Raw genomic sequence first — 230,686 nt, 5'->3', positions numbered from 1 at the left:
GACAGCCTCCCAATCCTTGCAGAGCTGGCATTGGTCGTGCAAGAGCTTGTACTGTTCCTGGTGTCCGGTAGCTCGGGCACAGAGTTCAAGAAGTGGTGACCGCATTGTCTGCAAACATCTCCTCTGGTCATCCAGCTGGCCGTATACACGTATGGCAGACACTCGCCAGCGCGGATCGAGTCCATCAAAAATTATCGATACACCGAGAATTGGTCTTTGCTTTTCAGTAAGAATGGTTTTCTATACGAAAAGGTTGAGGTGTTTTTTTTACTTATAACTGGAACGGTACGGGAGGTACAGATGGAAAACAACAAAACCGATGAAGAAATGCTTTCTGACAATGATGTTCTCGATGCTGAACGGCGTGAGGCCTTGAAAAAACTCGCCGCCCTGGGCATTGCCGCGGCTACCGCGCCAGTCATGATCACCCTGCTGGAAGCCAGACAGGCCTCGGCGCAGTCCGGACGGACCTGATTGCAGATGGCATCCCTGGCTGCCGATCCGGGGATGCCGGTTGATGATTACCTCCCTCCTTGTCCATCTACCATGACCAGAGAAGTCAAGGACATCCACACCTTTCCCCTCGGAAAAGGTCTTGCTGTTTTGCGTCCTGGTGACGGCCGATTGAATATCCTCAACCCGCTGGCACGGTGGATCTGGGAACATTCTGCCCTCGGCATGCACCGCAGCGAACTGGAATCTCTGCTTACCTTGCAGGCTGGTCATGATCCGCAAGCAGTTGAGGACCTTTTTTCGCAATGGGCGGCCGCCGGTCTCGACCCGGAAGCCACCGTCGTTGCGTCACAGGATCAGCCTGATTATGCCACCTTCTGGCTTGGCGGTAGGCGGATCCGGGTTGCCGCTGACAGCCGGGAGCTTCTGCAGGCAGTGCAGCCGTGCCTTGGTCATCTTGTCGATACCGGCCCTCCCGGCCCTGTTGCCGGTACCATCGCCCTCTGCCATGAGGGTGATGGCTATGCTATCATTAAGAATGGAACAACAATTCGCCATCCAGCCTCGCTTAATGATCTGACCGTCGAGGCGCTGTGGGAGATCGTCGAAATCGGCTGCGCAGTACCTGGGCGACTGATGACGGTTCACGGCGCGGCGGTGGCCGGAGGTGGGGCTTGCTGCCTTCTTGCCGGAAGGGGCGGCAGCGGTAAAACCACCCTTGCCGCAGGACTTGCCGCCATCGGCTTCACTCTCATTGCCGATGACGTGATCCCCGTCAACTCCGGCAGCGGACTGCTCAGTCCGATGCCCATGGCCATGTGTATCAAGGCGGGCAGCTGGCCGGCCCTTGATGCATTCTACCCCGCGGCGCACAATCTGCTGTCCTACCAGCGGTTCGGCAAGGAGGTTCGCTTCTATCCTCCGCCGCCCACGGCCATCGCCGAGCCGTTCAGCATGATTCGGGCGAATGCCGTTGTCTTTCCTCATTATGTCAGAAACAGCCAGCCACAGCTCACCGAGGTACCTTCCCATGAGGTCCTGGCGGAACTAGTGCGCAGCAACAGCATCATCGACACCTGGAGCCCGAAAAAGCTAGCCGAGGTTGCCGCTTGGGTCGACAGCCTGCAGGGGTACAAGATCGTCTATCCTGATATGCAAACAGGACTCGACCTGGTCCGGCGAATTTTTCGCGACCATCTCAAATTTTCACTACCTCTCTAGTCTCTGCCGTGCGACTCGCCTTGCTCTTGACCGTTCTCGGCATCATCCTGGGCTGCAGTATGACGGCAGAGGCTGCAACACCGGAGAACAAACCGGCAATCTACTCATACAGTATCGTCAACGCCTACCCCCACGACCCGCAGGCCTTCACGCAGGGGCTTTTCTGGCACGAGGGCAAAGTTTATGAAGGAACCGGCAAACTCGGCAGGTCCTCGATCCGTCGCGTCCACCTGGCAACCGGCCAGGTAGAGCAGCGCTACGATTGTCCACGAGACATCTTCGGTGAAGGGATTACCATCTTTGCCGGAACACTGTATCAACTCACCTGGAAAAACAGAAAAACGATGCTGTACCGCAAGGACGATTTCAGCATCATCAAGACCCTAGAATATCCTCACCAGGGATGGGGCCTCACCCACGATACCGATCATCTGATTGCCAGCGACGGCAGTTCGGTCCTCTATTTTCTCGAGCCTGAAACCCTGGCGGAACAACGAAGGATAACCGTTCGCGAGGCCAACTGGGAGGTACATGCCCTCAATGAATTGGAGTATATCGATGGGCGGATCTATGCCAATGTCTATGGAACAGACCGCATTGCCATAATCAATCCGCAGGATGGCCTGGTTGAAGGATGGATCGATCTTACCGGCCTGCGCCAAGGGCTGGGAATCGACCATAGGGAGGCTGTCCTCAACGGCATCATGCATGACCCGCAGCAGGACAAGCTCTTTGTCACTGGAAAATACTGGCCGACCCTTTTCGAAATCCGCCTCGTGAGAAGAGAGTAGCCGGACGCCAGCAAAAACAACGGTATTCTAATCCCCTTCATGCGGCTGGATGAGGCGCCGCCTGCTTTTCCTCTTTTTCGCTGAAGGCGGGTGGGGTTTTGATAGGGTGTTGGTACTGAGGTGCGAACACCTGCGCAGTTAATTTTGTAAAAACCGGAAGGTCATTTTCCCGGCATTAATCACATCATCATTTTTCAGAGCTGTTCCTTTGTCGATGGTGACGCCGTTCAGCCGCAATTTACTGGCATTATCTCCTGGAATCAGGGAGTACCCCATTGCATCACGGGTGATGTAAGCCAGGTTCTTGGGGGCAAACAGGCCCTGGAGCCTGACCTCGCAGTTGTCTGCCTTGCCGATTCCGGTCAGCCGCGCCGTCAGTCGATATTCCTTCTGAGTGGTGTCACCTTCCTCCACCTTGAGTCGGGCTGGTGAATCGGGGAAAGACGGCTCGACATCTTTTGTCAATTCCCTCTGTTTGCCGGTATCGAGCATCATGGTTTGCGCCATCTCGGTGTCGCTGAGCCCTCTGATTGCACTCTCTCCACCTTCCAGCAGAAAGGTCAGGACATGCTTGCCGATGCTTGCCGTGTCCCCATCCTGCAGTTCACATCTGGAGATCTTTTCTTCATTGATAAAGGTGCCGTTGGTGCTGTTGAGGTCTTCAATGAAATACTTTTCCTGCAGACGTTCAATTCTCGCGTGAAAGTTGGATACCGCCAGGTTATCGATTTGAATATCATTTTTCATGTTCCGGCCGATGGTGATCTCGGCCTTGTCGCTTTGAAACACCTTGAGGACGTTGGTGTTGAATTTAAGCAATATTTGCAGCATGGTTACCTCCAAATTCTGTTAATGGCTGATTTGAGAACAGCTTGCCATTTATTGTCGTAGCAGTCAATCACGACTGCGGTAATGTTGTCTTGTCCTCCAACTGCGTTCGCCTTTTCTACCAGGTGCCTGGAGATTGCAGCAGGAGTCCCATTGCCCATAAGAATAGCCTGCAGATCCTTATGGTCAACAAGATTGCTGAGACCGTCACTGCACAGCAGGAAACGATCGTTGGTCTGTACATCGACTGGAACAATGTCCGGCTCTACTCCCGTCTCGGTGCCGAGGGACTTGACCAGAACATGGCGCATCCGGGCTTGTTCGGCCTCTTGCTGAGAAAGCATGCCGGCGCGAACCTGCATGTCAACCCAGGTGTGATCTCTGGTCAACTGAAGCAGTTCATGGCCGCGCAACCGGTAGGCGCGGCTGTCCCCCACATGACCGAAATACAACTGACAACGGTCCCAGCGCATAAAGGTCAAGGTTGTACCCATTCCTCTGCGCTGCGGATTCACCTGGGCATCCTGATAAATTGTGCTGTTGGCCAGTTCTATGGCAGTCTGCAGCGTTTCCGCATTGCACGGACCGGGGGCGGCGCTCCCCTTGTCGCACAGCAGTGCCTTGAATACCGTCTTGACCGCCAGGGCACTGGCGAATTCTCCGCTGGCATGTCCACCCATGCCATCGGCTACGACGAACAGGCCCCGCCGGCTGTCAATCCGGAAGGTATCTTCGTTATGTTCACGCACCCTTCCACAATCACTGCAACCACCGGCAACGAAATAGATCACTTTCTCACCTTCTCCCTGCAGGTACGTGCTGCAGCAACAACGATGGCGGCATTATCAGGGCGGTGTGAAACGGCCCTGACGAGCAGCATATCAACCAGGTCGTGAACACAAACCGGCAGGCCTTTGCGCTTTTCACTGAGAGGTTTGTATCTGACATTGGCAATGTTGTACATTAATGAGGCAATGCTGTCGCCAACGAAGGCCTTCTCGCCGCATAACAACTCATAAAGTACTGAACCGAGAGAGAAAAGGTCTGAACGGCCGTCGACCTTTTTGGCGGCGACCTGTTCGGGGGACATATAACTCGGCGTACCCAGAACGAGGCCGGTCTGAGTCTGGGAGTCGGATACCACCCGGGCGATACCGAAATCGGTGACCTTTACCGAGCCATCGGGCAGACGCATGATGTTCGCCGGTTTAATATCGCGATGAACGACATTATTGCTGTGGGCATAGGCCAGGGCCTCGGCGATATCGGATATAATATCAAGAACCTCGGCCAGCGGCAGCAGGGCGTTGGGTTTGCAGTGGATCGACAGATCTTCGCCATCGAGGAACTCCATCGCCAGGTATGCAAGATCGTGTTCTTCCCCGGCGTCAAAGATGGTGACGATGCCGGGGTGATTAAGTCTGCCGGCCGCCTCAGCCTCGCGGAAGAAACGCTCTTTAATGGCCGGCAGTTGGGCTTCGTCGACATCGGAATAGGCCAGCGTCTTGATAGCCACCTCGCGGTTTATCTTGGGGTCGCGGCCAAGATACACGGTGCCCATGGCACCTTGACCCAACTCACGGATAACCTCATAGCGGCCGAGGGTGGGGTGGACTGCCCCCTTTTCAAGGATCATAGTGGCGTCCCTATTTTGCCGCCCGAGCGATACACCGCCATTCTGCCGTAGCCGTGTCAGGCGCGTCGAGATGTCCTTGTAGCGGCTGCTTTGCGCCAGATATTCGTAGGCGCGAAGAGCTTGATTGAATTGGCGTTTTCGCTCGAAATCGAGGCCCAGATTGTAGATCAGGTCGCGGGCAGATGGGTCACCCGGCGAACATGCCTGATAGGATTCCAATGCCTTGTCGAGCAAACCTTTTTCCTGCAGCATCTTACCCAAGCTGCAATTGAGTTCGTTCAGAATCTCCGATCGTTCACGCATCCATCTGGCGAAGTGCAGCAATAGCAGGCCGCAGCCCGTCAACAGCAGTGGCGGGGTGAGCTGCAGCCACCACCCGAAATTGCTCAACAGCACCGTGGCGATGGCCAGCCATATCAAGACAAACGACCCCATGAGGATCATGGCGGTGCGGCCTGGCAGGCGAGGCACCGCCAGCCAGAGGAAAAAGGCAAAATAAAACAGCACCAGCACCTCAACCATCGGCAACCAGTCCGGCCGGGAAAGCTGAAAGTCGCCAAGCATCTGGTTGATCATTTGGGCTTCTGCATATTCCTGAGCCCGGGCGTGGTCAAAGAGACCAACAATAGCCACCTTCCCCTCGACAAGAGCCGGTTTATTAGTCCCGGAGAGAATGTCGGCGGCGGAAACCTTGGCCATATTCGGCAGCAGCGCCTGGGGAACCGGCAATAAACACAGGCGGTTATCGATCGGGTAGCGACGCTCGCCAACCGACAGCACCACTGTCCCCGGCTCCGGCGATTGCAGATGGAGAGACTCGGAGGAGGCCTTGCGGCTGACCATTGTGGTGGCAAGGGCTGCCGAAAGGAGATACCTTTCACCAACGGGCAGAAGCAGCGACCCGGCAAGAACCCCCTCGCCCCCTGATGCGATAAACCCGACCGCAGCGGCCTGACTCCGCAGTTCTTCCAAGGGGACCCGGGCCGAGGTGATATGGATAACCGGTTTCAGTGAGGAGAATGGGTTGGAAAAGTGCTTGAGATGCTGACCCCAGGTCCAGTCCGGCAGGGTAAATTTGACAGACAGCCTCTGCAGTTCAGCCGAGGTGCCGTCCACCTCGCCAAAGGTATGGATCGGTGCCACCAGCACCACATTGCCGGCCTCACGCAGGGCTTTGCCGAGTCGGGCGTCGGCGTCGAGTTCGATCTCTAAGGCCGATAATTCCTTGTTGATGCGCGACCACAACTTGCTATGCCCGGCCTCCGGCGATCGCCCCCATTCATCGAGCATGGTGCTTAATTTCTGGGCGAGTTCTTTCGAGGAAGGGGAGGAGAGTGGTAGGTACAGGAGAATGGTTCCGGCTTTTTGTCTGGAAAGCTGGGTGACCAGTTTGGCAAGACCCTCCCGGGTGAGTTCAGCCCCGGACACCTGGACAGTGACAACCGGTGATTCCTTTGCCATTGGAACGACAGCGGCACGCAGGGTCAGGAGGTGTCTCTCCAATGTTACCAGTGGGGATATTTGGTACAGCGTTGCCGCTGCAAGCAGCAAGGCAAAAAGCAGAATCAGGTGGGTGACGGAAAAGGGCCGGAGTTTCATCAATATCCTGGTATCTCAGCTCACAGGTGCAAATCCGGGCGCCATCATTATCAATCTCCGTGATTTTTTAAAATAACCGAACGGCCGCTGTCAGAGTATCCTTTCAGAGGCTATTTTGCAATTTTTTTGTCGTGCATATTCAATGCAATATGCTCTCTGTCTGCGGCCTATCGGACGCTTGAAGAAATTGTATCAGCGCATCCACGGCATCATCAGGTTGGCAAATTTTTGCAGATAGCCGATCGCAACTTGATAGCCAAGTGTCGAGAGCACTGCAGCCCCCAGTATCACCAGTCCTTTGACTGCCAGGAGAGTCTTCCGGGGGAGGGTCCCATACGAGAACCATGACCGCAGGTTTCGAACGATAAACCAGATACCTCCAGCGTAGAACAACAACTTAAAACCGACAGAGGTGAAATCAGAGGTAAAGACCGAGCCCAGCAGGATGAGAATTATTGCGACAATAACCAGTAGTGCAAGAATGCGGCTGACCAGTAAGGTCTTGAGAGACCCGGGAAGGCTTACCTGCACGAGTTCCATCAAAATTATGCCGGCAATTTTCAGTTTTCCGGCGATGCCCTTGAACGTTTCAACACCTTCGAGCATTTCTCCTGCTATGCGAGTTGTTCGAGTCAGCCAGTCCGCCAGTTGCTGCCGGTCTGGTCCTCTCGGTATGTCGTAATATTCTTTGATAAACGCCTGCCAGTTCGCTGGATTGTTCGTTACCTTGGAAAGTATCTGGGTCAATGGCCCATTCTTTATGAGTTCAAGACGGGTGGCGATTTCATCTTTACTAAGCCCCGGGCCACAATGATTATGAATTTGGCCGGCGACCCATCTGTAAATTCGACCGTTGGCGGGATTGAATTCCTCCTGCAAAATTTCCTCCCTGGCCCGCCGGATATACTCGTTGCGAAGATCTTTGTCCACCGGATCAGGCAGGAGCGAAACAATTAAACGCTCGGCGCCGTCAAGGCGACCCCACAGGATATCATTTTCCCTCCATCCCTCGGATAAAAAGGCGCCAAAGGCGCCGAGCTTTGCGCCCGCCAATTTTTGTTCATTGGTCAATGCACTCCTGATGGTCAGATCGGTGTCGGCGGGGCCGATGCGGAAAACATCGACGGTTCCCGATTCCCCAACCCGGCCGTTAGGCAGGAGTCGGGCCATGACGGCGCTCGTACTTTCATATACTTTCCAAAGATGTAGCAGCCAGACTGCCGCCAGCCATTGAATTGATCCGTCTTTAAGATCCGCCTGTCGGACAAGTGTATCCTTCTCTTCGTATACACTTTTCAGGTTGGCATGGATTACATCCGCCAGGGCGGTGAAGTAATTGTCAATGAGGGAAGCAGCTCCCAAATAGAGGTCTTCTGCCCAGTGCTGTTGGACGTCAGTGTCGACAAGGTTAAGTAATTCCAGGAGATTTTTGGTTGAAAAATGGTTGCGAAGGGCATCGGTCCTTTCCTGGAGAACGTTTGTCCCATGCTCGCCGGCAGGTCTACGGTTGCGCGCCTCTATGAGCTTATTGGTCCGGGACAGACCTGTCAGAAGCTTGGTATGACGCTCTCTCACCGGCGCCAGCGCCGCGAGGAAGGCATTCCGGGGGAATTCCGACTTGGAAACCGCGGGCTCTGTCCCGCCCTCCAAAAGTTGATCCCGAAAGGCATCGAATTCAATATCGTTAAACGCTGCAACCCGGTCCATCATATAAATAAGGTAACGGAGTCTGCTCAGACGGAAGCCGAAGTCATAGCGATAAATGAAATTGGTTTGTGACTTTCTGTTGGTTGTTATTCCTTCTTGTTTGGTTCCGGCAAAGGTGGCGTTTCTCCAGGCTTTGACAATGAGCCGGACAACGCGGTAATAATCTCCGGTCTCGTTGAGCCCAAGCTGGCGGGTCACTACTAAGGCCAGCCAGTTGGAGACATGTGCTATCTTCATCTGCTGATCGTTGACAAACGACCCGCCCTTGATGTTTAACAGCTCATCCAGATATAAGTCACCGTACAATTGTCCATCTTTGAGTTTCATGTGGTCGGGTTCCTGCCGGGTACCGGTGGGATCGATCCTGAACATGGCTTTTTCGATCTCGCTCGCCCGGAGTGCCTTCCTGTTCATTTCGTTTATCCGGGCGATATCCTGGCGGATTGTTTCATAGCGAGGCAGGGTGGTGGCCGCCAGTATGGAGTTTTCAATGAAATTGAATTCGGTTTTGGCCTGGCACTGTTCAAGGTGTTCCGGGAATGGATCGACAAAAATCAACTTGCGAAATGCAGTGCAGTTGGATGTTCGCTCGCCGATTCGATCGATTACATGGCCAAATGGGCGGTTATCCAGATAGCCGCCGTCGGCAAAGACACGTTCTTTAAAAGAGGTCCTTTCGGGTCGAGCTTGGGTCTTGTCTCCGGATGCACTCGTTTCCGCAGGCTCGTGGTAATTCTCGAAAAATCGTTGGAATTCTTTGCAATCTTCAGCGGTTGGCTGAGGAAAAATATCTCCAAAGCGCATCGGTTCGAAGGCCCCGGGAAACGACGAAGTACACCGGGCGGCGAAGGCGAGCATTGCATCGTATTTCGAGTCAAAGTCGTTCGTTTCTTCGAGCGGGTCATATTCAAAGTGGAAAACGCTGTGGTGTTTCCGTTCCAAAACGGCTGTATCGGTTAATTCGAGGGGTATTATCAAGCCATTCAAGTCGGTCGCCGTGACGTAGAGATCAATGCGGTCGGCAGATTCTCCGGCGGTGGTGTCAATTTTATCTTTCTCCTCCATCTGGGCAAAGGCATCCCGCAACAAGCCATACATGCGGCGGCTGTTGAGCAGGCTTTTTTTCGGCATCGCAGTCTGGAAGCGACCGCCATCTTCGCCTTTCTTGTCATTAAGCAAGGTGTCCAAATCAGCCTTTTCCATCCAGAGATCACGGAGATCGTTGAGATTTTTCGATTTCAAGGCAAGGGCTTTCGCTAAAAAGATCGCATTGATCCCCCCGGCCGAGGTGCCGGCCAGTACATCGATGACAAAACGGGTACGAGGAGTGGTGCAGCTAGTGGTTTCGCCGGGCCTGCGCCCGAGGTGAAGCAGACAGGAAAGCTCCCGGTAAATTTTCTCGGTCCCCTGCAATGCGCTTTCGTCGGCAACCGATGTTGCCCGCACCAGCCGCAGCATTTCCTGGGCTATGCCGTTCATATAGATAGCGAGAGAGATTCCTCCGTACATAACGACGGCATAGCGAATTTCCTGCGAATCAAATTGGTGATTTTGGCAATTCATGTGTCCTCTCCTTTGCAACGAATCCATGGGCAGGCCCGCTTATTATGGCTATGCTGAATAAGGGTATTGTCTGTTGGCGGACCTCGTATCGTAGGTGAGCCAGCGCCTGATGCCGTGCTCGTAATTCTGGTTATAGGTTGGATATTGTGCAGCCAGTGAAGATGGCTCGACTATTGGAGATATGAAAGCTGATGTCTAACATTCAATACGGGCTTTGTAAATAGATTTAACTTCCTGTTGTTTCGTGGTTAGCCGGTGCCGAAAATTGCTCCATTGCTGAAACCATGAACCATGGGTTTTATGACAAAATGCTAACCCTGTTTTATTGATGATTCTCGGCAGTTTTCAATATGAAATTCCCTGTTAGCCAACAGTAAGGAAAAAACAACTGTCGTTTTTTCTGGTCATGCAACGGAAGCGGCACGAATTTGTTCTGAGGTGGAAACAAACTTTTTAGACACCTCACGCCAAGCATGATATCATTTTCTAGAAAATGCATGGCATCCCTTGGTTGGGTCTATTGGGCCCGGAGATAACGGGCAAAATGATACGTCCGAGCTGCGGGAGAACCCGAGCCCCATAACCATTCGAATTGACCCAGTGGAGCAATAGGGGCAATGGAAAATGCTGGCAGCACCCGGAGGCAGATGATGATTTTTCGATTGCATCACCACTATCGATTTTTAACCTGGTTGAGAGTATTCGCCCTCGTAGTTGTTTATACAGTGCAAAGTACCATTGCAGGCCTGAGTGAAGCCAGGGCACTGGAAGATACAGGCCCGGAGAGTGCACCGAAATCGGCAGACAGGCTCCACGATCGAAAAATACTTTGGGTGAGCTCCTACCATGAAGGATATGAGGCAAATGATGATATCGAACGGGGTATCCGTGCCATCCTGAAGGACAAGGCTGTGCAATTACAGGTATTGCACATGGATACGAAACGCAACGATGCGGAGGATTTCGGTGTACAGGCGGGGCTACGGGCCTTGGCCATGGTCAAGGAATTCGCCCCCGACGTGATCATCGCCTCCGATGACAATGCACAAAAATACCTGGTGGTCCCTTATCTGCTGAACACAGGGATTCCGATTGTGTTCTGCGGAGTGAATTGGGACGCCTCGATCTACGGCTATCCAACCAAAAACGTCACAGGCATGGTGGAGGTGGATCTCATTGAATTATTTGAGCATCTGGGGCGTCATGCGCGGGGAAAACGCTTAGGCTACCTGGGTGGTAATGTCGAGACGGAACGAAAGGTTGTCGATATCTATAATGATCGGTTCTTCAAGGGCAGCATGAAGAGTTACCTGGTGACCAGCATGGACGAATTCAAAACCGCTTTCCTGAAGGCCCAGGAGGAGGTCGACATGCTGTATATCTCCAACTACACCGGCATCAAAGACTGGGATCGTATTGAGGCGGAGCTCTTTCTCAGCCGCCATGCGCGCATACCAACCGGATCGCATCATGGTTTCATGGCGCCGTACGTTGTCTTCGTGGTCTCGAAATCAATGGAAGAGCACGGGGTTTATGCGGCATCAACGGCCCTAAAAATTCTCGAAGGGGTCAGCCCCGCGGAAATCCCCGTCAGTGAAAACAGCCGGGCCGAGCTCATCCTCAACCTGCGGATGGCCGCTGCCGTATCTATCGTCCCGCCGCTTGCCCTGCTGAAAACCGCCACCATCATCGGCCAGGAAGAATTGCAACTCGCCGGTGCGGGAGCAAAACGCCCAGCAGGTGGTTACACCGGCAGGAAAATTCTCTGGGTAGACTCGTATCATCAGGGATACGAGTGGAGCGACGAGATGGAGAAGGGAATTCGCGATGTGCTTTATGATACTGGAGTCAATCTACAAATTGTTCGGATGGACAGCAAGCGCAACGATTCGGCAACGTATGGAAGGGATGCGGGTCTTAGAGCCAGAGCTGCCGTTCAGGAATTCAAACCGGATGTCGTCATCGCCTCCGACGATAACGCCCAGAAATACCTGGTCGTACCCTTTCTCAAAGACAGCGAACTGCCGGTAATTTTCTGCGGGGTAAACTGGGATGCGGCAATTTATGGATACCCGACGGCGAATATAACCGGAATGGTTGAGGAAGATCTGGTCCCGGAAATGCTGAAAAGGTTTCAAGCCCATGCCCGAGGAAAGCGGATCGGCTACCTTGCCGGTAATGTCGAAACGGAAAGAAAGATAGTGGATATTTATAACAAACGGTTTTTTAACGGGGAGATGAAAACCTATCTGGTCAACAGCATGGATGCCTTTAAAGATGCCTTCCTCCGTGCCCAGAAGGAGGTCGACATGCTCTATATCTCAAACTATAGTGGAATAGCTGATTGGCATCCAGCCGCGGTAGAAAAATTTCTTCTCACTAACAGTAAAATTCCCACCGGGTCACACAATAGCTTCATGGCACCTTACGTATTGTTTACCGTCGCCAAATTACCGCTGGAACAAGGAGACTTTGCCGCCAAGACAGCCCTTCGTATCCTAGACGGCCTTTCACCCGCCCAGATCCCGGTGGCGGTTAACGAACTCAACCACATAACCATCAATGTGAAAATGGCCCAGGCGGCGAATTTCGTTCTGCCCGCTTCCCTTTTAAAAGGGGCGAAGCTTATCGGGCAGGGAACGCTGCAAAATTAACAACGCAACAGCTGCTTTTCGGCAGGAAAACGCAAGCAAGGCTACATGAAGATCAAATATGAAATCAACATGGTATCCCTGGGAATCCTGATAGCGGTGTCCTTGGCCATTGCCTTTGCCGGTGTGACCGCCCTCAGCAAGGTTACCAGCGAACTCAATCAAAAGCTCATGACCAATGAGGTGAGAAACCTGGTGGCAAAGATTTATGCGGCACACCAGGTGCTGCGAGATAATCGGGTCGACAAGGTTGCCAGTTATATCGAAAGGACGAAAGCAGAACAGTTGCAGGAGCTCAACACCTATACCTTTGGCAAAACCGGCAAGCTCAGGATCATTGAGCTCCCCGATCGCATGGTTATGCCCAGAGGTTCTTTGCTGGAGGAGGCCTTCCCGGCAACCTGTCTGGCGGCGATCGCTCAACAAAAAAACGGTTTGTTCCCCTGTTTCATCGCCGGTAAAGACCATCTTTTACGCTTTGAAACCTACGATGATTGGAATTGGACGGTCGTACTCTCCTTGGAAAATGCTGAAATCCTCCAAGCTCGCGACAAATTTCTCGGCGATGTGGTGGTGATCCTTCTGGCGAGCCTGATCGCCGGGGCAATTCTACTGCTCTGGTTAACCGGGAAAATCGTCAAACCCATCAGGCAACTGGCTGCGGCAGCAGTCAGCGTTAGAAATGGCCGGTGGGATGTGCCGCTGCCAAGCCCGAAAGGAGATGGAGAGATAGCCCAGCTTTCTCGAGCCTTCCAAAGCATGGCGCGTAACCTAGCCGACACCTACGGTAAACTGCAGGAGAATATTCAACAGATCGCTGACTCGCGAGAAGAGCTGAATAAGCGAAAAATTTTTCTCGAATTACTATTGTACCATGCACCGGATGCAATTATCGCCCTGGATGCCGACTACCGTGTCCTCGACTGGAATCCCGGTGCTGAAAAAATGTTCGGCTATACTCCGGGTGAAGCATTCGGCAAACAACTGGATGATCTTGTGGATCACCACGAGCACCAAGGTGAATCTGGTGCCACAACCAAAGCGGTGCTATCAGGCAAACGTGTGGAGGCCTTTGAAACGAAACGCTACCATAAGGACGGCTCGCCGCGACATGTGATCGCCGCCGGGACCCCCATCATGATAAACAATGTATTGACAGGGGCGGTAATCGTTTACACGGACATCACAGTCCGGGTGAATGCCGAAGAGGCCCTGCACCGTGCCCAGAAAATGGAGGCGATCGGTACATTAGCTGGTGGTATTGCCCATGATTTCAATAATCTTCTGGCAGGTATCCAGGGACATGCCTCTCTTATGACGGCCGATCAATCGGTGCCTTCCGGCCAACAGGAACATATCGCGGCCATTGAGGCCTATGTCAAAAGTGCCACGGATCTGACCGCTCAGTTGCTCGGTCTTGCCCGGGGCGGGAAATACGAGATCAAACCCATCGACATCAATGTCCTGCTCAACGCCAGTGCAACGATGTTCGGGCGTACCCACAAAGAAATCCGCATCCACGATCAGAGACAGCCTACACCTTTGGTCGTCGAAGCTGACAGACGGCAGCTGGAACAGGTGTTGCTTAACATCTTCATTAACGCCATGCATGCCATGCCCGGTGGCGGTGAAATATACCTTAAGACTTCGAGTGAATACCTGGATGAGGTCTTTTGTAAAATTCATGGAATAATAGTGGGCAACTACGTCAAGGTATCCATCACCGATACCGGCATTGGTATCGATAAGAATACGCAACAGCGGATCTTCGACCCGTTTTTCACTACCAAGGACAAGGGGCGGGGTACAGGGCTGGGACTGGCATCGGCCTTTGGCATTATAAAAAATCACGGCGGAACAATGACCGTCTACAGCGAATTGGGGCATGGAGCATCCTTTAGTTTGTATCTGCCCTTGTCGGAAAAGGCCCCGATCCGGGAACCGAAGGCCGACAAACACATTCAGCAAGGATCGGAAACCATTCTCCTGGTAGATGACGAAGAAATGATCAGAGAGGTGGCCTGCGCGATGCTCCAGACCCTCGGCTACCAGGTGGTTGTTGCGGCAAGCGGCGCCGAAGCGGTGGAGACGATAAGTCGGCGCGGCCGCAGCATCGATCTGGTTATTCTCGATATGATCATGCCGGATATGGACGGCGGCAGGACATTCAACCGTCTTCAAGCCATCAAACCAGGGATAGCGGTGCTTCTTTCCAGCGGCTATTCATTAGATGGTCAAGCCAACGACATAATGCAGAATGGCTGCAAAGGTTTTATTCAGAAACCCTTCACACTCTCAGAATTGTCGCAAAAAATCCGCCGAGTTTTCGAGGATATTGAGGTCTGACAACCGGATAGCATGCATCCGTTCGTGGTTTGGACATGGAAGACTATCTTGCTGGTATGTCTTGCATAAAACCTATTTCAGCGCATGGTGTTAGGGCCTTTTCTTCTCAGAAACTCGCAGAACGAGCTCAATAAGTTTGGAAATGGATTGTTGCAGATAATTTGAACTCTTGTGACTTGTGTTTTTTAATAAATTAAATCAACAGGTTGATATCTATGAATTATTCATTAGCTTTTTATAAATCGATTATTGATTCTGTGACCGATAGCATTGTTGTTATTGATCGAAACGGGACAATACACTTTGTCAATAGAAGCTGGACAATTTTCGGGCAGAAAAATGGATATCCTGTATCTATAAGTTGGCTAGGAATGAATTATTTGGCAACTTGTGGCCAATCAGCTTCGAGCGGTGATCAATACGGGAAGATTGCCGCAGAGGGTATTGAGACAGTAATATCACATGAAGCTGAAAATTTTTATTTAGAATATCCATGCCACAGCACAACTGAAAAACGATGGTTTATGATGAGGGTTTCTCCACTCGATCTTGCCGAGGAAAAACTGTTCGTCATTTCCCATCAGAATATAACTGAACGAAAACTTGCCGAAGAGGAAGTGCTGAATCTTTCACGGATTGATGGGTTAACAGAAATAGCCAATCGCCGATTTTTCGATATTTTTATTGATGAAGAATGGCGGAGGTGTGAACGCCTGGGTTTGCCGATCAGTCTGTTGCTGTTGGATATAGATCACTTCAAACTATATAACGACACGTACGGTCACATAGCTGGTGATGAATGCTTAAAAAAGGTAGGGAAAATTTTAAGGATGTTTGGCAAGAGACCCGGAGACCTTTCTGCGCGATATGGAGGTGAGGAATTTGTCATCGTGCTTGGCAACACCAGATTGGCCGATGCTGTTCACCTTGCTCAAGATTTGCTGAAAGCTTTTATGGAACAAAGTATTCCCTTTCAATGTTCCCCTGTTGCAGACAAGGTCACAGTGAGTATCGGAGTGGCAGCCATAATTCCGCAAAAGGGTATTCAATCAACACAACTAATTGATACTGCAGACACCATGCTCTACGCAGCCAAGAAAAATGGAAGGAACAGAATTGAATATCATGATGGAAATGCATAATCATCCTTCGCTGTATAGGCCGTTTAAAAGATGAACATCGATCCTATCCAAATAAATACCTGTGTATTGTCCCTATTACACTGTGCTGACTGAGTCATCATACCATTGGTTTTCATTTGTGTGGGACCAATGAGGGATAAATCTCGTGAAAAGAAAAAAGCACTTAAAGCGATAACGCTCTAAGTGCTTTTTTGTTATTTGGTACACCCGGAGGGATTCGAACCCCCGACACCCGGATTCGAAGTCCGGTGCTCTATCCAGCTGAGCTACGGGTGCATGTCGGCGGAGCTGATGGATACCATGTTCAAGTTTTCAGGTCAATGGTTATGTCGCTGGGGACTGGACAATTGAGAGAAGGGGGCGGTCTGCCTATGGAAGATGGGTCTTTTCCGGGACCTTGCAGCCGATCTTCCTTGCTTGCCGAAGGAAGAAGTCGTCGGTCATGCCGGCAATGAAGTCGCGAACCTTCTCCGCAGAACTGTAGCACACATGGGAGGCCCGCGGCTCGATATTGCTCATCAGGTCAATGTCATCGGGGATTGTTCCGGGGGATTTTTCTAAACAGCTCAGGTAATAGTCGAAGAGATTTCGGTAACATTCCCTGATGGTGGGACTTTTCTCTTTCGTCTTGGGGGCTAAATAAATCTTCTTGTAGTTGAAAGACTTTAGCTCAGCCAGGGCATCGGCTATCGCCTCGCTGAAACCGATATATGATGCCTCCGGCGTTGAAATACGGCTGTTGGTGATGAGGTCGGTCACCAGGTTGTAGACAATAGTGCCATTGGTGTCGCCGAGCATCTTTCGACAGTTTGCGGGTATGTCTTCCCGCCTGATCAATCCGAGGATAATTGCATCCTCAATGTCTCTGCCTATATAGGCCACGGTATCGGCGAGCCGGACGACGCATCCTTCAAGGGTTGCCGGCATGAGGGCCAGCGCTCTATCAGCAATTTTTCCCTCTAGCTTCCGGTCGAATTCCTCAAAACTCCCGATCGGGACGGGGCGGATATCCCGGGAATGTTGTTCGCCATCGTGACAGAGGATGCCATCCAGCACCTGCAGGGTCAGGTTCCAGCCCTGTCCCTTGCGTTCGAGCTGGTCGAGGAATCGTACCGATTGGATATTGTGTTGAAACGGCGGCAGATCATGCTCTATACAAAGATCAGAAAGGAATTTTTCACCATCATGGCCAAAAGGCGGATGGCCGATATCGTGGCCGAGGGCGATAGCCTCGATAAGGTCTTCATTCAAATGAAGAAAGCGGCCGATAGTTCTGGCAACTCTTGCGACCAATTGGACGTGCAGGACTCGATGGGTTATATGATCATTGGTGATGAGTGAGAAGACCTGGGTTTTATCGATATACCGTGCATAGGCCCGGGAGTGAAGAATCCGGTCGGCGTCGAGGGAAAATTGCTGGCGATACCCGGTCTTCTCCTCCGGCGATCTCCTGATTCCGGCGCTGGACAATGTGGCGGGCGGCGATAGCTGCCGGGACTCTTGAAGGTTCAGCTCCTGCATCTGGCAGAGAAGGGTATCTACTTGCTTGCTGGCGGTCATTTTTTTCTGAAGGTCTATTGATATGGCACAAAAAGTAGCTAGTTTTGTCAACAATACGTTACACTGCCCCCGTTTGTTCGCTGCGGGGGCCGCGGCCTTGACCGGCAAGGTCCGGTACTGGGCAGGTCATTTTACAGGATTATGATCATTTACAACGGGTAATAAAGGGAGAATACATGAAAATATCGATCGAGTACTGCACAAAGTGAAATTATCAGCCACGCGCCTCCAGTCTGGGGGACGAATTGCGGAGAACCATGGGAGCGGAGGTGGATTTGCTGGCTTCTTCCGGCGGGGTCTTTGAGGTGGTTGTCGATGGGAAACTGGTTTTTTCAAAAAAAGATCTCAAGCGGTTTCCAGAAGAAGGGGAAATCGTCCACCTGCTCGGGGGACAACATCGTTAGCGGTCACGGAGTCAGATGTGGCTGCTTTCCAGCACGCACGACGGTGTTATTTGCCGGATTTGCCTGGGGATTTTTGCGAAGGAGAGCCTGCTGTGCTCAGGGACCCCGGTACTTCACGGCAGTGCGAGACGCAGGTGGTGCAGTTGGCACTTTGTTTTCCCCGGGTGCAATAATCAGCAAAACCCTTGATCATCTCATCGCCGCCCCTTGGGCATACCTGCATGAATTCGGTGAAACTGATCATTCTGGCAATGATTTCCGGGGGGGCCGCATGTTCTATTCTGCAGGCACCTTCCTCGGCAACTGAGTCGTTAATGGATAGAACCTTAATAAAGAATTGTTTCAGGGCCTGATGGCGAAAGATGACATCTTCCGCGACCGTCTTCCCTTCTTCAGTCAAGGTAATTGCTTCATACGGAGAATAATTGATCAAGCCTTTTTTCGAAAGGGCGCGCAAGGCCTCGGTTACCGAGGCGCGACTGACGCTGAGGCGGGCGGCAATCTCCTTGCTTCTGGCCACCAGTTTGGCACCTATGATATGGTAAATCGCCTCAATGTAGTCTTCAAGGCTGGCACTGAGGTCTGGTTTCCCTTTCATATTGAAGTGTCTAAAAAAAATGGGTATGGAAAGCTGGATCGGGTGATTGCAGGCGATGAACAGCCCCGCCGGTTGTTCCGGCGTCTTGGTAACCTACAGTCCTTTTAGTGGAGAGTCAAGGAAGGACTTCTTGTTATGAAAAGGTGAGAAAAAGAACCCATGTTGTGCGAACTGCGAGTAAAAAATTTGGCTCTGATCGAATCTTTGGAGCTGAGCTTTGATCAGGGAAAATCCTCCGGACTGGTGGTGATGACCGGGGAAACCGGTGCCGGCAAGTCGATAATGCTGCGGGCCATCCAGCTGCTCACCGGCGGAAGGGCATCCGTCGACTGGATACGCAGCGGCGAGGAGTCCTGCGAGGTGGAGGCACTGTTCGAGTTGAGTCCGCAGCACGGCCGCCTGTTGCAAAGACTTGAGGAAGGAGGTTTTGGCAGTGATACCTCGGTTGTTGTCAGGCGCATGCTCCACAATTCCGGGCGCAGCAGGTTTTATATCAACGGGTCCATGGCTACCGCCAAAAATGTTGCCGACCTGACCGCCGATATGCTCAACGTCGCCAGCCAGCATGATCACCAGCAGCTGCTCCAGCCCACCCTGCATCTTGATATTCTCGATACCCTCGGCGAGCTGTGGCCGGAAAGGCAGGAACTGGCAAGGTCCTTCGAGCTCTGGCAGACAAAAAGAGAGGCCCTGGCAGCGCTCAGGCAGCAGGAACAGGAGAAGGAACAAAAGCAGGACTTTCTCCGTTTCCAGGTGGCTGAAATCCGTCAGGCAGGCCTTCAGCCCGGAGAGGAGGAAGAACTCAGCGCCGAGAAGAAGCGGCTGAAGAATGCCCAGGCATTGATTAAAGTCAGCCAGGAAAGCTACCACCTTCTCGGCGGAAGCCTCCTTGATGGCCTTATCCAGCTGCGGCAGAACATGGGACAAATGGCCGTCCTTGATCCGGCGGCGGTCAAGCTTGCCGAAGATATCAGCGGCTATACCTTTCTTGCCGAGGATTATGTCAGCCAGCTCAGGGAGTACCGCGATCTTCTGCATGATGATCCATATCGCCTCGACCAGGTCAACGAGCGCCTTGATCTGGTTTTACAAATGAAGAGAAAGTACGGCGACTCGATCGAGGCGATTCTTGATTTTGCAGAAAAATGCGAGGCAGAACTCGTTCTTTTCGAGAATATGGATAAAACCATCGCAGCCCTTGAAAAGGAAGTGCAGGGCCTGGAGAGGGACATGGTGGGCAAGGCCCGGCAGCTTTCCAGGAAGCGCCGGCAAACCGGCCAGGATATGGAGAAGGCCATGGGACAGGAACTGGCCTCGCTGGCCTTTGACCGGGCCGGCTTTGTCGTCCACTGGCGCGAGGTGGAGGAGATACCCGAAAAAATGCGGGTAAGTGGCTGGGACCGCGGCGAATTCTATTTTTCCCCCAACCCTGGTGAACCTGCCAGACCTCTTGCGAAAATCGCCTCCGGCGGTGAATTGTCGCGGCTGATGCTGGCGATGAAATGTCTTCTCGCCAAAAAGGATATGGTCGATACGGTCATCTTTGATGAGGTCGACGCCGGAATCGGCGGCCAGGCGGCGGAGGCGGTGGCGCGGAAGATTCAAGAACTGGCGGGGCATCACCAGGTCTTTTGTATTACCCACCTGCCGCAGATTGCCGCCCGTGGCACCCAACATTTCCAGGTATCAAAGGCCGTGGAGGGTGGACGCACCCAGTCGGCGGTAGTGCGACTTAGCCCAGAGGACCGGGTGCGGGAGCTTGCCAGAATGCTCGCCGGCGATTCGGCAACGGCCCAGACCCACGCCTTTGCTAAAGAGTTACTGGGAAAGGGGGGTGTCTCGGTATGAAGAATATTAAGGCCCTCGCCCTTTTCTCCGGTGGCCTCGATTCGATTCTCGCGGCGAGAGTGGTCATGGAGCAAGGGGTGGAGGTGGAGGCGATCCAATTTGTCACCCCCTTTTTCAACTATGACCTTCTTGATGATGTGGCCGGACACCAGGCAAGGATGCTTCGTTTGTACGGTATTCGGGTCGTGGTTGAGGACATCAGCCCGGGCTATCTCCAGTTGCTGCACAATCCGCTGCACGGTTTTGGCAAGAACTTCAATCCCTGCATTGACTGCAAGATTCTCATGTTTTCCCGGGCCAAAGAAATGCTTGCCGAGCGGGGTGCGTCGTTTTTGATCTCCGGTGAGGTTTTAGGGCAAAGGCCGATGTCCCAGCGCCGCGATACCCTGAACGTCATCGAGCGTGATTCCGGCACCCGGTCTCTGCTGCTGCGGCCGCTGTGCGCCCAACTCCTCAAAGAGACACTGCCGGAGCTGGAGGGCTGGGTGGATAGAAGCAAGTTGCTGCGCATGAGTGGCCGTGGCCGTTCGGCGCAACTTGCCCTGGCGGCGCGGTACGGGGTCACGGAATTCCCGGCCCCGGCGGGTGGTTGTACCCTGGCCGATCCGATTCTTGGGCGGCGGATCGAGCAACTCTACGGCAGCGAATCGCTGCTGCGGGGGGCGGAGATTACCGTTGCCGACATTCGCTTGCTGCTCCTTGGCCGGCAATTCCTCCTGCCGGGGGGCATCTGGCTGATCCTTGGCCGTGACGAAAGGGAAAACGACACCGTGGCAGGTCTTGCAGGTGGTGATGATGCCCTGTTGCTCATGGAGGACTGGCCCGGCCCGACAGCGGTGCTGAAAAATGTCGGCAGTCATGCTTTGTCTCCTGCGCAATTACAAGAAGTATTCTCTCTTGCCGCCGCCTTGGTTGTGCGGTTCGGCAAAAGGCTCCCGGAAGGAGAAACTGAAAATACCGTCACCTGCACCTTTGAAGGCAAGCGAATGCCTCTCGTCGTTGCGCCGCTGGCCGACGAAGTGTTCAAGAGTTGGAGGCTTCTCTAGCGAGCCAGCTATCGCTCGAATCAGTCAGCTTTTTTCTACGCCGCGAACACCTGCTCAATTGCCTGCCAATACGTCTCTAAGCTGTTGCTTTTTAATATCTTCTTCCCAAGTTTTTCTTGGCCTGGAAAGGAAATGATGAGATAGGACCAAAGCTGTTTGAGCCGGCTTAGGACATGCGATTGTCCCGAGAGCCGCTGCTGATAGCGGTCGACCAGGTCTTGATGAAAGGCATACAGACGTTTTCTTCTCTGGTCGGCGCTACCTGCCGGTAATCCTTTGATTTCCTCCGGCAAAAACGGATTGCTGAGGGCACCCCGGCCGATCATCCAGCGGTCGACGGTCGGGAAGCGGGTGGCCAGAGTGGTAAACGCAGCCAGGTCATTGATATCGCCATTGTACACCAATGGATGGCGGCTGAGTTTTTGACATTCGGCAAAGCCGTCTGGGTCGGTGGCTCCCTTGTAAAGCTGGACGCCCAGGCGGGTATGGATGATAATTTCTTTCAATGGAAATTGGTCGAGTTGTGGCAGCAGTGCAGCCAGTTCCGACCGGTTATGGAAACCGAGCCGGGTCTTGATCGACAGCTCAACGCCCAATTGCGGCATAACCTGCTGAAGGATATCGAGGATCACCTCAGGATAGGGCAAGAGGCCGGAACCTTTTTTCTTGCGGGCCACCATCGGCGCCGGGCAACCGAGATTCCAGTTGACGTGGCGATAGCCCAAATCGGCAAGACGCCGGGCGAGAACGATAAAGGATTCAGGGTCGGTATGGAGAATCTGCGGGACAAGCGACAGCCCTTGGTTGTTGTCGGGCAGCACGTCGCGCAGCATGATATCGTCAAAGAGCGTCTTTTTCTGCGGCGTGATAAAGGGGGCAACGGCCGCGTCAAAGCCGCCGAAATGTCGGCTCAGGGTGTCACGAAACAGGGCATCGGTGAGGCCGCGAAGCGGCGCCAGATATAGATAGGGCTGGGTGTCGGGCATGAGTTTGTCGGGGCAATGGCGCGAAACTGTCTTTCTTTGCCTGAATATGGTATCTTGTCCTCCTCTTCCGGGAGGTGCAAGGGCAGTTGTATGTTGGTCCGAAGGATGGTCTTTTAAAGAAGTGCTGAAAAATCCATATCTCAGGACCGGTGGTGATAACGGTGCAGGGTCGAAGACCCAGATTCCTCAGAAGGATCGGCCGGTCGAGTCGCCAGGAAATATAGTCTTGTGCAAGAGGAAAGAAAAGGGTGCAGTGTGTAGTCCCGGATAATTTGCCTAAACTGTGGCAAGAAACCTCCCCGGAGGTGGCGGATGCACTGTTGCGCTTGGTGGAAAAAAGTGCCGCCCCTTTATATCTCGTCGGTGGTACGGTGCGCGACTGGCTGCTCGGGAAGCGATCAGGTGACATTGATGTCGCCACTCCGTGTTCCGCACTCGCCCTGGCAAAGATGTTTCGCGATGAGCTAGGCGGCGGTGCCATAGTCGATCTCTCCGGTCCGGATGACGAGGCAGTTCGTGTCGTGTGGCGGGGCGAGCAGGTGGATTTTGCCACCTTTCGCGAAAAAACGGCCACTATCGAGGAGGACCTGCGGCGCCGCGACTTCACTATTAATGCCATGGCGGTGCCGCTTTCGGCCCTTGCGGGCGGTGGGCAGCCACCGCAAGTTCTTGACCCGACCGGGGGGCTGTCGGATCTCCGGGACGGCCTGATACAATCCTGCCCCGGCGCTTTTTTTGCCGACCCGGTACGGATGCTGCGCGGCTATCGTTTGCGTGCGGTTTTGGGGTTTTCCCTGGCCCCGGCAACGAGGACTGAGGTGCGCCAACAGGCGTTTCGTATAACCGGTGTCGCCGCCGAGAGAAGCAGCTATGAACTGCGACTGATTTTTTCTTCGCCAAGGACCAGCGAGGTTGTGCGGGGCATGGCCGAGGATGGCTTACTGGCCGTGTTGTTGCCGGAGTTGTACCTGGGGGCAGGTGTCGTTCAGCCGGAATTTCATCATCTTGATGTCCTGGGGCACAGCTTTCTCACATTGGCGATGATGGAGGAGATCCTTGCCGACCCGCGGCGCTTTTACCCCGGTCGGCTTGCAGAAATAACCGAGTATCTCCAAGAGGATGACTGTCGGCCTTGTCTCAAGTGGGCGGCCCTGCTGCATGATGTCGGCAAACCGGTGACTGGGATCCGGCAGCCGGGCGATGGAGGCCGGTTGACTTTTTACCGGCACGACGAAGAGGGGAACCGGATTTTTCGTGACTTTGCCATGCGCAACCGGTGGAGCAATGCCGACGCAGAGCGCACCGGAAGGCTCATCGCCATGCACATGCACCCGTTTCATCTCTGCAATGTCGCGCGGGAGGTTCCGTTGACGAGGCGGGCGGCTTTGAAGCTCTGCCAGCGGGCCGGAGCGGAGTTGCCCGGCCTTTTCCTTTTGGCGATGGCCGACAGTCTGGCAAGCAAAGGGGAGAAGAAGCCGGAGCGGATGGAGGCGGAGCTGGCTGAACTCTATGATACCGTACACAAAGTGTATAAAGATTATATCCAGCCGGTCCTTTTGGCGCCGCGCTTATTGACCGGCAAGGATCTCATTGAGGAATTTGCCTTGGTGCCGGGGCCGCTGTTTGCAACCCTTCTCGACGAACTGGACGTGGCCAGGGTAGAAGGGACGGTGTTCGACCGGCCTGCGGCTTTGGCCTTTGTCGCCGCCTATCTGCAAGGCCGTGGTCAGGCTCGGTCTTCCTCATGACGAAGGAGTTGGCGGCAGCCTGATTTCGTCTTGTCAAAGAATCATAAATGGACTAAAACGTGCGTAAAATAAACGATTATTATTCGAAAAAAGCGAAAAAAGAAAACTATCCGGCCCGTTCGGTCTATAAACTCGAAGAGGTTCAGCAGAAATATAAGTTCCTCGCCCGGGGCGACAGCGTTCTCGATCTGGGCTGTTATCCGGGCAGCTGGTCGCTTTTTGCAGCCGAGGTGGTTGGCCCGAAGGGTATTGTTGTCGGAGTCGATCTCCAGCAGGCGGATCAGGCGGCAAGACCTGGCGGGGCGTCGATTCACTGGTTATGCCAGGATATCATGACGCCGGAGATGATAGTTGCGGTACGGCAGTTTCGTCCGGCCTTTCGGGTTTTGATATCCGATCTGGCGCCGAAAACCACCGGCAACCGGTGGGCGGATGCCCAGCAGTCCCTGGCCCTGGTGCGACAGACCCTGGCTTTGGCCGAGGAGCTGTTGCTCAATAAGGGACATTATCTTTGCAAGGTCTTTCAAGGCGAGGACACCCCGGAATTGGTCGCTGACATGAAACAGCGTTTCGCGATGGTAAAGGTTTTGAAACCAAAGAGCTCCCGTGTTGAGAGCCGGGAAATTTTTATTTTGGGAATGGACTACCAAAAACCAGCTCCCGAAGAAATGTTGCAGCAAGAAGAGATATTATAATTAAAAATTAATAGGTACACTATGTCCGGACATTCTAAGTGGTCAACAATCAAGAGAAAAAAAGGGGCAATTGATGCCAAACGGGGGAAGATATTCACCCGGTTGATTAAGGAGATTACCGTCGCTGCCAGGGCGGGAGGGGGGGACCCGGAGGGAAACCCACGGCTGCGGACGGCGGTTGCCGCCGCTAAGACCGAGAATATGCCGAAAGACAACATCGCCAGGGCGATTAAAAAAGGTACCGGTGAGATCGCCGGTGAGGTGTATGACGAGATCATGTATGAAGGCTATGGCCCAGGTGGTGTGGCCATCCTCGTCGAATGTATGACCGACAACCGCAACCGGACAGTTGCCGATGTCCGGCACTTTTTTGCCAAAAGCAACGGCAATCTCGGCGAATCCGGCTGTGTATCCTGGATGTTTGAGAAAAAAGGCCTGATAACCATTGATAAGAAGATCACCACCGAAGAGAAATTGATGGATCTGGCCCTGGAGTCCGGGGCCGAGGATGTGGTTGAGGAGGAGGCCGAATTTCAGGTGTTCACATCTCCGGAGGAGTTTGAAAACGTTCGCGCCGCCCTGGAAGGTGCCGGACTGACCTTTCTCGATGCCTCGATATCGATGATTCCGAAAAATACCGTTGAGGTGACCGACGAAAAGGTCGCCAAGTCCCTCATGAAGCTCATGGAAAATCTCGAGGACCACGAAGATGTTCAAAATATTTCCTCAAATTTTGACATCGATGACGCCCTGATGGAGCAGATATCCTGAGCGGCCCTGAAAAATGGCGAAAATCCTTGGGATTGATCCGGGAAGCAGGATTACCGGCTACGGGGTCATAGACGCCTGCTGCGGGCGTCTTGCTTTTGTCGTTTGCGGGATCATCAAGACCAGCAGGGATCAGCCTTTCGCCTATAGGCTTAACGAGATCTTTGAGGGGTTGAGTGAGGTCGTGCAGGTGCACCAGCCGGATGTTGCGGCGATTGAAGAGGTCTTTCTGGCCACCAATCCACGCTCGGCCATTAAGCTTGGCCATGCCCGCGGCGCCGCGGTAGTTGCCGCCATGCAGAATGGCCTGCTGGTCCATGACTACAGCCCCCGGGCGATTAAACGGGCGGTCGCTGGCTACGGTCAGGCCGACAAGGAACAGGTGCAGCACATGGTGCAGGTGCTGCTGGGGCTTTCCGGCAAGCCAAGTCCGGATGCTGCCGACGCTCTGGCCGTCGCCATCTGCCACGCCAACCAGCTGCAGGTTTTACATCTATGATTGCTACCTTAACAGGCAGGGTCCTCGCAAAAAGTGTTGACCGGGCCGTCGTCGATGTCGGCGGGGTCGGTTATGAGGTGATACTTGCGACCGACGGTGTTGCCCGGTTGCCGGAAAAGGGCAAGGAGGTCTTCCTGCACATCCACACCAACGTTCGGGAGGATGCCATCACCCTCTTTGGTTTTATCGAGGAGGAAGAAAAGGAACTGTTTCTCATCCTCCGCACTGTCACCGGCATCGGGCCGAAACTGGCCCTGGCGATGTTGTCGGGGATGCGGGTTGCCGATATCTGTCAGGCAATTATCGGCGGCGATATCAAGCGTCTTACCACCATGCCCGGTGTCGGCAAAAAGACCGCGGAACGGATCTGTGTTGAACTGAAGGAAAAGGTGAGCCATCTCAGCAGCGGCGTGATGCACCTTTCTTCCGGTGCCGAGGAGCCGCTGACCGTCGCCGGACCGGTGGTTGCTGACGCCCTGTCGGCTTTGACCAATCTCGGCTATCCCGATGCGATAGCGAGAAAGGCCCTGGAAACGGTCAAAAAAAGACAGGGAGAGGATGCCTTCGCCCAGCTGCGCATTGAAGTTCTTATTCGGGAGGCCCTGCGGGTACTGGCATGAACATTGAAGAAGAAATCACCGGGAACAGCCGCCTGGTCAACCCCCAGCCGCAGGTATTGGAGCCGGCCAGCGACAATGCCCTCAGGCCGCGCCGACTGGCTGAATATATCGGCCAGGAACAGGTGCGCAAGAGTCTGGCGATTTTCATCCAGGCGGCGCGCGGCCGTCATGAACCCCTGGACCATGTGCTCTTTCATGGATTTCCGGGGCTTGGCAAGACCACTCTCAGTTATATTATCGCCAATGAAATGGGGGCGGGGATAAAGGTCACCTCCGGCCCGGTCATTGAAAAGCAGGGGGATCTGGCGGCAATCCTCACCAGCCTGCAGGAAGGCGATGTGCTGTTCATCGACGAAATCCATCGCCTCAACCATGTGGTGGAGGAGATCCTCTATCCGGCGATGGAGGATTTTCAGCTCGACCTCATTATCGGCCAGGGACCCGGCGCCAGGTCGGTGAAGATGGACCTACCAAAATTCACCCTAGTTGGGGCGACCACCCGCACCGGCCTTCTGACACCGCCTCTGCGGGACCGCTTTGGTGTTGTCCTGCGTCTCGATTTCTACACCCCGGAAGAACTGGTGACCATCGTCCAACGGTCGGCAAGGATTCTTGGCATGGAGATCGACGCAACCGGGGCCCTGGAGTTGGGCAGGCGTTCCCGGGGCACCCCGCGAATTGCCAATCGGCTGCTACGGCGGGTCCGGGATTTCGCCGAGGTCGGAGGGCACCGGGTCGTCGACGGCACGGTCGCCAACGAGGCACTCAATCTCCTCGGTGTCGATCAGCTGGGTCTCGACGATATGGACAGAAGGGTCATGCTGACCATTATCGATAAATTCGAGGGTGGACCAATCGGTCTTGAGACCTTGGCGACGGTGGTCTGTGAAGAAAAGAACACCCTTGAAGACGTGTATGAGCCATTTCTCATTCAGTCGGGGTTCCTGCAAAGAACGCCCCGGGGTCGTGTGGCAACGGCCAGGGCCTATGAGCATTTTAAACGGAAGATGCCCCGGCAGGCAGCAATGCAGCAGTCTCTTTTCGAGGAATGGAAGAGAGATTCAAATGATGTCCCCTGACCAAGAGGATACTCCCTATGCGTAGAACAGTTACAGATTTCAAGTTGATGAAACAGGAAAGCAGGAAGATTTCCATGCTCACTGCTTACGATGCCTCGATGGCGCGTTTGCTGGACAGTTGCGGTGTCGTGGATATGCTCCTGGTTGGCGACTCTTTAGGCATGGTCATGCTTGGCTACGACTCGACGGTGCCGGTGACCATGGAGGATATGCTGCATCACTGCAAGGCGGTTCGGCGCGGGGCACCCGGCGCCTTTATCGTCGGCGATATGCCCTTTGGCGCCTATCAAACCGGTGAGCGAGACGCGATTGTCAATGGTATGCGCTTTATGAAGGAAGCAGGCTGTGATGCCGTCAAACTTGAAGGAGGTTTGACGATGTGCGGGGTTGTCCGGGCCTTGGTCGATGCCGGCATTCCCGTCATGGCCCATATCGGATTGACGCCGCAGACCGCAGGGCAACTGGGTGGCTATAAGGTGCAGGGCAAAGGCCTCGACGCCGCGAGAAGACTCTTGGCCGAGGCCAGGGGACTGGAGAAGGCCGGGGCCTTTGCGATGGTTATGGAGTGTATTCCAGCCGGCCTTGCCCGGGTCATCAGCCAGGCTGTCGTCATGCCCACCATCGGCATAGGGGCCGGCGCGCAGTGTGACGGGCAGGTCCTGGTCACCCACGACCTGCTTGGTATGTTTGATAAGTTTATCCCTAAATTTGTCAAAAAATTCAGCGACCTCTCGCCCCTTATCAAGGAAAGCATCGTACAATACGATACGGAGGTCAAAGCGGGCTCTTTCCCCGGGCCGGAACATGGATTCGCCGATCAGGGGGATTATTCTCAGCTCTTAAACGAATAGGTACGAGCAGTCGTACAGGCTGTTATCTCTAAAGGGGGGAATGTGTGGGTTGCATTCCTCCCTTTTTGCTTTTCCCATCCTTTTCCTCCCCACCTTTCCCCACCGTAACAAAAAAGCACTCATACTAAGTGGATTCATTAAGTATTTTGAATTTCCGGTAATTATTTTCTGCCTTCCCTGGGCGAAGGTTTCGTGTGTTGGGGCCTTTATTCTGAAAAATGTAGGTAAAGCACATTATATGGTGTTTGTGTTGCGTTGTGACCACCATATATTGTCATTTAGCAGCCCAAGCTGTGGCGGCCTATTGCTGGAAATTACTGCAAATATTTCTCTTGACACCTTCTGTTGCCATGATATAAAGGGGATAAGTGGTGGTGAAAAGTGGGTGATTGGGGATGGTAGGTGGTCGGTAGGGGGTTGGGGGTACTACGGGTGATCAACAACAGATTTCGGAGCAAGACGGAACACACCTTGGATGCGAAGGGGCGGTTGAATTTCCCCAGTCGTTTTCGTGAGGTGTTGCGTCAAACCGGCTCGGAAAGCCTGGTGTTAGTGCCATGGGGCAATCATCTTCGAGTGTATCCCGCAGCCGAGTGGGAAGCTTTGGAGACAAAGCTGCTGACGCAGGGCGGAGAAAACCGGATTACCAAATTTCTCCGCTATGTTGTCGGTGGTGCGGTCGAATGCAATATCGACAAGCAGGGCCGCATCCTCATCCCTCCCGACTTCCGTGTCGATTTGCCCCTGGGTAAGGATGTCACTGTGACCGGAATGCTCGACTGGGTTGAGATCTGGGATAAAGAGGCCTGGATTGCTGAAACCAAGGCCACCCGCGAAAATTTCCCTGAGCATGAAACGAGTCTGGCTCGGATGGGAATCATCTCGTGACAGACGAAAGGCCTGTTGAGCAGATTCATCGTTCGGTCCTCCTCGAGGAGTGCATGGACTTTCTTCAGCCGGCTTCCGGCGGGATCTATGTCGACGGCACTTTGGGCTTGGGGGGGCACAGTGCGGAAATCCTCCGGCGGTCAGCCCCGGATGGTAGGGTCGTGGCCTTTGAATGGGATGAAAGTGCCCTCGGCCGCAGTGCCGGACGATTGCAGGAATATGCCCCAAGATTGACCATCATTAGACGAAATTTCGCAGAATTGGCGGTTGGGCTTGGTGAGGCTGGGGTTAGCGAGATAGACGGTCTGTTGATTGATATCGGTCTCTCTTCCCTGCAGCTTGACATGGGGCAGCGTGGCTTCAGTTTTCAGCGTGATGAAGTTCTGGATATGCGTATGGATAATCGAAATCCGAACACAGCCCAATCGATTCTCGCAACCTGTTCGGAAGAGGAGCTGGCCGATATTTTTTTCTATTTCGGCGAAGAGCGGCAGGCTAGGCCGATTGCTGCGGCGATCGTCAACTATCGGGAAAAAGAGAGAATATCCACTACCAAGCAGTTGGTTTCGATCATCGTGAAAGCGGTTCCACGGCGGTTTCATCCCCCGAAAATCCATGTTGCCACGAAGGTCTTTCAGGCTCTGCGGATAGCGGTGAACACTGAATTGGAGAATCTGGCAAGGATAATAGATGACGCCACGCAGTTTCTCAAACCGGGCGCGAGATTGTGTGTTATTTCCTTTCACTCTCTGGAAGACCGGATTGTGAAGAGAAAGTTTAAGAACAATGGAATGTTGGAGGTACTGACCGGGAAACCGGTGATCCCCTCCTCAGCCGAGATAGCTGCCAATGCCAGATCGCGAAGCGCCAGGCTGAGGGTCGCACAGAAAAAAGGGTAACACCCCGCAAGGGAAACAGGTGCCAGTCGCAGGATATTTTTTCTTTAACGAAAATATTCTGTAAGGCACTCAAGCAATCTGGGAGGGACCATGAACTTTCACAATACTACGCAATTATCGTATCTGAGACCAGTAACCAATATTGGGCTTCGCCAGCATCTGCAGCCCCGCGGTGTAGTTGATCTTCTCGGGGGAGTGGTGTTGTGGAAGGCGGTTGGCAAGGTGCTGTTGGTGTTGCTGCCCCTGATGTTGGCGGCCAATATGTTTCTTGCCGGGATCATCAATAATGTCGGGCAGTCAATTTCGTCTGTCGATGACCAGCGGCATGAGTTGATGGATAAAAACATCGGTTTACTGGCACAAAAAGCACGACTTTATGCGCCGGAGCGGGTTGGACAACTGGCAGAACAGAAACTGTCACTTTACGCTGCTTCGCCAGGTCAGATCGAACGCATCAACTAAAGAGGGAAGGGCTTTCCGCCTTCCTTGTCCATCATGACGAAACAGCCCCGCCTCAGAACGCAAGGCAGAAGGAGTTACGGGCGGGGCTTTTTGTATCTTGCAATTCTCGCAGTAATCGGGGTAGCGGTTTGGCAGTCTGATCGACTGATTGGTCTGATGTCCTCTGTAAAAGAGGTGGTTGGCTCGATAACTGGTAGTGGACCTAAGGCAAGAGTCCCTCGTGGGACTTTTTATGACCGCAATCTCAAACAACTAGCCGTAACCTTGGATCGGGTTTCGGTTTTTGCACGGATTCAGGAGCTGAAATCCGTCCCTGATACGGTGAAGGTGCTGGCAGAGATTCTGTCACTGGATGAAAAGGAACTCCAGCAAAAACTGGAAACGACTGCGTTGCGGGTCTGGCTTGCCGAGGATATCAGCATGGAGCAGGAGATTGCTATCAAAAGCAAGAGGTTGGCCGGTGTATACCTGCAGAAGGAAGAGAAACGATTCTATCCTAACGGCTCCCAGGCCGCTCACTTGATAGGCTACGCGGAAGATGGAATAGGCCTGGCCGGGGTCGAACACTATTTTGACCGTCTTCTGGCCAACCGGAAATACCTGAAAAAGGAGCAACCTAGCCTCAATTCATCCGAGGATCTCGTCCTCACTCTCGACCTGAAGATTCAAGACATTCTCGACAAGATGCTCGAGGACATAGCCAAGCAGGAAAAAGTCCGCTGGGCATTGGCCTACCTCATGGATGGCCAGACCGGCGAAATCGTTGGCGGGGCACAAATCCCAGGTTTTGATCTCAATAATTTTGCAAAGTACTCGAAAGAAGTGCTTGCCAACCGTTTTGTCTCGCCAATTCTTCTGCCGGATAATTTTCGCCGCCTCTTGCGAGATCTCTCTCTCCTGCACGTTTCGAATATTCAAGAGTCTCCGGCAAAAATCCCCTGGAGCTTGCGATCTGCTGACAGTAATCTCGGAAGTCAACTGCAATTGTGGGAATGGCTTGGCTTGAATGAAAAGCCTGTGGCTGATTTTCATCTGTCGAAGCAACCTGGAGAACAAGGAGAGAACAATCAGCAACCTCTGCTTCCCCGGATGCCGCATCTGGAAATGGTGCCGGATTACGCTTCCCCTTTTGCAATTCTCACAACTCTTGCCGCCCTCCATAATGACGGCAAAGCCGTTCGACCGTTTGTAGTTCAAAAGGACGGAGGTGGTGCTGAGGACGGTACAAAGGAAGCCTCCTCTCCTCCCAAACCAGAGGGAAGTGAATCTCCAGGTGAAAAAGATGCTTTTGCCCTTTACGACGGAGCGGAGTTGTTTCGGAGCCAAGGGAGGCCAGGCATTTCCAATTCGTATTTTTTTAGAGACGAGATACTGGTAAAAAATCGTAATGACACGCGCCGGCAAATGTCCATGAACGAGTTGTTGCTGGTTGCCATTCCATCCGGCGGCAACGATCTGCATTTGCTTGTGGTTGTCGAGCGGGAGCAGGAAGGGCCGAATCCAAAAAACGGGAAAAAGACGATGAATCTTGAACAAATTGTTGAAGAAAAAATTGAGAGAATATCGATACTGCAACAGGTGGCTAAAACTGTTGCCGATGTTGTGGAGCCGGAATCGTCGGACGAAGATAATTATCAGAGAGAAAAAGATCTCTCCCAAGGGGCCAAAAAGGTTGCGGCGGCTAAGGCACAAAACCATCCAAAGCTGGAAATCATGCCTGACTTTATAGGACAAAGCCTGCGGAAAAGCCTAATTACTCTGCAGGGTGTCTATCTGAAGATCAATATTCGTGGAACAGGCAAGGTGGTTGCGCAAAAACCTGCACCTGGAACGAGTTTGAAGGGGGTCTCGGAGTGTACCCTCATTCTCAATAAAGGTGAAGACATGGTCCCTGAGAAATTTTCCAAGACAGTGCAGTGAATGGCGCCCGGATCAATGCCGGGTTGTGAACAACATTTCTAATGGGAAAATCGCCAATGGCGCCAAGACAACCGCAACCAACACTTGCTTCCCTGCTTCTGGGCATTAGTTGCAAGGTGCTCCATGTTCCGGCAACGACACTCCTCGATACCCTGCCAATTTCATCAATTTCATCGGATTCACGGATTTTTTCGGATAATGGATTGTTTGTCGCCCTTCCGGGGGTTGCCAGTGACGGGCATAATTATCTGGAGAAGGCCATTGCTAATGGATGTGTTGCTGTCATCTGTCAAACCGGGCGGGTAGGTGCCAGCCGGTTGGCAGATCTGCAGAATGCGGTGATCATAGAAGTGGCCGATACGAGCCTCGCCTATGCAGCTGTTGCCGCCAATTATTACCACCGGCCGGCAGAAGATATGTGCTTTGTCGGGGTCACAGGGACCAACGGGAAGACGACCATAACCTATCTTCTTGAGGAAGTGCTATTGCAAAATGGCTTGAGTGTAGGGGTCGTAGGAACGGTCAATAACCGATATACCCTGGCGGGAGGGACAAAAAAGGTACTCGACACCCGGTTTACCACCCCCGAGGCCTTTACCCTGCAAGGGGTATTGCGGGAGATGGCCGACGCAGGGGTAAGTCATGTCGTCATGGAGGTGTCCTCCCATGCTCTCCAACAAGCAAGAATTGGCGGTATCACCTTTGCCGCCGCCGCATTTACCAACCTGACCAGAGACCATCTCGATTATCATCAGGATATGGCATCCTATTTTCAAGCGAAGATGAAACTCTTCGGTGAGTATCTTCAGGATGGTGGAACAGCGGTGTTGCCATGTGCCAAAGAGGGGAGTGCGTCTTGGGAGTGGTTGCTTCCATTGCATGATCTGTGCGCGAATAAGGGGAAGCGAGTAATCGGCTGGGGCGAAAACACTCGCGCAGACATACGCCTTATGGATTTTCAATCGGACCTCGACCATACCGATGTGACGGTCCTCACCGAGGGGGGCCTGCAGCGCATAACGACTCCCCTGGTCGGCCGTTTCAATGTCGAAAACATCCTCACTGTCTTTGGACTCGGCGTGGCTATGGGCATCGACAATCGCCTGATCTGTAAGGCCCTTGCTACTGCCGCCGGAGCACCGGGCAGATTGGAAAAGGTTACAACCGGGTCTGCCTGGAATTCCTGTGGGCCGGTGGTTTTGGTCGATTATGCCCACACTCCTGACGCTTTGGAAAAGGTGCTTACGACGGTTAAGGATCTGCCGCACCGTGAACTTATCTGTGTCTTTGGCTGTGGCGGTGACCGGGATAAGGGCAAACGGCCGGTGATGGGCGACATAGCTGCGAGACTTTGCGACCTGGTCGTGGTAACCGACGATAATCCCCGCACTGAAGATCCTGAGGAGATCGTTACTCAGATCACGGCGGCGATCGCCCCCCTACTCGGACCAGCCAACATGGCAGAATGGTTAGATAAACGAAAATCCGGAGAAGGCGGCTTTGCCGTGATCAGGGATCGGCGGGAGGCGATACGCCTGGCAATCAAGGCCGCTGGCCCGGAAGATGTGGTTGTCATTGCCGGAAAAGGCCATGAGACCTATCAGCTGACATTGCAGGGCAAGCGATTTTTCGATGACCGGATCGAGGCAAAGAACGCCCTTCTCTCCTGGACTGATGAATTGATTGCCACAGCGACAAACGGAGTCCTGCACTCCGGAACGAAGGGCCGGGGTTTGTTGGGACAAGTCTTCACCGATAGCCGCGTGGCCTGCGAGAATGGTATCTTTGTTGCCCTACGCGGTGAAAACCATGATGCCCATGCCTATCTTGAACAGGCGGTAAGTAATGGGGCGGCCTGCCTGGTGGTCGATCATATCCCTGCCGCGTTCCCCACTACGGAAGTAAGCCTCATTGTTGTGGCTGATACCCAACGGGCGCTAGGCGAAATGGCGAGATTTCGCCGCAGACAGCTTGGTATTATCACTGATCAAAAGATTATCGGGATAACCGGCAGCTGCGGCAAAACCACGGTCAAAGAGATGATTACCGCGATCCTCGCCCGGAAGTGGCCGGCAGGACCGGATTATCCGACAGAAAGTGTCCTCAAGACCAAAGGTAATTTTAATAATCTGATCGGTTTACCCTTGTCGCTGCTGCCTCTGGCGGTACATCACCGGGCGGCAGTGCTGGAGATGGGGATGAATCGACCTGGAGAGTTGGCGCGACTTGGCGAAATAGCCGAACCTGATGTCAGCTGCATAACCAATATTCATGCCGCCCACCTTGAAGGATTGGGGACAATCGAAGGTGTTGCCAAGGCAAAAGAGGAGCTTTTTGCCGCAACCAAGTCCTCCGGCACACTCATTGTCAATATTGACGATCCCCTGATCAGCAAACTGAGTTCCGGGTATGAGCAAGGCAAACTCACCTTTGCGGCATCAGGCGAACACATGCAGGAAAAGCCGGATTTCTGGCCATCGGGTATTTTTTTCGAGACGGGCGGGGTAATTACCTTCACCCTCCATCACCACCAGCAATCGGCGGCAATCCATCTCTTTACCGCCGGAGAACATAATGTCGCCAATGCCCTCGCTGCGGCGGCCATTGCCTTTGCTAGCGGTGCGACCCTCGCCGAGATCGCAGCGGGTCTTGGTGATTATCGGGCCCCCGCCAAGCGTATGGAGATCCTGCGCAGCAAATTCGGTTTCACCATTCTCAACGATACCTATAATGCCAATCCGGCATCCATGGCGGCAGGTTTGAAAACTCTTAAACAGCTGGCCACGGGGAGTAGCTTGGCAATAATCGGGGATATGCGTGAACTTGGGGAAAGCTCTGTCCGAGCCCACTTTGACATTGGTGGATTGATCGCCCAATTAGATATCGAACATGTTGGAATAGTAGGAGAATTTAAGAATGATGTGGCGGATGGGGCTCGTGCAGCAGGATTCCCTGATGAGAGGCTGCGAATATTCGCCGATAAGGATGGTGCAGTAACATGGATAAAAGAGCTGGTTGCCGCAAAAAAGCTTGGAAAAGATGATCTGATCTTGGTAAAGGCATCCCGTAGCCTGCGCTTTGAAACCATTGTCACAGAGCTCATTGAACCCGCCGGCTGATCAGGGCGATTGCCGGCCGTCAAGCTTATTAAAAGTCTACCGCGAGCTGTAAAGCATATGCTGTATCATCTCTTGTATCCACTGCATACTGATCTGAATTTTCTAAATGTATTTAGATATATAACCTTTAGATCGATTGGCGCCGCAGTTACGGCGTTTTTAATAATGGTAGTTTTTGGTCCGCTCTTTATCCGGACCATGCGCCGTCTTCAGATTGGCCAGGTGGTTCGCGATGATGGGCCGGCCACCCATCTCGCCAAACAGGGCGTGCCGACCATGGGTGGTGTGCTCATAATTACGGCGATAACCCTTGGAACGTTGCTCTGGGCTCGTCTTGATGGCCTGTTGGTTTGGCTCGGGGTATTCATCACCCTGTTTTACGGTGCAATCGGCTGCGTCGATGATATGCGTAAAATCAAGAAGAAGAATTCCAAAGGATTGAGTGCCAAAGGAAAGTTGATTCTGCAGCTGATCGGCGCCACAGTGGTCGGGATATGTATCTACCTGCATCCGGGGTTTGATGGTCACCTGAGTTTTCCATTCTTTAAAAATTTGCGGCCAGACCTTGGCTGGTTTTATGTTGTTTTCGCCATTTTGGTCATTGTCGGCTCATCGAACGCGGTCAACCTCACCGATGGTCTTGATGGTTTGGCGGCGGGGCCTACCGTGGTGACCGCGGCAGTGTACCTGGTCTTTTCTTACCTGGCGGGACATGTGGTGCTGGCCGATTACCTGCAATTGCCTTACGTGGCCGGCAGCGGTGAGCTGGCGATTTTCTGCGGAACGATTGTCGGGGCGTGTCTTGGCTTTTTGTGGTTTAATGCCTATCCAGCGCAGATGTTCATGGGGGATGTCGGGGCACTCGCCCTTGGCGGGGCGCTCGGTTCCATCGCCATCATCATCAAGCAAGAATTTCTCCTGGCGATTGTTGGTGGAATCTTTGTCATGGAGGCACTCTCGGTTATCATGCAGGTAGGATATTTCAAACTCACCAACGGCAAGCGAATCTTTCTCATGGCCCCTTTTCATCATCACTTCGAGAAGAAGGGCTGGCATGAGCCGAAGGTCGTGGTGCGATTCTGGATTGTCTCAATAGTTCTCGGCCTTTTTGCCATTGCCACCCTGAAACTGCGATGATAAACAACAATATGATATCTCAAGGGACAAAGGTAGCGGTTCTCGGTCTTGGTATTTCTGGCAGGGCCGCAGTAAAATTCGCGCTGCAATGTGGTGCCGTTGTACGGGTGTCGGACGCCAGGCCGGTGCCGAACTTTGTCGCCGATGAAGAGCAGTTCTTGAAGGACACCGGGGTTGCCTGGGAGGCGGGTGGCCACAGCTTTGATTTCTTGCGTTGGGCCGATCTTGTCTTGCTCAGCCCCGGTGTCGATCTGGCCTTGCCGCTGATCACCTCCTTGCGCGATGCCGGGGTGGGGATGGCTGGAGAGCTTGCGGTGGCCTCCGGCGCCATTACCGTGCCGGTTGTGGCGATTACCGGCACCAATGGCAAAACTACCGTAACGACCCTCATTGGCGAATTGTTGACCGCATCCGGGAAAAAGGTCTTTGTCGGAGGCAATATCGGCACCCCGCTGTATGAATTTCTTTGTAACCCCGATGATTACGACATGGTAGTTGTCGAGGTGTCCAGCTTTCAGCTGGAAAGTGCCGGCGACTTTGCGCCAAACGTCGGGTTGCTGCTCAATGTTACCCCCGATCATCTTGACCGGCATGGCAGTCTGCGGGGATATGCCCAGGCGAAAATGCGACTTTTTGCCCATCAACAGGATGGCGATCTGGCCATCGTCAACGGTGATGATGATCTTTGCCGGACGCTGCCTCCTGGACTCCTCTGCGACGTTCAGAGCTTTGGGAGTGGAGAAGGTGATACCGCTGTTATAAAGGATGGATTGATTCGGGTGAATCTTGATGGCTACATCGAAGAATACCCGCTGGCTGGAACCGCGCTTGCCAATAGTGTCGGTCTTCGAAACAGCGCAGCGGCAATTCTTGCCGCACGACGGCTCGGCTGTACACCGGCCCAGGTATTGCAGGGTCTCAGGGATTTTCGTCTGCTGCCGCATCGTATCGAGTTTGTCGGCGAAGTTCATGGCGCCTCGTATTATAACGATTCGAAGGCGACCAACACCGGGGCGGTAATCGGGGCCTTGGAGCAGTTTCCCGGTAATGTCATTCTGATTGCCGGTGGACGGGACAAAGGTGACGACTACCGCTTACTGAGAGAACTGGTGGCAGCCCGGGTCCGGCAATTGATTGTCATCGGCGAGGCGGCGGTCCTCATTGCCAAGGCCCTGGCGGATGTGGTGGACATCAAATGGGCAAAATCGATGCATGAGGCGGTAACCCTTGCCGCCGTAGTTGCCAGGCCGGGTGATGTTGTGCTCCTTTCGCCGGCCTGTGCCAGTTTCGATATGTTTAAAAGCTATGGCCACCGGGGGAACGAATTCAAAAAAGAGGTGTTGGCTTTGCAGGGAGCAAAAACATCTGCTACCCGGGAGTGATGAGCTTGACTGGCAAACCCGCAAAAATAAGGCTCCTTCTTACCGGCGGCGGAACCGGGGGACACCTTTTCCCGGCGGTTGCCGCCGCACAGGAATTTCAGCGGCAGTTTCCGGAAACCGAGGTGCTGTTCGTCGGTACTGAACGGAAGGTCGATACCAGAAGTCTGGCTCAATACGGCTTTACCAGTGAAAAGATACGGAGTTACGGGCTGAAAGGTAAAAGCCCCCTGGAACTGCTGAAGGCCATTGCGGTCCTGCCGGTTTCATGCTGGCAAGCGGCAATGATCATTCGCCGCTTCCGTCCCAGCATCATCCTTGGGGTTGGCGGCTACGTTACCGGACCAGTGGTCCTTGCCGGGAAGATTCTTGGGGTGCCGGCCCTGATCCATGAGCAGAACTCGGTCCCAGGTCTGGCCAACAAAAAACTTGGTCGTTTGGTCGATAAGGTCTGCTTGTCTCTACCGGGCAGCGGCGGCGAGTTTCCTCCTGAAAAAATGGTCTATACCGGCAATCCGGTGCGCAGAACCATCCTTGATCTGGCAAAGAATCCACCAATCCGGACCAACCCGTCGAGCAAAAAGACCTTACTGATTCTGGGCGGAAGTCAGGGCGCCCAGGCTATCAACAGGCTAGTACCGGAGAGTCTCCTGGCGTTGCCGGGCGGCTTTCTGGCTACCATTCGAGTTATTCATCAAACTGGAGAGCAGGATTTTCAGGCGGTGAAAGACCAGTATGCAGCGAGCGGAATTGAGGCGCAGGTCCAACCGTTTTTTACCAATATGGCCGAAATTTACAGCCAGACCGATCTACTGGTGTCACGGGCCGGGGCGACGACTCTTGCCGAAATCGCTGTGCTGGGAAAGCCTGCCATCCTTATTCCCTACCCATCGGCTGCCGACAACCATCAGGAAAAGAATGGGGAGTATTACGTGGCTGGAGGGGGGGCTGTCATGCTCAGGCAAAAAGAGCTTAGCGGCGAGGTCCTCGCCGGCAATATCCAGGAATTGATGGGTGATGTGGGGAAGCTCACGACCATGGGCATGGCGATGAAAAAGCTGGCATATCCCGACGCGGCGGAGAAGATTGTCGCGTGTTGTTTACAGATTCTGGAGAGAAAGGCCTCTCATGTATAAAAAGACCAAACATATCCATTTTGTCGGCATCGGCGGCATCGGCATGAGCGGCATCGCCGAGCTGCTCCTCAATCTCGGCTACAAGGTTTCCGGCTCCGACCTCAACGACACCGGTATCACTCGGAAGCTTTCCAGTCTGGGTGGGGCCGTCTACCAGGGCCATCATAGCGACTGGATCACCGGAGCCGACGTGGTGGTGACCTCTTCGGCGATTTCGGCGGACAATCCGGAGGTGGTGAAGGCCAGAGAAACCAATGTACCGGTGATCATGCGGGCGGAGATGCTCGCCGAGCTGATGCGCCTGAAAAAATACGGCATTGCCATCGCCGGCAGTCACGGCAAGACCTCGACGACCTCCATGGTCAGCTGGATGCTCTGCTATGCCGGACTTGATCCGACCATCGTCATCGGCGGCAAGGTCGATGCCCTTGGCGGCAATGCCAAGCTCGGCGAAGGCGAGTTTCTGGTCGCCGAGGCCGATGAAAGTGACGGGTCGTTTTTGAAACTGTCGCCGGTGGTCGAGGTAATCACCAATATTGACCTAGAACATCTCGATTATTACCGGGATCTTGACCATATCAAGGAGACATTTCTGCAGTTCATCGACAAGATCCCCTTCTACGGGGCGGCAATTATCTGTCTTGACGATCCGAACATCGCCGACATTCTGCCGGCCATAAAGAAGCGGACGATCACCTACGGACTGACGCCGCAGGCCGATTACTACGCTGATAAAATTTCCTGGCAGGATGGCCGCGTACACTTCACCGTAAAAAATGCCGGGGGTGAATTGGGCCGGGTGAGTATCGTCCCTCCGGGGATGCACAATGTCTATAACGCCCTGGCGGTGGTCTGTGTCGGCATGGAGCTGGAACTGCCCTTCGAGAAGATCCAAGGGGCTCTGCAGAGCTTTGCCGGGGTGCAGAGGCGTATGCAGAAAAAAGGCGAGATTAACGGCATAACCGTCGTAGACGATTACGGCCATCATCCCACGGAAATTCGCGCAACCCTTGCGGCAATAAAGCAGGCTTGGCCGGAAAAGCGACTTGTCGTCTTGTTTCAACCGCATCGTTACTCGCGGACCAAAGGACTCTTTAAGGAGTTCCAGACCTGTTTCCATCAAGCTGACTATCTTGTTATGACTGATATCTATGCGGCGAGCGAGCAACCTATTGAGGGCGTCACCAGTGAGAGCCTGCTGGCGGCAACGATGCACCACGGTCAGCGCAACACCCGGTATGTCGCCAGGGTCGACAGAATGGCCGCTGAGCTTTTACCGATAATCAAGGCAGGGGATCTGGTGTTGACCCTCGGTGCCGGAAACATCGTCAGGGTAGGTGAGGAGCTGCTCAACCTGCTCAGACAACAGCCGGGGACAATCAGGTGAATCCGGCTCAACGGCAAGCCCTTTCGGCACTGTTGTCGCAACCGGTGCAGTGGCAGTGCCATTTGTCCGGATACACCTCTTTTGCCATCGGCGGGCCGGCCGAGGCCCTGATTAAGGTGAATCTGCGCTCCGAGCTGCAGCCCCTTTTGGCCTTTTTGGCGGAGGAGGATATTTCTTGGCGGGTTCTTGGCAAGGGAACCAACCTCCTGGTGGGCGATGAAGGTTTTGCCGGGGTGATAATCCGCCTTGGCGGCGAATTTACCCAGTGTGCCGAGGAAGCTGGGGAAGATGGATTGCTGCAGTTGCAGATAGGTGGTGGAGCCAGCCTGTCGCGCCTAGCCGTTCGCTATTCCGAGCGGGGGTTGACCGGCTTGGAGTTCGCCTGCGGCATACCGGGAACTCTCGGCGGGGCGGTGATCATGAATGCCGGGGCATGGGGCAGCGATATTGCCTCGGTACTGCAGGGCGTGACACTGACCACTGCTGAAGGCGACATCCCTTTGACTGCTGAAGAGATGGATTTTACCTATCGGAGCTGGCGGGGATTTTCCCGGTACCAGGGCAGGGCGGTGGTTGCGGCGGTAGGATTACGACTCCGGCACGGTGATCCGGTTGAGGTAACGGCCCGTTGCAGGACCTTGCAGGAGCGAAGGAAGGTGTCTCAGCCAAGTGATTATGCCAATGCCGGGTCATTTTTTAAGAATCCGCCAAATGACAGCGCCGGCAGACTCATCGAGGCGAGCGGGTTGAAAGGACTGAGGGTTGGCGGGGCCATGGTTTCAGAGCGGCATGCTAATTTTCTCGTCAACACCGGTTCGGCAACCGCTGCCGATGTTCTACGGCTGATGACCAAAATTCAGAAAAAAGTGCAGGAAGACTGGGGCGTTTGCCTCGAACCCGAAGTCCATTTTATATAAAAAAAGCCATGCCTTTGCCAAAATTCAAAAAACTCTTTGAGCGGATTCTTCGCAAGAAGAAGCCGGGCTATGCGACTTTTTCGAGTGACCTGCATGTCCGAGGTGCCGCTGCCGAGACCGGCAGTCACAAATCCCGCCGTTTTCATTTTGCCAAGATTCGCCAGCGGATACACACGAAAAAGAGGGCGTATCAGGAAGAGTACAGCAGGCCGGTGAGCAGGAAGAGGCTATACGCAAGGCTTGGCGGTGTGTTGCTGTTGATTCTGGTGCTGCCTTTTGTGTGGGTGAATGGCGGTGGGGAGAAGGTGCGCCAGGGCTTGCAGTCCTTCTCCGCGTTCAAAATTGACAAAATAGAAGTCGTCGGCTGTACGACGGTTTCCAAGGAAAAGATCATTGAGGCCTCGGGGATAGTTCTGCATCAGACAAGTCTTCTTGCCCTCGATACCTCGGCAATTGAGGCGAAGCTGGCCTCGGTGCCGTGGGTGGCAAAGGCAGAGGTGAAAAGGAGCTGGCCAACGGAGGTGCAGATATCCATCGAGGAAAATGCTCCGATTGCCCTCCTTCACAACGCCGGTGCCGAGGGTAGTCAATTGCAGTACCTCGACAACAACGGCGTGGCTTTTTCTGCGGTGAGCCCAGGTGCCCATATGGACTTTCCCGTTGTTACCGGCCTCGCAGAGATTCAGGATCCACAGGTGAAAGAAAAAGCCCTGTCCGAGGTACTGGTCTTTCTTCGGAAAGTACGCGGTAACGATCCGCATCTGCCAATTCAATCAGTGTCGGAAGTGCACGTAGCCAAGAGTGGCGATTTGGTAGTCTATCTTGTCGAATACCCATTCCCAATTTTTTTTGGAAGTGGTAACACTAAACAGAAATATTCAAGGTTAATCCAAGTACTCAGGGCCTTGTACAAAAAACCAAACAGTAGGGAATTGCTGTTGCAAATTGGCTATATACAGATGGATTATATGAATGACAGAGTTCTCATGGTAGAGCGTGGTTCGGGACAAAAAACCAATGGTTGAAAAGAATATAAATACGGAGACTGACGATAAGGAAGATGCCATCCCGGAGAAGAGGGCCTCGCAACACCACGAGCAGGGTGAACTGGTGGTGGGGCTTGATATCGGGACGACCAAGATATGCTGTGTCGTCGGTGAGATGTTTGAGGATCGGGTTGAGGTGATTGGTGTAGGCACGGTGCCCTCCAAAGGTTTGAAAAAGGGCGTCGTGGTCAATATCGAAAGTACGGTCAACTCGATTCGTGAGGCGGTATCGCTTGCCGAGGAATCGGCCGGTTGTGATCTTCGCTCGGTGTATGTGTATGTCGGCATTGCCGGTAATCACATCAAAGGCTTTAATAGCCCCGGCATACTGGCAATCAACAACCGGGAGATTAAACAGGCCGATATCGACGAAGTTGTCGCCGCCGCCAGGACCGTGAAGATCTCCGAGAATCAGCGGATCATTCATGTCATGCCGCAGGAATACATGGTCGATGACCATACCGGCATCCAGAACCCCATAGGTATGACTGGGGTGCGTCTGGTGACCAATGTACATATTGTCACCGCCGACATCGGTGCCGTACACAATTTGGTAACCTGCTGCAACAAGGCCGGCTTGGAAGTGGCGGAGCTGGTGCTTGAATCGATTGCCGCCGCCAGTGCGGTGCTCAGTAAGGATGAGATGGATCTGGGAGTCGCTCTTGTTGATATCGGTGGCGGGACGACCGACCTGGCGGTCTTCTGTGACGGGACCATCCGCCACACCTGTGAGATTGGTCTTGGCGGCCACAACCTCACCAATGATCTATCGGTCGGCTTGCGCACACCCTTGCAGGACGCCGAGCGGCTAAAAGAAGACTACGGCGGGGCGATCTCCTCGGTCATCAAACCGAATCTGGTGGTCGATGTGCCAACCGTCGGCGACCGGGAGCCGCGCAAGGTAACGCAGAAGGTGCTGGTGGACATCCTTGAAGCACGGGTCATCGAGATTTTGGAAATTCTCGACCGGGAACTGATTGCCTCGGGACAGAAGAATAAAATTAATGGTGGGGTGGTCCTGACTGGCGGCACGGCACTTCTATCAAATATCGCCGAGTTGGCGGAACAGATCTTCGATCTCCCGGTTCGGATCGGCTATCCCAACGGTTTGACCGGCAAGACTGAAGAGTTGTATAACCCGCGTTGCACGACGGCGGCCGGGCTCGTTGTTTTCGGTCGAAAGAAGCAGCACGAGATGGGAAGACAGGACACCGGTGTTTTCAGCAGGATGCGTGAGTGGATTAAAAAAATCATGTGAGCGGTACCTTTTTTGTTTGAGCGGCGCCAAGGTGGTGCTATATACTATACTGATAATATTCTAGTTTTGTCACCATTTTGGTGGTGCAGGTTCCAGGAATTGACCAGGGGGTAAACATGCCGTTCAGGATGGCGGAATCAGAAGGCGTTGCAGTTGTGAAGGTTATCGGCGTCGGAGGTGGTGGCGGCAACGCCATCAATACCATGGTCGCCCATAAGCTTCAGGGTGTCGAATTCATAGCAGCCAACACGGACAGGCAGGCCCTGAATCTGTCGAAGGCTGATATCTGTATACAACTCGGGCCCGGCATCACCAAGGGCCTCGGTGCCGGTGCCGATCCGGAAACAGGCAACATGGCTGCCATGGAATCCCTCGAAGAGATTCGAGATGCCCTGAAAGGCAGCGATATGGTGTTTGTCACAGCCGGACTGGGCGGTGGAACCGGTACGGGAGCCGCGCCGATTGTGGCCAAGGCCAGCCGGGAACTCGGTGCGTTGACGGTGGCAGTTGTCACCAAACCCTTTAGTTTTGAAGGGAAATTTCGTACGAGAAATGCCGAAGAGGGTTGGCAGGAGTTGCAGAAATATGCTGATACCATCATTACCGTGCCAAACGACAGATTGCTGTCGATCATGCAAAAAAACAGCAAATTGTCCGATATGCTGGCAATGGCCGACAATGTCCTGCTGCAGGCGGTGAAGGGTATTACCGATCTTATCAATGTCCCAGGGCTCATTAATGCCGACTTCGCCGATTTGCGCACCGTCATGCGGGAAGTTGGGCCGGCGATTATGGGATCAGGCTCGGCGGTTGGCGAGAATCGCGCCGTCGAGGCGGCAAGGAAGGCCATAGACAACCAGCTGCTTGAGGACTTCGGCATAGACGGTGCTCGTGGCCTGTTGATCAATATCTCCGCGTCCCGTGAGACCTTCACCATGGCCGAATTCATGGAGGCTTCGGCGATGATCCAGGAGAAGGCCGATGACGATGCCAAGGTGGTTATCGGTGCCCTGTATGATGATGCACTCGGCGATGAAATGCATGTTACTGTTATTGCCACTGGCGTTGGGGCAATGATCGATAACAAAGAGACCATCTCTCCGCTAGATGCCCGAAAGAAAAAGCCTGCCCCGATCAAGGAGGTCGAGCCGACGCTCAAGGGCTCACCGGCAGCTCCGAACCGGCATCCGCGAGTTTCTCCTCTTCCCGGTTCCAACTTTGAGTCTTTTGATAGTCTAGGATCATCAAATCCGCCAGAAGGGAAACCGGCAGGTGGTGCCCTCAATTGGAACGATGATTATCTCGAAACTCCCACCTATTTGCGCAAAAACGCCAACTGACGGGTGTTGCCCGAGAAGAACCTTGATGACCTTGATTTGTTACCGGTATTGTAAATGGTATGATACCGGTAACATCCGCGGAGGGTTGTTTGATTCTTATACCACAAGGGCATAAGTTTCGTTTGAGCAAACAAGTTGCTCAACTCAGCTTTAGTTGTAGAAAACGCCCCACAAGAGGGTACCGCCTTCACGAAATTCGTTCAACAAAGCAAAAATTTGAATTTCTAAGCACCTAAAAGGCATGTGGCATGGCTAAAGGGGAAAAGGCGGCTCCGGGCCTTGATGTTATGCAAAAACAAAAGGTTCTTGCCGGCCTCGAACCCTTCAAGCTGGTTGAGTACTTCTCTTTCTCCAGTCTCGCCGTTATTCTGGTATTCACCCTTCTCCTGTCGTGGTTGATTTCTGAAAATGCCCGGAAGGTCATGCTGGAGCAGAATGAGGAATACTCGCTGCTGCTTGCTGAAAATATCAATCAACAGGTGTTTCGCCGTTTTGTTCTTCCCGCAGTCATCCGCTATGGCGGCATCGCTTTACGCAATCCCGAGCAATTTGAACTTCTTGACAATATCATTAAAGGCGTCATCCAGGGTCTGAAGATCGACTCGGTGACCATTTATGATTCGAGCAAGAACATCATTTCCTATTCAACTCTCCCCGAACTGGTCGGCAAGGTCGATGTCGGGGCGAGTGAATACTTTAAGGCACTGAAGGGCATCCCCAACTCGCGATTCACCTACAGCGGCTCAGTACTCAGCGTCACCGGTATTACCACCGAGGTGAGCTGTGAACTGAAGACCTTCATTCCCTTTCGCCAGGTGCGCAAGGAGAGTGACGGCGGCGGAGAACTCATCATGGGGGTTATCGAGATTGAGAAGGATTTGACGGGCAACTATGCCAACATTATCCGCCTGCAGGGAAGGATAATACTCGTTTCCAGCTGCATCATGACCATTCTTTTTCTTGTCCTGCGCTTCATCGTGTCGCGGGCTGAGGGGATTATTGAGAAAAGAGCGCTCGAACGACTGAGGCTTGAAGAAAAGCTCAATCAGGCGGAAAGACTCGTTCACCTGGGAACCATGGTTGCAACCGTCAGTCATGAGATTAAAAGTCCTCTTGGTATAGTTCGCAGTACTGCCGAGATCCTTGAAAAACGCATTAGCAAATTGGCGCCGGGAAGTGAACATCTGGCACGTATCGTTGTCGACGAGACGATTCGTCTCAATAACATCGTGGTTGAGTTTCTCGATTTTGCCAGACCTCCCAAGGCAACCTTCCTTAGAGGAAACGTCAATGGTGTTCTTGCCAAGGTGTTGGAATTTTTGACGCCTGAGTTAAAGCGGCTAGAGATAGATTTGGTTGCCGATTTAGCTCCAGGTCTTGCTGAGAATGATCTGGATAAGGAGCTGTTTTACCGGGCGATCTTGAATATTCTCATGAACGCCCTTCAGGCGATGAATGCGGGTGGGATGCTGCGCGTGGCCACCAAGGCCTTGGCTGACGGGGCGACCGAGATTTCCATTCAGGACAACGGTATTGGCATAGCCCCTGAAAAAATTGATCAGATCTTTCTTCCCTTTTTCAGCGATAAAAGTAAGGGCACCGGCCTCGGTCTGGCAATTGCCAAAAACATCCTCGATAATCATGGCGCGGCGATTACCGTGCAAAGCGAGGAAGGACTTGGGACAACCTTTGTTATCACCCTGCCTCCGGCAAAATCCCAGGAGGCATCTTTGGGAGAATAACCACCTGAAGGCTCCTCCATCGCAGAGTACCACATTTGCCATTTGCTGCGGGCTGCAGACCGGTTTTTTCCGGAGTTGCCAGGAACGGGGGTTTGCTTTTTTTGTAAAATAATGTTCATATGCTAATAATTAAATCAGACCTCATCCGGTGAGACCGGAAGAAAGGCAAAAAAAATTCGCCTTTCGATAAGAGGGCTAACAGAGGTTTTTTCACCGTCTCAACATTGCTCAAAGACGGGCGACAATGGTGGGAAATTCAAGCACATCATGCAACTACATGTTGCTCTAACTCAATTAATTTAAATTGGTGCGGAAATGGGTAAGCGAATTGTGATAATCGGGGGGGTAGCAGCCGGGCCAAAGGCCGCCAGTCGAGTAATGCGCCTTATGCCGGATGCCGAGGTGACGATGATAGACCAGGATAGTCTCATTTCGTATGGTGGCTGCGGCATTCCCTATTTCGTTTCCGGAGATGTAGCCGACGAAAAGGCCCTGCGCTCAACAAGCTTTCATATGCTTCGGGACGAGTATTTTTTTACCAAGACCAAAGGCGTGACAACCCTCACCTCGACCCGTGCTCTTTCTATCGACAGAAATAATAAAACGGTTGAGATTGCCGATTTGAAAACGGGGGAGAAAAGCAGTGTTGGCTATGATACTCTCCTTCTGGCCACTGGCAGTCAGCCGGTATTGCTACCGATACCAGGCAATGATGCCGATGGGGTCTATACCATCAGCGATATGCATAAGGCCATCGCCATAAAGGAACGGATTGCCAAGGGACAAGTCAGCAAGGCCGTGGTCATCGGTGGTGGGGCAATCGGCATTGAGATGGCCGAGGCCTTCACCGATCTTTGGGGGATTGAAACCGCCATCGTCGAATTTAAAGAGCAGCTTTTGCCGCGCATTATTGACTGGCCCCTGGCGGTCATTCTCGAGAAGCACCTGCGCGATCATAATGTCGAGGTATATCTTGGCGAGGCGGCTTTAGAGGTCGTGGTCGATCAAGGCAAGGCGGTTGCTGTCCGGACCAGCAAGAGGACTCTGGAGGCCGATCTGGTGGTAATGGCCGCTGGGGTCAGGCCGCGATCAGACCTGGCCAGGGATGCAGGTTTGCATGTGTCACGGAACGGCGGCATTGTCGTCAATACCAGGATGCAGACCTCCGACCCGAATATCTACGCTGCGGGAGATTGCGTTGAGATTGCCCATTTGATATCCGGCAAGCGCTTTGTCGCGCCGTTTGGCAGTATGGCCAACAAGGAAGGGCGGGTCGCCGCCGACAACATGGCCGGCATTCCATCGGTTTTCAAAGGAGGAGTTGGGAGTTTTGTCCTAAAGGCCTTTGACATAGCCGTTGGAGCGACTGGAATCGGACTTGAGAATGCTCGTGAGGAAGGCTTTGACGTTGAGTTTTCCCTCTCTTCTCCGTCGGACCGGGCGCACTTTTATCCCGGTCAAGATATTCTCTGCCTGGAGCTGCTCTTTGACCGTAGGACCCGGAAAGTATTGGGGTTCCAGGGAACCGGACCTGCCAATGACGGTCCTTTGGCAAGGATTAATGCCGCAGCGGTGGCCATCAGCGCCGGAGCAACCATTGATGACCTGGCCAATGTTGAGATGGCTTATTCGCCGCCTTTTTCAACAGCGATCGACCCACTCAACGCCGCTGCTTACGTTGCCGACAACCTTTGTGATGGAAGAATGCGCCAGATTACCATGGAAGAGTTTTTTGCCTGGATGGAAAATCCTGCGAGCCGACCCGATTGGCAGGTTCTCGATGTCCGCCATGAGAAACAAGCCGCACCTTGGGTCGAAAAGTTCGGCCCAGGAATCTGGTTGTCTTTGCCGTACGATCAGGTGCGTGACCGGTATGCGGAGCTGCCTCACGACAAGACCCTGGTTATCTTCTGCAATGCCGGGTCGAGGTCGTATGAAATCCAGGTGTTTCTCGACTTTGTTGGTCTGAAAAACAATACCGTTGTGCCGGGCGGGTTTAATGTCATACGGCGTATGGGGCCGGAGTGGCTTGCTGTTCGCTGATCTTTCTCCCGTCTTATTTGTTGTTAAGAGGTGTGGAAAAATATCAGCATTTTTTCAGCGTGATTTTTTCATACACATCTTGGCCCTCTGACTGAGATGAACCGTATGTGCAACGGAATTACAGGGTTTGCCCTTGTCTAGGATTATCGCTGCCGGGGGCACCAAGCCGTTGACAAACCTCATAGGCGAGGGCAAAAACAATATCAAGGGGTAGCGCCTTGATATTGGCCTTGTCGTAGAGAATTTTGGCTTCGGCCGGAAAGTCATCATCACCGGTCCAGTACAGCACCGCTATGGTGATATCGCCGGTGATTGCAAAGGAGAAAGCTGCATCCGCCAAGGGCAGAGGTGTGCCGCCAAGGCTTTGACAATATTCTCTGAACCCATCGATATCATTTCCGAAACGGCTACTGATACGATCGGTTGGCAGGAGGTGAGGGCCCCGGAAAAAAGTCGCACCGCCCGGGAAATCCTTTTCCGAGATCCATTCGCCAACTTGCCGTATATCCTGAGGCAAGAGCAGATAATAGATGATAAAAAGATAAAAGAATTCATGGGGAGGGGGCGAGCTTGAGGAGTTGCGTGAAATTTTTGCATTTGCACAGTCAATCGTGTAAATCTCACCCCAAATGGAGATGGTATAGCACATGCTGGACGGGTTATAACTGCACCGGTTGTTTCGGCAGATCTCGGCCGCCGAGGCCTTTTTGAGTTCCGCGAAATAGTTGCGATCGACGTAGGATGTCATTGCGTTTCTCCTATGGGCACCGTCTTTGCAGGCGGTGGAATCAGTTTTTGGTGATAAATGCTTGCTGCGCGTTTGCCGCGTTGCAGCCCTCAGTACCCTCCTTGTGGGGCATGAAAGAGATAACGCTACCCGGCCGAGCCTTACCTGGGTACAGTACCGCAGCTGCCGGAGAAAATCCTTAAATGTTTGCACTGACCGGCCAGTGTTTTGGTCTGACGATCTATCAGTATCGGTGCGTTCGAAATGGCCTGGCGCTTTAACTGCCGAGCCCGCAGTCATTTTTTCTTTACGGAGTGAAAAATTATGAGTCAGTTGTTTGATCTGTATAAGCAAGCCGGGAATGCTGGTTTTAGCACAAAGATTTGTGAAATTGTACCGTATTTCGCAACAATCGAACCGCAGTTCGTCGAATTGCGGCCGGGCTATTGCGAAGTCACCATGCCGAATACGCCAAAGGTTCACAATCATCTGGGTACGGTTCATGCGATTGCCATGTGTAATCTCGCGGAGATTGCCGCCGGCCTGATGACCGATGTTTCCATTCCTGAAACCTGCAGGTGGATTCCGATCGGCATGAGTGTCCGGTATCTTGCCAAGGCCAAAACCGATTTGCGGGGCGTTGCCGATGGCCGGGAGATAGATTGGCAGGTCCCCGGCGACAAAGATGTCCCCGTCAGCATTACCGACCGTGATGGGCTGGAGGTTTGTTCGGCAACCATCACCATGAAGGTGAGTCCGAAAAAATAATGGTCCGGCGTAGCTGGTTTCATTTCACTCTTGGCAAAATTCTGTGATATCCTTTTGCTGATGGAGTGAGGGTACTGATTCCCCTTGTGTGTGGGCAGTGTACCTGCAGATGAACTAGCTTCTTTTTCCCTTCTACTATGTGTGTAGAAAAGCCAAAACCGGCAGCGGATACCACCCGCAGCTCCCCAGCGATTGTCGATCTGCTGCCAGCCGCCCCTTCATCTCGGCCGTTTGCCATCCGTGTCCAGGCCCTGGCGCTTAGTCCGGTTTTAGAAGAAAAGATCCTCCTTGAAGAGCGCCGGCTGAACGGCGGAAATTCCCGGCACCGGAAAACTGCTGTACTTACTGCAGATGACGAAAGAGAACTGGCCACCGAGGTTCTCCGCTATCGGCACCTTTTCACCGAACGTCTGCTCCCCTCGCCACGGTTCAGACAGGCAGCCTTGACGGTCATTCAAAATATCTACCTGTTTAATAACCGGCGAGTGTTCTTCGGTGCTACCGGAGAATCAGTGGAAAGAGAGCGTCAGGAAGCCCTGTTGCTGTTCAGTTCCCTTCCCCGTCGCACCTCGATACCTTTATCAAAAACCTTCCAACATCCGATCATCGCCAGGGTCTGGAACCGCATTATAAGCCAATCGACGGCTGTGGAATGTGCAGGGCAATATTTTTTGTCATTACTGGCGGCGGTGGAGCAGCTTAATACCCTCAGAAATATCTATGTCCTTCTCACTACGGGCCTGGTACGGAAACTGGCTGTCCAGACACATCCATTGTACAAACAGTCTGTTACCTACGAAGATGCCGTGCAGATCGGTTCAATAGGAATAGCCAGGGCAGCATACCGTTACCACCCCTCAAGCGGTGTCCGGTTTTCAACCTTTGCTGCACATTGGGTGTTTCGGGAGATTCAACGGCAGGCCCTGGATGGCCGGTTGATACGGATCTCTTCCAACACCATCGAAGGGTATGCCAAGGCAAATAAAGATGAGAATTTCGAGAACCTCAGGAAATTCTCGTCGATCATTGAGGCAGCCACTTCGGTGAATGAAAACCTCTGTGGCGATTACGCCACATTGACTCTTTCCGAGCTGTCGTCCCAGGCAGTTTCGCCAGTTGGAGCTGTTGAAGCGGCCCAGCTCCGCCAGATTCTTCTGCAAGCCATAGACCGGGTGCTCTCAAAGAAAACCGCGGACATTATCAAACGCCGTTTTGGTCTTCCGCCATACCAAGGAGGGGAACAATCGATTCTCTCCATCAGTGAGTTTTACAAGGTAACGCGCAGCAGTATCTACCAGCTTGAACAGAGTGCTTTAAAAAGACTGCAGGTGCACCTTCAAGGGAAATTTTCCTGAGTCTGCAAGGACATTACATGGACGGCTGGCAGCTAATTAGAGAGATGTTGTCGCCTCAGAGATCCGTTCTGAAGCCACTTCTACTTTAAAGTGCTGAGGTGTGGCGTCGCCTGGGCTGCTTTTGCAGGGGATTTTACCCAATTCCAGCAGACCCTTGTGGGGTGGTGAAAATGGTATTATATCTTTCCTGAAGAGTAGTGCTGGACAGTTGGATTTATTTCCGTTCGAGCATCGGCCGTGCCGGGGAGGGGCTGCTTATGAAAAAGCTGTCTGCTAGTGTACTTGTTCTTTCGTTTTTACTGTTTTCACCGGCGACATTCGCCCTTGCAGGACCTCGGTACTATGGACATGAGTACGGCAACTATTATCGGGGTCACCACCAGTCATACCGCTATCATCATTATCCACGTTCGTATCATGGGGATGTTTTTCTGACCCATCTGGGGTTTGGCCTCTTGGCCGGGGCGGTGGTAGGTTCTATTTTGTTTGAACCTCCTCGGCAGCGGACTGTTGTCTATGCAGCCCCTCCGCCACCAATGGTTCGCTATGAGACGGCGGTTGTCAGGCCGATACCGGAGATCGGATATAGGCCGGGACCTGTCCTGCGACAGGTGAAGGTTACCGAGAACTTGGTGAATATTCGTGCATTGCCGGGGCTCGATTCGTCTGTCATAGGTCAGGCGGTAGAGGGCCAAACCGTCGATGTTGTAGGTGCCGCGCCTGAATGGTTGTACGTTAGGACTGCCTCGGGTCAGCGTGGTTGGATCATGTCGCAATACACAGTGGAATCGGCTGGGCCGGCTGGTTGATCGGCTGGGCTGTGCAGAAATGGGGGGAATAGCCGGAGCTGTTACTTAAAGGTCGTCAAGCTTGCCGAATACGCTGGTAACCTTTTCTTCCATGCTTTGGGGGCGGTCAATTCTGGTGCCCATCTTGATTGTCGTGGTGATTCTCGGAGCGCCCATGGCGTGAATTGTTTCGTGGCATTTCTTCACCGCAGCCATAACCGCGTCCCAATCACCTTCAATGTTGGTTCCATAGGCGTGGAGCTGGTGCTTCAGTTCCGCCTTCCGCAGAACCTTCTGGCATGCCGCGACGTACTTGGAGACAGAAACCCCAACGCCCAGAGGTACTACGCAGAGGTCGAGTATTAGGTGCATTTGTTTCTCCTGGCAAAGCAAGCAAAATCGGAAAACGCTGGACTAGGCTGCTACAGCAGATGATGGTCTTTTTTCAAACCTTCATAAACCAGTGTAGAGATATCACGAATCACTCGGCTGCGTGATGCCATCCACTGCCCGTAATCAGATGCCTTGGTGCGGCGTTCGATTATCCCGACGATAGCATAGGGGTAGGTATCGCCTTTACGGGTTTTCGTAACCAGAATCCCCATGTCCCCGCAAAGCCGGGCGGTTGACCCGGTTTTATTGAACACCATTGTGCCGCGGGGAATGTTCGTGCCGTAGTACAGCCTGTCTCGGCCGGGCAGGGCCATTACCCGGCGGATTTCCTTGCCGTAAGGTATATCGAGATTCCAGAGGGCACGCAGGAACCTGACATAATCGGCGGGGGAGGAGCTGTTGAGGTAGGTACGGCCATCGGCAGGTATATACTCTTTAATCTCGGTTTTCTTGAAGATATGGCTGTAATACTTCTTCAAGATGGCATTGCATTGTTCCGGCCCCCCAGCCCTTCGCATTATAAAATTGGTTGCAGAATTGCTGCTTCTCTGAATCATTGCCTCCATTTGTCTCTTGCTTTGTTCGTCGTATTGCAGTCTCCCTTCCCGTACCTTATGAAAAAAAGCCAGGGCTACAAAGGGTTTGATCATGCTCGCCGCCTGAAACTCTATGTTGGCATTGATGCCGGCAAGGCTGCGGTCATTTTCCAGGTCATAGACCATCCAGCCAGTTGATTCATCTTTTGCAAGAATTCCTTTGTTTCTCAGGTTATCGAGGTGTTCGGTAATGGTCCGCTCTATCTTGGTGCCCTCTGAAGAAGCGCCGGCCATGCGTTCAAGTTGTGAACCTCTGGCGGTATCCGCTTCACCCTCCGTCTTGGTAGCAGCAAGCGCATCAACTTTATCGGGAACCGTCGGGACAGCCTTTGGCATGGTGGGAGAAACAGGTTGAGTTGCCTTCGGCGCAGTCAAGCTGCTGTCTTTTTGCGAGAATCTATAGTCCTCGGTGGATTCTGGGCGCTGGCAGATTGCCGATTTAATTGAATCCCCGTCATTTATCAGGCTTGATTCGCCGTAGACAACCGTATTGCTGTTCTCCTTGGTGAGTGAGGTGGATATTTTTTTGGTTTTGAGGATCGCCTGATGTTTCTTAGCGATAGCAGATGCCGAGGCCTCATCTCCGAGGAGACGATACACCAGCAGATAGTTGCCGTAATCAGTCTTTTCGATAAACAAATCCCTTTTCACCTCCTCGCCCAGGCAGGAATAGAGAAGCTGATAGGTTTCCTTGAGAGAATCAAGATTACGCCCCATGCCGTAGCTGACATTAAACAAGCTGTAAAAATCTTGCTGCTTGGTTGCGTAAGGTTCGTCGAAACCGGTTTTGCTGAGCATGTCGGCATGCTTGATCAACGTATGGGTGACTGTTCTTGCGGAAAGATTGCCGTCGTAGAGCAGAATATATTCACCGCTTCCCCAGCCAACAATTTTTAGTTTTTTTACTATCTGCGCATCGAATACCGTTTCCAGTTCTTCTTTGTAATCAAGGACTTTTTCAAAATCTTTGGTGCGGAGATAGATTATATCAAAAGTTTCCTTCTTTGCCGCCCATGCTGCATCGGTGGCAGATGCGATAAAAAGGATAAGTGGCAGGAAAACTGCAATCAAGGGTTTGGTTAGGAGGCAGTGTGGGTGTTTCATAACGAGAATAGATGAATAATCACGACAAAGGGGATATCCCCTACGCGAAAGGATTGGCAGAATTAAGTAATTACCGCAAGATCTGTTCGGTCCGAGGTCGATTGTGGTCTGTTTTTTAACCAGATTACCCGGAAAATGCAAGGCCGACTTCGCGCTACGGAGGCAGGTTTGCCCGTGGACTGAGAAGAGCTCTTGATATAATGGGGTAATTCGCCCCGCAGATTGTTCTGGCAGACAAGTATTCACACCATTGTCCTTGCAACACTGCCGAGAGAAATCTATAGTTGCTGGTCGTCAGGTGTCGAGCAGCAAAATGCCATTACCGGACATCTGTTTATAAACATCACCTTTTCTTTCGCTGGTCTGCCATGACATTCTTTACAAATTTTACTTCGACCGCACTTATTGCCGCCCATCGCGGCAACAGGGCGAGACGTCCAGAAAACACCTTCTCAGCCTTTGCCGCCAGTGTAGGTTGCTGCCATTTCATCGAACTGGATATCCAAATGAGCAGGGATGGCGTGCCGGTGGTTATTCACGATTCCAGCCTCGAACGGACCAGTAATGCCAAAAGCCTGTATCGGGAAATCGGTGTGCAATCTCTTGAGGTCAGCGACTGGACCCTTGCACAGCTGAAAACCCTTGATGTCGGCTCATGGTTTCTAGCCGCAGACCCTTTCGCCACTATCGCTGGAAAAATAGTATCCCCGGAAGAAATCCGCCGCGGCCTTCCCGAGAAGATCATGACTCTGCAAGAAGTCCTTCTTCACCCCGCCCTGCGCGATCTCCCGATAAATGTCGAAATTAAAGATCACAAAGGGAAAGAGCAGCACAAGCAGGTGACCGAGACTGTCATGCAGGTGATACAACAAACCGGCTCTGTCGAGCGGGTGCTGATCTCCTCCTTTAATCACGACTATCTGGTGCTTGCCAAGTCGTTTGCCAAAGAGATCGCCACTGGGGTCCTGCAAAGTCACGCCCACCCTCCTAACCTCCTTGAGTATCTCCGGAGCCTTGGCGCTGCGGCCTACCATCCTTCGGATAGCCTGGTTGATGCCGCCGTCATCGGGGAATTACGGTCGGCGGGATTTGCGGTCAATGTCTATACGGTGAATTTAAAGCAGCGGCAAAAAGACCTGTTTGCCATGGGTGCCACCGCGGTATTTACGGATTTTCCTGACCTTTTCTAAGGTGCTTTAGGTGGTCGGCAATTTTTCCGGGATAACAGGGTTAGTGAACCACTGTTCTTTTGCATCGCGCACACTTTCTGCTGTTCAACAACGATTGTTTTTATTATAGTTGGTGCCTCATCAAGCGCGGGTGCCGCTAAGAAATTGCCCGATTATGGTTATCTAATTTGAGGACGGCTTTGGCAGTATTGCTGAAGGTGCATGTGTCCTCTCCCCAGGTGCTTCAAAAGAGCGCAGTAGGGTGATTTGCCCCTCAGAAATTCAATTGTTGTTTTGGTAATGCTTGTTCAAAAAGCATTTCGATTGTATCGGCATTGGCCAGGGAGTTCCAGGCCTTGCCTAATTATATGCGTAATGGAGAGAAAAAATGGAAAGTGTTAAAGACTTCGATCCGGAAATTTATACCCTGGTGCAACAGGAAGAAAGGCGCCAGTCTGATAAGATTCGCATGATCGCTTCCGAGAATTATGTGTCGTTGGCGGTTCTTCAGACCACCGGATCGGTTCTTACCAATAAATACTCTGAGGGATATCCCGGGAAGAGGTACTACGAGGGGCAACAGTTCATCGATCAGGTTGAGCAATTGGCGATTGACCGGGCCAAGGCCCTGTTCGGGGCAGAGCATGTCAATGTCCAGCCGTACTCGGGATCTCCTGCCAACCTGGCGACATATTTGGCATTTCTCAACCCTGGTGATACTATCCTCGGCATGGCGCTGCCTCATGGCGGACATCTAACCCACGGGGCGCAGGTGTCTATTTCCGGAAAATATTTCAATGCCCAGTCTTATGAACTGGACCCGGTGAGCGGATTGCTCAATTACGATGCCGTTCGTGAGAAGGCCCTGGCGGTCCGCCCGAAGATCCTCATTGCCGGGCACTCGGCCTACCCGAGGATTCTCGATTTCGCTAAATTTAGAGCCATCGCCGATGAAGTCGGCGCCCTCCTGATGGTCGATATGGCCCATTTTGCCGGACTTGTAGCTGGTGGTGCCCATCCTTCCCCGGTTCCCTACGCTGATGTGGTCACCACCACCACCCATAAGTCCCTCCGGGGGCCGCGCGGGGCGATGATACTCTGCAAGGCAAAGTACGCCCAAGCCATCGATAAAGCAGTCTTTCCCGGTATTCAGGGTGGGCCGCACGACAATACCACGGCGGCAATAGCCGTGGCCCTCAAGGAGGCGGCAACCGACGGCTTCAAGGCCTATGCCAGGCAGGTTGTCAAGAATGCCAAAGTCCTCGCTGAGGCCCTGATGGCCAAGGGTTTCACCCTCATCACCAATGGTACCGACAACCATCTCATGCTGGTTGACCTCACCAACAAAAATATCTCCGGCAAGACGGCGGCCAAGGCCCTTGATAAGGCCGGCATTGTCCTCAACTGCAACGCCATTCCCTTTGACAAGCGCAAACCGTATGATCCGAGCGGCATTCGCATGGGCACGCCGGCTCTTACTTCACGGGGCTTTAAGGAAAAAGAGATGCTTCTGGTGAGCGACTTTATCAACAGGGTTATTGCCGATCCGGAAAATCAACTCCTTCTCGCCGGCATTGCTGGTGAGGTTAAAGATCTGTGCAGCAAATTCCCCGCACCTGGCCTCGAACATCTCGCATAGACCAGCAGTCAGGTAGTTCTTGAGTCCGGTCGATTACTGGGAGATGGTCGCATAACCGCCATCTCCCATCTTCAGTTGGAAATCCTTTTCAGTCAAGATTGTGGCGCAGCCACATCTCTAGAACGGCCAGGGTCCAAAGCCGGTGCGAGTTGTTGCGCCGCTTGCTGAGATGGTCGTTGATGAGTTCGGCGATGTATGCCGGTCGGAAAAGGCCTCGCCGGCTAATCGTATCGCCCGAGACGAAATCGAGAACCATCTCCTTGACCTGCCGGTCGTCTCTGATCCAGTTCTTTAGCGGAATACTGTGGCCGAGTTTGTCCTTGCGGTAGATGATGGTATCAGGCAGAACGCCCTCCATGGTCTTCTTGAAGATATATTTGGTGTCGAACCAGCCTTTGATCTTCATGGCTGAGGGCATCTGGGCGCAAAATTCCACCAGCTTATGATCAAGGAGGGGATAGCGGACCTTGACGCCGAACCGCCGGATCAAATCGTTACGGCGCAGGTAGAAGTCGACAACCGTCTGATAATCGCTGTACAGACTGCGGGATAAGGCATCTCCATCGGTCATTTCGCCGTTGATGGTGAGAATATCTCTTAAGAGTTCTTGCCATCTCAGGCCGTTTGCAAAGGAAGCGCTGGAGAGTTTGCCGAGATCTTCGGCGTCGTAATAGATCCGCCAGCGGTGGGAAAGCAAGTCCTTGGGATAGGCAAGGCTTTCCGAGAAGCGCTTCAGCTTGACGGGAAGGCTCTTCTTCTGGTCGGAATCGGGCAGCAGTCTAAAGACGGATAGCAGCGGCGCAAGGAGAGGGCGCGGCAGCGCGTCGAAATAGCCGGCGATTTTATCCGCCTCATATACCGGATGCCCGGCGAAGAGCTCGTCGCCGCCATCGCCGGTGAGCACCAGAGAACAGCCGTTTTTCGAGGCATTCAGGCCGAGGAGGTAGGTGGCGATATTAATGCCGACATCGCAAAACGGCTCATTCATCGCCTTTACCACATCGGGCATGAGCAGCACCTCGCTGCTGCCGTATTCGCATTCGTGGTGTTCGCTGCGAACAAAATCGGACATGGCCCTGGCATAGTGCGACTCGTCAAATGAGGCGGCCCGGCAGCGATAGGAAAAGGTCTTAAGGGCAACACCCCTTTCGCCGCTCAGGGCAAGCACCGTGCTCGAATCCATGCCGCCGCTGAGAAAGACCCCGGCCCGGTCGTTTGCTCCGAGGCAGGAGGATACCGCTCGGCGTAGGTGGTCGAGTAGCTGGTGCCGTACCTCCTCTTCAGAAAGGGAGCATGGAGAAAAGGTCAACTTCCAATAGCGATGCAGGTCGAGGGGCTGATCGATGGCTATCTTCAGGCGGTGGGCAGCGGGCAGACGTTTTACACCTTGCAGCAGGGTGTCGGTGCCAGGGTTGTAGTTAAAAAGGAGGACCTTGGCAACCGCATCGCGCTGAAGGGCTGGACCCTCTCCGGACATTCGTAATACCCCCTTGATCGTCGAAGAAAAGGCGATATAGCCCTTGCCGACACTGTAATACAGCGGCTCGATGCCAAACCGGTCCCGGTACAGCAGCAAAGTGCTCTGCCGGGCATCATACAGGGCGATGGCGAAGGGCCCGCTCAGCGCGTCGACAAAGGACTCGCCGTGCTGCAGATACAGGTTGAGTACCAGCTCGGCGTCGCCCTGACCGTCTGTATCGCCTTGCAGCCCCAGCTCTGACCGCAGGGATTGCCGGTTGTAGATGCTGCCTCTGCAGCAAACCACCAGACGACCGTCAGGAGAAACGCACGGCGGCGCAGGATGATCGCCGGCGATTTCCCTATCGATTATCTCTGACAACAGGTAGCTGTCATTTTCAAAGGCAATCTTGTTAGAACTGACCGATGCGGCGGCAGCGAGGAGCTCGGCCGTTGCGGCAGTTTTGGCGGCGGTCAGAAATAATCCGGATATCATGGCTCAACTCCTCAATGCAGCTTGTTTTTTCTTTGCTGTTGGCTCTGGGGTTCAAGGGCCAGGGGCTGCAGGGCAGCGGTACATTTTTTCAGTTCTTTGGCAGCTTTGTCCGCTTCAAAGCCCAGGGAGGCGGATGCGGCTGCCAGGGCGGCCGGGTCGCCGTCTTCCCAGAGGGTCGTGCGGCGAAGGACGAGGTCATCAAGATGGACGATAGAGTTGTCCTCGCGCCTGGCCCAATCGATCTGTTGGGAGAGGCTGGTGCCGACTGCGAAGGCATTGTCACCGAGGATCGGCATGGCTGAGGGTGTTGCCAGGAGACCGGGTTTTTTCTTGCCGATCATTCCCCAGATTTTCTCGGCGACCAGGCGGGCGGTGGTGAATTTGATCCCGCCGACGCTGTACAAGCCCTCCGGCCCACCTTTGGCACCGTGATCGATGATGACTTCCCTTTTGGTCAGGACATTGCTGCCTTCGGCTGCGGCCGGCAAAAGACCGGCAAAGACGCGATGTACTTCACCCATGGTCAGGTTGACTCCGGGGATGGCCTGATTGATTTCCTCAATGAAATTAGCCAGCTGAGCCTGGGTTGGCATCGGCTTGTCGGGCCCGCGCAGCCACGGCTCATGGCCGCAGCCGGCAAATATCCGGCCTTTCCATGGGGTGACGAAGAGCAGGCGGCTGCCGGGGGCCTTGCCCTGCACCGCCAAGGCGTATGTCGACAAGGCTGGCCGGTTGAAGGAGACGTTCCAGGCAAGAGAAGGGATAAACAGCGACCCGTTATCATCGGCCAGTCCGGACACCATCTTCCGGGACCAGGGGCCGCAGCTGTTGATGACGATTGGTGCCTTGAATTCGTGGTTTTCCGCGGTCTCCCGGTCTACCGCCATGACCCCCTTGATGGTGCCGTGGGAGGTAGTCAAAAGGGATTGGGCGCGACAGTAGTTGATGGCCGTTGTGCCGGTGTGGCAGGCATAACGGAGAAGTTCCATGACCAGCAGCTGGGAATCGGGCATGCAGGCGTCGTACCAAAGGGCACTGCCCTGCAGGCCTTGCATATTGGCGAGGGGAAAAATCTTCTTGGTCTCGGCGGCATCGACGATGGACCCGGCGGGCAGTTGGTGGCTGGGGTCGAGGTCCTTGTTGCGGTCAAGGGACAGCAGGTGATTGGCGAGAAGGGCCATGCGGAAGACCGCCGGTCTCTTCATGCCCCGGCCGTAAAGAGGCATCAGGCAGGGCAGGGGATGGACCTGTTTCGGGGTATGTTTCAGAAACCAGGTCCTCTCGGCCACCGATTCCTTGAAGCGGTGCAGGTCGAGGGATTGCAGATACCTCAGGCCGCCATGGATAATCTTTAGGCTGTTGAAACTGGTGTATTCGCCGAAGTCGCCCTTTTCGAGCAGGAGGGACTTGAGGCCCCGCCTTCCCGCTTCAAGGGCGAGGGTGATACCATAGATACCGCCACCGATGATGATGACGTCATATTCCTTTGCGGCGGCGGCGCGCGAGTTACGTGCTGTCTGGAGTGTTGGTGCCAAAGTGCTGTTTCCTTCGTTTTGCGTTTACTAAAGCTGCAGACCGGGCATTTCGGTCCGGTCGGCAGCACCAAGTATAATACTGGCCAACCTATCGATCTTGCCGATTGCCAAGAAAGCCGTTGTCACGATACCAAAGGGCGGTCTTGCTGAGCCCGGTGGTCAGGTCATAGCGGGGCTGGTAGCCGAGCAGCCTTTTCGCCTTTTCTATGGAAAAGGCTCGATCTTTCGAGAAAAACTCCACTCGTCGGGGATAAAGTGGCGGGCTGACGCCGATCATTTTACAGAGCTTGTCGCAGACCACCGAGGCCCAGTATACCGGGGCAAAGGGGATGCTGAGCTTCGGATGCGGCTTGCCGAGGATGTCGGCAATGGTGTTGACCAGCTCCTTCAAGGTTGTATAGCCGTCCCCGCCGATAGTGAAGACCTCGCCTAGGGCGGCCGGGTGGTTGCCGCAGAGGATGATGCCGTCGATGAGGTCGTCGATGTAGGTCATGTGGTACAACACTTTGCCCGAGCCGATCATGAGAAAGACCCCTTTGTCCACCGACTTGAACAGCTTGAGGAAGCGGGTGTCGCCCGGACCATAGATGCCCACCGGGCGGAACACGGTGCCGGGCAGGCCATCTTTAAAAGCTTGGCGGGCCAGCAGTTCGCCGTCAAGCTTTGATTCCTGGTAGTGGTCACCCGGCTGGAAACGGTAGTCTTCCGCCGCCGGCGGGTCGTTTATCTCGCCTTGGACGCCGACCGTCGAGCAGTGGATAAAACGTTCAACCCCTTTTGCCTTGGCTACTTCCAACAGGATCCGCGTCGCCTCGACATTGACCTGGCGAAACTCATCGGTTGTGCTGCCCTCGGCCCGGTAGGCGGCGGCAATGTGATAGACCTTGCTGATATTGTCGAATCCGGCAAAGACCTCCTGCCGGTTACATATGTCGACAACCTTGCACTTGACGCCGAGATCCTGCAGTTCTTTGGTCCTGCTGGTTGGCCTGACGAAGGCGACGACGTTGTGGTCGTCCCTGATCAGCCGCCGGCACAGCGCCGAGCCGGTGAAGCCGGTTGCCCCGGTTACCAGTATATCTCCCATATCTTATTGTCCTTTAAGCCATTTTCTCCTCCAGGCCTGAAACATGATCAGGGCCCAAAGCTGGTGGCTATGATTTTCTTTTCCGGATAGATGCTCGTTTTTCAACTGGTGGATCCGCTGCCAGTTGAAGAGTCCCTGTTCTTTAATATCTTTTTCCGCCAGAAGGTCGTCCATGACCGGCCGGAGGGTGTCTTTCAGCCAATGCTTGATGGGGATGCTGAATCCCTCCTTGGGGCGGTACACGCATTCCGCCGGGATATGCCGTGCCGCCACCTTTTTCAACAGGACCTTGGTGGTATTGCCGGAAACCTTGAGGTGTGGGGGGATGGCAAAGGCCAACGCCACCAGTTCCGGGTCAAGATAAGGCACCCGGGTCTCAAGGCTTACCGCCATTGACATGCGGTCGACCTTGGTGAGGATGTTGTCGGAGAGATAGCTCTTGGTATCGACATACAGACACTTGTTGAGGGGGTCGCGATTGCCCGCCTTGGTAAGGAGGCGGACGATATGATCGTCGACCGGCGTCGTAAGCGATTGTGCCGCTTCGTCGGTAAAGAGCAGAGCCTGCTGCGCCTGGCTGGTAAACAGCCGCCAGCGGCAATGACTGAGACCCTCCGGCAGGGCGGCACCTTCAAAGAAGCGCTTGGCCTTGTTGATCAGGCCCTTCTTCGCCGGGCGCGGGGGCAGGGCGCGAAACAGCGGTTCCACCAGGTTGCGGCGGATGGCGGCAGGCAGGCAGGCGTACTGGGCGGCGCGCTGCTCGGCAATATAGCTTTCATAGCCGCCGAACAGTTCGTCGCCGCCGTCGCCGCTCAGGGCGACTGTGACATTCTTTCTCGCCACCGCCGAAACCAGATAGGTTGGGAATATGGAGAAATCGGCGATGGGATCGTCCATGAAATGCACCAGGCGGCCGAAGAGCTCGCCGATATCGGGGGCGAGGATCTCGTCGTGGTGATCGACGCCAAGATGGGCGGCGACGGTACGGGCCCAGGTCAGCTCGTTATAGGACGGGTCGTCAAAGCCGATGCTGAAGGTCTTGGCCGGGCCCATGGCCGCCACCACCAGCGACGAATCGACACCCCCTGACAGAAAGGCGCCGAGGGGGACGTCACTGACCAGCTGGCGGCTGACGCAGGTTTTAAGGAGGGCATCCACCCGGTCCTGCCATTCGTTATCGGTCAGGATGTTGACAGGAGCCTCCGGGATGTCCCAATACTCGCGCGGCTGTACCGCAATGGCCCGCAGGTCGATGGCCATGAAATGGGCAGGTGGCAGTTTCTTGATAGATTGCAGCAGGGTCTGACTGCCGGGGACGTATTCCCAAGCGAGGAACTGGCCGAGTCCATCGACGTCGAGCTTTCTGTCCACCAAGCCCGAGGCGAGGAGCACCTTGATCTCCGAGCCGAAAACCAGGTACCTGCCGTCAAAGGCGTAGTACAAGGGTTTGATACCGATATGATCGCGGGCTAGCAGCACCCTGCGGCGCCTTGTATCGTGCAGGGCGATGGCGAACATGCCGTTCAGTTTGGTCGGGAAATTGTCGCCATACTCCTCGTAGCCGTGGACAATGACCTCGGTGTCGCTATGGGTCCGGAAGATGTGGCCCCGGCCTTCCAAATCGTTGCGCAGTTCCATGTAGTTATAGATTTCGCCGTTAAAGACACAGTGAATTGACCGGTCTTCGTTGTAGATCGGCTGGCTGCCGCCGGTAAGATCGATGATCGACAGTCGCCGCATGCCAAGGGCAACGCCATCCTTGATGATGCTGCCCTCCTCGTCCGGCCCGCGATGGAGCATGGCGCCGCACATGGCCTGTATCTGCTCGGGGCTGGGGGCGGGGTTGTTGTTACAGGCAAGTATTCCGGCTATTCCACACATTTTGTCAAAGTCTTTAATTGGTGTTGCTGAAGGTCCCGTTTACCACCTTCAGACCCGTGGATGGTTTTCAATGTGGGCAAACAGCCTGGCCATCTTGTCGAGATAGATGGTTTTAGCGTATTTTTCGTTGTACAGGCGCTGGGCCTGGACTGCCTTGTCCTTGCCGGTTTGTCCAGTTGCCAGGGCGAGACCCTCGGCCATCGCTTCCGGGGTCGGTTCAACCAGGAAGGCCACACTGTCATCGAGCACCTGGGTGTGGGAATAGATGCGGGTGGCCACCAGAGGAATGCCGCTGGCAATCTGCTCGTAGATCTTCAGCGGGGTGTTGGTGCCATGCTTTCTCGGGGAGACGAGGATCGTTGCCTGGGAGCTGTAATATTTCGCTGAGGCCTGACTGACCTGGCCGGTAAACAGGCAGTTGTCGCTTATGCCGTTCTCGTCCGCCAGGTCAGTATATTTCTTGACCTGCTGCGGGTTGCCGCCAACGACTACCAGCTTGTAGCCTGGAAATTTTTCGGCAAAGAGCCGAAAAGCGGGCACCAGGATATCAATGCCCTGATAGGGTTCAAGGGTCCCGGCATAGACGATGTATTTGCCATCTGCCGGCAGCTGTACACCGTCTTTTATTGTCTTCTGATCAGGTTCAGCGGTTGTATCGGCCAGCTGGATCGGTTCGAAGATGGAATTTTCGATGAGAAAGTGTTTACTCGGATTGTTGAGGAGTTTATTGACGTAGTCAGCCAGATCAGGACAGATGGTGATGACCCCGTCGGCCTTTTTCAGGCAGGAATCCTCCAGCCATTTAAAGATGCCGACCAGCAGTTTCGATTTGGTAAACTCAAAGTTGCTCAACTGCTGGGGCAGACTGGAGTGCATATCGTACACCAGCTTGTAGCCGAATATCGGCTTGAGAAACCGGCAGAAGAACACCGCCTCTTCATGGGCGTGGACCACATCATACTTTTCGGTCAGCAGCATTCCTATGGTGTAGCAGACGATGAAACAATCAAGAAAGAGCTTGAAGATCGACGGGCCTACCTTGATACCGCCGAATTTTGCAAATCCAGGGATACGAACCAGTTTTAGGCCGGGGATTGCCACATCCTTGCCTTGTCCATAGGTCAGCAGGTCGATGGAGTGACCCAGCTGGGCGGTGACAAGTGATCGGTAGTAAACGCTGAATGGCGTTCCTCTTGGGGTAAAAAAGGGTTGGGGGGCAATGACCAGAACCTTCATCTTGCTGTTCTCATAGAAATGTGCATGTTAACTGCCTGAAAAACCTCTGGGAAGACTCGCTCAAACCTGCTTCCTGAAATATCGCAGATCCAAAGCGGCAGACCTCTGCAGAGACCTTGCTTGATATCGCGAGGGCTCGTAACAGCGGCCAACGGCTGCAGGCGATATTGTTGCCCGGAGGGCAGGGGGAGAGATCGATAATATAAAATACTTGCATCTGAGAAATGTTGGGCGTATCTATTGCAACTCATATCGTATGACCTATTTGGCCAAGATACATCCGAGACCCGATAAGCGCAAGGGAGTTGCTTTCATGAAGTACAAAAATTTTTACTAATCTCGACTAATAGGCGAGATTAGTGTCATGGAGATTGTTATTGCCAAAGCAAGAAATAATTTCCCTAAAAAAGAGGTGGTAGATGATATTTTTTGATGCACATGTGCATATTCAGGCGAGGTTTGATCTCGACCGGTTTTTTTTCGCGGCATTGACCAATTTCGATAAGCAGCGGCTGGATTCGGCACAGCAGACGGCCGGTACCTACTTTCTGCTGCTCACCGAGGCGAAGTTTCTTGACTTCTTCACCGTACTCCGTGAGGAGGCCGGGCAGCGGACGGCGCTTCTGCCTTCTGCCTGGACAGTAGAGGCAACCGCCGAGCCGGAGTCGCTGCTGCTGCGCCATGCAGCATGGCCTGGGGTTCGTTTGTTTGTGGTTGCTGGGAGGCAACTGGTGGCCAAAGAACGGCTGGAGGTTCTGGCTCTCGCCACCACTGCCAAGATAGGCGACGGCAAAGCTCTGGTTGATACCGTAAACGAGGTGCGGGATGCTGGCGGCTTGGCGGTGTTGCCCTGGGGGGCCGGAAAATGGCTGGGAAAACGGGGGGGGATCGTCAGCGATTTTCTCCAGAATGCCTCAGCCGCTTCGCTTTTTGTCGGCGACAACGGCGGGAGGCCGAAAATTTGGCCGCGGCCGGCCCCCTTTGATTTGGCGGCCAGCCGGGGCATTCGATTGTTGCCGGGGAGTGATCCCTTGCCGCTGCCGGGAGAAGAGAAGCGGGTTGGCAGCTATGGTGCTATGGTGGCCGGCGGCTGCTCCGATGACAAGCCGGTGGCCGACCTGAAAAATCTCTTGAGTGAGAGCACTCAGCCTATCACTCCCTTTGGTCACAGGCAGGGGGCCTGGCAGTTTTTGCGTACCCAGGTTGGCCTGCGCCTGGCTAAGTAAGGGATTTGCCAGGGCAAATCCCTTAGACAACGAATCGTAATCAAAGACCCGAACTGTGTTCAGGTCTTTGATGTATTTCCTCTAATTATAAATAGCCATGAGCTGGCCGGCTTTAATGGTCAGAATAAGGGTTGATACCTCAGCCAGCTTCAGGCTGGGATAGGTGAACGTCGCCCCGTTCTCATTGTTGACCAGAATATCCCAGTTTTCAGCCTTTTCCTTGCGCGATACGTGGACATTCATCTTTTCTTTATTGGGGATGGTGTCAACCGTCAGTATCTCGTCGCCCCACTCGTTCTGCGAGGCGGGACTGACATACAGGTCAATAATCTCGAAACCGGTTTTATTGATCAAGGTGAATTTGTAGTCGCTCGCTGCCGCAAAACCGGCCAGATGAAAAAAGACGAGAAGTGTATAAAGTACTGTTTTCATAAATAATGTATCTCCTTGTGCATGAATTGTGGTAAAGGTACTTCTCCCCTTTTGGGCCGGGGAGTAATATTTCCGGCCAGTATTACCCTATTTCGTATGGTTTGTCGAACAGGTCTCGTTTTCTCGGATTGTCCCGACAATGGAAATAGTCCTGAGTGGCTTTGCAAATACCTTGGCCTTTAAGTACAATAAGAGCATCAATCGCTCGTCTCGAACCCGCTAAGGCAGATACATGAAAAATACCCGGATATCACAATATTTTAATAAGATATCAACTGTTTTGAGTGTTTTTGCTGTTGTTCTTGTCGTGTCCTGGCTGCAGGGCATGCCTGCCCAGGCCACACCTCCGCCGCAGATAAAAATCCTGAAATCGGCCAGTGAGCTCGATTATCCTCCTTTTGCCATAGTTCAGGCGGATGGAACCGCCTCGGGGTTTTCGGTGGAACTCCTTAGGGCTGTGGTTGAGGCGAGCGGTTGTTCGGTTACCTTTAAAGTTGGTCCCTGGCATGAACTGAAGCAGGACCTGGTCCTGCGAAAAATTGATGTTCTGCCGCTCATGTCCTATTCAGTGGAACGTGACAAGATCTACGATTTTACTGCCCCGTATCTGCGAATGAGCGGAGCGATATTTGTCAGGAAGGAAGACTCCCGCATCAATAGCCTTGCCGACTTGATGGACAAGGAAGTCCTGGTCATGCAGGGGGACACAGCACATGAGTATGTTGTCCGGGAAAAGCTGTCCAATACGATTGTACCGACCGGATCCTATGAAGAGGCGTTCAAACTGCTGTCTTCCGGAAAACACGATGCAGTACTTGTTCAACACATTGTTGGCCTGCAGCTGCTGAAAAAATTGCGGATCACCAACGTGCGAACGGTCAATGAAAACACCATTGGATCGCTCAAACCGGCGGCCCTGCAGCTTCGTGGCTTTGAGCAAAAGTTCTGTTTCGCGGTGCCGGAGGGCGAACAGCAGCTGCTGTCACTTCTTAATGAAGGACTTTCCGTTATTTATTTGAACGGTACCTACAATGCCCTCTATGAAAAGTGGTTTGCGCCGATTTTGCCAAGACCGAAAATTCCTTTTCGTGAAACCATTAAACAGGCGCTCTTTATCGCCATCCCGCTGTTACTCGTCCTTTCTCTTCTCGGGGTGTGGTATCTCAGACGTCTGGTTGCCAGGAAGACACGCAAGCTCTATGGGGAAATCAGGCATCGCAAGGAGATTGAAAATCAGCTATCACAAGCCAATGAAAAATATGCCAAGGCCCAGGAAATAGGCAAGGTCGGTAGTTGGGAATACGACCTGCAAACGGAGCAGATCACTGCCTCAACGGAGGCCAAAAGAATTTTTGGCTTCGCTGCCGATACGGCCTCCCTTTCTTTGGCGGAGATTGCCGGTTGTGTTCCAGAGAAGGTTCGAAATCATGTGGTTTGGCGGGAGCTTGTGGAAAGGGGCATACCCTATGAGATCGAATTTGATATCATCGCCAGGAATACCGGCGAACGGCGTACGGTTATCTCCAAGGCCGAATTGGCGAGGGATGATGATGGCAAGCCCCGGAGGGTGATAGGAGTGCTTCAAAATATCACCGAACGGCGGCAGGCCGATGAGAAGCTGAAGATCGCCCAAGAGGAGCTGGAACGCTTATTTGATCTCGTTCCCGACCTGGTATGTATCGCTTCAACGAGTGGCTATCTCATGAAAATCAACAAGGCCTGGAAGGTCACTCTTGGTTTCACCGAGGAGGAGTTGCTCAGCGAACCCTTTGAGAATTTCATCCACCCCGATGATGTTGAACCAACCCGGCTGGAGGTTGCCAGGCAAATAGGCGGGAATACTACTATCAATTTTATTAACCGCTATCGCACCACAGAGGGTTTGTATAAGTGGCTCGAATGGAATGCCACGCCGATGGCTGGGCGATCGCTGTTGTATGCGGTGGCGCGGGACATCACCGAACGGAAACAGGCGGAAGACGAGCGAAGGAATCTGCAGATTCAGCTCCAGCAGGCACAAAAAATGGAGGCCATCGGCACCCTGGCCGGTGGTATTGCCCACGATTTCAACAATATCCTTGGGGCTATCATCGGTTATGCGGAGATGGCCCAGGAAGACTGCCCGCCGGGATCGATGGCCGGCGACGATATCAAACAGGTACTCACCGCCAGCAACCGGGCAAAGGGCCTGGTCCAGCAGATCCTGGCCTTCAGCCGTCAAGCTGAGTTCAAAAAAATCCTGTTGCGGCCGGCCTTGATCATCGGTGAATCGATCAAGATGCTCCGTTCCTCATTGCCGGCGTCCATCGAAATTCACCAGGATATTGACACGGAGGCCGGACCGATTGTTGCTGATCCCACTCAAATCCATCAGATAGTGATGAATCTCTGTACCAACGCCTTTCACGCCATGGAAGGCACCGGCGGTGTCCTCCATGTTTCGCTTGCGACGGAAACAGTGAGCGGTGAACAAACGGCGAGCGAAAGCCATGCCCAGCCGGGGCAGTATGTCAGGCTTTCCGTCCGCGACACCGGTCCGGGAATATCACCGGAAATCAAGGACAAGATCTTTGATCCCTATTTCACCACAAAGGAGGTGGGGAAGGGCACTGGTTTGGGGCTCGCCATGGTGCACGGTATCGCGAAAAATTATGGCGGGTGGGTGTCGTGTGACAGTCAGATGGGTAATGGGGCGATATTTAATGTGTATCTTCCAGTTGATACAGGTGTCGTCCTGGCGGACGACAGTGCTGTCGATGAAATCGTTCGAGGCAGCGAGAGGATTCTTCTTATTGACGATGAGGAGATGTTGGCCGATATGGGCAAGGTGATGCTTTCCCGGCTTGGCTATCAGGTCACTGTTATGACCGATAGTCTCAAGGCACTGGCCATCTTCCGGGACCAGCCGGCAGCCTTTGACGTGGTGATTACCGACCAGACCATGCCCGGCTTGCAGGGCAGCGATCTTGCCCGCAGTATGCTGGAGATCCGTCCCGATCTGCCGATAATTTTGTGCACTGGCTACAGCACGCAGATCACCGAAGAGAGGGCCAGGGCCATCGGTATCAGGGGCTTTGCCCACAAACCCATGACCAGACAAAACATTGCCGCGCTTCTTCGAAAAGTCCTTAGCTCTTAATCCGTCCTCTCGCACATGCTTGTTTTGCGAGGTCTTGCCCAACAGCAAAGACCGTCAACTGGCAGAAACTTCTGCTTTTTCAGATGTGGCGAACAGATGGACGCAGAGGAGTAACCCGCCGGTAAATTCTATTGTTGCCTCCTGATGATGCAGCACATTGCTGACCCCCCACGTCGTCCCGAAGGAAAGACTTGCTGCCTGCAGCGGATAGTCAAAGCCTTGGAGAGTCAGGCCGGTGATGCCGCCCTGCAGGGGTAGTAGTGAAACCCTCTCGCCGGGAAGGCCGCGCAGGGTGAATGGCTTGCCGGGGTGAAGAAGATGCATGGTGCAGTCCGTTTCCGCCACGGAGATGTGCATGGAGTGGTATTTTTCTGCCGCACAAAGCAGGATATTGGCAAGGCTCATGTCCCATCTGCCGCCAAGCCCGCCAATCAGCACCACCTGCCGCGCTCCCTGGAGAAGGGCGAAGTCGAGGGCCAGTTCCAGGTCGGTGGCGTCCTTGCGAGGCGGGTGGCGATGGATGGCTACCTGCTTTTGCAGGTATTTTTCGACGATGGCCGTTGCTGTGGAGTCGAGATCGCCAATGAGCACATTGGGGAGGATGCCCAGGCGTTCACAGGTATTTGACCCGCCATCGGCGGCAATAATAAGTGTGGCTGTGGCAAGAAGACCTGCCAGATTGGGCGGATCGGCCGGTGCGCCGTTGGCGAAGATGATAGTCAGCATGGTCGAGGTTACTCCTTTTTCTCGCGCAGATAACCGACGAGAAAGGCATCCATAATGAGGTGGACGATATGGTGAATGACACAGACCACCAAGGCAATCGCGTAATCGGGGAAAAGCGAGAGCTGCAGCACCACTGATAAGGCTAGAGTTTTCTGGCCGCCCATGAAGACGACGCTTTCCCTTCGGCCTTTATTCATGCCGGCGATGTTTGTGACAAGCAGGGCGATCACTATAGTGATAAGGTGAAAGAAAAACACCACGCCGATGACGGTGCCGAGAGTGTCCAGTTCGGCGACGATGGCGGCCCGGCAGGAGCACATGGCCATCCAGACGATGACCAGGATAGCTATCTGGTTTACGGTTCCAATATGCGGCAAGAGAGGACGGCAGAGCCAGCTTAAATGGTTACGGAGGACAATTCCGCCAAGGAGCGGCAGAAGGACAAAACCGGCGATTTTCAGCATGATCGCCAGCTGGTCAAAGGCCGCGACCCGGATATCATCCCGGGCTCCTGCCAGGAGGTCGAGGCTTACCGGTATTGTCACCACCGCCAAGGCGTTGGCTATAATGGTGATCAGCAGGGCATGGGCCATGTTGCCTCCGGCGCTGCCGGTCATCACCACTCCACTGGAGAGCGTTGAAGGCATGACCGCCACCAGGTAGAGACCGAGGACGATTCCCGTTGCCAGGGGAAGCAGGGCAAAGGCCATGGCCAGGACTGGGGCGATGCCGAATATCAATGCCAGGGCGAGGAGAGTGCCGGGATAATCGGTAAGCCCTTTGCGGATTTGCCTGGCGTCGAGGGCGATACCCGAGAGGAAAAAAATCAGGACAATGGTTGCGTCCGCACCCCGATGTGCCCCCAGCCAGATCCCCGGGGCAACGGACAGGCCGCTGCTGTCGGCGACGGCCAGTACAGCGACGCCGGCAAGACCCAGCATAAACCAATTTTTTCGCGCAAAACCAATCATAACCGGTGACGATACGTTGTAGACGAGTCCAGTTGCCAGACCTGCCGGTCTGGCTGATGCCACTCTGTAAAGCATTGCTGCGACTATACTGGGCGCCTGATAGATATTCAAGGGAGCTTTCCGCCAAGCTTTATGCAAGGTTCCTGTTGTTTGGTAAACGATGGGGTATATTTGGCTTATTGCGGCCAATATCTAAAAGCAATTGATCTTCTTGGCTTTTCTGGGATTTTGTGAAGAAAATTGAGAGAATCATCAATGATGTACGGGAGGAGATTCCCCAGAGCCGGGCTGATTTCATCATGGCAAACGTAGCAAAGGGATTTTTTTTGCAAAATTAGACAACAACCGAATAGCCTGATATGATTTCTCTCGGAGAGGGGAGATGATGTAATAATTGCAAACCGTATATACGCCAAGCGTGAGGGGAACAGGTATGGCTGATGTCAATCCACAAGACATGATTGAAGAGATTCAGGCAAATATTCAAACCGGCGATTCGATGAAAGCCCAGCTCGTTCTGGCACATCTGCGTGATGTTGATCAGAAAACCCGCAATCGTCTGATGTACTTCTTGACCCGCGCAGATGCCGATTTCTCAGTGCCGCTGTTTATATATCTTCTCAAGAATCATCCGGATGTGGCTGACCAGATGCCTATCATTCGTGAAACTCTACTTTCTATTCTTCTCGCCTACCCTGATAAACTCATTGAGTATTTGGCATCTCCGAAAATTACCGACAAAACAGAACTCATAAAGGTAGTGGGTGAACTGCGTCTTGAAGAGGCCACTCCGGTCTTACTTGAGCTGATTGTCGCATCGGAGGACGACGCGGAGATCTTGATGATCATTGAAAGTCTCGGTCTTATCGGTGATCCTGATGCGATAAATACCCTGACGGACTATCTGTATGCCGCCAACCGGCAGCTCATCATCGCCGCGGTTCAGGCTCTCGGACAGGTTGGGACGCCTACGGCTATGCACCGTCTGGCCGAACGGATGGGAACTGACAATGAGATAGATTATCTCATTCTCTCGATCTTTTCCGAGGTTCAGGACCAGATTTCCCTGGAAAAATTAAACGACACCATCCGTTCCCACTATGCCCATATGCGCACCTACGCAAAGTCTGAGCTGGTGCGGATCGGGCCAAAGGCGGTGCCTATTCTCATTGAAAACCTTCTCCACGATGACCCGGATTTTCGCATCCACACCTTAAATGTCTTAGGCGATATTGGCGATGAGTCGGCGGTTATCCCCATCCGTAAACTGCTCAGCAATGAACCGAAGAGCGCCAATGTCCGCTTTGCCGCCTATGAAGCCCTTGCCCTGCTCCCCTTGAAAAAGGGTGCCTATACCCTGACGGCCGGTTTGACCGATCCGGAGGACCATGTCTGTATTGCCGCGGCACGGGCAATTGACCGGAATTTTTCGGCAATTCTTGGCGCCGGCATCAAGAACCTGCTCCGGGGGCCGGAGAAGGACGCCAGGCACATCGCCAAGATTATTGTTAATGGCCAGGTGGATAACGTCTTTATGAACCTTGCCGAAGACGAGGTGTTTGAAAAACTGGCTCTTGAATATCTGCCCCATACCCACAAAGATATCCGGGATCATTATCATAAACTGCTGGTTGACGCGGGCAATACCGAGTTCGCTCAGAAGCTTACCGGTGATGTGGAAGTCAGCGTGCGGCCGAAGATAGTCGCGGTAGATGATTCCAGGATGATTCTCAATATTTACAAGGCTACTCTTCATGAACTGGGTTATGACCCCGTTCTTTTTGAGTTTCCGGCGTCTGCCCTGGAGTGGCTTAAGGCGGAGAAACCTCTCATGGTTCTCACTGATCTCAATATGCCTGACATCACCGGGATTCAACTGACGGAGAAGGTTCGGGAGAAATATCCCGCCAAACTCCTGCCGATTATCATGGTGACAACACAGAATGAAAGTCAGGACAACGAGGCGGCAATGGCCGCCGGGGTCAATACCATCCTGCACAAGCCGTTTAATGTCAAGAGTCTTGGCGAGGCTATGAGTAAGGTGCTCAGGGGAGAAAAGTAGCGGCCTCGGCAAAATAGCGACCAACATCCTCCGGCTTGTGCGCGTCCGAGCCAAGTACCAAAGGAGTCCCCTGGTGCCTGATCATTGCAAGAATGCGGCGGCTGGGGAAGGGTTCGCCGCGCATTGTTATCCCGGATGTGTTTACCTCGATTGCCATGCCCTTGTCGCCTGCGGCAAGGAGCAGCTCTTCTATGGCCGCGTACTGGCTGCTGGTGAGCGGCATAGCAGGGAGATGGCGTAAGGCGCCATCGAGGTGGCAGAGCAGTGTTCCGGGCAGTTGGCGCACGGCTTCAGAGAGGGTTTTGAGATAAAGATCCATGAGAGTTTCCCAGCCAATCTGCTGGGCAAGATGGATGTTGTCTGCTTTTCTGCTGAACAGATTGATGTGGCGGTCAAACTCTGGCACTTTGAGGTAGTGGCATGAGATGCCGATCTGATCCCAGGATCTCCTGGCAAGTCTCGCGCGCAATCCATCTATGGCGTCGGGATTGAAGCCACATTCCACTCCCATACCGATATTGATACGATCACCGTATTTCCCCCGTAATCTTTCCCCTTCCGAGAAAAACACATCAAAATCGGTCTCTGACAGCCAGGTCGTGACAGGACTGATGATCCCTTCCTCCATATGTTCTAAAAAGGTGATTTTGCCGAGGCCTTTAGCGAGTGCGGCCAGGACGTATTCCTCCATGTCACCTATGGCATGTCCACAGAACTTGGTATGGACATGGGTGTCAACATATTGGTCGGGAAGATTCGAGGGATCGATGTGCCGGGATACCATTGCATATTGTAACGGAAAAAAGGCGCAACAACAACTAACGCAACAAAGTTGGCTCGTGAGCTACTTTGCTACGGTCTGAAGCTACAGGTTGAACAAGGTTGTCTGGTGGAACCGGTGTGGATAGATCAGGCGTTTCCCCGAGGGAAAAAATGAAGTACTCCATCAATGTCGGAGGTGTCACAAACGTGCCCGAGTTCGAGCTCAAGGTCAAGATAATCCTCGATGCCTTCAATTCTCAGAAAGAGAGCAGGACCGTTGGGCATGTGATAAACAACGGTGTTTACTCCGGATAAATCTATTGGACGACTGAACAATTTCATGCTGTTAAAGACCTCTCGTGCCGGTTACCCAGCATTAAAAAATAAACAGACTGCAATCAGGCATCAGGACATATACGCAGAAATCAGCAAAACTGCAAGATATTACCGAATAGCCGGGAATGATTCTTGCCAAGGTTTTGCACGGCCTTTACGTAAAGTTCAATGGAATCATTTTCTTGCCCTGCCCGGGTTTTTGTTTATCGGCGGGACGGCAGTGAAATAGGTTTACACAACCAGCGGTGATGTTTATTATGCTGAACTGCTCACAGCAGGCCGTTACCATACAATGGCCTGATCATGGAGATGCCGAGAGATACCGTCTTGTTGGCCCGTTCTCCGGCGATATACGGTTCTCAATAAAAAAAGTAATATATCGCCAGACATGCTTTGCGACTTTAAAACTTTCCCATTCAGTGGGTTCTTCCATAATTTTTAATCAGGTGATGTTAATGAGTAATGAAGGAAATACCTCCAAGGAAAAAACCATCTTTGGAAAAGAAAAAAACCCCTCTTCCATCGTCCCGAGAAAACTTACTCTGGATAGTCCCTTGAAGTTTCGCTGTCATCCTGGAGTGAAGTGCTTTACCGCCTGTTGTGGGGGAATAAAAATTGTTCTGACCCCCTATGACATTCTTCAATTGACCAAGCGGCTGAATCTTCCCGCCCATGAATTTCTTCATCAGTATACCCGTCCGTCCTACCTGGAAAACACCGATATGCCTGGGGTGATGATCAAACTGCGGGAGGATGATAATAAATGTCCGTTCGTAACCCCTGAAGGTTGTACCGTGTACACCGACCGGCCAACCGCTTGCCGCTACTATCCGGTAGGAATGGCCGATTTTCATGAAGGTGGTACCAGGGACGCAGCAGGTAATGAAAGTGTCTCCGAAGAAGAGAAGTTTTTCTTTTTGGTGCGTGAAGACCATTGCAAGGGCTTTGAGGAAGACAAGCAGTGGACCATTCGGGAATGGCGGGCCGACCAGGGCGTTGATGTCCGTGACGAAATGAACAAGGAGTGGTTACGGCTGGTTATGCGCCGCAAGTCGTTCGGTCAGCAGGCGACCTTGTCGGAGCAGGCGAAGCGGATGTTCTTCATGGCCTCGACCGATCTCGCTACCTTTCGAAAATTCGTCTTTGAGAGTTCCTTTCTTGAGGTCTACGAAATTGACGAAGAAACCGTCAAAAAAATTAAGGAAGACGATGTTGAGTTGATGCTTTTTTCCTTCAAATATCTGGCGGCCACCCTTTTTGGCGCACAGGTTCTGAAGATTCGCGAGGAAAAGATTAAGGCGAAGGTTGCCCAGATCAAGGAACGGCAGGACGATAGCGTCAGGCAGTCCATTAAGGAATATGAAGAGTTGAAGGCCGAGGATGAACGGCGAAAGGCCGAAGAAGCAGCACGGAAGAAAAAATAGACGGTCAGCAGGGTAGCAAGAAAAAGGCCTCGTGGGTAATTGCCCACGAGGCCTTTTTTGTTGCCAGCCGTTCAACCCCGAAAAAAGCAGGGTTGAACGGGATTGTCCTTTGCTGTTACTTTTCTTCTTTAGCTGCTGGTTTCTCCGGTTCAAGGGCCGTGGCCAGGCTCTTGAGGAATTTCCAGCCCTTCAAAACGTCTTTTTGCGACTCGGCCATGAGTTCATCAGCCTTACCGGGATTTACCCGCTTGAGAGTGCGATAGCGGTTCTCGCCGAGGGCGTACTCATCGAAGCTGATGGTTGGCTCCTTGGAGTCGATGATCAAGGGGTTCTTGCCTTGCGCTTCCAGGTCAGGATTGAAGCGGTAGAGCGGCCAATGCCCACAGGCCACGGCCTTCTTTTGCTGCTCAAGGCCGAGAGCCATGTTGATGCCATGGTTGATGCAGTGTGAGTAGGCAATGACCAGAGATGGGCCGTCATATGCTTCGGCCTCGGCAAGGGCCTTGATGGCCTGAGATGGATTGGCACCGATACTGATTTGCGCCACATAGACGTTGCCGTAGGTGGCAAAGATCATCCCCATGTTCTTCTTGGGCATCTTCTTGCCGCCGGCGGCAAACTGGGCGGTTGCTGCGCGGGGAGTGGACTTGGACATCTGTCCACCGGTGTTGGAATACACCTCGGTATCCATGACGAGGATATTGACATTTTCTCCGGAAGCGAGGACGTGGTCAACACCGCCATACCCGATATCGTAGGCCCAGCCGTCACCACCGAAGGCCCAGACTGTCTTCTTGACCAGGAAGTCGGTGAGATGGAGCAGTCTCCTGGCAACCGGGTTGCTGTTTTTGAGGAGGACGGCATTGAGTTCGTCGATCCGTGCCCGCTGCGCCTCAATGGCGATTTGATTGGATTGGTCGGCCGCAAGAATTGCCTCTGCCAGTTCCTTCTTAACCAGTCCGGCCGTTACAGCCTCGGTGAGGAGTTCGCTGGCCTGGAGGCCCAGCTTGTTGACGCTCGTCCGCATGCCGGCGGCAAATTCGGCGTTGTCCTCGAACAGGGAGTTGGCCCAGGTCGGTCCACGGCCATCGGCCCGTTTGCAATAGGGGGTCGTCGGCAGGTTGCCGCCATAGATCGAGGAGCAGCCTGTGGCATTACCGACATACAGCCTGTCGCCGAACATCTGGGTTATCAGCTTGACATAAGGAGTTTCGCCGCAGCCGGCACAGGCTCCGGAGAACTCGAAGAGCGGTCGCATAAGCTGGCTGCCTTTGATGGTGGCCACATTGATCTTCGCCGGATCGATTTCCGGCAGGCCGAGGAAGTATTCGACATTTTTCGATTGTACCGCACGAACGTCTTCGTTGTTCGGGATCATCTCCAGGGCCTTGACCTTTGCCGGACAGACACTGACGCAGAGGGTACAGCCGCAGCAGTCCTCGGTGAAGATCTGTACGGTGAATTGCTGACCCTTGAACTCCTTGCCGACCGCGTCTTTACTGAGAAATGCCTCGGGAGCGTCTGGCTGTGCCGGAAAAATCTTAATACGGTTGGCGGCATGGGGGCATACCAGGGAGCACTGACCGCATTGGATACAATTTTCCGGAATCCAGCGGGGTACGGCGACGGCGATATTGCGTTTTTCGTATTGGGTTGTCCCCGTCGGCCAGGTGCCGTCGGCTGGAATCTGCGAAACCTTCAGGTTGTAGCCGTTGCCTTCAATGATCCTCGCGGTAACTTCCTTGACGAATTTCGGCGCATGCTCAGGCACGGTGGCCGGCATGGCCTTGCCGTCAACCTTGTCGCCAAGAGTGACCTGGGTGATGTTCTGAACCGCCGCATCGACTGCGCCGTAGTTCATCTGCACAACCTTGTCGCCCTTTTTGCCGTAGGTCTTCTGGATGGCCTTCTTGATCGCGGCGATGGCCTGTTCCTCGGTAAGGATGCCGGAGATCAGGAAGAAAGCGGTCTGCATGATCATGTTGATGCGAGCGCCAAGGCCCAGGGCAAGACCCAGGGAAACGGCGTCGATGATATAGAATTTGGCCTTCTTGGCCACTAGGTCCTTCTGCACCTTGCCGGGAAGCTCGTTCCAGACGGTGTCCTTGGTGAAGCTGGTGGTCAACAGGAAGGTCCCGCCTTCTTCCAGGTTGGCGAGCATGTCGACCTGTTTCAGGAAGGTGAAATTATGGCAGGCGATGAAGTTTGCCTTGTTGATCAGGTACGGGGCAACAACCGGGGTCTTGCCGAAGCGCAGGTGGCTGGTGGTGATCGATCCTGATTTTTTCGAATCGTAAACGAAATAGCCTTGGGCCGAGTTGTCGGTCTCGGTGCCGATGATCTTAATGGTGTTTTTATTGGCGCCGACGGTTCCGTCCGAGCCAAGGCCGTAGAACATCGCCCGGTATACGTCTTGTCCCTCAATATTGAAAGCCGGATCGAAATCGAGGCTCGAATAAGTCACATCGTCTTTTGGTCCGACACAGAATTTGGTCTTGGGAGACATTGACTTCATGTTGTCGAACACCGCCTTGACCATGGCCGGTGTAAATTCCGCCGAACCGAGGCCGTATCGTCCCGAGAGGATAATCGGCGGATAGATCGTGGTGTTGGTCTCGGAGGCCTCGCCGATTGCGGCGCGAACATCGAGATACAGCGGGTCGCCGGCGGCACCCGGCTCCTTGGTGCGATCAAGGACGGTGATTCGCTCGACAGTAGCGGGCAGGGAGTTGACCATGGCTTTGCAGTCAAAGGGACGGTATAAACGAACCATGACCATGCCCACCTTTTCACCCTGGGCAATGAGGTGATCGATTGTCGCGGCAACCGTCTCGCAGCCGGAACCCATCATCACCACGACATTTTCCGCATCCGGGGAACCGTGGTAATCAAAGAGATGATACTGGCGGCCGGCTATTCCGGCAAACTTGTCCATGGTTTCCTGAACAAGGGCAGGGGTGGCATTGTAATATTTGTTGACGGTCTCACGGCCGGTGAAATATACATCCGGATTCTGGGCAGTTCCGCGGATGGTTGGGTGATCAGGGGATAAAGCCCGATGGCGATGTTCGAAGATCAGCTCCTCGTCTACCATCTCGCGCATTTGGTCGTGACTGACCTCTTCGATCTTCTGGATCTCGTGGGAGGTCCGGAAGCCGTCAAAAAAGTGGACAAAAGGAATGCGGGTGGCAAGTGTCGATTGGACTGCTATGAGAGCCATGTCCATGGCTTCCTGGACATTTTGCGAACAGAGCATGGCCCAGCCGGTTTGCCGGGCGGCATATATATCGCCGTGGTCACCGAAGATCGACAGCCCCTGGCAGGCAATGGCCCTGGCCGTTACGTGGAAAACGGTGGGAGTGAGCTCACCGGCAATTTTGTACATATTAGGGATCATCAGCAGCAGACCCTGCGAGGCGGTGAAGGTCGTGCACAGGGCGCCGGTGGTGAGAGATCCATGCATTGAGCCGGCTACTCCGGCCTCGGATTGCATTTGATTGACGACGGGCACGGTGCCCCAGATATTCTTTTGCAGGGCCGCGGACTTGGAGTCAGCTTCCGCTGCCAGTGGGGTCGAAGGGGTAATAGGGTATAAGGTGATGACTTCACTCGTGGCGTAAGCGACATGCGTACAGGCCTGATTGCCGTCAATCGTAACCATCTTTCGAGACATGATTGGATCTCCTTTGTTTACTTGAAGTTGTGCGAGCAACGTGGCGAAAATCGAAAAATTGTTTTAAATATTCTGTGGGTGCTCATGGTACTACGCTGGGAAGCACCGGTGATTGTAGTCTAAGGCGCACCGAATTACAACAAGTTCGGTCTATTTTCGCCGACTTTGCGCCGGGTTGTTTTGCAGATGGTGATGCCTGGCGACCTCTACCGGTCGCCAGCGTACAGCCGATAATGAAAAAACACTCAGGTTGGAGATACGGCTGCTGGTGGGGAAACCGGCCTTCACCGTGAACTTTTTGAACTGAAAGGATAGATATGTGGCGTTTGCAGGAACCGGATCTGGAAAAACTACTGGGTTTTCTATCCCGTCAGGAGGAGTTTGTGTTTCTCGACACTTCTCGCCCTGATCCTGAAAACTGTCAATCATTTCTTTTTATTAACCCTGTTTCCCGACTGCTCTGCAGGAGCGATGAGAATCTTGAAAAATTTCTCGATGACCTTCAGCTGCGGCTTAATGAAGGGTATTATCTGGCAGGATGGGTCGGGTATGAATTTGGCGCAATGCTTGAGGGCGGAATTTCTCCCCGCGTCTCCATGCCTTGCGGAGGGCAAACCGTGCTCGCCGATATCGGCGTCTTTTCCGAGCCATATATTTTTGATCACCGGACCGGCAACAATAACTTCCCGCTTTCCGGCCCTTTGCCCAGTGGAGATGACCATTTCTCCATCGACAATATCCGGCCGAATATGCAGCGGGAGGAATTCGTCGAGGCACTGGCAGCGCTCCGCCGGTATATAGCCGCCGGCGATACCTATCAGGTCAATTATACCCTGAAACTTCTCTTCGATTTCTCCGGATCAATTGAAAAGTTTTATCGCGTTCTGCGGCGCAACCAATCCGTTGGCTATGGAGCCTACATTCGCCGTGGCGATGAGCGAATACTGTCGTTCTCGCCGGAGCTGTTTTTTCGAAAGAATGGGCAGGAGATCACCGTCCGGCCGATGAAAGGCACCGCCCAGCGGGGACGAAACAGCGGTGAGGAGCGGGAGAACTGCCTGGCACTGCAGGGCGATCCAAAGAATCGCAGTGAGAACGTGATGATAGTTGATCTGCTGCGTAATGACCTGGCCCGTTTGATGCATGGCCATGGGCCAAGCCGGGTGGATGTCGAATCTCTTTTCGATGTTGAGTCGTACGAGAGCCTTTTGCAGATGACCTCGACTATTAAGGCCAAGTCCTCGGTTACAACCATGAAAACCCTTAAACTCACCGAACTGTTTCGCATCCTCTTTCCCTGCGGTTCGATAACCGGTGCCCCGAAGATTCGCACCATGCAGATTATCGACGAATTGGAAAAAGGCCCGCGCGGTGTGTACACCGGCGCCATAGGCTATTTCGGGCCAGATGGGTCAGCGGTTTTCAATGTCCCTATTCGGACGGTCCGGTTATTGGGGAAGAACGGCGAGATGGGCATCGGATCGGGAATCACCTATGGCTCCGATGCCGAGGATGAGTGGCAGGAAGACCTGCTGAAGGGGCTGTTTCTGACCAAAAGTCAGCCGGAATTTCATCTCTTTGAAACACTCCTTTGGCAGCGGGATTCCGGCTATTATCTTCTCGCCGAACACCTGACCCGGCTCGAAAATGCAGCCGAGTTTTTCAAATTCTCCTATAACGTCTCCGCCATCAAAGAGCGACTGGAAGAAGAAAAACTGGTCTTTACCGAAGGCTGCTACCGGGTGCGATTGGCTCTTGAAAAGGATGGAAGGATTGGGCTTACCGCCGCTGCCACCCTTCCTCCAGCTTGTCTCGCCCTGCCCGCCGAACCGCACAATACCGAGGATTGCAGGCTGCCGGTGATCAATTTTTCTGCGACTCCGGTTGATAGCAATTCGACCTGGCAATATTTCAAGACCTCAAGGCGAGAACTCTACACCAAGGAATACGCCAAGGCCCTGGACCAGGGGTTGTATGAATACATTTTTCTGAATGAAGCCGGGGAAGTAACCGAGGGGTGCATAAGTAATCTGCTGATTCTAAGCGACGGTCGCTATAAAACCCCGCCGGTTGCCTGCGGTCTTTTGCCCGGGGTGATGCGTGGCCGCCTGTTGGCCGACAGTAATTGTCCGGTATTTGAGGAAATAATAACCGAACAGCAGGTTCGGGCCGCCGAGGCAATCTTCATCTGCAATTCGGTGCGCGGGGTGGTGCAGGTGCGGCTGCGGGAGAATGGCTCCGGCGGTTGATCAATGCACCATTGTTGTGTCCTGCTCCGGGGTGATCTGCATCGGCGGGATAATCAGATTATGCTTTTCGCCAAGGGTCCGGACGAGGACCATAAACGAGGAGGGGAGAGGAATCTCCCGATCTTCGTGAAGAAAGCCAAATTCTTTTGCTCGCAGGAGTGTCTGTGAGCTGTCATGGCCCTCCTGGTGGTCGCAGAGGGTCTGGATGCGCAAGGCATCTGTGAGATCGCCGCAAAGCTCCGGCAGTCCGTCCTTCATGGCAAGCAGCTCCTGCTCGATTTCGCCCCAGTTGTCGGCGCGGAAACGGACGAATTTCTCCTCCGGATTCTGGGTGCCGAAGACCTCATTGGTAATGGCACCAGCCATGCCGGCTAGAAAAGCAGTCTCCGCGCCAGGCTTTTTCCTTGCCAAAAGCCTGCGAACCTCCTTGTACACAATCATCTGTACCACCGCCACAGCCTCCCGCAGGGCTACCAGAAGCTGCGATTTTTTTTCAGTTGTCTCGGTGTCCATCGGGGCTTCTCTCAAAGAACAATTTTTACGGCGGAACTGCCTTTTAGTGCCTCATAGATTTGCAATCGCACCCCTTCATCGGGGACCACGATCTCGGCATTCATGCTGTGATACTTCCCCTTCGAGCTGGAATTGGAGTGCCGTATGGTAACCGGGTGCGGCGAACAGGCCGAAACAATAACATCTTTCAGCAGGGTGCAATCTTCACCGATCACCTTGTATGTCCAGGTGCAGGGATATTCTATTTCTGGCCGTTCCGGGGTGGTTGCCGGGGAATGTGGGGGGAAGGATTTCATGGTGGGTCGAGAATCGTTGATAAAGGTTGGTTTTGCATAGCACGGGGTCTGGGCAAGTAATAATGAATGGTGAGGCAAGAGTCAAGGGAAAGGGTGGCACCGATGGCGGGGGATAATTCCCTGGCGAGGAATTTATTGCCACAATCTGCAAGAGTTATTTTGTATATAGCCGGATCTGATGCTACAATTGCCTGAAGAACGTCGCAACCATCAACAGGTTATGGGCTGAAGAGCTTCATTACCGTCGCTAGAGAGAGAAAAGCTTTGGAATCACAAGAAAATAATGAATTGCTTGAGGCGCTGTTCGAGAGCGAAGCGCAGAAAAGGGCCATTGTCGAGGGGTTTTCCGGTATCTTGATCTTGTTTGACAGCCAGATGAAGGCCAAATGGGTGAACAGGGCCGCAAACAAGAGATACACCGACGCAATCGGCAAGAGTTGTCATGAACTGTTCTGTTCACAAAGCGAAAAATGCGCAACATGCGCCTTTCAGAAATGTGTTCAGTCCGGCAAGATTGAGTCGAGCATTCAGAGAACCGGTGTCTTCGGCGTCGATGAGGATGAAATTGTCTTTGATATAACCGCCTCTCCGGTGAAGGATCGATACGGTAAAGTAACTGGAATTATTGGCATTGCCCAAAACATAACCGAGCAATTCAGGCTTGAAAGGCAACTCAGGCACACCCAGAAGATGGAGGCCATCGGCACACTCGCCGGCGGGGTTGCCCACGATTTCAACAACGTATTGTCCCCGATCATGGGCTATACGGAAATTATTCGTCTGAAGATGAAGCAGGACGGTTTTTCCGACAAGGCCGTTTATGATTATCTCGAAGAGATTCTCAAGGCGGCGAAAAGGGCCAAATCTTTGGTGGAGCAGGTCCTGACTTTTTCGCGCAGCATGGAAAAGAAGGCGGTACTGCAGTATATTCATCCCATCGTCAAAGAGGTGATGAAGCTCATGCGCTCCACTCTGCCCAGCACTATTGTTATCCAGGAACAGGTCGATGAGCATTGCGGAAGGGTGTTTATCGATCCGGTACAGATACACCAGGTGCTTATCAACCTCTGTACCAACGCCTCGCACGCCATGGCCGGCCAACACGGCATTCTTAAAGTAAAACTGGGACTCGCACCGCAGAGCGGTGACGGCAAGGAGTGGCTTGAACTGAACGTTGCCGATACCGGCTGCGGCATTGAGGAGGAGGATCTCGAAAGAATCTTCGAGCCCTATTTTACCACCAAGGAAAAAACCAGCGGCACCGGCATGGGCCTGGCCATGGTGCATGGCATAGTCAGCCGTCAGGGCGGATTTATCAAGGTGGAAAGTGAAGTCGGCAAGGGAACGAATTTCCGGGTGTTTTTGCCAGTGGCGCAAAAGGAAACAGCCATGGAGCAGGTTGTGTCCCTTGGCGAATTGCAGGGCGGAAGCGGAAGAATTCTTCTTGTCGATGACGAGGAACAGGTGGTCCAGGTTACCGGTGAAATCCTGCAAAGTCTCGGATACACCGTGGTCGGCAAGACCTCGCCGAGGGAAGCGGTTGCATTGTTTTCAGAGGATCCTGGTCAGTTTGATATGTTGATCACCGATCTGACCATGGCCGAATTGACCGGCCTTGAACTGAGTGAAAAGGTCAAGGCGCTGCGCCGGGATCTGCCGATAATTCTGATAACCGGTTATTCAGATCAGGTTTCCAAGGACGCGGCGGTGGATGCGGGGATCGACGAGTATTGCATGAAACCCATTTCCATGCGTGATCTGTCGGTTATTGTAGGGAAATTCCTCGGCGGTGGGGCGGGCATGATGCCCTTGCAGCACTTCCGCCCCAAGACAGGGATGTGATTCCAGACCATTGTCGGCGCATCAATGGCGTCAGCCGTTCCTTGTGTTGACGAGGTTGATCTGGTCATTCAGGGTCCAGAGATCGTAGAGGTAGCCGATCAAAAAGAGGCCGCCGGTCAAAAGGTATAAAAGGCCGGTCAGCCATTTTCCCATATACATCCTGTGAATTCCAAAGATCCCGAGGAAGGCTAAGAGAAGCCAGGTGACGTTGTAGTCAGCCTCGCCGGAATGGTAGCGGCCGGCCATCTCTCTGTCCATCGCTGGGATAAGAAAGAAGTCGACAATCCACCCTATAAACAGCAGGCCCAGGGTGAAGAAGTAGATCATCCCGGAGAGCTGCTTGCCGTAGTAGAAGCGGTGCAATCCGAGAAAACCAAAGATCCAGAAGATGTAGCCGATTGCAATTGAATGGGTGGGATAGTGGTTATGATCCATGGCCGTCTCTCAATGATTGTTTGAATTTTTGCACATTTCCGTAAGCCTCTGCAACTCGTTGCGGCGAAACCTCTCCCCCCTGCACCGCCCTCTCTACAGCATGCACGGCCTTGGTGAAAATAGCCGGATCATGCACCAGATTGTTGCCGATTATAAGCAGATCTACGCCTGCCGCAAGGGCTTTGCAGCAGGCATCTTCCAGGCCGCAGTGATCGGTTATCGCCTTCATCTGCATATCGTCGGAGATAATCAGGCCGGTAAAGCCGAGTTTCCGGCGCAGCAGCGATCTGACCGTGGCGGCGGATAAGGTCGCCGGGAATTGGGGGTCGAAATTCCTGTTGATAAGATGGCCGACCATGACGGCCTCGGCAAGGCCGGTGGCGATAAGCGTTTTGTACGGTTCCAGCTCACTTTCCTGCCAGGACAGGGTGATATCGACAAAGCCAAGGTGCGAGTCGCCGGTGGAACTGCCATGGCCGGGGAAGTGCTTCAAACAGCAATGAATTCCCTCGGCGTGATGTTCTCTGATCCAGGCCGCGGCATGGGCGGCAACGGTTTGCGGGTTGTCGGAGAAACTGCGATCGTAGCGGCCGATGATTGGATTGTTCCTATTGATATTGAGGTCTACGACCGGGGCCAAATTTAAATTCACCCCGACTTGGCGGAGCATGCGGGCTGTCTTCCGGGCGCTTGCCGTGGTCGCTCGAATATTCGGCGAGCTGCCGAGCTCTGCCGCTGCCGGGCTTGTTGGAAAACCCCTTTCCCCTTTGAAACGATTGACTTTGCCGCCTTCCTGATCGACGGCAATAAGAAGATCGCCATCCGCCAAATCCTGAAGGTCTTTGGTCAACCGTCGCAGTTGCTCGGGGTTGATGATGTTGTTGCTGTCCTTTTTTTCCGCTATCAACCTGTCGAATAAGATGACCCCGCCAAGATTGCCTTCGGCAATAGCGGCAGCAATCGGGTGCCCTGGGGACAGTGAATCCCCTGCAAATCCGATGAGAAAAAGCTGGCCGAGTTTTTGCTGCAGGGTGGGGGTTGACATGGCGTCCGGCGGTAGGGGGGATACAGTTGTATAGGGAGATACAAGTGAGACTGAGGAGTACTGCGGGGTGGCCGATTTGTCAAAGTTTTTCCATCGCTCAGGGGGTGTCAAAAAAACGTCGTTTATGATGGTGTCTGGCCGGCAACGATTGCCAGATCTAGTCCGGGCGGGGTAATATTGGCGATATGTCAAAATCAAAAATTAAATAAATCAGTATGATACCCGATATCTGCGGTCATTGCCCGAGCGTCAAAATTCTGGTGGCATAAATTATGCTTAAAGGAAGGGAAATCCACGATCAGGGGTAAAGATTCTTCTCCCCTTGGACGATAAGAAGAGTGTTCAGAAAGACTTGTCCCAACAAACCACTATAAAAAGTACTAGGAAGCACCCATGACCATCATGACTCATGAACAGAAAGACTCTTCTCCCCACCTCAAACAGGTGGAGTTTGAGAAGGTTATGGTTGAGCTTGATAATCTCAAGAAACAATCAGAACGACTCGATCTGATTAATAAGCTGCACGGGCGAATGGCCGGGGTGTTGAGTCTCAGTGGCATGATTGAGGCCTATTCGGTCTGGTTGATGCCCTTGGTGGGCCATGAGCTCATCGGTTATAACAACAGCCAGCGCAATAAACGGCATCTGTTCTGTTCCGGCCATGGCCCGTACAGACGGAAGGCCATCGCCTTTGCTGAGCAGCTTATCGCCGAAAAGACTACCTTCGATGGCTCCTTTACCCAGAAAGATGGCCGTTTTGCCTATAAATGGATCTTTGAAAGTGCTGATGATGCCGGTATCTTGTTGATCTTAAAGGAAGGCCATGAGCTTTCTTCGGAAGATCTTGACCTTATCAATCATTCGCTTGAGATACTTGCCGAATGTCTGCGGCGTGGCCTTGAGTATGAGGATCTGTTTGAGAAGGCAAGCAACGACAGCCTTACCGGGCTTTCTAATCGCCGGGTCTTCGACGACCGTATTCACGGCATGATGGACAGCGCCCGCCGCTATCATAATCCTTTGACCATGGTCTCCATGGATCTCGACAGGTTCAAGGATATCAACGATAATCTCGGCCATCAAAAGGGTGATGAGGTTTTGAAGGACGTAGCTTCGGTACTCAAACGGGCCGTTCGCTCCACCGATCTGCTGGTACGCATGGGTGGCGATGAATTTCTTCTCATCCTTGACAATACCGATCTGCAAAGCGGCAGGATTCTGGCAGAGCGGCTGTGTGTGGCCGTCGATGAGCTGAATATCTGGGCAGATGAAAAAACTAAACTGGGAATCAGCATTGGCATGTCGGAACTGCGCAAGGGCGAATCCCTGAAACAATGGACGGAGAGGACCGACGACATCCTCTACCATGCCAAGGCCCAGGGCCGATCAAGGGTTGCGGTTGAATAGGCTGGAAAACGAAATGAAGAAAAAAGGCCGACTTGTAAAAGTCGGCCTTTTTTTGTTCAAAAATTTGACGGCGGCACTCACGACGGAGTGTTCCAGGGCTGTCACCGGTCGTGGCCTTTTGCTGACACCCTAGTTTTTTTCCACCACAATATTTAACGGAATCGCATGGACGGAGCGGCTGTGTTGGCCGGTGTATCCCAGGGACCAACTGAGGCAACGATAGGTTCCTCCCAGTAATCCTTCGATATCTTTTACTATTCCTTGAACATTGATAACCGGATGCCGGGAAAAGACCTGGGGCAGACCCTGGGTCAGGTTGCAGGCAAGGCAGCGCCCCGGCCGTTCGTGGAGACGGAGCTCCATGGTCAGGGTATTGCCTCTCAGTTCGCGATAGGCCAGTTCGATGTCATACGCCCCCTCGGAGGCGTCGCCGAAGAGGGCCTCGAAAAAGTCGTTTGATCTGGTTGCGGGGAAGATTGCCGCTAGTTTCTCTTTAGTGAAAACGGTTTTCAGTGTATCGGTGGTCATGGTGGTCGTTTTTTGGGTGGTGTGTCGAGAGTGATTGGGTAAATCCCTGATATCAAGGGGTTGGGAACGACAATATACCAGCTGGACCAATTTTGTCAACCGGTGTTGCCACTGCCTGGCCCCTATGTTAAAGTGGCCGCCATGAAAACTGAAGGAAATTCGCAACAGCACGAGGCAAAGTCGGGGATCGTAAATCTCAGGCAGCTCAACGAATCGCAATACGCGGCGGTGACCACGACCGTCGGTCCGGTGCTGGTTATTGCCGGGGCCGGCAGTGGCAAGACCCGCACGCTCGTTTACCGGGTGGCCCATCTCGTCGAACAGGGGGTTGCCCCCGAGTCCATACTGCTGCTTACCTTCACCCGCAAAGCCAGCCAGGAGATGCTCTGGCGGGCCGGCAGATTACTCAATGAAAACTGCAACCGGGTGGTTGGTGGGACCTTTCACGGCATAGCCAACCTTCTCCTCAGGCGCTATGGCTCGCAAATCGGCTTTGGCTCGTCCTTTACCATTATCGACCGAGGTGACGCCGAGGGGATTATCAATCTGCTCAAGTCCTCCCTTGGCCTTGGTAAAAAGGACAAGCGCTTCCCCTCCCGGCGGGCGGTGATCAATATGATCAGCGGCGCGATCAACAAATCGATAGCCCTCGAAGATCTGGTGACCGATCAGTACAGCCACCTCAGCGATAGTCTCGAAGATATCCTTACCCTGCAGAAACATTACCAGAATTTCAAGTTTGAGCACGGTTTGATGGACTATGACGATTTGCTGGTCAACTGGAAACGGCTACTTGTTGAGCTGCCCGAGGTACGCCAAGCCATCTCGACGCGTTTTGCCTACATCATGGTTGACGAATATCAGGACACCAACCTCATCCAGGCAGACATCGTCCGGCTGGCGGCAGCCACCCACGATAATGTCATGGTGGTTGGCGACGATTCCCAGTCCATCTATTCCTTTCGGGGTGCGGATTTCTACAATATCATGCGTTTCCCCAAGGTCTTCAGCAATACCCGGATCATCAAGCTTGAGGAGAACTATCGCTCAACCCAGCCGATTCTTTCCTTCACCAACGATATCATTAGAAACGCCGCGGAAAAATATACCAAGACGCTCTTCACCCGGCGCGAAGGCGAGCTGCGGCCGATGATCTTTGCCGGGGCCGATGAGCGGGAAGAGGCGGCCTTTATTGTCAAGACGGTGCGCAAACTGCTGGCGGCGGGCGTTGCTCTGACCGATATCGCAGTTCTCTTTCGCTCAAGTTTTCATTCCTACAAACTGGAACTGGAGCTTGCTTCGGCGGCTATCGATTACGAGAAACGGGGCGGCCTGAAATTGACCGAATCGGCGCATATGAAGGATATGATTGCCTTTATGCGGGTGCTGACCAACCCCCAGGACACCCTTTCCTGGAACAGGATGCTGCTGCAGCTGGAGCATGTCGGGCCGACCACCGCCCAAAAGATCTCGGCGACGATCGCCCAGGCCGCCGACCCCTTTCAGGCGCTGGCCAAGTACCCGGCCGGCAAGAGCTGGCAGGAATCGTTTGCCAAACTGGTGCGTCTCTACGACGAATTGTTGGTCGATGGCCATAATCTTTCCCTCCTCTACGAGATCGTACTCAAATATTACCAGCCGATCTTTGAACGTCTGTATGCTGACGATTTTCCCAAGCGTCGTAAGGATATCGATCAGTTAAAGAGTATCATGGATGGTTACGACGATCTGCAAAGCTTTATCGACGACACCAGCCTCGATCCCCCGGAGGAGGGCGCCGCTGACGGGCATGGCCTGGAGCGCCTTGTCTTGTCAACCATCCACTCCGCCAAGGGGCTTGAGTTTGAGGCGGTCTTTGTCATCGGTATGGCCGAGGGCCGCTTCCCGCATGCCGCGGCAAGCTTTGGCGAACAGTGGGAGGAGGAGCGACGGCTCCTCTATGTGGCGGCGACCCGGGCCAAGAAATATCTCTATCTCACCTATCCGCGGCAGCTGATGACCCAGGACCGGCAGTTTCATCATACCGGAATGTCACCGTTTTTAAGTGAACTGAGTGGCGGTCTCTATGAACGGATCAGCAGCGATTCACCGCAGAAAGGTTACAATTCCTTTGCCTTTGAATCCGCTCCCGAGTCCGCCCCGACACCACGAAGAGCCAAGGCGAAGAGGCTGGAGATGAGCGATTTTCATGTAGGCGCCAAGGTCAGCCACCCGTTTTTCGGCAGCGGCACGGTTGCCAAAATGTCGACAGGCCGGTCGATCGATATCCTTTTTGACCGGCATGGCTTGAAGACGCTCCACCTTGATTATGCAAAGCTGACGATTTCTTGACACTGGCGCCCAATGATTGCAGTAAACGCCTTGTTTCCCGAATTATTTCTTGCTCAATCGCAACGAGGAGCTGACTATGACATACGCTGAAGTCCTGGCGCATCTCGAAGCCTTACAGATGCACAAAATCAAACTGGGCCTTGGAGCGATGCAGTCGTTTCTGGCCAAGGTGGGGCGGCCGGAGCAGGGACTGCGTTTTGTGCATGTTGCCGGCACCAACGGCAAGGGCTCGGTGTGCGCGGCATTGACCGAGGTCCTGGGCCGGGCCGGATACCGGGTCGGCATGTATACCTCTCCCCATTTGAGCAGCGTCCGCGAGCGTTTTCGCATCGGCAGCGAATACATCAGTGAGTCAACCTTTGCCCGACTGGGAACGAAAATATGCCAGGTGCTTGCCGGCGAGCAGATCACCTATTTTGAGTTCACCACCGCCCTTGGTCTGCTATGGTTTGCCGAGTCGCAGGTCGATGTGGTGGTGTTCGAGACGGGTCTTGGCGGCCGGCTCGATGCAACCAATGTGGTAACGCCGCTGGTCTCGGTCATTACCAGTATCAGCATGGATCACGAGGCATATCTGGGGAACACTCTAAGCGAGATCGCCGGGGAAAAGGCCGGTATTATTAAGACTGGAGTGCCGGTGGTTTCCGGGGCGGTGCATCCGGAGGCGGAACCGGTCATTGCCAAAGTGAGCCGGCAGCTTGGGTCGCCCCTGTACCGCCTTCGTCAAGAATTTGACTATACTGTCGAAGCCGATGGTACCTGGACCTGGCGCGGTGGAGAGGGACTTGGCCAGCGGCAATTCGAAGGCCTGCAAAGCAGCCGTGCCAGCCTTGTGCAGCCGGAAAACGATTCCCTGGCCATAGCCGCCCTGCTCCTTCTGCAGAATATGGGGTTTGTGGTAACCGACCAGCAAATACACGATGGCATGGCAGCGATAAAATGGCCGGGCAGGATGGAAGAGTTTAGCCAAAGGTATCCTCGAAACACCGCATATGCCAAAGAGCTCCGCTATCTCCTTGATGGGGCGCATAATCCCGATGGTGTCAAGAATCTGACAAATACCTTGTCGCGCAAATTTCACTACCGCAAGCTTATCGCCCTGTGGGGTTCGATGATCGATAAGGACTTGGTAACGACCCTTGGCACGATCGCTCCGCTGGTTGATCATTTTGTTTTTACCAGACCGGTCGGTGAGCGTGCCGCGACGCCTGAGCAGCTCGTCGCCTTTCTGCCGGAAGCCTTACGGGGCAAGGCCCGCTGCGTCGATGATATGGCCCAGGCGCTGATTGCCGCGCAGGAAACAGTCACGGAAGACGACCTGATCGTCGTCGGTGGATCTCTTTATCTTCTTGGGACGATACGGCAACTGCTCCTTGGAGATTTGGCCTAGTGGAAGAGGAATATTTCGATTTCGATGCCCCGAGCGATAGCGAAATCCGTGCCGAACGCGCCAAGGCCCGGGACTTGCGCAAGACCCGCTGGTGGCAGCAAAAGACCGCGTCGGGGCTGTGTCATTACTGCCGGCGAAAGGTCAGTTTCCATGACCTGACCATGGACCACCTGGTGCCCTTGGCCCGGGGAGGGCGATCGACCAAGGAAAACCTCGTTCCTTCCTGCAAGGATTGTAATAATAAAAAAAAATCCATGCTGCCCATTGAATGGCAGGAATACATGGAGCGCATTCAGCAGGAAGGCAGCTGAAAATATGCCCTCAACTGATTATTCTTCTCGCATGTTGCAGCGATTTGGTTTAAAAACTGGAGCAAATTGCCATCGCAAAAAGCATAACGGACAACACGGACGGGTAGCTCAGCTGGATAGAGCGTTGGCCTCCGAAGCCAAAGGCCGCGGGTTCGAATCCCGCCTCGTCTACCAATAATCAGCCGCTTAGAGAATATCGCCTCTCTCTAAGTGGCTTTTTGTATTTTGTAGCCAACAGTGCCGGAACCACCAGCAATCTCCACGCTCTTTCGGGCGGGACAAAACGTATCGAGGCTTGGACAAAGCAACCAGCGGCATTGACGCGCACCTGCCCGGCAAATGTGTTGGGCGATGGGCAAGCCGGGGTGTGCAGGTTTCGCGCCCGGTAAGCCTTGATAAAAAAGTATGAACGAAATCACGACAATCTACCTTGAGATGGTCGATCGCAGCCAGCTGTGTCCCAAACAGGTGACCGATTCCCGCTTCCAGGTCCTTGAAGCCTCAGTCGACCAGTGGCAGTTTAATCGATTCCTCTACATCCTGGTCGGCGGCCCATGGGCCTGGCGGGACAAGCTTTCCTGGAGCGATGCCCGCTGGAAAGCATACGTTGAATCCGAGGCGACAAGAACCTTCGTCGGCTATTGGGATGGGTCGCCGGCGGGGTATTTCGAGCTACAGGTCCAGGATGGTGATGTTGAGATCGCCTATTTCGGCCTTGCGCCAAGCTTTATCGGCAAGGGCCTGGGTGGAGTGCTTCTGACCCGCACTCTGGAAGAGGCCTGGGCTCTCAATCCTCGACGGGTTTGGGTCCACACCTGCACCCTCGATCATCCCGCCGCCCTGAAAAATTATCAATCGCGGGGCATGGTTATTTATAAAACCGAGACACATGATGGGATTTCCGAGTGAAGTCGTATCTGCCGCGCCCGTGCCGGACTGCGAGGGTTTAACTCCTGTCCGGTCTTCAATTCTAATCCTCCAAATATTCTGAGAAATGTCAGCCATCAAGCAATTGGAAGAAATACTTGTGAATCTGCAGCCTGTCTTGCAGCCGGGGACCTATGTGTTTATCCAGGCAGATCCTGCCAGGCCCATTGAAATGTCGCGGATCGTGGCATTGATCCGGGAACCGGAAGGACTGTCCCTGGTCGTTGAAGAGGCTGTTGCCAGGGCAGCCGGTTTTTCCCTTGCCCTGCGGTGTGCCTGGATCACTCTCAAGGTACACTCGGATTTAGAGACGGTAGGCCTTACCGCCGCATTTGCCTCGGCACTTGCCGGTGCCGGTATCAGCTGTAATGTTGTTGCCGGATTGCACCACGATCACCTCTTCGTGCCGGTGCACCAGGCAGAGCGGGCCATGTCTGAACTCCAGGCCCTGCAGGAAGGTAAAAAGTGGTCGCCGTCCATCGCCAGCGACGCCTTTCCTTCGTGAAACCAGGGTCCCCCGCTGGCACACCAATCACCAGCTGCCCGAAGGGTATAGTCAAAGGTCATTCGATTATGATAGATATTGTTTTGCAGGACATCACCGAGGCAGATTACGACCGCCTTGTCGAAATCAACCGGGCAGAAGTCCAGCATACCAGTACGATGGACAGAAGGCGGCTTAAGGAACTCATCAGCTATTCCTGCTTCGCCAAGACTGCGGTAGCAAGCGGGACAATCGTTGCTTTCGTTCTGGCAATGCGAGAAAACGCAGCATACGTCAATGCTAATTACCACTGGTTTTCAAAGCGATATCGGCATTTTCTCTATATTGACCGAATAGTGGTGGACAGACAGCAAAGTGGCAGGGGAATAGGGTCGCAGATGTACCGGGAGGTTTTCCAATTCGCCGCCGAAACCCACCTGCCTGTGGTTGCTTGCGAGATAAATGTTGTTCCGCCGAATCCGGATTCCCATGCATTCCATGAAAAGCTGGGATTCAAAGAGGTTGGCAGACAATGGCTGGCAGATAACAGCAAACAGGTTTCGATGCAGATAGTCGAGATCGCCCCATGCCATTGCTAAATCACTCGGACCACTTTTTACATACACGTTGTCGTATTCGATGCTGCCGATATGCTTGAAGCCATGTTTGCGGTAGAAATCGTTGGCCCGGCGGTCCTTCAGGGTTATGAGCCTGTTGTCGACCCTTTCCGCCACCTCGCCGATTTTCATCCTCCCCGTCCTGTGGATTGCCACCCGGCAAAGACCGGCCCTCGGCCGCATGGATCGGCGCCTTTCTGGCTGTCCTTGGCGTTTCCTGCATCTTTAGTCCGTGGACGCTTTAAAGGCAGGGCGACTATGCACCGAAAAACTTTTTCATTGCCCTGGAGATCCAGCTCCCCTGCGGTTCGGCGTTGGCAACAGGTGGCTCCTCCTTGCGCAAGGTATCAAGATGGGCCTTGACCAGGCGAACATAAGCGGAATCGTCACGCTGGATGTGGTTGACCAGCCATCTCTTTAGAACATCATAGAATTCTCCGGAGATATTTTCGCCGGCCTTAAAGCGGGTCTGAAACTTGTCAACCCGTTTGATGAAGGTCCCGTGGATGCTTTTATGGGGGCGGAGAAATGGGTACTCGGCTTGTTCCATCAGTGCTTCCTCAAAGGAAAAATGCGACATGGTGTAGTCGATGATTCCTTCAATGACGTCATTTACTTTTTGGGCATTCCCGAATAAACGCGCCTCGTTGAGTTGATTCAAATAGTCAACGATTTGTCTGTGTTGGGTGTCAATTTCGGCAATTCCGGTATCGTATTTGTCTAGCCATACAATATTTGTCATTTTGTGTAGTAACCAATTATATTGTAAATGTTATTTGTAAAATTCACCGCAGTGGAGGGCCTGTTGGGCGAAGGCAGGGAAGCAGTCTTGGCAGGAGTCTTCGGTAATTTCCTGAGCCTAAGATTTTCGGCCGGATAGTAGCTAATGAGAAGTATTATTACAATAGTTTTTTCTCTAATAAAAACAGCCACAGGCCTACCTGCGAGCCTGTGGCTGTTCCTGTAAAACGGTATCTGCGATCCGGCGACTGGTTAAACCGCCTTGTGCCTTACTATGAGGCGCCCCGGGCGCAGAGGAGATCGCCGTAGTGGAGACGGTGATCGAGTACCTTGTCCTTCATCCTGGCCAGATCCAGCTTCTCGCGGATAACGGCGCGGTAGAGACCGGCCTTGGCGATATCACCGACAAAGATAGCACCTACCAGGCGGTCGCCCTCCGGGGAAAACACCAGTTTGCGGTGGGCACCGGGGGAAGTTCTGCTGTGGCACTGGTAGCCGGTACCGCTGGTGTGGACAATACCCATGGAAACAAAGGGCATGCGGGCCACCTGGGTGGCGTTGAGGATGCCGAAGGTGCCGCCGTAGGCCCTTGGGTGCCCTGCCATGTTCGAGCCGGCGCAGCTGCCCATTTCGACGGCGTTGGTCCACAGACCGGTGATGATCGGTGCCCCGGTCAGCGGGTCGAAGGTTACCGCGACATCACCCGCTGCATAGACATTGGGGGCGGATGTCCGGGTATACTTGTCGACGACCACTCCCTTGTCCACCGTTATATCCCGGCAGTTGAGCCAGCCCGTATTGGGCCGGACGCCTTTGCCGATGCAGACCATCTCACAGGGGAGGTGGTCGCCATTGTCGAGCACAACCCCGGTCACCCCGTTTGTATCACTTGTGATGTGCCTTGCCTTACGGCCGGTGAGAATCTTCAGGCCGGCCTGATCAAGGGCCTGGCGGATCAGAAAGGCATCGTCGGGCTCCATGAGCTGGCTCAACACCTCCGGTGAAGACACAACCAGATATACTGAGATACCCCGCTCCAACAGGGCAAAAGCGGCCTTGAGGTTGAGCAGGCCGCCGCCAAGCATGACTGCCCGGGTGGTGCAGGCAGCACGGTCGGCAGCCTGTCGGGCATCTGCCAGGGTGCGCAGGGCAAATACGCCCTTGCAGTCAAGCCCATCTATATCAGAGGGCAGATTTGGACTGCTGCCGGTGGCGATGAGCAATTTGTCATAGGGAACGGTGGCCCCGTTTTCGGTCGTCACCAGCCCGGCCCGGGTATCGATACCGGCAACCCGGTGCTGTTGCCAAACCTCTATCGAACTCCCCTGATAGGGGCCACGGCCCTGCAGAAAGATTTCTTCAGGACGCTTTTTCTGGCTGATGAGGAAAGGGATAAGGGGCCGGAAATACGGGGCATCCGCTTCGTCGCTCAGCACCCGCACCATTCCTCCGGGATCGAGGCGGCGGATAGCTTCGGCGGCGGCCATTCCGGCGGCACTGCCGCCGATAATCACATAGCGTTGCTTTTCCATGGGTCTTATCCCCCTTGTCCGGTCAGCATCTCGCGGGAGGCGGTCTGCCGCTGTTTTTGCGAATAGTCGCTGACGTTTTGGTACACCAGGGCCCTGGTCGGGCAGGCGTTGACACAGGCCGGGACTTCGCGGCCGGGGCAGCGGTCGCAGCGGAAGGCCTTATGGTCTTCGAGATGGCGGCCGATGACGCCGTAGGGGCAGACCATGACGCAGGTCCAGCAGCCGATGCACCTGTCGGCATCGGTGACCACCGCCCCGGCGGAGGTGCGGCTGATGGCTCCGGCAATGCAGGCATGCATGCAGGGGGCATCTTCGCAGTGGCGGCAGAGGACGGGGACGGCCCGGTCCGGTGCTACCCATTCGACATAGAGACGGTGTTTGGGGGTCGGTTTCTCGGACAGGGCGCTATATAAGGTCTGTCCGGCGGAGTGGGCAACAGCACAGGCCAGTTCACAGCTATGGCAGCCCATGCAGCGGTCCAGCCGGACAAAGATCTCTTTGGGTTGATTCATGATGTTCTCCTTGCAGAAATTGAGGTCGGTGGAACTCTTCAACAATGGTTGGCTCGGCAACCAGTCAAACCGGCACCAATCATTGTAAGCCCAATCCCTTGCGGCGCGAGTCGATGGCGGCCAGCAGTTTATCGGCGGCGCTTGCCGGATCAAGATCGACGATAAAATAGCCGCCGGTGAGATCCTTGACCTTGTCGGTGAGAATCTGGGTGACAAGCGGGCTGCCGAGCACCGGCAGCATCACCCCGACATGGGTGGGCAGGCCGGCCGCCACCGCATAGACGCCTATCGATACCGCTTTTTCAGAGACCGCTTCGGCGGCAGAGGCCACCACCGGCAGCTGGTGGGTATCAACCCCCAGATATTTAGCCACCGCGACCGTCAGGGCCACCGCCCGGGAGTTGTCGACACAGGAGCCCATATGCAGTACTGGCGGCAGCGGGCCACCGAGATTATTGGCCTGACCGATGGCAGTCAGCACCGCCTTGAGACCTTCTCCACACAGGACGTCAACATTGGCTGGATCCATAAAGCCATGGCGCATCAGGGCACCGGCGCCGCAGCCGGTGGCTACCACCAGGACATTTTCCTTGAGCAGACGTTTAGCGATTTGCACAAAGTTCCGGTCCTGGGGGACCTTGACATTATTGCAGCCGGCAAAGAGGCAGACGCCGCGAATATTGCCGGCGACGATATTATCGACAAGGGGCTTGAGGGGCTGTTCAGCGTCCAGCTTCGCCAGGGCGGCGATGATCGTCTCAACGGAAAAACCGGCAACCACTGGGGTTTTGACCGCCGGGATATCCACTGGTTTATTTTTGCGGCGGCTGAATTGGGCGATGGCCATGTCGATAATCTCGTTGGCCTTGGCTTGTGCCGCCTCTTCGCTGAAGTCGACATGGCTAGCGCCGCTGATCTTGGCGATATCCATGGTGGTGATGATTTGGGTGCCGAAGCATTCGGCGACACCCACCACGGAGGGCATGATGCACTGATAATCAACGACCATGGCGTCGACGGCGCCGGTGACGATAGCCATCTCCTGGCTGACCGAGTGGGTGCAGGCCGGGATGCCGTGGCGCATCATGATCTCGTTGCCGGTGCAGCAGATACCGACCAGATTGACGCCGGTGGCCCCGGCCTTTTTGGCATCCTCCTCCTTGGTTTGCGCCGCCGCCACCAGTATCTCGGAGAGGACCGGATTGTGGCCGTGCAGGGCGATATTGACCGCATCCGCCCTGAGGGTGCCGAGGTTGGCGGAGGTGACGCTTGGCTGTGGGATGCCAAAGAGAATATCTGCCAAATCAGTGCCCATGTAGCAGCCGGCCAGATCGGCCACACCGCAGCGCAGACCGCCGAGGAGCAGATTCACGGGATCGGCATCTACGCCGTAGAGGGTGCGGTGCATGATCTCGGAGACTTCATGGTCGATGCCCTTGGGCACCAGGCCAAGGTCGGTCAGCACCTTGGCCCGTTGCGGGTTGACGACTGTTGCCGCCCAGAGGACCGGGGTGTCTTTTTCGTGGAAGTCGGCGAGCGCTGCCTTGGCCACCTCAAGGGCGATATCCTTGTCGGTTCTGCCGGTTGTCGCAATGCCCAGGCGGGTGGCAACGGCCCGCAGCTTTGCCGGCTCCTTGATGCTGTAGGCCGGGGCCTTGCCCTCGGCCATTTTCTTCAGGGTATGGGCGAGATGCTTGGCGTGACCGGAGTGCGCCGCTGTGCCCGCGGCGATGGCCCGGTCGAGCCCCCTTGCCACCATGACATCGGCGGTAGCGCCGCAGATACCTACCTTCGGACCTTCGCCAAAGGGATCGATGCGGCAGGGGCCCTGCAGGCAGTGGCGGCAGCACAGACCGCTATCACCAAAGCCGCATTGGGGGGTCATGGCCGCGTAACGGTCCCAGACTGTTGGAATATTCCCGGCACCGGCCTTGGCGATCATCTGTTGTACTGCCGGGTCAAGACTCTTGTTCATGGCCTCCTTTTGCTGGGTCATTGTCACTCTCCTTTATTGTTAACTGGTTATGATAACGTGGAAAACGGACATATGATCAATAAGGGAAACGCGTGGAGCGAAGCGTCTTCGCTAACATAATAAGGCAGTATACCTGCAAGACGGCAAAACATCATGGGAATTTTCACTGAAACCGCCTGCAACTCATCAGGCGGTAGCCATTTCTCTGGGCATGTTCCGGTGTAATAGTTGGCAAAGAGCCGGCGGATGCGGTAAACTTCTGGGGAGTAAGGAAAAACCCGTTCGATGCTCCACCTGGCGACAAGCCCGTTGCCGGCGTGGCCAAGATACGCTGCCAACCAGGAGGAAAACGATGCCTGAGAGCACTGTGAAAGTCGGCCAAAGGATTAAAGATCTGCGCATTGCCAGGAAAATGTCGCGCCAAGAAGTCGCCGAGAAATCCGGGATAAGCGAGACAACCCTTTCCAGCATTGAGAATCACCTGATCTCCCCGCCTCTCGGAAACCTGGTGAGTTTGGCAAAGGCCTTTGAGGTCTCGGTTGGCGATTTATTCGGCGAGAAAGGGGATGCCGCCTACTGCATCGTCAGAAGCGACGACAGAAAACCGGTGTCGCGGTTCAACTCCACCGATGGCGAGTCTTCGGCCTACAGTTACGAGTCCCTGGGGCAGCACAAGAAAAAGAAACAGATGGAGCCATTTTTGGTCACCCTCAACCCCGGAAAGGTCCGGCAGCCTGAGCCAAATCAGCATATCGGTGAGGAGTTTTTGTTTGTCCTGGAGGGCAAGGTCGAGGTCAGGCTCCTCAATCATACCGACATTCTCAACCCCGGCGATTCAATCTATTACGATTCGACCATGCCGCATGTCGTGTCCTGTCATGGCGACCAGCCGGCAACCATTCTGGCGGTAATTTATGCCAAGGACGAGATGGTCATTCTTTAACCACCCCTTGCTGCTGAGAGTATGCAGGACTTACTGCCCCGGCACGAACGATATGCCGGGGCAGTATATGCACGAATGCCTATTTGACCGGCAGATTCCAGTGGAACTGGTCTTCGGCCTTGCCGTACTGGATGTCCATAAGGCCTTTGAAAAGTTTCGCCGACAGCGGTCCTACCTGGCCATCGCCGACGGTGATCTCCCTGCCGTTGAATTTGATGTGGCCGACCGGCGAGATGACCGCGGCGGTTCCCGAGCCAAACACCTCCTTCAGCAAGCCCTTCTCGTGCGCCTCATACACCTCATGGATACTGATCAGTCTTTCCACGACCTTGACATTCCAGGACTTCGCCAACTTGATGACTGAGTCCCTGGTGACCCCGGCGAGAATACTGCCGTTGAGGGCGGGGGTGATGAGTTCATCGCCGATGCAGAAGAAGATGTTCATGGTGCCCACCTCTTCGATGTACTTCAGTTCAACACCGTCCAGCCAGAGTACCTGGGTATAGCCCTCCTTTTTCGCAAGGTCCGAGGCGTAGAGGCTCGCCGCGTAATTGCCGGCGGTCTTCGCTTGGCCAACACCGCCTCTGACGGCGCGCACGTACTCGGTGGTCACCCAGATCTTCACCGGATTGAAACCCTCGGGGTAGTAGGCGCCAACCGGGCTAAGAATAATAAAGAGCCGGTAGGTGTTTGACGAACGCAGGCCGAGGTGGGCGTCCATGGCGATAACCGTCGGACGGATATACAGCGATGTCCCCGGGGCGCTGGGCACCCAGTCCTTGTCGATTTTGAGAAGCTGCAGGAGTCCTTCAAGGACCAATTCCTCATCAAATTGCGGGATGCACAGCCGGTGCGCCGATATGTTGAGACGTTTGATATTGTCCTTCGGCCGGAAAAGCTGGACCTCGCCGGAGCCGGTGCGGTAGGCCTTGAGGCCCTCGAAAATCGCTTGGCCATAGTGGAGAACCATGGTCGAGGGGTCCATGGAAATTGGGCTGTAGGGCTCGACCCGCGGGTTATGCCAGCCGTCGGTGGGATTATAATCCATGTTGAACATATGATCGGTGAAGATAGTCCCAAATCCAAGGCCGGAACCGTCAGGTCGTTTTTTTAATGTTGCGGCCTTTGTTACTGAAATTTTCATGATCGCCCCTTAGCTTAGTTATAATAATTTGATATTACGGTGTTAACTGGAGTAACAATAATGTTTATTAAATAAACACGGCATTCAATTAGCGTAGTTATTATTATGGATTCAAGTATAATGCCACCGGCGTTGTTTAGTCACTTACAAAAATAATTGCATGTTTTTTTCGTCTATTTTTTTGCCCCGTTCGGGGGTGCAGAGAAGCGTCCCATGGTGAACGCTGGAACGTATTGGAATAATAAATATTTCGGTGGAAAATGAGAAAAGACATAATTGAGATACGATGGCACGGACGTGGAGGGCAGGGCGCTATTACCGCGGCAAAGATTGTCGCCAATGGTGCCTTTGTTTCCGGATATAAGGGCGTGGTCATGGCGCCGACCTTCGGAACCGAGCGAAGGGGCGCCCCGGTGTTTACCTCGCTGAAGATTTCCAAGGAAAAAATCTACGATCTCTCGCCGATCACCACCCCGGACATGGTGGTGGTCCTGGACCACACCCTTCTCGAAGAGGTAAATGTAGTGGCGGGATTAAAAGAGGGCGGCCTGGTGGTATTGAATGCGCCGCAACCTCTTGAGTCGTACAATTTTGGCGGGGCGCGAATAGCAGTTTCCGATGTCACCAAACACGGCATCGCCGCCGGTCTGCCCCCGGGCATTGTCAACTCGGGAATCATTGGCGTCTTTGCCAAGGCCACTGGCCTGGTGGACATTGAGGTCCTGGTGCAGGCGATTGAACAAGAATTTATCGGGAAACGGCCGGAAAAGAACGCGATGGCCGCCCGCATTTCCTATGAGAATACGGCAATTGGAGGCTGATCGATGGTGAAGAAAACGTATTGCAATATGCTGTCGCGCAGCAAACCGGGTCCTGGCGATGGTGGCAACACCGGGTCATGGCGGGTTTTGCGGCCGGTCATCAACCTTGAGGCATGCATTCCGGTAAAAACCAAGAGAAAATCCTGTTTTAACTGCTGGATGTATTGTCCCGACTGCGTAGTCAGCAAGACCATACCGCCGGTAATCAACTATGATTACTGCAAAGGTTGCGGGATTTGTGCCGAAGAGTGCCCAGCTGGCGCTATCAGTATGGTTGCCGAGGCAACGTCCAACACGGAGGAGAAATAATCCCATGCATATTATTGAATCCGGAAATGTCGCGGCTGCAACCGGCGTGAAGTTATCACGGGCCCAGGTCATCGCCGCCTATCCCATTACCCCGCAGACCCCGTTGACGGAAAAATTGTCGGAATTCGTCGAGTCCGGAAAGCTTGAGGCTCAGTATATCCCGGTAGAAAGCGAGCACAGTGCCATGGCGGTGTGCATCGCCGCCCAGACCGCCGGGGCAAGGGCCTTTACCGCCACCAGCGCCAACGGCCTTTTGTATATGAACGAACAGTTGCACTGGGCGGTGGGGGCGCGGCTGCCCATCGTCATGTGTGTGGCCAACCGGGGCATCGGCGCACCGTGGACGGTATGGAACGACCAGCAGGATACCATCGCCCAGCGCGATGTCGGCTGGATCCAGATCTACTGCAACGACCACCAGCAGATCATCGATTCGGTCATCAAGGCCTTCAAGCTCGCCCAGACGGTGAGCATTCCGGTCATGGTCTGTTACGACGGCTATCTGCTGTCCCACACCTACATGCCTTTTGATCAGCCGGAGCAGGGCAAGGTCGATGCATTCCTGCCGCCTTTTACACCGAAACATTTTCTTGATCCGCAGGATCCCGGCAACTTTAACACGGTTACCCTGCCCGACGTACGGCCGGGGGTGGACGGCAATATACAGCCGGGATATATCGAGATCCGCCACAATCTCCAGGAGGATCTGCGGGCATCTCTGCAGGCCTACGAGACTATCGACAAGGAGTTCGCCAAGAAATTCGGCCGTGGCGGCACGCCCTTTGTGGAGGAATACCGGTGCGACGACGCCGATTTCGTGGCGGTCGCCATCGGTTCGCTGTCCTATCAGCTGCGCGACGTCATCGATATCATGCGTAACGACAAGGTGAAGATCGGTGTTATGGGGGTGCAGATGTATCGGCCCTTCCCTGATCAGGCAATTGTCAAAGCCCTGGCTGGCAAGAAGTGCGCCATCGTCTTCGAGAAGGCGCTCAGCTACGGCAACCAGGGCGCATTGTACGCCGATATCAAGGCCGCACTGTACTGCAGCGACAAGAAACCACATATCCACAATTACATCCTCGGCCTTGGCGGCAGAGAGATACGGACCCAGCACCTTCTTGATGCCTTGGCCGTATCGTGTGCCTCCCCGGCAAAATTCGGCGACAGTCCTCGCTGGATCGGTTTGAAACTACAGGAATAACTACCATGGCAAAAGCAACTACTATTTTAAACTTGACTGAAGAAGAGTTCGTCCATCCGGGGAACCGGGCCTGCTCGGGCTGTGGTTTGTCGATTGTCTATCGTATCGGCTTGAAGGCACTCGGTAAAAATACCATTCTGGTGGTGCCGCCCAGCTGCCTTACCGTGTTGCAGGGCCTGTATCCAGTGGCCTCTACCAAACTTCCCTGTGTCAATGTGCCCTTTGCCTCGACCGGCGCCGCAGCAACCGGGGTGCGCGGGGCAATGAAGGCCCTGAAGAAGACAGGCGTCAACGTCGTTGCCTGGGCGGGTGACGGGGGGACCGGCGATATCGGTATTCAGGCCCTTTCCGGCGCCTGTGAGCGGGGCGAGGACATCATCTATATATGCTATGACAATGAGGCGTATATGAATACCGGTGTCCAGCGATCGGGAACCACCCCCCAGGGTGTTCTGACCACGACGACCCCCATCAAGGGCAAGCTCCAGGAGAAAAAGGACGTCCCGGCAATCATTGCCGCCCACGGTATCCCCTACGTAGCCACCGCTTCTGCTGCCTATCCTCTTGATTTTTATGATAAAGTAAAAAAAGCCACGACCATTGCCGGGCCGAGATATATTCACGTTCACACCCCGTGCCCGCCGGGCTGGAGCTTTGAAACACGGTACACCATCAAGGTTGGCAAGCTGGCGGTTCAAACTGGCCTTTTCGATCTGTACGAAATTGTCGACGGCAAGTTTACCCTGACCGGGCCTTCGCTTAATCTGCTCGGCAAAAAACGGCTGCCGGTGTCGGAATATTTTAAGACCCAGGGCAGGTTCAAGTCGCTTGATCCGGAGATAGTCGCCAAGGTGCAGCAGCAGGTCGATACGAAGTGGGCTGGGTATTGAAAATAAACTGGAAGTCGAAACAGATTCTCCTTCAGGTGGTATTTTATGGCAACATTATCCTTCCAATAAGGTTAAATAATCTGTAAAGTATCCTTCATGGGAGATCAATTTCGTCAGGTTGTTCGACAAAAAATTGTCGATTCGCTCGATGCAGCCATTCCGGTGTTGACGCGCCGTGATATCTGGTTGCCAGCCGTACCAAACAAGGCAACCGCCGTGATTGGGATGCGGCGTGCGGGTAAAACCAGTCTGCTCTGGCAAATCCTGGCTGAGCGTTTTGCCCAAGGGACACCGCGTGAAGGGTTGTTGTATTTCAGCTTTGAGGATGAGCGCCTGGCAGGCATGCAGGCAAAAGACCTTGATATGCTGGTGGAGGAATATTATCGCCTTTATCCGAAATGGCGGGACCAGCAGCGGGCCACCTTTTTTCTTGATGAAATTCAGGTCATCCCCGGCTGGGAAATGTTTGCTCGCCGGCTTCTCGACAGCGAAAAAATTGATCTGTTTCTCTCCGGCTCTTCTGCTCGGATGCTCTCGCGTGAAGTGGCCACCAGCATGCGAGGCCGTGCCATGGAAGCCGTTGTTCTGCCGTTCAGCTTCCGCGAGAGCTTGCGCCACAGGGGGGTGGAGCCGCTGAAATCGCCGGAATACTTGTCGAAATCCATACGCTCCCTGCTCGACAACCACCTCCTCAGCTATCTGAAGCAAGGTGGTTTTCCCGAGGTGCAGGGGCTGGATGCCGCTAATCGTATCGCCTTATTGAATGGCTATGTGGATGTTGTGCTGCTGCGCGATGTCGTGGAACGTCATGGAATCTCACAACCGCTGGTATTGCGTTGGATGGTGCGCCAGCTGCTGGGCAATGCGGCAGGCACTTTCAGTATCAATAAATTCCATTTAGACCTGAAATCTCAAGGTATTGCAGTCGGCAAAGAAACATTGCACACGTACCTGGGCTATCTTGAGGACACTTTTCTGTTACGCAGCATAGCTATCGCCACCGATTCGGAACGGCGCCGCAGGGTTAATCCGCGTAAGGTCTACCCCATTGACGCCGGTTTGATTCCGATTTTTGATCGGTCGGGTAAAGCCAACCTCGGCCACGCCCTTGAAACTGCTGTGTTCCTGGAGTTGGACAGACGTGCTGCGGAAGTTACCTATGTACGGACCATACAAGGCTTTGAGGTTGATTTCCATGCACGCTATGTCGAAGGCCACGAAGAATTGATCCAGGTATGTGCCAGCGTTGATCAGCCGGCAACGTTTTCCCGAGAAATCAGAGGATTACTCGATGCGATGAAAGACTTTCCCCGGGCCGAACCGGTACTGATTGCCCTTGACCGACCCGTATCGTTAGACATCCCCTCTGCGGTGACGGTTGTTGCTGCTCGCGATTGGTTACTCAGTGAAAAGGGAGGGCATTAGTACGATAAATACGAAAATCTCCCACCTCGGCGCAAAAGAGTGCGTCACCGGCTCCTGTCATCTGATTGAGACCCGGCCGGGGACGCCCGAGGGCATTAATATCCTCGTTGATTGCGGTACCTCCCAGGGTGACGATCCGGTATTGCCCTTTGCCGACTTCCCGGTACAACCCAGCCAGATCGACTATCTTTTCCTGACCCACGCCCATATCGACCATATCGGCCGGGTGCCGGATCTGATCGAAGCCGGGTTTCGCGGCGAGATCATCTGCACCCATGCCACCAAGGCACTGCTGCAGCCCATGCTCCGCGACGCCATGTCGTTCTCGGCGAAAACCGACCAGGAGGTCCAGCGCCTAGAGACCTTGATTGAAGAAATGTCCTGGGGCTTTGAACTGCAGGAGACCTTTACCCTCAAGAAAGGGATTACTTTCAAGCTGGGCAATGCCGGGCATATCCTCGGCTCGTGTTTTATTTTGCTCACCTTTCCTGAAGCATCAACCTCTCCAGCTGGTGAATATCGGGTGCTGTTCTCCGGCGATCTCGGCTGCGCAGGCACCCCGATCCTGCCCGATCCCGACCCGCCGGATGCCTGCGATCTTCTCATCCTCGAATCCACCTACGGCGACAGGCTGCATCCCAGCCGCAAAGGTCGAATTGAGGCTTTGCGAAAATTGCTGCAAAAAGCCCTTGCCGACAAAGGTATCGTTTATATCCCGGCCTTTGCCTTGGGCAGAACCCAGGAGCTGCTGTATGAGCTGGATAGAATCGGCCTCAAGGTTCCCGTATTTATCGATTCTCCGCTGGGGCTGGAGATCACCAAAATCTATTCAAACCTTGAGAATTACTGGGATGAAGAGGCGAAGCATCTCAAGGCAAGAGGCGACCATCCCTTCGACTTTAAGGGCCTTTATGCAGTGGCGAAATATCAGGATCATAAAACCCTTTTGGATATCAACGGCCCGGCCATTATCATCGCCGGCAGCGGCATGTGTACCGGCGGGCGAATCGTCGACCATCTCAAACATGGGCTTGATGATCCCAAAAACGACATATTTTTTGTCGGCTATCAGGCCGAAGGTACACCCGGCAGAAGGATAATCGAGAAGAAAACTCCTGTTAAAGCAGGGGTACACATCCTCACTGCCTATTCAGCCCATGCCGATCAGAGGGTGCTTGTCGACTGGGTGCGGTCGATGCCCCAGCCGCCTCAGGAGATCCGTTTGGTACATGGAGATGAAGAGGCTCGAAGGACTCTCGCTTTGGCGTTAGGGCTTAATAGCAATGTATGATTTGGCAGGGTAGGGCACTTCCTTTTTAAGGAAGTAGCTTTATATCGCAAGGGCATAATCCCGCACCCCGGCCTGAGAAATCAAGAAGCCCAAAACCACTTTGTTCTACGAGGACAAGAGGATCGAGGCTCCTGCCATCGAAAACGGAAACCATCCGGGATGCCGTTGGTTTCCGTGCAGTTTCCATTGCATTTTCCATTTTATATTGTAGGAGTATAATTCTTTGCTCATTTACCCGGATGGCATCGATTCGGGGACAGGTGTTTGACGTACATTGACAAGAAAGATCCCGGAATGGGAAGGTACATATGCGAACTAAGCTCATCAATGCCTTCAACGAACAACCCAGAATTCTCTGGAATCTCGCCCTGCGCACAAATTTCTGGATTGTTCTTCTGGTCGATAGTGCCCTTATCCTGATTGCCCATTTACTTGCCTATATGGTTAGATTTGAAGGGCTAATCGTTAATCAACTCCCGCAAATTCTGCTTTTCTTCCCCATCCTGATAGTAACCAAAATTCCTGTTTTTTATTTTTTCGGCCTCTATCGTGGTATGTGGCGCTATACCAGTATTGCCGATCTGCTTAATATTACCAAGGCGGTGGCGGTATCGTCAGGTTTCATAATTATGAGTGTTCTTTATATGAACCGCTTTGATGGCCTGTCCCGGTCGGTTTTTTTCATGGATGGGGTTTTTACCTTTTTACTTATCTGCTGTCATCGCGGCACAATCCGCTATCTCCTGCAGACCAAGGATCTCACCTTATGGTTTGCCCAGGACAATGAAAAGAAGCGAAAGAAAAGGCTGTTGCTCATTGGTGCCGGCGCTGCCGCCGAAAAGGTTATTCGTGAGATCAGAGACAACGTCAGCGTCCTCTACCAGGTCGTTGGTTTGGTAGACGACGATCCAAGAAAGCAAGGTTTAAAGATTCATGACATACCGGTAGTCGGAGGTGTCGATACACTGAAGGAATGCATTGCCAGGACCAGGGCTGAGGAGGTCCTTATTGCGGTTGCGTCGGCAACCGGCGAACAGATGAAACGGATTGTCGAGATCTGTCAGCAGGCAAATACCAAATTCAAGGTGTTGCCGAGCATGGGTGAGATCATTAAGGGCCGACTGAGCGTGACCTCCAGTCGTGAAATATCCTATAGGGACTTGCTGGGCCGGCCGACGGTGCACCTCGATCAAAAGGAGATCGGCAAATATCTGACCGGCCGGACAATCCTGGTAACCGGGGCAGGCGGCTCGATTGGTTCCGAGCTATGCCGGCAGATTCTCAATTTTGAACCGAAAACCATCATTCTGCTCGATGCCGGTGAAGAGAATCTGTATAAAATCCAGATGGAATTGCAGCATGAGCATCATTTCCAAGGCTATGTTCCGGTTTTAGGGAAGATCCAGAACAGAGACTTGCTCAATTCCCTCTTCTGCGAATACGCACCTTCCGTTGTCTTCCATGCCGCAGCTTATAAACATGTGCCTCTGGTTGAAGCCAACCCTTGGGAGGCGATTTTCAATAATGTCTTTGCCGTTCGCAATCTGATTGAGACCGCCATTTTTTATAATACCGAACGTTTCGTCCTCGTCTCTACCGATAAAGCAGTACGCCCAACCAATGTTATGGGCGCCTCAAAGAGGCTTACCGAACTCCTTATGCTGGCGCACTGCCGGGAACAATGGCAGCAATCGATGGGAAACAATGGCAGAAAGAAAATACCTGCAGATTGTCAAAGCCCGGAGACAGACACCTTGAACACCGCCTGTCATAATACTACCTTCATGGCCGTCCGTTTCGGCAATGTTCTGGGGTCTTCCGGTTCGGTTATTCCCCTGTTCAAACACCAGATAGAAAACGGCGGTCCGGTAACGGTTACCGATCCGGAAATTACCCGTTATTTCATGTCGGTTGAGGAGGCAGCCCAGCTTATCCTCCAAGCCGGGGCCATGGGGAAGGGCGGGGAAATCTTTTTGTTAAAGATGGGAGCACCGATAAAGATTGCCAACCTGGCCTTTGATCTCATTAAGCTTATGGGATACGAACCGGAAAGTGATATTAAAATCGTTTACACCGGTCTTCGCCCTGGCGAAAAACTCTATGAAGAGCTGATTACCGAAGGAGAAGGTATCGTCCCGACAACGCACGAAAAAATCATGGTGCTGCATGGAGATGGAAAACCTTATAGTGAGATCGAGGTTTTGCTGAGCGAACTTGCAAGCAAGGCGAAAGTACATGATTCTCGTGGGATAAAAGAAGTGCTGAAAAAAATTATCCCCGAATACTTACCCGACTTTGACGCGAGATCAATCATTATCCCAGGCGGTGGTTACAACAAAGCATCCAGCTAAGGTCTGATTGTTTATTCTGATCGGGGCAGTCAGTAATGTTTCTCAACCTTTACATGAGTATTGTGGCAATTTTGTGCAAGTTTCTGAGAGCTGTAAAGGAAATATTATGAGCACGCAACCTATCTCCTTGGGGTATACCCCCCAATGGAGAGTTTCTGGGGCCCTCAAAAGCCAAGCTGTTTCATCACAGAAACTACACCTCAAAGAATTAGGTTGAAATAGAGCTGTTTGAATAACATAGAGATTATTTATAATCGACAATGAATAAAGTAAAGACTTGGATATTGTTCACAAGATACTTTTGAAAGAGAATATTTAGAGAAAAAAATACTGAGAGGTCTGGTATCCACTATTGAAGACCGACCTCAGAAGACCAGCCACTCACCAAACGCTAACTCAATACACCCAAATGCTAGCTTTAATCCGGAAAGTTCTGGCGCTCCTCTCTCCCAGAGAGCGTCGCCAGAGCTACCTATTGTTCATTATGAGTCTCATTGTAGCCTTATTAGAGGTAATTGGCATTGCCTCGATTATGCCGTTCATGGCAGTGTTGGTTAACCCGGATATGGTCAAGGACAACGTTTACCTGAACACCGTTTATTCCGCGCTCGAATTTACCGATCCGGGGCGGTTCCTTCTTTTTCTCGGAGTTATGGTGTTCGTTGCTCTCATCATCTCCATCTCTTCTAAAGCGTTCACGACGTGGGCAATTTCTCATTTCACGCAGATGCGTGAATATTCGGTCGGTCGCCGACTTCTGGCAGGTTATTTGCGGCAGCCTTACGAATGGTTTCTCAACCAACATAGCGCGGATCTTGGTAAGAGTGTGTTGAGTGAGGCGCAATTGGTAGTGAGAGGTGCTCTGGTGCCACTCATGGAATACCTGGCTCGCATCACTGTCGTTGTTGCGGTTCTTCTGCTGCTGGTAGTAGTAAACCCGATTGTTGCTTTAGTGGTTGGTATTGCCATGGGCGGCGCCTATTCCATGATTTATATCGGACTGCGTCGGATGCTTGACCGCGTAGGAACCGAACGCGTGGCAGCCAACGAGAAACGTTTCAAGGTGGTTAGTGAAACCTTTGGTGGCATTAAGGAGCTTAAGCTTGGTGCATTGGAAGATGTTGCACTTAGGCGTTTTGATGGGCCAGCTCAACGCTTCGCACGTACGCAAGTCCTGGCGTATGTCATGGGAATTTTACCGCGCTATGCGCTCGAGATTATCAGCTTCGGCGGTATTCTGATTTTGACGCTTTTCCTGATGCGTAGCGGAAACGGCCTGCAAGACACTCTTCCAATGATTGCGCTCTATGCGCTGGCGGGCTATCGTTTGATGCCCGCACTACAGGAATCCTATCGCACTGCTACATCGCTCCGATTCTCTGGACCTGCATTGGATCGCCTCCATGGCGATCTGCAGGCCCTTGCGGCTGAGGAGGTTTCTGATTCTAATTCGAGTCAGAGAATGATTCCAGAGCGGAGGATTCAATTAAAAGATGCCACCTATAGCTACCCGAACGCTCCACGTCCTGCTGTGGCTGGACTGAATCTCGAGATTCAGGCAAACAAAACAGTTGGCCTGGTAGGCAGGACAGGCTCGGGAAAGACCACAGCTGTCGATCTCATTCTCGGTCTATTAAAACCACAATGTGGCGCTTTGTATGTGGATGGTGCGGAGATCACTCAAGAGAATCGCCGCTCATGGCAACGCACGCTCGGCTATGTGCCCCAGCAGATATTCCTCGCCGACGATACCGTGGCTGCCAACATCGCATTCGGCATAGAGAAGGAGCAGATCAATCAGGAGGCTGTCGAGTATGCGGCCAGCGTTGCGAACCTGCATGAGTTTGTAACCCGGGAACTTCCTATGGGCTATCAAACGTTCGTCGGCGAGCGTGGTACTCGTCTTTCCGGCGGACAGCGCCAGCGCATTGGAATAGCACGCGCACTTTATCATCAACCAAAGGTTTTAATACTTGATGAAGCAACCAGCGCACTCGACAATCTCATGGAACAAGCTGTTATGGAAGCCGTGCAAAACCTGGCCGGTGAAATCACCATCATCATGATCGCCCACCGCTTGAGTACGCTGCGCGATTGCGACAGTATCTGTGTTCTCGAACATGGTCGAATTGTGGATGAAGGAAGCTTTGATGAACTTACCCAAAAGAACGAACAGTTTCGTATTTTCATACACTAAGGAGGTATCAGTCCTTCAAGCAAACGTTTTTCTATTTATTGATCAAAGGTGCAGCGTCTTTAGAGGTAAATGCTATAATAGCAAGAGTGATCCAAGCGATGTTGGTAAATCCATATTGAGTCTGGACTGTATGATGCAAGCACATGAATGAAAAGAGTGACACCATAGGCTTGAGACGAGGCCGAGATGTCAATGTGAGTTCCAGGTTGAATCGGGTGTCTGCGTGGAATGTTTTGCGCGTTCGTGTCAGGGAAGCGGCTGCCGTGGCGTCGACACTTATCAACAGACTCAACTCATGGCTTGCTGGGGTAGAGTTGGGGCGTGGTTGTAAATTCTATGGACTCACCACGTTTCAAAAGGCTCGCAATGCCTCCATTCGGTTTGGGGACCGCTGTGTGTTTCGTTCTTCTCCCCACGCGAATCTAATCGGAATTAACCGGCCTTGCATCATCTCTGCTCAGGATGGTGCGATGCTTACGGTAAGCTCGGATTGTGGGTTTAGCGGAACCGTGATCGGCTGCTTCCTCGAAATCACAATCGGGACCCATGTTCGCTGCGGTGCGAATACTCTGATCACCGATGGGGATTGGCATCCGGATGATCCACGTGCCGGAGCCCCGAAACCAATCCATATCGGAGACCATGTTTGGCTCGGGGTGAACGTGATCGTAATGAAAGGCGTGAGCATTGGCCGCAATAGCGTGATTGGCGCAGGAAGCATCGTGACCAGGGACATTCCGGAGAACGTGATTGCGGCAGGCAACCCCTGCCGAGTGATCAAGGGTCTGTTATGAAGATCCGCATTGTAACATTAGCGAGCTTTCCTGAAGGTCTTGCAGCAACATCGCGGATTCGTTGCTATGCGAAAGCGCTACAGGAGCAAGGCGATGACGTAGAGGTGGTTTCACCAAAAAACATTCATCTTCTTCCCGGACGGTGCTGGTTATTCGAGGGTGAGAGTGAAGGCATTCGGTTCAGGTTGCTTTGTAACCGGGAAGCCAAGGGTGGCCTGTGGAAGCGGTACCTGCGTGCCTATATGGAACCGATTGTGCTTTCGTTGTACACCATCGCCACAATGTGGCAATGTGATGTATTTTTCATTTATGCCAACACGGCGATGTCACGCTTTCTTATGATGCTGCTTCTGAGAGTTGGAGGCAAAAAGATCGTTCTCGAACTCAATGAATATCCGTACGCCACCGAAGGAAGCAGGATTACGCGCCTTCCAGGTGTTAGCTACTTTCTTCGCGCCTTCGTCCTGCATGCCGTTTTCCCACTCGCTAATGGGTTTATTGTGATTTCACAGGCACTGGAGGATGTCGCTAAAAGATATGCACCTAAGACGAAGAAAATCCTAGTTCCTATTCTGACTGAGCATCTTCCCTCTCCCTCTCCTAAGCGCAAGGCCGGAACGGAAGAAGTCTATTTATTTCATGCCGGATCATTGTCGGAGCAAAAGGATGGTATCTTAGCGGTCTTTGATGCCTTCTCGATGGCACATCAAATGCTTAACGAACAATATGGGATTCGATTAAAATTTTTTCTCACTAACAAGGTCACTCAATCTTCAACATGGGAAGGGATTGTGAGGATTTTGGCGAAACACGGACTCCATGATGCCATTGTTATCACAGGTTTCTGCCCGGAGAGGAACCTGCAGGGGTTAATGTCTGGGGCGCTCGCCCATATCATAAATAAACCGAAAAGCTTTCAGAATCATTACAATTTTCCTACGAAACTCGGCTCCTGTCTGGCTTCAGGTAGACCTGTGATCTTTGCAGCGGAGGGTTTGGAGGCGAATCGCTATCTGGTGGATGGGGATAATGCATTCGTGGTGGCGCCAGATGACAGCGAAAAAATGGCAAAAGCAGTAGTACGTTGTTACCATGAACGAGAGCTTGGGGCGAATATTGGGAAACGGGGGATGGAGACGGTGGAGCAGCATTTTCACTACGGTCGGCATGCCTTGAGAATGAATAAATTCATTCGGTCACTTTAATACGTCTATGAAAATGAATACCACATTTAATGGGATCCAGAGTGAAATGCTTGTCCATTAAATCCGGGCTCTTCCATCTAGGAGTCGCGTTTCTGCTTCTTCCAGGATATTTTTTTCTGGGACCTCAATTCAAATTTCTTATGATCCCCTACGTTCTGTATATGCTGTTTACTGTGAAGGCAACTTATTTTCCAGCGTTGCTTTTGCATTTTTTACCCGGCACTCTGGTGTCGCAGACGATTCTACTGGGGTGTGCCATATTACCGCTTTTCAAATGGCGAGACCTGCAGCGATACCGTATTCAGGCTTTGTATGTTGTCACTGTGTTGCCGATGGCTCTTCTTGGGTATGTCGCAGTACAGAAATTCTTCGCACTTGGATACTCATTAACCGAAATTGGGGTGGATCTGGCGTTGTATCTTGGTTTGTTTGGATTTTTCTACGGGGTGTTGATTGCGGAGCAGGTGAATCAGGTCGTGATCGAGAGAGTGTTATGGATTCTACTGACCTGCGTGCTGGTTCATGCAAGCGGCTTAGTGGAAGCATACATTCGATACTATTTTTTGGCGCTGCCAATATTGACGGTGGTTGCGGTGGCCTCTTTAATTGGTAGTCAAAAAAAAATAGTCTCCAGGCCTTTAATCATTTCACCGTTACTTTTTGCCCCACTAATGGTGTTTGGGCGTCTTGAAGTGACGTTCACACTTTTGTTGACAGTGTTGGTGGCGTTATTAATCATTTTGTCAAATAGATTTTGGCGAGATTTCTTTTTGGGAATTTCAACAGGTAAAGTGCTATGTGGAGTTGCAATTTCGGTTATGTTCTATGTGATGATAACCGCGGGCGAGCGCGGAGCCTCGGGTTATCTAGCTAGCAACCTACGTGATGTCGAATCATGGAGCGATATCTTTTCAGCATTGGAATTTAAAGCGTTTGGTGATCGAGGCGTTTTGTGGACTGGAACTTGGGAGACGTTGGTTTATGCTAATAATGTCTTTCCTCCTATTCATCCGCCATTGGTTGAGTTTAAACCGTTGCGTGGCTCAATGCAAGAAGTTACATATGGTGCCCATAATATCGGTCTCGAGCTACTCAGACAATATGGATTCGCTGTTGGGTTTGTCGGTATCTCTCTCTACTTGTTGATGGTCGGGCATGCAGGCAAGATATTTATGTCGCGTAGTTCAAATTATCTTTCTATGACGGTAGGGGCTGTTGTGATGGCCAATGCGGTTGTGGGTGGTTTAGTGGGGCAATTCGTTCTGATGAATAACTTCAGTTACCTACTAATGGGTCTATTAGGTGTCGTTTTTGGGCAGTCGAGCTCTGGAGAGAGGTGGCCCTTCCGGAGGGGCGATAAGGCAAATGGAACGAAAGCTGTAACATTTATTATGAAGAGATAGGTTGTTCTTCATTGTGTCATGTGTACTGTTTTTTTATTATTAAGACGGTCATTGGTTGCCGGACATATCTTTCAAGATTTTGCAGCACGATCAGCGCTTTTCAGGGAGTAGCAACTGCTTTTGTGTCTGGCAATCAACGTACTCCTTAATAAGTATCAATATGATATGTCGGCAGATTTTCTGTTGTTGACGCTGAGCCTATGAATGTGATGAATATGGATGTATTATGGTTTGTAAACAAACCCATTACACCAACAATGGTTGAGGCTCATAAAAATTCAGGCACTGGTGGATGGCTAGAGGGTTTAGCAAGCATTGTCTGCGCTGATGTGACACTGAGTGTGGCTTATGTCGATCCATACGGTCCGGCCGAAATAAAAAGCGACTTCTTAACCTGTTATGCGATAAGGCCACGAGCGTGGCGCACCCGGCTTCTGGCACGTTCATTATTTAACGTAGGTCATGATGATGGGCCGATACTGGATCAGGCAAGGGAAATTGTAGAAAAGGTGCGTCCGGATCTTATTGACATTCACGGGACAGAGAAGGCTTTCGGAGGGCTAATGCCGGAAGCTCGCTCAAAAGGTATTCCAGTGCTTTTGACGTTACAGGGGATTCTTGGATCTTTTCAAAGACATATCCAAGGTGGATATGATGACTTGTTTTTGCGTACCTTTTTCTACGACTATGGTGGAAGCTTGCAGTCCTTGTTTCCCAAGCGGGTAGCCAATCACAAAAGACACGTACAAAAACAAGCGATACGAGAGCACCTTTACATCAGACAGGCGGAGTTTATTTCTGGCCGTACACAATGGGATCGGCGAATTTCGATGCTAATTAATCCTCCCTGTCATTATTTCCATGTAGATAGAGCTTTGCGGACTGATTTCTATAAAAACAGATGGTTATCGCCGAATCCATCAGAACCGTTTCGTGTTCATACCACATTGGGAGACTCTCTGATGAAGGGCTTTGACGTGCTCGCCGAAGCGGCGGCGCTTCTTGATGAGAATGACATCCCTGTCGAGTGGTCTATTGCGGGTATTTCATCCAGCTCTATGTCCGTGAAAGCGGCACGGAAGAAAATGGGAGTCCGTTTTCCAGATCGATCATTTCAATTATGTGGGCGCTTGAATCCAGAATCGTTAATCCGGAAAATGTGTGAAGCTCATGTATATGTGATGGCCTCATATATGGAAAATAGCCCGAATAATTTAGCGGAGGCGATGTGTTTGGGCATGCCTTGTGTGGCTACGCTGGCTGGCGGAAGCGGTTCGTACATTCGGGATGGAGAGGACGGAATATTAGTCCAGCCTGGGGATCCTCTTGGTTTGGCGGGCGCTATTGCTCAACTAAAGAATGATCCTGGGTTTGCTCGTGCATTGGGTGAGTGTGCGCGTGAAAGGGCACTGAAAAGGCATTCCCCGGAGCTAGTCAAGAAACAACTACTTGGTGCGTATAAAGAGATTCTTGCTTCTAAGCAGGAATCTGAAATGCCACGGCCCGTGGTGTAGGTTTTGTAAAAGGATAACTTCATACACGGATAATGAGGTGGTAAGATGCGCTTTGAATTGGCTAAAAGGTATGTTTATGGGGTTGGGACTTCACTCCTTAGGCATGCGACGGGGAGTGGTTGGGAGAGATGGTTTCGGATCCTCAACACGATTATCTTTCGTTACCCAGTTACTGCTTCTTACATAAGCGCAAACGATTCTATTTTAGTGTTGGAATCAAATGTCAATTCTATCGAGATTAGCAGGCCCGAGAGAATACATAGATTTTCGAAAGGAGTGGCGCATAGATTGTCGACGCTGGCTTCCGAATACATGCTTGCGGAGGTTGGATTGCAACCAGAAGATGTTGTAATAGATATCGGAGCGAATATTGGTGAGGTCTCCAAATTCGTTTGTGAGACTTATCGGGCTAAAGCTATCGGAATTGAGCCGGATCAGAAGGAGTTCCAGTGTCTACTTCGCAACACATCGCATGAAAGATATCTAGCCTTGAACTTAGCGCTCTGGGCGGAAAGTGGCGAGAAAGAGATATTTTTTAAAAATAATACGAGTGATACATCACTGATTGAGCCAAGGGATTTTGAACGTAAAAGCACTATATCCGTATTCAGTTTAGATGATGTCATGGCCAGAGATGATGTATCGAATTTTGTTGATGGTGCTGTCATTAAGTTGATTAAACTTGAGGCTGAAGGGGCGGAGCCAGAAATTTTAAGAGGTGCTGTGAAGACCTTGGCTCGAACGAGATTCATTAGCGTGGATTGTGGGCCTGAAAGAGGCATAAACGAAGAGACGACTGTAGTTGAGGTGATTCGACTGCTTCACACAAAAGGGTATTCGATTGTCGGTTATTTTGCCAAAAGATCAATTTTATTATTTAAAAACGATAAGATCTCCAACTAGGGAGCGGTTATGAAATTGGTTTTTTTGAATAGGACTCTAAATGGAGTAAGTTGAATAAATAGACACCAAAGTTTTGAAAATATATTAGTAGGCAAAACGGAAGTGCTATCCATGGAAGAAATCACTCAAGGCCGGTACATGAAAGAGTTCCGGGAAGAAGCAGAAGTGACTCTATCTTGTCGGACACAGGAGTTTGTGTGATCGGGATTCGTAGGTTGACCATGGCTACTGGCATGACGAAGAATCTGGTCAGCCATCTTTTTTCGAGGGAACGCCAAATGTCCTAGAGCCGGGCTTATCCTCCACAAGGATCGTGGGAGCCATTACTATACACATGATTACAGGAAATTACTTGACCAGTTCAAGATGCGGTCCACGAGAGGCTGGAAAACTGTTACGATAACACCCCCTGGTGAGTCTTTGAGGAACACTGAAGACCGACCTCGTTATTTATCGTCATTATAAAATCTGGCAAGAGGCCGTCCAGGAGATTACAGAATACATTAAGCTTTTCCACAACCTACAATTCACCAGGAAAAACTTGGCTTCCTTCCCCCCTCGTCTGTTCTTTTATTAATTAGTTCATTAATTAGCGTACATATGTTATACTCCGTTCATGAATGAACTTGACGGCAGAAAAATTGATCGAAAGGCGCTGGAAGAGATTCGCATCAGAGCTGTAAAGCGAGTTGAGGCCGGTGAGAGCCCTGAGGTAGTTATCAAAGCCCTGGGGCTCACCCGGCCTCGCATCTATGAATGGATTGCGAAGTATAGAGAAGGCGGCATAGATGCTCTTCGCAGGCGCAAGGCGCCCGGCAAGACTCCGAAACTTGCTGGTCACCATCTGAAGAAGATTTACAAGTTGGTTGTGGGGGCTGATCCTCGGCAACTGAAATTTGAGTTTGCACTGTGGACTCGCGGCATGATCCGTGAGTTGATCAAGCGAGAGTTCGGTGTTCGACTGAGTGAAGTCTCGGTTGGCCGTTTGCTGAAGAAAATTGGTTTGAGCCCACAACGTCCCCAGCGACGTGCCTTTCAGCAGGACGAGCTGCTGGTTGTTGAATGGATGGCTAAGGATTTTCCTGAAATTCAAAAACTTGCCCGTGAACAGAAGGCTGAGATTTTCTTTGGCGACGAATCTTCTGTGCGTTCTGATTATCACTCTGGCACCACCTGGGCGCCACGAGGGGAAACACCCGTGGTAAAGACCACAGGAGCCAGGCATAGAGTGAATTTGATCTCTGCCATCAATCAGCGCGGCGTCATGCGTTTCATGGTTACCGAAGACAACGTGAACTCCTCGGTTTTTATCACATTTCTTAAGCGACTTATTGCCGGGGCCTCGCAGCCGATCTTTTTGATTATTGATAACCACCCTGTCCATCGATCCACTGAGGTTCGTGACTTTGTCAAGAACACGCAAGGCAAACTGAGACTCTTCTATTTGCCTCCGTATTCTCCCGAGTTGAATCCCGATGAACATGTCTGGAATTATTTGAAAAATCATAAGATCGGCAGGCAAACCACTAAAAATGGATGGGAACTATACAAGAGAGTTGATGGCATCATGCGATCTCTACAGAAACTACCAAGTAAGATACAATCATTCTTTAGGCATCCAATGACCAAATACACTTTAATGTTCGGCAATCAATGCACGGCTTAATATATTGAATTAATAAACAGAAAAATAGCACTAGTTGATTTCGTGATCACAATTGACGTCCCGCCTCAGTCACTGCTGTTTAAGAAAAATTCATGGGGATAAAGTGTGGCCTTTGTTATTATTCGATAGTCCCCTGAAATTGTTTTCGATAACCAAAAGACTCTTGGCTCGAAATGCGCTTAACGCCCTTGGATGGCGTTCCAGTCGTAGGATTGTGGTTATTGAATCCGATGATTGGGGAAGCATCCGTATGTCGTCGCCAGAAGCTTATCGGGCCTTGTTGCAAGCAGGACAGAAAGTCGATGTTGACCCATATAATCGTTACGATGCCTTGGCCAGTGAAGATGATCTCAGTCTCCTGTTTGAAGTATTAACGTCTTTCTATGACAAGCGCGGGAATTCTCCCGTCATTACTGCCAATACCGTTGTTGCCAATCCGGATTTCGAGAGGATAAGGGAAAGCGATTTCAAAGTATATTACTACGAACGCTTTACCGAAACACTGCAAAGATACCCCTGTCATCGGCGCTCGTTCAGTTTATGGCGTGAGGGGATGGCTAACCGTATCTTTTATCCGCAGTTTCACGGTCGTGAACATGTGAACGTCGGTCAGTGGATGGAGGCGCTGAGCACCCAGCGAAAAGAGTTTTTGCAGGCTTTCAATCATCACCTGTTCGGGGTGTCCATGGGGAACCCGATTTCCAAAAGGAAGAATTTAATGGCTTCCCTGGATTACAAAACTAATGAGCAGAAGGAAAAACTCCGTGAAATGTTGGAGGATGGCACTCGAATATTTGAAGAAATTTTTGGCTACAGGTCGCGGTCATTCATCGCTCCTTGCTACCTATGGGACACCGATATTGAGCCTTTGTTGAACACTCTTGGGGTGTCCTTTTTACAGGGCATACCCTTTCAGTATCAACCTTCCCTCGAACGTCAATTCAGGAAAAAGTACCATTTTACTGGTCAGCAAAACCGAGACGGCCAGATTTTCCTGGTCAGGAACTGTTTCTTTGAACCAAGTCTCATGGAAGGCATCGATTGGGTTGACGAGTGCCTGAAGCGCATCCAGACTGCTTTCCGATGGTCGAAACCGGCCATTATTGGCTCCCACCGGCTTAACTACATCGGATTTATTGATGTGCGGAACCGGGATAAAAATCTTAAACTGCTCAGGGAACTCCTGCGGCGCATAATACACAATTGGCCAGATGTCGAATTCATGCACACTGAACAATTGGGTAGACTGATTGAACATTCTAAAAAGCCTTAATCAGTTTGTTGTTGAGTACAATTTGTGATGACGCTAAGTAAAATGGGACATAGTCAAGATGGGGTCTTCATCAGGGGAAATGTCTGACAGGAAGAGACTGTCGGAAGATTTTGGAGGATGTATTCTTGTAAAAAGATGTTGGTTTACTTCAATTAAGCGATTCTCAAGATGCAGTAAGATCTGAAATATTTAAAGCGTAGCCATGCTTTAAAAGATGTTCTGGTATAGTTTTAAAGGATGACTTGGATTGTAAAAGAAGGAAGTCGGATGTATTTATTTAATATCATTAAGCTAATAGCAAATCACCCGTTAAACCGTGGGCACAAGCTCAGTTCTGTTATCCATTTTATAAAGTGGCAGATTGGAAGTAGGTTGGTTTCAGGGGCAATTGTCTATGACTGGGTTAATGGCTCGAAGTTTTTGGTCAGAAACGGAGAAACAGGTTTAACCGGCAATATTTACGTTGGCCTCCACGAGTTTCCAGATATGGGATTTCTGCTCCATTTCTTACGAGCCGAAGATCTTTTTGTTGATATTGGTGCAAACGTTGGCTCATATACCATTCTTGCGTGTGCTGCTGTTGGATCAAGAGGCGTTGCATTCGAGCCCGTTCCAAACACTTACAAGAGATTAGTCGAAAACGTGCGCCTTAACCATTTGGAGGAAAAAGTAAAATGTATAAACAAAGGTTTAGGCGTTCAACAAGGAACAATAACTTTCACCAGCGATAGTGACACTATGAATCACGTGCTTGCGTTTGGTGAGCAATGTGACAACACCATTAACGTTGAGGTGGCTGCAGTGGATACCGCTCTACAAGGTGAGTTGCCATCACTGATAAAGATTGACGTTGAAGGATATGAAACTTCAGTCCTTAACGGTTCACAAAAAATCTTAAACAACCAGATGTTGCATGCAGTGATTATGGAGTTAAATGGAAATGGCTCGCGTTACGGATTCGATGAATCCCAAATTATTGACTTGATGTATAATTACGGTTTTGAAACATTTTCATACAACCCATTCAGCCGAACACTCATTAACCTTAACGGAAAGAACTCTGGGTTAGGGAATACTTTATTTATCCGCAACAAATCATTTGTTGTTGATAGATTAAAAACGGCACCAAAGGTAACTGTCCATGGATGGGAGTTCTAAAATATCATCCAATAGGGCGCTTGAATTTTTGATAATTTTTCTATCCTCCACTAGAGGGGATCGAAACAATGAACAGTTGCCAGGCCCGCATATTTGAATGCAAAAGGCCAGCGCATTTTTTTAAGCAAACCCTAGGTAAATAGATGAAAGAATGCAGGGCTCTCACTATCGGATTTCCACATAAACCTCAGAGGCATGGAGGGCCTGGTAGCTTCCAGATACGATTTGAAAAGGCCCTTAAGAATATGGGTTGGATAGTGGTATATCTTGAGGATAACGTTACACCGGATGTGGTGTTTGTGGTTGGAGGAACAAAAAGATTGATCTGGTTGTGGCGATTGAGAAATAAAGGTGTGCCTATAGTGCATAGGCTTGATGGAATGAACTGGCTCCACCTGAAGATCCAGACCAGTATGAAGCAATGGTTACTCAACGAAACAAGGAACCTGCTCATGCAGACCATCCGTTCCTTTTTTGCCGACGCCGTCATTTACCAAAGTAAATTTGTCCTGGACTGGTGGCACCGGAAAGGCTTCTTTTCCCGAGCCATGGAAACCGTTATACACAATGGCATCGATCTGGACACCTTCGTCCCTCACGCCCGATCGCCGGGTGCGCCGGTATCGCTCCTTTGCGTGGAGGGTAACCTCGATTATTCTCCATACGCGATTGATCTGCTGAATTACCTGCAGGACCGGCTGATTGAGCATTCGAACTACAAATCTCTTATTCTGTATGGCAGTTTTCAGGATAACCGCAATCGGCTGCGGCTTTCCCCTCAAATCGATTACCGTGGCGTGGTTACCCGGTCGGAACTGCCCTCTGTCTATAAGGAGGCTGTGTACTTGTCTCTGGATGTGAATGCCGCCTGCCCAAATACTGTGATTGAAGCGTTGGCTTGTGGCATCCCCGTGATTGGTTTCGACACAGGAGCGTTGAGGGAACTGGTACCATCGCAAGCAGGAGCTGTTGTCCCCTATGGTTCGAATCCCTGGAACTTGGATTATCCTGATTTTGATGCCCTGGTTGTTGCCGCAAAAAGAGTGCTTAATGGCTGGGAACGAATCGCTCGGGAGGCGCGCAGGGTGGCGGAAGAAAGGTATGGATTGCCGTATATAACGCAACAATACCTTTCGGTCATTAACGCGTGCTATTCTCTGGGGAGGTTGAAATGAACACTGGGGTAAACAATGCATCGGGTAAACAAAATTAATGATTTGGTAATACAGGCGCCACGGTATGTCTTTTTCGTTGTTCAATGTTCATTGACGCAATTTCCCTTAGGCAACCAATGGCAGTGACCACGGTTTACTATTTTACTAACATCGCTCCTCATTATCGGCAGCGGCTTTGGGAACTGCTCGCCACCCAAAACGATTTAGAATTCCACTTCTTTTTCGGCAAACCTATGGCCAAGGGAATTGTCGAAATGGATTTCAGTCAGGAATTCTTTAAATCAAAGTCTTGTGTTTTGCACAACTTGATTAATATAAGGTTGAAAAACAATGTGATTGTCTGGCAGATCGGGGTCATCCGGCACTGCTTTCGCAATAAACCCGATGCCGCGATCTTTCTGGGCGATATGAACATCCTTTCTACTTGGATTGCAGCGGCTATTGCTCGGCTGAATGGCATCCGGGTCGTGTTTTGGGGGCACGGCTTTTCGGGTAAGGAGTCCTGGCTCAAAAGGAGTCTTCGCATTACATTCAACCGGCTCGCCCATCACCACCTGCTTTACGGGCATCGGGCTATGGACATCATGAAACAGAATGGATTCGGAGATAAAACTCTATCTGTGATCTATAATTCGCTGCAGTATGAACAGCACCTAGCCACCCGAGCTGGCCATGGTAAGCAATGCAAGTTCGAACACCTGCCATTTTTCAAGAATCCCAATTTGCCGTTGCTCGTTTTCATTGGCAGACTGACTCCGGCCAAGAAGCTTAACTTGTTGATCGAAGCCCACAAGCGTCTGAATGCGGAGGTCTGCCGGTACAATCTGCTGATTATCGGTGATGGTGAGGAGAGGGCCTCCTTGGAAACGCTGGCTGGAGCCGATCCTACTGTGCATTTTTACGGTGCTTGCTACGTTGAACAGAAGCTAAGCGCGCTCCTGTGTCTAGCGGATCTGTGTGTTTCTCCTGGTAATGTTGGTTTGACCGCAATCCATTGCCTGAGCCACGGCACGCCGGTATGCACGCATGACAATTTTGCCAACCAGATGCCCGAGTTCGAGGCCATCATTCCCGGAGAAACCGGATTCTTTTTCCGGGAAAACGATGCGGAAGACCTGGCCGGGAGGATCCTGGATTGGTCCGTAAAAGATGTACTCCGGGATGTCGTGCGCCACAAATGCTATAGGGTTATTGATGAGAAGTATAATCCTTACTATCAATTGACGGTTTTTAAAAAAGTACTGAGTAAGTGATATGAATAACTATCTTATTGTTGGCAGCAAAGGGTTCATTGGAAAACATCTCGCCGGTTTTTTGCTAAAAAAAGGTCTTGCCGTGTGGGGCGCAGATGTCGTAGTGGACTATGAGGCGGGTGACCACTACTTCCTCATTGATGCGTCCAATGCCGATTTCCATGCCGTTTTTAAAGAACAGTCTTTCCATGTGTGTATCAACTGCTCGGGTGCGGCGTCTGTGCCGGATTCTCTGAAAAACCCCATGCGAGATTTCCAGTTGAATACTGCGAACGTGTTCAAGCTGTTGGATGCCATCCGCATATATCAGCCTCGTTGCCGGTTCATCAATCTGTCAAGCGCCGCTGTTTATGGTAATCCGCTTTCTTTGCCGATAAACGAGTCGGTGCACCTGGACCCGGTCTCACCTTACGGATTTCATAAGGAAATGAGCGAGCAAATCTGCTTAGAGTTCCATAGGCTTTTTCAATTAAATACCTGCTCCCTGCGCATTTTCTCAGCATTCGGGGAAGGGCTGAAAAAACAGCTTTTCTGGGACTTGTTCCTCAAAGCCAAAAAGAAAAAGCCTATCGAGCTATTCGGTACCGGCAGGGAGAGCCGGGATTTTATCTATATCCGTGATCTGTGTCGGGCCATTTACTTTGTCTCCCTACACGGTGATTTCAATGCTCAGTGCATCAACGTGGCCAACGGCCGCGAAGTAACGATTGAAGAAAGTGTGTCGGTCTTTTACGGTCTGTTCGATTATCCGGTCGAATACCAGTTCTCCGGTCAAACCCGAGCAGGTGACCCTATCAACTGGGTTGCTGATATCGGCATTCTCAGAAAACTGGGTTATGAAGCGCAGTACAGCCTTGTCGAAGGCTTGACAAACTATTACCAATGGGCATGCGAAGAAGACTCGAAATAGGTATACTTTTCAATTTCAGCAAGAACTGGTTGGGCGGGGTCTACTATATCCTGAACATTATCAAAACTCTTGACTCTCTGGACGAGAAGGACAAACCTCACATTTTCCTGTTTTACAATCAGGAACTGGCCGACTTTGTCCAGACCGTTAACTATCCCTACCTGACGGCCGTGTTGTGGAGGTTTCCGGGTGCGTACAAAGGAACCCTGGAATCTTGGTTGACCGGGAAAAACAGATTTGTAAACGACATCGTGCAGAAGTATCCACTAGATGGGCTTTTTCCGGTGATGGATCATCCGGTAGCTGCTCAGCGTCTCTCCAGGCATAATATTCGGCTCGTATCTTGGTACGCGGATCTGCAGCACCGGCACTATCCGGAATTCTTCTCTGGAAAACAACGCTTTCTGCGCGAATTACGCCTGAAGCTTATGCTGAAAAATACGGAACACTTGGTCGTTTCCAGCTGGGATGTGGCTGCTGATTTTGCCAGATTTTACCGTCTGAAGGCCAGCCTCAACGTGCATGTGTATCATTTCGTCTCAGTTATCGAACCATTCGACGGAGATGACATTCACAGTCTTCGTAACAGGTATGGCCTGCCGGAGGACTATTTCATCATCTCTAATCAGTTTCATAAACACAAGAATCATCGGGTTGTACTGAACGCCTTGACTAGGTTGATGAAAAGAGGAACCCCTATCCATTTGGCCATTACTGGTAAAGTACCCAATGACGAAAACTCAACCTATTTCGCTGAGCTTAAGACTATTATTAACGAACACGATATGCATGAGTTAGTTCATTTTCTGGGAGTCATCCCCCGGCACCACCAGTTGTGCCTGATGAAGTATTCCCGAGCCGTCATCCAGCCTAGTCTGTTTGAAGGTTGGAGCACGGTGATAGAAGATGCTAAATCCTTACAAGTGCCTGTGATCGCCTCCGATATACCGGTAAACCGCGAGCAGCTAGGTGATGCCGGCGTTTTCTTCGACCCGCATCGCGATGATCGACTTGCCGATGTTGTCGAGGTTTGTTCGAGGAAAAGGTCTGCTGGAATGCTTTACGAACCTTATGAAGACCGGGTCAAGGCGGCGGCAAATCGCTTCATTGAAATCTTTAGAGATCCGAAGGCGGTTTTAAAATAACTTTTGGTGTGTTGTATAGAGAAATGGAAGAAGAGATTCGTTTTTTGTCTAGGATTCTGGCTAGTTGATAATCGACATCACCAATATGTTTAATGGCAACATTAAAAATTCAAACGAGCTTTAAGCAGTAGAGCAAAAAAAACATAGGATTCGAGTTTATAGCGGTAATTAACAAATTATGATAATTTGGGTGAAAACCGTCTCTAACACGATCAGCGGTGCTTACTTTACCCGGCTGGCGATAATGTATCAATGTCTGCTGTTTTCTTGTTACGACTGACCTCGGTTTTGCATATACCATCTATACGGATGAGGCGCTCTATTTCGAGCCGCTGAGTGTGGGGCAGACAATGGCAAAGATTTTCAAACTTCATACGGCTTCACATTTGTGGGAAGGGATTGTCTCGGCGGGAAGAGAAAACTCGCACATTTCGGAATGTCCCTGGGGGCGTACAGAGGAATATTTGGCTCTATGTCGATAGATCGCGGAGCGCCTAGCACCCATGATGGAGGAAGGGTGATTACAACCAGGAGAATAGGGCGCAAGATCGTGATCATCAACCAGGCTGCCAACTACCTGACGGTCGGTTTCGCCAATGCTTTCAGCCAGTGCTTCGACAAAGTTGCGTTGATTACCGGCAGCGTTCACGTGCAGGGTGAGGAATTGAATTCGGATATTGAGGTTTGCTTGATCAACCGTTGGTACGAGCGGCCAGCTTACAAGAAGGTACTTTCTTTCACCCTTGCGTTGTCGTGGATATGGATTTTGTTGCTTACCCGGTATCGCAAGTACGAGGTCTTCTTTGTATCAGTGCCACCGATGGGCTATCTGCTGAACTTGGTTCTGCCGCACCTGTTTAGCATGGTGATCTGGGATGTGTATCCGGATACATTACGCATTACGGACATGAAGGAGACACACCCAGTATATCGTCTCTGGGTAACCTTGAATCGCTGCTCGTTTCGTAAAGCTTGGCGCATATTCACCATTAGCGAGGCGTTGGCAGAAAATCTCGCCCAATATGTGGAACGGCGCCGGCTGATCGTGCAGCCAATCTGGTCGATTTTTCAGGAGAATAGTCGCATTCCGGCTGAAGCGAATCCGTTTGTGCATAAACATGGGCTTAAAGGCCGGTTCGTAGTCCAGTATTCGGGCAACATCGGCGTTACGCATAATGTCGAGGTGTTGATCGATGTGGCCGAACGTTTGCTTGGCAAGGAGCGCATCCTTTTTCAGATAATCGGTAGAGGCCCTCGGCTGCCCAAGATCGAGCAGTTGATCCGTGAGCGCAACCTAGTCAACGTGCAGATGCTGCCGTTCCAGTCCGACGAGTTGTTCCCTTATTCGCTTTCGGCTGCACATTTGGGTGTGGTGAGCCTGCACGAATCAGTGAGTCGGGGCAGCGTGCCAAGCAAGGCCTACAATCTGATGAGTTTCGGTATCCCTGGATTGTATATCGCTGGGGTCGACAGTGAGCTGGCCCGCTATGCCCGGGAATACGAGCACGCCGGCTGTTTCGCCGCCAAAGATATCGACGGCATCGCCGAGTTCATTTGCGAGCTGGCCAACAACGAATTACTGTACAGGGCAATGCAAATTCATGCAGAGAATGCATCGAAGCATTTTCGACGAGGTAATGCCGACCGATTTGTAGATAGTTACCTCGCACCTAAGAAAGTAGATCAGTGAAAAGACAGTTGTTGGACAACCTGAAAAACATCCCCGGCTGGCATACACCAGAAAAACTGGTTGTGTTCTCTGTGGACGATTATGGGAATGTCCGTCTGGATTCGAAGACGGCGCGTGATCGGTTGGCGTCAAAAGGTGTTGGGCTACGGGGCCGATTCGATAATTTGGATGCTTTAGAGACGCAGCAGGATTTAGAGGGCCTGCTGGAAACGCTCTCCAGCGTGACTGACAGCTATGGGCGCCATGCGGTGTTCACGCCTTATGTTTTGTCCGCCAACCCGGATTTCGAGGCGATGGCGCAACAGGGCGCAGGCTATAGTTATGAACCTCTCTTTCGCACCTTCGAGCGGCTGGCCATAGACCAGGCAGGGGCCTACAAGGGTGCGTGGGCACTCTGGCAGGAGGGTGTTCGTTTGGGCTTGCTGAAGCCTCAGTTTCACGGGCGCGAGCATTTGAATGTTGAAGTGCTCGAACGGAAGCTGAAGGCGAATGACGAAGCGCTGAGGATCAACATAGAGAATCACTCGATGGCTGGGTTGAGTGATGAGCCGTCGTTGCCTGGGGTGGGTTTCACGCATGGTTTCGGTCTTTGGGATAGTTCCGAGATCACGCGCCATCGCGAAATCATTGCCGACGGCCTGCAGCTATTCGAAAAAATGTTCGGTTTCAGGCCGGAGACTTTTACACCTCCAGCTCAGAAATTGCACCCGGATCTCTATCCATTCGTTGAGGGGCAAGGCGTGCGCGCGATCGACAAGCCCCTCCACTGCGTGCGGCGGCTAAATCGAGACCGTACTGTTCGGGAATTCAACCTACTAGGGTGTCGCCGTGGCCAGGGGCACGTGTCCCTGGTACGTAACGTGGTGTTCGAACCCTCAAATGACCGGACTTTCGATTCCGTCGGTCACGCGCTGGGCCAAGTTGCAGCAGCCTTCCGCTGGCGAAAGCCGGCCATCATAAGCTCGCATCGCGTGAACTTCTGCGGCCACATCGAAGAAGACAACCGCAGGTTTGGGCTGGACGCGTTGCGCGAATTGTTGCGGAGCTTTGTCCAGCGATGGCCGGATGTGCGGTTTATCAGCGCAGATGAGTTGATAGAGAGGATCAATCCAACGATATGACTACTATGGTACGCCGGATACTGTACTTGGGCTATTACCTGAAGCAGCTGGACTGGGAGCGGCTGGAGAAATTCATGGCCCACGTCAAACTTCATAAAGGCTGGTCCCGTGCCGGGCAATGGCGCCGGATCTTAGGCGACAGTCTGCGGTTCAACGTGTCAATCCTTGAGTATTACCAGTTCCGGTTTTTCGAGCTTGCCGATACCGAGAAGGCGACGTGGGCGGGCACCGGCGCCATGTATGAGTTCCAGCGCCGGGCGAACCCCCCCGAACATCGGGAGCTCCTGGAAGACAAGCGCCGCTTCCACGCGGCCTACCGGTCGTATTTCCGTCACGAGTTTTGCTCATTGGAAACACTGGAGCGAGAGCCGGGGCTCGCCGAGCGGCTGCTTGGACTGCATCAGCAACTGGTCTTCAAGCCCGCGAAAGGCAACTGCGGCGTTGGGATCGCCTTCGTTGACAGCAGCACGCTCTCAGCTGACGGACTTGTGCCCTGGATGCGCAGCCGTGACTTCGACCTGGTCGAGTCGCGTGTGATGCAGCATTCGGCACTGCAGGGCCTGTCGCCCTCCGGTGTGAACACGGTGCGGATTTTCACCTGCCTCGACGAGCACGATCGCTGCCGCATCCTGGGCTGCCGGTTACGCATCTCGGTGAACTCGCCGGTGGATAACATGGCCGCTGGGAACATGGCGGCACCAGTGGAGGAAAAGACTGGGCGAATCTGTGGCCCTGGGGTCTATTCGGACATTACGCGGTCACCGGAGTCGGTTCATCCGGTGACTGGTGTCTCGATTGAGGGCTTTCAGATTCCATTCTGGCCGGAGACATTGGCAATGGTACGGGAGGCGAGTGAGCTTCACCCGCAGAACCGTTCAATCGGCTGGGACATCGTGATCACCCCAGAGGGCCCCGGGCTGATCGAGGGCAACCACGACTGGTGCAAATTGGTTTGGCAGTTGCCGGTTGGGCGGGGGCTGAAACGACTATTGGAGCAGTGCGCACAACATGGCTGAGACGGTTTACCCCCCAGCATTCGTCACCTACGGCTGGTGCCGGTCGGCCTACACCGTAGTTCGGTCGCTGGCAGCGCGTGGCGTGGAGGTGCATGTCGGCGGCAGTTCCCTGTTCGCTATGTCGCGCTTCTCGCGCTTTGCGAAATCCTTCACCCGATTGCCGGACTTTTTCGCTGAACCCGAGGCCTATGTCGAGGTATTGGGAGAGGCGATCAAGCGAACCGGGGCCAAAGTGTTGATGCCGTGTTTCGAGGACGTCGAACTGGTGATAAACCACCGGGACCGCTTGCCAGCGGATGTCCTGGTCGCTGTCCCCAAACATGAGGATTGGTCGATGGCCGAGGATAAGCTCGATTACCTGGGAAGAGTGGCAGCGGCAGGTTGTCCGGTGCCCAGGACATACCGGATCGAGTCGAAGGAGGCGCTGAGTGAACTCGCAGCGCAGATTAACTTCCCGGCGGTGGTAAAGGTACGGATGGGTAATGGGGCGCGCGGGGTCGAGATCGTTGAGTGCGCTGGGGACCTCCATGATCGCTTCTTTGCGCTGGTCGAGGAGTTCGAACTGCCGACGCATCGCTGGCCGGTGGTGCAGGAGCAACTCCGGGGCCGGAAGTTCAAACTCGATGGTGTGTTTTGTCATGGCGAATGCGTGGCTACCTCGGTGTTCGAGATCCTGCGCTGCAAGGGTGCAAACAAGTTTGGGACCTCCACCTTTCGGGTGACGGTGGACGAACCCGAATTAACGCGACACGCGATTCAGGCACTGAAGGCCCTTCACTGGCACGGCATGTTCAACACCGACTGGATCTGCGATGATAAAGGAACCGCGTACCTGATTGATATCAACGGCCGCCTGAGTGGTGCGGTGGCGGTACCCTACGAGGCGGGCATGGATCTGCCCTGGATATGGTATCAAGTATCCGCTGGTATCAAGGAAATTGAAACCCAGAACCCCCGGCCCGGGGTCCGCGTCCGCTGGATTCTTGGGGATGGCATTGGACTGGTCGAGCACCTTCTTGCTGGTGAGGTCCGTGCCGGGCTTCCTATCCTTATTCCGATCCCTGGCTGCCGTCATGACGATTTTGTGTGGCACGACCCTTTGCCATTCCTGGGGCAAGCGCTGGATTACCTTGCCAAGTTCCTCCGCGCCCGTGGTTCCGTTCGGCCGATGACGAAGGGGATGGTGCGGTAATCATGGGTGTTAGATGCATTAAGTTTTGAGGCGTTTGGCCATATTTTCCTATTTGTGGAACGTGGCGTTCGTGTTGTGACGACTTAACATAGTTCGTAAGGAAAATTGGGTGGTACCCGTTCCGGATGTTGACGCGGAAGGCTGTGGACTGGGATGTGGAGAATAAGTGGGGGCATTGTCCATAATTGCGATGTGTTTATTAAATGCCGTGGTGGTTTATGTTATTGCGTCTCATACAAAAAAATATCATGCAGTTTCGAAGATCTGGAATGACTTAATGAATGAGTAATTACACAGCTAGAGCCTTTGGTCTCTCTCCCGTTCAGAAATTTTTGAAACGAGGATTCGATTTAATTCTCTCTTCGTTTGGTCTCCTGGGTGTTTTCTGGATCATTGCGATCGCATGGGTATTTGCTACTCTTGATACTAAGGCTAATGGTTTTTTTACCCAACGGCGTGTCGGCCGGCATGGGCGTCCATTCACCGTGCTCAAGATTCGCACCATGCGGCCGCATAGCGAGTCGTTGTCAACAGTTACCACAGACGCCGATCCTCGTGTCACTCGTCTGGGAAGATTCTGGCGGAAGACCAAGATAGATGAGCTTCCGCAGCTGCTAAATGTACTGCTCGGCCAGATGAGTTTTGTTGGACCGCGCCCGGATGTCCCAGGGTTTGCGGATTGTTTGCAGGGCGAAGACCGGATTATCCTCGATCTAAGGCCGGGAATTACCGGACCGGCCACGCTGGCCTATAAGAACGAGGAGACCCTTTTGGCTACAGTCTCCGACCCAGAGCGTTATAACCGGGAAGTCATATATCCCGACAAGGTTCGGATTAACCGCGAGTATGTACAGAACTGGTCTTTCTGGCAGGACATTCGTTATATTCTTCAAACGCTGAGAATACATCGCTAAAGCTAAATAAATGGACCATTTTCCCCTGTTCAGCTATTAAAAAGGAGAGAATTTTGGTTTTCAGGTTGCAGATTGTGAATCTTGGAGATCTTTTTCCAAGTCGGACAATTGAGTTATGTTATGAATAGAATTTTCCTTTCCCCTCCCCATATGTCCGGTTTAGAGCAGCAGTTCGTTGAAGAGGCTTTTGCTTCAAACTATATTGCCCCTCTTGGCCCTCAGGTTGATGCATTTGAGGAGGAGTTCGCCGCTGCAGTGGGCGGTAGGTATGCTGCGGCTGTGTCGACCGGGACAGCCGCGCTCCACCTGTTGCTTCGATATGCGGGGGTAGGCGCGGGCGACGAAGTAATTTGCTCCACATTTACCTTTGTTGCCAGTGCCAATGCGATTGTCTATTGCGGCGCCCGGCCGGTCTTCATCGATTCGGATATCACAAGCTGGAACATGGATCCCCGGTTGCTTGCTCGGGAACTTGAACAACGGGCAGTGCAGAATCGTCTTCCCAAGGCCGTTGTGGTCGTCCACCTGTATGGGCAGCCGGCGGATATTGATGCCATTAAAGAGTTGTGTGATTCCTATAAAATAGCACTGATAGAGGATGCGGCCGAGGCCCTGGGTGCCCGATACAAGGGCAAGGCTCCCGGAATATTTGGTATGGCCGGTTTTTATTCGTTTAACGGCAACAAAATCATCACCACGTCCGGTGGTGGCATGATCGTTTCCGAAAGCAAGGATTTGATTGACAAGGTTAAGTTCTGGGCAACCCAGGCCCGTGATGCAGCTCCGCACTACGAACATAGCGAGTTGGGCTATAATTATCGCATGAGTAACGTTTTGGCTGCCATCGGCCGGGGGCAGTTGAGGGTTTTGTCGGAGCGGGTTGAGAAAAAACGGGAAATTTTTCGAAGGTACCAGGAACGGTTGCAGGCCTTCCCGGGTGTTACATTCATGCCCGAGCCGGATTTTGCCTATTCAACCCGCTGGCTTACCTGTATGACTGTCGACCCTGCCCTTGCCGGTTTTGGCAGAGATACGATATTGAACGTGCTGGCAGAGAACAACATCGAGGCACGCCCCACATGGAAACCAATGCATTTGCAACCTCTATATAAAAATCACCAGATAGTTGGTGGTCAGGTGTCAGCGGATTTGTTTGCGAAAGGCATCTGTCTCCCTTCCGGCACGGCGATGACTGACAGCGATCTTGAACGTGTGATTGTTCTTATCGAAAGTTGCTGGGATGGAAGAAGCTGAGTTGAGCGGTCTTACTGCTCAAGCGAACCTTTTGCCCTCGCTTTATAATAAGCGGGGCACACAAGGCTCATTTTGCAGTTCAATCTACTTGAAGATATCATTCATTATTATCTTCTTCGTCGCAGCTGCGGGGTATTTGGTGTTTCGATGTTGCCATGGTGCAGTCGGGCAATCATCAATACCTGCAGTAGCTGATTTGGTTGTTTGTATGGCGTTCAGTGATGAAAGAGCAGATCGAACTGTTGCCTTGATCAACCAGGGTTATGCTCAAAAGGTAATAGCAACCACACAACAGACGCATGATGCATTGTTGAAACGGCAGGTGGGTAACGATCGGTTGATTTTACTGGCTCCCAGTGCACAGACAACGTATCAGGAAGCAAAACTGCTATGGTGTTATTTGCAGAACAGCCCTTCGAAAAGGATTTTAGTTGTCAGTGATGGCGTGCATTTGTCCCGTGTTCATTGGACGATTGATCACTTCTTTCGGGATAATTCCCATCAATTTTGGTTCGTCTCTTCGGATAGCCCACAGTCTTCCCGCTTGCAATGGATTGAAAACGCCAAAATGATAGCTCAATTATATGAATTGGCGGCTATTATTTATTACTGGTTTGGCCATGGGTTATTCGGTCTTGAGGATAATCCTGTTTGGATAGACGCCGCTAAAAAATCCTTCTTTTTCAAAGAGCTGTATCATAATTAGCAGCGTATACCGTAAAGGCATACGTTTCTTTTGAGCAGACAAACTGCTCAGCTCAACTTTAATTTATAATGTACTGGTTTTTTGTTGGGCAAAGGCAAGCAAAAAACCTATTGGCAAGAGGATGCGCGTATAAGTTGTTCCATTTGAGATTTGCTGTTTCGTCTATCTGCCAAATAAATGCGAATAAACCTCATAATATCTTGCAAGCGATCATGGGCAAGAAGTGTGAATACATACTTCGAGATGCCGGGGTAATGAATGAGCTTTGCCGAGAGGTTGAGTTTTACCCATGCTTCCAGGATAGACTTTTTCGGCTGTTGAGGTGTGATTGCCTTGTAAACTGAAGACGGTAAACACCATGGACTGAGATTGGCCAGTAAGGTTGCCGTAATCCAGGATGCTGTCTTCATTCCTGATTTTTCCAAAAGATGCTGGAGACGATACCAATCGATTTCCTCCTTGGCGATCCATCTTCCGAGGTCGGCAAGTTTCACAAGAGACGACCCTGGCCCCATCGAATATTCTGTGAACACTGGGTGGGTAAGAAGAACGAGGAGGGTCGTATCGTTGTCGAGAGCCCAGAAAAAGTCACATCTCTTTCGCGATTGCAAAAAAAGATTTGTCATGTCTATCCGTGGTCTGCCGGGACGCATGATATGCCAATGCAGATCAAGATGGACGTTGCCTTTCACCAGGGTGACTTCATTGCTGACATTCGCTATATTGGCTTGCAAGGTATAACCAATGGCACAAAGATTTTGGATTGCTTTAAATCTTTCACCGGGTGCTACAAGGATATCGATATCTGCCGATGGCCGGAATACTGGATTTCCGTATAGTATTTCTCTGGTATGTGCCCCTTTAAACGTTGCATAGGGGATCCCCGCTTGGAAGAAAAGATCGTCTAACTCGATGAGAGATTTTTTTTGTGCCAGGTACCTGGCAGTGGTGCTGAAGCACTGCTCTTTCAGTCGTTCTCGCCAGGCCGAGGTAAATGGCAGGCCGGGCAGGGATCGCAAGGCTTCCAGCCAGAAGAACTGCAGTCCCTGGTGCTGTATCAGTGACAGGAGTTGTTGTTGTCCATCTTCCGATAATTTTTGCAGAGCAGAGTGAAGCTCTTCAATCGGCGGCGAGTCGGCGGTCGGCAGCAGGGCAAGGCGTTGAAGCTTGTAACAGTCATGGGTGATCATTCGCTTTTCATAAAGTAATCGAGTTAAACGGTGATTTGATAAACAGCCATGGTGCCACTCCAGGAGGATTCTGAAAAAGCGAGATTTTTGAGTGACATTTCTGCCTGCCCCACCGGACAGCAAAGCCCTTGCTCCAGATGTACTGTTGGAAATATTGGGTAACTATTTGAAAATATTGCAGTTGCCATTCTTCTCTCTCCCTTGGCGTTTTAAGTAATTTATGTATAGAGAATTGCTTGAAAGGCACTGAGTTGTTAAAGCAGGCTACAGGAATTTTATCATCTCAGCTTCAGGTTTTTAGTAATTTTTTAAATCGAAGGGGTAGCTTCGTATTCTGCCGGGAAGCTATTCACTAGACAATTATTTCTCAAAAGATTGGAGTATTGCTGGGATTTTTTCGGCAGATTAACCGCAATCACGGAAGAGTTTTTCCGCGATTGCGGAGGGTTTGTGCGTCAATCGCAGTTAGAAATGATGTTTTCTGCTAATTGACCAGTATTTCGATGTTTTTGAATGAATTTCGGAATGGTATAGTCATTGCAAAACAATCGCGAATGCGGTAATGGTGTTTTTATGTGTTAGTCTCCATAAATTCTTATAATGCTGCTGTGAAGATAGAGATTTGCCACGGTTTTAAAGTCAAGGAGGTTTAGATGAAAAAGTTTTTATTTGCCTGTCTATTGGTTCTATTCAGTGTTTCGGTCGCCAGTGCTGAATGGATGGTTGATTTCCGCGATACCTATGCCGCTGATGGCATTGATAAAGCGGTTGAGAATGCCCTCAAGGACGGGAAAAATCCGGATATGATTGTTGAGCTTGGCTTGAAAATAGAAGGACTTAACCCGCAGAATCTGGTGAGGGCCTTGTATTGTGCAGGTGCCAGTGGCCAGGATATCAGGGCTGCTGCGGAAAAATACAGCATCTCCGAGCCGATTATTGCCGCCGGCTACAAAAAGAGCATTGACGAGTGCGGTGATCGGGTTGCTGACAGCCAGGCGTACACCCCGGTTGCAGCCGGTCCCAGTTTTGCGACTCCAACAGGTGGGAGAAATGGCCGCTTTGTTAGCCCGGCAACTTTCTGACGCAGAAGTGAGAGGGGATAATCCAAGATATTTTTAACGACTTTTGTGTGCTTATCAAGGGGGGGAGATGGGATTGAAAAAAGGTGTTTCTTTGTTTGCGGGGGTGGCAGCATGCTCGGGCTTGGTTTTTGCCGGGAGTGTGCAGGCGATTCAAATCGACAAGTTGGTCGTGATCGGTGCAAGCAATACCCAGCCACCAGCTGCAGCGGCGCAAGAGATGCCGTTGGGGCAAAGTTCCGGTGACAAGACTTCACTCCTGCCGGAAGATGCCAAGATGTCCGACGAGGGTGATTTGCTTGGCGGAAAGGGTGGGTACTTTCACCTCAACGCCACGGTACAGGGTGAGTATACGGATAACCTCTATAATCTCGACACTGATAAAACCACCAATTTCCTGACGACGATTTCTCCGGCAATATGGTTTACTTTGCCACGGAAGAAAGACATCCCGGTGACCTTGGCACCAAACAACACCTCTCCGGGAGGTTTGGCTCTTCAGTCAAAGGAATATGAGGGAACCGACCGGTTTCAAACCTATGCTCTTGGCGGCCTGGATTTTGAATTTTATTCCGCCGACTCCGATTTGAACACTGTTAATGGTATTGGCGAAGGGATGTTCCGCTATAACATGCCGGTTGGTTTATCATTAATGGTGGTAGACCGATATACGCGCGATGCTGATCGCTTTGATGTCGGTTCGGATATTGGTGTTTCCGAGAACAAGTTTGGCTCAAATATCCTTCTGGCGACCGCCGATTGGAATATCACCGAAAAGTTGCGGGCCAAGTTTGATTATTCGAATTTTTTCCTGGCCTATGACGAAGATATCGATGCCTTTAAGGATCGGTCCGACAATGCCTTCGATTTTTATGGGTATTTCAACTTCAGCGTGAAGACCGCCCTCTTCCTGGAAGGGAAGTTCGTCGATGTGCAGTACGATACCGCCACTATAAACGACAACCAGCAGACCTTCTTTTTCGGGGGTGTAAAGTGGGATACCACTGAAAAGGTTTCTCTGATGGCCAAGGCCGGTGTTCAGAACAAGGAATTTGATAATAGCGAGGATACCGCAACAAACAGGGGCGACTACAACGGCTTTGCCATGGATGTTCAAGCCGTCTACAAGGTGACCGAAAAGACCAAGGTCTCCCTCGATATGTATAGAACTAACGAGGAGACCGATAGCACCTTGGCCTCCGATAAGACGGTTCTTGGGGCCAGCCTTGGCTATAATCAGAAATTCACCGAAAAAATCAGTGGAAGTTTTCTGGCCAAGTTTGAAGATGCTGAATATTCACAGCTTGTTGCCCAAGACAGGGACGACACCAATTTCTCCCTGAAACCGGCTGCACAATACCTTTTCCGGGAGTGGTTGATGGGTGAGATCTCCTATCAGTTCGAACAGCGCGACTCGACCGACGATCTTTTCGATTTCCAAACCAACACGTTTTTTGCTAATATAAAATTTGCATTATAAGCGCCGACTGATCCCTCCGGGCATCCGCTCGGAGGGATTTCCCTATTTGCCAGGTTATGTTGCATCTGATGATGAGCTGTGTGAACAAGATATTCCCAAGCATATTTCTAATTCTTTTCCTTTTGGCTGTTGGTGTTCGGGGCTCCGCTAGCGAGTACCTGGTTGGTCCTGGGGATGTCATCAGTATTATCGTCTATGACAATGACGACCTGAAGACCAAGGTTCGTGTTGCCAGCAACGGCACCATTGTTGTGCCCCTATTGGGAGCGGTGAACGTTAATAAGCTCTCCATTTCCGCCATCACCGAAAAACTCACCAAGCTTTTTGCCAACGGCTATATCGTTAACCCCCAAATCAATGTCTTTGTAGATGAATTTCGTAGCCGGAAGGTCGTCATTCTAGGTAACGTGCGAAACCCTGGGATCATCGAATTGAGTGGACCGACTACTTTTCTTGAGCTGGTCTCAAAGGCCGGCGGCTTTGACAAAGATGCCGGAGATACCGCCACTATAAAGAGAAAAATTGGCGACAAGGATACAGTGATTCCCATCAACCTCACCTCTCTGGTCAAAGGTGGCGATTTAGCACAAAATATCCAGATCAACGATGAGGATACCGTCTATATCTCAGGTGCCGGGATGTGCTACGTCACCGGCGAAGTTGGAACCCCTGGCACCTATCCCTGTGGTGAAGGTACCACGGTTCTCAAGCTGGTTGCCCTGGCCAAAGGTTTTACCGGCAAGGCATCGAAATCCAGCGTTTCCATTATCCGGATGGATGGCGACCAGAAGAACGTTCTGAAAGATGTCAGTCTTGATACCCCAGTAACTGAAAACGATGTTATTGTCGTTCCGGAAAGTTTCTTTTAATTCCAATCGGCTTCAAGTCGGCTCGAAAGTAGGGTGCACTCCGTGCACCATCTCTGGTTTTGTTGGTGCACAGAGTGCATCCTGCGAAAAACAAATGCCATCTTGAATGCAAAAGCGAATAAGAAAGATTTTCCCTCCCCCTAATTTCTCATGTCCAGTGAATCCCAGAATGCAGAATTATCACGCACAGGAACGGTATTACGAGGAAGATGTCGAGCAAGAAGTGAACATCCGGGAGTATCTGCTCATTCTCAGGAAAAGAAAGTTTATCGTTCTTACTCTTCTGGTGATTGTTTTTCTTATCACGGTAATCACAACCTTCTCGACAGTTCCTGTCTACACCTCGGGAACCGAGGTCTTAATCGAAAGGAACCGTGCCACCTCCGGCCTGGAGAACCAGTATTTTATATATGATCCGGATTTTCTTGAAACCCAGTCTGCAATCATCAAGGGGGCCAAGGTTTCAAGAAGGGTGGTCGATACCCTGAAATTGACAAGCACCTACCGGAGCTTTTTCTTTGAGGAAAAGAAGGAAACCTCATCATTTTTCAGCGATATCAAAGCCGGTCTGATAGAGTTTGCCGATAAAATTATCGATCCGATAAAAGTAGGAGAAAATGATTCAAAAAAGCAAAATGAAGGTGGATCAGACCACTTAACTACACCCCTGTCCGATGAAGATATTGTTGCTTCACTAGTCCAGAAACGGTTGACCGTTGAACCTGTTAAAAACACCAAGATTGTCAGGATTTCTTATAGCGATAAGTCTCCGGCTATTGCAAAAATCATCGCCGATGCAGTGGCCAAGGCCTATATGGATGAGATTCTTGATATGAAACTCACCACCAGCCGCTATGCCCTGCAATGGATGACCGCCAAGGCCCAGGACGAGCGGAAAAAACTCGAGGCCTCGGAAATGGCCATGCAAACCTATATGCGGGCCAATGATTTGGTGACGGTTGAGAATAAGTTGACGATTATTCCCCAGCGTTTGTCGGAATTCAGTTCGCAACTATCCAAGGCACAGACGGACCGGAAGGTGTTGGAAGATGTCATGCGACAGATCAGCGCCGCCGGCAAAGATGTATTTCAGTTGGAAAACATACCGATTTTCGCCGGCAATGAGGTGTTGAAGAGGCTTCGTGAGACCATCTTCAAGGCCCGGCAAAACATCAACGAACTCTCGAAGAAATTCGGGGAAAAGCACCCGTCGATGATCAAGGCCAACGACGAAATCAGTGAATTGATAAGCCAACAGCACGCTGAGATTAATCGGGTCATCGCCAGTACCAGAAATTCCTACGAGCTTGCAAAGTCACAGGAAAAAAATCTGGAAGAACTGCTGACTACGACAAAAAGTGAGTTGCTGAATCTGAATGAGAAATTCATTCAATACTCGATAATGAAAAGGGATGTAGATGCCAACAGGCTCGTTTACGAATCCCTGACCTCCAGTATCAAAAAGGAGGGGGTGACCGAACAATCATCGAGCGTTAATGTCTGGGTGATTAAAAACGCCGCCTTACCTGTCGCACCCTCAAAACCGAATATAAAACGCAACTTGATGATAGGCCTTCTGCTGGGTTTGATGGCTGGGATTGGTTGCGCATTTTTGATTGAATACCTTGATAATACAGTGAAATCAGAGAAAGATCTGGAAAACCGTTATGGGTTGACGGTTCTCGGCTCGGTTGAAAAACTCAAGGAGAAAGGCAAGAATATTGAATCCTACGTCGTCCAGAAACCGCTGTCGCCGCTTGCTGAGAGTTACCGGCTGATCCGCTCGGGGCTGTTGCTTTCCTCAGCGGAGCGCCCACCGCAAACTATTCTTGTCACAAGCATGGGTCCCGGAGAAGGAAAAACTTCAACGACCATCAATATTGCCCGGGTTTTCAGCCAAGGTGGCAAAAAGGTCCTGATAATTGATTGCGATATGCGGAGACCGCGTGTTCATACCGTTTTCTCTATGCAAAACGACAAGGGACTGAGCAACTATCTTACCGGCAATTTAAGCGAGAATATTATTCATAAGGTTGCCGGGGAAGAGATCTTTGTTATTACTTCCGGATCCATTCCTCCCAACCCCTCCGATCTGGTGGGTTCGAAGAAATTGAAGGTTTTGATTGAGAAGATGGCCGAGAACTTTGATTTTGTCCTGATCGATTCACCTCCTGTGCAGAGCGTTACCGACAGCCTTGCTCTGACCCAGCTCGTTGATGGCACGGTGGTGGTGGTAAAGGCGGGAGGCACGACCTATGAGATGGTGGAGAGTGGGTTAAAAAAATTAAAAGACGTCCAATGCCACTTTCTTGGCTTTGTACTAAACGGACTGAGCAAAAGCCATGCTCCCGGCGCCTATTACTCGGGATATACAGCGTATTATGCCAAGGACAATGTTGGCTAAGGCCACTGTCTTATAATTTTTTATCTTGGGCCGTTTGTGAAAAATATTTCCTATGCCCTCTTTGTTGTTCCTTTGCTATTCGCCCCTTTGGCCTTTGGGACGGTTGAACACTGGTCTCTGCTGACATTACAGCTCTTAATCGCCGCTGCGGTCCTCGCCTTTTGTCTCAAGCGGGCGCATACTCCTGAAAGACTCCTATTCGTTCCCGGGTTGCTTCCTCTGGTTCTCCTGGTCGGCTGGATGGTTCTTCAGGTTGTGCCCTTACCTGTCGCTGTTGTTAAAGTCTTGTCCCCGGGGACCTATCAAGTCTATAAACCCGTTTACGATATGCTGGCGGGAGACAGCTGGATGTCTCTGTCCGTTTATCCGAAAGGTACGGTGCTTGAGGCCATCCGCATTGCCACCTATATTCTTTTCTATATCCTGACTGTGCAGATTCTCAGCGGCGGTGATCGGCTGAAGCGAACAATAATGATTTGCGTCTGGCTGGCTATTGGTATCGGGGTTCTCGCAATCTTGCAGAAGTTCTCCTCTCCTGGAAAGATTTTCTGGCTGCGTACTATACCGGTAAATACCCAACCGGTTGGACCGTGGATAAATCGTTCCCAATATTGCGGCTATGTTGAGTTGGTGTCACCCCTCATTCTTGCTCTCGCCCTGTACTACCGGCCACTTGTTGCCTCGGGCGAATCGTTGCGCAGGCGGATTGTCGCCTTTTTTTCCAAGGATGAAGGCGTTAATCTGTACATCCTTCTTGGGTTTGGCTTTCTGATCCTGGTGTCTTCTGCCTTTATCAGCCTTTGCCGGGGAGGGATTATCTCGTTGTCTCTGTCGTTTCTAGTCTTTTTTCTTTTACTGGCCTGGAAAGAGGCGAGATACTCCAGCCTGTTTTATGTTTGCCTTTTCTCATTGTTGATTCTCTCCGTTTCCTGGTTTGGCTGGGACCCGATAGTCGAACGGTTTAATAGTGTAGTGACTAGTTCCGGTCAGTTTGATATCAACCGTTTACCTATTTGGATTGACGCTTGGCCACTTTTTAAGGATTTTTGGCTGACGGGGAGTGGCTTTGGTACCTTTATCGCTATCTTTCCCCGGTACAGAACCATTCCCGGAGACGATATTTTCGACCACGCTCATAATGATTATCTTGAGCTATTGACCGATGGCGGGATCATCGGCTTTGTCCTTGCCGCCTGGTTTGTTCTGACGGTTCTCCAGCAAGGCTGGAAGATGCTGCGCCGCCGCCGCGACCGGTATTCGATCCTTCTCAGCATCGGGGCATTCACCGGTATTGGCTCCATGCTCATCCACAGCATCAGCGATTTCAATATGCATAATGGTGCGGTGGGCTTGTATTTTTTCTTTTTATGCGGTGTCCTCGTTTCCGCCGGAAATACCCGGTTCCATTATCAGATACATTCGACCCTCCTTCCCAGAAGCACCTGGCTATCACATAACATCCTGCTGTTTTTCGGGGGCATCTTTTTCTGTGTTGTCGTTTTCGGTCAAGGTGGGGTGACGCTTGCGAGATACCAATACAATAGCATTAAGAGCATCTACCTGAGCAGACAGCTGTCCGAACAACGTCTGCACCAGGTTTCATCTGTCCTGCGAAGTGCGGCCCGCCTTGATCCGTTTGAGGGGATTTATGCGTTTTTACAGGGAGATGTGCAGAGATATCTCAATAATCCGGAAAAGGCTCTAGACTCGTATATCCTGGCGAGTTTGCATGATCCGATGGATGGGGCCTTTCTGCAGCGGATTGGCTTAATGCTGCCGCAGGACCGCCAGAAAGATGCCGAATATTTGCTGGAAGAGGGGGCGAAGCGGACGGTGAAAAGAGACCAGCTCATGCTCACCCGCGTCGAATGGTTGTTGACCACCAAGCAAAGGGCCAAAGCCATAGAGGTGCTCCGCCAGGCAATTGCCGCAAAGCCTGGGCTCGTGACGGTGGCTATTCCCTTATTACAGTCTTTTTCCTTTACCAGGGAGGAGTTGGCCGCTGTTCTGCCGAAAAATACCGAGAGTTGGATTCGATGCGGCACATTCTTGGAAAAGACAGGCAATCTTGAGGAGGCCGTCTATTTTTGGCAAACCGCCCTCGAGTTTATAGACAGCGAGAAAAAGATTCAGCCTCACTGGTTTATACCACTCTATAATTATTATAGAAAACAAAAGGACAACGAAAAATCAGTGGAGATTCTTCGTCTTGGGATCGAAAAGATTCCCGGTTATCCCAGGTTTCATGAATGGCTGGGGGATTATTACGCGGCTGAGGGAATTACCTACAGAGCACAAGAGGAATATCAACAGACCTTGTTGCTAGAGCCATTAAACGAGTCAATTCGTTTAAAGATCGACAGACTCAGCAAACCACAGCAGAAATAATCGGCGTTAAAGTAGGGTGCACTCCGTGCACCAATAAAACAGGGATGGTGCACGGAGTGCACCCTACGAATAAAAATTGGGCTTGCGGGACAACTTTCCCACATGGGAAAAACCAGGTGAGCAGGATAGCGCTTAGCCACGACAATCATCAATCGTTAATACGCTTCTCCACGAATTGGGCCATCAACTCATGCACGTTGTACGGTGCTCGAACGTCGAAATAGTGATCGACTATGGCGTGACCAATTTCATGGGCCAGCACCTCAATTTTTGAATCGTCCACCGAGATATAGATGGTGTCTTCGGAGAGTGAGTAGAAGGCTATATGACTGGCATTTTTGCCGTATTTTTCCCTGAACACCGTCGATACATCACCTGATGTGGCGAGCAGGACAACCCTGATGTGCAGCTTATCGGGAAACATTTCCAGGATAGTCTCAGCCTTTTCGACAACCGCGTCGAGTTTTGCCAGGACCTCGTCTTCGATGGTTACAATTTGGTTTTTTCTTATATACGACCCAAGTTTTCTCCCCAGCTCTATTTCCTCATTAAAGTCCCTGAGAAGTTCCTGGCTGCTGTAGCGCAACGAGACGTACCTGCTCTTTACCTCCTTTGCCATGAGCGAATACGGAGAAAAAAGAAAAAAACACAGTGCAATGCAGAGGAGTATTTTAGACATCCTTCAGGGTGTACGATGAGCAAACTGCCTTTATTCTCTTATTCTTTTCCTCGATATTCCAAAAAATAATCTGCAGTTCTTCTTGCTGTTCCTGGGTGAGGCTCTGGGCCTTTAATCGGGCCTGTTCGAGCAGCTCAACAATCGCATCGGAATTCGTCTGGAGATTTTTTACCGAAAGTGAAAGATTGGCATTGAACTCATTTATCTTCTTCGCAAGATCCTTGCCTTCGTCGTTGGTGCGAAGAAAGATGGTGTCATCCAATTTCCCCTTGAGCATGCTATCCAAGGTCTTCTCCAACCGAAAAAGCGGGCCGGCAATCCGGTGGGTAAGAAACATGGCGGCAACCACTAGCAGGGCGCTGCCTACGACAATAAAAACCCAGTGGGCGGCAAGGGTCTTCTTTAGCAGCATGATCGGTGTGTTACCCAACTGCAGGTCGTGATTGTCGTAGAGAATTGTCAGGCTGTCAGCTGAAAAGAGGCCAAGGAGGAAGAGGAAAAAGAGGCAGCCGGCGGTGACGAAAAGAAAGTAGCCAAGGATAAGCTTGCCCTGAAAGTCCTTCTTAATAAAAAAATTTCTTCTTTTATATGGTTGCGCCATGGTTATTCTTGCCCATTGTGGATGGTGATTGTTGCCTTTTGTTTCAATTCTAGGAGCCAACGGTTCATCTGCTGCTCTTTTTGATACTCCTCAAGCATCTCTCGAATCCGCTGTCTATCTACCGTGTTGGCGGAAGCATCAGGAGAAGCCGGGGCGGGCTGTACATTGTCCAACCTCAAGGCGTATTTTTCCGTTCCCGTGTCAAACCTGGTTGTATATTGTCCGGGTTGCAGGGATGAAAGCAGAAGCCGTACCGGTGTCGCCAGATCGGTGAAGAGGGCGGTGTTGGTGATACCTTTTGCCGACTGTGCCTCTGATGCCGTGTCGGGGATTTTATCCAGCCGGGTAAAGGTAATAATTTTCCCAAGAAAGGCGGCATAATTATCGATATCCGCGTCGCTGACGCTCACCTGCAGCTTGCTGTTCTGGCGATCGAGAAGGATCTTCACGAGAGAGTTTTCATAATAATTTTTCAGGGAACTGCGGAAAGACTCTTCTTTATGTATGGCTTGCCTTTCAGCTTCTTGAATGAGCAGCTCCCGGGTGATCAAGGTGTCGAAGAGCTCAGTCTTTTGATCGGCGTGATATCCGTGTTTTCTTCCCTCCGAGCTTGCAACCGCCTTGGTGATGTCCCGGCCATTGATGGACAGGGCTATCTCGTCCCGGGGGAGTTTCTTCTCGGGAAACAGAGAAATGGCCATGGGGATGGTAGCCAATCCGATGATTGCCAGGATGATATACAGGTACTTCATAGGTGCAATGCCGATTATTAAGATTTTCTAGAGGGATTTTTCAGCAAAACAGGCTGAAAAACATGGTATGCCGCTTAAAGTGCATACATTTCGTTTAAGCAGTCGAGGTGCTCTACTCAGCTGCAAATCCAATACAATTGTAGCGGCAAAAAAATGCCAATTGCAAGGGAAAATCAGGTAATTCCTTATTCGCCCCTGTCTTCTCGAACGACCAAGTCTGTCGGCATTATTTGCCGGCAGAGAAAGACACTATCTATCCTCGGTGCTTCTTTGCATCACAAAATCGAATACGGCTTTCTTGTTTAAAAAAACACCGCTGAGAATATGTTCGCCAACTCGTAGAGCAGGTACCATTCGAATACCTTCCCGCCAAGCCCGATGAGGAGAGGTGAGGATTTCAACCTCCTCAATCTGAAGATATGGATATGTGGCACATAGTTCCTTGAGATGTCTCATGGCCACAGCACAGCGCGGGCAAAGCACGGATTTATAAAAGATAATATTCATAGCGATCATTTCTGAATTGGCAGAAGGGGAGAAAGAGGTCTTCAAAGGTCGAGACCAGAGACCAGCGGTCGGCACGATAAAAAAAACGGTACTGGATGAAGATGCTTTCCACAACTAAAGAATGTGTTTGTATTGCCGGGCAATATGCCGCAAAGCGAAGTTGTTCCCGCAATCCTGTATCTGGTCTGTAAATGGGCTTGCCTTTTTGTTGCTGCCTTATGCTATACTGACTGAGTAGTGGCCGTCGTTTTCGCTCAAGGGGGAGTGGGCGGAATCGAAATTAAACAACCTTCAATGGCCGGTGATATCGGCAATGGAGGCAATATGTATATTTCCGAATACATGACTCCCGACCCAATTACTGTGTCTCCCGACATGTTGCTCCCGGCGGCAAGGCAGCTCCTGAAAACCTATCAAATTCGCCATTTGCCGGTGGTAGACCGTAAGAAAAAGTTGATTGGCATAGTCACTGACCGGGATCTGCGGTCGGCCTACCCCTCCTCAGTCAGTTCAAATCAAGACAAGATCCTGGCTTTCGAACAGGTTGGCAAGACTACGGTAGCCGACATCATGACGACAAGCTGTGCTGCCCTCAGTCCGGAGGCATCCCTCGACGATGCCCTTCTTCTTTTTGACCAGGAGAAAATCGGCGGGATTCCTATCCTTGGAGAAGAAGGTGTGGTCTTGGGTTTCTTTTCGATCCTTGATCTGGCCGCTGCCTATCGGAAACTCTTCGGTATGGATGAAAAGGGATCGGTACTGATCGGTGTGGAAGATGATGGTCGAGAGACTATCTTGAGTGATATCGTTATCTTGCTAGAGAAGAATGGCATTGTACTTACCCGCCTAATCCGGCTCATGGAGAGTGAAGATACTGGAAAGATCTATATGCGGATAAATAGTCAGAGACCGGCGGAGGTTTATAAGCTATTAAAGACCCAAGGTTTCTCTTTGCTGGAATAAAAGGTGGTGGTTGTTGAGTTAAAGCTGAGTTGAGCAGCTTGTCTGCTCTTACGAAACTTATGCCCTTGCGGTATTATCGAAGGTTATGGCGTGGAATAAGTGATGACAACAAAGGACAGAGGTTGTGAAAGGTGCGGAAAATGCTGTGAGCAGGGGGGGCCGGCCCTGCATAAAGAAGATCTCCCTTTAATCAGGAGTGGCAAACTCCCCATCAGCGCCCTGATAACTATCCGCAAGGGGGAGTTGGCCCATAATCCGGTAACCGGAGCTGTTCAGCCGGTGTCCGTCGAGTTGGTGAAAATAACCGGCTCAGGCAGGCAATGGGATTGTTGTTATTATGACACGGACAAGGGCTGTACTATCTACGAGCACCGGCCTCAGGCCTGTCGGACTTTGAAATGCTGGGACACCGAAGAAATACTTGCCCTGGTTGAAAAGGACACCTTGAGCCGTTTCGACATCCTGGAGGAGGATCATTTCCTCTTGCCGGCCCTGCGGGAGCATGAGCGGATTTGTCCCTGCGATGATCTTGAGCTGCTGTACCGCGACGGCGGTAATGTATCCGGCATGGTAAAAACAGCCTTGGAGAAAAAAGCGCGGGAAGAGATGCGTTTTCGAATGCGACTTGTCAACGATTACCAGCTGAAGGTCGCGGACGAACTTTTCTATTTTGGCAGACCTTTCTTTCAATTATTGCAGGCCCTTGGCGTGAGAGTTTCGGAGTCTCCGCAGGGGATTCGTTTGCACTGGGATGCATAGAGATCCCCTGTTCCGAGGGACAAGATCAGGAACAGGGGAATGCTACTTTCTCACCAGATTTTCCGGGTGATTTCCTCGCCCCGGGTGGAGATGGTGATCTGCTCGACCGGCACGGTTTTCCCTGCCGCCTCCATGGCCTTTTTGATGATGACGTTCATGGCTGAGCAACACGGAACCTCCATAATCAACACCGTCAGGCTTTTCAGATTACAGGTCTTGATAATCTCCGCGAACCGCTGGACATAGCTTTCAGCATCGTCAAATTTGGGGCAGCCCATCATCACCGTCTTGCCGGCCAGATATTTTTCCTGGAATCCGCGAACAGCAACCGCCGTACAGTCGGCTGCCACGAGAACATCGGCATTTTGTAGGAATGGCGCGTGCGGCGGAATGAGACGGATCTGGATCGGCCAGTGGCTCAACTCCGAGCCTCCCGTTGCAGCCGCCGCTATCTTGCTCGGGATATTCGCCGATTGGCAAGGTGTGGGTGCCGCCTGGGCCAGAGGCCTGAATGACTGGATATGGCTTGATGCACAGCCGCAATCCATGGTCTTCGGCGGGGCCTGTGCCGCCTTTTTCTTCTCTGCGGCAAGATATTCCTCTACGGCATGTTCATCAAATTCATCGGCCTTTCGTTCGACAATGGTCAGTGCCCCGGTTGGGCACGAACCCAGGCAGGCGCCGAGGCCGTCGCAGAGTTTGTCGGCGACCAGGCGTGCCTTGCCGTCGATGATTTTCAGAGAACCTTCGGCACAATCTGGTACGCATTGACCGCAACCATTACATAATTCTTCATCGATTTTGATAATTTTTCGTACACTTTGCATATAACTTCCTCCCGGTTAAGGTGATTGGATACAAGGTTGATGCGATTCAGCTCGATGATTCGAGCCGGCCCGCCTGCAGCGCTATTCGTGCTGTTGATGATTGTAGAGTACCACAAGCGGGGGGAAGTTCTTTGATCTTGGTCAAGTTGCGATCTTTTTTTTGCTGATTTGAAAATAATTCGAATTATGGCAAAAGGTTCTGACGAGGGCAAAAAAAAAGGGCGGGGTATGAAAATACCCCGCCCCGAATGCCTGCTAGTCCACCGAATAATTATCCGAGGATAGCTTTCAGGTCTTCCTCGGGGGTTGCGGCAATTGGTTTGCACGCAAAGTTCTCAACCAGGACATTGAGGACATTGGGGGTGATGAAGGCCGGCAAGGAGGGTCCGAGGCGGATGTCTTTGATCCCGAGGCTGAACAGGGTCAGCAAGATTACCACCGCCTTCTGCTCGTACCAGGAAAGGACCATGGACAACGGCAGGTCATTGACGCCGCAGTTAAATGCACCGGCAAGGGCCACGGCAATCTGGATCGCCGAGTAGGCATCGTTGCACTGGCCGACATCAAGGAGGCGAGGAATGCCGCCGATATCGCCGAGCTTCTTGTCGAAGAAGCGGAATTTGCCGCAGGCCAGGGTGAGGATCATGCAGTCCGCCGGGACCTTCTCGACAAACTCGGTGTAGTAGTTGCGGCCCGGTTTGGCGCCGTCACAGCCGCCGACCAGGAAGAAGTGGCGGATGGCCTTGCTTTTCACCGCTTCGATAACCTTGTCGGCAACCCCGAGGACGGTGTTGCGGGCAAAACCGGTCAGTACCGAACCCTTGTCGACATCGGCGGCAAAGCCGGGCAGTTCCAGGGCACGTTTGATTACCGGGGTGAAATCCTTATCGGCACCGATATGTACCAGGTCGGGCCAGCCAACCAAACCGGTGGTGAAGACATTGGCTTTATAGCTGTCGGCAGGTCTTTGGATGCAGTTGGTGGTAAAGAGAATTGCCCCCGGGAAGGTCGGGAATTCCTTTGCCTGATTTTGCCAGGCGGTACCGAAATGACCAAAGAAGTGGCTGTATTTTTTCAACTCAGGATAGGCGTGGGTGGGCAGCATCTCGCCGTGGGTGTAGATGTTGATTCCCTTGCCTTCGGTTTGCTTAAGGAGCAGTTCGAGATCCCGCAGGTCGTGTCCGGATACCAAGATGGCCTTGCCGGCTTTTACTCCAAGCGGTACGGCGGTGGGGGTGGGATGACCGTAGTTGCCGGTGTTGCCGGCATCGAGCAGTTCCATGGCCTTGAGATTGACCTCACCGCATTTCAATACAATGCCGACCAGCTGGCCCAGATCCTGACCAGTTTTGGTCAATTCTGCCATGGTTGTGTGGATATAGGCATAAATGGCATCATCTTCTTTGCCGAGGATTGCCGCATGATCGGCATAGGCTGCCAGACCGCGGATACCGTATACGGCTATTTGCTTCAACGAACGGAGGTCGGGGTTGGCGTCGAGACTGTTCATAAAGTCAAGAGCCTGACCCTGGGCTACCAGGCCGTCGACGGTTGGCGCGGGGGTGAAGGCGGCGGCTGGAGCTGTAAACTGGACATTGCCCCCGGCTGCCTGCACCTTGCTTTTCAATGCCTCACGCAGCTCAACGGTCTTGGTGAGCCAGGCTTGGAAACGAAGAGGGTCAAAGTCAACATTGGTAAGACAGGCAAAGACTGCCTCGGCGGTAAAACGATTGACCGCAGCATCGATCACGCCCTTTTTCCGGCCTTCCTCGGCAACCAGAGACAGGCCCTGGACAGCAAAGGTGAGTAAATCCTGCAGTGCGGCGGTTTCGTCAGTTTTTCCACACACGCCGATTTTGGTACAGGCAATTCCCTGAGCAGTTTGTTCGCATTGATTACAAAACATTGTTTTCTCCTGTGGCAAGGGTTGGTATTCGTTGAGTGAATACGTTGGTAATAGGCTTTAACTTGGGTGGAGCGGCGATTGGGACAAGCAAATTGCGCTCATCTCTCAATCATTATGATGGGAGATTACCTGCTAATTGTCTCAGTATCTTTGATGTAGGTCAAGAAGGAAATTTATTTTCAAATGTATTGGCGTTTGAGAACAAGAAGGCAACAGGATGACCCCGTCGGATCATATGAGCCGCAGGAGTAATTTCCATAAATGTGCTCCGCAGTGAAACCGGCCGCGGCAAAAAAGGCCATCCACTCACCAAGGGAAAAGCCGGCAATGGAAGAAAACACCTGGTAGTCCTCATTGGCAATTCCCTGCTGCATAGGGCGAACCCGAAAGCGGTCCTCCAGCTGTACCGTTTGTGATTCCGGCTGGTAACGTGTGAGAATCTCTTTTATGAGGCGGCCACCACCCGGACGGTTGAACATCTGAAACTGGAAGGTTGTTCGGTGGTTTTCCCGAAAATCCGTGGTGGGAATGTAAAGTTGAATGACAAGCCTGCCTTTTCTCTGCAGGTTGGCCCGGCAGCCGAGCAGACAGCGCCGAATGTTGGCTGGATTTGTGAACAGGTTCAGGGTGTTGTAGGGGATGAGGATGGTATCGAAGAATTTCCGGAAGGCCGGCGCCAGCATGTCCATACACAGAAATGAGCAATGGGGGTGCCGGTGTTGCACAGCAAGCCGCAGCATGGGCAGGGAAATATCAATCCCGGTAACCGGCCGGTTTTTGTGTGCCAGATGGCGGGCGACTCGGCCGGTGCCGCAGCCCATTTCGAGAATTACACCGCTTTTAGGGATAACCTGCTCGAAGAAGTCGCAGTCCTCCGAGAAATTCTCCATCTCAAGGGCATAAAAGTCGCAGGCCAGTTCCTCCGGTAAGGGAAGGAAGACATCTGCTGGTTCGTCTTGATAATTCTGGTAAATCGTTACCATATTCGCATCGCTGTTGCCGTCACAAGATACATTCGCCAATAGCATTAAAGGCGTAGCAGGCCGGCTTCTTCCGGGGAGGCTGAATAGCAGTCGATATGAATTAGCCAGTAATGGCCGGGATTTTCCTGGATGGCCGTTCGGGTCTTGGCCGGCAGCCAGTGGCTGTCGTCGAGCATATTATAGAAGTAGGAGTCGATGCCGATGAAGCCGTCAAGGAGATGGGCGAGAATGTGCAGGGTCTTGCTAACATAGCCTTGGGGAATGTCCCGAAGATTGGCAGATGTTTCGATGCCAGCCTTTTGAAGATCGGCAATCAAACTATCAACCATCCTGCGGTTGCGTTCTTCCGCTGCGGCAATTTCGCTGAAAAATGCATTGTCGAGGCCTGGAAAGGAGTGCTCTTTCCGGGCCTCGATGCAGTCGTAGATGACCAGAGAGGTGAGGTCAAAAAACTTATGAAGGTGGTCGCAGCAGTGTTCATAGGAATCTCCGGATACGAGAATCTTGTGCTGAGACATCCTCTTCATGTGTTTCCTTCTCCCTTTATTCTGCCAGACTGTCAATGACCCGTTTGCCGATTCTTTGGCCAAACTCGACACATTCCGCAAGTTTCTGCTCGTCCGGGACATACTTCATCCGCAGGCTTTCTTCAATAACCTCAACGCGCATCTCCTCCAGAGCGGTCTTCATCAGGCCTGGCGCCTCACCGCTCCAGCCAAAGGAACCAAAGGATGCACCGAACTTGTTGGCTGGCTTCAGGCCGCGCATATACATGAGAAAATCGGCCATGCGCGGCAACATGCCGTTGTTGAGGGTTGCCGAACCGAGGACTATGGCTTTGGCATCAAGCACCTCGGTCATGACATCGCTGCGGTGATGGTATTTGAGGTTGATCAATTTGGTGCTGACCCCGGTGTCCCTGAGCCCCGATTCAATGGCATGGGCCATGTGCTCGGTCGAATGCCACATGGAATCATAGATCACCAGAACCTTTTTGTTGACCTTGTTATTACTCCAACGATCGTAGGCTTCCAGGATTTTACCCATATGTGTCCGCCAGACAATGCCGTGGTCAGGGGCAATCATTTTGATGTCGAGGTTCATGGCGGCCACCGCGGCCAGCAATTTCTTGATAAGCGGCGAATAGAGGTAGAGGATGTTGGCGTAATACTTGGCGCATTCGTGCATGACCTCGGCCATATTCACCTCGTCGTCGAAACGTTCGCTGGTGGCATAATGCTGGCCGAAGGCATCGCTGGAAAAGAGAATGCCGTCCTCTTTTATGAAACTGAACATCGAATCGGGCCAGTGCAGCATTCTTGTTTCAATAAAGTGGATGGTCCGTTTGCCGATGCTGATCTCATCGCCTGATTTGACGACCTCGAAAGGCCAGTCTTCCCGGTGGAAATGGTCGACAATGGCCTTCTGACCCATTGGCGAACAGATCAGCTTCTCCGGTTTGATCAGCTCCATCATTGCCGGCAGGCTTCCGGAGTGGTCCATCTCAACGTGGTTGACAACGATATAGTCGATTTTTTCCGGATCAATTATCTTCTTGATATTCTGCAGCAACTCCGCGGTGTGGGATCTCTTGACGGTATCGAAGAGGGTGACCTTGTCATCAATGATCAGAAAGGCATTGTAGGTAGTTCCCCGATAGGTGGAGTAGCCGTGAAAGTCGCGGACGTCCCAGTCGACGGCCCCAACCGAATAAATCCCTTTGGCAAGTTCAGTAGTGCTCATTACATCTCCGTATTGTTGGTATTATTAGGATCACTGAGTATTGATTACTAGGAATAATTACTATAGTAGAGTTATCTCGAAAAGCTAGTCGAAAAAACTATGGGAAAAAACTATCGGGAAGTCCTTCGACCAGGGACCTCCCTTTTGAAGGGAACAAGAAACCAATGAAAAAATTTCCATCAATAGATCTTGGCAGATGTACCGAATGCAAAGGTTGCATCGAAATCGCCCCGGGTATATTCTCCTACAATCCTTCCACCGGCATGATGGAGGTGCTCGAATGCGCCGAGTACCCTGAGGATCTGGTCAATGAGGCCATCAAAAATTGTCCTGAAGACTGTATAACCTGGGAGATGGGAGGTCTGTAGGCATTTACCCATTTGCATTGCCATCCGGCAGCGCTTGTTGTTCTTGTCCTTCTCTTGCCAGGCGCGAAAGGTAGATTTACCCTTACCCTTTTGTTAGTATGGGCGGCGTTGTAAAAACGGATTGAATTAAAGATTGAGATTTCCATGCACATTCCTTTTCAGCTGACAACCCAGTTTAAGCCCGCCGGCGATCAGCCCGAGGCCATCGCCCAACTCGCCGACGGTCTGCGAGCCGGAATTCGCGAACAGGTGCTGCTTGGCGTCACCGGTTCCGGCAAGACCTTTACCATTGCCAATGTCATCGCCGAGGTGCAGCGGCCCTCCCTGGTCATTGCCCCCAATAAGACCCTGGCCGCGCAGCTGTTCAGTGAATTTAAGGAGCTTTTTCCGCACAATGCGGTGGAATATTTCGTTTCGTATTACGACTATTATCAGCCGGAGGCGTACATCCCGCAATCCGACAGCTATATTGAAAAGGATTCGTCGATCAATGAAGCCATCGATAAGATGCGCCATTCGGCCACCCGCTCCCTTCTGACCCGTCAGGATGTGCTGATCGTTGCCTCGGTGTCCTGTATCTATGGCCTCGGCTCGCCGGATGAATATAAAAATATGCACCTGTTCCTGCGGGTGGGCGAAGACTATCCGATCGAGGAGGTGCAGCGTCGCCTGGTCTTCATGCAGTATGAACGCAACGACATGTCCTTCCACCGCGGGACCTTCCGGGTGCGTGGCGATGTCCTCGATATCTTCCCGGTGCACGAGGAAGAACGGGCGATTCGGGTCGATTTTTTTGGTGATACCGTTGAGTCACTGGCGATAATCGATCCCCTGCGCGGGGTGGTGCTGGAGCGCCTGCAGGAATATTCCGTTTTTCCGGGCAGCCACTTCGTCACCTCCAAGGACCGGTTACAACAGGCCGAGGCGACGATAAAGGACGAACTTCGCCTGCGATTGGAGGAGTTCCACCGGGACAACCGCCTGGTGGAGGCGCAGCGCCTGGAGCAGCGCACCATGTTCGACCTGGAGATGATCCACGAACTGGGCTATTGCACCGGCATCGAAAATTACAGCCGGCATCTCACCGGCAAGCAACCGGGGGCGCCACCACCCAACCTTCTCGATTATTTTCCGGAGGATTATCTGCTGTTTATCGATGAAAGCCATATTGCCATCGGCCAGTTGAACGGCATGTACAACGGCGATCGCTCCCGCAAGCAAACCCTCGTTGATTATGGCTTTCGGCTTCCCTCGGCCCTCGACAACCGGCCCCTGCGCTTTGACGAATTTGTCAAGCGCATCAACCAGGTCGTCTATATTTCCGCAACACCAGGTAGCTATGAACTGGAACATGCGGAGGGCAGGGTAATCGAGCAGGTGATTCGCCCCACCGGCCTTCTTGATCCGCGCATCGAGGTTCGTCCGGCGGTCAGTCAGGTAGATGATCTTCTTGAGGAAATTCGCATCCGTGCCGACCGGGGCGAGGCGGTGCTGGTGACGACGTTGACCAAACGGATGGCCGAGGACCTCACCGACTATTATGAAAAACTCGGCATACGGGTCCGCTACCTCCACTCGGATATCAAAACCTTGGAACGGATTGAGTTGATCCGCGATCTGCGCAATAAAGAATACGATGTCCTGATTGGCATCAACCTGTTGCGGGAAGGTCTGGACATCCCGGAGGTGTCGCTGGTCGCTATTCTCGACGCCGACAAGGAAGGTTTTCTCCGTTCCGAGCGCTCGCTGATCCAGACCTGTGGCCGAGCCGCCCGTAACTCCGAGGGAATGGTGATCATGTATGCCGATACCATCACCGGTTCGATGCGCTACACCATTGACGAAACCGAGCGGCGACGGCGAATCCAGGAAGACTACAACCGCCGGAACGGCATCGAGCCGCAGACCATCATTTCCTCGATCAAGGATTCGATGCAGCAACACCTGAAGAATTCCGGGTATATTGTCGAGGAGTATCAGCAGAATCTGCTGGCCACCGCCGAGGAGGTGCCGTACTTTTCGTCGATAAAAGACCTGGAAAAAGAGATTGGTAAACTGGAGACGGAGATGCGCGCCGCGGCAAAGGAACTCGCCTTTGAGCGGGCGGCGGAACTGCGCGATCGCATTAAAAAGTTGCGACGAATGGAGATTGAACTCGGATGACTGAAGGGGTGTTGAATAGTATTCTGTTGCGGATAGTGCCGGTAACGCTTGCCTTGCTTATCCGGCTTTGGTTTTGCACCTGCCGGGTGCGCCTGCATAATGTGCATTTTTTCCTCGATCCGAAGACGACCGGGCAACCGGTGGTGGCCTCGTTCTGGCATTATTCAATCATTTATTTTTTTTACTTCATCCGCGGCTACCCGGTTACCGCCATGGTCAGCGCCAGCAGGGATGGGGAGTATATCGCCCGGCTAGCCCAGCAGTTTGGTTTTACGGCGGCGCGCGGATCGCGAAACAACAAAGGTGTTGAAGGCCTGAAGGTGCTGTTTCGGGCGATTCGCGGCGGCAGCAATTGCGCCCTGGTTGCCGATGGCTCCCAGGGACCACCGCGGATAGCCCAGCCGGGGGCGATTCTTCTTGCTTCCCGGACTGGGTCACCAATCCTGCCGATGCTGTGGTCGGCTAATCGGTATTTCACTGTCCGTTCCTGGGACCGGACAGTTATCCCCAAGCCGTTTTCCCGCGTTGATTTCTATTATGGTGAACCGATCTTTGTCCCTTCAGAACTGAAGGCGGAAGGCATCGAGGAATATCGGCTGCTCCTTGAGCAGCGTTTGAACGGGCTTTACGCCGAGGCATGGGCTCTTTATAATAAGGCGGAACATTAACAAAATCGAGGCCTAGGTAGCCCGGGATGGATACTCCCGGCTTTATCAGTGATGCTGCGAAAAGGAATCAGTTGGACATGCAAAGAAAGGGAATAGTCATAGCCGGGCTTTCCGGGGGGTCGGGCAAAAGTGTGGTTGCCGTGGGGATCGTCGCGGCCCTAGCCCGCAGAGGCAAAACAGTGGTTCCTTTTAAGAAGGGTCCTGATTATATCGATGCCGGCTGGCTGCAGCTGGCGGCAGGACGGAAGTGTTACAATCTTGACCCGTATCTGATGACGCCGGAGGCAATTGTCGATTCCTTTGCACGAAGGTCAGTTGCGGCCGATGTGGTTATTGTCGAAGGCAATAGAGGTTTGTTTGACGGGGTCAATGTCGATGGCGGCTATTCTACAGCTGATCTGGCGCTTGCCCTCGGCCTGCCGGTTGTCCTGGTGGTCGATTGTACCAAGACTACCCGGACGATAGCCGCTCTGGTGCTGGGATGCCAGAAATTCGATGAAGAGCTGGACATCAGGGGGGTTGTTTTGAACCGCATTGCCACCGAGCGGCAGCGCCTGCTGATTACCGAGGCGGTTGAAAAATATACCGGAATTCCAGTTCTTGGTGCGGTGCCGCGGTTGAAAAGGGATATCTTTCCGATGCGTCACCTGGGGATGATTCCCCATCAGGAGTATGGCGACAGCGATGAAGCCCTTGCGTATCTCGCTGATTTGGTCGAGGGCAGTATTGACCTCGATAAGTTGGAGGCGCTGATGGTACCCTTAGCCGGCTCATCACAAGCCGATGGCGAGGGACAGGTTGTTGGGCAACCTTCCGTGAAAATCGGTGTGCTGCAGGATGCGGCCTTCCAGTTCTACTATTCGGAAAACCTTGAGGCCCTGGAGCGGCAGGGGGCCTCCCTCGTGTATATCAATGCCATGCAGGACGCGGCCTTGCCGGACATTGACGGTCTCTATATCGGCGGTGGCTTTCCGGAAACCGGGGCCCGGCAACTGGCGGCCAACACCGCGTTCCGCCAGTCGGTGAAGGCGGCCGCCGACCATGGTCTGCCGGTTTATGCCGAGTGTGGCGGGCTTATCTACCTTGGCACCTCGATAGTCATGGGCGGGGAGGAATTCCCCCTGGCGGGTGTCTTTCCGGTGCGTTTCGGCATGGCCAAAAAACCGCAGGCTCATGGCTATTCAACCTTTCTGGTCGACAGAGAAAACAGCTTTTACAACCTTGGCGAGGAGGTGAAGGGGCATGAGTTTCGCTATTCGAAAATTATCGACTGGCAGGGAACGGACGATCAGCTGGCCCTGCAGATGGTTAGAGGAACTGGCTTTATGAATGGTCGTGACGGCCTGGTGTATAAAAATGTCCTGGCTTTATATACCCATGTCCATGCCGATGGTACATCGCAATGGGCGGAGAAATTTGTGGAGCGGTGTCGAATAACGAAAAAGGACCGGATGGTGGAGGGCCTGATATTGCCCTCCTAGTCTTAATTGGCGGTATTGGACCCGAGTACCTTCAGGCTTATTTTTTGTTGGTCTTCTGCGCTTGGGGCCGGTTCTACCCAATGAATGAAGGATTCGCTGACCCGCATGAAATCACCGTTGTCTTCCTTGCACTTATCGCAGATGGAGTTGGCCATATCCCGGTACATGATGATTTTCGAGGCCGGTTCACCGTCCTTGCTTATGGCAGCCATCTTGCGGCAACCACATTCCAGCCGCACCACGACGACACCGATACCATCCGGGCTGCCTTCTAAGATTCCTTCAATCATGGCTCGTTCGCGTTTTTCTACTTGGATGACTTTTTTACTCTTTTTCTCTTTCATGTGGGGGGAATTCTTCACGGGTGAAATTTGTTGAAGTACTGAATCCGGCCGTTTTGCACCGGTTGGAGGTGAATGTCTCGAGTTTTTGGTAAAAGTGACCCCACTATAGCGAAAATAATGCTGACCGGTCAAGACATATGTGTCAGATCCTTTCTTGTAGGTAATTATTGCTTGTCGATTAAGATAATGAAATTATTACACATAAACTATTGCTGCCGGGCACAATTGCTTTCCGGTCGGGCGCCGTTTTTGCTTGACAAAAATCTGGCCGTGAATTACAGCATAGATCACATATTAACGGGTTCGGGACAGTTTCGGACTGATGATTAAGTATCATGAATACTTATTTTTGAATCTCACTTTTGGAGGTGAATTATGTTTGAAGTAATAGTTGATAAAGACAAGTGCAGCGGTGACGAGGAATGTGTTGCAGCGTGCCCTGCTCAGGTTTTTGAGATGCAAGACGGCAAAGCCGAGCCTGCAGAGGCCGATGAGTGCCTCGGTTGTGAGACCTGCGTTGAAGTTTGCCCCGAAGGTGCCATCACCGTAAACGAAATCTAATTACGCTGCACTTTTTCGAGAATGCGAGCCCATCTCCTGCACAGGGGATGGGCTTCTTCTTTTTCAATCACTTGTAAAAAGTGTTTTGAGCATCTGCACGACGATTTTTTTACAAGTTTCCTCAATGGACATCGTGGGTTGGGGGCGCGTTGGCGTACCTTCGGAGCGCGGATCCGCGAAGAGGTGAGATGATGAAAGGGATAGCTCGGTTTAAGCCGGCGGTGCGAAGAAATACCCTGCTGCTCTCCTCGGCCTGTTTGTGGACGATAATTGGTCTGTTTCTGCTGGTAAAGGGCGGCTACCGCTGGATGTATCTCGCCGACCGTCAGCCCCTCATCGTTTTTGCCGGGATTTTTGCCGGCAGCGTAAAATCTTTTTACATCCTCGATAAATCGGCGCGACGCGGCATTGATCGTATTCTCAAAAAGGCCGACGGTACCTGTCTCGGTGCGGTTTACTCGATCAGGACCTGGTTATTGGTGTTGTGCATGATGAGTTTGGGTGTTATTTTGCGGGACTCCTCCATTCCTGTTCAGTTCCTCTGCTTTTGCTACCTTACCATCGGTTGGGCGTTGCTGTTTTCCAGCAGGCTCGCCTGGCGGGAATGGCTCAAACAATAATCGCCGGCGACAATCAAGCACCAATATGAATGTACGGAGTTTTAACTGTATTCAGGTAAGCAGGCGTGCCCTCCGCCATAACTATCAGGTGATCAGTAAGGCAGCCGGGGCGGAAGTGTCGGTCATGGCGATGGTCAAGGCGGATGCCTACGGTCACGGTATGGTAGCTGCCGCCGAAGTTTTTGCAGATGCGGGATGCGAGAATTTCGGTGTGGCTGAGCTGCGTGAAGCCGTTGTCCTCCGGGAGGCGGGGGTTGGCGGGGCGATATATGTCACCCTCGGGTTCTTGCCCGAGGATGCGGAACTGCTTTTTCGTTATGATCTGGTGCCGGTTATCTACAGTCATGAAACTGCCGCCATCCTCTCAAGCGCGGCGCAGGCTCTGGGGCGGGAGATCGGCGTGCATATCAAGGTTGATACCGGAATGAGCCGCTTAGGCCTGCTGCCTGATGAGGTTCCGGCCTTTCTCGCCGGGATAGCGTCTTTGCAGGGAATCAGGCCCACCGGGATCATGAGCCACTTTCCGGAGGCGGACGTGCCCGGAGCTGCAAGCACGGCACGAGGTTATGCGACCTTTGCCGAGGTATGCCGGGAAGCAAAAAGCAGCTTCGCCGGGATCAGGCATATTGCAAATTCCGGGGCAGTGCTTAACTTCCCCGCCAGCTATTGTGAGATGGTGCGTAGTGGTATTTCCCTGTACGGCTATCATCCGGCGGGTCGCTTGGCTGATGACCACGACGATACCTTGGGAATACTCCCGGCGATGTCTTTTACAACCCGAGTCATGCAGGTGAAGACCATCCCCGCCGGTACTGGGGTCAGTTATGGACACACCTACCATACCGAGCGGCCAACGACCCTGGCGGTTTTACCGGTCGGCTATGAGGACGGGTATTCGCGGCTGTTCTCCAATCGCGGCCATGTGCTGATTGGCGGCCAAAGGGTGCCGGTCTGCGGCAGGGTCTGCATGAATATGTGCATGGTTGATGTCACCGGCATAGAAGGTGTCCGTGCCGGAGACGAAGCGGTATTAATGGGTTGTCAGGGCGGTGAGCAAATCACCGCTGAGGATCTGGCCGAATGGATGGGGAGCATCAGCTATGAGGTGCTTTGTTCGCTCGGCAATAATAATCAACGAGAATATATCGAGTAAAGACAATGATCCGTGCACGATTAAAAAGTGCCCTTGATGGCTGTTTCGACCAGGGCGTGGCCGAAGGCTTGTGGACGAGCACCGCTGCCGGCAAGTTCACCGTTGAGCTGCCCAAGCATGATGGTATGGGCGATTTCTCCACCAATATGGCCCTGGTTGTCGCCGGCGCCGAGAAGAAGAATCCCCGCGAACTCGCCAAAATCATCGTTGAAAAACTGGCGGGGCAAAGCGAACTTATCGCCCGTCTGGATATTGCTGGTCCGGGCTTTATCAATATCTCCATCAATCACGATGTATGGCGTAAGCTCATCCCGACTATTGTCGCGGCGGGAGAAAATTTTGGCAGGAGCACGATCGGCGGCAAGCGCAAGGTGATGGTCGAATTCGTCAGCGCCAACCCCACCGGGCCACTGAGCGTTGGTCACGGCCGCCAGGCGATCCTCGGCGATTCCATTGCCAGGCTGCTCGATGTTACCGGCCATGATGTCTTTCGCGAGTATTATTACAATGATGCCGGTCGGCAGATGCGGGTCCTCGGTGAATCGACCCGTGCCAGATACCTGGAACTGCTCGGTGAAAAGGCTGAATTCCCCGAAGACGGCTACCAGGGACAATATATTATCGATATCGCCCAGTCGCTGGTCGATGAGCGCGGCGATTCTCTGAAATACCATGAAGATGTCACCCCCTTCAAGGAACAGGCGGAGAAGTACATTTTCAAGGATATCTCCGGGACCCTGGAGCGGTTGGGGATTACCTTCGACAACTATTTCAATGAGCATTCCCTATACGAGGATGGCCATATCGACGACGTCGTCGCCCTGTTGCGGGAAAAAGGCTACGTCTACGAAAAGGACAATGCGGTATGGTTTAAGACTACCGCTTTCGGCCACGAACAGGACAGGGTGATCATCAAGAGCAGCGGCGAGCCAACCTATCGTCTGCCGGATATTGCCTACCATCGAGAAAAATTTCGTCGTAATTTTGATTGGTTGGTTGATGTTTTCGGCTCCGATCATATTGCCACAGTGCCGGATGTCCTTGCCGGGGTAAGCGCCTTGGGCTACGATCCGGACAAAGTGACCGTTGTCCTGCACCAGTTCGTCACCCTGACCCGGGACGGCAAGACGGTAAAGATGTCGACCAGGAAGGCGAACTTTGTCACCGTCGATGAACTGATCGACGAGGTCGGCGTCGATCCGGTACGGTTCTTCTTCATGATGCGCAAGGCCGATAGCCAGCTCGAATTCGATCTTGCCCTGGCCACCAAGGAAAGTCAGGAAAATCCGGTCTACTATGTCCAGTACGGTTATGCCCGGTTATGTTCCATCCTCCGTCAGGCGGCGGAACGAGGCTTTACCGAGATCGATCCGACGAAGACCGATACGACGCTGCTGGTAGAGCCGGAAGAGTTGAAGCTGCTCAAGACCCTGTCGACTTTTCCGGCAACCATTGAAGGCAGTGCCTTGGAACTGGCGCCCCATAAGGTCATCTTTTATCTCATGGAGCTTGCCGGACAGATACACAGCTACTATAACAAACACAAGGTCATTACCGACGACCTGCCCCTCAGTCGGGCCAGGCTGTGTCTGGTACTTGCTCTACAGGCAGTCTTGAAGAATGGCCTCGGCATGGTCGGCTTGTCCACCCCGGAAAAGATGTAGAGGTGCTAGTGAAGGATGGGCACGGCAAAGAAAAGCCAGGTAAAAATGGTCAGATTTGAGCTTGCCAGGAGGTCCATTCTTGGTATCGCGGTGGTGGTTTTTTGTCTTTTTCTGTGGATGTTTTTGCTGGGAGTTTGGGCGGGGCAATCGCTTCTTGTGCCGTCGGCCTACGAAAACAAGGCCCTGATTACCGACGATAAAGCCAAGGTTGGAGAGCGTGTTGCAACCAAGGCGGATAAAAAATGACGAAAAAGAGGAGCCATCTTCGGGTGGTAAATTACTGAGCCCTGCGGCCAGTCCTTTCGATAGAATTTGCTGCATCAACTGCGTTTTTGCAAACGGTTCACATATCACACTATACGGCTGGATACTATGATCGGAAAATTACTCACGAAGGTTTTTGGCAGCAGTAACGACAGGTACCTCAAGTCACTCAGACCTATCGTCGCCCGGATAAATGGTTTGGAAGAAGAAGTCCAGGCCTTGGACGATGCGGCCTTGGCGGCCAAGACGGCACTGTTTAAAGAACGGCTGGAGCAAGGTGAGTCTCTTGAGGATCTACTGCCGGAGGCCTTCGCCGTTGTTCGTGAGGCGGGCAAACGGGTACTCGGTGAGCGTCATTATGATGTTCAGCTGGTTGGTGGAATTGTTCTCCATCAGGGCAAGATATCGGAAATGCGCACCGGTGAGGGAAAAACCCTGACATCGACCCTCGCCGTCTATCTCAACGCCCTCAGCGGCAAAGGCGTACACGTGGTAACCGTCAACGATTATCTGGCGGCCCGTGACAGCCAATGGATGGGGCAGATCTATCAGTTTCTCGGGATGAGCTGCGGCAAGATCGTTCACGGCCTCAATGATGTCGAAAGACGAGCCGCCTACGCCGCCGATATCACCTACGGTACCAATAACGAGTTCGGCTTCGACTATCTCCGCGACAATATGAAGTTCGAATTGAGCGACTACTGTCAGCGCGGCTTTAACTATGCCATCGTCGACGAGGTTGACTCCATTCTGATCGATGAGGCGCGGACGCCGCTGATCATTTCCGGACCGGCGGAATTGTCGACCGACCTGTATAAAAACGTCGACAGGATCATTCCCAAATTCAAAAAGGACGAACACTATACCGTCGACGAGAAGGCCAAACAGGTTTCTCTGACTGAAGAAGGCATTGCCCTCGGCGAAGAATTGCTTGAGGTCGACAATCTTTATGATCCGATAAATATTGAAAAACTTCACCACCTCAACCAATCTCTCAAGGCCCATATCCTCTTTAAAAAGGATGTCGATTATATCGTCCGCGACAACCAGGTCATTATCGTCGACGAATTCACCGGCCGGACCATGGAAGGGCGGCGCTATAGTGACGGCTTGCATCAGGCCCTGGAGGCCAAGGAGCGCGTGAAGATTGAGCAGGAAAACCAAACTCTTGCCTCCATCACCTTCCAGAATTATTTCCGGATGTATAAAAAACTGGCGGGAATGACCGGTACCGCCGATACCGAAGCCGCCGAATTCAAGAAGATCTATAACCTCGATGTCGTGGTCATGCCGACCAACCAGCCGATGATCCGCATCGATTATGCCGACGTCATCTACAAAAACGAGGCCGCCAAATATCGGGCGATCATTAAAGAAATCGGTGAGTTACACAATTCAGGGCAACCGGTCCTGGTTGGCACAATTTCCATCGACGTCAGTGAAAAGATCTCGGGCATGCTGAAGAAAATCAAGATCGAGCATGAAGTTCTCAACGCCAAACACCATGAGCGCGAGGCGGAGATCATTGCCGGCGCCGGACAGCTCGGCAAGGTAACCATCGCCACCAATATGGCCGGACGGGGAACCGATATCAAGCTTGGCCCCGGGGTGGTTGAAGTCGGCGGCCTGCATATCCTTGGCACCTCCCGCCACGAATCGCGGCGTATTGACAATCAGCTGCGGGGCCGGGCCGGCCGTCAGGGCGATCCCGGGTCGTCAAGATTTTATCTTTCTCTCGAAGACGACCTGCTGCGCATCTTCGGCTCCGACCGGATCAGTGGAATCATGAATAAGCTCGGGATGGAGGAAGACGAACCGATTGAGCACGGTATGATTTCCCGGGCCATCGAGAATGCCCAGCGCAAAGTGGAAGGACATAACTTCGATATCCGTAAGCATCTGCTGGAGTACGATGATGTAATGAACCAGCAACGGGAGATCATTTACCGGCAACGGCGTGATGTTCTCGTCGGTGAAGATGTTGTCCAGGTTGTTCAGGACATGATCGAGGATCTGGTTGACGGGGTGGTCGATGAGTTTTGTCAGGAACGACAGGACTCGCAGGAATGGCAGTGGCCTGAGTTTAAGGTGCGGATGGGTGAGGTGTTCTTTCATGTCCCGGAGTGGCCGGAAGAGGAATTGGCGGGTTTGACTCGCGATTCCTTCCGGGAAAAGACCCTGGAGTTCGTTCGCCAGGCCTACGCCAACCAGGATATCACCAATGGCGCGGAAACCCAGCGGCAGATTGAAAAACTGATTCTTCTCCAGGTCGTCGACGGCCATTGGAAAGACCATCTCCTGGCCATGGACCATTTGAAGGAGGGCATTGGCTTGCGCGGGTATGGCCAGAAGAATCCCCTCAATGAATATAAACGTGAGGGCTTTCAGCTGTTCCAAAGTATGGTCGAGACGGTGAAGGCCCAGACCATTTCCAACTTAATGCGGGTTCGCGTCGTCCGGGAAGACGATGTCGAGCGCATGGAGGAAGAGCGGCGGAGAAAGCAGGAGCAGGAGCAGCTTCGCCTCAACAGAGGAGCGGCGGGAGAGGCGCCCCAGCCCCCCAAACCGGTGCGGCGCGACAGCGATAAGACCGGCAGGAATGCCCTCTGCCCCTGCGGCTCCGGGAAAAAATACAAAAGGTGCTGCGGTCAGGAAGCGTAACAAAAACCAGCGCAGTTACAAGAAATGGGGGGGGACGGCCCGGACTTCGGGTGCCGTCCCCTTTTTACATTTTATGGGAGAAAAATCCGGAGCATCGTCCGCAAGGGAAAAGGGCTGAGCTTAGCCGCGCAGCTGATGGGGCTGCATCAGGTTGTCTTCCATATGCTTCAGTTCGTCAATGCCGGAGATAACGATGGTCGGGTCGACCTCCAGATCCTTGGCCGGCAGCTTATCCTCATATTCGAGGCGGCTGAGGATGAACTTCATGCAGTTGAGGCGGGCCTTTTTCTTGTCATCGGAACGGACAATTGTCCAGGGGGCGATGGTCCGATTGGTTTCGGAGAGCATCTGGAATTTGCGCACTGAGTACAGATCCCAGTATTGCTGTGCTAGATTGTCGACCGGCGACAGCTTGTATTGTTTCAGCGGGTCTTCCTTGCGGGAGTCAAAACGTGCCTTCTGCACCTCTTTGGAGACCGAGAAATAGAATTTAAACAGCTTGATGCCGTCTTTGACCAGCATCTCTTCAAACATCGGCACGTCTTTTAAGAAGCGCTTGTTTTGCTCATCGGTGCAGAAACCCATGATTGGCTCAACCATCGCCCTGTTGTACCAGCTCCGGTCGAAGATGACCAGTTCGGCGGCTGAGGGGAGGTGGGCGACGTAGCGTTGGAAATACCACTGGGTCATCTCCGTTTCGTTGGGCTTCATCAGGGCGACGACCCGGGCGCTCCGCGGATTGAGGTTGGCGGTTATCCGTTTAATCGTTCCGCCCTTGCCGGCAGCATCCCGTCCCTCAAAAATTGCCAGAACCCGCTGGCCGTTGGCCCGCATGGAGTTCTGCAGTTTCATCAGCTCTATCTGCAGTTTTTTCAGCTCTAACTCATACTTCAGCTGGGAGTTCTTGATATTGATTGCCGTCGTCTCATCGCTGTTTTTGGTGAGGATGTTGTCGGCAGCAGTACCCTCCGCCAGCCTGAAATTCTCAATGCCATTTTTCCCTTTATTATCAGACTTCTTTTTTGCCATGCCGATTATCCTTGGTCGCAGAGGTTGACGAGATTCTAAGGTATCTATCTCCAGAAGATGTGTTTGTTTTCATAGCATACATGCCGAGATGTTGTCAAAACATTGCAAGGTAAGAGGGGGGGCAGACAGGGTAGTGTGGCCTTGCGATAATCCGCATCTCAGTTGAGTTTCCGGCCTTGTAGAAACATTGTGGCGTATATCTCCGGCAGCTGGTGTCTACCGAGAGCGGTGACAACGGCATCAATGTCGTAGCTCACACGCAGGTGGCGGACCTTGATGTTGTCCTCGGTTATCTCCATGACAGCGCAGCTGGCCTGTGGATTGCCGTCGAACATCCTTCCCGCTGATCCCGGGTTAATAAAATGGGTGCCGGCGATAACCTTGTAATATGGGGTATGCGAGTGCCCCGTGACGACAATCTGACAGTCGGTGATCTCGGTCAGTTCGAGAAAACGGCTGTCCGGGGTGTCGGCAAAGAGGAATTCGTCCGGGTCGGCTGGGCTACCGTGGAAGATGCCCAGCCTCAACCTACTGTTTCGATAATTTTTTGATGCCGGATGGCGCAGGTCAAGGACCTTAAAGGCCGGGAAGGAGAGAAGATCACGGCGTCCTGGGGCATCGAGGGCCTCGGCAGTGGAGGTGTACATGATGCGTTTTTCGGCCTTTCTCGGTTTGCCAAAGGTCTTGCCTTTGAGGATACCGATGACCTTTTGGTCGGTGTTGCCGAGGATGGACACGGCCCGGTGGAGGCTCAACCAGCGCAGGGTTTCATTGGGGAAGGGGGCATAGACGAGGGAGTCGCCGCAGTTGATGATGTAGTCGAACGACGCCGCGTCCAACTCGCGGTCTATGGCCGTGAGTGCCGGATAATTGCCGTGGATGTCGGCAAGCAGTAAGATCCGGGTTGGCATTAGAGGAGAGGTGAGACGAGAAGACATGTGTTTTCCTTGAATTTGGTGAGATGACCGCGGCGAGAGAAAGTTTGTAGATCAAGTGCCGTGGATTGCTGAAGATACTCCTGCTGGACGGCAAAAAGGCGCAGGGAAAACTCCTCGCAATAGATAAAAAGGGTGGCTTCAAAATTCAACCAGAAGCTGCGCATATCCAGATTGACTGATCCGAACAGCGAAAAATTCCGATCGACGGTGATGGTCTTCGAATGGAGAAGACCGCCATGGAAAAGTTGGATTTTTACCCCGGAATCGGCAAGTTCTTCAAAACGGGCCTGGCTTGCGTAATGGACCAGCCGTGAGTCGTTATTGTGTGGTACAATGATGGTAACTGCCACCCCACGCTGGGCTGCCGCTTTCAAGGCAATGAGCAGTGGTTCGTCGGGGATGAAATACGGGGTGGTCATGATCAGTTCCCGGCGTGCTGCGTAAATGGTGGTGAGGAGTAGGCTGTGGATGGTTTCCGGGACAAAGCCGGGGCCGGAAGGGACAAGCTGGATCGGGCATTGGCCGATGAGCGGCAGGGGGTGGATGTCGCCTTTGTGCCGAACCGTTTCGATATCTTTCTGCAATGACTCGGTTTCGAAGTCGCTGCCCTCCGCATCAAGATACCAGTCACTGATAAATGTACCGGCAAGGCTTTCCACAACAGGCCCCTCCACCTTCACCATGACATCGATCCAGTTGCCGACGCCGGCGTCTTTTTTGAAGACGGCGGGATCGACCATGTTCTGGCTGCCGGTAAAGGCAACTTCGCCGTCGATCACCACTATCTTTCTATGGTTACGGATATCGATGCGGGAAAACAGTGCTTTGATAAGGCCCGCCGGCAGGGACTCGCGAACCTTGATGCCGGCCTCTTGCATTCTCTTCGCTGTTGTACTGCCAAAGAAATCACTGCTGCCGATGGAATCAAGAAGCAGCCGGCAGGTGACACCGCGAGCAGCGGCGTTGATAAGGGCCTTTGTCACCCTGTCTACCATGCCGCCATCTTGCCAGATATAAAATTGCAGATGACAGGTAGAGGTCGCTTTGTCAATTTCCTCTATAATCGAAAGGGTTATCTCCTCCGGCTTGGTGATGAGCGTCAATTTATTACCGGCCATGGCCGGTAAGCCGACCAGGGTTTCCACCTGGCGGTGGAGCGGGGCGCATTCCGGATTCAGATTGTGCCAGGAGACCGGCGCCCTCTTGCGCAGGGTGGTCAGCCAGTGCTGGTAATATTTCGAGGAAACCCGGGCTCGTTCGATACGCTTTTCGGGTATGCGGTTTTCACCCAGAAGCAGGTAAAAGAATCCTCCCAAAAAAGGAATGACCAGGATTACTACCAGCCAGGCCAACGACACGCCGTACGGGCGTTTGCGCATGATAACGCGAATCGAAAGTCCAAGCCGGATAATGAGATCGGCGAGGAGCAATACCGTCGAAAATAAAGAGTAATTTAAAAGGTAGTCATGAATAGCCATGTGCGATATAGGGCCGTTGAAGTGGGGCTGCAGCATCGCTGCCGGGGGTTATCTCTGAGCTGGTGCCTTGCGGAAAACATGCCCGCCTCAAATGAGATCCATTGCCATCTTGATTTAAAAGTAGCATAATCAGCCGGATAAGTGGTAGATGTATTTTGCCGTACCGACCTGGAAAGTGAAGAGGGAAAGGGCTCGGTGGAGGTATTAGAGTGGGAGAATGGGTCCATTCTTCCCCATGATTTCTGTCATCTAAGGATTTTTTCACATGAACATCAAAGGTTTTTCATTTTCCGCCGTTGAGGCTGGTATTCGTTACGCCAACAGGCTCGATCTCGGACTTATCTATAGCGATATTCCCTGTGTAACCGCCGGGGTATTCACCACCAGCCAGGTCAAGGCCGCACCGCTTGTCCTCGACCGGGAACGGCTGAAAACCGGCCAGGCCCAGGCGATTCTCGTCAACAGCGGTTGCGCCAACGCCTGTACCGGTGAGAAGGGCATGGAGGCCGCTCGCGCAACCAGCCAATGGGTTGCCGACAAGCTTGGTATCCCGGAGGCCATGGTCCAGCTGGCGTCAACCGGAGTAATTGGTGAACACCTCAATCTACCGGCCTTCGAGCAGGGTATTCCGCGTCTTGTCGAGGGCCTGGCAAGCGATGCCTTTGACAAGGTTGCGCGGGCGATAATGACCACCGACACGGTCATGAAAACCGCCGAAGCAAGGGTCACTATAGGTGAAAAAACTATCAAAATCATTGGGATGGCCAAGGGGGCGGGGATGATCATGCCCAATATGGCGACCATGCTCGCCTTTGTTATGACCGATGCCCGCATTAATTTCCCCGAACTGCACAAGTCACTGGTAAAAGGGGTCGAACGGACCTTTAACCGCATCACCGTCGACGGCGATACCAGCACCAATGACATGGTATTGGTCATGGCCAACGGTACGGCGGACAATCCGTGGATTGACGGCGATTCCGAGGCCGATCGGCAGGTCTTTCAGGATGGTCTGGAACATGTTCTGAAGGATCTTGCCCTGCAGATCATCAGCGACGGCGAGGGGGCTACCAAGACCATCACCATCAGGGTCAGCGGTGCCAAAGAGGAAGATCAGGCCGAGCAGATTGCCAGAACTGTCGCCACATCGAGTTTGGTGAAGACGGCCTTTTTTGGTGAAGACGCCAACTGGGGCAGGATTATGGCGGCCATGGGCCGCTCCGGGGTAAAATTCTCTCCCGATCGGGTAGATCTTGCCTTTGGCGACGTGACCATCGTTAAAAACGGTCTGGCCCTCGGCAAGGATGTCGAGGCGGCGGCGACGCGGGTGCTCAAGGAAAAACAGATCACGGTGGACATTGATTTACATGACGGCAAGGCCAGCGCCGAGGTATGGACCTGCGATTTTTCCATCGATTATGTAAAGATAAACGCTGATTATCGCTCCTGAATTTCGGTTTCCCCAGAAAAACGAAGGGAAAGGGAGGCAGCAATGAAGCGCTTGTATTTGATCCGCCATGCCAAGTCGAGCTGGTCCGATCCGGGGCTTGATGATTATCATCGGCCCCTCAATCATCGCGGCAAAACCGATGGTGCGGCAATGGCGAGACGACTTGCCGCCGCAGCAATCAAACCGGACCTGATAGTTGCCAGTTCGGCCACCCGGGCGAAAAAAACCGCTCGACTTATGGCGGAGGGAACCGGTTACGACAAGGAAGCCATCCGCTACGATGAGAGTTTGTATTTGGGAGCGTTTTCCTACCATTGTCGGCTGATTGAAAGTCTGCTCAAACAGGCCGATGTCCTTTTTCTGGTTGGTCATAACAACACCATCACCGAATTGGCTGAGCATCTTTCCGGTCGCGCCCTCGGCAATGTGCCGACCTGTGGCATTGTTGCGCTGGAGTATGCCGGTGCAGGAGGTTTCTCCGATGCCGCCGGGGCCGGTAAACTCATCCATTTCTGGTTTCCGAAGGATCACGGCGGTGCCGAGAAGAGAATATAAAGCTGAGTTGAGCAGCTTGCCTGCTCAAATGAAACGTATGTCCTTGTGGCAAAAACAAGATGAAATGGCAGATCTTTGTAGGTTTTAGGCAATGGCGGTAATTTTTCCGAACTGTTTGCTCTGTATCCATTATTTTATTACCCACGACCCGGAGAAGCCTTACGGCTGTCGGGCCTTGCGGTTTAAGAGCCGGACAATTCCCTCGCGGGTGGTCTTCGAATCATCGGGGATGAATTGCCAGCTGTTTGCGGGCAAGAAGCGACAGAAGGATGGTTCGGGGAATTCGCGGGTGGCATAGTCCTGATGATTGGTTCTTTGTGGTGTACGATGAACGATTGGTATCAACAGAATAAGGGAAGGGCAAAGGAGTTTGCCGTCTCCCTCTGCCGGGAGACCTGGCTTACCAGCTGGGAACTCATCCGTATCACCGTGCCGGTGGTCATCGTCACCAAGATCCTCGACGAACTCGGACTCATCTCTCTTTTCAGCATCGTCTTAGAGCCAGTGATGGGTTTTATTGGGCTGCCCGGTGCCCTCGGCCTGGTGTGGGCCACGGCCATGATGACCAGTTTATACGGTGGTATCGCTGTGTTCGCGGCTCTGGTCTCGGGCCTTACCCTCACCGGAGCCCAGGTAACCGTCCTGTGCTCTGCCATGCTTATTGCCCATTCCCTGCCTGTGGAATTGAGTGTCAGCAAACGTGCCGGGGCCGCCCTTTTGCCGATTGCCTGTATTCGCCTGCTGGGCGCGGTTGTCTACTGTTTTCTGTTGAATCGCCTCTGCTTGGCATTTGACATCTGGCAGGAGCCGGCCAAACTCCTTTTTAAGATTACCGCCCAGGACGGCGATCTTCTGCAATGGGGGCTCGATCAGCTGCAGAACCAGGGCTTGATCGTTGCCGCTATCTTTCTTATTATCCTCGGCATGCGGTTGTTGCGGGCGATCGGCGTCCTCGATTTATTAGAGAAAATGCTGGCCCCGGTTCTGCCGTATTTCGGGATGAGCCGGAAGGCCGCGCCGATCACCGTTGTCGGTATGATCATGGGCATCGGCTATGGCGGGGCACTGATAATCCGGGAGACGAATACCGGGAAACTGGGCAGAGAAGAGGTCTTCAACTCGATGGCCCTGATGGGGCTTTGTCACGGTTTGGTCGAGGATACCCTGATCATGGCGGCGATCGGCGGCAAATTTGGGGGGATTTTGTGGGGGAGGATTGTCTTTTCCCTGATCGTTACCTACCTGCTGGTCAGGGGGCTGCAGTTTTTATTCGACAGACGGACGCGGCAGCACGCTGACGGCCGTCAGGCACCATTATAATTGGCCAACTTATGGAATTTACACAATTCGGCAATAAGATGACCGGTAATGCCGGGATCCTTTCCTTGATGGATGACCTGGGCAAGGCAACTGCCCCCGGCAGCAGGCCGGTTATCATGATGGGCGGCGGCAATCCCGGGCAGGTGCCGGAGTTTCAGGAAAGAATGCGCCGGGAACTTCTGGCAATTGGCGCGGACCAGCAGAGTTTTCAACAACTCATCAGTGGCTATGCTCCGCCGCAGGGGGAAAAGGGTTTTGTCGACGGCCTGGCGGCTCTTCTGAAAAAAGAGCATGGTTGGGATGTTGGGCCGGAAAATATCTGCTTGACCAATGGCAGCCAGACCGCCTTTTTTATGCTCTTTAACCTTTTTGCCGGGATATTTCCCGACGGACGCAAGAAGAAGATTTGTCTGCCTTTGGCGCCTGAGTATATTGGCTATGCCGACCTTGGTCTGGCGGAAGACATGTTTGTTTCGACCCGGCCGGAAATTGAGCTGCAGGATGAGCGGTTCTTTAAATATCATATTGATTTTAATAAATTAAAGATCGGTAATGATATCGGGGCAATCTGTATTTCCCGGCCAACCAATCCCACCGGCAATGTGGTAACCGATGGGGAGGTGGCCCGCCTTGTTGCCCTGGCCGCTGAGAAAAACATTCCTCTGATCATCGACAGCGCCTATGGACTGCCTTTTCCCGGCATGGTGTATGTCGGAGCGCAACCGGTCTGGAACGAAAATCTCATCCTGTGTTTGTCCCTTTCGAAGCTTGGCCTGCCCTCTCTGCGAACCGGGATTGTTGTGGCTCACAAGAAGGTTGTCGAGGCCTTGACGGCGATGAACGCCATCATGTCACTGACACCAACCAGTTTTGGTGCGGTTCTCGCCCGGAATCTGATTGCCCGGCAAGAAATCACCGACCTGTGCCGGCAGTACATCCAACCCTTTTACCAGGGAAAAATGGAAAAGGCGGTCGCCGCGGTTGGTGAGCAATTCGCCGGCATCCCTTGTCGCGTTCACAAGCCGGAGGGGGCGATGTTTTTATGGCTGTGGTTTGAAGGGCTGCCGATAACCAGCCTGGAGCTGTACCAGCTGCTCAAAAAGGCCGGGGTCCTGGTGGTCTCGGGCCACTATTTCTTCCCGGGTCTTGCCGAAGACTGGCAACATAAAAACGAATGCATCCGGGTGACCTATTCACAAAGCGATGACGATATACAACGCGGCTTGGCGATTATCGCCGGAGTAGTGCGGCGAATTTACACGGAGCATGGTGGCAAGAAGGTGTAATTCGATATTTTAGATGGAGAAACCCATTGACGAAGAAAGCGTATTTACGGGGAGTCTTGTTGTCTCTGGTGGTGTGTCTGCTGCCCGGTCAGGGACTAGGCGAGTGTTTGCAGGGAGACTGTCGCACCGGCAAAGGTGTCTTAGTGACCGGCGATGGTCGGCGTTATGAAGGGGAATTTAAGAACGGCCTTGCCAACGGCACGGGAACACTGGCTCTCCCCGATGGAACGCACTATACCGGAGAATTTCGTGACGGCAAATTTCATGGCGTAGGACGCTTGAAGGGTCAGGATGGACGGCGCTATCAGGGGCAGTTCCAAGACAATGTCATCCACGGTCAAGGTACCCTGGAAAGGCCCGACGGCTCACAGTATATGGGTGATTTCAGCTTCGGACGGTTTCATGGTAAGGGGATTCTGTTCTTCCCTGATGGCCGTGAGTACCAGGGCGATTTCCGTAATGACATCATCGATGGCCGTGGCAAACTCATCTATCCCGATGGCACCTGGTATGAAGGGGTGTTGCATGATGGGAAGCCGGACGAGAAGGGCACCAAAAAATATCTCGACGGTTCGACCTATGTCGGCGAGGTAAAAGGCACCCGTCGCCATGGTAAGGGTGTCCTTGAGATGCCCAGTGGTGAGCGTTATGAAGGGTCGTTTGTCGATGACAAATATCACGGTGAGGGTACCTTGAAATACCGTGACGGCCGCATATATAAAGGCGAATTTAAAGGCGGGGAATACAACGGTAACGGCACCCTCCAGTATCCCGATGGCTCGCGGTATCAGGGCGGTTTTAGCGCCGGTCTTTTCCAGGGGGAAGGGGTGCAGGAGTACCCCGACGGGACGGTATATAAGGGGGAATTCGCGGCAGGAAAAAGGAGCGGTCGCGGCGAATTACGTAATGCCGATGGATCAAACTATAAAGGTGATTTCCTTGACAATAAGATGCATGGTCAGGGGAAGCTGGTTTATAGCGATGGCAAGAAATTTTCCGGGAAGTTTGTCGATGGTGAACCTCAGTTGCCAAAGGCTGAACAGGTTGCGCCAAAGACTGAACAGAGTGCACCAAAGGCCGAACAGGTTGTGAAAAAGGATGAGAAAGCCCCCGAGGTGACAAAGGCACCTGAGGCAAAGGTTCCGGTCGTTCAAGTTGCTCCTGTTGCTCCTCCAGTTCCTGTTGATGCCCAAGCTGCAACCGCCAAGGCTGCCAAACCGGAGAAGGTGCCGGCAACGGTAAGCGCAAGCGAGCCCCCTCCGCCGGCAGTCGCAGCTAAAGGGTCTCAAGGCTATGTTCTCAAAGACGGTCTGGTTTATGAGGGTAAGGGCGGCGCTCTTGTAGAGGGCACAGCTCAGGTAATCTTCCCGGACGGCCGGGAGTATCGCGGCCAGTTTGCTAAGGGGCTGATGCACGGGTCAGGCAAGCTGGACTTTGCCGGCGGTGACCATTATGATGGCAAGATGGAAGGTGGTCAGATTCATGGCTACGGGACTTACCGCTACAAGGATGGCAGGGAATATAAGGGTGAGTTTGTTAAAGGAAAAAAACATGGTAATGGGGTCTTTACCTACCCCGACGGCACCCGCTATGCCGGTGAATTCAAGGATGACCTGTATTCAGGCAGCGGAGAATACCACTTTGCCGATGGCAGCCGCTATAAGGGCAATTATGTGAATGGCAGCTTCAATGGTCAGGGGGAACTCGTCTATTCCGATGGCAGCATTTATAAGGGTGAGTTCAATAATGATTTACCCCATGGCCAGGGTGTTCTTACCTCTACTGATGGGAGTAGGTATGAAGGGTCATTCAAACTCGGCCGCCGCGATGGGCAAGGTCGTCTTGTTCGTGGTGATGGACGAATTTTTGAAGGTGTTTTTGAGAATGACAAACTACTCGAAAAGCAATGATAAAAGCCGGGTTGTACAGCTTTTCTCCTCAGACGAAACGTACGCCCTTGCGGAAAAAGGCAGTGGCTTATCGAGAAAGAGTCGGCAGGTATAATTTAAGGATGTAACTATGCGGTGGAGCTATAAAACAGTACATTACGAGTTAAAGAAGGAAGGATTGTTGGGCAGTGCGTTTCTTGATGAATCGGAAGTGGAGTTGTCCCTGAACGAATACGGTAAGGCGGGGTGGGAGCTTGTTTCGATTCTCGAGACCCAAGATGGGCTTATCGCCATATTCAAGCAGCCACTTGGTGTTGACTGTCAGGCAGAGGACGACGAAGAAGACGAGCGTCAATATGTGGTCGTCAAGCGCCAACAAGATGATCTTGAGCCGCCCCAATATTCGAGGAAAAATATCAAAAAACCGGTACTGAGAGAGTCACCAATTGAGCCGGTTGACGACTATGAGATTGTCGTTGACGAGCCGGTGCGGGAGGTAAAAAAATCTCCGCCGGTCGAAAATGATATCGGGGCGATTCGCATCGAATAGGATAAGACGAATAAAACCGTATCTCTCTGTCGTGCAATTGCCCCAATTATTGTCGGCCTTCCTAGCCGAGATTGAAAAACATACCGATCTGAAATACTGCGACCGCCATGGCGAAGGCAAAAACCGTGTTGAAGGTCATTGAAAACGCGGCCCATTTCCACGACGCCTCCTTGGCGATACAGACCAAGGTAACAAAACAGGGTGAGTAAAACATTATAAAGACCAAGGCCGCAACCGCCACCACCCTGTTCCAGTTGCTATCATCTTTCAGGCGGTCGCCAAGAGATTGTGATTCTTCCACCTCAACCTTACCCATGGAATAGGCCGTTCCAAGCGTTGAGACAATGACCTCCTTTGCGGCAAAGCCGCCGATGAGAGCTATGTCCGTGCGCCAGTCAAATCCTGCTAGTCTGGACACGGGCTCCATGCTGGTACCGAGGGTTCCTGCTACCGAGTGGCGCAGGGCTGCCTCGGCTTTTTCGTTACTGATGGTGGCCAGTTTTTCCTGAAGAGCCTTAGCTCGTTCAGATAAAGGCTCGGCATCTTTCTCCAGTTCTGCAACAATCGCCGGCTCGGTGGCGGTTAGTATCTCCTGGCGTTTCAGGTCAAAGGTCTTGGCTGCATCCTCGGGCAGACTGGGAAAGGTCATCATTGCCCACAATAGAATGGAGATACCGAGGATAACGGTGCCGGCTTTTTTGATATACTGATAGGTGCGTTCCCAGGTGTGGATAAACAGGCCGCGCATGGTCGGAAAGCGGTAGGGTGGCAACTCCATGACAAAAGGGGTTGGGGTACCCTTGAGGACGGTCGAGCGCAGCAGCTTTGCTGCCAGCAACGCCACAATCCAAGCAAGCATTGTGAAGAAAAACATGTAATTAGCCTTGTTCTCGCCGAAAAATGTGCCAATCAGCAGGGCAACCACTGGGAGCTTTGCCCCGCAATTCATAAAGGGGACGGTGAGGAGGGTGGCCATTCGTTCCTTCGGCGAGCGGAGTGTTCGCGTGGCCATGACGCCTGGGACCGCACAACCACCGGCAATGCCACCGGAGACAATAAATGGCATGACTGAGGAACCGTGCAGGCCGAAGATCCTAAAAATCCTGTCCATCATAAAGGCAACACGGGCGAGGTATCCGGAGTCCTCAAGAATGGCAATGCCGAAAAACATAAACATGATCAATGGCACAAATCCGAGAACGCCACCTACGCCATCAATCATCCCGGAAATGATCAGGGATTTCAGGACGCCATCCGGAAGGCTTTTGTCGACAAAATCACCAAGCCAGCTGAAGGCATTGGCAAGCCAGGTGACGGGCAGCTCACTCCAGCTGAAGGTGAATTGGTACAGGGCAAAAAGGATCGCCAGCATCAGTACTGGTCCGACCAGTCGGTTGGTGAGAACCTTGTCGATCTTGTCGGAGGTGTATAGCCGGTCGGCGTCGAATTTTCGGCTGATTACCCCCTGGCGAAGGAGCGATTTGATGTACCCATATCGATGATCAGCGATGATTGCCTCGGGATACACATCAAGAGTCCGGCGGGTGTGTTCAGTGGTTTTGTCAACAAGCTGTTGCAGAATTTGAGCGGTTTCCGGGGCGAGCTCCATTCCTTTTGCTTGTATTTGTTCATCATTTTCCAGGTACTTGATGGCAGTATACCGGGCATGATAGGTCTCGGTCATCAGTGACTTGGCGGTAATTATTTCGATCAACTCGACGAGGGCGGAATCGAGGTCGTCGCCGTAGGAAATATTCAAAGGATTCCACTCTTGGCCTTCTGAGGCCACCTGCATTGCAGCTTCGAGCAGAGCTTCCTTGCCGAATCCGGAGCGGGCGATTATCGGTATGACAGGGACCTGGAGATGTTTTTCTAAGGCTGCCGCGTTGATTTCAATACCCCTTGCCTCAGCAACATCCATCATATTCAAGGCCACCACCAGGGGGGCACCGAGTTCAAGGAGCTGACAGGTGAGATAGAGATTGCGCTCAAGATTCGAGGCATCAACGATATTGATGACCACCTGTGGCCGGTTATAAACCAGGTAATCCCTTGCCACCAATTCTTCGGCGGAATAGGCGGTCATAGAGTAGGTTCCTGGGAGGTCGGTGATTATGACGGCCTTGTTTTTGAATTGCAGGTGGCCTTCTTTGTGGTCAACGGTGATGCCCGGATAATTACCGACGTGTTGTCTGGCCCCGGTTAATTGGTTGAAAAGGGTGGTTTTTCCGGCATTTGGATTGCCCGCAAGGGCCATTTTTATTTGCATGGGTGTTCGTGTTCGCTATGTATAATGAAATGATAATATGAAAAGAGCAGGGTAAGGAAAGGGATGCTAACTATTCGGTATCGACGAGAATATGATCTGCTTCACTGTTGCGCAGAGTAATCGTGCTGTCCTGTATTCTGATGGCTACAGGGTCGTGGAGCGGAGCTCGGCCACAAATGGTGATTCGCGTTCCCGGTACGAGACCCATTTCGCGAAGCCGTCTTCCGAGTTCCCCTCCGACATCAATCGTCTTGACAATACCGTGCTGATTTTTGTGCATTTGCCGTAAGCAGAGAGTATTCATCGGTGGTCCTTTGGTAAATTATCAAGTGACTATTCGCATTTGGTTGAGCAACCGGAGGAGGAAGAGCATGAACAACACCCTTGGCCACAGGAAACCTGCGCGTTTTTATCAAGGGCCATCCTCCAGCTCCGGTAAAATCTGCGCCCGGTGAAGAAGGCACTTATCGAAATTATTATCCAGAGTATTATTGTTTCAATCATTTTCTTGCCCTTGCAGTTTAGTTAGTGTGCCCTAACATGATTGGCCAAAAAATAAGCCCGATTCCGGACTTAGGATCAAAATTATACGCTTGTTACTAAGATATTTTCTGAGACATCCGCGTCAAGACTGATTGTGCCGCCATTGACCTTGAGAACACAACGACTTCCCTTCCCAGGACAGATAAGATCGGCCTCGATCCCAGGATAGACCCCCATAGCCGCAATCCGACTGCAAATCCTCCTGTCTCCAGTCACTTTGCAAATTTTAACCCGGCCAGCTTCGCCCTTTATCGAGAGAGGAGAAACCGAACCGGTGCATTGCTGGCCCCGACCGAAACAACACCGTATCGCATCCGCTAAACAGCGCACATTGAATTTCTCAGTATCTTGTCTCATCGGTTTCTCCATAGGATAACTCTTTAGGTACTCCAAACAATAATATCAGTCAACAGGTATTTCAATGACTCGAAATATTATTAGGTGGTTCTAACAAATCGGTGTGGTTATCGAAAATTGCAGGAGGATTTAAATAAGGTAAAATGTCCCTGCAGTGCGGGGGCTGGGCTCATTGGAAGGAGGGGAAACAGCAAGAAGATTAAAAAAACAAGAAAATCAAGAATGTTCTCAGCGGCTTATAGTGTTGCATCGATGATGAATTTTTATAAAGCTGAGTTGAGCAGAGTGCCTGCTCAAACGATACTTCTGCCATTGCGGAATAAATAGAGATGCGGCTTATCGTCAAGGGTCTTTAATCTCCACCATTATATAATCCGCTTCATTGTTGCGCAGGGTGAGGGTGCTGTCCATGACCCTGAGTGCAACCGGGTCATTAAGCGGGGCTCTGCCCTGCACAGTGATTTCTGTGCCGGGAACAAGGCCCATCTCCCGAATGCGTCGGCCGAGTTCGCCTCCCACCTTGATTGCTTTAATGATGCCGGATTGTTTTTTTGCCATCAGTCGCATATTGATGATCGGCATATTCAATTACCTTGAGATCCTGAATGAGGTTTTGAGGAAAATTTTCGGTGGGCTGGGCCTCATACCTATTTAGTAATGTTTTCCCAGGAATCCTTCAGGGTCACAGTCCTGTTGAATATTGGTCTGCCGGCTTTTGATTCAACGGGGTCGGCGCAGAAATATCCCAAGCGCTCGAACTGAACCTGGTCACCGGGGTGCATTGCCAAAATACTCGGCTCGGCCATTGCGTTATCGACGACGACCTTCGATTCTGGATTGAGTTGGTCAAGAAAATCTATGTTTTTATCGGCTTCCGGGTCCTCCACTTTGAAAAGCCGGTCGTACAGCCGGACAGGCACCGGCACTGCCTTTTCTGCCGAAACCCAATGGATAGTCCCTTTTACCTTGCGTCCGTCAGGCGCGGACCCGCCTCTGGTCTCCGGGTCGTAGGTGCAATGGATTTCGATAATTTTCCCGGTGTTTGGATCAGTTATGTGAGACACATAGCTTACCAGATAGGCAAAGCGCAAACGAACCTCACGACCGGGTCCCAAGCGATGGTATTTTTTCGGGGGGTCTTCCAGAAAATCATCTCGTTCAATATACACTTCACGGCTAAAGGGCACGGTGCGTTCTCCCATTTCCGGGATCTGAGGATGGTTTTTTGCAACCATCTCTTCGATTTGTCCCTCTGGGTAATTATCAATAATCACCTTTACCGGATCGAGTACACACATGCGGCGCGGGGCGTTGACATTAAGATCGTTGCGGATCTCATTTTCGAGAACCCCCATGTCGATACGGCTTTCACTTTTGCCGATACCGATGGACTTGCAAAAATTGCGTAGCGATGCCGGGGTGTATCCACGACGGCGGAGGCCGGAAATGGTGAGCATCCGCGGATCGTCCCAGCCGCTGACATAATTGCCCATGACCATCTTGAGGAGTTTACGTTTGCTCATCACCGTGTAGCTGAGGTTGAGCCTGGCGAATTCAATCTGTCGTGGGTGGCATGGGGTGTTGAGGGTGTCCAGCACCCAGTCGTACAGGGGGCGATGATCCTCAAACTCCAGGGTACAGAGGGAATGGGTGATTTTTTCCAGCATGTCGGAAATACAGTGGGTGTAATCGTACATGGGGTAAATTACCCAGGTGTCGCCGGTGCGGTGATGGTGGTCTTTCAGAATTCTGTAGATGACCGGATCCCGCATATTCAGGTTTGGTGAGGCCATGTCAATCTTGGCGCGCAGCACGTGGCTTCCTTCGGCAAATTCACCATTTTTCATGCGTTCGAATAAATCGAGGTTTTCTGCAACACCGCGGTTGCGATACGGACTCTCTTTGCCGGGTTCGGTGAGGGTGCCGCGATATTCCCGTATTTCATCGGGGGACAACTGGCAAACATAGGCCTTGCCCATTTTGATGAGAGTTACGGCAAATTCATAGAGCTGCGGAAAGTAGTCTGAGGCGTAGAGCGCCTCCTTGCCCCACTGGAAACCGAGCCATTGTACGTCTTCTTTGATGGATTCAACGTAGCTCACATCTTCTTTGCTGGGGTTCGTGTCGTCGAAGCGCAGGTTGCAGATACCGCCGGTTTCCTCGGCGATGCCAAAGTTCAGGCAGATCGATTTGGCATGACCGATGTGCAGAAAACCATTAGGCTCCGGTGGGAATCGTGTAATACTTTGCTGGTGTTTGCCGGATTGCAGGTCGTCGGCGATTATCTGGCGGATAAAGTCGAGTGGTCGGTTCTCAGATTCTTCTTGCAGGTCCATGATGAAAGTCCCGTTTGTTTATGGAGCGTTCAATTTGCCTTAAAAAATTTTCCAACATCCCGTAGCCGTCGGATTATCCTGTCTCTGCCTATCGCCAGAACCACGTCAAACATCGACGGGCCGGCAAGTTGTCCGGTAACTACGGTGCGCATGGCGTTGATCAGGATGCCGGGTTTGATCGATAATTCTTCGGCAAGTTCCCGGGCGACCCGTTCCGTCTCCTCCAGGGTAAATTCGCCGAGTTTTTCGAACCTGACGGCGAGCTCCGGCAACCATGTTTGCAGTTCCGGGAATTTCAGTACATTCTTTTCGAGAGGTTTGGGGTCGATCATGTAGTCATCGGCAAAGTAGGCCCGGCCCAGGGAGGTAAAATCCTTCAGGGTATGGAAACGTTCCCTGATAAGTCCCAAGGTGTCGAGATACCAGCTTTTCCGATCGGAATCGTAGCTCTCTTGCCAGAGATTTTCGGACTCAAGTTCTTTTTTGACCATCTTGCCGATTTCATTGATATCCATGGTTCGGAGATAGTGCTCATTGATGTGCAATGCCTTGGGATCGGTAATGAATTTCGGATCATCTCTTTTAAAATTGAAAATAGCACTGGATTTGTTGATCCGCTCAAGGGAGAAATCCCGGATAAGTTCTTCTTTCGAAAAAATCTCCTGATCGTTGCCGGCTGACCATCCCAATAGGGCAAGAAAATTATTGAAGGCCCAAGGGATAAAACCGTTGTCCCGGTAGAACTGTACAGCAACGATCTCTCCATGACTGCGTTTGGAGATTTTTGCTTTTTTGGTATCGAGGGTGAGCGGCATATGGCCAAAGACCGGCAGTGGTATCTCAAGTGCTTCGTAGAGCAGGACCTGCTTGAGGGTGTTGGTCATATGATCCTGCCCTCTGATAATATGGGTTATACGGTCCCGGATGTCGTCGACCACATTGCAGAGAAGATACAAGGGTTTTCCGTTTGAACGTACGATGACAAAGTCATCGACTTCTGAGTAGGCGGACTCTATCCGGCCCATGATTTTATCGTCGTATCCCAGCAGCCCATTACGATCAGGTACCTTGAAGCGGATGACGGAGGGGACTCCGGCGGCCTCTTTTGCCGCTACCTCATCAGGCATAAGATTGCGGCAGGTTCGGTCATATCCCAAAGGTTTTTTTGCAGCGAGGGCAGCTTCACGTTTTGCGTCGAGGTCTTCCTTGGTGCAAAAACACTTGTAGGCGCAACCTTTCTCCAATAATTTCTGCGCGGCGGCCGTGTGGTCCTCCTCGAAATCAGTCTGAAAATACGGTCCCTCATCGAAATCGATACCGAGCCATTCCAGGCCTTCGATAATGCCATTGATTGAAGATTCGGTGGAGCGGTCAGCATCGGTGTCTTCTATGCGAAGAATCAGCTTGCCACCGGTTTTCTTTGCGTACAGCCAATTATACAGCGCGGTTCTCGCGCCTCCGATGTGCAGGTAGCCGGTGGGGCTCGGTGGAAAGCGCAAACGCGTTTCAGTCATAATATGCTACTCCTCGAAGACGCCACTTTTGGGGCGGTCAGAACAATGGAAAACGGGTTTTTTAATGATTGTTATCTCACTCCTGAGAGTAAGTTGTATGCTTCTACAACGCAAGTATTATGCTTCCAATGACTTGCCGGCAGTTATATATCTTCTTCCAGCTAAATGCACAACATTATTGCTGTTGAGGTTTCTTCTGCCATGGGTAAGCGGGCAATCCCCCTTGCAAAAAATGCTTCAAAAACCGTGCTGACGCTTTTGAGTAAATAAGTAAAAGATTTGCCGAATGGGGTCAATAAGTCCCTTGGGAAGGCTGGTAAATGCAGATTTTTTGGTTGTTCAATGATGGGGAAGTTTGTATAGTTTTTCATTTATTATTGAGAAGTTGTTGCTTGTTTTTCTCTATAGAGGGCAATGAGAGGGCGGTTGGTGTATTCCCCTGGAAGGGGAGCACCTGAGAAGTGCGAGGAGCTGTCGCAATGAATTTTACGGGGGAAATGAAATGAAAGTGCTTGTGAGTGACAATTTGTCTCAGATCGGGATAGACGTTATGAAAAAAGCCGGTCTGGAAGTTGATGTGAAAACCGGTTTGGCCCCGGAAGAATTGAAGAAAATTATTGGTGATTACGATGGATTGGCGATTCGCAGCGCCACTCGTGTCACTGCCGATATTCTTGAGGCTGCCCATAAACTGAAGGTAGTCGGTCGAGCCGGTATTGGTCTTGACAATGTTGATATTCCTGCCGCGAGCCAGAAGGGCATCGTGGTGATGAACGCCCCTGACGGCAATGCAACGACCGCGGCGGAACACGCGATTTCCATGATGATGTCTTTGTCTCGTAACATTCCGCAAGCCTGTAAATCGATGAAGGAAGGGAAGTGGGAAAAGAAAAAATTCATGGGCCGGGAGATAACCGGCAAAACCTTCGGCGTTATTGGTATTGGCAGGATTGGCTCGATAGCGGCAAGTCGTGCCCAGGGCTTGCGAATGAAAACTATCGCCTATGATCCCCATATGCCGAAAGAGATGGCCGAAAAGATCGGTGTTGAACTGGTGAGTTTGGTTGATCTGGCAAAGCGTTCTGATTATATCTCTGTGCATGTACCTCTGACTCAAGAAACGAAGAACGTTGTTTCTACCGAATTTTTCGAGAACATGAAGCCTGAGGCCATGTTCATTGACTGTGCTCGCGGGGGAGTCTGCGATGAAGCAGCCCTTTATGACGCATTGGTAAATAAGAAGATTGCCGGGGCTGCTCTTGATGTCTTTGCAAAAGAGCCGACGAATTTGGAAAACTGTCCCCTGCTCGGGTTGGATAATTTTATTTGTACTCCTCATCTTGGTGCTTCAACAAATGAAGCGCAAGAAAACGTGGCACTGATTATTGCCGAACAGATTGCTGACTATTTGCTTAAGGGGTCGGTGACCAATGCCGTCAACGTTCCGTCGGTAAGTGACGATGTTCTGGCTCAGGTTGGGCCGTATCTCACCTTGGGTGAGAAACTCGGTTGTCTCCATATGCAAATCGCCAAAGGTGGCGTGGCGGAGGTAAACATTGAGTACAGCGGTGCCTTGGCTGAGATGAATACCAATCCCATTACTGTTGCATTTCTAAAAGGGCTTTTCTCACCAATCCTTAAAGATGCGGTGAATTATGTCAATGCGCCGATTATTGCCAGGGATCGTGGTATTCGGGTAATTGAGTCGAAGAGCGACAGATCCGATGATTTTATCAACACCCTGACGATCAAGGTAACAACCAAGGAAGGTGAGAATACCCTGATTGGCACGGTATTCGGGCGCAATGAGCCCCGGCTTGTCAGGCTGAATTCCTTCCGGCTGGAAGCGATGATCTCCGGACCTATGCTGCTGGTCTACAATAATGACGTTCCCGGGGTAATTGGCGCATTGGGTACTACCTTGGGAGCTGGTGGAGCGAATATCTCCCGTATGACGGTAGGCCGTGAGGAAAAAAGCAATCAAAATATCATTCTTCTTAGTACCGATGAGCTTGTTTCCAGGGAGTTGCTGCTTAAGGTTAAGGCCTTGGCGAACATTAACAACGCCCAGATTCTTGATCTGACGACCGTTTAAAGGTTGTACCAAGAATTGAAAAGCAGTTTTGATGTTATACTGAGAGGATATAAGTTTCGTTGGAGCAGACTAGTCGTCCAACTCAGCTTTATATCTCGGCAGCATAGTTTCGCTGTGCTGCCTCTTGGTTTTGGCGCTGAGAAAGGAACAAAGCTAATGTGTTGTTGGGCTTGAATAATTTTCCTTTGTAGGGGCGTTCTGTTGAAGATCTTTTAGAAGAAGTTACTTCAGGCAATCGAAGATGTAAGTGACGTGACAAGGAATACGAATTATGAGCGATGCTGATAAGATGGTGGGAAGTGAGTGTGGGTGCGGAGAGGGAAAAGTTCCCAACAAGGAGGGGAGATGCGTAATGCCGGAGGTAACATTTCCAGCGTTTGTAATGTCTCTCAATACGTCAGCGCTGTATCATCTCGGCGAAATCGCTGATCCGCAAACTGGAAAGAGGGTGATTGAACCAGATCTTGCCAGGCATGCGATAGATACATTGATGCTGATTCAGGACAAGACAAAAGGGAATTTGACCCCGGATGAGGCAGAGCTGCTGAAAAATATTCTTTATGACATCAAGATTCGCTTTGTCAAAGTAGTAAGAAAATAGCTGCAGCCAATGGTCTCCCAGACTCGTACAATTACGCTCCAGGCCCCCGCGAAAATAAACCTGTTTCTCCGTGTTGTTGGCCGAAGGCCTGATGGCTACCATGATCTAGAGACCTGGATGCAGAAACTGCAGCTATTTGATACCGTCACCATGGAGATACTTCCGGGTGAGGCTGGTGAGGTTGTGTTTTCTTGCTCCAGTCTTCACGTCCCAGCTGATGAGACCAATCTGGCAGTGCGTGCCGCGAAAGCCTATTTTGCAGCAAGCGAGAAAGGGAAAAATTGCGGGGTCAGAATCCATTTGAAAAAAAAGATACCGGTTGCAGCCGGTCTTGGTGGGGGGAGTAGCGATGCCGGCACGGTTTTGCGCGGGTTGAACTCCATCTTTAATAATGAGTTCAGTGACGAGAGTCTGGTGGATCTTGCCCGCTCTCTGGGCGCCGATGTGCCGTTTTTTGCAGTTGACTATGATGCTGTATTTGCTCGGGGTATTGGAGACATACTGCATCCTGTTCCCTCCATCGATGATTGCTCTTTTATATTGGTTAATCCCAATATTTTCGTGTCGACATCCTGGGTTTTTCAAAATTTAATATTGACAAGACTTTCGAAAAACTCTAAGCTGTCATGCTTTCAAAAGCACGAAACTGTTTCCTTGTCCCTGTCGGAGATGTACAACGATCTTGAGCAGGTGACATGTGCAAAGTATCCGGAAATTGATCGAATCAAAGGGGCTCTCTTGGCAGCAGGGGCATCGAAGGTGTTGATGTCCGGGAGTGGGCCGACGGTGTTCGGGATTTATCCAGATTCCAGTTCGTCGAGTTGTCCAGATTTTGAACGTATTGTTGGTGGGTTGCGTCAGGAATACGGTGAGAGAGTATATTTGTTAAGAGCGTGCACTGGGGCGTCGCCAAGCGGTAAGGCACCGGGTTTTGATCCCGGCATCCGTAGGTTCGAATCCTTCCGCCCCAGCCATCACTAACATACGGTATCCGGTTATCCCCGAGTGCATAAAACATGGTACGAGACTTAAAAATTTTCTCAGGCAATGCCCACAGGCAATTGGCGGAAGAAATTGCTGGCCATTTGAATATTCCACTGAGCAAGGCAGATCTGCGTAAGTTCAGTGACGGAGAAATTTTTGTTGAGCTAAAAGAAAATGTCCGGGGCACTGATGTCTTTCTGATCCAGCCCACATGCACTCCGGTTAATGATCATCTGATGGAGTTGGTGATCATGGTTGATGCGCTGCGTCGCGCATCGGCAAGAAGGATTACCGCCGTAGTCCCTTACTACGGATATGCACGTCAGGATCGGAAGAATGCTCCGCGTGTCCCCATTTCAGCCAAGGTCGTAGCCGAGATGTTTATGGCCGTTGGAGTTCGCCGTGTACTGTGTATGGATCTGCATGCCGGACAAATCCAAGGTTTTTTTAATATTCCCGTTGATCATCTTTTCGCGGCTCCGGTGATTCTCAAATATATCAAACAAAACTTTGGCGAAGATGTCATTATGGTTTCTCCGGACGCCGGCGGGGTCGAGAGAACCCGGGCTTTTGCCAAAAGATTGGATTCCGGTTTGGCGATTATCGATAAGCGCCGAGATAAACCCAACGAATGCCAGGCAATGCACGTAATCGGCGATGTCCGTGGAAAGACTGCAATTTTGATGGACGACATGGTCGATACAGCCGGAACTCTTTGTGCAGGCGCAGAAACCCTTATGGAGAATGGCGCAAAAGAGGTTCATGCGTGTTGCTCGCATCCGGTGCTGTCCGGCCCGGCAATCGAAAGAATCAATGCCTCGCGTTTAAAATCGCTCGTCGTAACCAATTCAATACCCCTTCGAGGGGAAGCGTTAAAGTGCGAGAAAATTAAGGTCCTGTCGGTTTCCCGGTTGCTTGCGGAGGCGATTAGCAGGATCCACAATGAAGATTCCGTCAGTTCGTTGTTTGTTTGATTTGGATAGTTTGTTTAATTGATATTTATATAATATAGCTAGTTATAATATTCTGCTCAGTCGCTTCTCAAGCGAGTAAATAACGACTGTCTGGCAAAGGAGGATCTATGTATCAGGTTGAAATGTCCGCATCTGTAAGAAATGCTTCTGGGAAGGGACCCATGCGGCAGCTTCGTTTGAAGGGTATTACACCCGCAGTTGTATATGGTGGTGGTGGAGAGGCTCTGAAATTACAGCTTGAGACCAAGTCGCTGATGGCAAAACTCCTTGAGTTCTATAGGAAGAATACTGTAGTCACATTGAAAATTGACGGGGCTTCAGACAAGTGTGTGATGGTCGGTGAGGTGCAGACCGATCCTGTTCGTGACACCTTGATTCATGTTGACTTCTGTGAAATTGACCTTCAAAAGGAAAGGTCGTTCACGGTACCGGTCATCTTTAACGGAGTAGCTAAGGGAGTCGATCTTGGGGGGGACATGATCATAAACCATGACAAGGTCGTTCTCGAAGGAAAACCGCTTGATATCCCAGATGAATGCCTTGTAGATGTTAGTCCTCTTGGTATTGGTGAAAACATCAAATGCGGTGAAATAGCCGTTCCCGCAAATGTGAGAATGGTAACAGATGCAGAGTCCCTTGCTGTCAGCATTTTGAAGCCTGGACAGAAGGCTGCTGCCTGATATGGTGTCATGAATAGTATTTGCAGATAACACGCTCAGTAATTTTTAACTGAGAGTAAGTTGCTCCCCAATAGAGGTGGAGTATGAAAGGTTCGGAAAAGGTTTCTTTTTCGAACCTTTTTTTATTTATTAGAAGAGAATCTTTATGGAAGGAAATGACTATTTGGTAGCCGGACTTGGCAATCCTGGAGAACAGTACAGATTTAACCGGCACAATGTCGGGTTTCAGGTAATTAATGAACTTGCTACGAGGTTGGGGAGTACAATATTTCAGGAAAAATGGAATGCCTTCTCAACAAGTTTACAAATGAGCGGGAAAAAGATTCATCTCGTTAAACCAAATACTTTTATGAATCTGAGCGGTAGAGCGGTAGCCCAATATTACCGGTTCTTTAAATTGTCGCCTGACCGTTTGTTGGTGATTCATGACGATCTTGATATGACTTGTGGACGCATTAAGCTCGTAAAAGGTGGAGGTACTGGCGGCCATAACGGTATAAAGTCTCTGGTTGAATGTCTAGGAACAAAGGATTTTTATCGTTTGAAGGTTGGCATAGGAAGGCCCGGCAAGGGGGATGTGCCTTTGGAGATCCCGGTAGAGAGATATGTGCTCAGTGACTTCAGTGAAACTGAAATGGCATTTATAAGTATCAGATATTCTACGATTGAAGAAGGTGTGGCGCTATTCTTTCAGGAAAAGGCCGATTTGGCGATGGGGCTTCTGAATGCGTTAAAGTGAAATCTTAGATGCTTAAATTCTTTTGTTCATTCCAATCCTTGGATGTGTGTATATCTGTGCTGGAATGGATCGTTGGGAAAAAATAAGGCAATTATTCTTAGAATAGGTTATAGTAAAAGTGTACAGTGCTTGAAAATACTGATGGATCAGTATCACCCGCTGCAGCAAAAATATCAATTACAGCCGGAATGAAGAAAAACTTCTTTACAATCCGGTGCGTTCCCTTGTTCGGTAAAGCTTTTGCAGTGTCTTGTATTTCAGCTATTATTGTGTTTGGCCTTATGCAAGGCGCTTTGTTAAAAGGAGAAACCTGTGTTTTCTGAAGGTGATATGGCTGTCTATCCAGCTCATGGTGTTGGTGTAATTAAGGCCGTCGAAACGAAGAAAATCGGTGGAATTGACCAATCTTTCTATATTTTGGAAATTCTTGATAACAGCATGAGAATTATGATACCCACCGCGAGCAGTAAAAACGTTGGGTTGCGTGCCATTGTCGGGAAGAGTGAGGTGAGTAATGTCTTCGATATATTGGCGGATCGATCTGTCGCATTGGGTACCCAGACGTGGAACAGGCGATATCGTGATTATATGGAGAAAATTAAAACCGGTTCAGTCCATGAAGTTGCCGTTGTGTTAAGAGATCTCTTCCTCCTCAGTGTTGATAAGGATTTAAGTTATGGCGAAAGAAAAATGCTTGATACCGCAAAAAACCTTCTCGTCAAAGAGCTATCATTAGCGCAGGATACCGAGGAAGCTGCTGTCAGCAAGACCATCGATGCACTTTTTTCATAGACTACTTGCTGTAGCGGACTCAGTTCTTCATTTTTGCCTTTAGAAGTAGTCAATATGGAATGTGAAATTCCAGGCCGGGAACCTGCATCGCCCCTGGGCAATTCCTTTCAAATAACAATCGAAGCATCAGATGCTGGAATGCGCCTTGACCAATTTCTTGCTCTGACCAATCCTTCGCTCTCAAGGTCGGTTTTTTCCAGTTCAATTCGTAACGGGAGTATCCTTGTCGATGCGATGTGCCGCAAGGCGAGTTATCGCCTCAAAGAAGGAGAGATTGTCAGTGGAGCTATTGAGCAACAGGAAATGCCTGGCATTATTCCGCAACCTGTTGATTTTTCCATTATATTCGAGGACGAATTCTTTCTGATTATCTCAAAACCTCCTGGAATTGTTGTGCATCCGGGAAGTGGCAATTCAGAGGGGACCCTTGTCAATGGTCTGGTTCATTACTGCGAGTCGATTGCAGCGATAGGTGATGGCCTGAGGCCCGGTATTGTTCACAGGTTGGATAAGGATACGTCTGGAATTATGCTTGTTGCCAAACAAGATTCTGTCCATCGCAAGTTGGTGGATGACTTCAAAAACCGGCGAATTACCAAAGAGTATCTAGCAATTCTTCATGGAACACTCAAAGAAAAGAGCGGGAGAATGGTCGCGCCTATTGGTCGACATCCGGTTCATCGCCAAAAGATGGCAATCAACGAGAGTAGTGGCAGATATGCCGTTAGCAACTGGCAGGTTTTGGAAGAATTTTCGTCAAAATTCAGCCTTGTTAAGCTGGTTATAGAAACCGGTAGAACGCATCAAATTCGAGTTCATATGGCAAGTCTCGGCTGTCCTGTCGCCGGTGATGGAGTTTATGGCGGTAACCGTAATAACAGTGCCTTTCCACGGCAGCTCCTCCACGCATCGAGACTGGTTTTTTATCATCCCGTAAATGGTCAGCTGTTAGACCATAGGGCCGAGCTTTGGCCTGATTTTACATTTTGTTTGGAAGAGCTCAGGGGCAATCAGACAATAGGGGCAACAATGAAATGAATATTGCCGTGACTGGTGGGCTGGGATCGGGCAAAAGTACGGCCGGTCGTATCCTCGCTGTCGCGATGGCAGCTGAGCATATAGATACCGACGAACTTTGCCGGCAACAGATGCAGCCTGGAAATCCCGGCTTCGAGCGATTTCTACAAGTGTTCGGCACGCGATATCTCAATGTCGATGGTACCCTGAACAGAATGCTTCTTCGGCAGGCTGTCTTTTCCGATAGTGGAGTGAAAGAGCAACTTGAGGCGATTCTTCATCCTCTTGTTCGAAAACAGGTGGCGGATCGATACACACATTGCCGTGAGGTTGAACGCGATCTGGTGGTGGAGGTGCCGCTTCTTTTTGAAGTAGGGTGGCAGCATGATTTTGCCGTCTGGGTGGTTGTATATGTTCCTGAGGTTCTTTGCGTGCAGCGCGTGTCGCTCAGGGATGGAATGACCGTGGATGAGATTTACAGGGTCTTTGCTACTCAGTTACCCCTGGCGGAAAAACTTGCGGCGGCCCATTTTGTTATTGATAATGGCGGAACTTTTGTTAGTACTGTCCAGCAGATTGCTTGGCTCGGGAAAAAACTCATAGCCAAGAAAAATGCTTAGGAATGTCTCCGTGACAGGCTAAAAAGCTTGACAGTGGAAGCGTGAATACGTATAAGGGAAGCGATGATTTGAAAACTCAATCCCTGTCTTTACCGAATCATTTCTTTGAATCCTGTTTGTTACATACCGCTGTGATAGTATCTTCCGGAAGAACGTTCTCGGGCCGTCCGCAGATGTCAAACGTTTGATTCGTAGCAGATCTGGTCATTTATCCCATTCTATAGATAATATCTGGTAGACACACAGCACGTAGTAGGTCGTATCGAAGTCATAATTTGATTATCGTGGCCGTGGATCTTACCCAGGCGTTTCCTGCAATGTTTAGTCTTGACAGCAAATTTGTATACACACCGATGCCATGGCGCGTAGCCTGACGACATTCTTGGCGTCCGCGGTGTTTTCTCGTTATCCTGCCCATAATTCCAGAAAGGAGAAGTAGATTAATGAATCTGGCGGAACTCAAACTGATGAAAATCGGTGAATTGGTGCAGCTAGGCCGATCATTAAAGGTCGAGGGCTATAGCGCACTACGAAAACAGGAGCTCATTTTTGCAATTCTTAAAGCCCAATCCGATAAAGATGGGAAGATGCGTGGCAATGGTGTCCTGGAAATTCTTCCCGATGGTTTTGGTTTTCTGAGAGCTCCCGATTACAACTATCTTCCTGGCCCTGATGACATATACGTTTCTCCTTCGCAAATACGCAGGTTGAATCTCCGTACCGGCGATACCGTAGAAGGATTGGTTCGTGCCCCCAAAGAAGGAGAAAGATACTTTGCCTTACTAAAGGTAGACAGTGTCAATTTTGATCCGCCCGAGGCGGCAAAGCAGAAGACGTTATTTGGCAACCTGACACCGCTGCATCCCAATGAAGCGTTTACCTTGGAGTGGCAGCCGGACAACATATCCATGCGGATTATGGATATGTTTGCACCAATCGGCAAGGGGCAAAGAGGACTGATTGTGGCTCCACCGCGCACCGGAAAAACAGTTCTTATGCAGAAAATTGCCAACTCTATTGTTCGCAATCACAAGGAAGTGTATCTCATTGTTTTGTTGATTGATGAGCGACCGGAAGAAGTCACCGAAATGACGAGAAGTGTCAAGACTGCGGAGGTCGTCAGCTCGACATTTGATGAGCCGCCGCAACGGCATATTCAGGTGGCTGAAATGGTAATTGAGAAGGCGAAACGACTGGTTGAGCATAAAAAAGATGTGGTGATCCTTCTTGATTCAATCACCCGGCTTGCAAGGGCTTATAATACTGTTACCCCGGCCAGCGGCAAAATATTGTCGGGTGGTGTTGAGGCCAATGCCTTGCATCGCCCCAAACGTTTCTTTGGCGCAGCGAGGAATATCGAGGAAGGTGGAAGCTTAACAATTCTCGCCACGGCTCTTATTGAGACCGGCAGTCGGATGGATGAGGTTATCTTTGAGGAGTTTAAAGGTACCGGCAATATGGAATTGATTCTTGACCGCAAGATGGCCGATAAGCGCATTTTTCCGGCGATTGACCTTAAGCGCTCGGGTACGCGGAAAGAGGATCTGTTGATCAAACCTGAGGCCCTTAATCGGATATGGATACTGCGCAAACTTCTCAACTCAATGAATCCAGCAGATTGTATGGATTTTTTGATAGATAAATTGAAGCTGCAGAAAACCAATGCCGATTTTCTTGATTCCATGAACGGATAAGCGCGTATCAGCAGCTGGTGATAGCCATTTTTTGTTGAAAAAAATCGCTATTTGGGTAATATGTCTCTCTTGTGTTAAAATTTTTCTTTACTATTAATATTTGCTCACCCACAGAGGTGTTGGAGGACTAGAGGTCATGAAAGAAGGAATTCATCCAGAGTATCACACCATTAACGCGGTTTGCGCTTGTGGCAACCAAGTGGAATTGGGGTCGATCATGAAAGAGATGAGAGTGGAGATTTGTTCTGCCTGTCATCCCTTTTTCACCGGAAAACAGAAACTTATCGATTCAGCGGGACGTATAGAGAAGTTTAAACAGCGCTATGCTCAACATTATGCCAAGTTAGACAAAGGCAAGTCCTGATCGGCTCTTCTTTCTCTGTCGGTAGTTTCCTCCGACCAGCCATTTTTCTCTTGAGGTCCACAACGATGCTCGTCATGGTTGTGGACTTTTTTCTTTTTTCTTTTCGCGGTTTATACGGCTATGTTTGAAAGATTTGCTGACCTCGACGACAAGATTTCTGACCTTGAAGGCCGGTTGTCCGATCCGCAGCTGGTAAACAACCAAAAGGAGTATCAAAAGGTTGTTCGTGAGCATTCCCATTTGGCAAAACTCAATGCCAAGTACCGCGAGTACATGAAGGTCCAGCAGGAAATTCAAGAAAACAAAGCAATCCTATTTGATGAGTCGGAAGATCAAGAGATGCGGGAGCTTGCCAAGCTGGAGCTAGACGTGTTGGCAGAGAAGGAAAAGCAACTTGATCAAGAGATGAAGATAATTCTTCTCCCAAAAGATCCAAACGATGACAAAAACATCTTTCTTGAGATCAGAGCAGGAACAGGTGGAGATGAGGCGGCCCTTTTTGCCGGGGATTTGTTCAGGATGTACAGTCGCTTTGCCGAAAATATGGGCTGGCGGGTTGAGGTCATGAGTTCGAATCCCATCGGTATCGGCGGTTTTAAGGAGATCATTGCCCTGATCAGTGGTGAACAGGTCTATTCAAAACTGAAGTATGAAAGCGGTGTGCACCGCGTGCAACGAGTTCCCGAAACGGAAACTCAAGGCCGAATACACACCTCGGCGGTTACCGTGGCAATTTTGCCTGAGGTCGATGAAGTAGAGTTGAATATCGATATGAATGAGTTGAAGTTTGATGTCTTCCGCTCCTCCGGTCCGGGTGGCCAATCGGTAAATACCACCGATTCCGCTGTCCGGGTTACCCATCTGCCAACAGGTCTTGTCGTTATTTGTCAGGATGAAAAGTCGCAGCATAAAAACAAGGCAAAGGCGCTTGTTGTCCTTCGGGCACGCTTGCTTGATCAAATGGAACGGGAGCGGCATGATAAAATTTCCATGGATCGAAAGAGTCAGGTCGGTAGCGGCGATAGAAGTGAAAGAATTCGCACCTATAACTTCCCACAGGGGCGGATGACTGACCATCGCATCAACCTTACCCTCTATAAACTTGACTCGATAATTAGCGGAAAAATCGAAGACGTCATTTTTCCATTGATTGCCCACGACCAAGCGGAAAAACTCAAGGGCATACAATAATTATTCTTTTTGTATTGAGGCTTGTTCCGGTCCTATGCGTCTTGTTGAACTCCTTGAATCCGCTGCGTTACAGCTAGAAAAGGCGGGTGTAGCGGAATCTCAGCTTGAAGCTCGGCTTCTCCTTGAGGCCTGTTTGGCAAAAACACGAACTGAGCTGTTTCTTCTTGGTCAAACAGAGGTACCGGTTGAGGATGAAGCACGATATATTGACCTTATAAATCGCCGGAAGCAACGAGAGCCGGTCGCATATATACTTAAAGAACAAGAATTTTGGTCAATGCAATTTCTTGTTACCCCGGCAGTCCTTATTCCCAGACCCGAAACCGAGTTTCTCCTCGATCGGGTGCTAGCACTCGTTAATCCACAGAACCTTAGGCGTGGTCACCTCCTTGATCTTTGCTGCGGCAGCGGTGTCATTGCCACGGTCCTTGCAAGAGAAACTGGTGAGGATGTGTTTGCTGTCGATCTCTCCCGTGCGGCACTTGCGGTGACACGAAGTAATTTGCAGCGCCACAATCTATTGGCGCGAGTTGCGATGGTGCAGGCCGATCTTTTCTCAGCTTTTTCACATAATCGACAGTTTTCTCTCATAGTGTCGAATCCGCCCTATGTGAGCAGCTTTGATATAGAGCATACCCTTGAGCCCGAAGTTGCCGAACATGAACCGAGGCTTGCCCTTGATGGGGGTGACGGAGGGATGGATATTATCCGGAGAATACGCCGGGATGTATCCCAGTTTATGTGCCCCGGGGGACAGTTATTTATGGAAATCGGTGCGGATCAGGGTGAAGAGGTACGTTTACTTTTTGCCGAAGAGTTCGATGGATCTCCAGCTTTTGAAAAAGTTGACATACTCGTCGACTATGCCGATCGGGACAGGGTTTTGCATGCAACAATTAGAAATAACTAACATGGTGATATATAATGGAAAAACTCGTTATTGAGGGCGGTGTGCCGTTACACGGAAAGGTACGAATCAGCGGGGCTAAGAACGCTGCACTGCCTTTGATGGCCGCGACCCTGCTGACGCCTGGGCGACATATTCTGCGCAATGTTCCCGATCTCCGGGATACTCGCACATTTATCCGGCTCCTGGAAAATCTCGGGGTTAGAAGTGAAAGGACCGGCGACCTCCTGGTCATTGATTCAACCAATCTCATCCATGCCGAGGCGCCATATGATTTGGTGAAAACCATGCGTGCCTCAGTGCTCGTATTGGGGCCGTTGCTAGCCAGGCTTGGCAAGGCCAAGGTCTCGTTACCGGGAGGTTGCGCTATCGGAGCGAGGCCAATAAATTTTCACATAATGGGCCTAGAACGCCTTGGGGTTACCTGCAATCTTGATGGTGGATACGTTGATGCTCACATTAATGGACCGATGCAGGGGAGTGTCATATACTTTGATATTCCCTCGGTGACTGGTACGGAAAACCTGCTAATGGCCGCTGTCCTGGCAGAGGGTACCACCTTCATCAAAAATGCCGCCCGTGAGCCTGAGATCGGCAATCTCATTGATATGTTGAATGGAATGGGGGCAAGAATTGAAGGGCGCGACACCGATAGGCTGACCATCCATGGCGTAAGGAACCTTACGCCTGCCGATTGTGCAATTATTCCTGACCGAATCGAGACCGGAACCTACCTTATAGCAATTGCTGCAACCGGCGGGTCAGGTACGGTAACTCACTGTAATCCCGGTCACCTGCCTTCACTCCTAGAAAAATTACGCAGTGCCGGGTTGCAGATCACTGAGACTCAAGACACCATCAGTATAGGCTGGCCTTCCGGTTTGAGAGAATTGCCAACTTTGAACAGCGTCGATATTAAAACCATGCCCTATCCCGGTTATCCGACCGATCTCCAGGCACAATATATGGCACTGATGACTCTAGGGTCAGACATTTGCGTAATCACCGAGACAATCTTTGAAAACCGTTTTATGCATGTGGCTGAGTTGCAAAGAATGGGGGCTAAGATCAGGGTTGACGGACATTCTGCGGTGGTTTCTGGTCTTGGCATGAAAGGGTTGAGCGGTGCACCGGTCATGGCAACTGACCTTCGAGCTAGTTCATCACTGGTTATTGCCGGGCTTGCGGCCAACGGGAGAACTGATATCTCGCGTATATATCATCTTGAGCGTGGTTATGAGAACCTTGTGGACAAACTCACTGGTCTTGGTGCCAGGGTGTGGAAAGAACAAGAGTGATTCTATGGTAAAAGAGCTAGAAGGTTCAGAGGTTATTAGGTGGTGCTGCTCCTCTTGCCATGATGGGCTCTAGGTTCTTTGCAGTTACTCTTTGTTTCGATTCTGTTTGAGAATAGAATAAAGACAATTTTAGCGAAGTGATGATTTGCTAATGGTTCCGCCAAATATTATCATTGCTCAAGAGGCTGAGGCGACAGACGCCGCAGGAAGACCCGGATCATAATCGTCGGATAAGGACGCATTGAACATGCTACCGATACTACTAGAATATCTAAGAAAGAATCGAAAAAGAGCGGTACTCGCCGGTTCAATAATTGTCTTCATTTTAATCGTCGGGGGTGGAGGTAGTTTGCTCATGCTGATGCGTTCGGAAAAGGAGCCTCTGGCAACGAATATTCCGAAGAGTGTTGAGCTTAAAGTCGAACATCAAGGCGTAGATGCAACAGGTCAGGAGCCATCGCAATCCGCGACGTTTTCTCTTACACCTTCCCCTGACGAACTTTTGCAACAGTTGACTTCCCTGGAAAATCTCAATGAGGACGTTGTCGAGGCGAAATTTACCGGTCTGCGTGTATTGTGGCCTGGGTATTTTTTTACCTTGCAGGCAACTGAAGGCAGTAGCAAGGCTACCCTTGTCCTCGATGCGGCCGAAAATGGTTTTGGAGTGGTGATTGAGAGTGAAGTTGATACCTCCCTCTACCCTAAGCTTCGGCAGCTGGAGTCTGGCAAGAAACTTTGGATTGGTGGCGCGATAACAGCAGTTGATCGCACTGGGACAGGGACCGTCCATTTGAAGGCAGAAAATTTTAACTTCAATGACGAGCCGGCCTTTCCCCCAGCTATCGGCCAAAAGGCAAAGTAAAAGAGGTGAATGTGTAGAGTCTTACCCGGTTATTGGGGCAGGGGGAGGGTTATGGTGAATCTGGCCCCTCCATCCCGGCTGCACATCACCTCGATAGAGCCCTGGTGCTCATCAATAGTCTGTTTGACTATTGCCAGGCCAAGCCCAGTTCCCTCAGGGCGTGTCGTGTAAAACGGCTCGAAGATCTGTTCCCTTTTAGCCTCCTCAATCCCCGGTCCATTATCACTGATTGAAATTTCAATTGCCTCATGAAGTTCCTTGTCTTTTATCTCACGGGCCTCAATGGTGATGCACTCTTTGCCTGGCGGGCAAAAAGCTAAACCATTGAGTATGAGATGGGTGAAGACTGTGAAGATCTCTTTTTCATCCGCCCAGATATCGATTTTTTGATCAAAATCGCAGTGTATCTGCGCTGACTCCGGCCAAGCGGGATCCACCTTGCAGACCTGCAGGACTTCCTCAATGCAGCCGCGGAGAGAGAACCAGTTGCAACGGGCGATTTCCGGCCTGGAAAACCGCAGGAAATCGCTGATGGTTTCAATGAGGCGATTTGATTCTCTGAGGATGATGGTAGTCAATTGGAAATTGGTATAATTTTCCGAGCCGCCGGATGAATACTCGTTGGCGAGAACCTGGGCTGAACCCGATATAGCTGTCAGAGGGTTACGGAAATCGTGCGCAATACTCGCACTCATCATGCCGATAGCAGCGAGCTTCTCGGTTTGTCTGACCTGGCGTTCCAATTTTTCAATCTCACTTATGTCCTTTAACGTTATGATTTTATGCGGAGGCTCCTGTGTTGGCCTCGGGTCGTTCGACGGTGGAATATTAATATGGGAATAGCCTATTCGGACCTTATTGCCGTCTTGTTTGATGAAGTCGGCGGTCAAGCGGGTGTTGTCTCCCGATATATCAAGATTCGGGAAAGCTACTTCGAGCTTTTTCCCTAAGAGATCAAGGTGATGGAATCCGGTAATCTTTTCGACAGCATTGTTAGCCGAGGTAATCGTATGGTGGACGTCAATTGTTATGATGCCTGTAGAGATATTATCGAAGATTTGTTTGTAGAGAATAGTCAGTTGATCGAAATCCCGTAAGGAATCAGAGAGGGCGTTTTCGGTTTTGTGCAGCCGCATGCCAAAAAGGGCACTAAGAACCGCAGCGAGAAAGAAGGTCAATCCATGAACCGAGAAATGGTTGAGGATAACCGTTGGATTCGGCGGTGTTATTCGCAGATACTCTGGGTAAAGTTCGTAAGCCTCAAGGAAGAGAATGCTTCCAAACAGGAGAGTTGCCGATGCGGCGGCAATCAGTCCACCTTTTCTTGGCAGGATCAGTCCGCCGGCTATAATCGGAAAAAAGAATACAGAGGTGAAGATTGATTGCGAAGAGCCGGAAAAGAAGACCAGCAATGCCACGAAACATGTGTCGAGGAGGTTTTGGGCAAAGCCGAATTTCCGCAAATTTCCCTGATAAATCATCAAAAAAAATGCCGAGAAGATGGTTGTCAGGAATACTAACAGAAGCAGTAAAATCAGGATATTGGGCGGCAGGACGATAACATCAAAACGGGCGCTGCGGAAAACATAACTAATGACCATCAAGAGGGTATAGAGGACAATCCGCAGCGCCAGCATCCAGAGCAGCTGATTTCTGAGAATTTGGTCGACGCTCTTGGTGTTCCGGGCGTTTTCGATGAGGGGGGAAAGATCCATTGCGTGCTCAACTCAATCCGTATTTCTTGACTTTATATCGCAGGGAACGAAAGCTAAGGCGCAAAAGATCGGCGGCCTGCATCTTTGAATTGTTGGTTTTTTTCAAGGCATGGGCTATGAGGCGCTTTTCCAGATTGTCGACAATTTTTTCAAGCCCCAAATCGAAGAGTTCCTCTTCACTTGCGGCTGCTTGAAAGAGATTGTCGTATTCATTCTTTTCCATAGGCGGGGCTGCCAGCGTGCTTTTGCTGGCGAAAGTCAGGCTTTCAGGGAGGATGATGTTCGATCCGGCCAGGGCAACCCCTCGTTCGATAATGTTCTCCAATTCCCGAACATTGCCCGGAAAATGGTAATTCATTAATACCTGCAGACCATAGGAGGAGATTTCTTGGACTTCTTTACCAAGCTGCCGGGAATATTTCTTTAGGAAGTAGTCGACCAACAAGGGGACATCTTCCTTTCGCTCGCGGAGCGCCGGTACCCGCATCGGAACAACTGCCAGACGGTAAAAAAGATCCTCTCTGAACCTTCCCGCGCGGATTTCATCTTCAAGAATCTTGTTGGTGGCGGCAATGATCCGGACATCAATGCGTTTTGACCGCGTTCCGCCGACCGGTTTTATCTCTCGTTCCTGCAGGACGCGCAACAGTTTTGTTTGGATAATTGGCGTCAACTCACCTATTTCGTCGAGGAAGGCGGTGCCGCCGTCCGCCTCATTAAATAATCCCGGTTTGTCGCTGATCGCCCCGGTGAAAGATCCCTTTATGTGGCCAAACAGTTCACTTTCCATCAGGTCTTCCGGGATAGCGCTGCAGGTAATTGGCACAAAGTTATGGGCAGCCACCTTGCTATGCTGATGAATGGCTTGTGCCACCAACTCCTTGCCGGTTCCGGATTCTCCATAGATGAGGACGTTGGCCGGTGTCGGGGCAACACGTTGGATCATGTCGAATATTTTCAACATTTCTCTGCTCTTCCCGATTATTTCCGGGAAACAGTCACTGAGATCTTCTGGTTTTTTAGTTTGCTGGGTTTTACTGGTTGCTGATTCAATTACTGCTTTGATTTCGTCAACATTGAACGGCTTGGTGATGTAATCGAAGGCCCCGTTCTTCATTGCCAAAACGGCATCATCGGGAGACGCGAAGGCGGTGATCATTATGACCGGCAGATCGGGGAAATTCTCTTTTATCGTTTCAAGGAGTTCAATTCCGGTCATTCCCGGCATACGAATATCACTGACGACGACCTCCACCGGTTGATTATCGAGAAGTGCCAATGCCTTTTGACCACTTTCGGCGATACTCACCTTATGCCCCGCTTTCTCCAGAAGGATCTTGAGAAAATCCCGCATACTGCGTTCGTCATCGACGATTAATACCGAGGCCATGGGCACCTTCTTCTCTGTTTATTATAGTTGACTGAGGATTCATTTATAGCAGCTTTGCCAACTGATCATCTTGGGGATGATCAGTTGAAAATCTCTTCACCAAGGATGAGTTTCTTGATGATATCGTAAAGCGCTGCAAGAGACAAGAAAGGGATGGGGATCACCAAGGAACTTTATGGTACCGACTGGAACCATTGCACCAAAGTATCGGCAACAGCGGCTGGAACGTAGTGTTTTATGCCCGCGGAGGTCTTTTGGCAAAAAAGCATCTGTGTGACATTAAAAGGCTGATTGCTAGTGTTCCCTAGTCAACAAGGGTGGCCGCAATCTCTTTGGCAGAATTGGTAAAGAACTTCTTTACTGAGGTCGGTTGAGTTTTTCGGTCACTTGCCGGTTTTTCTTTCAATTCTTCCTGCATTTGTCTGAGCGAAAGAGCGTCATGGAGAATTTTTGCCTGGAGCGAGTCACCTTCGCTAACCTGGTGGTCGTGAAGAAGTACTGTACAGATTTCTTTAATCATCATTTCGCCGGCACCAAGTTTATTCAGTATAGCTTGAGCCTCGCTCAGACCGGTGTCGTGGAGGTATGCGGCACAAAGCAGGACAGCAAGATTGCCTCCCTCGGCTTTGCCTATGTTTTCAGCGAACTTGGCGGTGGTGGTAGCTTGACGGATCCGCTTGAAATCAGATTGAAAAAATCTCTTCATCTCCACGGCAACCTTGTCTTTTAAGAGATTTTCTTTCGCTCCGGTGAAGTCTTCCGGTAGGGCACCCAGGCACTGCTCGGCGTATGGGCAATAGGAAGCACAGCCAAAGTCCAAGTTTGGATTGACAAAACGATGACCACAATTGCCACATTTCCGGCTGGTGTCATCCTTGTAAAATTCAACGGAGGTGTTGCATTTAGGGCACTGCACTTCAAAGATGGCGCCTGCTTTCCAATATTTTGTGTCCTGGCCTGGGCATTTCATAGATGTTTCCTCGGGGATGTTTATAAATGAAGATGGTTTATATCTCTCTGGTATGGAGAGTGTCCCATTATTGAAAAGTCTACACACATTCGCAAAACGCAACATTGATATAGGTCAAGATTACTGCAAGGATCAAAAAAATCTGCAAGGTAGGGCGAAAAGACGCGGTCTTGTGAAACGGCCGGATAGAAGGCGGGATTTTGGGGGACTGTGATCGTCCCCCATATTTGGTCTATTTTGAGAGAGGTGGGCAATAATCAGCCATCAATTTTTCGATTGCCTGCACGGATGGTGCATTATCGGGGAGTTCGAGCAAGGAGCGCCTTTCCATGTCAAACTCGAGGAGCGCTGGATCATGGGGGATTATGCCAGCAATCGGTAAGCCAATTTCCGTCACCTCGGCCATGAAGGCGTCACTGAGCTTCTCCGGGCCGCGGGTCACGACAATTGCCAGTTTTTTTACGTCGAGTTTTAGACCCGGGAGCATTTGGTTGATTCTACGCACGGCCCTGAGACCGCGCAGGGAATAATCGGTGACAAGAAAGAGCACATCCACCTTGCCGCTGGTCCGTCGGCTGAGATGTTCCATGCCGGCCTCATTGTCGACAATTGTGTATTTATAATGACCGGCCAATTTGTCGGTAAAGCGGTTGAGGATATTATTGACCATGCAATAACAGCCTTGGCCTTCTTGGCGGCCCATGACCAGGAGGTCAAATTTTGGCTTTTCAATTAAGGCCTGCTCGATAAGGGTCTCAAGGTAATTAACCTTATCCATCCCTGAAGGAATTCCCTGCGGATCCTTCATATAGTTTTCCCGTATCTCGCCAATCGTCGTTGTAACGTCGAGTCCCATCGTTTCCCCAAGGTTGCTATTGGGGTCGGCATCGACGGCCAGAACCGGTGTTTTTCCTGTCTCCCCGAGGTATCGCACAACCAAGGTTGCGACAGTGGTTTTTCCTACCCCTCCCTTTCCTGCAAAGGCAATAACCTTACTCATAGATATCTCCGTCTAAGTTTCACGTTAATGAAAAAACAATTATCAGTGCCATATCCCGAAAAGCTGTTATAACAAACAAGAAGATGAGCTTGGGGCAACCTTGATAATTAAAAACTCATCAAGGTCCTTTTTTCCTTCTTCTATGGGCCGGGACGGTGGCCCTTGGGGGGCGGGCGCGAAAGCCGGCTCTACCCGTAAGAACAAAGAAGTTGCACAGTGCGTCTTGATCGACAAGTGTAAGCATCTTCTAGAGAAATAAAAGAAAAAACCACCCAATCAAGAAAGTTGATGGGGTGGTTTTTGCAGAGTCCTTACTGCCTTATTGGCCTGCCGGTCAAGCTGCCACTTTTGCCTTCTTTTTCTTTTTTTCCTCGGTAGGTGGTCCAAGGAGGCTCTTGATTCGATTGATGTCTTCTGTAGCAATAGTACTGTTGCTGGCAATTCCCAGGGCTTTTTCATCAATGCCAAGACACAACCCGAGGAGCTGTGGGAAGAGGAGCACCGGCAGGAGTTTTTCGCCTGCGGCACCATTGCGGATGTTTTGCTGGGTGGTATCGAACTGCAGGTGACAATAGGAACAGATAGGCGTTATATATTCAGCCCCCGCTGCCTGAGCACCGGTAATTTTTTCCCTGAGCAACCTGTGGGACAGATCATTGTTGATGCCGGCCAGTGCAGCGCCGCAGCACTCGAGTTTTCCTTGCCAATCAAGACTTTTGACCCCGGTTGTGCCGATAAGTTCCTCGGTGATGCGGGGTACGAAGGAATCGTCAAAGTGGGTGATTTCCCTCGGGCGAAGGACATGGCAACCCTGGATGACCGCGATATTGAGATCGGTAAAGGCATTAACCCGCTGGGCCTTGATTTTTTCCGTACCGACCTCTTGGTAAAGCACTGTAAGGTAATGTTTAACTTCAGCTTTTCCTGAATAATGGAGGTCTTCTTTGGCGAGGATGCTGTTCAGTTCCTCCATGAGTTGCGCATTTTTACTCATCACGTTCTTGGCCTTTTGCAGGCTGGCAAAACAACAGTTGCAGATGACCAGAATATCTTGACCTCTCTTTTCAGCAATGGCCAGGTTCCGCACTGAGGGGAGAATATACGCCTTCTCATCGACGTTCCGAGCTGGATATCCGCAACAGTTGAAGGTGGGCACCACCTCCAGCTCTATTCCGAACTTGGCGAGAACAGCGGTGGTTGACGTTGCATATTGCTGGATGCGGATCGGGATGTTGCAACCCTGAAAAAATGCATATTTCATGAGTGTACTCCTGTCTCAACTTTTTTAAGGGCACTGTTCTTAAGAGAGTAGAAGATATCAGTGAGTTCAACCTGATTAGGGCAGTGCTCCTGACAAAGGTAGCAGGTGGAGCAACTCCAGATCATTTGCGAGCCCATGGCCAACTCGGTGTTGCCGATACCAAGGCTGAACATGATCTGATGCGGCAGCATCCCCAGTGCCTCGACAGGATCATCATAGCTGCGCACCACTGGGCAGATGTTGGTGCAGCGCTGGCACGAAAAACATCCACGAAATGTAGTGTTACCAAAACCCTTGGATGTGCCCAGTGTTATCGGCGAAGAAGTATCGGCAAGATGCTGAAAGCTCTTTATGAAGATGTCGGTCACCTTCTTCAATGCCTGTAAATGGTCATCAACGAAGTTCTGAGCCAAGGCCAAGGGGAAGGAGAAGTGGCTGAGCATAGTCGTTTCGGGCATTCCCTCTTTGAGTAAGGTGTAACGCGAACTGACGAACAACTCTTTTAAGTTGATGCCTGAAGGGCAGACCGTGGTGCAGCGGTCACAGCTGGTGCAGACATACAGGCCCTGCTGCATTTGCTTCAAAACTGCCGGATCGGTTTCCTTACCGGCCGCAATTTTCTTCAGATATTGAACCTTTTCTGAAGGGAGGATGAAATCGTTCTGGAAGGTTTCGAAGAACATATTCGAAGAACATTCAAGACTGCATGAGCCGCAATGGGTACATGCCGATAGACCTATCATCTGTCTGGTCAGAATATTTGCCGGTTCACGTATTTGATCCCCGGTGACGCCTTTGATGAGCAAGCTAACCGGCGCCGCCAGGATATGAAACATCTTACTGAAGGGGAGCCAGGCGAGGAAGGCGAGGCAAGCCAGGATATGCAAATACCAGAGGAGTTTTACCGTCAGGGCGTCACCGAAAACCGCGAAGAAGATGGGGCTTATCTTGGCCAAGGTAAAGCTTGCAAATGCGGCCTTGTTGGATGCGTGACAGTCCATGCAGTAGTCGCCGTTGATTTCCTTGCCCTTGGCGACGATCTCAGCGGGGGGAGCAGTCTGGAAATTGGTCGGCGCAAGGCCGTTTTCCTGAACCCAAAAGGCTTCTAATGCCTTTACCTCTTCCTCGTCGGAGAGTGATACGTCTTCGACCATTCTTTGAAATGTAGACTGGGATGCCATTTTTGACCCCTCGAGAAGCATGCCGGAGAGGATAATGACAAGGAGGAAAATCAGGGCAGTCCAGTCACTGGCGTAGGTCTTCAAACGTTGCGGTTTCAGGGTTATTCTTCGGAAAATGGCAATTACCACTCCCAAAATAACCATCAATCCGAACAGATTACGCAGGAAAAGGTAGGGGTTGAGCGTTGATTGATAATCCTTGAAAAGGGGCTCAGTCACTACCGAATGCAAGGCATGCATGAGCAGTAAGAGAATAAAGCCGCTAAAAATCAGGGTATGGGCAATCCAGCGCAGTACGCTTTTGTCAAAAATGCGCTTTTGAAAAAGAAGGTCAACAAAAACCGATTTGATAATAAGAAAAATCTTGGCACTGAAAAACGAGCCGACAACTGCCTTGAGTGCCTCGGTCATCCTTGTGCCAACTGGTGCGGCGGGGGCGGCGGGCGGGCTCATGCCCTGGGAAAACCATATTGACAACCTGATAATGAGGCCAATCAGACAAACAACTGCAGAAAAACCAAATAGTATATTCAAAGTCATAATGAATTTTCTATACCCTCAGTCTTGTTTCCATTCAGTGGAATGATTGTTGATTTATCAATTCATGGTTATCGAAAATCCTGGCAAGTGTCAGATGATAATCATAAATGATGCCATGCTTCTCCCTCTTCCTCCTGGTTCATTTTTGTTGCTGCTGCATGATTTGCCGAATGCGACCAAGGCTCTGTAGAGCAGCTGCAATACAACAACATTTTTGAGAAATATTTCTTAAAGGTTGGCGCAGCTTTTCGAAGAATTCCTGTCAACGTCCGGTATTATGGCCATTGCCGAGAGATAACTACCCAAATAGCAACGAAAAACCATTGGAATATACCGCCTTTTAGTGTCTCCGTCGAGCAGTCATTTACACAATCAGCAAAAAACGATGATGAATTATTGTCGATTTCGATGGCCATGGGCATCGTATTTTCGCAGAGAGTATTGTACCGTTTCCTGTCTTTCGTACCGTTTCCTGTCTTTCGGAAAATCGTGACGGATACGGGGTGTCCGCTGCCGGTGGATGTCGGGGAGTCTTTGCCGAATATTCGGTGAGTAACAGATCAACAGTTCGTATATCAAATTCTAATCAACGAGGGAAATGATGGAGTCAGTCAATTTTGTTGGTGCCGCCAAATATGTTCTCGACCCGGAATTGGCAAAGATAGTCAACATCTCCATGGTATTGGAAATGCCCCTACTCTTGAAGGGGGAACCTGGTACCGGGAAGACCATGCTCGCCCATGCGATAGCCGAGAGCCTGCGGATGCCGCTGATCATCTTGAATGTCAAGTCGAACATGAAACTGGTCGAAGCCCTGTATCAATATGATACCCTAACGCGCTTAAACGACAGCCGGTTCGGTGACTCCAGGCGAAACGTGAGCAATATCTCCGAGTATATTAAAATGGGCAAGATCGGTCAGGCCTTTACCGCCGACAGCAAGTGCGTTTTGTTGATCGATGAGATCGACAAGGCCGAGACCGAATTTCAGGACGATATGCTCGATGTCCTTGATCAGATGCAGTTTGATATCATGGAGACCGATGAGACCGTACGGGCAGTGCACCGGCCGGTCATCATCATTACTTCCAATGCCAAAAAAGATTTATCCGACCCGTTTCTCGGACGGTGCAACTTTCATCATATTGCTTTTCCCGATCCGAAGATGATGCGCAATATAATTGCAGTTCACTTTCCCGCTATCGATAAAAAATTGACTGACATCGCTATAGGTGCCTTTTATGATCTGCGAAATCTCGATGGCCTGGAAAAGAAACCGGCCACCCGTGAACTGATCAACTGGTTGCGCGCCCTGGCCAGCGATCCCGATTTCAGGGACGGTGAACGGCTGAAAAAAGAAATCCCCTATCTCGGGGTACTTTTTAAGAAAAGTGCCGATTACCAACGGTCAACCGCCAGTCTTGCCAAAAAACGCTTTTTTTGATCGAGGAACGGACATGTTTGTTAGCTTCTTTTATCACCTGAAAGATGTCGGCATACCCGTCAGTCCGACATCCTTTCTTATTCTCCATAAAGCGATGCACCGCGGGCTGGTTAATTCGGTCGATGATTTATACACCGCTGCAAGAACTATTCTGGTGAAGAATGAGAAGTATTTTGACCTCTATGACCAGGTATTTGCCCATGTATTCGCTGGTGCGGAGCTGCCGGATGGCGCCGCAGATGAGGAAGCCCTTGATCTTCTTGCCAACGGGATGATCCAGGAATGGCTCAAAAATCCGAAAGAACTTGCCGGGGCACTGGGGCTTGATGCAAAGAAGTTGGCGGCGATGTCTCCAGGTGAATTGTTGGAATATTTTAAAGCCCGCCTGAAAGATCAGCAGGGGCGGCATGATGGCGGTTCAAAATGGATTGGCACCGGTGGTACTTCACCAGTCGGACACTCGGGGTATCATCCCGGCGGTTTACGGGTCGGGGGTATGTCGATGGGGCGTTCCGCCGTCAAGGTGGCAGGTGAGAGACGATACCGGGAGTATTCAACTCGTGGCGTTCTTACCCGGAATTCCGTTGGTGAGGCACTGAAACGGTTGCGCCATCTGGTTCCGCAGGGTGTTAAGGACCGGTTGAATATCGACCAAACCCTGTATCGGACCATGAAAAACGGTGGTGAAATCGAACTGGTGTTTGACCGGAGTGTCGTCGATAGATTGAAGGTGATCCTGGCTATTGATAACGGCGGGTGGTCGATGGAGCCCCACGTCGAGTTGGTTCAGACCCTGTTCAGCTATGCCAAATCACAATTTAAGGATTTGAAGACCTATTTTTTCCACAACACGGTCTACGACCTGCTTTGGGAGGATGCGGCACGCTATAAACGGCCAACTGCTATTAAAGATTTTGTCCGGCTCGATCCCGATACCCGTCTGATCATAGTCGGCGATGCCAGCATGGCACCGTATGAATTGATGGCAACCGATGGTTCCATCTATGCCTTCGAGCGCAGCGGTAAGCCCTCGATCGAACAACTCAGATTCTTGGCCGGGACCTTTCGGCGGGCAATCTGGCTGAATCCCATAGAGGAACGCCTTTGGCCGTATACCCAGTCCCTTAACGTCATTCGCTCGATCTTTCCAATGTTTGAGTTGTCCCTCGATGGTTTGGAAAAGGGGGTTCATCATCTGATGACCCGGTAAAGTTGGGGAAAGGCAGATGACCAGAAAGCGCAATCAACTTTGTCGTATCGCGCCGGGGCATACGTATTGTTTGAGCAGACAAGATCGGTAAATCAGCTTGGTTACCGCTCTGGTTGCCGATTTGTAAAAGGCACCAGTCCATTGGAAAAGAGGGATGACATTCTTGCCATCGGGATTACTGTACGATAGCTACAAAACAAGATTCCGGTTCACTTATCACAATAAAGGTATCAGCCATGTCTGCATTTACGCCCAATTGTTTGCCGCTGCTCATTGGTAGCTTGCCCCTCGCAAGTCATCAGGAAGCCACCTCTCTGATCTTTGACTATACTCCCAATATTCCCCTTTGGCCGCAGTTGCCGATGTATCGGACAGAAGGCATGATGCAGCAGTTTCTTCCTGGATTGCCGGGTGTTGTAGAATCTGATGGTAAGGTTTTTGTTGACACCAAGGGTAGCTCCTTCGAGGAAGAGATCCTTGCCTTCTATGAGGAATACCTGGCCGTGGCAGAGGGCATTGGAGATCTCGGGGAATCGCAGTTTATTTTGTCTCCAGCCGCCGCTCCCGGATTTTACACTTTTTTGCAGATGGCCCAGGCCAGAAAAGAAACGCTAACCGCCCTGAAAGGACAAACCACCGGGCCATTCACCTTTTGCACCGGCCTGGTTGATCAGGCTGGGCGAGCGATATTTTATGATGATCAATTGCGGGATATCGCAGTCAAACACCTGGCGATGAAGGCGAGATGGCAAGTCAGAAAAATGAAGGAATTATGCGGAAGAACAATCATGTTTTTTGATGAACCGGGGCTTGCCGGTCTCGGATCTTCGGCATTTATTACCATTACCCATGAAGATATTGTGGCTTGCCTTTCGGAGGCCTTTGCCGCCGTCAGGGCCGAAAACGGACTGTCGGGGGTGCATGTCTGCGCCAACACCGAATGGTCGGTGGTATTTGAATCAGGTGTCGACATCGTCAGTTACGACGCCTATTCCTATTTTGATAAGCTGATTCTTTACCCTGACCATCTTGTCGAGTTTTTTAAGAAAGGAGGGATTCTCGCAAGCGGCATTATTCCAACCGCCCCGGAGCTAATCGATGCAGTGAATGCCGAATCCCTTGTCGAAAAATGGTTGCAACAGACCGAACAGCTGCAAGCAATCGGCATAGACCGGAAAACGATATGCGCCCAGACCTTGATAACCCCCAGTTGCGGCACCGGTGCCGTATCAAGGGATCAGGCTCTGAAAGTCCTTACCCTCACCAAAACGGTTTCAGAATCCATCCGGGTAAGCTTGGGCTAAATCGCGGTTTTTGCAGGGGCCGCCTGGCCTGCGGTCTGCTGGATTACCGCATCTACTGCACCAGCACCTAAAATGAGGCGGATTTTTCTGGTAAAGGGCATTTTTTTTACCTGGTGCTCCCGCCGTGCCGCAACTGCCCTGGAGGCTGCCGGTTCGCTGTAGACGAGTTCTACCGGTCGGCGGGGCCTGGTGTATTTTGCCCCGCCTTTCGGGGAATTATGCTCGACAATGCGTCTGGCCAGGTCGGTGGTAATCCCGGTATAATAGGAGCCGTCTTTGCAGCGGACGATATATACAACCCATGGCTCGCTCGAAATTAAGGGATCTTGGCCGGGGTCATGCATTGGTAAGGGGAATGGGCAGGTTTTTAGGAAAAGGGGAAGGGTCAGTATTTTCGCCAAGTCTGCAGAGGTTCTTGTCAAAATTTGTTGCAAGTGGTAATCAAGTCCATTCTGAAGATGCAGACCAGAACTCTCAAATCAAAGTCCTATATGCCATATGAACGAGCAAGACGATAGTGGAAAATTACAGAAGCAGGCCCTCACTGAACATCTTCGCGAGCTGCGTTCGTGTCTCATTGTATCGATGGTCGCCACGATTATCGGTTTTTGTTTGTCCTATGCTGTTATCGAACCCATCGGGACCTGGTTTTTTAAACCCCTTGTCAAGGTCCTTCCCGAAGGGACGACTTTGATCTTCACTTCCTACCAGGAGGGGTTTTTTTTTATCTAAAGCTTGCCCTGGTTTGCGGTGTGCTCGCCGCCTCGCCCGTTATCTTTTCGCAGATATGGCGATTTGTAGCACCCGGTCTGTATAGCCATGAAAAGAAGGTGCTGATTCCGTTCTCCCTTCTCTCTTCCATGTGTTTTGTCGGTGGCGCGGCCTTTGGTTATCTGGTCGTCTTTCCACCAGCCTTCAAATTCCTGGTCGGTTACAATAATGAGTTTCTGACTTCGCTGCCGGCGGTAAGCGAATACTTCGACCTTGCCACCAAGTTGTTGCTGGCTTTTGGTGTGATCTTCGAGATGCCGGTGTTTATGGTCTTCATCGCCAAGACCGGGTTGATAGATGTTGCTTTTCTCAATCGCAATAGAAAGTATGCCATTCTCATTAATTTCATTATTGCCGCCATCCTCACGCCGACACCCGACGTCGTCAACCAGATGATGATGGGTATACCTCTGGTAATACTTTACGAGATAAGCGTGATTGCCGTCTGGCTTTTTGCCGGGAAAGGCTTTTCCGGCTTCTCCAAGGAGTCATCCGACAACGAAAAGATCTCGGAATAAAAGAGTTTCCTCCCTGGATTTCTTTTGGACCATGGTTTATAAAAAGAAAGTATTAAAAATTTGCTTTTCACCAGCCTCTCCTGCCCGTGAACTTGTTGTTGCGGACCGGAGAAATATGGAAATCATGCTTTCTGGAGGTATCTCATGGGAATGAATGCAGAATATGATAAATTGATTCAGATCGGCCGGCCCCCTAACATAGTCAAACGCTTTCCCCACTCCAAGGCATTGATTGTCAGCGGCAAAGTTATCGACCGGGCCTTGCTGGCCAAAGGGCAGGCAATGACCATCGCCGCCAACGGCCGCAACAGCTTTATCATTCGTGGTGCCCTGCAGGCGGCTCAGCGTGCTGATGCCGCATTGATTATTGAAATCGCCCGATCGGAAAGTAACTATTGTCCGGTAAACTCGTATAATATCGCCCTGCATGTTGATGCTCTGTGCAATGAATTGGGCATCACCGTGCCGGTGGCTGTTCATGCCGACCATTACGGTATCAAGAGTGAGGCCGATCTGCCTTTTGCCAGGATGGAGATTCCGGCAATGTTCGATGCTGGAATCACCTCGATCGCCGTCGATGCCTCGCATATGCCGGATGACCTGAACCTCTTGGCCAATATCGAACTCAGTTCTTTTATTCCGACATGGGCCGGCCTGGAAACTGAGGTGGGTGAGATCAAAGGAGATCAAGGATTGTCGACGGTTGCTGATGCCTCGTTTCTCATTAAGGGGCTGAATGCAAATGGCGTTTTTCCCGACTGGATAGCCTTGAACAACGGCACAACCCACGGTCTTGAGGCAAGCGGCCAGGGAATTCAGGTGGAACTTACCGCTGAAATTCACAAGGCACTTGAACCCTATAAGATTTCCGGAGCGCAGCATGGGACATCAGGAAATAATTCCGATAAATTGCGAGCCATTGCCGCAAAGACCAACACCACCAAGGCCAATGTCGCCACCGCCCTGCAGATGGTGTCCTGGGGAGTGGAGGTCAACGACTACGGCAATGCCATACTTGATGCCGACGGCAATTTCATCAAGGTTAAAGACCAGGGGATGAGCGAGGAAATGTGGTTGAAGATGACTGCTCTGGCCGCTAAGAACGGGTGGAAGGGCGGTAACTATAAAAATCTCAACCTGCCCTTTGAGAGCCTGTTGCTGTCACAGCCAAGAGCGATCCGGGAGCGGATGAGTAAGGGTGTCGAGGACTTTGTTTACAAGATTCTCACTGAGGTTTTTAACGCAGCAGGGACCGCAACGCTTGCCAAGGAGGCCATCTTGCGAGCTGGTTCATATGACCTCGGGCCCAAGGGTAAAATTGTCGAGGATCCGGCCGACTGGACCAAAGAAATGATCATAACCAAGGCAAAGGCGCTAGCCGGCAACAAGGGACCTGAGGGCGATTTCGATGATTAATTGGTCCCGGGGATGTGGGACAGGGCATGATGCCGGAAAGTTAATAAAACAATAACATGATAATGAAAAAGATACTGATCACCGGCGCGGCCGGTTTTATTGGGGCGCATTTATCGCAAAAACTGATCGCCGGTGGAGCCGAGGTTGTCGGCTTGGATAATCTCAATGACTATTATGACCCACAGCTGAAAAGGGACCGGATGGCAGAACTCGCGGCGGGGCCGATGTTTCGCCACGTCAATGTTGAACTTGCCGACCGCGACGCGGTGGCCAGACTCTTCCAGGAGCACCGTTTTGACGCCGTGGTCAACCTGGCCGCCCAGGCTGGCGTTCGCTATTCGCTCATTAATCCCCATTCCTATGTTGATACCAATCTGGTCGGTTTCGTCAACATCCTCGAAGGATGCAGGCATTCCGGGGTGAAGCATTTTGTCTATGCCTCATCGAGTTCCGTGTACGGTGCCAACACCAAGATGCCCTTTTCCGTCCATGATAATGTCGATCATCCGGTGTCGTTGTATGCCGCCTCGAAGAAGGCCAACGAGTTGATGGCCCATACCTACAGCCATCTTTTTAACCTACCGACTACCGGCCTGCGGTTTTTCACGGTTTATGGGCCATGGGGCCGTCCGGATATGGCCTTGTTCCTGTTCACCCGGGCAATTCTTGAAAACCGGCCCATCGATGTCTTTAATAACGGCAATATGGAGAGGGATTTCACATATATCGATGATATAGTCGAGGGTGTCTTCCGGGTAATTCAACACCCCCCGCAGGCCAATCCTGAATGGCGGGGCGACAGCCCCGATCCGGCCACATCCTATTGTCCGTATCGGGTGTATAATATCGGTAATAATAACAAAGAAAAGCTGCTGCGCTATATCGAGGTGCTTGAAGAGGCACTGGGGAAGAAGGCGGAAAAGCGGTTTCTGCCGATGCAGCCTGGTGATGTCCCGGCAACCTATGCCGATGTTGATGATCTCGTGCGGGATTTCCACTACAAACCGGGAACGACCCTGGAATACGGGATAGGGAAATTTGTGCAGTGGTACAAGGAGTATTTTAAAATCTGATCCGTTTTATTGCTGCAGTAGCTCCGCAAAAAAAGGCCGGCACCGTGTCAACGGAGCCGGCCTTTTTGGTTTTGTAGGGTAGCGGCTACGCTTCTTTGCCGGTTAGCTTGATCGCCGCCCGGATGATTGCCGGCGGATCAATCTGGCTGTTCTTCCACAGGGTATGCTGGGGGCCATGTTCAACGAAGTTGTCGGGATGGCCGAGCATGCAGGTCTGGACAGAGTAGAGGCCGCGGAGGCTGAGGAGTTCGAGCACCGAGCTGCCGAACCCGCCGAGGCGGGAACCGTCTTCAATGGTGACAACTCGTGCCGTATGCTGAGCCCAGTGGCAGATAAGGTCGGCATCGAGGGGTTTGACAAAGCGTGGATTGATGACTGCGGCCTTGATGCCGATCTTCTCCAGGCCCTCGGCGGCCTCCATGGCCGGATATACCCGGTTGCCTACTGGCAACAGCAGAATGTCGTCGCCTGGGCGCAGCAGTTCTCCCTTGCCGATCTCCATCTTCACTAAGGTTTCAGCCAAAGGCACATTATACCCCGGTCCCCGCGGATAGCGAACGGCGGCCGGGCCGTTGTGGTAGACGGCGGTATAGAGCATGTGCTGAAGCTCCTGCTCATCTTTTGGGGCCATGACAATCATGTTGGGGATGAAGCGGAGGAATGACATGTCGAAGACCCCGTGATGGGTCGGGCCGTCGTCGCCGACCACACCTGCCCGGTCGATGGCCAGGGTGACCGAAAGGTTGGGAATGCAGATATCGTGGATAATTTGATCGAGGGCGCGCTGAAAAAAGGTGGAATAGATGGCTACCACCGGTCGCATTCCTTCCACTGCCAGGCCGGCGGCAAAGGTCAGGGCATGCTGCTCGGCAATCCCCACATCAAAAAAACGATTCGGGAAGGTCTGGGCAAACTTGCTCAGCCCGGTACCGGAGACCATGGCCGCAGAAATGGCGATGATTTTGTCGTCATTTTTCGCCATGGCAGTGATGGTGTCACCAAAGACCTGGGTATAACTTGCCGCCCCCGTCGATTTATGGGGAGTGCCGCTGAGGATATCGAAGGGGCCAATACCGTGGAAGATGCCGGGATTCCGTTCCGCCGGCTCATAGCCCATGCCTTTCTTGGTGAGGACATGAATGAGCATGGGGCCTTGGGAGTTGTCGCGAACCGTCTCCAGGGTTTCCAGAAGGTCCCCGAGATTATGGCCATCTATCGGACCGATATAATTGAACTTAAATGCCTCAAAGAGCATGCCGGGGGTAAAGAAGCTCTTGAAGCTTTCCTCGCTTTTGCGGAGGATGTTGAGAATGTTTTCTCCAACATCGGAAATCTGCAGTTTTTCAACGAGATGGGCCTTGACCCGGCTCATCGTCTTGCCGGTGAGTTTGCGGCTGAGAAAACTCGAAAGCGCACCGACGTTTGGCGAAATGGACATCTCGTTGTCGTTGAGGATGACGATGAGATCCTTGTCAAGATGGCCGGCGTGGTTGAGGGCCTCAAAGGCCAGTCCGGCGGTCATCGAGCCATCACCGATCACCGCGATAGCCCGGTGTGGGTCGCGCTTGAGGTCCTTGGCCAGGGTTATACCCAGGGCGGCTGAGATGGAGGTCGAGCTGTGTCCGGTTTCGAAGGCATCGTAGATGCTCTCCTTAAATTTGGGGAAGCCACTCATCCCCTTATATTGTCGGAGTGATCCGAATTGTTCCCGTCTGCCGGTGAGGATCTTGTGGGCGTAGCTTTGGTGGCCGACATCCCAAATCAGCTTATCAAGCGGCGTGTCGAAGACGTAGTGCAGGGCGATAGTCAGCTCGACCACTCCGAGGCTCGGCGCCAGGTGGCCGCCGGTGCGGGCTACCGTCTCAACAATGAGGTCGCGAATATCCTGAGCAAGTTCCTGGAGTTGCGGCAGGGCGAGCTTGCGGATATCGGCGGGCGAATCAATTCTCTCAAGGAGAGTTTTTGGGGGCGACAGTGTTGCAGTGGACTTTGACATAACTTTTCTACACAAACCTGCGAGCCCATATTCGTTTCATTGCGGCATTCTCACGCATGACAGGGTGGCTCAATAAATGAATAATAATACATGTCATCACGTTCAGCGATCTGCGGCCGTTTTTTTCGGCTCGCAAATAGCGGAAACGTTCAATTACTCCGGGTATAAATATAGGTGGCAATCTGGCGGAGTGGATCGGCCTTATGGTCAAAATCCCTGAGGGCGTCCAGAGCCTCATCAACCGCCTCCTTAGCCATCACCTTGGTTTTTTCGATACCGAAAAAGGCAGGATAGGTCGCCTTGCCGCGGTTGGCATCGGAGCCGGCGGCCTTGCCAAGTTGTTCCGTAGTAGAGGTGACATTCAGCATATCGTCAACAATTTGAAAGGCAAGGCCAATCTTCTCCCCGTAAACGGTGAGTCTTTCAACCTGATCAAGGGACGCACTCGCACCAATGGCTCCCGCCTGTACCGAGCAGGTTATCAAGGCCCCGGTCTTGGCTTTATGAATGGTTTGCAGGACGGGAAAGGGTACAGCGACCTTTTCGCTTTCGATATCAAGCGCTTGCCCGCCTACCATGCCCAGTGGCCCAGCTGCCCTGGCGATCTTCTGGATTATCCTTAGACGGTTTTCAGCTGGTATAGCGGAGATTGCCGTGTTGCTGAGCAGATCGAAGGCGAAGGTTAATAGACCGTCACCGGCAAGGATTGCCCCGGCCTCGCCAAAGAGGATGTGGTTGGTCGGTTTGCCGCGCCGCAGTTCATCGTTGTCCATGGCCGGCAAGTCATCGTGGATGAGGGAATAGGTATGGATACATTCCAGGGCGCAGGCTATCGGCAGAAGGGTATTCGCCATCTCCGGGCTGTCATCCAGGGCCTCGCCGGCCGCCAGGCAGAGAATTGGCCGAATCCTTTTTCCCCCGGCAAAGAGACTGTAGCGCATAGCTTCGATATGACTGGAAAAAGATCCATCTGCCGCCAGCATGAAGGTTGCCAGGCCTTCTTCGACGGTTCGCTGCTTGCTATGCAGATACTTCTTTATGTTCATTTTCCGGTCCTTCAAAGGGGCTGGCTTCGAGTTTGCCGTCTTTCTCCAGCAATATCTCAATCTTGGCGCGCGCCTCACGCAGCTGTTCATTGCAAAAACTGGCGAGTTTTATGCCTTCATCGAACTTTTTCAGGCTGCTTTCCAGGCTTTCATCACCACTGGCCAGTTCTTCGGTGATCTGTTCCAGTCTTGCCAGGGCCGCTTCAAAGGATTTTTTTGCCATATTCAACAGGTCGGGTTAGAGCAAAAGGGGGTTGCTTCGGGTGATCTTTCGGGCTAGAACTACCGCCAGGAAGGTCGCTTTGCCATGAGCGTAAACAAATCATATATGACAGAAAAAAGCACCCAATATTCCCTTAGAGGGTGGAAGTCGAAGGGAATGTTTTCCTTTGAGGCTGCCGCCGAGGTCAAGACGATGGTGGCTATCTTTTATCGTTGTTGGAAGAGATGATACAAGCACTTGAACTTTTTACCGGCTGGCTGGCGACGGAAAAAGGTTATTCGGAACATACTGTCGTCGGCTACCGTCGTGATCTTAGCGAGTTTTTCGCGTTAGTGGGTGAGGAGGTAGCTCTTGAATCGATATCTGCTCAGAATGTCCGCTCATTTATCGTTAGCCTGCACGGTCACAATAGCAGTGCTTCAGTGGCCAGAAAACTCTCAGCCCTGAGGACCTTTTTTCGTTTTGCCGTACGACGAGGCATGGTCGCCTCTGATCCGCTTATTGGCATCACCGGTCCGAAGGCCGGGCGCTTTATCCCGGTTTTTCTTACCGTCGATGAGACCTTCGCTCTCCTTGAAGCCCCTGGGGGGCAAGATGCCTATATGTTCCGCGACAGGGCTATGCTTGAGCTGCTTTATTCAACAGGGATGCGGGTTTCCGAACTGGCGTCGCGGAATCTTGATGATCTTGATTTCACCACGGAAGTGCTTAGGGTACGGGGCAAAGGAAATAAAGAGCGATTGGTTCCCGTTGGTCTGCCGGCAATTGAAGCGGTTAATGGTTGGTTGCCGCAGCGATTGCAGTTGATTCGCGAACGGGCCGAACGGGGGCTGCCGGTTGAGCAGGATGCGATGTTTTTAAATGGCCGGGGAACCCGTCTGACCACCCGGAGTGTTGAGCGGATGGTGAAGGGCTACGGAGAACGGGCGGGGATCTCGCAGATCGTTACCCCTCATGCCCTGCGCCATTCCTTTGCCACCCATCTCCTGGAGATGGGAGCCGACCTTCGCTCGGTCCAGGAACTTCTCGGTCACGCCAGCCTGTCGACCACCCAGCGCTATACCCATCTAACCCTAGACCATCTGGCCAATGTCTACGATAAGGCTCACCCCCTATCGAACCCCAAAGAATAATTGACGTTTTAAACTGGAAAAGAACAGCAATGAAGATACGATCGACAACCATACTGGCGGTGCGCCATAAAGGGCAGGTTGCCCTGGCCGGAGACGGTCAGGTGTCTCTTGGCAACACCATCATGAAACACCATGCCCGCAAGGTGCGCAGGCTGTACCACGACCAAGTCATTACCGGATTTGCCGGGGCGACCGCCGATGCCTTTACCCTCTTTGACAGGTTGGAGCAAAAGCTTGAACAGCATAGCGGCAATCTGCTCAGGGCGGCGGTGGAACTAGCCAAGGACTGGCGAACCGACAAATACCTGAGAAAGCTTGAGGCGATGCTCATCGCCGTTGATAAGGATCATTCTCTTCTTCTTTCGGGCACCGGAGATGTCATAGAAGCGGACAAAGGGATTTTGGCAATAGGCTCCGGTGGTCCCTATGCTCAGGCTGCGGCCCTGGCCCTCGTTGAGCACAGCGATCTGGACGCGGAGGCGATCTGCCGGGCAGCCATGGAAATTGCCGGAAATATTTGTGTATTCACCAATAATTCAATCATCGTTGAAAAGATATGAGTGCAAATCAGTCGTTCACCCCGAAGGAAATACTAACCGAACTGGATAAATACATTGTCGGTCAAGCGGCGGCCAAGCGTTCGGTGGCCATCGCCCTGCGCAACCGCTGGCGGCGGCGGCACGTTCCTTCGCCCCTACGGGAAGAGATAGCGCCAAAGAATATTATTATGATCGGTCCGACGGGCGTCGGCAAGACAGAGATAGCCAGGCGGCTGGCCACCCTCGCCCAGTCGCCGTTTATTAAGGTCGAGGCCTCGAAGTATACCGAGGTGGGATATGTCGGCAGGGATGTTGAGTCGATGGTCAGGGATCTCGTTGATCTTGCAATTAATATGGTGAAGGAAGAAGAAAAGAATCGCATCGAGGGGATCGCTGCCGCCAATGCCGAGGACCGCATGCTCGACCTCCTGCTTCCGCCCGGGCCGGGATCATTATCTACCATGGGGCCGGAAGGCGGCCATTCCTTTACCATCCAGGATGCTGATCTGCCTGTGAAAAAAAATGCTCCGGTGGAAAATTCCACCAGAGAGAAATTCCGAACAATGCTCCGCGACGGCAAGCTTGATGATCGGGAGATCGAGGTTTCTCTCAGTGAGTCGAAGTCCATGCCGATGGTGGAGATCATGACGACCTCCGGCATGGAGGACATGCAGTCCAGCCTGCAGGACGCCTTTAGTAAGATTTTTCCGCGGAAGAAGAAAAACCGCAAGATGAAGGTGCCTGAGGCGATGGCGGCGGTCAAGAAAGAGGAGATGGAAAAGCTCGTTGACATGGATAAGGTCATCAAGGAGGCCCTGCGGCGAACGGAGGAATCGGGCATTATCTTTCTTGATGAAATCGATAAAATTGCCTCGCGCGGCGGTGGTGGTTCGCACGGCCCCGAGGTGTCACGGGAAGGCGTGCAGCGTGATCTCTTACCGATTGTTGAGGGGGCAACGGTGACCACCAAGCACGGCATGGTGAAGACCGACCACATTTTATTCATTGCCAGCGGCGCTTTTCACATGAGCAAACCCTCCGATCTTATTCCGGAATTGCAGGGCCGTTTTCCGATTCGGGTCGAGCTGCATTCCCTTGGCAAGGAGGAGTTCATCCGCATCTTGACAGAGCCGGAAAATGCCCTGATCAAGCAATACGTGGCCCTGATGCAGACCGAAGGGGTCGACTTGTTTTTCGAAGATGCCGCCATTGAAGAAATCGCCGCTATTGCCGTTGAGGTCAATGAAACCACGGAGGAGATTGGCGCCCGGCGCCTGCATACGGTTATGGAACGGGTGCTCGACACCTTATCCTTCGATGCCTCGGACCTCGGTGACACGCGGTTTGTGGTGACAGCCGAATATGTGCGCAAGCAGCTCTCTGATATCGTTAAAAATCAAGACCTTAGTCGATATATCCTTTAGTATCGATTTGGGGTTGACCATTTTTGCAAGGAATACTATGTTCTTGAAATTCTTCCGGAAAAAAGCAGGGGATAAGGATTCAGCTGGAGCACAGGCCAGCCGGTCCGGGCATGGCGTAGATCCAGCGATGCATTACTGCTATTCCTGTGGCGAAGAATACCGGCTTGCCCTGGAGAACTGCCTGTCTTGCGGTGGGGTGATGGTCAGCGGGGCTGCCAGGCTGGCACAACTGGAGGAGCAGGCCCAACGTTCCCGCCGGGTTATGGCTTTAGAGCCTGGCGCTGATTTGGTGACCATTCGTCAGGGCCCCTTGCCGGAGATGAAATACCTGCAGCAAGTTTTGGCCCGGGGCGGTGTGCCGGGACTTATCGGCGGCGATGCGGCGGGCTGCGGCAAAGGATGCCGTGGCCCGGAGATGTATCTGCAAATCGGCAGCGGTGATGTTGATCTGGCCCTGCGTGTCCTCGCCGAGGATTTCGTCAAAAGTACCGCCCTCGATAGCCATGATCTCAGCAATGCCGCAGCTGTCTACGATCCCACCGCCGCCGAAACCGTCTGTCCCGCCTGCGGCAGCCGGTTTTCACCCTCGATCGGTGCCTGTCCGGAGTGTGGCCTTTCCTTCGAGTAGACCTGATCCTCAGTTCGGTTTGGCCTGATTGTTCTCCCAGCGTTTTTTCCGTTGCGCCAGGACAATCGGTTTCTTGCTGAAGGTTACCGCCTTGTACTTCAGTATTTCTTCAACCATGTCGGTCAGTTGTCGGCATGGTTGAATGGTCATGTCTTTCAGTACCTCAATATCCACCTCGCCTCTTCCCGGAAAGTGCAAGGTGAGGAGAACGGGGCAGGGGCCGTGAAACTGGTACAGTACCTTCTTGATCTTTTCCAGTTGCTGCCTGGATAATTTATCCGCCTCAAGCAGTATTCGCGCTGAGTCGGTGTATTTTTCCCTGGCCACAGGAAGGGAATCGATACTGTCGGCGATGATCTTCGGGCCCCGTTCATCCTTTTTCACCGTACCCTGGACGATGACCGGATCGGTCGAGGCAAGAATCGCCTCGCAGTTGCTGTAGGCGTCGGGAAAGACCACGACCTCCACCGATTCGTAGATGTCCTCTACGGTGAGAAAGGCCATCGGATCACCTTTCTTACTTTTATGTTTCTTGCAGGTGCGGATGAGGCCGCCGATGCGCACCGGCTGATCGTCGGTCATCTCGGCCAGATTTTGAATGGTGCAGTCGATAACCGTTTTAATCTCCGGCAGGGCGGCATCGAGGGGATGGCCGGTAATATAAAAACCGACGGTTTCCTTTTCAAAGGCAAGTTTCTTGCGATCATCCCATTCGGGCACATCGGGCATGACCAGGGTGCCGATTTCCGGCGCCTTGGTTTCCTTGGGGCCGACCGAGAAAAGCGACATCTGGCCACTTTGTTGATCTCGTTGCACTGCCTTTGCCTGCTCGATGGCCTTGTCGATCATGGCAAAATTTTGCGCGCGATTATGACCGAGAGAGTCAAAGGATCCGGACTTGATCAGACTATCAATCACCCGGCTGTTCACCCGGCGGGAGTCGATACGGTTGCAGAAATCGCCCAGGGAGGTGTATTTGCCGTTTTTCTCCCGCTCCTCGATGACCGAGTCGAGGGCCGATTCGCCGACGTTCTTCACCGCCGCCAGGCCAAAGCGGACGCGGTCGTTAATGACGCTGAAATCCTTGACACTTTCATTGATATCCGGGGGTAACACCTCGATATTGTGCTCTTTGCACTCATTGATATAGAGCACCACCTTGTCAGTGTTGGTCATGTCGCAGGACAGCAGGGCGGCCATGAACTGCGGCATATAATGGGCCTTGAGGTAGGCCGTCTGGTAGGCGACCAGGGCGTAGGCGGCGGAATGGGATTTGTTGAAGCCGTAGCCGGCAAACTTGGCCATAAGGTCGAAAATATACTCGGCCTTGTCGGCGGGATGGCCGTTTTTCACCGCTCCGGCCATGAATTTGGCCTTTTCGGCATTCATTGCCTCTGGGATCTTTTTGCCCATCGCCCGGCGCAGGAGATCGGCATCGCCCAGGGAATAACTTGCCAGGATATTGGCTATTTTCATAACCTGTTCCTGGTAGACGATGACGCCGTAGGTCTCCTCCAATACCGACTTGATGTCCGGTAGCGGATAGTTGGCGGTTTTTCTCCGGTGTTTGGTCTCAACGAAATCGTCAACCATCCCTGAATCAAGTGGGCCGGGGCGGTATAAAGCAACGAGGGCGATAAGATCGCTGAACTGTTCCGGGGCCATCTTCACCAGGAGTTCGCGCATCCCGGAACTCTCCAGCTGAAAGACGCCCTGGGCGTCGCCCCGGCAGAGGAGGTCGTAGGTCTTGGCATCGTCCATGGGGATGGCATTGATATCCAGGTCGGTACCGATATCCTTTTTGATATGCTTCAGGGCCTTGTCGATGACCGTCAGGGTCTTCAAACCGAGGAAATCGAACTTGATCAGTCCGGTCATCTCGGTGTGTTTCATGTCATACTGGGTCAGGGTCTCGTCGTTGCTGCCGCGGCAGGTCGGGAGATACTGGGTCATCGGCCCGGGCGATACGACTACCCCGGCGGCGTGGGTCGAGGTGTGGCGGGCGAGGCCCTCAAGGGTCTTTGACACCGACAGCAGTTCGGCGATGCGTGGATCGCTGTCGGCCGCTTCCTGGAGCTTCGGCTCTTCGGCCATGGCCTTTTTAATGGTCATCTTCAACTGGTCGGGAATCAGCTTGGCCACCTTGTCCACTTCGCCGTAGGGGATGTCGAGGGCCCTGCCGACGTCGCGGATGACGCCGCGCGCCTTCATCGATCCGTAGGTGACGATCTGGGCGACGTGTTCGGCGCCGCCGTACTTTTGTCGGACATAGTCGATGACCTCGCCACGTCGTTCCTGGCAGAAATCGATATCGAAGTCGGGCATCGACTTGCGCTCGATATTGAGAAAGCGCTCGAAGATGAGGCCATAGGGGATGGGATCGATATTGGTGATGCGCATGGCATAGGCGGCCAGGCTCCCTGCACCCGAACCGCGGCCCGGACCGACCGGGATATCCCGGTCTTTCGCCCAGTTGATGAAGTCGGCGACAATGAGGAAATAGGCGGGAAAGCCCATAGCGGTGATGACATCAATCTCCGTCTTCAATCGCTCGGTGTAAGTTTTCTCGACCTCGACGTTGAAGGTGCCGGCCTTGCGCATCTCATTGAAACGGCCCTTCAACCCGTCCCAGCAGGCCGACTTGAACATCGACTCCAGGGTCTCCCCCTCCGGTACCGGGAATTCCGGGAAATAGTAATCACCAAAATTGATTTCCAGATTGCAGCGTGCGGCGATTTCCTGGGTATTGGCAATGGCCTCCGGGCAGTGAGCAAAGCTCTTCTTCATGGTTTCCGGGGACTTGAAATACAACTCATCCGTTGAAAACTTGAAGCGGTTCTGGTCGTTGATGGTTTTGCCGGTCTGAATACAGAGTAGCAGTTCGTGGGCATGTGCCTCATCGCGATTTAGGTAATGGCAATCGTTGGTCGCCACCAGTTTGATGCCCATTTCGGCACTGAGAATTTTCAGGCCTTCATTGACCTTCTGCTGTTCGGTAAGGCCGTTTTCCTGGATCTCGAAATAGAGGCGATCGCCAAAGATATCGCAGAGTTCTTTGGCCTTGACCTTGGCGCTCTTCATATCGCCCCGGCCAATCAAAAAAGGCACTTGGCCGTGCAGGCAGGCAGTGAGGGCGATGATGCCCTCGTTGTGCTCCTGGAGGGTCGGCATATCGATGCGCGGTTTGTAATAAAAACCCTCGAACTGGGCGATACTGGCAAGCTTCATCAGGTTCTGATAGCCCGTGTGATTCATGGCCAGGAGGACGATATGGTAGGCGATTTGGCCGTCTATGGCCTTTTTCTCCCGCATATCCCCCGGGGCGATGTACAGCTCACAGCCGATGATCGGCTTGATCCCGGCCTTTTTCGCCTTGGCATAAAATTCCAGCGCCCCGAACATCGCCCCATGGTCGGTGACGGCGACGCAGTCCATATCGTATTCCTTGCATTTCTCAAGGAGGTCGGGAATGCGGATGGCCCCGTCGAGGAGGCTGTACTGGGTATGGACATGGAGATGGGTGAATCCTGCGCTCATAGTGGTCCTAGTATCCTTGGTAACAATTGCGGCAGATTATTGTACAGGTACCCGACTGAGACCGGTACTTGTGATCCGCTGAGAAACATTATTATCGTTTTACAGTTAGCGAGTATTAGCATAGAAACGGCTAATTTGCACAGGAAATTGGCGCCATATGTAGCTGTGAAAATCCTAATAAAAACGTGATGATACGAGGTCGTAATGGGGCGGCGTAACAATGGTAGGGCCAACTTGCTGTTTTGCGGTGGGATTTGCTGTGCGGGTGCGGATAGCGAGCCTACAGGGTACCCATGTCCATATTGCCCTTGAAGGTATCTTCGTCTTCTGCAGCTTTTTGCTGTCGCTCGATATTGAAGCGTTGTTTCAGCTTGGCGTACGAGACAAGTTCCGTATCCCGGTCAGAGGGTGTGAGGAAGGATTCGAGCTTGGTTTTGAGGATAACTGGATTCACCTCGGAACTGATGGCGATGACTCCCTCCATGATAATTTTTTGCAGGAGGAGTTCCTGGTTGGTACGTTCGCGAACGGTTGCCGCAAAGGGGAGGAAGAAAAAGGTCGAAAACACCAGACCGTACAAGGTTGAGGTGAGGGCTACGGGAATGGCCTTGAGGATGACCGATGTGTCGCCAATGCCGCCAATCATGGTTATAAGACCGACCACCGAGCCAATGAGGCCAAAGGTCGGAAAATAATTGGCGATAGTTCGTATTGCCCGCTCGGAGTCTTCACGGCGCAGGCGAAAGAAATACATCTCGGTATTCAAGATGTCGCGAATTTGTTCAATTCGGTAGCCATCGACCAGACAACCGAGGGCCCGCCTGAGAAACAGGACAGTCGTTTCATTTTCCTGATTCTGCAGAGATAGTATCCCTTCCATGCGTGAACGAATCGATAGGTCAATGAGAATATTGATAATTTCCGTTTGCTTGGCGATGGGCTTGCGATAGGCGGTGACGAGAACCTTGAAGATATTGCGCATCTGGTCGAGTTTGTAGCTGAGAAGTGCCGCCGCAAAGGTACCGAAGATGACGATCAGTGCCCCGGAAAGACTGAAATACAGGCCGATATTGCCGTTTATGGCAAAGCCGAGAAGAAAGAGAGCAATACTCAGGAAGAGACCAAGAAGGTTGTGATATTTCATAAAAATGTTCTCGCAGTTATCTGAGATTTTCGGCTGTTGCCGGCAATGGTTCGGGAAGTCGTTTAGAAATGATAATCTCAACTCTTCGGTTTTTTGCCCGGTTTTCCGCAGTGGTATTTGGCTCGACGGGGCGATACGAGGAATAGCCGCTGACCACGAATTGATTGGGATCCATTCCCACTTCTTCAATAAGATACCGGGCAACCGAGCTTGCCCTGGCAACGGAGAGCTCCCAATTACTTTTAAATCTGTTCGAGCGCATGGGGATATTGTCGGTATGCCCGACCACATTGATCATATACGGGGTTGCGCGAATGATGCCGGCCACTTTTTCCAGGGATTCCCTGGCGCTCATCGATACCTCACTCTCGCCGATCTGAAAGAGCAGATCAGAGGTGAGGACGATCCGTACGGTTTTATCGGGAACGATGTCAATTGCCGCAAATTTACCTAGATCATTCTCCTCCAGAGCCCCCTTGCTGAGCCGGTAGATATCCTGAAACTTGTCTGCCGGGGACGGGGCGGGTTCGTTGGCAATTATCGGGTTAGGGCCAAGAACATCCTCATCCGGAAGCGGTACGGGAGGGACTGCCAAAGGTTGCGGCTTCTGTGCACCTTCGATGACCAGAGCTATTTGTCGCGGTTCCAATGGTGCTTTTTCAAGTGGTTCGGGGAGCATTTTAATCTCCTCGCCCTTTTGCTGAGGAGTTTTTTGGGCAGTAGTCAAAGAGGCATCTCTGCCAATAAGGGTATCCCGATCGAGGTTTTTGTCGGTTTTTTCGACCTGCTTGATTTTCCCGGAGGCTATTAATGGCAAGCCTGGACGAATAGGCGAGAAGGGCAGGGTGGCCCTGCCGGTGTCAAGGGTTTGCAGGGCCTCGGTGGTATCCCCTCCGATAATCTCTGTGCCCGATTTACTGAGAAATTCCTTGTTGGCGATTTGATAGGCATAAAGGGCAAGAAATAAAATGAACATGGTCATCATCAGGTCGGCCCAGCCAACCGACCAGTGTGTCGCCCGCGGCATGTTGGGGGCGTAGGCGAGGTCATCAACGACAAAAACTGTATTGCCGTGCGTGGTCTGCTGATCGGCCGAGGAAGGTGGTGGCGAGATGATGCTGCGAATCCTTTCGACAGGTGTATCATCGATCTCCGGCAGACTTGCCGAGGATGGGCTGGCACCAAGCTGGGAGAGCTGAGCGTCAGGAGGCAAGGTCTTTGCGTACCAGGACATATCTACCTGTGATAATAAAGCCGTTATGGGAAAGTAACAAAACCAGTGAATTACCGAGAAAGGCTCAGCCAGTCGTCACGAAATAGCTGGAAATAATTCGACTATCCCGTGACGGCTGTCATTATGGAGGAGCCGATTGCTCAAGTTGCTAGAATCGTCTCTCGAGCCTTTCTTGTCTTATCGGCGGCTGGGGCGGATTCAATAGAGATATCGCTGAAAAAAGGCATAATTTATATGCGGTCAGTTTCTCTGACCTGGCACGAGATCACCTATAAAATCTGCGCTTTGACGGCATCGACCCCGATACGTTCGACGAACTGCGAGGTGCGCTCCTTGATCTTGCCATTATCCCGATAAAAATCGAGAAATGTATTGATCAACTGAATTGTGGCCTCATTAGACAGGCCTTCGGCAAAGATATCGCCGATACGGGGGCGTTTTCCTGAATGCCCACCAAACGATACGGTCCAGCCGGTCTTTTTGGCCAAAATGCCGATGTCTCTGACCAAGCTTTCGCTGCAGCAGAAGGGACACCCAGAAACCCCGACCTTGAGTTTTGCCGGGAGGTCTCTGGTGGAGAGCAGGTTTTCCAGCTCTATACCAAAGCCAAGAGAATCCTGTACGCCGAACTTGCAGACCTCCGTCCCCGGGCAAGCCTGAACGTAATGGAGACAAAGTTCCGTTGCCTTTCCGGGGGTCATGGACAGATCTTCGTAGATCGCTGAGAGGTCTTCTTCTTTCAGGCCAACAAGGGCAAGCCTTTGACCTGAGGTTATTTTTACGATGGGGATGTGGTATTTTTCGACGACATCAGCTATCGCCCGAAGGTGGTCGTGACTGAGCAATCCTCCGGGAATTCGGGGAACGATTGCATAGGTGGTGTTGTCTCTTTGTAAAATGGCATTGAGGGGTGGAGTTGTTTTCATACTGTTGGTCCAATGGGTAAGGAGTTGATAAAGCTGAGTTGAGCAGCTTGTCTGCTCGTACGAAACTTATGCCCTTGCGGTATAAAGATGAGTTGAGATGGGTTCACAGAATAGACGAACGGAAGCGATACTCCACGTGCCGTCTTTCTAGAACACCGGTTTAAAATCGAAGAAATGTCGCGTTTCGAGTTTCCTGTAGGTCCGGGTTTCGCCCCGTGCGACAAAAGAACTGGTTATGGCGCCATTGGCAGTGAATCGCACCCCTTCAAGAAATTCGCCGTCGGTAATGCCGGTTGCGGCAATGGCGACCTCTTTACTCCGGATCAAATCCTGGGTTCGGAAGATCTTGTTGTAGTCGGTGATGTCATGCCGTGCTGCCTCATCCCGGTCGTGATTGTTTTCGTAGATAATTTTTCCTTCAAAGTAACCGCCTAGACAGCATATGGCGGCGGTGACCAAAACGGCCTCTGGGGCAAAGCCATAGCCAATGTAAATATCTGCTTTTTCACCGGTAATGGCCGCCAGACAACCGGACACCTCACCCTCTTCGATCAATTTGATCCGTGCCCCACAGCCTCTGATCTCATTAATCAACTCTCGGTGTTGGGCCTTGTTCAAAATACAGACGGTTACGTTTTCGGTGTACTTTCTTAAGGCTCTTGCAACCCGTTTTACATTGATTATCGGCGGCTGGTTGATATCAATAACCTCGCCAACCTGTGGGCCAACGACGATCTTATACATACTCAGATTGGGAACTGACTGAATTGACCCGGCTTTGGCAATCACCGCGTAGGATGTCGAGTTATTTTTACCGTCGGCGGCGCTGCGATAGGCCTCAAGGGCAATGGTCATGAGGTCCGTTTTTTCTCCACCTTTCCCTAATATGTCGGGGAGTTGATAGACCTCCGGTCGACCAGTGAAACGATCATTGGTCAGGACACCCTCAATGCTGAGACGATTCAATGTCTTGGTGATCGCCTTGCGGGTTTGATTGAGAATATCAATATGATCGCCAAGTCCTTGCAAACGCGCCGCCGTCAATGCGGCGATTTCCGTCGCCCGGACAATTTCCATTCCGTAGTTGGTATCCATAACAGTTCAGATGTGCGGAGTTAATGTGGCATTGAATGTAAGCCGTTTTGTTCGGCAAATTGTACAAGCCGCTGCATAATTGCGTCTCGTTCCTGTTTGAGCATCTTACCGGCGATGGTGTCCTTAATCTTCATCGGTTGCGGAAATTCATCAATAAGCTCGATGTCCAGGGGTGCCGATTCGAGCCTTCTCTCTGCCTCCATGATCTCGCTCGGGGTCGGCAGAATGATGCCGTAAAGCTGGTGGGGGGTATGGACCAGGGAATGCCCCCGGTTATAGTAGGCGGCGGCAAATCCGCCGTCGACGTTGATCGCCACGCCATCCTGACTGGCCATTTGGATGCCTTTTTTGTAGTTCACGGGGGTATGACCAAAAATGACCCGTTGTACGCCAAACTCCTGTTGCATCTTTTTTTTGAAGGCGCTGGTCTGCATGTTATCTTTCCAAAAGAGGCTTCTCTCGGCATGCGAGTCCTTGTCTTTCAGGAAATACCTTTCAAAGGTCTTCATGGCATGCTTGCCAAAGAACGGTGATCTGGGGCCGCACCAGAGATAAAAGAACAGGCCCTGGTCGTCTTTGTTTTGTGGCTTGCCGGCAAGGTAATTTTTGCCTACTCGGTTGATGGTGTCCTGGATAAAATTGAGAAGCTCTTTGCCTTTATAGCCAAGAAATTCCTCAAAATCTCCTTCGGCGGTGGATGGAACCAAGGCATGGATATTGAGAAAATTATTTTGGATATGATAGGTCTTTCCTTTGGTGAAGAGAAATCTGAGAAGGCGCATCAGGCGCTTGTTCCTGGTGAACTGCAGGGTCAGCTCATCGATGAGTTGTTGCTCTTCAGGTGTCAACCTGCCGGGGGAGTTGAAGTCTAAAGTGGGGAAATGGCTGTCGTTGAGGGCCTCGGTATTTCCTGAGTGGAGCATTGCCACGAAACGATCCAGCCATAACCTTGATTCCATTTGGTATATTGGGAAATCGCGAATGGTCTGTTCTTCGAGTTTAAATTGGATCACCGCCAGGGCCTTCTCCATGCAGCGACCTTTGTTGGTTTTTGCTTTAAAATTGCCGGTCACCAGTTCAACCGGATAGGTCCGTTCGGCAAAATCGGCCAATCGTGAGCTCTCAAAACCCAGGCGATTTAAAAATTCGAAGTGGTCGTAACGGCAGGTGATTCGGAGGGCCTCGGCTACCAGCGATTGGTTTCCGGATGCGGCGCCCATCCAGAGGATATCATGGTTGCCGAAGACATAATCGACCATGTTTTGGTAAAAATGGGAGGAGAGAATCCTGAGAATTTTGTCGGGTTGTGGTCCTCGATCAAAAACATCACCCAATACCTGAATGCGGTCAAGAAGCACTTGGCGAATGGTATAGGACAGGTGGGCGATCAACCGATTGGAAATAATTCTTTCTTCAAAAATGGGGTCGGGAACTGGTAGTCCCGAGAGAAGTCTGCTGATAACATCTCGAAATTCTGGGCGAAAAATTTCAGTGTCGTGGGATTTAATGTTGGTGAGTTTATACTTCAGCACTTGTACCAGACAGAGAATGACGTCCTGCATGTCCATCTGGATCACGTCGTCATCAAGATATTGTTGTTTTCTTATTATCTTCGTTAGATATTGGATCTTTTCAGAACTGAAGGTGGTGGGCAAGGCTTCCTTGCACGTCTGGAAGAGCATGCCAAATCTGCCGCGGAGAATGGACTTAAACCGGTCACCTTCTCCGTGCAGGTCACTTATCCATAAGGTAGTAGGAATATTGGAATTAAGCTGCAGATCTATATCCAATAGTTTATTGGACAGTTTGTCGATCTCACTGACCTGGAGTTCCATTGCGGAACTCTTTGCATCGTTCTGTTTGGGTAGAATAGACATGGCACCACCAATAACCACGGAGGTTGGGAGATGAGAATACCGGTTGATAGACGAAGAATTTTCACGTGCCTGCCGGGGACTTTCTGATAATACTCTAATATATCAAAAGATTGATCAATAACATAGGAAATCCATGCTGACTGAAATGAACAATCGTGGATTTTAGAGAAAGGTGAAGAGCAACTCTGAGGGTGGGTGGTAGGAGTCCTAAGCGCAAAAAAGCCCCGATGAGAGTGATCTCATCGGGGCTTTCTGTAGAAAAAATCGGCGGCGACCTACTCTCCCACACAGTCACCCGTGCAGTACCATTGGCGCTGAAGAGCTTAACTTCCGTGTTCGGAATGGGAACGGGTGGATCCTCTTCGCTATGACCGCCGATAAAGCG

193 protein-coding genes, 3 tRNA genes, 1 rRNA gene and 1 pseudogene (1 of these 198 cut by a window edge) are annotated in these 230,686 nt (G+C 51.9%); 127 read left to right on the top strand and 71 right to left on the bottom strand.

Translation table 11 applies throughout. From position 1 onward, the window contains the following. Window positions 1-105 carry the start of a nucleotidyltransferase family protein gene (locus tag OEL83_17170; protein MDK9708775.1) on the bottom strand. Its footprint begins 1,110 nt before the window's first position, so the window shows 105 of its 1,215 coding nt (coding positions 1-105); it begins with the start codon at window positions 103-105; its stop codon lies off the left edge, out of view. Between the two features lie 195 nt (window positions 106-300). Between OEL83_17170 and OEL83_17165 the strand changes: the two genes are divergently transcribed. The 3 genes from OEL83_17165 to OEL83_17155 are packed head-to-tail and all read left to right on the top strand — an operon-like array spanning window position 301 to window position 2,465. Next, entirely contained in the window at window positions 301-474 is a 174-nt protein-coding gene (locus tag OEL83_17165; GenBank protein MDK9708774.1) for a twin-arginine translocation signal domain-containing protein, read from the top strand. 6 nt (window positions 475-480) lie between these two features. Then, window positions 481-1,674 carry a hypothetical protein gene (locus OEL83_17160; protein ID MDK9708773.1) on the top strand — a complete coding sequence of 398 codons (1,194 nt, stop codon included), beginning with the start codon at window positions 481-483 and terminating at the stop codon, window positions 1,672-1,674. A gap of 59 nt (window positions 1,675-1,733) precedes the next feature. Next, entirely contained in the window at window positions 1,734-2,465 is a 732-nt protein-coding gene (locus tag OEL83_17155; protein MDK9708772.1) for a glutaminyl-peptide cyclotransferase, read from the top strand. Window positions 2,466-2,603: 138 nt separating this feature from the next. On the opposite strand, the gene OEL83_17150 is transcribed toward OEL83_17155, so the two are convergent. The 4 genes from OEL83_17150 to OEL83_17135 form a co-directional block, all read right to left on the bottom strand. Further along, entirely contained in the window at window positions 2,604-3,296 is a 693-nt protein-coding gene (locus tag OEL83_17150; GenBank protein ID MDK9708771.1) for an FHA domain-containing protein, read from the bottom strand. 2 nt (window positions 3,297-3,298) lie between these two features. Beyond that, window positions 3,299-4,084, bottom strand: a complete 786-nt coding sequence (locus OEL83_17145; GenBank protein MDK9708770.1) for a Stp1/IreP family PP2C-type Ser/Thr phosphatase — start codon at window positions 4,082-4,084, stop codon at window positions 3,299-3,301. Then, window positions 4,081-6,528: a protein kinase gene (locus OEL83_17140; protein MDK9708769.1), complete on the bottom strand. Its 2,448-nt coding sequence runs from the start codon at window positions 6,526-6,528 to the stop codon at window positions 4,081-4,083. Before OEL83_17140 ends, OEL83_17145 begins: the two co-directional genes overlap by 4 nt. 192 nt (window positions 6,529-6,720) lie before the next feature. Further along, the gene (locus tag OEL83_17135) at window positions 6,721-9,798 is read right to left on the bottom strand and encodes a patatin-like protein (GenBank protein MDK9708768.1); all 3,078 of its coding nucleotides are present in this window, start codon (window positions 9,796-9,798) and stop codon (window positions 6,721-6,723) included. Window positions 9,799-10,445: 647 nt separating this feature from the next. Between OEL83_17135 and OEL83_17130 the strand changes: the two genes are divergently transcribed. From OEL83_17130 to OEL83_17120, 3 genes are all read left to right on the top strand, one after another. Continuing rightward, a complete protein-coding gene (locus OEL83_17130) occupies window positions 10,446-12,452 on the top strand; it encodes a hypothetical protein (GenBank protein ID MDK9708767.1) in 2,007 nt (668 codons plus the stop codon). A 45-nt stretch (window positions 12,453-12,497) separates the two neighbouring features. After that, window positions 12,498-14,795 carry a response regulator gene (locus OEL83_17125; GenBank protein MDK9708766.1) on the top strand — a complete coding sequence of 766 codons (2,298 nt, stop codon included), beginning with the start codon at window positions 12,498-12,500 and terminating at the stop codon, window positions 14,793-14,795. 215 nt (window positions 14,796-15,010) lie between these two features. Next, window positions 15,011-15,937: a diguanylate cyclase gene (locus tag OEL83_17120; GenBank protein ID MDK9708765.1), complete on the top strand. Its 927-nt coding sequence runs from the start codon at window positions 15,011-15,013 to the stop codon at window positions 15,935-15,937. Between the two features lie 199 nt (window positions 15,938-16,136). Here OEL83_17120 and OEL83_17115 read toward each other — a convergent pair. Both OEL83_17115 and OEL83_17110 read right to left on the bottom strand, forming a co-directional pair. Then, a tRNA-Arg gene (locus tag OEL83_17115) sits at window positions 16,137-16,213 on the bottom strand. 93 nt (window positions 16,214-16,306) lie between these two features. Beyond that, window positions 16,307-17,497: an HD domain-containing protein gene (locus OEL83_17110; GenBank protein ID MDK9708764.1), complete on the bottom strand. Its 1,191-nt coding sequence runs from the start codon at window positions 17,495-17,497 to the stop codon at window positions 16,307-16,309. 224 nt (window positions 17,498-17,721) lie between these two features. Between OEL83_17110 and OEL83_17105 the strand changes: the two are divergent. Beyond that, window positions 17,722-17,901: pseudogene (locus OEL83_17105) on the top strand (Rdx family protein). Between the two features lie 46 nt (window positions 17,902-17,947). On the opposite strand, the gene OEL83_17100 reads toward OEL83_17105, so the two are convergent. Beyond that, window positions 17,948-18,499, bottom strand: coding sequence for a metal-dependent transcriptional regulator (locus OEL83_17100; GenBank protein MDK9708763.1), 552 nt, complete (start codon window positions 18,497-18,499; stop codon window positions 17,948-17,950). Window positions 18,500-18,658: 159 nt separating this feature from the next. Between OEL83_17100 and recN the strand changes: the two genes are divergently transcribed. Continuing rightward, entirely contained in the window at window positions 18,659-20,347 is a 1,689-nt protein-coding gene (gene recN, locus OEL83_17095) for a DNA repair protein RecN (GenBank protein MDK9708762.1), read from the top strand. Continuing rightward, window positions 20,344-21,393 (top strand): thiamine biosynthesis protein, encoded by a 1,050-nt coding sequence (locus OEL83_17090; protein MDK9708761.1) that lies wholly within the window; start codon window positions 20,344-20,346, stop codon window positions 21,391-21,393. The genes recN and OEL83_17090 overlap by 4 nt, the downstream gene beginning before the upstream one ends. Window positions 21,394-21,428: 35 nt before the next feature. Here OEL83_17090 and OEL83_17085 read toward each other — a convergent pair whose 3' ends face one another. Next, complete coding sequence (locus OEL83_17085; protein MDK9708760.1) at window positions 21,429-22,379, bottom strand: tRNA-dihydrouridine synthase family protein; 951 nt, start codon at window positions 22,377-22,379, stop codon at window positions 21,429-21,431. Window positions 22,380-22,627: 248 nt separating this feature from the next. On the opposite strand from OEL83_17085, the gene OEL83_17080 reads away from it, so the two are divergent. From OEL83_17080 to OEL83_16975, 22 genes are all read left to right on the top strand, one after another. Continuing rightward, window positions 22,628-24,127, top strand: coding sequence for an HD domain-containing protein (locus OEL83_17080; GenBank protein ID MDK9708759.1), 1,500 nt, complete (start codon window positions 22,628-22,630; stop codon window positions 24,125-24,127). A gap of 59 nt (window positions 24,128-24,186) precedes the next feature. Next, entirely contained in the window at window positions 24,187-24,822 is a 636-nt protein-coding gene (locus OEL83_17075; protein ID MDK9708758.1) for an RlmE family RNA methyltransferase, read from the top strand. Window positions 24,823-24,843: 21 nt separating this feature from the next. After that, the gene (locus tag OEL83_17070) at window positions 24,844-25,593 is read left to right on the top strand and encodes a YebC/PmpR family DNA-binding transcriptional regulator (GenBank protein ID MDK9708757.1); all 750 of its coding nucleotides are present in this window, start codon (window positions 24,844-24,846) and stop codon (window positions 25,591-25,593) included. Window positions 25,594-25,606: 13 nt separating this feature from the next. After that, complete coding sequence (ruvC, locus tag OEL83_17065) at window positions 25,607-26,089, top strand: crossover junction endodeoxyribonuclease RuvC (GenBank protein ID MDK9708756.1); 483 nt, start codon at window positions 25,607-25,609, stop codon at window positions 26,087-26,089. Further along, complete coding sequence (gene ruvA / locus OEL83_17060) at window positions 26,086-26,709, top strand: Holliday junction branch migration protein RuvA (protein ID MDK9708755.1); 624 nt, start codon at window positions 26,086-26,088, stop codon at window positions 26,707-26,709. Before ruvC ends, ruvA begins: the two co-directional genes overlap by 4 nt. Continuing rightward, window positions 26,706-27,788, top strand: coding sequence for a Holliday junction branch migration DNA helicase RuvB (gene ruvB / locus OEL83_17055; protein ID MDK9708754.1), 1,083 nt, complete (start codon window positions 26,706-26,708; stop codon window positions 27,786-27,788). Before ruvA ends, ruvB begins: the two co-directional genes overlap by 4 nt. A gap of 17 nt (window positions 27,789-27,805) precedes the next feature. Continuing rightward, window positions 27,806-28,639 carry a 3-methyl-2-oxobutanoate hydroxymethyltransferase gene (gene panB / locus OEL83_17050; GenBank protein ID MDK9708753.1) on the top strand — a complete coding sequence of 278 codons (834 nt, stop codon included), beginning with the start codon at window positions 27,806-27,808 and terminating at the stop codon, window positions 28,637-28,639. Window positions 28,640-29,071: 432 nt separating this feature from the next. Beyond that, window positions 29,072-29,527: a division/cell wall cluster transcriptional repressor MraZ gene (locus OEL83_17045; GenBank protein MDK9708752.1), complete on the top strand. Its 456-nt coding sequence runs from the start codon at window positions 29,072-29,074 to the stop codon at window positions 29,525-29,527. Beyond that, entirely contained in the window at window positions 29,524-30,426 is a 903-nt protein-coding gene (gene rsmH / locus OEL83_17040; protein ID MDK9708751.1) for a 16S rRNA (cytosine(1402)-N(4))-methyltransferase RsmH, read from the top strand. Before OEL83_17045 ends, rsmH begins: the two co-directional genes overlap by 4 nt. Before the next feature lie 90 nt (window positions 30,427-30,516). After that, window positions 30,517-30,888: a hypothetical protein gene (locus OEL83_17035; GenBank protein MDK9708750.1), complete on the top strand. Its 372-nt coding sequence runs from the start codon at window positions 30,517-30,519 to the stop codon at window positions 30,886-30,888. A 156-nt stretch (window positions 30,889-31,044) separates the two neighbouring features. Further along, a complete protein-coding gene (locus tag OEL83_17030; protein MDK9708749.1) occupies window positions 31,045-32,808 on the top strand; it encodes a PASTA domain-containing protein in 1,764 nt (587 codons plus the stop codon). Between the two features lie 56 nt (window positions 32,809-32,864). Beyond that, window positions 32,865-35,927, top strand: a complete 3,063-nt coding sequence (locus OEL83_17025; GenBank protein MDK9708748.1) for a UDP-N-acetylmuramoyl-L-alanyl-D-glutamate--2,6-diaminopimelate ligase — start codon at window positions 32,865-32,867, stop codon at window positions 35,925-35,927. Between the two features lie 57 nt (window positions 35,928-35,984). Then, entirely contained in the window at window positions 35,985-37,064 is a 1,080-nt protein-coding gene (gene mraY, locus OEL83_17020; GenBank protein ID MDK9708747.1) for a phospho-N-acetylmuramoyl-pentapeptide-transferase, read from the top strand. Further along, the gene (gene murD, locus OEL83_17015; GenBank protein ID MDK9708746.1) at window positions 37,061-38,446 is read left to right on the top strand and encodes a UDP-N-acetylmuramoyl-L-alanine--D-glutamate ligase; all 1,386 of its coding nucleotides are present in this window, start codon (window positions 37,061-37,063) and stop codon (window positions 38,444-38,446) included. Before mraY ends, murD begins: the two co-directional genes overlap by 4 nt. Before the next feature lie 5 nt (window positions 38,447-38,451). Beyond that, on the top strand, window positions 38,452-39,579 hold the full coding sequence (murG, locus tag OEL83_17010; GenBank protein ID MDK9708745.1) for an undecaprenyldiphospho-muramoylpentapeptide beta-N-acetylglucosaminyltransferase: 1,128 nt from the start codon (window positions 38,452-38,454) through the stop codon (window positions 39,577-39,579). After that, window positions 39,572-40,966 carry a UDP-N-acetylmuramate--L-alanine ligase gene (gene murC, locus OEL83_17005; protein ID MDK9708744.1) on the top strand — a complete coding sequence of 465 codons (1,395 nt, stop codon included), beginning with the start codon at window positions 39,572-39,574 and terminating at the stop codon, window positions 40,964-40,966. The genes murG and murC overlap by 8 nt, the downstream gene beginning before the upstream one ends. Beyond that, complete coding sequence (gene murB / locus OEL83_17000) at window positions 40,963-41,883, top strand: UDP-N-acetylmuramate dehydrogenase (GenBank protein MDK9708743.1); 921 nt, start codon at window positions 40,963-40,965, stop codon at window positions 41,881-41,883. The genes murC and murB overlap by 4 nt, the downstream gene beginning before the upstream one ends. Before the next feature lie 8 nt (window positions 41,884-41,891). Beyond that, window positions 41,892-42,908 (top strand): FtsQ-type POTRA domain-containing protein, encoded by a 1,017-nt coding sequence (locus OEL83_16995; protein MDK9708742.1) that lies wholly within the window; start codon window positions 41,892-41,894, stop codon window positions 42,906-42,908. Next, a complete protein-coding gene (gene ftsA, locus OEL83_16990; protein MDK9708741.1) occupies window positions 42,901-44,187 on the top strand; it encodes a cell division protein FtsA in 1,287 nt (428 codons plus the stop codon). The genes OEL83_16995 and ftsA overlap by 8 nt, the downstream gene beginning before the upstream one ends. A gap of 116 nt (window positions 44,188-44,303) precedes the next feature. Beyond that, window positions 44,304-45,527 (top strand): cell division protein FtsZ, encoded by a 1,224-nt coding sequence (gene ftsZ, locus OEL83_16985; GenBank protein ID MDK9708740.1) that lies wholly within the window; start codon window positions 44,304-44,306, stop codon window positions 45,525-45,527. A 248-nt stretch (window positions 45,528-45,775) separates the two neighbouring features. Then, on the top strand, window positions 45,776-47,269 hold the full coding sequence (locus OEL83_16980) for an ATP-binding protein (protein MDK9708739.1): 1,494 nt from the start codon (window positions 45,776-45,778) through the stop codon (window positions 47,267-47,269). 315 nt (window positions 47,270-47,584) lie between these two features. Continuing rightward, window positions 47,585-49,312, top strand: a complete 1,728-nt coding sequence (locus tag OEL83_16975; GenBank protein ID MDK9708738.1) for an FAD-dependent oxidoreductase — start codon at window positions 47,585-47,587, stop codon at window positions 49,310-49,312. Window positions 49,313-49,430: 118 nt separating this feature from the next. Here OEL83_16975 and OEL83_16970 read toward each other — a convergent pair whose 3' ends face one another. After that, on the bottom strand, window positions 49,431-50,060 hold the full coding sequence (locus OEL83_16970) for a DUF3786 domain-containing protein (protein ID MDK9708737.1): 630 nt from the start codon (window positions 50,058-50,060) through the stop codon (window positions 49,431-49,433). A 303-nt stretch (window positions 50,061-50,363) separates the two neighbouring features. On the opposite strand from OEL83_16970, the gene OEL83_16965 reads away from it, so the two are divergent. Both OEL83_16965 and OEL83_16960 read left to right on the top strand, forming a co-directional pair. After that, window positions 50,364-50,807, top strand: coding sequence for a DUF4442 domain-containing protein (locus tag OEL83_16965; protein MDK9708736.1), 444 nt, complete (start codon window positions 50,364-50,366; stop codon window positions 50,805-50,807). A gap of 137 nt (window positions 50,808-50,944) precedes the next feature. After that, complete coding sequence (locus OEL83_16960; GenBank protein ID MDK9708735.1) at window positions 50,945-52,162, top strand: sigma-70 family RNA polymerase sigma factor; 1,218 nt, start codon at window positions 50,945-50,947, stop codon at window positions 52,160-52,162. Between the two features lie 854 nt (window positions 52,163-53,016). Here the strand turns inward: OEL83_16960 and OEL83_16955 are convergent. Beyond that, window positions 53,017-53,322: an MTH1187 family thiamine-binding protein gene (locus tag OEL83_16955; GenBank protein ID MDK9708734.1), complete on the bottom strand. Its 306-nt coding sequence runs from the start codon at window positions 53,320-53,322 to the stop codon at window positions 53,017-53,019. Window positions 53,323-53,372: 50 nt separating this feature from the next. Beyond that, a complete protein-coding gene (locus OEL83_16950) occupies window positions 53,373-55,043 on the bottom strand; it encodes a class A beta-lactamase-related serine hydrolase (GenBank protein ID MDK9708733.1) in 1,671 nt (556 codons plus the stop codon). A gap of 368 nt (window positions 55,044-55,411) precedes the next feature. On the opposite strand from OEL83_16950, the gene OEL83_16945 reads away from it, so the two are divergent. Both OEL83_16945 and OEL83_16940 read left to right on the top strand, forming a co-directional pair. Beyond that, window positions 55,412-56,233 carry a glycerophosphodiester phosphodiesterase family protein gene (locus OEL83_16945; protein ID MDK9708732.1) on the top strand — a complete coding sequence of 274 codons (822 nt, stop codon included), beginning with the start codon at window positions 55,412-55,414 and terminating at the stop codon, window positions 56,231-56,233. A 367-nt stretch (window positions 56,234-56,600) separates the two neighbouring features. Next, window positions 56,601-57,851, top strand: a complete 1,251-nt coding sequence (locus OEL83_16940) for a serine hydroxymethyltransferase (protein ID MDK9708731.1) — start codon at window positions 56,601-56,603, stop codon at window positions 57,849-57,851. A gap of 88 nt (window positions 57,852-57,939) precedes the next feature. Here the strand turns inward: OEL83_16940 and asnB (OEL83_16935) are convergent, their stop codons facing one another. The 5 genes from asnB (OEL83_16935) to OEL83_16915 all read right to left on the bottom strand — a co-directional run bounded on the left by asnB (OEL83_16935) (window position 57,940) and on the right by OEL83_16915 (window position 65,544). Further along, entirely contained in the window at window positions 57,940-59,805 is a 1,866-nt protein-coding gene (gene asnB, locus OEL83_16935; GenBank protein MDK9708730.1) for an asparagine synthase (glutamine-hydrolyzing), read from the bottom strand. Window positions 59,806-59,816: 11 nt separating this feature from the next. Then, window positions 59,817-61,340, bottom strand: a complete 1,524-nt coding sequence (locus OEL83_16930) for an FAD-dependent oxidoreductase (protein MDK9708729.1) — start codon at window positions 61,338-61,340, stop codon at window positions 59,817-59,819. 88 nt (window positions 61,341-61,428) lie between these two features. Beyond that, window positions 61,429-62,427: an NAD-dependent epimerase/dehydratase family protein gene (locus tag OEL83_16925; protein ID MDK9708728.1), complete on the bottom strand. Its 999-nt coding sequence runs from the start codon at window positions 62,425-62,427 to the stop codon at window positions 61,429-61,431. Window positions 62,428-62,430: 3 nt separating this feature from the next. Next, entirely contained in the window at window positions 62,431-64,308 is a 1,878-nt protein-coding gene (gene asnB / locus OEL83_16920; GenBank protein ID MDK9708727.1) for an asparagine synthase (glutamine-hydrolyzing), read from the bottom strand. Between the two features lie 48 nt (window positions 64,309-64,356). Then, window positions 64,357-65,544 carry a glycosyltransferase family 4 protein gene (locus OEL83_16915; GenBank protein MDK9708726.1) on the bottom strand — a complete coding sequence of 396 codons (1,188 nt, stop codon included), beginning with the start codon at window positions 65,542-65,544 and terminating at the stop codon, window positions 64,357-64,359. Window positions 65,545-65,963: 419 nt separating this feature from the next. Between OEL83_16915 and OEL83_16910 the strand changes: the two genes are divergently transcribed. Continuing rightward, entirely contained in the window at window positions 65,964-66,770 is an 807-nt protein-coding gene (locus OEL83_16910; protein ID MDK9708725.1) for a hypothetical protein, read from the top strand. 81 nt (window positions 66,771-66,851) lie between these two features. On the opposite strand, the gene OEL83_16905 is transcribed toward OEL83_16910, so the two are convergent. Beyond that, the gene (locus OEL83_16905; GenBank protein MDK9708724.1) at window positions 66,852-67,202 is read right to left on the bottom strand and encodes a hypothetical protein; all 351 of its coding nucleotides are present in this window, start codon (window positions 67,200-67,202) and stop codon (window positions 66,852-66,854) included. 232 nt (window positions 67,203-67,434) lie between these two features. Here OEL83_16905 and OEL83_16900 point away from each other — a divergent pair, with 232 nt between their 5' ends. Next, window positions 67,435-70,341: a transporter substrate-binding domain-containing protein gene (locus OEL83_16900; protein ID MDK9708723.1), complete on the top strand. Its 2,907-nt coding sequence runs from the start codon at window positions 67,435-67,437 to the stop codon at window positions 70,339-70,341. Between the two features lie 54 nt (window positions 70,342-70,395). Here the strand turns inward: OEL83_16900 and OEL83_16895 are convergent, their stop codons facing one another. Continuing rightward, a complete protein-coding gene (locus tag OEL83_16895; GenBank protein MDK9708722.1) occupies window positions 70,396-71,067 on the bottom strand; it encodes a thiamine diphosphokinase in 672 nt (223 codons plus the stop codon). An 8-nt stretch (window positions 71,068-71,075) separates the two neighbouring features. Then, window positions 71,076-72,149 (bottom strand): bile acid:sodium symporter, encoded by a 1,074-nt coding sequence (locus OEL83_16890; GenBank protein ID MDK9708721.1) that lies wholly within the window; start codon window positions 72,147-72,149, stop codon window positions 71,076-71,078. 322 nt (window positions 72,150-72,471) lie between these two features. Between OEL83_16890 and OEL83_16885 the strand changes: the two genes are divergently transcribed. After that, window positions 72,472-74,100: a HEAT repeat domain-containing protein gene (locus tag OEL83_16885; protein ID MDK9708720.1), complete on the top strand. Its 1,629-nt coding sequence runs from the start codon at window positions 72,472-72,474 to the stop codon at window positions 74,098-74,100. Here the strand turns inward: OEL83_16885 and OEL83_16880 are convergent. Continuing rightward, complete coding sequence (locus tag OEL83_16880) at window positions 74,084-74,884, bottom strand: histidinol-phosphatase (GenBank protein ID MDK9708719.1); 801 nt, start codon at window positions 74,882-74,884, stop codon at window positions 74,084-74,086. The two genes, OEL83_16885 and OEL83_16880, sit on opposite strands and share 17 nt — an antisense overlap. A 116-nt stretch (window positions 74,885-75,000) precedes the next feature. Here OEL83_16880 and OEL83_16875 point away from each other — a divergent pair, with 116 nt between their 5' ends. Then, window positions 75,001-75,177 carry a hypothetical protein gene (locus tag OEL83_16875; protein ID MDK9708718.1) on the top strand — a complete coding sequence of 59 codons (177 nt, stop codon included), beginning with the start codon at window positions 75,001-75,003 and terminating at the stop codon, window positions 75,175-75,177. A gap of 476 nt (window positions 75,178-75,653) precedes the next feature. After that, window positions 75,654-76,622 (top strand): YkgJ family cysteine cluster protein, encoded by a 969-nt coding sequence (locus tag OEL83_16870; GenBank protein ID MDK9708717.1) that lies wholly within the window; start codon window positions 75,654-75,656, stop codon window positions 76,620-76,622. A gap of 115 nt (window positions 76,623-76,737) precedes the next feature. Here the strand turns inward: OEL83_16870 and nifJ are convergent, their stop codons facing one another. After that, window positions 76,738-80,295 (bottom strand): pyruvate:ferredoxin (flavodoxin) oxidoreductase, encoded by a 3,558-nt coding sequence (gene nifJ / locus OEL83_16865; protein MDK9708716.1) that lies wholly within the window; start codon window positions 80,293-80,295, stop codon window positions 76,738-76,740. A 317-nt stretch (window positions 80,296-80,612) separates the two neighbouring features. Between nifJ and OEL83_16860 the strand changes: the two genes are divergently transcribed. After that, complete coding sequence (locus OEL83_16860) at window positions 80,613-82,544, top strand: chorismate-binding protein (protein ID MDK9708715.1); 1,932 nt, start codon at window positions 80,613-80,615, stop codon at window positions 82,542-82,544. Here OEL83_16860 and OEL83_16855 read toward each other — a convergent pair whose 3' ends face one another. Both OEL83_16855 and OEL83_16850 read right to left on the bottom strand, forming a co-directional pair. Next, window positions 82,545-83,057, bottom strand: a complete 513-nt coding sequence (locus OEL83_16855; GenBank protein MDK9708714.1) for a hypothetical protein — start codon at window positions 83,055-83,057, stop codon at window positions 82,545-82,547. It abuts the gene before it with no gap. An 11-nt stretch (window positions 83,058-83,068) separates the two neighbouring features. Beyond that, window positions 83,069-83,353, bottom strand: coding sequence for a DUF493 domain-containing protein (locus OEL83_16850; protein ID MDK9708713.1), 285 nt, complete (start codon window positions 83,351-83,353; stop codon window positions 83,069-83,071). Between the two features lie 264 nt (window positions 83,354-83,617). On the opposite strand from OEL83_16850, the gene OEL83_16845 reads away from it, so the two are divergent. Beyond that, the gene (locus OEL83_16845; GenBank protein MDK9708712.1) at window positions 83,618-85,195 is read left to right on the top strand and encodes an ATP-binding protein; all 1,578 of its coding nucleotides are present in this window, start codon (window positions 83,618-83,620) and stop codon (window positions 85,193-85,195) included. A 30-nt stretch (window positions 85,196-85,225) separates the two neighbouring features. Here OEL83_16845 and OEL83_16840 read toward each other — a convergent pair whose 3' ends face one another. Next, window positions 85,226-85,630, bottom strand: coding sequence for a TM2 domain-containing protein (locus tag OEL83_16840; protein ID MDK9708711.1), 405 nt, complete (start codon window positions 85,628-85,630; stop codon window positions 85,226-85,228). Next, complete coding sequence (locus OEL83_16835) at window positions 85,620-86,675, bottom strand: hypothetical protein (GenBank protein MDK9708710.1); 1,056 nt, start codon at window positions 86,673-86,675, stop codon at window positions 85,620-85,622. The genes OEL83_16840 and OEL83_16835 overlap by 11 nt, the downstream gene beginning before the upstream one ends. A gap of 393 nt (window positions 86,676-87,068) precedes the next feature. Between OEL83_16835 and OEL83_16830 the strand changes: the two genes are divergently transcribed. After that, window positions 87,069-88,082: a GGDEF domain-containing protein gene (locus OEL83_16830; GenBank protein ID MDK9708709.1), complete on the top strand. Its 1,014-nt coding sequence runs from the start codon at window positions 87,069-87,071 to the stop codon at window positions 88,080-88,082. A 129-nt stretch (window positions 88,083-88,211) separates the two neighbouring features. Here the strand turns inward: OEL83_16830 and OEL83_16825 are convergent, their stop codons facing one another. After that, entirely contained in the window at window positions 88,212-88,610 is a 399-nt protein-coding gene (locus OEL83_16825; protein MDK9708708.1) for a pancreas/duodenum homeobox protein 1, read from the bottom strand. Between the two features lie 141 nt (window positions 88,611-88,751). On the opposite strand from OEL83_16825, the gene OEL83_16820 reads away from it, so the two are divergent. From OEL83_16820 to OEL83_16795, 6 genes are all read left to right on the top strand, one after another. Beyond that, on the top strand, window positions 88,752-90,941 hold the full coding sequence (locus OEL83_16820) for an ATP-dependent helicase (protein ID MDK9708707.1): 2,190 nt from the start codon (window positions 88,752-88,754) through the stop codon (window positions 90,939-90,941). A gap of 76 nt (window positions 90,942-91,017) precedes the next feature. After that, complete coding sequence (locus OEL83_16815) at window positions 91,018-92,331, top strand: bifunctional folylpolyglutamate synthase/dihydrofolate synthase (protein ID MDK9708706.1); 1,314 nt, start codon at window positions 91,018-91,020, stop codon at window positions 92,329-92,331. After that, entirely contained in the window at window positions 92,331-92,642 is a 312-nt protein-coding gene (locus tag OEL83_16810; protein MDK9708705.1) for an HNH endonuclease, read from the top strand. The genes OEL83_16815 and OEL83_16810 overlap by 1 nt, the downstream gene beginning before the upstream one ends. A gap of 97 nt (window positions 92,643-92,739) precedes the next feature. Beyond that, a tRNA-Arg gene (locus tag OEL83_16805) sits at window positions 92,740-92,816 on the top strand. A gap of 231 nt (window positions 92,817-93,047) precedes the next feature. Further along, a complete protein-coding gene (locus tag OEL83_16800) occupies window positions 93,048-93,551 on the top strand; it encodes a GNAT family N-acetyltransferase (protein ID MDK9708704.1) in 504 nt (167 codons plus the stop codon). A gap of 85 nt (window positions 93,552-93,636) precedes the next feature. Then, entirely contained in the window at window positions 93,637-94,074 is a 438-nt protein-coding gene (locus tag OEL83_16795) for an ACT domain-containing protein (protein MDK9708703.1), read from the top strand. Window positions 94,075-94,370: 296 nt separating this feature from the next. On the opposite strand, the gene OEL83_16790 is transcribed toward OEL83_16795, so the two are convergent. From OEL83_16790 to cooS, 5 genes are all read right to left on the bottom strand, one after another. Further along, window positions 94,371-94,853, bottom strand: coding sequence for a hypothetical protein (locus OEL83_16790; protein ID MDK9708702.1), 483 nt, complete (start codon window positions 94,851-94,853; stop codon window positions 94,371-94,373). 73 nt (window positions 94,854-94,926) lie between these two features. After that, complete coding sequence (locus OEL83_16785; GenBank protein ID MDK9708701.1) at window positions 94,927-95,412, bottom strand: bacteriohemerythrin; 486 nt, start codon at window positions 95,410-95,412, stop codon at window positions 94,927-94,929. 271 nt (window positions 95,413-95,683) lie between these two features. Continuing rightward, window positions 95,684-96,943 (bottom strand): FAD-dependent oxidoreductase, encoded by a 1,260-nt coding sequence (locus OEL83_16780; GenBank protein ID MDK9708700.1) that lies wholly within the window; start codon window positions 96,941-96,943, stop codon window positions 95,684-95,686. Window positions 96,944-96,948: 5 nt separating this feature from the next. Next, window positions 96,949-97,455 (bottom strand): 4Fe-4S dicluster domain-containing protein, encoded by a 507-nt coding sequence (locus tag OEL83_16775; protein ID MDK9708699.1) that lies wholly within the window; start codon window positions 97,453-97,455, stop codon window positions 96,949-96,951. 79 nt (window positions 97,456-97,534) lie between these two features. Next, on the bottom strand, window positions 97,535-99,451 hold the full coding sequence (gene cooS, locus OEL83_16770) for an anaerobic carbon-monoxide dehydrogenase catalytic subunit (GenBank protein MDK9708698.1): 1,917 nt from the start codon (window positions 99,449-99,451) through the stop codon (window positions 97,535-97,537). Between the two features lie 331 nt (window positions 99,452-99,782). Between cooS and OEL83_16765 the strand changes: the two genes are divergently transcribed. After that, window positions 99,783-100,373, top strand: coding sequence for a cupin domain-containing protein (locus OEL83_16765; GenBank protein MDK9708697.1), 591 nt, complete (start codon window positions 99,783-99,785; stop codon window positions 100,371-100,373). Window positions 100,374-100,452: 79 nt separating this feature from the next. On the opposite strand, the gene OEL83_16760 is transcribed toward OEL83_16765, so the two are convergent. Beyond that, window positions 100,453-101,517, bottom strand: a complete 1,065-nt coding sequence (locus tag OEL83_16760) for a branched-chain amino acid aminotransferase (protein MDK9708696.1) — start codon at window positions 101,515-101,517, stop codon at window positions 100,453-100,455. A 260-nt stretch (window positions 101,518-101,777) separates the two neighbouring features. Here OEL83_16760 and OEL83_16755 point away from each other — a divergent pair, with 260 nt between their 5' ends. The 27 genes from OEL83_16755 to OEL83_16625 all read left to right on the top strand — a co-directional run bounded on the left by OEL83_16755 (window position 101,778) and on the right by OEL83_16625 (window position 134,297). Beyond that, window positions 101,778-102,338 (top strand): 2-oxoacid:acceptor oxidoreductase family protein, encoded by a 561-nt coding sequence (locus OEL83_16755; GenBank protein ID MDK9708695.1) that lies wholly within the window; start codon window positions 101,778-101,780, stop codon window positions 102,336-102,338. A 3-nt stretch (window positions 102,339-102,341) separates the two neighbouring features. After that, entirely contained in the window at window positions 102,342-102,647 is a 306-nt protein-coding gene (locus OEL83_16750) for a 4Fe-4S binding protein (protein ID MDK9708694.1), read from the top strand. Between the two features lie 4 nt (window positions 102,648-102,651). Continuing rightward, a complete protein-coding gene (locus tag OEL83_16745; protein MDK9708693.1) occupies window positions 102,652-103,851 on the top strand; it encodes a pyruvate ferredoxin oxidoreductase in 1,200 nt (399 codons plus the stop codon). Between the two features lie 5 nt (window positions 103,852-103,856). Then, complete coding sequence (locus OEL83_16740) at window positions 103,857-104,741, top strand: thiamine pyrophosphate-dependent enzyme (GenBank protein MDK9708692.1); 885 nt, start codon at window positions 103,857-103,859, stop codon at window positions 104,739-104,741. A 96-nt stretch (window positions 104,742-104,837) separates the two neighbouring features. Further along, window positions 104,838-106,166 carry an ATP-binding protein gene (locus tag OEL83_16735; GenBank protein ID MDK9708691.1) on the top strand — a complete coding sequence of 443 codons (1,329 nt, stop codon included), beginning with the start codon at window positions 104,838-104,840 and terminating at the stop codon, window positions 106,164-106,166. Further along, entirely contained in the window at window positions 106,123-107,457 is a 1,335-nt protein-coding gene (locus tag OEL83_16730; protein ID MDK9708690.1) for an MBL fold metallo-hydrolase, read from the top strand. The genes OEL83_16735 and OEL83_16730 overlap by 44 nt, the downstream gene beginning before the upstream one ends. A gap of 440 nt (window positions 107,458-107,897) precedes the next feature. Next, window positions 107,898-109,808 (top strand): polysaccharide biosynthesis protein, encoded by a 1,911-nt coding sequence (locus OEL83_16725; protein ID MDK9708689.1) that lies wholly within the window; start codon window positions 107,898-107,900, stop codon window positions 109,806-109,808. A 352-nt stretch (window positions 109,809-110,160) separates the two neighbouring features. Continuing rightward, on the top strand, window positions 110,161-112,005 hold the full coding sequence (locus tag OEL83_16720) for an ABC transporter ATP-binding protein/permease (protein MDK9708688.1): 1,845 nt from the start codon (window positions 110,161-110,163) through the stop codon (window positions 112,003-112,005). 470 nt (window positions 112,006-112,475) lie between these two features. After that, the gene (locus tag OEL83_16715; protein MDK9708687.1) at window positions 112,476-112,799 is read left to right on the top strand and encodes a hypothetical protein; all 324 of its coding nucleotides are present in this window, start codon (window positions 112,476-112,478) and stop codon (window positions 112,797-112,799) included. Then, window positions 112,796-114,004 carry a glycosyltransferase gene (locus OEL83_16710; protein ID MDK9708686.1) on the top strand — a complete coding sequence of 403 codons (1,209 nt, stop codon included), beginning with the start codon at window positions 112,796-112,798 and terminating at the stop codon, window positions 114,002-114,004. The genes OEL83_16715 and OEL83_16710 overlap by 4 nt, the downstream gene beginning before the upstream one ends. A gap of 161 nt (window positions 114,005-114,165) precedes the next feature. Continuing rightward, the gene (locus tag OEL83_16705) at window positions 114,166-115,407 is read left to right on the top strand and encodes a hypothetical protein (GenBank protein ID MDK9708685.1); all 1,242 of its coding nucleotides are present in this window, start codon (window positions 114,166-114,168) and stop codon (window positions 115,405-115,407) included. 200 nt (window positions 115,408-115,607) lie between these two features. Next, on the top strand, window positions 115,608-116,921 hold the full coding sequence (locus OEL83_16700; protein MDK9708684.1) for a glycosyltransferase: 1,314 nt from the start codon (window positions 115,608-115,610) through the stop codon (window positions 116,919-116,921). Window positions 116,922-117,209: 288 nt separating this feature from the next. Next, on the top strand, window positions 117,210-117,824 hold the full coding sequence (locus tag OEL83_16695) for an FkbM family methyltransferase (GenBank protein ID MDK9708683.1): 615 nt from the start codon (window positions 117,210-117,212) through the stop codon (window positions 117,822-117,824). Between the two features lie 616 nt (window positions 117,825-118,440). Continuing rightward, window positions 118,441-119,490 carry an IS630 family transposase gene (locus tag OEL83_16690; GenBank protein MDK9708682.1) on the top strand — a complete coding sequence of 350 codons (1,050 nt, stop codon included), beginning with the start codon at window positions 118,441-118,443 and terminating at the stop codon, window positions 119,488-119,490. A 250-nt stretch (window positions 119,491-119,740) separates the two neighbouring features. Further along, a complete protein-coding gene (locus OEL83_16685) occupies window positions 119,741-120,763 on the top strand; it encodes a hypothetical protein (GenBank protein MDK9708681.1) in 1,023 nt (340 codons plus the stop codon). A 267-nt stretch (window positions 120,764-121,030) separates the two neighbouring features. Continuing rightward, window positions 121,031-121,921: an FkbM family methyltransferase gene (locus OEL83_16680; GenBank protein ID MDK9708680.1), complete on the top strand. Its 891-nt coding sequence runs from the start codon at window positions 121,031-121,033 to the stop codon at window positions 121,919-121,921. Window positions 121,922-122,178: 257 nt separating this feature from the next. After that, the gene (locus tag OEL83_16675; protein ID MDK9708679.1) at window positions 122,179-123,096 is read left to right on the top strand and encodes a glycosyltransferase family 4 protein; all 918 of its coding nucleotides are present in this window, start codon (window positions 122,179-122,181) and stop codon (window positions 123,094-123,096) included. A gap of 116 nt (window positions 123,097-123,212) precedes the next feature. Beyond that, window positions 123,213-124,349: a glycosyltransferase family 4 protein gene (locus OEL83_16670; GenBank protein ID MDK9708678.1), complete on the top strand. Its 1,137-nt coding sequence runs from the start codon at window positions 123,213-123,215 to the stop codon at window positions 124,347-124,349. Between the two features lies 1 nt (window position 124,350). Further along, the gene (locus OEL83_16665; GenBank protein ID MDK9708677.1) at window positions 124,351-125,259 is read left to right on the top strand and encodes an NAD-dependent epimerase/dehydratase family protein; all 909 of its coding nucleotides are present in this window, start codon (window positions 124,351-124,353) and stop codon (window positions 125,257-125,259) included. Window positions 125,260-125,288: 29 nt separating this feature from the next. Beyond that, a complete protein-coding gene (locus tag OEL83_16660; protein MDK9708676.1) occupies window positions 125,289-126,404 on the top strand; it encodes a glycosyltransferase family 4 protein in 1,116 nt (371 codons plus the stop codon). A gap of 517 nt (window positions 126,405-126,921) precedes the next feature. Beyond that, a complete protein-coding gene (locus OEL83_16655) occupies window positions 126,922-128,094 on the top strand; it encodes a glycosyltransferase family 4 protein (protein MDK9708675.1) in 1,173 nt (390 codons plus the stop codon). 11 nt (window positions 128,095-128,105) lie between these two features. Next, complete coding sequence (locus OEL83_16650; protein MDK9708674.1) at window positions 128,106-129,215, top strand: hypothetical protein; 1,110 nt, start codon at window positions 128,106-128,108, stop codon at window positions 129,213-129,215. Window positions 129,216-129,241: 26 nt separating this feature from the next. Continuing rightward, on the top strand, window positions 129,242-130,231 hold the full coding sequence (locus tag OEL83_16645; GenBank protein ID MDK9708673.1) for a hypothetical protein: 990 nt from the start codon (window positions 129,242-129,244) through the stop codon (window positions 130,229-130,231). Then, complete coding sequence (locus OEL83_16640) at window positions 130,224-131,423, top strand: ATP-grasp domain-containing protein (GenBank protein ID MDK9708672.1); 1,200 nt, start codon at window positions 130,224-130,226, stop codon at window positions 131,421-131,423. The genes OEL83_16645 and OEL83_16640 overlap by 8 nt, the downstream gene beginning before the upstream one ends. Window positions 131,424-131,704: 281 nt before the next feature. After that, on the top strand, window positions 131,705-132,337 hold the full coding sequence (locus OEL83_16635) for a sugar transferase (GenBank protein MDK9708671.1): 633 nt from the start codon (window positions 131,705-131,707) through the stop codon (window positions 132,335-132,337). Window positions 132,338-132,457: 120 nt separating this feature from the next. Further along, window positions 132,458-133,591: an aminotransferase class I/II-fold pyridoxal phosphate-dependent enzyme gene (locus tag OEL83_16630; protein MDK9708670.1), complete on the top strand. Its 1,134-nt coding sequence runs from the start codon at window positions 132,458-132,460 to the stop codon at window positions 133,589-133,591. Beyond that, window positions 133,578-134,297, top strand: a complete 720-nt coding sequence (locus tag OEL83_16625; GenBank protein ID MDK9708669.1) for a YdcF family protein — start codon at window positions 133,578-133,580, stop codon at window positions 134,295-134,297. The genes OEL83_16630 and OEL83_16625 overlap by 14 nt, the downstream gene beginning before the upstream one ends. A gap of 107 nt (window positions 134,298-134,404) precedes the next feature. Here the strand turns inward: OEL83_16625 and OEL83_16620 are convergent, their stop codons facing one another. Next, window positions 134,405-135,487, bottom strand: coding sequence for a nucleotidyltransferase family protein (locus OEL83_16620; protein MDK9708668.1), 1,083 nt, complete (start codon window positions 135,485-135,487; stop codon window positions 134,405-134,407). 23 nt (window positions 135,488-135,510) lie between these two features. Continuing rightward, window positions 135,511-135,675 carry a hypothetical protein gene (locus tag OEL83_16615; protein MDK9708667.1) on the bottom strand — a complete coding sequence of 55 codons (165 nt, stop codon included), beginning with the start codon at window positions 135,673-135,675 and terminating at the stop codon, window positions 135,511-135,513. Between the two features lie 465 nt (window positions 135,676-136,140). Here OEL83_16615 and OEL83_16610 point away from each other — a divergent pair, with 465 nt between their 5' ends. The 5 genes from OEL83_16610 (at window position 136,141) to OEL83_16590 (ending at window position 143,707) form a co-directional block, all read left to right on the top strand. After that, entirely contained in the window at window positions 136,141-136,569 is a 429-nt protein-coding gene (locus OEL83_16610; protein MDK9708666.1) for a hypothetical protein, read from the top strand. A 73-nt stretch (window positions 136,570-136,642) separates the two neighbouring features. Then, entirely contained in the window at window positions 136,643-138,046 is a 1,404-nt protein-coding gene (locus OEL83_16605) for an outer membrane beta-barrel protein (GenBank protein MDK9708665.1), read from the top strand. A gap of 80 nt (window positions 138,047-138,126) precedes the next feature. Then, window positions 138,127-138,915 carry an SLBB domain-containing protein gene (locus OEL83_16600; protein MDK9708664.1) on the top strand — a complete coding sequence of 263 codons (789 nt, stop codon included), beginning with the start codon at window positions 138,127-138,129 and terminating at the stop codon, window positions 138,913-138,915. 169 nt (window positions 138,916-139,084) lie between these two features. Further along, window positions 139,085-141,319, top strand: a complete 2,235-nt coding sequence (locus OEL83_16595) for a polysaccharide biosynthesis tyrosine autokinase (protein ID MDK9708663.1) — start codon at window positions 139,085-139,087, stop codon at window positions 141,317-141,319. A gap of 36 nt (window positions 141,320-141,355) precedes the next feature. Continuing rightward, entirely contained in the window at window positions 141,356-143,707 is a 2,352-nt protein-coding gene (locus OEL83_16590; GenBank protein ID MDK9708662.1) for an O-antigen ligase family protein, read from the top strand. Window positions 143,708-143,855: 148 nt separating this feature from the next. On the opposite strand, the gene OEL83_16585 is transcribed toward OEL83_16590, so the two are convergent. Genes OEL83_16585 through OEL83_16575 form a run of 3 tightly spaced genes read right to left on the bottom strand, consistent with a single transcriptional unit; the run spans window position 143,856 to window position 145,739 of the window. Continuing rightward, window positions 143,856-144,326, bottom strand: coding sequence for a hypothetical protein (locus tag OEL83_16585; GenBank protein MDK9708661.1), 471 nt, complete (start codon window positions 144,324-144,326; stop codon window positions 143,856-143,858). Between the two features lie 52 nt (window positions 144,327-144,378). Beyond that, on the bottom strand, window positions 144,379-144,987 hold the full coding sequence (locus OEL83_16580; protein ID MDK9708660.1) for a methyl-accepting chemotaxis protein: 609 nt from the start codon (window positions 144,985-144,987) through the stop codon (window positions 144,379-144,381). A 2-nt stretch (window positions 144,988-144,989) separates the two neighbouring features. Continuing rightward, the gene (locus OEL83_16575; GenBank protein MDK9708659.1) at window positions 144,990-145,739 is read right to left on the bottom strand and encodes a peptidylprolyl isomerase; all 750 of its coding nucleotides are present in this window, start codon (window positions 145,737-145,739) and stop codon (window positions 144,990-144,992) included. A gap of 831 nt (window positions 145,740-146,570) precedes the next feature. Here OEL83_16575 and OEL83_16570 point away from each other — a divergent pair. Together OEL83_16570 and OEL83_16565 are read left to right on the top strand one after the other, a co-directional pair. Next, entirely contained in the window at window positions 146,571-147,209 is a 639-nt protein-coding gene (locus OEL83_16570; protein MDK9708658.1) for a CBS domain-containing protein, read from the top strand. Between the two features lie 102 nt (window positions 147,210-147,311). Further along, window positions 147,312-147,968 (top strand): YkgJ family cysteine cluster protein, encoded by a 657-nt coding sequence (locus OEL83_16565; GenBank protein ID MDK9708657.1) that lies wholly within the window; start codon window positions 147,312-147,314, stop codon window positions 147,966-147,968. A 50-nt stretch (window positions 147,969-148,018) separates the two neighbouring features. Here OEL83_16565 and OEL83_16560 read toward each other — a convergent pair whose 3' ends face one another. The 5 genes from OEL83_16560 to OEL83_16540 form a co-directional block, all read right to left on the bottom strand. Next, window positions 148,019-148,795 (bottom strand): 4Fe-4S ferredoxin, encoded by a 777-nt coding sequence (locus tag OEL83_16560; GenBank protein ID MDK9708656.1) that lies wholly within the window; start codon window positions 148,793-148,795, stop codon window positions 148,019-148,021. A gap of 271 nt (window positions 148,796-149,066) precedes the next feature. Next, complete coding sequence (gene hcp / locus OEL83_16555; GenBank protein ID MDK9708655.1) at window positions 149,067-150,701, bottom strand: hydroxylamine reductase; 1,635 nt, start codon at window positions 150,699-150,701, stop codon at window positions 149,067-149,069. Between the two features lie 179 nt (window positions 150,702-150,880). Continuing rightward, window positions 150,881-151,684, bottom strand: coding sequence for a class I SAM-dependent methyltransferase (locus OEL83_16550; GenBank protein ID MDK9708654.1), 804 nt, complete (start codon window positions 151,682-151,684; stop codon window positions 150,881-150,883). A 44-nt stretch (window positions 151,685-151,728) separates the two neighbouring features. Beyond that, complete coding sequence (locus tag OEL83_16545) at window positions 151,729-152,211, bottom strand: hypothetical protein (protein MDK9708653.1); 483 nt, start codon at window positions 152,209-152,211, stop codon at window positions 151,729-151,731. 16 nt (window positions 152,212-152,227) lie between these two features. Further along, window positions 152,228-153,427 (bottom strand): FprA family A-type flavoprotein, encoded by a 1,200-nt coding sequence (locus tag OEL83_16540; protein MDK9708652.1) that lies wholly within the window; start codon window positions 153,425-153,427, stop codon window positions 152,228-152,230. Between the two features lie 164 nt (window positions 153,428-153,591). Here OEL83_16540 and OEL83_16535 point away from each other — a divergent pair, with 164 nt between their 5' ends. From OEL83_16535 to OEL83_16520, 4 genes are all read left to right on the top strand, one after another. Next, entirely contained in the window at window positions 153,592-153,795 is a 204-nt protein-coding gene (locus OEL83_16535) for a ferredoxin (protein MDK9708651.1), read from the top strand. Between the two features lie 144 nt (window positions 153,796-153,939). Beyond that, complete coding sequence (gene uvrB / locus OEL83_16530) at window positions 153,940-155,958, top strand: excinuclease ABC subunit UvrB (protein MDK9708650.1); 2,019 nt, start codon at window positions 153,940-153,942, stop codon at window positions 155,956-155,958. Continuing rightward, window positions 155,955-156,626 carry a lysophospholipid acyltransferase family protein gene (locus OEL83_16525; protein ID MDK9708649.1) on the top strand — a complete coding sequence of 224 codons (672 nt, stop codon included), beginning with the start codon at window positions 155,955-155,957 and terminating at the stop codon, window positions 156,624-156,626. Before uvrB ends, OEL83_16525 begins: the two co-directional genes overlap by 4 nt. 26 nt (window positions 156,627-156,652) lie before the next feature. Beyond that, the gene (locus OEL83_16520; protein ID MDK9708648.1) at window positions 156,653-158,107 is read left to right on the top strand and encodes a cobyrinate a,c-diamide synthase; all 1,455 of its coding nucleotides are present in this window, start codon (window positions 156,653-156,655) and stop codon (window positions 158,105-158,107) included. Window positions 158,108-158,109: 2 nt separating this feature from the next. Here OEL83_16520 and OEL83_16515 read toward each other — a convergent pair whose 3' ends face one another. Continuing rightward, window positions 158,110-158,451, bottom strand: a complete 342-nt coding sequence (locus OEL83_16515) for a hypothetical protein (protein MDK9708647.1) — start codon at window positions 158,449-158,451, stop codon at window positions 158,110-158,112. Between the two features lie 375 nt (window positions 158,452-158,826). On the opposite strand from OEL83_16515, the gene OEL83_16510 reads away from it, so the two are divergent. From OEL83_16510 to secA, 6 genes are all read left to right on the top strand, one after another. Continuing rightward, window positions 158,827-159,012 (top strand): 4Fe-4S binding protein, encoded by a 186-nt coding sequence (locus tag OEL83_16510; GenBank protein MDK9708646.1) that lies wholly within the window; start codon window positions 158,827-158,829, stop codon window positions 159,010-159,012. 188 nt (window positions 159,013-159,200) lie between these two features. Beyond that, window positions 159,201-159,632, top strand: coding sequence for a hypothetical protein (locus tag OEL83_16505; protein ID MDK9708645.1), 432 nt, complete (start codon window positions 159,201-159,203; stop codon window positions 159,630-159,632). 25 nt (window positions 159,633-159,657) lie between these two features. Next, on the top strand, window positions 159,658-160,785 hold the full coding sequence (alr, locus tag OEL83_16500) for an alanine racemase (protein ID MDK9708644.1): 1,128 nt from the start codon (window positions 159,658-159,660) through the stop codon (window positions 160,783-160,785). Window positions 160,786-160,790: 5 nt separating this feature from the next. After that, window positions 160,791-162,449, top strand: a complete 1,659-nt coding sequence (argS, locus tag OEL83_16495; protein ID MDK9708643.1) for an arginine--tRNA ligase — start codon at window positions 160,791-160,793, stop codon at window positions 162,447-162,449. Window positions 162,450-162,464: 15 nt separating this feature from the next. Next, a complete protein-coding gene (locus OEL83_16490; protein ID MDK9708642.1) occupies window positions 162,465-162,695 on the top strand; it encodes a hypothetical protein in 231 nt (76 codons plus the stop codon). A gap of 126 nt (window positions 162,696-162,821) precedes the next feature. Next, window positions 162,822-165,374: a preprotein translocase subunit SecA gene (gene secA / locus OEL83_16485; protein ID MDK9708641.1), complete on the top strand. Its 2,553-nt coding sequence runs from the start codon at window positions 162,822-162,824 to the stop codon at window positions 165,372-165,374. Between the two features lie 120 nt (window positions 165,375-165,494). Here the strand turns inward: secA and ppk2 are convergent, their stop codons facing one another. The 3 genes from ppk2 to cls all read right to left on the bottom strand — a co-directional run bounded on the left by ppk2 (window position 165,495) and on the right by cls (window position 168,855). Then, window positions 165,495-166,403 carry a polyphosphate kinase 2 gene (gene ppk2, locus OEL83_16480; GenBank protein ID MDK9708640.1) on the bottom strand — a complete coding sequence of 303 codons (909 nt, stop codon included), beginning with the start codon at window positions 166,401-166,403 and terminating at the stop codon, window positions 165,495-165,497. Window positions 166,404-166,561: 158 nt separating this feature from the next. Next, entirely contained in the window at window positions 166,562-167,341 is a 780-nt protein-coding gene (locus tag OEL83_16475; GenBank protein MDK9708639.1) for a metallophosphatase family protein, read from the bottom strand. Beyond that, window positions 167,314-168,855 carry a cardiolipin synthase gene (cls, locus tag OEL83_16470; GenBank protein ID MDK9708638.1) on the bottom strand — a complete coding sequence of 514 codons (1,542 nt, stop codon included), beginning with the start codon at window positions 168,853-168,855 and terminating at the stop codon, window positions 167,314-167,316. The genes OEL83_16475 and cls overlap by 28 nt, the downstream gene beginning before the upstream one ends. Window positions 168,856-169,084: 229 nt before the next feature. Here cls and argJ point away from each other — a divergent pair, with 229 nt between their 5' ends. The 7 genes from argJ (at window position 169,085) to OEL83_16435 (ending at window position 175,869) form a co-directional block, all read left to right on the top strand. Next, window positions 169,085-170,269: a bifunctional glutamate N-acetyltransferase/amino-acid acetyltransferase ArgJ gene (gene argJ, locus OEL83_16465; GenBank protein ID MDK9708637.1), complete on the top strand. Its 1,185-nt coding sequence runs from the start codon at window positions 169,085-169,087 to the stop codon at window positions 170,267-170,269. 42 nt (window positions 170,270-170,311) lie between these two features. After that, entirely contained in the window at window positions 170,312-170,824 is a 513-nt protein-coding gene (locus tag OEL83_16460) for a histidine phosphatase family protein (protein MDK9708636.1), read from the top strand. Between the two features lie 91 nt (window positions 170,825-170,915). Next, window positions 170,916-171,122: a uracil-DNA glycosylase gene (locus OEL83_16455; GenBank protein MDK9708635.1), complete on the top strand. Its 207-nt coding sequence runs from the start codon at window positions 170,916-170,918 to the stop codon at window positions 171,120-171,122. A 29-nt stretch (window positions 171,123-171,151) separates the two neighbouring features. After that, entirely contained in the window at window positions 171,152-172,144 is a 993-nt protein-coding gene (locus tag OEL83_16450; protein MDK9708634.1) for a hypothetical protein, read from the top strand. A gap of 11 nt (window positions 172,145-172,155) precedes the next feature. Continuing rightward, on the top strand, window positions 172,156-173,430 hold the full coding sequence (locus OEL83_16445) for a valine--pyruvate transaminase (GenBank protein ID MDK9708633.1): 1,275 nt from the start codon (window positions 172,156-172,158) through the stop codon (window positions 173,428-173,430). Window positions 173,431-173,456: 26 nt separating this feature from the next. Then, window positions 173,457-175,340, top strand: coding sequence for a hypothetical protein (locus tag OEL83_16440; GenBank protein ID MDK9708632.1), 1,884 nt, complete (start codon window positions 173,457-173,459; stop codon window positions 175,338-175,340). Window positions 175,341-175,449: 109 nt separating this feature from the next. After that, complete coding sequence (locus tag OEL83_16435; GenBank protein ID MDK9708631.1) at window positions 175,450-175,869, top strand: DUF4177 domain-containing protein; 420 nt, start codon at window positions 175,450-175,452, stop codon at window positions 175,867-175,869. Window positions 175,870-175,930: 61 nt separating this feature from the next. Here the strand turns inward: OEL83_16435 and feoB are convergent, their stop codons facing one another. From feoB to OEL83_16405, 6 genes are all read right to left on the bottom strand, one after another. Further along, a complete protein-coding gene (feoB, locus tag OEL83_16430; GenBank protein ID MDK9708630.1) occupies window positions 175,931-178,138 on the bottom strand; it encodes a ferrous iron transport protein B in 2,208 nt (735 codons plus the stop codon). A 70-nt stretch (window positions 178,139-178,208) separates the two neighbouring features. After that, on the bottom strand, window positions 178,209-178,442 hold the full coding sequence (locus OEL83_16425) for a ferrous iron transport protein A (protein ID MDK9708629.1): 234 nt from the start codon (window positions 178,440-178,442) through the stop codon (window positions 178,209-178,211). A gap of 938 nt (window positions 178,443-179,380) precedes the next feature. Continuing rightward, the gene (locus OEL83_16420; protein MDK9708628.1) at window positions 179,381-179,620 is read right to left on the bottom strand and encodes a ferrous iron transport protein A; all 240 of its coding nucleotides are present in this window, start codon (window positions 179,618-179,620) and stop codon (window positions 179,381-179,383) included. Window positions 179,621-179,685: 65 nt separating this feature from the next. After that, window positions 179,686-181,374 (bottom strand): glutamine--tRNA ligase/YqeY domain fusion protein, encoded by a 1,689-nt coding sequence (locus OEL83_16415; GenBank protein ID MDK9708627.1) that lies wholly within the window; start codon window positions 181,372-181,374, stop codon window positions 179,686-179,688. Between the two features lie 29 nt (window positions 181,375-181,403). Beyond that, a complete protein-coding gene (gene gltX / locus OEL83_16410; protein ID MDK9708626.1) occupies window positions 181,404-182,888 on the bottom strand; it encodes a glutamate--tRNA ligase in 1,485 nt (494 codons plus the stop codon). A 161-nt stretch (window positions 182,889-183,049) separates the two neighbouring features. Then, window positions 183,050-183,259 carry a hypothetical protein gene (locus OEL83_16405; protein ID MDK9708625.1) on the bottom strand — a complete coding sequence of 70 codons (210 nt, stop codon included), beginning with the start codon at window positions 183,257-183,259 and terminating at the stop codon, window positions 183,050-183,052. Between the two features lie 131 nt (window positions 183,260-183,390). Between OEL83_16405 and serA the strand changes: the two genes are divergently transcribed. Together serA and OEL83_16395 are read left to right on the top strand one after the other, a co-directional pair. Further along, entirely contained in the window at window positions 183,391-184,983 is a 1,593-nt protein-coding gene (serA, locus tag OEL83_16400) for a phosphoglycerate dehydrogenase (GenBank protein MDK9708624.1), read from the top strand. Window positions 184,984-185,254: 271 nt separating this feature from the next. After that, on the top strand, window positions 185,255-185,584 hold the full coding sequence (locus tag OEL83_16395) for a DUF1844 domain-containing protein (protein ID MDK9708623.1): 330 nt from the start codon (window positions 185,255-185,257) through the stop codon (window positions 185,582-185,584). Between the two features lie 132 nt (window positions 185,585-185,716). Here the strand turns inward: OEL83_16395 and OEL83_16390 are convergent, their stop codons facing one another. Continuing rightward, on the bottom strand, window positions 185,717-186,091 hold the full coding sequence (locus OEL83_16390; GenBank protein MDK9708622.1) for a hypothetical protein: 375 nt from the start codon (window positions 186,089-186,091) through the stop codon (window positions 185,717-185,719). A gap of 392 nt (window positions 186,092-186,483) precedes the next feature. Between OEL83_16390 and OEL83_16385 the strand changes: the two genes are divergently transcribed. From OEL83_16385 to OEL83_16325, 13 genes are all read left to right on the top strand, one after another. Then, a tRNA-Gln gene (locus OEL83_16385) sits at window positions 186,484-186,558 on the top strand. A gap of 42 nt (window positions 186,559-186,600) precedes the next feature. After that, a complete protein-coding gene (locus tag OEL83_16380) occupies window positions 186,601-187,542 on the top strand; it encodes a ribose-phosphate pyrophosphokinase (GenBank protein ID MDK9708621.1) in 942 nt (313 codons plus the stop codon). A gap of 107 nt (window positions 187,543-187,649) precedes the next feature. Then, window positions 187,650-188,222, top strand: coding sequence for a 50S ribosomal protein L25 (locus OEL83_16375; GenBank protein ID MDK9708620.1), 573 nt, complete (start codon window positions 187,650-187,652; stop codon window positions 188,220-188,222). A gap of 145 nt (window positions 188,223-188,367) precedes the next feature. Continuing rightward, window positions 188,368-188,961 carry an aminoacyl-tRNA hydrolase gene (pth, locus tag OEL83_16370; protein MDK9708619.1) on the top strand — a complete coding sequence of 198 codons (594 nt, stop codon included), beginning with the start codon at window positions 188,368-188,370 and terminating at the stop codon, window positions 188,959-188,961. 312 nt (window positions 188,962-189,273) lie between these two features. After that, window positions 189,274-189,753, top strand: coding sequence for a CarD family transcriptional regulator (locus tag OEL83_16365; protein MDK9708618.1), 480 nt, complete (start codon window positions 189,274-189,276; stop codon window positions 189,751-189,753). A 54-nt stretch (window positions 189,754-189,807) separates the two neighbouring features. Beyond that, on the top strand, window positions 189,808-190,791 hold the full coding sequence (locus OEL83_16360) for an RluA family pseudouridine synthase (GenBank protein MDK9708617.1): 984 nt from the start codon (window positions 189,808-189,810) through the stop codon (window positions 190,789-190,791). Next, a complete protein-coding gene (coaE, locus tag OEL83_16355) occupies window positions 190,788-191,390 on the top strand; it encodes a dephospho-CoA kinase (GenBank protein MDK9708616.1) in 603 nt (200 codons plus the stop codon). Before OEL83_16360 ends, coaE begins: the two co-directional genes overlap by 4 nt. A 443-nt stretch (window positions 191,391-191,833) precedes the next feature. Next, window positions 191,834-193,084 carry a transcription termination factor Rho gene (gene rho / locus OEL83_16350; protein MDK9708615.1) on the top strand — a complete coding sequence of 417 codons (1,251 nt, stop codon included), beginning with the start codon at window positions 191,834-191,836 and terminating at the stop codon, window positions 193,082-193,084. Window positions 193,085-193,220: 136 nt separating this feature from the next. Then, on the top strand, window positions 193,221-193,448 hold the full coding sequence (gene rpmE, locus OEL83_16345) for a 50S ribosomal protein L31 (GenBank protein MDK9708614.1): 228 nt from the start codon (window positions 193,221-193,223) through the stop codon (window positions 193,446-193,448). A gap of 120 nt (window positions 193,449-193,568) precedes the next feature. Further along, window positions 193,569-194,639 carry a peptide chain release factor 1 gene (gene prfA / locus OEL83_16340; GenBank protein MDK9708613.1) on the top strand — a complete coding sequence of 357 codons (1,071 nt, stop codon included), beginning with the start codon at window positions 193,569-193,571 and terminating at the stop codon, window positions 194,637-194,639. A gap of 34 nt (window positions 194,640-194,673) precedes the next feature. Continuing rightward, complete coding sequence (prmC, locus tag OEL83_16335; protein MDK9708612.1) at window positions 194,674-195,549, top strand: peptide chain release factor N(5)-glutamine methyltransferase; 876 nt, start codon at window positions 194,674-194,676, stop codon at window positions 195,547-195,549. A gap of 14 nt (window positions 195,550-195,563) precedes the next feature. Next, window positions 195,564-196,844 carry a UDP-N-acetylglucosamine 1-carboxyvinyltransferase gene (murA, locus tag OEL83_16330; protein ID MDK9708611.1) on the top strand — a complete coding sequence of 427 codons (1,281 nt, stop codon included), beginning with the start codon at window positions 195,564-195,566 and terminating at the stop codon, window positions 196,842-196,844. Between the two features lie 355 nt (window positions 196,845-197,199). Further along, window positions 197,200-197,706, top strand: coding sequence for a hypothetical protein (locus OEL83_16325; GenBank protein MDK9708610.1), 507 nt, complete (start codon window positions 197,200-197,202; stop codon window positions 197,704-197,706). A gap of 29 nt (window positions 197,707-197,735) precedes the next feature. Here the strand turns inward: OEL83_16325 and OEL83_16320 are convergent, their stop codons facing one another. From OEL83_16320 to OEL83_16295, 6 genes are all read right to left on the bottom strand, one after another. Next, window positions 197,736-199,421, bottom strand: coding sequence for an ATP-binding protein (locus OEL83_16320; protein MDK9708609.1), 1,686 nt, complete (start codon window positions 199,419-199,421; stop codon window positions 197,736-197,738). Between the two features lie 7 nt (window positions 199,422-199,428). Beyond that, complete coding sequence (locus tag OEL83_16315; protein ID MDK9708608.1) at window positions 199,429-200,811, bottom strand: sigma-54 dependent transcriptional regulator; 1,383 nt, start codon at window positions 200,809-200,811, stop codon at window positions 199,429-199,431. A 304-nt stretch (window positions 200,812-201,115) separates the two neighbouring features. After that, window positions 201,116-201,781 carry a phosphohydrolase gene (locus tag OEL83_16310; GenBank protein ID MDK9708607.1) on the bottom strand — a complete coding sequence of 222 codons (666 nt, stop codon included), beginning with the start codon at window positions 201,779-201,781 and terminating at the stop codon, window positions 201,116-201,118. Between the two features lie 232 nt (window positions 201,782-202,013). Further along, on the bottom strand, window positions 202,014-202,781 hold the full coding sequence (locus tag OEL83_16305) for an AAA family ATPase (protein ID MDK9708606.1): 768 nt from the start codon (window positions 202,779-202,781) through the stop codon (window positions 202,014-202,016). Window positions 202,782-203,115: 334 nt separating this feature from the next. Next, entirely contained in the window at window positions 203,116-204,042 is a 927-nt protein-coding gene (locus tag OEL83_16300) for a CoB--CoM heterodisulfide reductase iron-sulfur subunit B family protein (GenBank protein ID MDK9708605.1), read from the bottom strand. Next, a complete protein-coding gene (locus OEL83_16295; protein MDK9708604.1) occupies window positions 204,039-205,763 on the bottom strand; it encodes a 4Fe-4S dicluster domain-containing protein in 1,725 nt (574 codons plus the stop codon). The genes OEL83_16300 and OEL83_16295 overlap by 4 nt, the downstream gene beginning before the upstream one ends. Before the next feature lie 598 nt (window positions 205,764-206,361). Here OEL83_16295 and OEL83_16290 point away from each other — a divergent pair. The 3 genes from OEL83_16290 to OEL83_16280 all read left to right on the top strand — a co-directional run bounded on the left by OEL83_16290 (window position 206,362) and on the right by OEL83_16280 (window position 209,721). Beyond that, window positions 206,362-207,207, top strand: coding sequence for a MoxR family ATPase (locus OEL83_16290; protein ID MDK9708603.1), 846 nt, complete (start codon window positions 206,362-206,364; stop codon window positions 207,205-207,207). 13 nt (window positions 207,208-207,220) lie between these two features. Beyond that, on the top strand, window positions 207,221-208,417 hold the full coding sequence (locus tag OEL83_16285; protein ID MDK9708602.1) for a hypothetical protein: 1,197 nt from the start codon (window positions 207,221-207,223) through the stop codon (window positions 208,415-208,417). Window positions 208,418-208,653: 236 nt separating this feature from the next. After that, window positions 208,654-209,721 (top strand): hypothetical protein, encoded by a 1,068-nt coding sequence (locus tag OEL83_16280; GenBank protein MDK9708601.1) that lies wholly within the window; start codon window positions 208,654-208,656, stop codon window positions 209,719-209,721. On the opposite strand, the gene OEL83_16275 is transcribed toward OEL83_16280, so the two are convergent. After that, window positions 209,718-210,122: a GIY-YIG nuclease family protein gene (locus tag OEL83_16275; protein ID MDK9708600.1), complete on the bottom strand. Its 405-nt coding sequence runs from the start codon at window positions 210,120-210,122 to the stop codon at window positions 209,718-209,720. The two genes, OEL83_16280 and OEL83_16275, sit on opposite strands and share 4 nt — an antisense overlap. A gap of 97 nt (window positions 210,123-210,219) precedes the next feature. Here OEL83_16275 and OEL83_16270 point away from each other — a divergent pair, with 97 nt between their 5' ends. From OEL83_16270 to OEL83_16255, 4 genes are all read left to right on the top strand, one after another. Then, entirely contained in the window at window positions 210,220-210,453 is a 234-nt protein-coding gene (locus OEL83_16270; GenBank protein MDK9708599.1) for a twin-arginine translocase subunit TatC, read from the top strand. 20 nt (window positions 210,454-210,473) lie between these two features. After that, window positions 210,474-211,010, top strand: coding sequence for a twin-arginine translocase subunit TatC (gene tatC, locus OEL83_16265; protein ID MDK9708598.1), 537 nt, complete (start codon window positions 210,474-210,476; stop codon window positions 211,008-211,010). A 144-nt stretch (window positions 211,011-211,154) separates the two neighbouring features. Then, a complete protein-coding gene (locus tag OEL83_16260; GenBank protein MDK9708597.1) occupies window positions 211,155-212,426 on the top strand; it encodes a class II fructose-bisphosphate aldolase in 1,272 nt (423 codons plus the stop codon). 56 nt (window positions 212,427-212,482) lie between these two features. Then, a complete protein-coding gene (locus tag OEL83_16255) occupies window positions 212,483-213,499 on the top strand; it encodes an NAD-dependent epimerase (GenBank protein MDK9708596.1) in 1,017 nt (338 codons plus the stop codon). 85 nt (window positions 213,500-213,584) lie between these two features. Here OEL83_16255 and dxs read toward each other — a convergent pair whose 3' ends face one another. The 3 genes from dxs to OEL83_16240 form a co-directional block, all read right to left on the bottom strand. Then, complete coding sequence (dxs, locus tag OEL83_16250) at window positions 213,585-215,495, bottom strand: 1-deoxy-D-xylulose-5-phosphate synthase (protein ID MDK9708595.1); 1,911 nt, start codon at window positions 215,493-215,495, stop codon at window positions 213,585-213,587. Window positions 215,496-215,644: 149 nt separating this feature from the next. Next, a complete protein-coding gene (locus tag OEL83_16245) occupies window positions 215,645-216,541 on the bottom strand; it encodes a polyprenyl synthetase family protein (protein MDK9708594.1) in 897 nt (298 codons plus the stop codon). After that, on the bottom strand, window positions 216,516-216,764 hold the full coding sequence (locus OEL83_16240; GenBank protein ID MDK9708593.1) for an exodeoxyribonuclease VII small subunit: 249 nt from the start codon (window positions 216,762-216,764) through the stop codon (window positions 216,516-216,518). The genes OEL83_16245 and OEL83_16240 overlap by 26 nt, the downstream gene beginning before the upstream one ends. 224 nt (window positions 216,765-216,988) lie before the next feature. On the opposite strand from OEL83_16240, the gene OEL83_16235 reads away from it, so the two are divergent. Genes OEL83_16235 through OEL83_16220 form a run of 4 tightly spaced genes read left to right on the top strand, consistent with a single transcriptional unit; the run spans window position 216,989 to window position 220,488 of the window. Beyond that, on the top strand, window positions 216,989-217,897 hold the full coding sequence (locus OEL83_16235) for a tyrosine recombinase XerC (protein ID MDK9708592.1): 909 nt from the start codon (window positions 216,989-216,991) through the stop codon (window positions 217,895-217,897). A 29-nt stretch (window positions 217,898-217,926) separates the two neighbouring features. Then, window positions 217,927-218,457: an ATP-dependent protease subunit HslV gene (gene hslV / locus OEL83_16230; protein MDK9708591.1), complete on the top strand. Its 531-nt coding sequence runs from the start codon at window positions 217,927-217,929 to the stop codon at window positions 218,455-218,457. Then, on the top strand, window positions 218,454-219,860 hold the full coding sequence (gene hslU, locus OEL83_16225; protein ID MDK9708590.1) for an ATP-dependent protease ATPase subunit HslU: 1,407 nt from the start codon (window positions 218,454-218,456) through the stop codon (window positions 219,858-219,860). Before hslV ends, hslU begins: the two co-directional genes overlap by 4 nt. Window positions 219,861-219,897: 37 nt before the next feature. After that, window positions 219,898-220,488, top strand: coding sequence for a hypothetical protein (locus OEL83_16220; protein MDK9708589.1), 591 nt, complete (start codon window positions 219,898-219,900; stop codon window positions 220,486-220,488). Window positions 220,489-220,497: 9 nt separating this feature from the next. Here the strand turns inward: OEL83_16220 and dnaE are convergent, their stop codons facing one another. From dnaE to rrf, 7 genes are all read right to left on the bottom strand, one after another. Continuing rightward, window positions 220,498-224,025, bottom strand: coding sequence for a DNA polymerase III subunit alpha (dnaE, locus tag OEL83_16215; GenBank protein ID MDK9708588.1), 3,528 nt, complete (start codon window positions 224,023-224,025; stop codon window positions 220,498-220,500). Window positions 224,026-224,305: 280 nt separating this feature from the next. Beyond that, entirely contained in the window at window positions 224,306-225,169 is an 864-nt protein-coding gene (locus OEL83_16210) for a MotA/TolQ/ExbB proton channel family protein (protein ID MDK9708587.1), read from the bottom strand. 16 nt (window positions 225,170-225,185) lie between these two features. Beyond that, a complete protein-coding gene (locus tag OEL83_16205; GenBank protein MDK9708586.1) occupies window positions 225,186-226,403 on the bottom strand; it encodes an OmpA family protein in 1,218 nt (405 codons plus the stop codon). A gap of 269 nt (window positions 226,404-226,672) precedes the next feature. Next, window positions 226,673-227,329 carry an NAD(P)/FAD-dependent oxidoreductase gene (locus tag OEL83_16200; GenBank protein MDK9708585.1) on the bottom strand — a complete coding sequence of 219 codons (657 nt, stop codon included), beginning with the start codon at window positions 227,327-227,329 and terminating at the stop codon, window positions 226,673-226,675. A gap of 147 nt (window positions 227,330-227,476) precedes the next feature. Further along, window positions 227,477-228,424, bottom strand: a complete 948-nt coding sequence (locus OEL83_16195) for a fructose-bisphosphatase class II family protein (protein MDK9708584.1) — start codon at window positions 228,422-228,424, stop codon at window positions 227,477-227,479. Between the two features lie 20 nt (window positions 228,425-228,444). Then, the gene (locus OEL83_16190; GenBank protein ID MDK9708583.1) at window positions 228,445-230,301 is read right to left on the bottom strand and encodes a fructose-1,6-bisphosphatase; all 1,857 of its coding nucleotides are present in this window, start codon (window positions 230,299-230,301) and stop codon (window positions 228,445-228,447) included. 262 nt (window positions 230,302-230,563) lie between these two features. Beyond that, window positions 230,564-230,680: ribosomal RNA gene (rrf, locus tag OEL83_16185) — 5S ribosomal RNA — on the bottom strand. Window positions 230,681-230,686: the final 6 nt, after the last annotated feature.

The sequence above is a fragment of the Desulforhopalus sp. genome (genome assembly GCA_030247675.1).
In the GTDB taxonomy this organism is placed as follows: Bacteria; Desulfobacterota; Desulfobulbia; order Desulfobulbales; family Desulfocapsaceae; genus Desulforhopalus_A.
This window is presented reverse-complemented; position numbering and strand designations above follow the sequence as displayed.

What these genes read in the sequence shown, in the direction of transcription:
- OEL83_17165 (MDK9708774.1), top strand. Translation starts at nt 301, where the DNA reads ATGGAAAACAACAAAACCGATGAAGAAATGCTTTCTGACAATGATGTT.
- OEL83_17160 (MDK9708773.1), top strand. Translation starts at nt 481, where the DNA reads ATGGCATCCCTGGCTGCCGATCCGGGGATGCCGGTTGATGATTACCTC.
- OEL83_17155 (MDK9708772.1), top strand. Translation starts at nt 1,734, where the DNA reads ATGACGGCAGAGGCTGCAACACCGGAGAACAAACCGGCAATCTACTCA.
- OEL83_17150 (MDK9708771.1), bottom strand. Translation starts at nt 3,296, where the DNA reads ATGCTGCAAATATTGCTTAAATTCAACACCAACGTCCTCAAGGTGTTT.
- OEL83_17140 (MDK9708769.1), bottom strand. Translation starts at nt 6,528, where the DNA reads ATGAAACTCCGGCCCTTTTCCGTCACCCACCTGATTCTGCTTTTTGCC.
- OEL83_17135 (MDK9708768.1), bottom strand. Translation starts at nt 9,798, where the DNA reads ATGAATTGCCAAAATCACCAATTTGATTCGCAGGAAATTCGCTATGCC.
- OEL83_17130 (MDK9708767.1), top strand. Translation starts at nt 10,446, where the DNA reads ATGATGATTTTTCGATTGCATCACCACTATCGATTTTTAACCTGGTTG.
- OEL83_17125 (MDK9708766.1), top strand. Translation starts at nt 12,498, where the DNA reads ATGAAGATCAAATATGAAATCAACATGGTATCCCTGGGAATCCTGATA.
- OEL83_17120 (MDK9708765.1), top strand. Translation starts at nt 15,011, where the DNA reads ATGAATTATTCATTAGCTTTTTATAAATCGATTATTGATTCTGTGACC.
- OEL83_17110 (MDK9708764.1), bottom strand. Translation starts at nt 17,497, where the DNA reads ATGACCGCCAGCAAGCAAGTAGATACCCTTCTCTGCCAGATGCAGGAG.
- OEL83_17100 (MDK9708763.1), bottom strand. Translation starts at nt 18,499, where the DNA reads ATGAAAGGGAAACCAGACCTCAGTGCCAGCCTTGAAGACTACATTGAG.
- recN (MDK9708762.1), top strand. Translation starts at nt 18,659, where the DNA reads ATGTTGTGCGAACTGCGAGTAAAAAATTTGGCTCTGATCGAATCTTTG.
- OEL83_17090 (MDK9708761.1), top strand. Translation starts at nt 20,344, where the DNA reads ATGAAGAATATTAAGGCCCTCGCCCTTTTCTCCGGTGGCCTCGATTCG.
- OEL83_17085 (MDK9708760.1), bottom strand. Translation starts at nt 22,379, where the DNA reads ATGCCCGACACCCAGCCCTATCTATATCTGGCGCCGCTTCGCGGCCTC.
- OEL83_17070 (MDK9708757.1), top strand. Translation starts at nt 24,844, where the DNA reads ATGTCCGGACATTCTAAGTGGTCAACAATCAAGAGAAAAAAAGGGGCA.
- ruvC (MDK9708756.1), top strand. Translation starts at nt 25,607, where the DNA reads ATGGCGAAAATCCTTGGGATTGATCCGGGAAGCAGGATTACCGGCTAC.
- ruvA (MDK9708755.1), top strand. Translation starts at nt 26,086, where the DNA reads ATGATTGCTACCTTAACAGGCAGGGTCCTCGCAAAAAGTGTTGACCGG.
- ruvB (MDK9708754.1), top strand. Translation starts at nt 26,706, where the DNA reads ATGAACATTGAAGAAGAAATCACCGGGAACAGCCGCCTGGTCAACCCC.
- panB (MDK9708753.1), top strand. Translation starts at nt 27,806, where the DNA reads ATGCGTAGAACAGTTACAGATTTCAAGTTGATGAAACAGGAAAGCAGG.
- OEL83_17035 (MDK9708750.1), top strand. Translation starts at nt 30,517, where the DNA reads ATGAACTTTCACAATACTACGCAATTATCGTATCTGAGACCAGTAACC.
- OEL83_17030 (MDK9708749.1), top strand. Translation starts at nt 31,045, where the DNA reads ATGTCCTCTGTAAAAGAGGTGGTTGGCTCGATAACTGGTAGTGGACCT.
- OEL83_17025 (MDK9708748.1), top strand. Translation starts at nt 32,865, where the DNA reads ATGGCGCCAAGACAACCGCAACCAACACTTGCTTCCCTGCTTCTGGGC.
- mraY (MDK9708747.1), top strand. Translation starts at nt 35,985, where the DNA reads ATGCTGTATCATCTCTTGTATCCACTGCATACTGATCTGAATTTTCTA.
- murD (MDK9708746.1), top strand. Translation starts at nt 37,061, where the DNA reads ATGATAAACAACAATATGATATCTCAAGGGACAAAGGTAGCGGTTCTC.
- murC (MDK9708744.1), top strand. Translation starts at nt 39,572, where the DNA reads ATGTATAAAAAGACCAAACATATCCATTTTGTCGGCATCGGCGGCATC.
- OEL83_16995 (MDK9708742.1), top strand. Translation starts at nt 41,892, where the DNA reads ATGCCTTTGCCAAAATTCAAAAAACTCTTTGAGCGGATTCTTCGCAAG.
- ftsA (MDK9708741.1), top strand. Translation starts at nt 42,901, where the DNA reads ATGGTTGAAAAGAATATAAATACGGAGACTGACGATAAGGAAGATGCC.
- ftsZ (MDK9708740.1), top strand. Translation starts at nt 44,304, where the DNA reads ATGCCGTTCAGGATGGCGGAATCAGAAGGCGTTGCAGTTGTGAAGGTT.
- OEL83_16980 (MDK9708739.1), top strand. Translation starts at nt 45,776, where the DNA reads ATGGCTAAAGGGGAAAAGGCGGCTCCGGGCCTTGATGTTATGCAAAAA.
- OEL83_16975 (MDK9708738.1), top strand. Translation starts at nt 47,585, where the DNA reads ATGGGTAAGCGAATTGTGATAATCGGGGGGGTAGCAGCCGGGCCAAAG.
- OEL83_16970 (MDK9708737.1), bottom strand. Translation starts at nt 50,060, where the DNA reads ATGACATCCTACGTCGATCGCAACTATTTCGCGGAACTCAAAAAGGCC.
- OEL83_16965 (MDK9708736.1), top strand. Translation starts at nt 50,364, where the DNA reads ATGAGTCAGTTGTTTGATCTGTATAAGCAAGCCGGGAATGCTGGTTTT.
- OEL83_16960 (MDK9708735.1), top strand. Translation starts at nt 50,945, where the DNA reads ATGTGTGTAGAAAAGCCAAAACCGGCAGCGGATACCACCCGCAGCTCC.
- OEL83_16955 (MDK9708734.1), bottom strand. Translation starts at nt 53,322, where the DNA reads ATGCACCTAATACTCGACCTCTGCGTAGTACCTCTGGGCGTTGGGGTT.
- OEL83_16950 (MDK9708733.1), bottom strand. Translation starts at nt 55,043, where the DNA reads ATGAAACACCCACACTGCCTCCTAACCAAACCCTTGATTGCAGTTTTC.
- OEL83_16945 (MDK9708732.1), top strand. Translation starts at nt 55,412, where the DNA reads ATGACATTCTTTACAAATTTTACTTCGACCGCACTTATTGCCGCCCAT.
- OEL83_16940 (MDK9708731.1), top strand. Translation starts at nt 56,601, where the DNA reads ATGGAAAGTGTTAAAGACTTCGATCCGGAAATTTATACCCTGGTGCAA.
- asnB (MDK9708730.1), bottom strand. Translation starts at nt 59,805, where the DNA reads ATGATATCCGGATTATTTCTGACCGCCGCCAAAACTGCCGCAACGGCC.
- OEL83_16925 (MDK9708728.1), bottom strand. Translation starts at nt 62,427, where the DNA reads ATGGGAGATATACTGGTAACCGGGGCAACCGGCTTCACCGGCTCGGCG.
- asnB (MDK9708727.1), bottom strand. Translation starts at nt 64,308, where the DNA reads ATGTGTGGAATAGCCGGAATACTTGCCTGTAACAACAACCCCGCCCCC.
- OEL83_16915 (MDK9708726.1), bottom strand. Translation starts at nt 65,544, where the DNA reads ATGAAGGTTCTGGTCATTGCCCCCCAACCCTTTTTTACCCCAAGAGGA.
- OEL83_16910 (MDK9708725.1), top strand. Translation starts at nt 65,964, where the DNA reads ATGATATTTTTTGATGCACATGTGCATATTCAGGCGAGGTTTGATCTC.
- OEL83_16905 (MDK9708724.1), bottom strand. Translation starts at nt 67,202, where the DNA reads ATGAAAACAGTACTTTATACACTTCTCGTCTTTTTTCATCTGGCCGGT.
- OEL83_16900 (MDK9708723.1), top strand. Translation starts at nt 67,435, where the DNA reads ATGAAAAATACCCGGATATCACAATATTTTAATAAGATATCAACTGTT.
- OEL83_16895 (MDK9708722.1), bottom strand. Translation starts at nt 71,067, where the DNA reads ATGCTGACTATCATCTTCGCCAACGGCGCACCGGCCGATCCGCCCAAT.
- OEL83_16885 (MDK9708720.1), top strand. Translation starts at nt 72,472, where the DNA reads ATGGCTGATGTCAATCCACAAGACATGATTGAAGAGATTCAGGCAAAT.
- OEL83_16880 (MDK9708719.1), bottom strand. Translation starts at nt 74,884, where the DNA reads ATGGTATCCCGGCACATCGATCCCTCGAATCTTCCCGACCAATATGTT.
- OEL83_16870 (MDK9708717.1), top strand. Translation starts at nt 75,654, where the DNA reads ATGAGTAATGAAGGAAATACCTCCAAGGAAAAAACCATCTTTGGAAAA.
- nifJ (MDK9708716.1), bottom strand. Translation starts at nt 80,295, where the DNA reads ATGTCTCGAAAGATGGTTACGATTGACGGCAATCAGGCCTGTACGCAT.
- OEL83_16860 (MDK9708715.1), top strand. Translation starts at nt 80,613, where the DNA reads ATGTGGCGTTTGCAGGAACCGGATCTGGAAAAACTACTGGGTTTTCTA.
- OEL83_16855 (MDK9708714.1), bottom strand. Translation starts at nt 83,057, where the DNA reads ATGGACACCGAGACAACTGAAAAAAAATCGCAGCTTCTGGTAGCCCTG.
- OEL83_16850 (MDK9708713.1), bottom strand. Translation starts at nt 83,353, where the DNA reads ATGAAATCCTTCCCCCCACATTCCCCGGCAACCACCCCGGAACGGCCA.
- OEL83_16840 (MDK9708711.1), bottom strand. Translation starts at nt 85,630, where the DNA reads ATGGATCATAACCACTATCCCACCCATTCAATTGCAATCGGCTACATC.
- OEL83_16835 (MDK9708710.1), bottom strand. Translation starts at nt 86,675, where the DNA reads ATGTCAACCCCCACCCTGCAGCAAAAACTCGGCCAGCTTTTTCTCATC.
- OEL83_16830 (MDK9708709.1), top strand. Translation starts at nt 87,069, where the DNA reads ATGACCATCATGACTCATGAACAGAAAGACTCTTCTCCCCACCTCAAA.
- OEL83_16825 (MDK9708708.1), bottom strand. Translation starts at nt 88,610, where the DNA reads ATGACCACCGATACACTGAAAACCGTTTTCACTAAAGAGAAACTAGCG.
- OEL83_16820 (MDK9708707.1), top strand. Translation starts at nt 88,752, where the DNA reads ATGAAAACTGAAGGAAATTCGCAACAGCACGAGGCAAAGTCGGGGATC.
- OEL83_16815 (MDK9708706.1), top strand. Translation starts at nt 91,018, where the DNA reads ATGACATACGCTGAAGTCCTGGCGCATCTCGAAGCCTTACAGATGCAC.
- OEL83_16800 (MDK9708704.1), top strand. Translation starts at nt 93,048, where the DNA reads ATGAACGAAATCACGACAATCTACCTTGAGATGGTCGATCGCAGCCAG.
- OEL83_16795 (MDK9708703.1), top strand. Translation starts at nt 93,637, where the DNA reads ATGTCAGCCATCAAGCAATTGGAAGAAATACTTGTGAATCTGCAGCCT.
- OEL83_16790 (MDK9708702.1), bottom strand. Translation starts at nt 94,853, where the DNA reads ATGCGGCCGAGGGCCGGTCTTTGCCGGGTGGCAATCCACAGGACGGGG.
- OEL83_16785 (MDK9708701.1), bottom strand. Translation starts at nt 95,412, where the DNA reads ATGACAAATATTGTATGGCTAGACAAATACGATACCGGAATTGCCGAA.
- OEL83_16780 (MDK9708700.1), bottom strand. Translation starts at nt 96,943, where the DNA reads ATGGAAAAGCAACGCTATGTGATTATCGGCGGCAGTGCCGCCGGAATG.
- OEL83_16775 (MDK9708699.1), bottom strand. Translation starts at nt 97,455, where the DNA reads ATGAATCAACCCAAAGAGATCTTTGTCCGGCTGGACCGCTGCATGGGC.
- cooS (MDK9708698.1), bottom strand. Translation starts at nt 99,451, where the DNA reads ATGACCCAGCAAAAGGAGGCCATGAACAAGAGTCTTGACCCGGCAGTA.
- OEL83_16765 (MDK9708697.1), top strand. Translation starts at nt 99,783, where the DNA reads ATGCCTGAGAGCACTGTGAAAGTCGGCCAAAGGATTAAAGATCTGCGC.
- OEL83_16760 (MDK9708696.1), bottom strand. Translation starts at nt 101,517, where the DNA reads ATGAAAATTTCAGTAACAAAGGCCGCAACATTAAAAAAACGACCTGAC.
- OEL83_16755 (MDK9708695.1), top strand. Translation starts at nt 101,778, where the DNA reads ATGAGAAAAGACATAATTGAGATACGATGGCACGGACGTGGAGGGCAG.
- OEL83_16750 (MDK9708694.1), top strand. Translation starts at nt 102,342, where the DNA reads ATGGTGAAGAAAACGTATTGCAATATGCTGTCGCGCAGCAAACCGGGT.
- OEL83_16745 (MDK9708693.1), top strand. Translation starts at nt 102,652, where the DNA reads ATGCATATTATTGAATCCGGAAATGTCGCGGCTGCAACCGGCGTGAAG.
- OEL83_16740 (MDK9708692.1), top strand. Translation starts at nt 103,857, where the DNA reads ATGGCAAAAGCAACTACTATTTTAAACTTGACTGAAGAAGAGTTCGTC.
- OEL83_16735 (MDK9708691.1), top strand. Translation starts at nt 104,838, where the DNA reads ATGGGAGATCAATTTCGTCAGGTTGTTCGACAAAAAATTGTCGATTCG.
- OEL83_16725 (MDK9708689.1), top strand. Translation starts at nt 107,898, where the DNA reads ATGGTTAGATTTGAAGGGCTAATCGTTAATCAACTCCCGCAAATTCTG.
- OEL83_16715 (MDK9708687.1), top strand. Translation starts at nt 112,476, where the DNA reads ATGCTTACGGTAAGCTCGGATTGTGGGTTTAGCGGAACCGTGATCGGC.
- OEL83_16710 (MDK9708686.1), top strand. Translation starts at nt 112,796, where the DNA reads ATGAAGATCCGCATTGTAACATTAGCGAGCTTTCCTGAAGGTCTTGCA.
- OEL83_16705 (MDK9708685.1), top strand. Translation starts at nt 114,166, where the DNA reads ATGCTGTTTACTGTGAAGGCAACTTATTTTCCAGCGTTGCTTTTGCAT.
- OEL83_16700 (MDK9708684.1), top strand. Translation starts at nt 115,608, where the DNA reads ATGAATGTGATGAATATGGATGTATTATGGTTTGTAAACAAACCCATT.
- OEL83_16690 (MDK9708682.1), top strand. Translation starts at nt 118,441, where the DNA reads ATGAATGAACTTGACGGCAGAAAAATTGATCGAAAGGCGCTGGAAGAG.
- OEL83_16685 (MDK9708681.1), top strand. Translation starts at nt 119,741, where the DNA reads ATGTCGTCGCCAGAAGCTTATCGGGCCTTGTTGCAAGCAGGACAGAAA.
- OEL83_16680 (MDK9708680.1), top strand. Translation starts at nt 121,031, where the DNA reads ATGTATTTATTTAATATCATTAAGCTAATAGCAAATCACCCGTTAAAC.
- OEL83_16670 (MDK9708678.1), top strand. Translation starts at nt 123,213, where the DNA reads ATGGCAGTGACCACGGTTTACTATTTTACTAACATCGCTCCTCATTAT.
- OEL83_16665 (MDK9708677.1), top strand. Translation starts at nt 124,351, where the DNA reads ATGAATAACTATCTTATTGTTGGCAGCAAAGGGTTCATTGGAAAACAT.
- OEL83_16640 (MDK9708672.1), top strand. Translation starts at nt 130,224, where the DNA reads ATGGCTGAGACGGTTTACCCCCCAGCATTCGTCACCTACGGCTGGTGC.
- OEL83_16635 (MDK9708671.1), top strand. Translation starts at nt 131,705, where the DNA reads ATGAGTAATTACACAGCTAGAGCCTTTGGTCTCTCTCCCGTTCAGAAA.
- OEL83_16630 (MDK9708670.1), top strand. Translation starts at nt 132,458, where the DNA reads ATGAATAGAATTTTCCTTTCCCCTCCCCATATGTCCGGTTTAGAGCAG.
- OEL83_16625 (MDK9708669.1), top strand. Translation starts at nt 133,578, where the DNA reads ATGGAAGAAGCTGAGTTGAGCGGTCTTACTGCTCAAGCGAACCTTTTG.
- OEL83_16620 (MDK9708668.1), bottom strand. Translation starts at nt 135,487, where the DNA reads ATGATCACCCATGACTGTTACAAGCTTCAACGCCTTGCCCTGCTGCCG.
- OEL83_16615 (MDK9708667.1), bottom strand. Translation starts at nt 135,675, where the DNA reads ATGGCAACTGCAATATTTTCAAATAGTTACCCAATATTTCCAACAGTA.
- OEL83_16610 (MDK9708666.1), top strand. Translation starts at nt 136,141, where the DNA reads ATGAAAAAGTTTTTATTTGCCTGTCTATTGGTTCTATTCAGTGTTTCG.
- OEL83_16595 (MDK9708663.1), top strand. Translation starts at nt 139,085, where the DNA reads ATGCAGAATTATCACGCACAGGAACGGTATTACGAGGAAGATGTCGAG.
- OEL83_16585 (MDK9708661.1), bottom strand. Translation starts at nt 144,326, where the DNA reads ATGGCAAAGGAGGTAAAGAGCAGGTACGTCTCGTTGCGCTACAGCAGC.
- OEL83_16580 (MDK9708660.1), bottom strand. Translation starts at nt 144,987, where the DNA reads ATGGCGCAACCATATAAAAGAAGAAATTTTTTTATTAAGAAGGACTTT.
- OEL83_16575 (MDK9708659.1), bottom strand. Translation starts at nt 145,739, where the DNA reads ATGAAGTACCTGTATATCATCCTGGCAATCATCGGATTGGCTACCATC.
- OEL83_16570 (MDK9708658.1), top strand. Translation starts at nt 146,571, where the DNA reads ATGTATATTTCCGAATACATGACTCCCGACCCAATTACTGTGTCTCCC.
- OEL83_16565 (MDK9708657.1), top strand. Translation starts at nt 147,312, where the DNA reads ATGACAACAAAGGACAGAGGTTGTGAAAGGTGCGGAAAATGCTGTGAG.
- OEL83_16560 (MDK9708656.1), bottom strand. Translation starts at nt 148,795, where the DNA reads ATGCAAAGTGTACGAAAAATTATCAAAATCGATGAAGAATTATGTAAT.
- hcp (MDK9708655.1), bottom strand. Translation starts at nt 150,701, where the DNA reads ATGTTTTGTAATCAATGCGAACAAACTGCTCAGGGAATTGCCTGTACC.
- OEL83_16550 (MDK9708654.1), bottom strand. Translation starts at nt 151,684, where the DNA reads ATGGTAACGATTTACCAGAATTATCAAGACGAACCAGCAGATGTCTTC.
- OEL83_16545 (MDK9708653.1), bottom strand. Translation starts at nt 152,211, where the DNA reads ATGAAGAGGATGTCTCAGCACAAGATTCTCGTATCCGGAGATTCCTAT.
- OEL83_16540 (MDK9708652.1), bottom strand. Translation starts at nt 153,427, where the DNA reads ATGAGCACTACTGAACTTGCCAAAGGGATTTATTCGGTTGGGGCCGTC.
- OEL83_16535 (MDK9708651.1), top strand. Translation starts at nt 153,592, where the DNA reads ATGAAAAAATTTCCATCAATAGATCTTGGCAGATGTACCGAATGCAAA.
- uvrB (MDK9708650.1), top strand. Translation starts at nt 153,940, where the DNA reads ATGCACATTCCTTTTCAGCTGACAACCCAGTTTAAGCCCGCCGGCGAT.
- OEL83_16525 (MDK9708649.1), top strand. Translation starts at nt 155,955, where the DNA reads ATGACTGAAGGGGTGTTGAATAGTATTCTGTTGCGGATAGTGCCGGTA.
- OEL83_16520 (MDK9708648.1), top strand. Translation starts at nt 156,653, where the DNA reads ATGGATACTCCCGGCTTTATCAGTGATGCTGCGAAAAGGAATCAGTTG.
- OEL83_16515 (MDK9708647.1), bottom strand. Translation starts at nt 158,451, where the DNA reads ATGAAAGAGAAAAAGAGTAAAAAAGTCATCCAAGTAGAAAAACGCGAA.
- OEL83_16510 (MDK9708646.1), top strand. Translation starts at nt 158,827, where the DNA reads ATGTTTGAAGTAATAGTTGATAAAGACAAGTGCAGCGGTGACGAGGAA.
- OEL83_16505 (MDK9708645.1), top strand. Translation starts at nt 159,201, where the DNA reads ATGATGAAAGGGATAGCTCGGTTTAAGCCGGCGGTGCGAAGAAATACC.
- alr (MDK9708644.1), top strand. Translation starts at nt 159,658, where the DNA reads ATGAATGTACGGAGTTTTAACTGTATTCAGGTAAGCAGGCGTGCCCTC.
- argS (MDK9708643.1), top strand. Translation starts at nt 160,791, where the DNA reads ATGATCCGTGCACGATTAAAAAGTGCCCTTGATGGCTGTTTCGACCAG.
- OEL83_16490 (MDK9708642.1), top strand. Translation starts at nt 162,465, where the DNA reads ATGGGCACGGCAAAGAAAAGCCAGGTAAAAATGGTCAGATTTGAGCTT.
- secA (MDK9708641.1), top strand. Translation starts at nt 162,822, where the DNA reads ATGATCGGAAAATTACTCACGAAGGTTTTTGGCAGCAGTAACGACAGG.
- ppk2 (MDK9708640.1), bottom strand. Translation starts at nt 166,403, where the DNA reads ATGGCAAAAAAGAAGTCTGATAATAAAGGGAAAAATGGCATTGAGAAT.
- OEL83_16475 (MDK9708639.1), bottom strand. Translation starts at nt 167,341, where the DNA reads ATGTCTTCTCGTCTCACCTCTCCTCTAATGCCAACCCGGATCTTACTG.
- cls (MDK9708638.1), bottom strand. Translation starts at nt 168,855, where the DNA reads ATGCTGCAGCCCCACTTCAACGGCCCTATATCGCACATGGCTATTCAT.
- argJ (MDK9708637.1), top strand. Translation starts at nt 169,085, where the DNA reads ATGAACATCAAAGGTTTTTCATTTTCCGCCGTTGAGGCTGGTATTCGT.
- OEL83_16460 (MDK9708636.1), top strand. Translation starts at nt 170,312, where the DNA reads ATGAAGCGCTTGTATTTGATCCGCCATGCCAAGTCGAGCTGGTCCGAT.
- OEL83_16455 (MDK9708635.1), top strand. Translation starts at nt 170,916, where the DNA reads ATGGCGGTAATTTTTCCGAACTGTTTGCTCTGTATCCATTATTTTATT.
- OEL83_16450 (MDK9708634.1), top strand. Translation starts at nt 171,152, where the DNA reads ATGAACGATTGGTATCAACAGAATAAGGGAAGGGCAAAGGAGTTTGCC.
- OEL83_16445 (MDK9708633.1), top strand. Translation starts at nt 172,156, where the DNA reads ATGGAATTTACACAATTCGGCAATAAGATGACCGGTAATGCCGGGATC.
- OEL83_16435 (MDK9708631.1), top strand. Translation starts at nt 175,450, where the DNA reads ATGCGGTGGAGCTATAAAACAGTACATTACGAGTTAAAGAAGGAAGGA.
- feoB (MDK9708630.1), bottom strand. Translation starts at nt 178,138, where the DNA reads ATGCAAATAAAAATGGCCCTTGCGGGCAATCCAAATGCCGGAAAAACC.
- OEL83_16425 (MDK9708629.1), bottom strand. Translation starts at nt 178,442, where the DNA reads ATGAATACTCTCTGCTTACGGCAAATGCACAAAAATCAGCACGGTATT.
- OEL83_16420 (MDK9708628.1), bottom strand. Translation starts at nt 179,620, where the DNA reads ATGCCGATCATCAATATGCGACTGATGGCAAAAAAACAATCCGGCATC.
- OEL83_16415 (MDK9708627.1), bottom strand. Translation starts at nt 181,374, where the DNA reads ATGGACCTGCAAGAAGAATCTGAGAACCGACCACTCGACTTTATCCGC.
- gltX (MDK9708626.1), bottom strand. Translation starts at nt 182,888, where the DNA reads ATGACTGAAACGCGTTTGCGCTTTCCACCGAGCCCCACCGGCTACCTG.
- OEL83_16405 (MDK9708625.1), bottom strand. Translation starts at nt 183,259, where the DNA reads ATGAAAAACTATACAAACTTCCCCATCATTGAACAACCAAAAAATCTG.
- serA (MDK9708624.1), top strand. Translation starts at nt 183,391, where the DNA reads ATGAAAGTGCTTGTGAGTGACAATTTGTCTCAGATCGGGATAGACGTT.
- OEL83_16395 (MDK9708623.1), top strand. Translation starts at nt 185,255, where the DNA reads ATGAGCGATGCTGATAAGATGGTGGGAAGTGAGTGTGGGTGCGGAGAG.
- OEL83_16390 (MDK9708622.1), bottom strand. Translation starts at nt 186,091, where the DNA reads ATGCAGTATGTCTCCAATACCCCGAGCAAATACAGCATCATAGTCAAC.
- OEL83_16380 (MDK9708621.1), top strand. Translation starts at nt 186,601, where the DNA reads ATGGTACGAGACTTAAAAATTTTCTCAGGCAATGCCCACAGGCAATTG.
- OEL83_16375 (MDK9708620.1), top strand. Translation starts at nt 187,650, where the DNA reads ATGTATCAGGTTGAAATGTCCGCATCTGTAAGAAATGCTTCTGGGAAG.
- pth (MDK9708619.1), top strand. Translation starts at nt 188,368, where the DNA reads ATGGAAGGAAATGACTATTTGGTAGCCGGACTTGGCAATCCTGGAGAA.
- OEL83_16360 (MDK9708617.1), top strand. Translation starts at nt 189,808, where the DNA reads ATGGAATGTGAAATTCCAGGCCGGGAACCTGCATCGCCCCTGGGCAAT.
- coaE (MDK9708616.1), top strand. Translation starts at nt 190,788, where the DNA reads ATGAATATTGCCGTGACTGGTGGGCTGGGATCGGGCAAAAGTACGGCC.
- rho (MDK9708615.1), top strand. Translation starts at nt 191,834, where the DNA reads ATGAATCTGGCGGAACTCAAACTGATGAAAATCGGTGAATTGGTGCAG.
- rpmE (MDK9708614.1), top strand. Translation starts at nt 193,221, where the DNA reads ATGAAAGAAGGAATTCATCCAGAGTATCACACCATTAACGCGGTTTGC.
- prfA (MDK9708613.1), top strand. Translation starts at nt 193,569, where the DNA reads ATGTTTGAAAGATTTGCTGACCTCGACGACAAGATTTCTGACCTTGAA.
- prmC (MDK9708612.1), top strand. Translation starts at nt 194,674, where the DNA reads ATGCGTCTTGTTGAACTCCTTGAATCCGCTGCGTTACAGCTAGAAAAG.
- murA (MDK9708611.1), top strand. Translation starts at nt 195,564, where the DNA reads ATGGAAAAACTCGTTATTGAGGGCGGTGTGCCGTTACACGGAAAGGTA.
- OEL83_16325 (MDK9708610.1), top strand. Translation starts at nt 197,200, where the DNA reads ATGCTGATGCGTTCGGAAAAGGAGCCTCTGGCAACGAATATTCCGAAG.
- OEL83_16320 (MDK9708609.1), bottom strand. Translation starts at nt 199,421, where the DNA reads ATGGATCTTTCCCCCCTCATCGAAAACGCCCGGAACACCAAGAGCGTC.
- OEL83_16315 (MDK9708608.1), bottom strand. Translation starts at nt 200,811, where the DNA reads ATGGCCTCGGTATTAATCGTCGATGACGAACGCAGTATGCGGGATTTT.
- OEL83_16310 (MDK9708607.1), bottom strand. Translation starts at nt 201,781, where the DNA reads ATGAAATGCCCAGGCCAGGACACAAAATATTGGAAAGCAGGCGCCATC.
- OEL83_16305 (MDK9708606.1), bottom strand. Translation starts at nt 202,781, where the DNA reads ATGAGTAAGGTTATTGCCTTTGCAGGAAAGGGAGGGGTAGGAAAAACC.
- OEL83_16300 (MDK9708605.1), bottom strand. Translation starts at nt 204,042, where the DNA reads ATGAAATATGCATTTTTTCAGGGTTGCAACATCCCGATCCGCATCCAG.
- OEL83_16295 (MDK9708604.1), bottom strand. Translation starts at nt 205,763, where the DNA reads ATGACTTTGAATATACTATTTGGTTTTTCTGCAGTTGTTTGTCTGATT.
- OEL83_16290 (MDK9708603.1), top strand. Translation starts at nt 206,362, where the DNA reads ATGATGGAGTCAGTCAATTTTGTTGGTGCCGCCAAATATGTTCTCGAC.
- OEL83_16285 (MDK9708602.1), top strand. Translation starts at nt 207,221, where the DNA reads ATGTTTGTTAGCTTCTTTTATCACCTGAAAGATGTCGGCATACCCGTC.
- OEL83_16280 (MDK9708601.1), top strand. Translation starts at nt 208,654, where the DNA reads ATGTCTGCATTTACGCCCAATTGTTTGCCGCTGCTCATTGGTAGCTTG.
- OEL83_16270 (MDK9708599.1), top strand. Translation starts at nt 210,220, where the DNA reads ATGAACGAGCAAGACGATAGTGGAAAATTACAGAAGCAGGCCCTCACT.
- OEL83_16260 (MDK9708597.1), top strand. Translation starts at nt 211,155, where the DNA reads ATGGGAATGAATGCAGAATATGATAAATTGATTCAGATCGGCCGGCCC.
- OEL83_16255 (MDK9708596.1), top strand. Translation starts at nt 212,483, where the DNA reads ATGATAATGAAAAAGATACTGATCACCGGCGCGGCCGGTTTTATTGGG.
- dxs (MDK9708595.1), bottom strand. Translation starts at nt 215,495, where the DNA reads ATGTCAAAGTCCACTGCAACACTGTCGCCCCCAAAAACTCTCCTTGAG.
- OEL83_16245 (MDK9708594.1), bottom strand. Translation starts at nt 216,541, where the DNA reads ATGAACATAAAGAAGTATCTGCATAGCAAGCAGCGAACCGTCGAAGAA.
- OEL83_16240 (MDK9708593.1), bottom strand. Translation starts at nt 216,764, where the DNA reads ATGGCAAAAAAATCCTTTGAAGCGGCCCTGGCAAGACTGGAACAGATC.
- OEL83_16235 (MDK9708592.1), top strand. Translation starts at nt 216,989, where the DNA reads ATGATACAAGCACTTGAACTTTTTACCGGCTGGCTGGCGACGGAAAAA.
- hslV (MDK9708591.1), top strand. Translation starts at nt 217,927, where the DNA reads ATGAAGATACGATCGACAACCATACTGGCGGTGCGCCATAAAGGGCAG.
- hslU (MDK9708590.1), top strand. Translation starts at nt 218,454, where the DNA reads ATGAGTGCAAATCAGTCGTTCACCCCGAAGGAAATACTAACCGAACTG.
- OEL83_16220 (MDK9708589.1), top strand. Translation starts at nt 219,898, where the DNA reads ATGTTCTTGAAATTCTTCCGGAAAAAAGCAGGGGATAAGGATTCAGCT.
- dnaE (MDK9708588.1), bottom strand. Translation starts at nt 224,025, where the DNA reads ATGAGCGCAGGATTCACCCATCTCCATGTCCATACCCAGTACAGCCTC.
- OEL83_16210 (MDK9708587.1), bottom strand. Translation starts at nt 225,169, where the DNA reads ATGAAATATCACAACCTTCTTGGTCTCTTCCTGAGTATTGCTCTCTTT.
- OEL83_16205 (MDK9708586.1), bottom strand. Translation starts at nt 226,403, where the DNA reads ATGTCCTGGTACGCAAAGACCTTGCCTCCTGACGCTCAGCTCTCCCAG.
- OEL83_16200 (MDK9708585.1), bottom strand. Translation starts at nt 227,329, where the DNA reads ATGAAAACAACTCCACCCCTCAATGCCATTTTACAAAGAGACAACACC.
- OEL83_16195 (MDK9708584.1), bottom strand. Translation starts at nt 228,424, where the DNA reads ATGGATACCAACTACGGAATGGAAATTGTCCGGGCGACGGAAATCGCC.
- OEL83_16190 (MDK9708583.1), bottom strand. Translation starts at nt 230,301, where the DNA reads ATGTCTATTCTACCCAAACAGAACGATGCAAAGAGTTCCGCAATGGAA.